Raw genomic sequence first — 230,686 nt, forward strand, 5'->3', positions numbered from 1 at the left:
CCCACACCATTTCGGTGAGGGTGATTTTTTTGGTACAGCTGCATATAACGGATATCCTTCCGCGTCCACCGGTCGACTCGCTGGTAAGTAATCACACGGAAAACGGGCGCCCGTCGCAAGCAGACAAGCGTCGAGCCAATCATCCATCGCAACATGCGACTTATGTTGTTCCCACAGCGGTGGACAATCAAAACGCTTTAGTAATTCGATTCGTTCCTCAATGCCTTCGGTCGTCTTCTTTGAAAAACGTGCCGGATGACCGGCGAGTCGCGCGAAACAGACTTCCGGATGGGCTTCAATCATCTCCGTTCGATATACACTGCGAACTTCTCTGATTTTCGGTAATAGATACCACGCTTGTTTTGAAAGCCCGATCCCCGCATGTTGTTTCGCTAAATCATTTGCTTCCATATAGGTTGAGGCTGTCAGCGCACTGAGAAACGGGGCATTAAAGACACTGCTCGTTCGCCCAGGGCGTAATTCCTGTCGCAACAGTTGATCCGTTTCGCGTCGTCCTTCCGTTAAACCAATCGGCATATCGACCCAAATCCGGTCAGCTCTAGGGATATTTGCAAGTGTCGGTTCGACCGATCCCGTATAACGACCGTTTTCGTACATAACGACGACCCAGCCCGCCTTTGCCGCATCAATTCCGATGACGATCATTCGTCTTCTCCCGGAAAGAACGCAGTAGTGATAAGACGGTGAAGATACCGATGAACGTCGCGAGACCGAGCGATAGACGGTCGCGCGCATCCATATACCAGACGATGGCAAGAATCGTCAACAAGACACCGAGTAGATTCCAACGTCTCATTTTTCTTGCTCGACGAATCGATACAGACTACGAACCATAACGCCTGTCGCTCCTTTTGGACCAATCTCAGACGCTTGATTCTGTTCCGATGTTCCCGCGATATCGAGGTGTAGCCAAGGTGTGTCACCGACGAATTCCCCGACGAACGCACCACCGAAGATCATATGTCCCATGCGTCCCGGTGAGTTGTTCAAGTCTGCGACTTCCGAACGGCGGACTTGTTTGATGAACGCATCAACATATGGCATTTGCCAAACCATCTCATTCGTTTCTTTCGTCACCTGTTCAAAGCGTTCGTAAAGTGACGCATCGTTCGTCAACGCACCAGTGATTTCTGTTCCAAGCGCGACAAGGACACCGCCTGTCAACGTTGCGAGATCGATGATCGCTTTAGGTTGATACTCTTTCACGTACGTGACTGCGTCAGCAAGGACAAGCCGTCCTTCGGCATCCGTGTTCAAGACTTCGATCGTTTTTCCTGCCATCGACGTGATGACGTCATCCGGCTTGAAGGCATCCCCGGAAATCATATTGTCCGTTGCCGGAATGACACCGATGACGTGAACATCTGGCTTCAGTTGACCGAGTGCTTCGAATAAGCCGAGAACCGCTGCCGCTCCCCCCATGTCGCCTTTCATCCCAACGATCCCGTCTTTCGGTTTGATGGAATAACCACCTGTATCGAATGTGACGCCCTTCCCGACGACCGCGATCGGTGCTTCTGCTGATCCTTTATATTCAAGGACGATCAATTTCGGTGGAATGACGGATCCTTGGTTGACGGCAAGCAAGGCGCCCATCCCGAGTGCTTCCATCTCTTCCTTATCGATGATCCGGAGATCATGCCCATGACGTTCCGCGATGAAACGTGCTTCGTCCGCAAGCGCTGGCGCCGTCAAAAGATTCCCTGGCATCGTTACGAGACGACGCGCTAAGTTCGTCGCTTCACCTAAGACCGTACCACGAAGGACGGCTTCGTCATCAGAAGGTAAGACCGTCAGTTGTAACGTATATGATTTCGAAGGCGACGTCTTATAATGTTTGACCTCATATGTAGCGAGGGTGAATGTCTCAGCAATCAGCTCGACCGGTTGTCCCGGGAATGTCGTCGCATCAACTGTGACATGTTCTAAGCGACGGGCTTTCACATGCTGTGCTGCTTTTCCGAGTAAGCGACGTAACTCATCTTGCGAAAGCTGATCAACTTTCCCGAGCCCAACGAACAAGACACGTGCCACGTCTCCCGATAATGTCGGCAACAGTCGGAGTTCTCCGCGTTTCGTTGAAATATCGCCCTGACGGACCCACTCTTCTAGTTTGTCACCATACAGTGCCTGTAACCGTTCATCGAGCGGTTGATTTCCAGAAATCCCGACAACGAGTACATCTACGGATTGATTCGTTTGCATATAAAACTCCCCCTTTGACTAGTATCTATTAGTATGAAGTGTTTTCAGTCATTTTCCAACTGATAGCCTCTCGACTGACCGCAAACGCTTTCACTACTTCTGTTCGACAATTTGTCGAAATGCTTGGTTTCAAACAATTGTTGCCCGTTTCACAATATGATAGGATTAAACGGGTGAAATGTTGAGACACTTCAAGAAACGATGCGTTTGCTGTTCCGGGAAATGTCTACGTTTTCATTCAAGGGAGAGTGCGCAGAAGGCTCGTTAAGAGAGAGGCGTTTATGGGTATCTATAGATAGCTAAGAAACGAAGTCGTCGCGTTAAAAAAACTTACTGAAAAGAGGGTAATGCACATGGCACAACATATCAAGGGAATTGGCGCTTCTGCAGGGATCGCGATTGCAAAAGCATTCGTGATGGAAACACCGGTCTTTGAGATTCCATCGCACAAAATCGAGGATGCAGCTGCGGAAAAAGAACGTTTCCAAGCAGCGATCGCAAAATCGAAGACGGAACTCGAAGTCATTCGTGAAAATACCTTACAAGAATTAGGTCCAGATAAAGCGGAGATCTTCTCGGCTCACCTTCTCATCTTAGAAGATCCGGAAATCGTCAGTCAGGTGAACGCAAAAATCGAGGACGAGCAAGCAAATGCTGCAAAAGCACTCGATGAAGTCGCAAACATGATGGTCATGATTTTCGAATCAATGGATAACGAATACATGCGCGAACGTGCAGCAGACGTTCGTGACGTCACAAAACGGACGATGGCTCACCTTCTCGGTATCACGTTCGTCACTCCAGCTCAAATCAATGAAGAAGTCATCATCATCGCTGAAGACTTGACTCCTTCGGATACAGCTCAATTGAACCGCAAATATGCTAAAGGTTTCGCAACGAACATTGGTGGCCGGACATCGCACTCTGCCATCATGTCACGTTCACTCGAAATCCCAGCAGTCGTCGGAACAAAAGTCGTCTTGACGGACGTGAAACACGGCGATCTTCTCATCCTTGACGGTGCTGAAGGTGACGTCATCGTCAACCCAAGCGAAGAGCAAGTGGCTGAGTATGAAGCAAAACGCGCAGCATACATCGCACAAAAAGAAGAGTGGAAAAAACTCAAGAACGAAAAAACAATGACAGCTGACGGTCATCACGTCGAGCTCGCTGCAAACATCGGTACACCAAACGATGTCAAAGGCGTTTTGGATAACGGTGCAGAAGCAGTCGGTCTTTACCGTACGGAATTCCTCTACATGGATGCAGAGACATTCCCAACGGAAGACGAGCAGTTCACAGCTTACAAAACAGTTCTCGAATCAATGGGCGATAAAAAAGTCGTCATCCGGACACTCGATATCGGTGGCGATAAAGAATTGTCGTACCTTGATCTCCCACACGAGATGAACCCGTTCCTCGGTTACCGTGCGATCCGTCTCTGTCTCGATCAAACAGACTTGTTCCGTACGCAATTACGTGCACTTCTTCGTGCAAGTGCATACGGTAAACTCGCTGTCATGTTCCCGATGATCGCAACGATCGAAGAGTTCCGTGCTGCAAAAGCACTTCTCCTTGAAGAAAAAGCAAACCTTCAAGCTGAAGGTGTCACGGTATCAGAAGACATCGAAGTCGGTATGATGGTCGAGATTCCAGCAACAGCGGTCATGGCTCGTCAGTTCGCAAAAGAAGTCGACTTCTTCTCTGTCGGAACGAACGATTTGATTCAATACACGATGGCTGCAGACCGGATGAACGAAAAAGTATCATACCTGTACCAACCGTTCAACCCAGCGATCTTGAACCTCTTGAACAACGTCATCACTGAAGCACACAAAGCAGGCAAATGGGTCGGCATGTGTGGTGAGATGGCAGGAGAAGAATTGGCTCTTCCAATCCTTCTTGGTCTTGGTCTTGATGAGTTCTCGATGTCAGCATCATCTGTCCTTCGCGCACGTAGCTTGATGACACGCCTCAACAAATCAGAGTGTGAAGCAATCGTTGAGCAAGTACTCGATATGGATACGGCAGAAGAAGTCGTCGACTTCCTTAGCACGACTTTCGACATCAAAAAATAAGTGTTGTCAGACGAATCTGGAGCAATCCAGGTTCGTCTTTTTTTGTCTAATTCAACAAAAAAACAACGCCCCTTTCTAATAAGAAAGAAGACGTTGTTGAAACGGTGATTATTGAGCTTGCTTCTTCTTCGCTGGCGTTGCTTGTTCCGACAGAATCGGACGCTCGTTCCCCATCAAGAAGATAAAGATGACACCGAGCACTGCTGGAATCAGCGCCCAGAAATAGACGGTTGAGATCGATTCTGCAAGCGACGTCTTGATTGCTGTCGCGACTTCGGGTGGCATCTTCGCAAACGCATCAGCCGTTGGGAACTGTCCACCCGACGGCGCTCCACCTTGCGGCAACCGATCCGTTACAGCTGACGTGAACGTCCGTGATTGAATGATTCCGAGAACCGTGACACCAAGCGTCATCCCGATTGTCCGGAATGTCGAGCCCATCGAGGTCGCTGCGCCCCGACGTTGCATCTCGATCCCATTGATACTTGCTAGATTCAATAGTGAGAAACTAAAGCCAACACCGAAGCCAAGAATGATCATATAAATCGTTACCGCTGTCCGCGATGTCTCAAGCGTCATCGTACTAAGGAGATAGACACCGAGTAGGAAGAAGACCGCTGAGACGATCATGACGTTCCGGAATCCAAACTTGTTCGGCAACTGTCCACCCAGTTGCGCCGAGATGACTGAAGCGATCAACATCGGCATCAGGATCAGACCGGAGTTCGTCGCACTGCCACCAAAGACACCTTGCACGAAAATTGGAATAAACACACTCGCCGAGATGAAGACGAATCCATAAAAGAACGCAACGCCTTGTGTTGCCGCAAATAAGCGACGGCGGAACAGGCTGAACGTAATGACAGGATCCGCAGCACGTCGTTCAGCAAATGCGAAGGCAACGAACGCGACGAGTGCTGCTCCGAACAGACCAAGAATTTGTGGCGAAGACCACGCATATTCTTTTCCACCCATTTCAAGTGCGAGTAAGAATAACACCAATCCGGCGACAAGGGTGAAGGCACCGACATAGTCGATTTTCTGTGTCCGGTGCACCGGTGATTCCTGATAGAAGACCGTCACGAGACCAAGGGCAATCAAACCAAGTGGAATATTAATGTAAAACACCCAGCGCCAGTCGAGGGAATCCGTTAATAACGCCCCAAGCAATGGTCCGAAGATACTCGAGATACCGAAAACTGCTCCGAACAATCCACTGACTTTCCCTCGTTTTTCCGGTGGGAAGATATCAAAGATGATCGTAAAGGCAATCGGCATCAACGCCCCACCACCAAGCCCTTGCAAGGCACGATAGGCAGACAATTCAATGATCGAGTCTGCCATTCCACACAAGATACTCCCTACCATGAAGAGGAGCATCCCAAAGAGGAAGAAGCGTTTTCTTCCATACATGTCACTCAGTTTACCGAAGATCGGCATCCCAGCAACGGTTGCGATCATGTAAGCCGACGTGACCCATGCATACTGATCAAACCCATTCAGTTCACTGACGATCGTCGGCATCGCTGTCGCAACGATCGTGTTATCCATCGCCGCGACTAAAATCCCGATCAATAATCCGATGACGACAGGTGTCGTATTCGTTTTTGTTGTAGTCGAAGACATCGACGCACCTCATTTCTCAAAAAATTAGCTAACTCTTATAATAGCTAACTCATTGTATCATCATATGTGCAAAATCTCATTATCAAATGTGCTCTACGATCGTTTTACACAAAAAAAGACGGATCGCTCAGGGCGATCCGTCGCTTTTCTTCTTTACTCTACTCGATACGAAATCGCTTCTCCGGCTTCGACCGTCCGTCCGACATCAACGTCGACTTTTCGATCGCCACTGTTCGTGACGATGATCGGCGTCAGTAATGATGGTACGAGTGGTCGTACTTGTTCAAGATCGACATTGAGAAGTGGTGTCCCCGGTTCGACACGATCGCCGGCTTTCGCCAACGCCTCGAATCCTTTTCCTTCGAGTGACACCGTATCAATACCGATGTGGATTAAGATTTCATCTCCATTATCCGCAAGAATACCGATCGCGTGTTTCGTTGGGAAGAACGTCGTGATCTCACCAGAAACCGGAGAGACGACATATCCTTCCGTTGGTTCGATTGCATATCCGTCACCCATCATGCGACCGGAGAAGACTTGGTCCGGTACATCATCGAGAGAACGAATGATACCGCTTAGTGGTGCAACATATCCATCTTCAGGCACGTAAGCCCCGCCACGATCCCCAGCGAGTGGACCGGTATCTGCTGTAGTTCCAGAAGTCCGTGCTTCGTCTCCCGTTGGAACTTGTGGAATTGGATCTGCTTCTGGTGTCTCTTTCGGTTTATAATTTGGATCTTTCATGATATCTGCCATCTCTGTCTTGATCCCGTCGGATTTCGGTCCAAAGATGGCTTGGACGTTATCTCCGACTTCAAGAACACCAGCAGCACCTAGTTCTTTCAAGCGCTCTTTGTTGACGCCTGATTTATCATTGACCGTAATCCGCAGACGCGTGATACAAGCATCTAAGTGTTTAATATTTGATGGACCACCGAATGCTTGTAGAATTTCATACGGTAGATCGCCTGCTTGTGCCGTTGAGGTAGCGGCACCTTCTTTAATCGCTTCGCGTCCCGGAATCTTTAGATCAAACTTCGTGATGACGAAACGGAATCCGAAGTAATAGATGACGGCGAAGACAAGACCGACTGGAATGACGAGCCACCACGAGGTTCGGTTCGGTAGAATCCCGAATAACGTGTAGTCAATCAATCCACCGGAGAACGTCATCCCGATCTTGACGTTCAGTAAATCCATGATCATGAATGAAAGACCAGCAAAGACGGCGTGAACGGCAAACAAGAGTGGTGCAACGAAGACGAAGGAGAACTCGACTGGCTCCGTGATACCAGTCAGGAAAGAAGTCAACGCAGCTGAGAAATAGAGACCTTCGACGGCTTTACGACGATCTTTTGCGACCGTGTGGTACATCGCAAGACAGGCTGCTGGCAGACCGAACATCATGAATGGATATTTCCCGGTCATATATGTCCCTGCCGTAAATGGTACACCGTCCTTCAACTGTGCGAAGAAGATCCGCTGATCCCCATTGATGATCGTTCCGGCTTTATCCGTATATTCACCGAACTGGAACCAGAAACTTGAGTACCAGATATGGTGAAGACCAAACGGAATCAATGAACGTTCGACGAGTCCAAAGATAAAGGCAGACAACGGTTCGTTCGCTTCGATGATTGTTTTCGAGAACGTATTGATACCTGTTCCAATCGGTGGCCAAATGTACGATAAGGCAAACCCGGCGACAAGACTAAACAAGGCAGTTGCAATCGGAACAAAACGTTTCCCTGCGAAGAATCCGAGGAAATCAGGCAGTTTGATTTTAAAGAATTTATTATAACTGTACGCTGCTATCAAACCGGCAATGATCCCTCCGAATACCCCCATTTGCAAGGTCGGTATCCCGAGGACCGTCGCATACGACAAGTCACTCGCTTTCTGTGCTTCCGTGATTTTTTCTGGTGTGATCTGTAAGAAAGAACTGATGACCTTGTTCATGATCAAGAAACCGACGATCGCTGCTAGACCGGCGACCCCTTCCCCATTCGCAAGACCAATCGCGACCCCGACGGCAAACAGTAACCCGAGGTTCGCAAAGATGATATCACCCGCATCCTGCATGACCCGCCAGATGACGACTAGCGAATCGTTCTCGAGGAACGGTAAATATTGCGTCAAGTTCGGGTTTTGAAACGCTGTCCCGAACGCGAGCAATAGCCCCGCTGCCGGCAAAATCGCTACCGGTAACATCAAGGCTTTACCGATCCGCTGTAAGACACCAAACACGTTTTTCCACATGCGTATATTCCCTCCTTTTTTTAAACAAACTACTTAGTTCATACCCTAAAATATTCTAGCGCAAAACGATTCTAAAAGATTTTTCCAAAAAAAATGAGCCCTTCCGCAGAAGGACTCACTCTAAAAACTTTAGACTGTTTTTTCTTGTTTACGTGATGCGATGACGGCTTGGATTTCAGACTTGATGTTGTCTGATTTCGGTCCGTAGATCGCTTGAACGTTGTTACCAACTTCAAGGACACCAGCAGCACCTAATTTTTTCAACTCATCTTTGTTGACTTTCGATTTGTCGAGAACTTCGACACGAAGACGTGTGATACATGCATCCAAGTGTTTGATGTTCGACTCTGAACCGAGTGCATCAAGGATACCTTCAGCGAGTTCAGAACCTTGAGCAGATGAAGTCTCTTGCGCTGCATCTTCACGACCTGGAGTTTTCAGGTTGAACTTGCGGATTGCGAAACGGAATCCAACATAGTAGATGACAGAGAGTGCAAGACCGACGACGATGACGAGCCACCACTGCGTGCGTCCTGGAAGAACACCGAAGAGAAGGAAGTCAATCAAACCACCAGAGAATGTCATACCGATCTTAACGTTCAACAATTGCATCGTCATGAACGAGAGACCTGCGAAGACTGCGTGAACTGCGAACAAGATTGGAGCAACGAACAAGAATGCGAATTCGATTGGCTCTGTGATACCTGTCAAGAATGCTGTAAGTGCTGCTGATCCAAGAAGACCACCAACGACTGCACGGCGCTCAGGACGAGCTTCGTGGTACATAGCAAGAGCTGCTGCTGGAAGACCGAACATCATGAACGGGAATTTACCAGTCATGAATGTACCAGCAGTCAATTCAACGTTATCTTTCAATTGAGCGAAGAAGATCGCTTGGTCACCACGAACGACATCACCTGCTGCATTCGTGTACGAACCGAATTCGAACCAGAATGGTGCATAGAAGATGTGGTGAAGACCGAATGGAATCAACGAACGTTCGATGAGACCGAAGACGAATGCTGCGAGTGTTGGGTTTTTCTCCATCATGAAGTGGGAGAATGTGTTCAATCCGTCCTGTGCGAACGGCCAAACGAATACAAGTACAAGACCTGCGAACAATGAAACGACAGCAGTGACGATTGGAACGAAACGTTTACCAGCAAAGAATCCGAGGAACTGCGGCAATTCGAGATTATGGTACTTCCCGTATGCCCAAGCTGCAATCAGACCGATGATGATACCACCGAATACCCCAGTTTGAAGTGTTGGGATACCGAGTACGTTTGCATACCCTTGACCGTTAGCAACCATTTCTGGTGTAACGCCGAGCCAAACGCTCATTGTTTTGTTCATGATCAAGAATCCGACGATTGCCGCAAGTCCGGCTGCGCCGTCCCCTGCAAGACCAATCGCGACACCGACCGCGAATAAGAGTGCTAAGTTACCGAAGATGATATCCCCGGCTGCTTCCATCAATTTTGCAACCTTGATGATTGCATCATTTTTCAAGAACTCGAGTTTTGACGTCAAGTTCGGATTTTGCATCGCGTTACCGAATCCGAGTAGGATACCGGCAGCTGGCAAAATCGCTACAGGAAGCATCAACGCTTTACCGACACGTTGAAGAACAGCAAAAATCTGTTTGAACATGTGTGTTTCCTCCTTTTCCTGTTAAGAGCGAAGTATGATGAATAATGCCAATGATTGAGACGAAAAAAGTCAGACATCTGACCGATTTTTTACAGAAAAAAATCAGGCACGAGCGGATTGTAGACAATAGACTTATCCCGTTGCATAACGGAAATAAAGCTTCTTGCCCGACATCCCACTCATGCCTGATCGTATCAGTAACACGTAGTCCGTGCGGTCATTTACCTGAATCGTACTGCACTAAGCGTTGCAGATGCATCGTAAGATACGTCGCCTCACCGCGCGGTACCGCTTTCTTCAACTGACGTTCCATGATGGACATCAGCTCCCAAGCAGTATCATAGCATAGCGGATATTCTTCACGCAATAGCTTTTCTACTTTTTCTGGAGCCTCTAGATACTCCCCATTGGAAACCCTTTCAATCGCTGAACGAAGATGCCGAATCAGACGCTTGTAATCAAGCGATTTTCGATCGATTTTAATCTCCAGTCGCTGTTCGATATGACTAGCAATTAAACCGACGAGTTGATGATGGCGGTTAACTTCGAGTACGTCTTTGAAGTTCGTCGCTGAATGAATATGAAGTGCGATGAATCCTGTCTCAGCTGGAGGCAGGTAAAAATTCATCTCGGCACTGATGAACTCGACGATTTCTTCTGCAAGGGCGTACTCTTCCGGATACAAGGCTTCCGTTTCAGCAAGAAACGGATTCGTGACTTCCATTCCTTGTTCCAGTCGCTTGAACGTAAACGTCAAATGATCCGTCAATCCGATATGGATATGTTCGTCGACCTTTTTTCCGAAGCGTGTCTCGATCATCGAGACGATCTCGTTCATCAACGCGATGAAATTCTCATCGAGATGACCGACGAGCGCCTTATATTGATCCTGTTCTTCTTTATCCTTCAACGTGTAGACTTTTTCCAACTTGTCGAGATCTGTCAGTTGATCGCCTGGCTTCCGACCGAAGCCAATCCCTTTCGCGAGGATAATGACTTCCTGATTCGCACCAGTCGAACAAATGACGACATTATTATTCAATACCTTGATAACGTGGTACATTTGTTTATCCATTCGCTCTCAACCCAATCTGCTCTTACACATTTATTTAAAGACATTGTTTTTATTATAACGGTTTTTCAGACACGAAAAAAGCCTACTTACTCAAGTAGACTTTAAAACATTTGGTAACCGCTCTTACGCAAGAAGCGAATCGATAGACCGGCGATGATGATTCCGGCAAGACCAGCCGCGAACATCGTGATATCCGCTGTCTGTAGACCAGCAATTCGGTCTCCGAGATTCGGAATCGCTTCACGAGCATTCGTGAAGTATTCGAGCGTCGATTGGTTGTCGATCATCATGATGATGATGACCGGATAGAGTACGAGCATCACCCATGTACTCCGCAACAACATGTTTAAGATGAATCCGATACTAAAGAACATGACGAGATAAAGGACACTCCCGATCACGGCTTGAATGATATGCATACTGTTCCCCCTTTGAATCTCTTCTAGTATAACCGACAAAAAAGGCAAATGCACGAGTGTACATTTGCCTAAAACGTGAACTTAGAACTTCCCTTTTTTGATCGCAAGACCAAGTTTTTTCAGTTCGAAGAAGTGTTTGTTGTCGATGACTTTTTTCATGAACGATGCGTTACGACCGTAGATCTTCTTACCGAAGACCATGCCGATGCCGTCTTTGTGACCAAGTGAAGCGACCGTTCCTTTGTTCTCGTACGTGAATGTCGATGTTTGACGACCCGCGATGAGTGCTGCGATGTTCTCAGCGACTTTGTGTGCTTGTTGTGTCGCGATTTGTGCAGTCGGTGGGTACGGACGGTTCGAACTAGGATCCATGACTGCTGAACAGTCACCGATCATGAAGACATTGTCGTGTCCTGGAACACGGAGATCTTCTTCAACGACGACACGGTTACGCATCGCTTCGAAACCAGATGCTGCAACGACTGGGTTCCCGCTGACGCCACCTGTCCAGATGATCGTGCTTGCTTCGATCGTCTCAGTCGTGTCACCTTGAAGCGGACCGAACGTGACGCTTCCTGGTCCACATTCCTTGATGCCGTTACCGAGTTTGAACTCGACGCCTTGGCGCTCAAGCCATTTGTGTGCGTAGTTGACGAGATCAGCATCGAATCCTGGAAGGACTGTTGGCGCTGCCTCGATGTTGACGACACGAACGAGTTCGCGTGGGATGTCATATTGTTTGCACAGTTCTGGAATACGGTTGACGAGCTCACCCATGAACTCGATTCCTGTGAATCCAGCACCACCAACAACGATCGTCAAGAGTGAACGATCTTGTGATCCTGTTGTTTTGTACTGTGCGAATGAGTAATCGATATGTTCCTTGATTTTACGGACGCTGTTCAACGAGCTGATCGTCAGCGCGTGTTCCTTCAATCCTTTGATACCGAATGTTTCAGGAACGCCACCGAGAGCAACGACGACGTAATCGTAAGGAACTGTTCCGCCATCTTGTAAAAGAACCGTTTTAGCAGCCGTGTCGACTTTCTCGACGATACCTTTGACAAGTTTGACGCGTGACGGGTTGATGACATCATTGATGTAGATGCGCGCTTGCTCCGCAGACATCGTACCTGCAGCTGGTTCATGCAACCAAGTTGTTTGGTAATGATAGTCGTGTTTGTTAATCAACGTGATGTTCGCTTGATCGACGCCGAGTTTCTTTTGAAGGTTGACTGCTGTGATCAATCCACCGTAGCCCGCTCCAAGAATAACAATGTTAGGTGTGTTCATGTTCTGATACTCCTTACGAATCGTAGTTTTGTTGTGATTTTCTTCACATTCAATTACAGACGAATGCTCAAAAATTTTGTTCAAATAATGTTCACATGTCTATAAGCCTATTGAAACACTTTTCAGGAATGATTGCAAAAGAAAAATGTAATTTCCCTTAAAAAAATGTGAGATGTCCCGTACTTGCACCTTCACCCCCTACTTCCTATATAATGGACCTATCCAACGCTAGGAGGGAATCAGATGCACCAACCATATGATGTCACGATCATCGGCGGCGGTCCGGTCGGACTGTTCACCGCGTTTTATTCAGGAATGCGCCAGATGAAGACGAAGGTCATCGAGAGTCTACCTCAATTAGGTGGTCAACTCGCTACGCTTTATCCTGAAAAATATATATACGATATTGCCGGTTTTCCGAAAGTAAAAGCACAGGAACTGGTCGATCGGTTGCTTGAACAAGCAAATGAATTCGATCCGACATACGTGCTCGGTGAGACCGTCATCGCTTATGAACGGATGGATGACGGAATCATCCGCCTCGTCACGAACAAAGGCGAGCATTATACGAAGACCGTCATCTTGACGGCAGGAAACGGCTCGTTCGCTGCGCGTCCACTCGGAGTGGCGGATGCAGAACGCTTCGAAGAAACGAACTTACACTATTTCGTCAACGACATGGAACGTTTCAAGGATCGCCAAGTCGTCTTACTGGGTGGCGGTGACTCAGCAGTTGACTGGTCATTGATGCTTGAGCCGATCGCAAAATCCGTCACGCTCGTCCACCGTCGTGATAAGTTCCGTGCCCATGAACATTCGGTCGAATTGTTACACGATTCGTCCGTCAACGTCATGACGCCGTATACACTTGAATCGGTTACAGGTGAGACGCACATCGAGACGCTGACGTTCAAACATGCTGAAAGTGGTGAAGTCGTCGTCGTCGCTGCTGACGATGTCGTCTGTAACTTCGGTTTCGTCTCGTCACTCGGACCGCTCAAAGAATGGGAAGTCGAATTCGAACGCAATTCGATTCGTGTCAATTCGAAGATGGAGACTGCGATTCCGGGCGTCTTCGCTTGTGGTGATATCGCGACTTACGAAGGACGCGTCAAACTAATCGCAACGGGCTTCGGTGAAGCACCGATCGCCGTTAACCAAGCGAAACTTCTCGTTGATCCATCTGCTCGTCACCCGCAACACTCGACGAGTCTGTTCGAAAAAGTAACGAATCATTCTTGAGATAACTGAATGGCTGTAAACAAATAAGAGGTCGAATTCCGGATAACATACCGGAGTCCGACCTCTTATTTAGATGGAATCACATATAGGACATGACCAAACATTTTCGACTCCTACAGGAAAAAGGAAGCACGATGTGTGCTTCCGTCAGGGATAGGTAAGACCCGACAGATCACATGGAATGGGAACTGGCGCGGCTTATATCCCGCCTGAGGAAAGCGAAGATGTTGAAAACGTCCGATTTCATACGGATGATCTTTTAACAGGTATCCGGTAAACCCGTTGCACGAGTTCGACCCCACCTCGCTCAATCATCGATTCTTCGAAGATCTGACCACCGAATCGCTCGTAAAACTGACACGCTGGATTATCCCGCAAGACAGAAACCTGCATCGTCTCATATTCCGCTAAGTCCTCAGCGATGCGTTGAAACAACGCTTTTCCGAGTCCTTGTCCTTGCGACGCTTGCAAGACATAAATCGCATACAGCTCCCCTTCACGCGCATCACTTCGATTCGCTCCACCTTGCGCAAAGCCAACGACTTCTTCTCCTGACACGGCAACATAGACGCGCTGATCAATTAACGTCTGTCCCCATTGTTTCGTCCGTTTTTCGTGCGATAACTGCACTAAATAAGTGTCCGGAATAATACCTTGATACGTCTCGCGCCAGGCATCAATATGAACGCGGGCGATGGCTGACGCATCTTCAAGACGTGCTTCACGAATCCTCATAACGGGATGATGAAGCGACGTGTCTCGCGTCCATTACGAACAGTCGGCTCAATTTCTCGTCCGCCGTTCGCCAAGATGACACGGCGAGATGCTAGATTATCAACGCCACACGTCAATAGCACTTGATCGAGTCCACGTTGCCGTGCTTCTTCTAGCGCTAAACGGAGCCCGGTCGTCGCATATCCTTTCTGACGCTCGGATGGTCGGATGCCGTATCCGATGTGTCCGCCGTACAACTTCAAGTTCTCCGTCAAGTCATGCCGGAAGTTCAGCGCACCGACGATTCGTTGCCCGTCGACCATCCAGTACGTCGAATGGGTGACAAGACCCGGTCTGACTGTTGTCTCCATTTCCTTCAGTTCCGCAAAATAAGCGCCCAGTGGTTCATATGTGTCTCCGACTGCTTCCGGCACGATCGTTTCGCCCGACTCTCGCCAGTCTTCTAAAAAGGCGCGGTATTCTGTCTCCCATGCGAGGGTTGGTTTCATCAACTGCATCATTGGTGATTGCGCACCTCCTCTTCAATCAAGCGATCGAGCCAGTCATCGATGTGCTGGAACAGAAAGCCCGCTTGTTTTGCGGCTGTCGTATCCATATAAAAATCACGTTCCGGCGCAAGAGGTGATTCATCCTCTCCTTTTGCGACGAGTTGGCTCGTCGTTCCCGCAACGCGGTCGATTTTATCCATCAGGTCTTGAATCGATAAGACACCGTCACTCGCAGCGTTGATCGGTCCTGTCAGTTCCGAGCGACCACACCACTCCAGAAAGGCAGCGGCTTCGTAACTGGAGATATACCCCATCTTCGCGTATGTGTTTTCGGCAACGATCGGACGCCCGTCAAGCGCCCGTTTGATATGAAAGACGAGTCGCTCCGTATAGTCATCTGGTCCGAGGACGACCGGAAAACGGACCGCAACGACTGGGAACGTCGCCCGTTGGAAGAAATAACTCTCCGCTTGGCGTTTCCCTTCGCCATATCCATGTTCCTTCTCGAGATCATATTTCCCGGGAAACGGATTATATGCACGCTCGGTGATGTTCGCACCACCGCCTTCATAGACAGACATCGTAGACGTCAACACGTAGCGTCCGACTTTCCCTTCAAACGCGTCGATCGCAAGTTTGGCTTGATACGGCGTGAAGCAAATATTGTCATAGATGACATCCCAGTGCTGCTGGCTTAAGTCCTTCATCGTACTACTTGACGTCCGGTCCCCTTTGAAGAATGTCAAGCCCTTCGCGACTGGTGGCGTATGCTCACCGCGTGTGACGATCGTCACATCATCCCCCGAATCGGCTAAGCGAATCGCAAGCCGGCGTCCGAAATAGCGCGTTCCCCCGAAGATCAATACTTTTCTCATCCTGAAGCCCTCCCTGTTCGTAGTAGCATTCACTCTCTTAATATTTCGAGTCAATGGAACAGGTCTCCTGTATACGGACAATAAAAAAATCGTGGACGATGTCCACGATTGGATTCATTAACAGCCACCCGGTGTCCCGGCATTCGTTGCCGTCCGGAACGAAGTCCCGCAACCGCATGTTGCGATGGCATTCGGATTCGTGATCGTGAATCCGCCGCCGAGCATCGACTGTTTATAATCGATTTCCAGTCCTTTGACGACCGGGTAATCTTTTTCGTCCACGATGACGGTCACGCCGTGCTGTTCGAAAACGAGATCCGTTTCTTTCTGTTGGTCGAATCCCATTCCGTACGACAGACCACTACATCCACCACCTTGGACGAGCATCCGAAGATTCCGTTCATCTGCTGGTGCCTGCGCCATCATGTCCTGGACTTGTAGCGCTGCTGCCTCCGTTAAATGGATCATGTCATCACCTTCCTTTTCTTTAGTATACGCAACTTCTGAGCGAATCGAAACCTAGTTGCTTGAAACTATCTTGAATTCGTTGTATAAATGGTATGTACAATAAAATAATCGTTCCATCTTCAGGGCAGGGTGAAATTCCCGACCGGCGGTAAACAACTCATATGAGTTGAAGCCCGCGAGCGAATAGGGCGCTATTTGCTGATTCTGTGTAATTCAGGAGCCGACAGTATAGTCTGGATGGGAGAAGATGGCGGCATGAGTTTGAATTTGATCGATTTTTGCAATAATCGATTAGGTTTATTTAATGCGGACTTCTCCCCTGTTGATCTCATCAATAGGGGTTTCTTTATGGACGCAGTCATGCCAATACTTCATCGAGAGGAACGAGCAAAAGGAGACAATACTCGTATGAAACGCACACAAAAAATGGTCACTCTGTCAATGTTAGGTTCAATCTCATTTGTTCTTATGCTTATCAATTTCCCACTACCGTTCTTACCGAACTATCTGAAGATCGACTTCAGTGATGTTCCTGCTCTCGTCGCAGCGATCATGTTCTCACCGGTCGCAGGTGTCATCGTCGAAGCATTGAAGAACGTGTTATACTACATCTTCCGCGGAAGTGGTGTTCCGGTCGGAGAATTCGCGAACTTTGCTGCTGGCGTCGCATTCGTGCTTCCTGTCAGCTGGTTCTACCATAAAAAGAAATCAACACAAGGTCTCGCAACTGGTCTCGTCGCTGGTACGATCACGATGGCACTCGGTCTTGCGATTCTCAACTATATCTTGATCCTTCCAGCGTATGCATGGTTCCTCGGTATGGACTACATGGCGGATCCAGCTGTCAAATGGACAGCGATCACAGCTGGTATCTTACCGTTTAACGTCATCAAGGCGTTGTTCATCTCGGCACTCTTCATTCCGTTGTTCTTGAAACTACGACCATGGATGATGCGCCGTCAACAATCTGCCTGATCCGAAAAGCTGCGCCCGCTGACGGACACGAATCCCCTCGTTCAGACGAACGAGGGGATTTTTTGCTGTCTTTGTTCACAGCTCGTTTTCTTCGATTTTTAGGTAAATCTTCTCGAGTAACTCTTCCGGTGTTTCGCCTACGACGGTCTCACCATCAACGAGACAAAAATGATCAAGCGAACAAATGCCGCAATAGCCGAGGCAACCGTATTCGACGACATCGACGTTCGGGTCACGTTCGAGTTGCTCCATGACGACTTGTGTACCCGCCGCTAAGTTACTGATACAAAATTCAATAATCGGATTCACTTTTTTTCCTCCTTCAAGCAGGAAACGACCTGCCTCATGTCGTATTATACAAGGTCAGACTGATTTAGGGGAACTAAGGGGGATTTTACGTTATGAAGCAATTGGTCGTACTCGGCGGAGGATATGGTGGAATGCGGATTTGTGAGCGGTTCAAGGACGAGGAAGTTGCCGTCACGCTCGTCGACCGTCTACCATACCACGCACTCAAAACGGAATATTACGCACTCGCAGCAGGTACATTATCAGATCGGGATGTCCGGATTGAATTTCCGGAGGGGAAACATCTTACTTATAAATATGGACATGTCATTAAAATCTCACCAGAGACGAATACGGTCCACCTGCAGGACGGATCAGAATTATTCTATGATGACTTGATCATCGCTCTCGGTTGTGAGGATAAATACCACAACATTCCGGGTGCTCAAGAGTTTACATACAGCATCCAGACACTTGAAGAATCGCGTAAGACACAGCAAGCGATCTGCGGTCTGTCACCGGGATCCGTCGTCTCAATCGTTGGTGCTGGTCTATCTGGTGTCGAACTCGCCAGTGAACTGCACGAGAGCCGGAAGGATTTAACGATTCGTTTGTTCGACCGCGGTCCATCCGTCTTGTCGTTCTTATCCGACAAAGTCTCGTCTTACGTCCAGGAATGGTTCGAGGAGCATGACGTGGAAGTCATCAACAATTCGAACGTCACGCTCGTCACAGCGGACGACGTGCGTAACGGCGACGATACGTATCCGTCCGACTTAACGATTTGGACGGCAGGTACGCAACCGGTCAAGGTCGTTCGTGATCTCGGCTTTGCTGCAGACAGTGGCGGTCGGATCAAATTGACGGCACATCACCATGTACCAGAATACGATAACGTATTCGTCATCGGCGATTGTGCCAGCTTGCCGTATGCACCAAGCGGTCAACTCGCAGAACATCAGGCAGAACAAGTCGTCGATGTCTTGCAAGCGAAATGGCAAGGGAAAAAATTGCCGAAACTGCCAGAAATCAAACTGCGCGGGATGCTCGGATCGCTTGGGAAATCAGATGGTTTCGGGATCGTCATGGGCAAGCAAGCGCTGACGGGGAAAGTCCCACGTCTCTTGAAGTCCGGTGTCTTATGGAAACACAAAAAGATTAAATGAGCAAAAGAGGTGTCCCGATCTTTGGGATACCTCTTCTTCGTTCACCCCGTCTGACTTAACTTCGCATCAATCGCTTCCGTAATCGTCTTCAATTTGACGTACCCCTCGTCAATCATCTCATCATCAAGCACGATCAGTGGATAAAAATAGACATCCTCTTTTAGCGCTTCCGTCCATTGATCCGCTGTTGCTGTCTCGAAATCGACATAGCGTAGCGTCATCGCTTGCTCATATTTCCGTCCGAGGACAGCTTGTAGCCAACTGAACGTCTCTTCCGAGCTGGGTGCCCCGACACAACTCGGACAAGTGACCGCTGTTCCATAAACCGTGATTTCCATCTTGAAGTCCCCCTTTTCAATTCTCTCCTCTTTAGTATACAAGTTTTCCAGATTGAGAACATTTTTCAACCCTGTTACAATGAAACTATACGAAAGGATGTGTTTACGCATGGAAATGTTTGATCAAGTGAATGAAGTTCTTGAAAAATTGCGTCCGTTCCTTCTTCGTGATGGAGGAGACGTTGAACTCGTAGATGTAGAAGACGGAATCGTAAAACTCCGTTTGATGGGAGCTTGTGGTAGCTGCCCAAGTTCAACGATCACATTGAAGGCCGGTATCGAACGTGCCCTTCTTGAAGAAGTCGCTGGCGTCGTTGAAGTCGAACAAGTCTTCTAATACATGAAATCCCGAACGAATTCTCGTTCGGGATTTTTTGATTCATAGAATCCATTCGGCTAACGTATCGACCATGTATGTCGGTTGACGATCCTGACCTTGAATGAAGACGGGTGTGTGGACGCCAGAATTGACGTGCATTGTCCGGATGCCTCCATTGATTCCGAATAGGATATCCGTATGGTAGTTATCCCCGACCATGATGACGTCTTCTTTTGACAGACCAATCATCTCCGTTGCGATATCGACCATGACCGGTTCCGGTTTGCCGATGAAGAACGGTTCCTTCTCCGTCGTCACGCGCAGGACGGACGTCAAGGCACCGTTTCCTGGTAAGAATCCACGTTCTGTCGGAATGGCGATGTCTCCGTTCGTCGAGATGAAACGAGCACCGGCACGAATCGCGAGGGCTCCGACAGCGAGTTTTTCATATGTGATCTGACGGTCAAGACCGATGACGACGTAGTCTGCCGCTTCTGTTGCGACGACGTCTAACCCTTCCCGTTCAAGCGCATCAATCAGTCCTGTTTCTCCGATCGCATAGACGCGTGCTTTCGGTGATAGATCAGCGATATAACGACCAGTCGCCATCGCACTCGTCAAGACGTGTTTCGCATCGGAATGAACACCCATCCCGCGTAATTTCTCCGCCACGGCTTCTGCCGTCATCGACGCATTATTCGTCACGAACAAATACGGAATGCCTTCTGCTTGCAGACGATTGACGAAATCGACCGCTTCTTTTACCGGTTCCGTTCCGTTATACATCGTTCCATCTAAATCAAATAAATAGCCTTTTGCCTTCATCCTGACTCACTCCTCGTTTGGTAAAAATGCAGACACCGGTCCGAGTTCTGTCTCGATATACCGGCGAATCGCTTCCGGGAAACGACATAGTTCTGCTTCCTCTGTCTCAAGTACCGCCCGAATCTCCGCCATACTCGACTGTGTGAATGACCGGACGATCAACGTACGTAACGCAACGAGCTTCTTCAGACTCGTCGCGAGCGGTCCATCGATGACCTTCTCATCTTCTAATATGAGAATGATATCTTCATAACTTCCCGGATCCCGCATGATGAATCCATCAATCATACTGTTTCCGATGTCGATGACACTCTCGATGACTAAAAAACCGATCCGCTCCATAGCCAGTGCCGTCGTCACCGGATCCCCCGTAACTTCCTTACTTTGTCGAAGTGCCGTCTCATAACAGACGACCGTCTCTTCGATTTTTTGACGATTGACGAAATACATCTTCATTCCCCCTCACATCCTCCATTTTATCGTTATCCGGCAATCCTGAAAAGCAGAAAGGTCATTTGCATCACATTCCCCAATGTGTTATCCTCAATTTAGATTTTTGCTGAAAATAGTATGTCACATTGGTGACGTGGAGGTTATATACATGGAACGGGAACTCGCACTGGAAATCGTACGCGCTACGGAAGCAGCAGCATTAGCTTCTGCTCAATGGATTGGTCGCGGTAAGAAAAATGAAGCGGATGATGCAGCAACGACTGCGATGCGCGAAGTCTTGAACACGGTCAACATGAACGGAACGGTCGTCATCGGTGAAGGTGAGCTCGACGAAGCACCAATGCTCTTCATCGGCGAACGTGTCGGAACAGCAAACGGTCCAATCGTTGACATCGCCGTCGACCCGCTCGAAGGTACGAATATCGTCGCCAAAGGTCTCGGTAATGCGATGGTCGTCATCGCCGTCGCCGATGAAGGTGCCCTGCTCCACGCACCGGATATGTATATGGATAAATTAACAGTTGGACCGAACTTGAAGGGGCACGTCTCGCTCGACGATCCACTTGAAGTCATCATTGAAAAAGCAGCTCAATACAACAATAAACGGATTGAGGATGTCACGGTCATCATGCAGGACCGCCCACGTCACGATCACTTCCGCGAGGCCGCGATGCGGATGGGCGCACGGGTTCGTCTGTTTGAAGACGGCGACGTTTCGGCTGGAATCGCACCACTCTCTCCTGCGACAGGAATCGATATCTTCATCGGAACAGGCGGTGCTCCTGAAGGTGTCATCACGGCTGCTGCCGTTAAAGCGATGGGAGGCGACATGCAGGCACGCTTACATCCGATGAACGAGGAAGAAACTGCTCGTGTCATCCGGATGGGACTTGAAAATCCGCTTCAACTCTTGACGCTTGATGACCTTATCAAAAGCGACGACTGTATCTTTGCTGCGACCGGCGTCACGACGGGCGAAATGCTCGATGGCGTTAAGTTCTTGACGGATGATATCGTTGAGACGACATCCCTCGTCATGCGTTCAAAGACACGGACGATTCGAAAAGTCATCGCCGAGCATAGCTTATCGCGTAAACCATACTTGCAAAAAGTCCCCCAAACCCTTTAATCTGAAACAGATGTTAGGGAAATGAGGGAAGCTGAATGATGGAAGAACGTGATTTTTTATATGATGATGTCGAACAAACGAAGACACGCTTCGTCAGTTGGATTGGAGAAGCCAGTCGGTTTGATCTCGCCATCACCCACTCGGAGCATTTTTACGGTAAGATTCTCGTCTTGAATCTCTTATCGAATCGCTATGCGATCATCGGTGCGGACGATTTTGATGAACCTGGCTACATCGCGACGGCGTTTGACGTCGAAGACGATGCGGCAACGGAACTCGAGATGTATCTGCGTGCTTATATCGGTCTATGAAAAAAGCCTTCGTCCGCGGACGAAGGCTTTTTCTTATAAGAGACGATCGTTTCGTTCATTTAGTGTGTTCGGTCCGCTGAAGACGTTCGTATTGTCTGACTCGTCATGGGCACGGCGTTCTGAATGCTGATCCGCTTCATCACCGACGAGTAATACGAATTGACCACTTTCGACCGCATGATTCGCACGATCAACGTCTTCCTTCGTCAAGCCACTTCCGTGGATAGCGTCGCCATGAGAAGCTGTGTCATCCTTTTTGAAGATACTTTTGATTTCCTGCCAGAGATTGCGATGATCTTCCTGCGACAGACGCGTAGATGTCTGTTGGTTGTTCAAATCCGCCAATTCCTCGATTTGTTCGAGATCGTATTTATCGTGTGCTAAGACTTTTAAATCAGTCGAAACGACACCGGCAACACGGAGATCGTGCACGGCACTGACGACTTCTGGTACGGATGAGTAAATTCCAACGATTCGCATGGATGGTTCCCCCTATAGGTACATGATACTTATAGTAATAGCCGAATTCTGTCCACTAGAAACGCTTTTCTGTATGACAGTTTGATTACTCGCCTTCCGTCTTCTCTGGTGCAGGTGCGAACTTCCGTTTCAACTTCAACGTATTGGATGAAGAACCGTCGAAGCGAGGTGGTGCTTCTTCTCCTTCTACCAATCCGATCTTCTTGACGATGAAGTAGGCACATCCGAAGTTACAGTATTCGTAGAGATAATCTGCCACATGCGAAATCTTCGTATCAAATGTTGCTTTCTCGTGTTGATCCTCATAGAAGCCACGTAGCCGTAATTGACCGTGCCCCCAGTCCCCCACGATATAATCATATTTCTCAAGGACATCGCTAAAACGACCGATGAAGGCTTCCTCATTAAAACCTTCGCGCTTCTCTTCGACGACCTCATAACGTTCCCGATTGACTTGTATCATTATTCCCACCTCCTGCTGTTCTTATCATAGCATATTCCATTTCGCCTGGCAGACGAAAAACCGTCCGAGCAACTGCTCGAACGGTTTTTGATCATTAGTCGATCGGAAGTGCTGTTTTATTCTTTTTCGCTGCGTTGACTTGCTCATCCGCGTGATACGACGAACGAACGAGTGGACCTGCCTCACAGTGCGAGAATCCTTTGCTGAGGGCGATTTGCTTCAGTTCAGCGAACTCTTGTGGTGTATAGTATTTGATGACGTCGAGGTGTTTTTTCGTCGGTTGGAGATACTGACCGATCGTCATGATGTCGACGTTATTTGCGCGAAGATCATCCATCGTTTCAAGAATCTCTTCCCATGTCTCACCAAGACCAAGCATCAAGCTCGACTTCGTTGGAATTTCAGGTGCGAGTTCCTTCGAACGACGAAGGAATTCAAGCGTCCGGTCGTAAGTGGCTTTCGCACGAACGGTCGGTGTCAGACGGCGGACCGTCTCGATATTGTGGTTCATGATGTCTGGCTGTGCATCAATCAGCGTTTTCAACGCTTCAAAGTTCCCACCCATATCTGAAGGCAAGACTTCGATTGATGTCTCTGGGTTCATCCGACGCACTTCACGGACGGTTTCAGCGTAAACGCCTGCTCCGAAATCATTCAGATCGTCACGGGCAACCGCTGTGATGACCGCGTGCTTCAGGTTCATCAAACGAACGGATTCCGCGACACGTTTTGGTTCTTCGAGATCGAGTTCGTTTGGACGTCCTGTCGTCACGGCGCAAAAACGGCACGCACGTGTACAGATACTTCCGAGAATCATGAACGTCGCCGTCCGGCGTACCGCCCAACACTCGTGGATATTCGGACACTTTGCTTCCTCACAGACAGTATGTAGCTTTTTCTCGCGCATCATACTTTTTAATTCTGTGTAGGTTTCATTCGTATTCAGCTTGATTTTCAACCATTCCGGTTTACGTTGGATTTCTCCGCGTCCCATGGTTTCGCTTCCCCCTTCATCCCCAAAAAGTCAATTAATGTCTGCTTTAGTATAACAAACAATCAGGGTTTGCGAACAGGCAATTCATTATATTCCGACTTCTCCGATAAGCGTTTGAACAACAAATCCCGTAACAATTCCGGCATAAAATATTCTTTTGGCATTTCTTTGATCGCTGGGAAGAGTGGACCGAATGTGAACATATCCGGCAAGACGACCGTATAGTTTCGCGTTGGCTCAAGCGGTTGATGTTCCGCCAAACCAGCATAATGCATCCGCCCCATCAACTTACCACGGAAACCGAGACCACGAACCTTTAGTTGTTCGAACTGATCTGTTTTGACTTCGTCGAGGAAAGTTTGGACTTCCACACCGGTCATCGTCACTTTACAAGGGTTGATCGGGTGCGGGCAGAGTCGATGTAAATCAAAGGCAGAGACAGGACCTGGTGGAAGTGACCCAAGCAGAATGCCTGCCGGGACACAAGCGATATCCGCATCACACCAGTCGCGCATCGTCTCGACAAGCAATTGTGAGAATGGCGACTCGCTGAACCAGTCATTGGCTAGACCCGATGTCTCGCCAATCGGCTCCTTCATCTGTTGTTCCGCAAGATATTGTTCCCGGTCGAGCAATTTTGCCGTCGCTTCATCCTCGGCGTAATCGTGCAAGGAGTGAAGGACCGCTTCCTTCTCGCCAGTGTCCGTATTCATATAAATTTCACCCGCATACTGACCATGTTTACCGGCTTGGGTGATTAAGACACCATTCTTAACGACACCGTCATCAAGGACATGATGCGTATGCGCACCGATGATCAAATCCAGTTCTGGAAAACGCATCGCCAGTTCTTCGTCTTGATAGAAACCAAGGTGACTTAAGCAAATCAAGACGTCGACTTCTTGGCGCAACCGCTCGATTTCACGCGCTGCGACGTCAAACGGTTCTTCGATCGTCCAACCAAGTAAACCGTATAGTTCAATATACGGTGCCGTCAGACCAAAGACGCCGACTTTGCCGGTCGGTAATTCGTGAATGACCCCTTGTTTGGCAAACGGTGCTTCTAAATTCGAGACGAGGACCGGAAAGTCCGCTTCCGTGTAGAGATTCGCTAACCAGTCATGTGGAAACGTGATGCCTTCATTGTTCCCGATCGTCACTGCGGTCGGCATCAACGCATTCAATAGATGTGTATTGATCTTTCCTTTTGTTGCTTCCGTCGCTGGATCCACACGGTCCGCATGATCGCCGAGATCAAAAACGAGCGAATCGTACGTCCGGTGTTCCTTGACGAAGGACATGTAGCGAGGCCACATATCGAAGTGTGAGTGCAAATCATTATAGTGAATGATGTGTAACTTCATGCAGAAGCCCCCCTTGATGATTTAGAACAAAGAGATTTGTCGCGGCGCGAGTTCATAGTCGAGATCGAGAATCTCGATTAATCGTTTCGCATTCGGGGCAGCATCTCCTGCTGAGTTGTTATTAAAAAAGACATAGACATCCTTTGCTTCCGCTGCAACATCGCGGACGTGACTTGCGAGTTCTTGTAGCTCGTCTTCTGAGTACCGATAGAGACAGCGGACTTTTCGCCAATCTTCGCTGCTTTGACCGGGTTTCTTTAACCAACCGGCTTTATTTCGTCCGTGGAGGCGGATGAATGCCGTCTCCTGCGTCACGACCGGTACGAATGGTACGGAACCATCTTCCGTCTGCGGTTCGTCACAAATCGTATGAATGAACTGATGTTCCTTCAGAAAACGGAGCGTTCGCTCACGATAAGCTTCCGAATACCACGATGGATTTCGGAACTCGATCGCGACCGGCAGTCCGGCAAGTGATTTTCGAATCGTTTGCAAATATTCCAAGTGCATTTTGCTGACATCGAACCAGGGCGGCAACTGCACGAGGATCGCCGCAATCTTTCCACTCTTTCGCATCGGTTCGATCGACGCGATATATTGTTCAAAAATCGGTCCGAGCGGATCTTTGTTATCCCGGTCGTGCCCACTCATCGCCCGGTGAACCTTGACAATGAAGCGAAAACCGTCCGGCGTCTCGGATGTCCATTTCTCATAGTTTCGTTCCGGTTGAATCGCATAGAATGTCGAGTCGACCTCGACCGCTGGAAAATGACCGGCATAGGCAGCCAGTTTCTCTTTACGATCTTGCGGGGTCAAGTAGAGACTATCATGATCTCCCCAGCCCGTGACACCGATATATATCATGCTCTCTTCCCCCTCGTATGTTCTATTCTACCTATTCATCATAGCATAGCAGAATCCGGGATTTCTTCTTCGATGCTTCCTAAGCAAACACTCTTTTTTCAGAAAAAAGACATCCCTCTCCTCCCTACTCATGCAGGAAGGAAAAGGATGCCTAGTCACCGTTCTCATCATGAAGCAGTAGACTGTGCCTCGACGATTTTCGGAGCAGGAGCTCTTCGTTTTGGAACCGGAACGATATAGTTTCCGTACGGCAATAAACTGATCACATAAGAGACAGAAATCGAAGCCGCAAGCGTGACGATCATCGCACAAATGAACATACTCGCAGAGTCGAAGTAAGCGAAGAGATCCGTCCGACCGATTCCGCGAATGACGAGCGGATGAATCAGGTAAATCCCCATCGAATGCGTTCCGATCGTCTGGAAGATGCGCATCGCTGTCGCATCCGTCTGGACACGGCGGAAGACGTAGTTCAAGACGACGAGGACGAACGGGATGTACACAAGGTTCGAAATGTTCGTCGACGTGTACGTCCGCTCTAGGTCGATACTGACCCAAATATCAAGGATGATCAATCCACTGATCAGCAATAAGATTGTCCGATGACGCTTTAGAATTTGTTGAATCTCTTCATAATAGACGGCATATGTAATCCCCATCATGAAATAGGCAATCCAATTGAGTAAGAAAGATCGGCTATTGACGAGTCGATCCAGAAACTCGATGTCTGTCGTTAAGCTTCCTGAAGTCAGCCAGAAGTAGTTGACGCCCATCGCCGCCACTGTCGCAACAAGCAGCAATGTTCCTTTCTTAAGTCGTGCAAGTACCGGAAATACGACATAAAACTGAAGTACCGTCAAAATGAAGTACAGATGGAAGTTTGCTGTTCCATAAAGGAAGTAATCCGATAGCGGCATACCTGGTTTTAAACTATCTTCTACATGATAACGATACACGAGGTAGATCGTGCTCCAAATCAGGTAAGGAATAAAGATTTTAGAGAAACGTGACTTGACGAATGTTCCGAAATCGAATCCTTTGCGCTGGACCATCGACATCAACAGAAACGCACTGATGATGGCAAAGATCGGCGTACCAATCCGAGAAAATTGATCGATGTAACCAATCGCTTCATTTTCGAATTCCCCTTTCGAATGATACAAACCAGCGATGACATGGACAGCGACGACCATGATTGCCGCAATCGATCGAATGACAGGAATTTCTTGATAAAATTTCATTTTTTCACACCTTAATCATGTTTATATATTTTTTCACAAAAGTTATTATAATCTATTTTCGTCCAAATTAAATGATAATATCCAAATTTTATCGGATGTAACGAAAAAGAATCCCTTTTGAAATAAGAGACTCTTTTTGTGAAGATTAGATTTTTTCGTAAGATAACGCGATACATCCGGAAGCAAAGACGCGTGTTTCGACTAACCGTAGCGTCTGTAGTTGATCAAATACCGGAAACATCCGTTTTCCACTACCGAGCAGAACGGGGTAGATCACGACATGATAGCGATCGACGAGTCCAAGTTCAATTGCTTCAGCAGCAAGTGTCGCCCCACCGATCGCAATCTGTTTTCCAGGTAAAGCTTTTAGTGTTTGAAGTTCCTCGGCAAGCGACGTAGTCGCTAGCCGCGTATTTCCTTCGACAGCGTCGAGCGTCCGCGAGAAGACGACCTTCTCAAGCGCTTGCCAGGTTTTCGCATACTCAACGATAATCGGCTCGTCTTCCTGATCCGTTGTCTCCCAGTATTGCATCATTTCGTACAAACGACGTCCGTAGACATGGGTATCGAACGCTTTCTCATAGTCATTGAAATACTGATGTAATTCCGCATCCGGTGAAGCGAAATCGATCCTGCCCGACGCATCTTCGATATAACCGTCAAGCGAGACTTGAAAGGAATAGACGATGTCACGCATAGTAACCCCTCCTTTTTCACTCTTTACCCGAATACCCATTTCATGAAAAAAACTCCCCCATCCGTAGATGAGAGAGTAAAACGAATTATCCGATTGAACCTTCCATCTCGAACTTGATGAGACGGTTCATTTCGACCGCATATTCCATTGGAAGTTCTTTCGTGAATGGCTCGATGAAGCCCATGACGATCATTTCCGTTGCTTCCTCTTGTGAAATCCCGCGGCTCATGAGGTAGAACAATTGCTCTTCCGAGACCTTCGAGACTTTCGCTTCGTGCTCGAGCGAAATGTTGTCGTTGAGGATTTCGTTGTACGGAATCGTATCCGACGTCGATTGGTTATCCATGATGAGCGTATCACATTCGATGTTCGAACGTGCACCTGTCGCTTTCCGTCCAAAGTGAACGATACCGCGGTACGTGACTTTACCACCGTGTTTTGAGATCGACTTCGAGACGATCGTCGACGACGTGTTCGGTGCTAAGTGAATCATCTTCGCACCCGCATCTTGGTGTTGACCTTTACCAGCGATTGCGATTGACAATGTCATACCGCGTGAACCTTCACCTTTGAGGATGACGGCTGGGTATTTCATCGTCAGTTTCGAACCGATGTTACCATCGACCCATTCCATCGTTGCGCCAGCTTCACAGATCGCACGCTTCGTAACGAGGTTGTAGACGTTGTTCGCCCAGTTTTGGATCGTCGTGTAACGGCAGTAAGCGTTTTTGTTGATGAAGATCTCAACGACCGCTGAGTGAAGCGAGTTCGTTGTGTAGACCGGTGCTGTACATCCTTCGACGTAGTGAACCGATGCTTCGTCATCAACGATGATCAACGTCCGCTCGAATTGACCCATGTTTTCCGAGTTGATGCGGAAGTAGGCTTGAAGCGGCGTGTCGACTTTGACACCTTTTGGTACGTAGATGAACGATCCACCTGACCAGACCGCTGTGTTCAATGCTGCGAACTTGTTGTCTGTTGGCGGGATTAATTTTCCGAAGTACTCACGGAAGATATCTTCGTTTTCTTTTAAGGCTGTATCTGTATCTTTGAAGACGACACCGATTTCTTCGAGGTCTTCTTTCATGTTGTGGTAGACAACCTCTGACTCGTACTGAGCCGAGACACCTGCCAAGTATTTTTGCTCTGCTTCTGGGATACCGAGCTTGTCAAACGTACGTTTGATTTCTTCCGGTACTTCATCCCACGATTTCTCTGCTCGTTCAGACGGCTTGACGTAGTACGTGATGTCGTCGAAGTTCAATTCTGAGAGATCGCCACCCCACGCTGGCATCGCTTGTTCGTTGAAGATCTTAAGTGATTTCAAACGGAAATCAAGCATCCATTGTGGTTCTTCCTTCATTTTCGAGATCGTTTCGACGACTTCAGTCGTCAAGCCACGTCCAGAACGGAAGATCGAGATATCGCGATCGTGGAAACCATATTTATAATCGCCAATTTCCGGCATGTTCTTTGCCATGTTCATTTCCTCCTCTTACTTGCTTGTGACCGAAGTTTACTTCCCTTCTTCTACGCCGCGTTCGAGCGCCTTCCAGGCAAGTGTCGCACATTTGATCCGTGCCGGGAATTTCGTGACACCCGAGAGTGCCTCGACGTCCCCGAGGTCGAACGATTCGTCATCATAGTCTTTTCCTTGGACCATGTCCGAAAAGATATCCGCGAGTCGTAAGGCTTCTTCGATAGTCTTACCTTTGACGAGTTGCGTCATCATTGAAGCAGACGCCATGCTGATCGAGCAGCCCTCCCCGTCAAATTTCGCATCACGGACGACATCGTCTTCAATCGCGAGCTGGAGACGAATCGTATCGCCGCACGTCGGATTGTTCATGTCGATCGTGACGCCCCCCTCGATCGCACCGCGATTTCGGGGAGTTTTATAGTGATCCATGATCACTTGACGATACAAGTGATCGAGATTGTTAAAATCCATGACTGAAATACTCCTTCGTTTGGCGAAGTCCTGTCACGAGTGCGTCAACCTCTTCTTTCGTGTTGTAGAGATAGAAGCTAGCGCGAGCCGTCGAGCTCGCTCCGAGCCAACGCATCAAGGGCTGTGCACAGTGATGACCGGCGCGAACCGCGATTCCCTGCATATCAAGGACGGTTGCGACGTCATGTGCATGGACATCACCGAGATTGAACGTGACGAGTCCAACGCGTTCTTCCGGACCGTAAATCGTGAGTCCGTCGATGTCACGCATTTGTGCCATCGCGTACTGCGCGAGTTCACGTTCGTGTGCTTCGACGTTCTCTAAACCAATCTCTTCTAAGAAATCAATCGCTGCCGATAAACCAACAGCTCCTGCGATGATCGGTGTCCCAGCTTCGAAACGATATGGAGACGGTTTGAACGTCGACTCTTCAAGACCAACGTAATCAATCATCTCACCACCGAATTCGACGGGTTCCATCGCATTGAGTAATGCCTTTTTCCCGTAAAGAACACCAACGCCTGTCGGACCACACATCTTGTGTGCGGAGAAAGCGAGGAAGTCACAGTCGAGATCCGTGACATTAATCCGTTGGTGTGGCGCACTTTGCGCAGCATCGACGACCATGATGGCACCGCGAGCGTGCGCAAGACGAGCGACTTCTTTGATCGGATTGATTGTACCGAGAACGTTTGAGACGTGTGCCATCGCGACGATCTTCGTCCGGTCAGACAGTTGTGCTTCGACCGCTTCGACCGTCACGCGACCATCCGCTGTCAAATCAACGTATTTCAACTTCGCTTTTTTGCGTTTAGCGACTTGTTGCCACGGAATGAGATTCGCATGGTGTTCGAGGTATGTGACGACGATTTCGTCGCCTTCTTCGACATGCTCCATACCGTAGCTTGACGCGACGATGTTGATCGCCGTCGTCGTGCCGCGGGTAAAGATAATTTCTTCATGGTGTTGCGCCTGGATGAAACGACGAACGTTCTCACGCGCACCTTCGTACGCATCCGTCGCTCGTGTTCCGAGCGTATGGACGCCACGGTGCACATTCGAATGAATCGTCTTATAGTAGTCGTCAATCGCGTTGATGACGACGAGCGGCTTCTGCGACGAGGCCGCACTATCGAGATAGACGAGTTTCCGGTCGTTGACCTGTTGGTCGAGGATCGGAAACTGATTGCGGATGGATGCATCGATTCCCATATTAGTTTACTTTCCCTTCGATGACTTGAACGAGACGTTCTTTCACCGAGTCAATCGCAAGTTCCGAGACGACTGGCTGGAGGAATCCGTGAACGACGAGGCGTTCTGCTTCCTTCCGTGAAAGGCCACGGCTCATCAAGTAGTAGAGTTGTAGTTCATCGACACGACCGACAGATGCCGCGTGTCCTGCCATGACGTCATCCTCATCGATCAAGAGGATTGGGTTCGCATCACCACGTGCCTTTTCAGACAACATGAGGACACGTTCCGTTTGAACGCCGTTTGATTTCGAAGCGCCGTGATGGATCATCGACGTTCCGTTGAAGATCGATGTTGCTGCGTCTTTTTGGACACCGTGGATCAAGATGAAACCTTCTGATCCTTTACCGAAGTGGTCCGTCCGGACGTTGAAGTTTTGTTTTTGCTCTCCACGACCGACCGTAACGGCTTTCGTATCTGAGAACGAATCGTTTCCGACGAGGTGTGTTTTTGTTTCTGTAACCGTGTGACCGTCATTCATGTGACCGAGTGCCCATTCGAGCTTCGCGCCTTGTTTGACGACACCACGACGGTTCATATACGTGATGGCACCTTTCGATAACGTATCGACACCACCGAAGAGGACTTTTGCGTTGTCTTCAACGAAGACTTCTGTGACGACGTTAACGTTATGCGCTTCATCACCATAAGAAACGAAGTTTTCGATATACGTCAATTCGCTGTCGGCGTCTGCGACGATGATCGCGTGATGGTAAAGCGCTGCGCTTGATTGCTCAAGCGTGTAAATCGCTTGCATCGGTACAGAAAGCTTAACGCCTTTTGGTACATAAAGGAACGTACCGCCGTTACGAAGTGCTGCGTTTAATGCCGCAAGACGATCTTCGTTAACTTGAACACCTTCCGTCATGAAGTACTTCTCGACGAGTTCTGGGTGTTGTTTTAATGCGTCTTCGAGCGTCGTGAAGATGACGCCGTTCGCCGCTTCACTGTTTTGCGCGTGGACGAGTTGTCCGTTACGCGTGACGAGCATGTGATCACGGTTTTCGCCGATCAATGCTTCGATATCTGAAGAAAGACCAGTGACGGTTTCGAGTTCCGTCGTACCTTCTGTGAAGTTCCAGCCTTCGATCTTGATTTTTTCTACTTTTGGCAATGCGAGCGTTGGGGCAAGATCAAGCGCGTCTTGACGCTTTGCGACCATCCAAGATGGTTCCCCTAAGCGAGTCGCACGTTCTGCCACTGCCTCGCGATTTACTGCAAGATTCAGTTCTACAGTCATCATGCTTCCTCCCTCGTCTTACGCTTTTGTTTCGATTTCGACGTCTTCGATGCCGAGTTCTTTTTTAACCCAGTCATAACCTTCTGCTTCGAGACGGTGTGCGAGTTCTTTACCACCAGACATGACGATTTTTCCGCCCATCATGATGTGGATGAAGTCTGGCTCGATATAGTTCAAGAGACGTTGGTAGTGCGTGATGATCAAGCAGCCGAATTCAGGTGAACGCATTTCGTTGACACCTTTTGCAACGACTTTCAATGCATCGATATCAAGACCTGAATCGATTTCATCAAGAATCGCGATCGCTGGTTTAAGCATCATCATCTGAAGAATTTCGTTACGTTTCTTTTCTCCACCAGAGAAACCTTCGTTGAGGTAACGGTGTGCCATTTCTGAAGGCATCTCGAGAAGACCCATTTGTGAATCAAGCTCACGGATGAACTTCATGAGTGAGATTTCATCGCCTTCTTCACGGCGCGAGTTGATCGCTGAACGAAGGAAGTCGGAGTTCGTGACACCACTGATTTCGCTTGGGTACTGCATTGCGAGGAACATTCCCGCTTGTGCGCGCTCATCGACTTCCATGTCGAGGACGTCTTCGCCGTCGAGTGTGACTGAACCAGATGTCACTTCGTACGATGGGTGACCCATCAATGCTGATGCGAGTGTTGATTTACCTGTCCCGTTTGGTCCCATGACCGCGTGGATTTCCCCGCCTTTGATTTCCAAGTTGACGCCTTTCAAGATTTCCTTGCCGTCGATTGCGACGTGTAGATCTTCAATCTTCAAGTGTGAAGCCTTCATGTTAGAATCCCTCCATCTATTCATTTCGTGACTGACGATTCAGAACACGAGCGTTACCAATTTAGTATCATTCTAATCTTAAAGAAACATCGCGTATTATTCAAGCGTCATCGCTCGTTGATTTTTCTCAAAATCATGCGTTTTGTTGAGAATCATTCGAAAGTTTCACCGGTTCCTCGAGTTCCTCGATCGTCGAAGCCCGATGAATCCGTTGTGACAGTAAGAGCAGTGGTATTCCGAATAATGTCAAGCCCGCTAATATCCCGAAAATCGGTAACGGACGGTCCGCTCCATATAAACTTAACAAATGTCCTCCGGCGATCGGACCGATTGATTGTCCGATCGACGTCAAGCCCATCGCCCCGAAATAACTGCCCCGTAATTCTGGTTTGGCAAACCGATCGGTCAAGATGTCGGTCATCGTGAACATCATGACTTCCCCGCACGTGAAGATGAACATCGCGACGATCATCAACCAGATCGCGTTCGCATTTCCCATGATGAACAATCCGATCGCAACAGTCGCAATCCCGGTCGTGATCGAGACGAGCGGTGACGTCTTCATACCAAACTTCATGATCGGATATTGGACGATTAAGACAGTGATCGCATTGATCGTGATCAAAATCGCATAGAGTGTCTTCCCGCCTTCAAGCAGTGACGTTTCCGTCAAGAACTGTGGCAAGGTCGAGTTGAACTGACTGTAGCCGAAAACCCCGAAGATGATGCCGGCGAGTGCCAGCGTAAAAGCGATATCCGTCCGCAACAGACGAACCGTTGCTCCAAACGACACCTTTTTCCCACCATGCGTCTCGGTAATCGGATGGCGTTTGAATAAGATACCGATCATCACCCCGTACACGATATAGACGAATGCCGTGATGTAAAACGTCGCGGACGTGTTCCCCGCACTCAGCAGTAAAGCGATTCCCGGTCCGATCGCTGCTGCGATGTTGATCATCGCGTAACGGATATTGAAGACGAACAACCGGTTCGCTTCATCCGTCGTATCACTGATCAAGGCACGAGCAGATGGCTCGAAGATTGAGCGACAGACCCCGTTCAAGGCACTGAGCGTAAAGAATGCCCAGAACGTCTCGACTTGTGCCAGCGCAATGAAGACGATCGCGAATCCAATCGTTCCGGCAAGCATCATCGCCCGGCGACCATACCGATCCGACAAGGTACCACCGATGAAACTCATAATGAGGCTGGCGATCGCTGAGATACTGAGGACCCAGCCGACATCGACCGGATCAAACTTCAGGACGGTCGTCATGTAGATGGCGAAGAACGGCATCGTGATGAACGTTCCGAGACGCGAGAAAAACGTCCCGAACAAGACCCCGAGTGTCAACGGATGCAGTTGACGAATGCGTTGCATATGATTCCCCCTAACCCCTGTTTCAGACAAATGAAAAGCATCCTTCCATTATATAGGAAGGATGCCGGTTTCGGTGAACTTATTTGCTGACTGGAACGACCGCACCTTTGTACTTGTCGAGGATCCAATCTTGGTTTTTCTTTTCGTGCAGAACGTCAAGAAGTGCTGTGACACGCTTGTCTTTTTCATCGCCGTCACGTGTAACGATGATGTTGACGTATGGTGACGACTCATCTTCTGAAGCGATCGCGTCTTTCAACGGGTTCAGACCGTTATCGATCGCATAGTTCGTGTTGATGAGGACGGCGTCGCCTTCATTGTTTTTGTAAGCTTGCGGAAGCAGTGATGCTTCGATGTTCGTCTTGAACTTAAGTTTCTTCGGGTTCTCTGCGATATCACCGAGTTGTGCATCTGTCGTTTTACCGTCTTTGAGTTTAATCAATCCTTCGTTTTGAAGGAACGTCAAGACACGACCGCGTTCCGCGACGTTTGAGCTCGTCAGGATCGTTGCACCGTTTGGTAACTTATCGAGTGACTTGTATTTCTTCGAGTAGATACCGAGTGGTTCAACGTGAACGCCACCTGCGTTCGCGAACTTATACGATTTGTTTTCTTTCTCTTGTTGCTCAAGATACGGTACGTGCTGGAAGTAGTTCGCATCGATTTCTTTCGCTGCGAGTGCTTTGTTCGGAAGTACGTAATCTTGGAACTTCTTGATTTCAAGCTTGTAACCTTTTGCTTCATATTCTTTTTTAACGTGCTGAAGAATCTCAGCGTGCGGTACGTTTGAAGCACCGATGACAAGTGTTTTGTCGTCGCTACCTGATCCTGATGATTTTTCGCCACATGCAGCAAGGCTGATTGCTAAGACGGATACAGCGGCAGTACCTACGAATTTTTTCCAAACTTTCATGAATGATTCCTCCAATATGATTAAGTTTTGAATTAACGTTTATCGATCGCACGGATCAGCAAATCACCAATGATTTGGATGACGAAGACGATCGCTAAGATTAAGAGTGTCGCAATGACGATGACATCGTTTTGAGAACGCTGGAATCCTTCGATGAAGGCCATGTCCCCAAGTCCACCTCCGCCGACTACTCCGGCCATTGCCGTATAACCGACAAGTGAGACGAGTGTGACCGTGATACCAGAAACGATGGCAGGCAACGCTTCCGGGATTAAGACTTTATAGATGATTTGGAACTTCGTCGCCCCCATCGATTCAGCTGCCTCGATGACACCTTTATCGACTTCACGTAACGCGAGTTCAACCATCCGACCGTAAAATGGTGCAGCACCGAAAATCAGTGCCGGTAATGCTGCCGTTGGTCCGAGGAACGAACCGACGATCGCTGTCGTAAATGGAATCAATAAGATCAGTAAGATGATGAACGGAATCGAACGGAAGACGTTGACGATCAAGCTCAACACTGAATAAAACGCCCGATTCTTGAACAATAACTCTTCGTTTGTCGCATACAATAGCAAACCAATGATCAAACCGAGAACGAATGTCGAAACACCAGCGATTGCCGTCATATAGACGGTACTGCCTGTCGCTTCCCACACCATGTCCCAGTCTAGGTTGTCAAAGAATGAAATCATCGGTGATCCACCTCCACTTCAACATCACTGGCTTGAAGCTTCGTGATGACCGCTTGTGTTGCTTCTGTTTCCCCGATCAACTGAATGAACAGTGTACCGAGTGCCCCTTCCTGTGATTGACCGACGTTTCCGCCGATGATATTGAACAGGACCGGCGAATCCTTCATGACTTCCGCGAGGATCGGGCTTTCCGCTGTAGATCCGACGAACGTCAACTGAACGATTTTTCCGGTTGGGTACCGTTCGCGTAGTTTCGCGAACGTCAACTCGTTTTCCGACGGCGACGTCAATTGTTTGACGAACTCCTTCGTCATCGCTTGCTTCGGATGACGGAAGACTTCTGCGACCGGTCCTTGCTCGACGATTTTACCGGCTTCCATGACGGCGACCCGGTGACAGATTTTTTGAATGACGTGCATCTCATGTGTGATCAAGACGATCGTCAGTTTCAATTTTTCATTGATGTCGACGAGTAACTCAAGGATTGAGTCCGTCGTCTTCGGATCGAGTGCACTCGTTGCCTCGTCACATAAGAGAACATCCGGGTTCGATGCCAGTGCCCGAGCGATACCGACACGTTGCTTTTGACCACCGGATAATTGCGACGGATAGGCTTTTTCGCGTCCATCCAAACCAACGAGTTGGATCAGTTCCGCAACCCGTTCCTTACGGTGTGCTTTCGGGAAGCCACCGAGTTCGAGTGGGAACATGATGTTCTCTTCAACCGTCCGTGACCATAGTAAGTTGAAGTGCTGAAAGACCATCGAGACATTCTTGCGGACGCCTCGTAATTCCTTAGGTTTGAGTGATGTCATTTCAACACCATCGATTTGGATCGAACCACTCGTTGGTGCCTCGAGCATATTCAGCAATCGGATCAAGGTCGATTTCCCTGCTCCGGAATAACCGATTATTCCAAAAATTTCACCGCGCTCGATTGTCAGATCGACATTCGCGACGGCTTCGACCGCTCCGCGCTTTGAGCGATAAATCTTTCCTACGTCTTGTAAACGAATCACAACTGTCCCTCCTAAAATAAAAAAAGTGCGCGCGTTTTAGAGCAAACGCGCGCACTTTCCAGTACACAAAACCATTTGCTCTCATCTCCCAGACTTTTGTCTGCTGGAATTAGCACCACTTCGGATTAGATCCGCGGTTGCCGGGTTTCATCGGGCCAGTCCCTCCACCACTCTCGATAAGAGTTTCGGTATTAAGTTTGTAGAATATATTCTGAATATTAGCAGGGGTTATTTTTGTTGTCAAACAGTTTTTTCAGAAACTTTTTCGAGGAACGTGAAAGCACGTGTTAAGTCTTCTTTCAAATCTTCCGCGTCTTCAAGTCCAACTGAAATCCGAACGAGACCGTCCGTGATACCGAGTTCTGCCCGACGTTCTGCTGGGATCGACGCGTGCGTCATCCGTGCAGGAACGGAAATCAGACTCTCGACGGCACCAAGACTCTCAGCGAGTGTGAAGAAGTGTGTCGCCTCGACGAGTTTTTCTGCGTTCGCTGCTGAACCGACATCAAAGCTGATCATCCCACCAAATCCAGTCGCTTGTTTCGCTTGAATCTCGTGACCAGGATGCGATGCAAGTCCCGGGTAGAAGATGTTCGAGACGATGTCTTGCGCTTGCAGGAACGCAACGAGATCATGGGCTGTCTCTTCGATCGCATCCATCCGTATACCGAGTGTACGAAGACCACGGACGAGCAAGAAGCTGTCTTGCGGTCCAAGCACGCCGCCTGTCGAGTTTTGAATGAAGTGAAGCTCTTCGCCGAGCGCATCATCTTTGACGACGACAAGTCCAGCGACGACGTCTGAGTGTCCGCCGATGTATTTCGTCGCACTGTGCAAGACGATGTCTGCACCGAGCGCGAGTGGTTGTTGATGATATGGAGTCGCGAACGTGTTATCGACGACGAGTTTAAGATCGTGACGTTTGGCAATCGTTGCGATGGCTGCGATGTCCGTAACTTTCAACAACGGGTTCGTCGGTGTTTCGACGTAGACGATCTTCGTGTTGTCTTGGATCGCTGCTTCCGTCGCTGCAAGGTCCGTCGTATCGACGAATGTCACTTCGATGTTGAACTTCGGTAAGACGCGTTGCATCAAGCGGAACGTACCACCGTAGACGTCATCTGTCATGACGATGTGGTCGCCAGACTCAAGCAAGTGGAAGACGGCATGGATCGCTGCCATCCCAGAACCGAAGGCAAAACCACGTGCACCGCCCTCGAGATCCGCAATCAATCGTTCGATGCTCGTCCGTGTTGGGTTCGCTGTCCGTGAGTATTCGTATCCGTCCTTGAGTTGACCGATTTTATCCTGTTTGTATGTGCTTGTTTGATAGATCGGCGGTGTGACGGCTCCTGTTGCCCGGTCGACACCTGTTCCTCCATGAATCAATGCTGTCTTCTTACGCATGAGTTTCGTCCACCTTTTCAAAGATTTGTTGGCTCAAGTAGCGTTCGGCACTGTCTGCGAAGACGGTGACGATCGTACTGCCGGGGTGACGCTTCGCGATATCAAGCGCAGCAACGAGCGCTGCACCTGCTGAACTACCGACGAGTAATCCTTCGCGAGCGGCGAGTGTATGAACCGCGTCAAATGCATCGCGGTCAGAAATCGTATGAATCTCGTCGACGAGTTCACGCGGAACGAGACTTGGCCATTTCGCTGTACCGATACCTTCTGTCTTATGCGGACCGGCTGGACCACCATTTAAGACGGAGCCTTCCGGTTCGACGATTGCTGCTTTTGTACCGAGACGTTGTTTTAAGAAGTCCGCTGTTCCGGCGAACGTACCACCTGAACCACAACCGGCAACGAACCAGTCGATGTGCGGCAAGTCCACAATCAGCTCAGGACCGAGTGTCCGCTGATACGTGACTGGGTTCTCTTCGTTTTCGAATTGTAACGGAACGTAACTGTTCGGAATTTCCTGACCGAGTTCTTTTGCCCGGTCGATGGCCCCTTGCATATCGAGTTCAGTCGGCGTGTTGACGACGGTTGCGCCGAGTGCCCGCATCAACGTCTGCTTTTCATGACTGAATTTTTCCGGAACGACACAGATGACTTTGAGATCGTATTTCTTAGCGGCGAGCGCCAAGCCGATGCCGGTATTCCCGGCTGTCGGCTCGATGATCGTACCGCCTGGTGTCACGTGTCCGTTTTCGATTGCTGCATCAACGAGTTGAATGCCAAGGCGGTCTTTGACGCTGCCCCCAGGGTTCATCCATTCGAGCTTCGCCAAAATGCGCGTACCAGCAGGCAAATCGAATGAAGTGATCTCGTAGAGTGGTGTGTTTCCGACGAGGTCGCGGACGTTGTTCGCGATCATCCGAAGACGATGTCCCATTCATCACGACCGGCAAGCATTTTCTCGGCATAGTGCTTCGCTCCTTTGAGGTCATGTGCGCTCGCAAATCCACATTGGACTTCGTTTTGCGCTGGAATCTCTTCTGCTGCGAGGACGTCTTTCAACGTCTTCTCAACGAGTTCGCTCATTTTTTCGACCGAGTCGAAGTTCATCATCGCCATGTAGAAACCTGTTTGGCATCCCATCGGCGAGACATCGATGACATCATCCGAGTAGTTGCGGATGTTTTCAGCAAGTAAGTGCTCGAGTGTGTGCATCGCACGCATCGGCATTTGCTCAACGTTTGGTTGTGTGAAACGGATATCGTATTTGACGACTTGGTCAACTTTACCTTCTTTATAACCCGCGACGCGGATATAAGGTGCTTTGACTTTCGTGTGATCCAGGTTAAAGCTTTCGACGTTCATTTTTTGAAGTGCCATGATTTATTCCCCCATTTTCTCGGCTTCTACGAGCCAGACGAAGTGATTGTATTGTATAAATTTAACAGTGAATCCCCGTGCTGTAAACAATTCTTCCATAACTGGAATCAATGGGTAAAACTCGCGTTCGAGATCTTCCGCTAACGCGTCGAACCCTTGAGCACGTGCTTCACGAATCGTTTGCAAGCGTGCCTCTTCTGAGACGAACATCGTATCCGCGTAGACGATTTTTCCGTCTGCCGGTAAATGTGATGCCATCAGTTCGATCGCTTCTCCCTTTTCCTCATCTGTTAGATGATGAAACGCATACGTCGAAACAAAACTGCGTGCTTGCTTCGCTTCGAACGAGAGGAAGTGACCATCCTGTACTTCAAGAGACGGAATCTTTTCCGTTAGGATTGCCCGCATCTCCGGACTTGGTTCGACGGCGAGTACGGCGTCGTGACGTGCCAGAAGACGTTGTGTCAGGTTCCCTGTGCCTGCTCCGAATTCAATGACCGGCGACTGCGCTTTATCCGCTACTGTATCCAAAATCTCATCGTATCGACGAAAAACCTCTTTATACTCCGGATCGTGTCCGGTCACTGTCTCGTCATACGTCGATGCCCATTCTGTGAAAACATCCATAAAACGTACTGTCATGCCTTGTCGTCCTCCATCTCACCAGTTAATTCCGAGTAATCGGATATGAATTAAAGTAATTTTCCTTATTCGCATTGTAGCAAGGAGATTCTATCCTGGCAAGCGACCGGCTCGAAAAACTTCCAGAAAACAAAAAAAAGGCGTTGCCGGCGAACCGACAACACGAATAATGTGGTTAGAAATGCTACGAAGGAAAACCCAGCTCCATTCGGAATTGTTCGCTCTTCCGCGTGGAGGACGGCGCCTGTTCGACATGATTGCCAGCTTACGTTCACTTCCTGATCGGTCCTTTCGATCCACCACCCGTTCATTGCACCGCTTCGTCTTTGGGGGACGACTTAAGGGGAAACAATACACCGGCTTAGGATGGGAGAAAGGGTTCAGGACTTGAATCGTATTGAACGATCATCTCTGCTAGACTTCCTATAATGCATTTCTAGAAGTTGTTATGAATATACCATTCATATTTCTGCGTTGTCAACGGATTATTGTAAATATTCCGACAATTTAATAAAAAGAAAAATCCAGTCGGACTTTTCTTACCGTTCTTGACAGAAAGCAAAGACGTTTTGAACGGACTGGAAAGCATAAAGTCGCTCTACGACTTGATTTTCTTCAATTCGCAACAACGCAGGAACACTCATGACACGGGCTTCTTCTAAGAAATCCGGAATGAAATTCCCGTTCGCCTTCTGAATCGATTGACCTGATTCCGTTGCTTCGACGATATCAAGCATACGCTCCGCGATGGCGCATGTCCCGCACATCGGTGCATAGACATACAATAGTCCGTTTTCCGGGACGGTCGTGACCTCTTGCATGACGGTCGCTCCTTTCTTCGTGGTATCTGTCGTCAGTATACAAAAAAAAGAGAGCGGACGAAACGCAAGCGCCTCGTTCACTCTCTTTTCGTTAAGTATTACTCGTTGATCATCGATTTGTACGCTGCAGCGTCCATCAATGCCTCGACTTGTGAAGCATCTTCGATTTCGATGTCAACCATCCAAGCGCCTTCGAATGGTGACTCGTTAACGAGTTCTGGGGAATCCGAAAGGTTTTCGTTGATGGCAACGACTTTACCAGAAATCGGTGCATATAATTCCGAGACTGTCTTGACCGACTCGACTGAACCGAATGGCTCGTTTGCTGAGATCGTATCCCCGACTTCAGGCAATTCGACGAAGACGATATCCCCGAGTTCGTGTTGCGCGAAATCCGTGATTCCGATGCGCGCCTTGTTTCCTGATACTTCGACCCATTCATGTTCTTCCGAATAGCGTAAGTTGTCTTTTACTTGACTCATTTCCGATTCCCCCTGTGGACTAATTTGGACTAACGTGTTCAGTATACCAAAATCGACTCTGAACTTAATACCATTTTCCTTGATACATTTCTTCCTTGAAGCCGATCGTGACGTCTTTCCCGTCTGTGACAATCGGACGCTTCAACAACATGCCGTCACTTGCGAGTAACTTGTATTGCTCGTCTTCTGATAGCTCTGGAAGTTTGTCCTTGATCCCTTGCGAACGGTATGATTGACCGCTCGTGTTGAAGAATTTCTTCAGTGGCTCTCCACTTTTTTGATGAAGTTCCTGGATCGTCGTTGCAGATGGTGTCTCCTCGACGATATGTTTGTAATCCACTTCGACACCGTGCTGTTCGAGTGCTTTTTTTGCTTTGACGCACGTACTACATTTCGGATAGCCGTACATCGTGACTGTTTTTGTCATGTTCCTCACCTCACCTTCAAGAGTAGCAGATGGATCACTTCTGCTTCAAGCGTGCGAGCGCCCCGTCAATCTGATCTTGGTGATGGGCGTCATGAGCAACGAACGACTCGACGAAGGCTTGCGGTTGAAAATCCTCATAGGTCGCTTTAAATTGCCCGTCAGATAGACGATCGAGGTGATTGACGATGTCACGCCGGACGCTGATTGCTTTCTTCAATAAGGCGAGCGGATCGATATGATGCGCATATTCGACCGCCAGTCGATTGAACTGATCAAAATCTGTCTCAACAAGCGTCAACGGTTCATCCGGTAACTTCGAGATGGCATGATCGTAATAAAACCGGTCCCATAAATACAGATGACTGACGCACTCAAGGACGGTCCACTTATTAAGCGCAAGCGGCAGATCCCATTCTTCCGGCGACAAACGTTCAAGGGATTGATAGTAGGCAATCGCAAATTGCAGTTCAACCAATTCTTGGCGCATCTCGTTTTCCTCCTCCAACCAAAAACTTCGCCTTTACAGAGATTTTCCCTGCAAAGGCGAAGCGGTAAACCTGACTTAGACCGTATATTTGTTTGACTCGATGAGACGTTTTGCGATGTCGCGTTTCGTACCGATGACGTTGATTGGCTGGTAACGGCTGAATTTTTTCAGCGCCGAGAGCAACATCCGGAGTTCGTCGCCGCTTGCTGCCGCGTAGAGTGTCTCTTTCGCGTCACGCTCGACAGCTTCGAACGCTTGTTGTGCGAAGACTTCCGTGTAACGGACTTTCAGTTCGCTCTTCTCGATTCCTTTGTCGGCAATCGCTTTGTCCGTCCGGACGATTGCTGACTCCAGCGCATAGATCGCACTCATGATGTCAGCTGTGTTCGCTAAGATCTCTTGTTCACCTTGGAGTTTGTCCTGGTATTTCTGGACCGCTGTTCCGGCAGTCAACAAGAAGATTTTCTTCATCATCGCGAGTAAATGACGTTCGCGATCAAGTGGTGCTGTTCCGATTTCTGTCGGCATGAAGCTCATCACTTCTTGTTGCAGACGCTGTGCTTCCGCAAGCAACGGCAACTCGCCTTTCATCGCTTTCTTCAGCAACGTTCCTGGAACGAGAAGACGGTTGATCTCGTTCGTTCCTTCGAAGATCCGGTTGATCCGTGAATCACGGTACATGTTCTCGACTTCATATTCTGCCATGAAGCCGTAACCACCGTGAATTTGAACCGCTTCATCAATGACATAATCAAATGTTTCCGAAGCAAAGACTTTGTTCATCGAGCACTCGATCGCGTACTCCGCGATTGCATCGGCGATTTTCTTACCGTCCTTGCTCTCTTCTTCTGACAACTGATCGAGGCTGTCTTGGAACAGACCACCTGTCCGGTAGACCGAACTTTCCATCGCATACGTCTGTGCTGCCATCGTCGCGAGTTTTTCTTGAATCAATGGGAACGAGCTGATCGGTGTTTTGAACTGTTTCCGTTCATTCGAGTACTGGACTGCGAGATCAATCGCCCGTTTCGATGAACCGACAGCACCGACAGCTAATTTGTAACGACCGACGTTCAAGATGTTGAAGGCGATGACGTGACCGCGTCCGATCTCACCAAGGACGTTATCGACTGGTACTTCTGCATCTTGTAAGATCAACGTCCGTGTCGATGATCCTTTGATTCCCATCTTTTGTTCCTCGACGCCTGTCGAGACGCCTGGATACGATCCTTCGACGAGGAAGGCTGTGAACTTGTCACCGTCGATTTTTGCGTAGACGACGAACAAGCTTGCAAAACCAGCGTTCGTGATCCATTGCTTTTCACCGTTCAAGATGTAGTGCGTACCAGCTTCGTTCAAGACAGCCGTCGTTTTGGCACCAAGAGCATCCGAACCAGAGCCTGGCTCCGTCAACGCGTACGAAGCGATCCACTCCCCTGAAGCGAGCTTCGGCAAGTATTTATGCTTTTGCTCTTCGTTACCGAAGAAGACGATCGGCAACGAACCGATTCCGACGTGTGCGCCATAGCTGAGGGCGAATGAACGACCACGTGCGAACTTCTCCGTAATGATCGAAGACGAAATCTTATCCATCTGATAGCCGCCGTATGCTTCCGGAACGTCTGCGCCGAGTAGACCCAGCTCGCCTGCTTCGCGGAGGAGACCGACCGACAGTTCGAACTCGTGTTTTTCGATCCGGTCAAGGACAGGAACGACACGATCTTCGACGAACTTCGCTGTCATGTCACCGACCATTTTGTGTTCTTCCGAGAAATCCTCTGGTGTGAAGAGACGTTCTGGTGCTAACTCATCTAATACAAAACTGCCACCTTTGATTAATTCGTTTGTCGTTTGGCTCATTGTCCTGTTCCTCCTTCAACTAGTTCGAATACACCTGCTGCGCCCATTCCGCCACCGATACACATCGAGACGACACCATACTGGACATTCCGACGTTTCATTTCATGCAAGAGCGTCAATGTGAGTTTTGTTCCTGTACAACCGAGTGGGTGACCGAGGGCGATCGCTCCACCGTTGACGTTAACGATGTCTTCGTTTAATCCAAGCTCGCGGATGACACCGAGCGACTGCGAAGCGAACGCTTCGTTCAACTCGATCAAACCAACGTCCTCAAGCGTGATGCCTGCGAGGTCCAATGCCTTTGGAATCGCAACGACTGGTCCGATTCCCATCACTTCCGGACGGACACCACCGACCGCAAACGACTTGAACTTTCCGAGAATAGGTAACCCTTGGCGTTCTGCTTCTTCCCGTTCCATGACGAGGACAGCAGCCGCACCGTCTGACGTCTGCGAAGAGTTCCCTGCTGTGACGCTACCGCCGAGGCGGAACGCTGGGCGAAGTTTCGCGAGACCTTCCGGTGACGAATCCGGACGAACGCCTTCATCGTGTTCGATGACGAATGTCTTCTCTTCGATTTTTAGTTCATCATTGACGAATTGTTCCGTTACCGTTACCGGGACGATTTCGTCAGCAAACTTACCAGCCGCGATGGCTGCCGCTGCTTTTTGGTGACTCTTCAACGCAAACGCATCTTGATCTTCCCGTGAGACATTGTAGGTCGCAGCGACTTGCTCCGCTGTATGCCCCATGCTCATGTAGTATTCCGGTGCCGTGTCGACGATCGACGGATTAGGTCGGACGACGTGACCCGGCATCGGGACTTGGCTCATCGATTCAAGTCCTCCGGCGACGACCGCAGTTGCTTGCCCCGTCATGATCTTCATCGCTGCGTCAGCGATCGATTGTAGTCCACTTGAGCAATAGCGATTGATCGTGATTGCCGGTACCTCATGTGATAATCCACCGAGGACTGAAGCGTAACGGGCGATGTTCATCCCTTGCTCTGCTTCCGGTAAGGCACATCCGAGGATGACGTCATCAACCGCTCCCGTATAACCGGACCGTTTCAACGTTTCCTGGATGGCGATGCCTGCTAATTCATCCGAGCGCATCGATTTGAATGCGCCCTTTTTTGCTTTTCCGACCGGTGTCCGTGCACCGGCGACGATTACTGCTTCCTTCATCCGAATCCCCCCAGTCCTCAGTTACGAAGCGGCTTGCCTTTGACGAGCATGTGCTGCATCCGTTGTTGTGTCTTCATCTCACCGATCAGGCTCAAGAATGCTTCCCGTTCGATATCGAGCATATATTGTTCATCGACGTGGCTACCGAAGGCGACGTTTCCACCGGCGATGACGTGTGCGAGTTTACTAGCGATTTTCAAATCGTGTTCCGAGATATAGCCGCCGTAGAACATTTCGCGTGTCGCGAGTTCAAGCGTCGCTTTCCCAGCACGACCGACGACTGGAATCTTCGCTTTCGCCGGTGCCGTGTAGCCGGACCGGTCCAGTTCAAGGACGAGTTGTTTCGCATCATACGTCAAGTGATCCCGGTTCATCGAGATCTGATCAACGGAGCGGACATATCCGAGTTCGCGTGCTTCAAAGGCTGATTTTGAGACTTTTGCCATTGCGACGTTTTCGAACGTCTTTTGTGCTGCTTTTTCGATATTGACGAGTCCGTCCGGTGTGTTTTCTAACAGTCGACGATACGTGTTGACGTTTCCGCCGCCTCCCGGAATCAGACCGACACCGACTTCGACGAGACCCATGTACGTTTCAAGCCCGGCTTGCAGACGAGCTGCCGGAAGCGAGATTTCCGTACCGCCACCAAGCGTCATTCCTTGTGGTGCAGCGACGATCGGACGTGATGCATAACGAATCTTTTGAATCGATTGTTGGAACTTGTTGATGATCCAGTCGAGCTCGAACCAGTTCTCATCTTCCGCTTCCATCAGCATCATCGCTAGGTTCGCACCGACACAGAAGTTCTTGCCATCGTTCGCGATGACGAGACCACGGTGGTTTTTCTCAACGAGATCGACCGACTGTTCGATCATCTGCATGATGTCGACACCGATCGCATTGCTCTTCGAAGTGAACTCGAGGACCGCGACATCGTCACCGATATCAAGCAAGCGTGCTCCATTGTTCTCAAGGAGAACACCGTTTGACTTCCGGACATCACGGAGGCGGATTTCCTTCGGATTGACCGTTGCTCCGACGTAGTCTTGTGTCGTTGCGTCATAATGACGACCGGACGCATCATAGAAGCTCGTTTTTCCTGCTTCGAGCATCTCTTCGACCCATGCCGGTACTTCGTAACCGTCTTGTTTCATCTTCGCGACCGTTTTCTCGACGCCAAGTGCGTCCCATGTCTCGAACGGTCCCATCTTCCAGCCGAAGCCCCATTTCATTGCTTCGTCGATCGCTTTGATGTCGTCTGCAATCTCACCTGTCAGCTGAGCCGAGTAGAGCAATGTTTTCGCGTGGATCGGCCAGAGTAAGGTACCGACACGATCTTGTGCGAAGACGACGGCTTTCAGTTTGTTTTTTGCGCCCGGAAGTGCTTTAGCTTGTCCGATCGACGGTTCAGTAAGCGCTCTCTTTTCAACATACTCAAATGTCTCGAGATCAAGTTCAAGGATCTGTTTTCCGACTTTCTTATAGAACCCTTGACCCGTCTTCGCACCAAGCGCTCCTTGTTCGACAAGGCGACGCATCTCAGCCGGGACCGCGAACGTCTCCTTCTCTTCGCCTTCTGGCAACAAGTCATAGACGTTGTTCGCAACATGGACGAACGTGTCGATGCCGACGACGTCGAGTGTCCGGAATGTTGCTGACCCTGGGCGACCAAGCAGTGGACCTGTGACCGAATCGACCTCCCCGATCGAATAGCCACCTTTTTTCATCTCATCCATCGTCACGAGGAGACCGTATGTCCCGATCCGGTTACCGATGAAGTTCGGTGTATCCTTCGCAATGACGACGCCTTTCCCGAGTCGTTCTTCTGCGAATTGTTTCATGAAGTCGACGACACTCGGATCCGTGTCTGACGTTGGAATCAACTCGAGTAACTTCAGATAACGTGGTGGGTTAAAGAAGTGTGTCCCGAGGAAACGACGGTTAAATGATTCCGAGCGTCCTTCGCGCATCGCTTCGATCGAGATGCCCGATGTATTCGAGCTGACGATCGCGTCTTCCCGAATAAACGGTTCGATCGTTTTAAACAATTGTTGTTTAACATCGAGTCGTTCGACGACGACTTCAACGATCCAGTCTGCTTCTTTCAGACGCTCTAAGTCGTCTTCTAAGTTTCCGACCTCGATGAAGTCGATCAATTTTTTCGACGCGAGTGGTGCTGGGTTTTGTTTCAAGAGCTTTTCGCGATTATCGCGCGCGATGCGGGAGCGGACGCGCGGATCACTCAGCGTCAAACCCTGCTTCTCTTCTTGTGCCGTAAGTTCTTTTGGTACGATATCAAGCATCAATGTCCGTATGCCAGCATTCGCAAGATGTGCCGCGATGCCCGCACCCATCACCCCTGAACCGATGATGACGGCGAATTGGATGTGTTTCGTCAACTGGATTGTGGTCGGCTGACCGATTTGACTCGCCATGATATACCCCCTGAGTTTAAATTGAATGAACAACCATTCATTATACTGACAAAAAAAGAAGCCGAACGACTTTGGTGTGCTTCTTCTACATCTTCATCATAAATGAATAATGATTCAGTAGCAATAAAAAATCAGTCAATGGACAAATTTTCCTGTTAGACTGATAAAAAGGAGTGGATAGAAATGAGTCAAACCGAGCATGTATGGAATCAAAAAGCCGCCGACTGGGCGGATCGCGCTGACGATATGTGGACGAACGGCAGTCGGAAAACCGTTTTGCCGTTCTTACGAAAAACAATCACCGGTGGTCGTTTGCTTGATCTCGGTTGCGGTGATGGGGCAGCCTGTCGCTTACTGACACCGGACTTCCAGACAGTCGGACTTGATGTTTCAGATGAGATGATTCGGATTGCCCGTGAGAAGTCACCCGAGCAGACTTTCATTGTCGGTACGGGGGAAGCATTGCCGTTCGCCGATCATGCGTTTGATGTCGTCCTCGCCGTCAACTCACTTGAATGGTCGACACGTCCCGTTCAAGTGCTGCAAGAAATCGAACGCGTCGCCCCGCTTGTCGTCGTCAGTCTACTCGGTCCGACAGCCGCTCCGCGGCAACTTGCTTACCGTCGTCTCTACGGTGAGGAAGTCGCAATGGGGAATACGATGATGCCGTGGGAACTGTTGCAGCTGGCGAAAGAACGCGGTTGGACGTTACTCGATGAAGCGGTCATCCAAAAGGAAGGAGCCGTCATGACAGGGCATCGGTTACTGGATCAAGCCCATGCTTTCTCGTGTTTGTTTGCTTTTCAGACGACAGCTGTGAGGGAGAGATAACTATGTCATATAGTACTTTTTATACTTTTATTTTGATTGCGTTAGGTATCAATCTCTTATTTTATATCGATTCACTTGATGTTTTAGAACGATGGCAATACTTTTTATTGTATATGGTTTTTCTAATGGGTATACCTGAACTCGGAAGACGCATTTTTCGACGCTATCAAGAAAAACGATTCCATCCGCAGACCTCTATCTTTCTTGTCATTCTTGTATTTGCAGGCATGCTGTTTTTAGGAAATATCATTTTGCCGTAATGATTGATGAAACTCCATCATCAGTAACCTCACTGTCTTCTCACCCGCTTTCCTACAGGAGTCGGGTGAAGACATGTGAGGTAGCTTAAATGTAATAAACGGTCTCTCACTAGAAGTTAAGAGACCGTTTTTGGTTGATTTCATTCAATTTGAGACTGCAAGTCACATTGTCTTCATCACACCGGTAACGGTAATGATAAGTGTGAATCAAGATCGTCTACTTACTAAAATTCGTTTAGTACTTTAAGACGTACTTTTACAGATTCAATCCTCCAAGTCATATTTCAAACGAGAAAAAGAACGACTTACCTTAAAATCAAAATCAATAAGAGTAGTTACATCGTAACTTTTTTGACGATAGATCTCTTTCATGAGTTGCAAGAAAATATAGCGACACGTATATAAATCATCTCCAGTGTCTTCTCTCATCGAAGCATAATCAATTTCTTCACCTAGCGAATCATACACAATCGTTTCAAACTCTAAATTTGTATGCCACATAAAATCTAAAAATCCTTGTAGAACTGCTTTTTTATACATATCTAGTGGAAAAGTAGACAAGATTTTATTTTTATAATAAAACTCTACTACTTTTTTTTGATAGAAAAATCGAATGATAAAGTTAGAAGAGACTTCCTCGCTCTCATATTGTAAAGACCAGTTTGATTCTTCAACGTCATATAGTTCACTTGTCGATACACTTTTTATTAAAGCGTGCCAAAACATGTATAGCTCACTTACATGTGCATTAAAAGGGAGCTGTTCATCATTTATATAAAAAACAACTTTTCCAGAAGGATACCCGTCAGCTCGACCAAATGCATAACTAAATACATCATTATCTTTTAAATCGGTCATCTTTATGAATCCTGGGTATTCTTGATTAATATCTAGTTCTTTTTTTTCAGGAGGAATTTTAATGAAACTCTTAATTTCCAAATACATAATAAAATCGTCCTTTCATTTATGAGGATACTTCCTACCTGAGGACAGCGAAGAATTTGAAGACGTCCAATATACCCTATGTCTTTATCCTCCATGCGTTCGCTGATGTACCTGTCGCAACCACTCTTCAATTAAGACGATATCCGATCGCTCTTCCCATTTCAGTCGAAAATAGAGTGTCTGTAGCATCTGTTTGACATTACGATACGTCGTCCACTCCGCATCTCCCCATGTCACGTCACTCACTAACCACTCCTGAATGATCTTTTCGATTCGTTGTAATAGGACATCTTCCGACAGTCCATGGTGACAAGCTTGCAACAATGCCGTCACCATCCGGTCTGCTTCCTCATCGACATAGAGATAATCGGACCGCGTCAACTGACGAATCATCGCATCAATCGCTCCGAGCTCCTCCTGTGGACCACTCGCTGGGTGCGTAAACCAAACCGCATAGACATCGGCGATATGTGCCATGCTGTGTGCCCACCCCATTCCGTCAATGAATCCACGGACATCCTTTTCTTGCTCCAAATAGGTTTGTAAGTAAGTGGACAGCCGATCCAACTGACTTTGCGTCAATAAGTGTCGGGTTTTGTCCATCACTAACAATTCAGCGAGTGCTAATGCTGAAAACGATCGCGTCAGAACAGCTGTTGTGTCTGCTGTTCCCATTCTATACATCAATCCATGCCCGCTTAAAATAAAATCGAAAATTCGATTGGTGTCTTCTATCGTAAATGACTCTGATGCGATATAGGTCGCTAACTGCGGATAGATCAATCCATCTCGTAACTCAGAATCTGTCGAACCGATATGTAGAAGTAACTCATCGAGTAATGCAGGCGTTGCACTCGTGTCTTGTTGTAGCAGTTCCTTGAATTCTTGTTCTGTTCGCACTATTTTGTCCTTCCCTTCCTGAATCAAAAAAGACGATGCAACGTTGCATCGCCTTCCCCACTTATCCTTTGACCATTCCTTTGAGAACGAAGGCAACGTTTGCCGGTCGTTCTGCTAAGCGGCGCATGAAGTAACCGTACCAGTCACGGCCATAAGGAACGTAGACACGGACTTTATAGCCTTGCTTGACGAGTTCGAGTTGACGCTCGACCCGGATACCGAATAACATCTGGAATTCGAACTGGTCTTTTTCGATCCCGTTTTCTTTAGCGTGACGGATGACTTGCTCGATCATCGCATCGTCATGCGTTGCGACGGCAGCATAGTTTCCGAGTGATAATTGTAACTTCACGAGCTTGATGTAGTTGTGGTCGACGTCTTCCTTCTCTGGGAACGCCACCGTTGCCGGCTCTTTGTAAGCCCCTTTGACAATCCGGAGATTCGTCTCGAAGCGTCCGACACGTTTGATGTCATCTTCCGACCGGTAAAGATACGACTGGATGACTGTTCCGATGTTATCGAAAGATTGGCGCAATTCTTCAAACAATTGAATCGTCTTTTCACAACGTGGCTCATCTTCCATATCGATCGTGACGAAGACACCGAGTTCTTTTGCCCGTGTTAAGATCCGTTCCATGTTCGAGCGGATCAAGTCGTCCGAGATATCGAGTCCGAGTGATGTCAGTTTCAACGAGAGTTGCGAGTCTAATTTTTCTTCCGCAATCATCTCAACCGCACGAATACATTCTTGTGTCATCATCTCTGCTTCCGCTACCGTCGAGATGAACTCCCCTAAATGGTCCATCGTGACGCATAACCCTTTTGCGTTCAATTCCTGGATCGCCCGTTTCGATGCTTCCAATGAATCCCCTGCCACGAAGCGACTTGCTCCGAATTTAAGCCCGTATCGCTTGGCGAGACCGTTCAATGTCTTGTTTTGCGATAAGAAGATAAAACCATCCCGTAGTACTTTTTCCATCACTCATGATTCCCCCTAAATAAATGCTAGGCTGTTTTACCGTATCGGTTCACATCTCTGCACTCATATTATGCCATAAAGCGCTTACATACGCTCTTTATTTCGTTTATTTTTGAGAATCCGTTGAGCAACAAGTCCTACGGCAAAGAATAGGACGTACAGTCCGATGGCAACGAAAAATTGCCAGGAGAACGGATCACGCAGGCTTGAGCCGATATTGTTGTAAACGAACGCACCGGGAATGATCCCGATGTAGTTGGCGATGGCGAACTGTTTAAAGCGGATTTTTGACAATCCGGACGCATAGCTGATCGCGTCAAATGGAAACAATGGAATCAATCGGACGATCAAGACGACGAGGAAACCGTTCGTCGCAATCCGTTCGTCGAGCACGTTCAGCTTCCCTTTCCCGATCAATTTCTCGACGCCACGGCGACCGAGCAACCGGGCGATCCAAAAGCTGAGTAAACCGCCGGTGCCGGCACCAATGACGTCGAGTAGCGTTCCGAGCCATGGACCGTACGTGTAACCGCCAAAGACGGTCAACAGACTCGCCGGGAAAAAAACGAGTGGTCGAATGGTGTAAGCGAGTACGTAAAGCAACATCCCGGTGAGACCTTGATCCCGTACCCAATCCGATAATGCCTGAATGTCGAATTGCTCCAGCATTCCAGACATCCGGAAGTACAGGAGCAACCCAAGACCAAACATAAAATACAGCGTAAGCGGGAGCCAGTCCCGGAGCCGTAATTTCTTCATGACATTGTCGCCGGAGCAACATAGTAGAAAATCGAGAGGAAAATCAGGACACTGCCCGCAAGGACGAACAGATGCCAAATCGCGTGGTTATACGGCAAGCGTGCCCAGACGTAGAAGATGACGCCGAGCGAATACGCAAGGCCACCACCGAGGAGCAGTAAGAATCCTTGGAATCCGAGCGCTTCATAGATCGGCTTGATTGCAAACAGACAACACCAGCCAAGAATCAGATAAGACGCATTCGAAATCCAGACGTATTTACCGGTCGAATAGAGCTTCCAGATGATGCCGAGCGTCCCGACACCCCAGACGATACCGAGCAATGTCCAGCCGAGCGGACCACGGAGTGTGATCAAAGCGAACGGTGTATAACTACCAGCAATCAAGAGATAGATACCGGCGTGATCTAAAATTTGCAAGACCTTATTCGCTTTCGTATGCATCAGCGAATGCATCAAGGTCGAGAACAGATAAAGGAGAATCATCGTTGCCCCGAAGATACTGACAGCCGTGACGTTCCAAGCACTGCCGGATTTCGTCGCCTGCAGAATCAGCATCACGAGCGCGACGATACTGAAAATAACACCGAGACCATGTGTAATGGCACTGGCGATCTCCTCTTTCAAGGAATCGCCTTTTGCGAGCAGCTCTTCGATCGTTTCCTTGGATTGTTGCTTGATCGTTTGCTTGATTTCTTTTTTCGTAACCAATCGAACACCTACTTTCTAAAAACAAAGGACTATGCTTTTGATTATACGCCCTCATGCGACAGCGTGCCTATCGAAACATTCTGTCGATTTGATGACAACTGTCATCTGTTTGTCTTTTCCCGCCCATACAAAAATCCACACCGCCTAGGCGATGTGGATATGCCTTACCACTGTTCAATATCCGGACGATCCTTGAACGTCGATTTTGTTCCGTGACGTTCGTTCAGGACCGCTTCGACTTCTTTGAAGGAGACACCGCGGTCAGCAAGCAAGACCGTTAAGTGATACAACAAGTCTGCTGTCTCTTCTGCTAACGTATCGTTACCAGCGAGAACGACTTCAAACGCCTCTTCACCGAACTTCTTCGCGATCTTCTCGTACCCGGAAGCAATCAAATAATTCGTGTAGGATTCTGCTTCCTTCGCCTCAATCTTCGCTTTGACGGTCTGTTCCAGTTCGTATAACATCGGGCACCTCCACTTCTGTATAGAAACAACTGCGATTTCCAGTATGGCATGTCGGACCGTTCGCTTTGACTGCGATCAAGAGACTATCCTGATCACAGTCGATCCACATCCGTTTGAGTTCAAGCGTGTTCCCGCTCGTCTCGCCTTTCGTCCAGAGACGATTCTTCGTCCGCGAGAAGAAGGTGACAAGACCGGTCGCAAGCGTCTTATCATAAGCGGCTTGGTCCATGAAGCCGACCATCAAGACATCGTTCGTCTGCTCGTCGACGACGACGGCAGCGACGAGTCCTTTTGAAAAATTCAATGTCGTCATCGGACTTCGACTCCTCGTTCTTTGAGGTAGGCTTTCGTTTCCGGCATCGTGTACGTTGCTTCATGGAAGATCGAAGCAGCAAGAGCCGCATCAGCGCCTGCCTCTAGTCCTTCTGCTAAATGATCGAGTGTTCCGACCCCACCGGAAGCGATGATCGGTACGTTGACGACTTCACGCAGACGACGGATCAAGGCGAGATCATAGCCGTCCTTCGTGCCGTCAGCGTCCATCGACGTGACGAGTAATTCGCCAGCACCAAGCGCAACGGCTTCCTGTGCCCACTCGATCGCGTCACGTCCGACGGGTTGTGTGCCACCGTGTGAGAAGACACCCCATGAGTCGCCGGTCTGTTTCGCATCGATCGCGACGACTGTCGCTTGGACACCGAACAGGCGGCTGACTTCTTGAATCAGTTGTGGATTTTGAAGCGCCGACGAGTTGAGTGAGACTTTGTCAGCACCGGCACGAATCAAGCGTTTCGCGTCTTCGATCGTCTTGATTCCGCCACCGACCGTAAATGGCATGTAGATGACTTCTGCAACGCGTTCGACGATATCAAGCATCGTCTCGCGTCCTTCTTGCGTTGCTGAGATATCGAGCAGGACGAGTTCGTCCGCCCCTTGTTCGTAATAATACTTTGCGACGGCAACCGGGTCACCGAGATCACGTAGATTCTGGAATTTGACGCCTTTGACGACACGCCCTTCCTTGACGTCAAGACAGGGAATGATTCGTTTCATCAACATACGCGTAACACCTCTTTTAAGGCGAGTGATCCGTCGAGCAACGCCCGACCGACGACCGCTCCGTCCATCCCGATCTCTTTGAGGCGCGCGACGTCATCGACCGTCGTCACACCACCGGAAGCAATCAATTCGACCCCTTCCCGCTTCAACCGGTCGAGTCCATCAACGTCCGGTCCCATCATCATTCCGTCACGCGAAATGTCTGTATACAGGAACGTCTTGATTCCTTTGCCGATCAAGTGCGTCATCGCTTCTTCGAGCGTCCAACCGCTCGCTTCGAGCCAGCCGCGTGTCTGAACGATGCCTTCTTTTGCATCTAACGCAACAGCCAGTTTATCACCAGCGAGAGCGATCATCTGCTCAAGTAACGCTTCGTCTTCAAGAGCGACCGTGCCGACGAGAATCCGGTCGATCCCGGCACCGACGTATGCTTCGACCGTCTCGATGTTACGGACACCACCACCAGCTTCAACGAACAACCCGGTCTCCTTTTTGATGTCGGCGATCAAGTTCAAGTGCAGCGGTTCGCCGGCTTTTGCACCGTCAAGATCGATCAAGTGAATCGCTGTCGCCCCATCTTCCTTGAAGCGCTTCGCGATCGTCAACGCATCACCGAAGAATGTCTGTTGGTCAAAATCTCCTTGCTTCAGGCGTACCGCCTGTCCGCTCATTAAATCGATTGCTGGGTAGAGTTGCATGTCGTCTCTCTCCATTCCTTAAGTAGTTTCAATCCGACTTCGCCACTCTTTTCTGGGTGGAACTGCATCCCGGTGACTTGTCCTTTTTGAACGATTGCTGGGACGAGGCGTCCGTATTCGACCGAGTCGACGATCCATTCTGGGTCACAGACGGCACCGTACGAGTGGACGAAATAGACGGCTTCGCCGTGGTTCGTCAGCTGGTGCCAACCCATGTGTGGCAAGCGGACGTCATTCGGTAATTTTTCAATCGTTCCCGGTAAAATCCCGAGACCTTCCGTCAGTCCATCTTCGTCACTTGATTCAAAGAGCAGTTGCATCCCGAGACAAATTCCGAGGAACGGTTTCTTTTCGGCTTGTTCTTTTAAGAAGTCGACCAGTCCTGTCTCCTTCAGGCGCTCCATTGCCGGGGCATAGGCACCGACACCCGGTAAGACGAGTGCTTCTGCTTGCTCCAATAGTTCAGCATCATTCGTGACGATGACTGCCTCACCGAGCTGTTTTAATACCCGCTCAATGTTTGCGATATTTCCGACGCCATAATCGACGATTGCTATCATTGATCAATCAACCCTTTCGTAGACGGTACGCCTTCGCTCGTCACGGCAATGGCCTGACGAACAGCCCGACCGAGTGCTTTGAACAACCCTTCGATCATGTGGTGGGTATTCGAACCATATAAGACTTCGGCATGAATCGTCATCCGGGCACTCCGTGATAAGCCTTGGAAGAACTCCTCTGCGAGTTCCGTATCAAAGTCACCGAGCTTCGGATTCTTGAAACTAGCACGGAAGACCGTGAACGGACGACCGCTGAAATCAAGGACGACGGACGCAAGGGTCTCGTCCATCGGCACACGCGATTCGCCGTAGCGTTCAATCCCGGCTTTATCGCCGAGCGCTTCCGTCAACGCTGCCCCGAGAACGATCGCGGTATCTTCGACCGTGTGATGGGCATCGATCCACGTATCACCTTTTGCGGTCACCTTCAGACCGATCCGGGCCTGGAAGGCGAATAACGTCAACATATGATCAAAGAAGCCGACACCCGTCTTAATCTCAACCGGACCTCCTGCGAGATCGACCTCGACCTTGATGTCTGACTCTGCACTTACTCGTTCGCTTGCGCCACGCCGCATCGTAATTCCTCCTCTACACACGTTTCTAATACTTGCATTGCTTCTGGTGATCCACAACTGACACGGAATGCTTGGTTAAACAAGCGGATCCGTAATCCGGCGTCAGCACAACGTTGCGTAAAGCGTTCGGCTTCCGGATACTCGACGTAGACGAAGTTCGCTGCACTTGGATACGTCTTGCCGATTGGGGCGAGAATCCGTTCGATCGCTTCGCGGCTCGCATACGTTTCTTCTAAGACCCGATCGAGTTCCGGTTCTGCCATGATGGCGATACCGACAGCTGCTGATAGACCAGAGACGTTGTATGGTGATTTAATCTGTTCGATTTCTTCGATGATTTGTTCGCTCGCGATGACAAAACCAAGTCGAAGCGATGCGAGCCCGAACGCTTTCGAGAGCGTCCGTAAGATGATTGCTTTCGGATATTCTTCGAGTAAGTGAAGCATCGACTGTTCGAGCGCGAAGTCGATATAGGCCTCATCGATGACGACGTATTTGCCACTGTCGAGCAAGCGCCGGATGTCCGCTTCCTTGCGGAGGACACCGGACGGATTGTGCGGGTGACTCAAGAAGATGATCTCACCCGGAGCTGCGATCAATCCCTCGACGTCAAGCGCCATTTCGTCAAGTAACGGCACGCGTTCAAACGGTGCCCGTGCCCGGTCAGCGTAGAACTGATACATGACGAAGTCCGGTTCCGAGGCGATGACTGGCATCCCGGGTCCGCCGTAGCGGGCACATAAGTAGCCGATCAACTCATCCGAGCCGTTTCCGGCGACGAGTTGCGTCGGACGGACACCGGCGTACGTCGCGTATGATGCCTTGACTTGATCGATGATTTCGACAGGATATTCATTTAAAGGGAACGTTGCGATCAATTCCTGGATCGCTTCGATCCCGACTGGACTATGGGTCGTGAATCGTTCGTTTTGGTGTAATCGCATTAGTCTTCCCTCACTTCGATGGCTTGTGCGTGTGCTTCGAGTCCTTCGACCCGGGCAACGATCTTCGCTGCATTCGCAAGACGTTGTACGCCTGCGCGTGTGGCTTCGAGCATCGTCTGGTGACGCAGGAACGTCCGCGCTGATAATCCAGACGCAAAACGAGCTGTACCGGACGTTGGTAAGACGTGGTTCGTTCCAGCGACGTAATCACCGAGCGTTTCTGGTGTCTCGTGACCGAGGAAAATCATCCCGGCGTGACGGATCGATTTGACGACCTCTTGCGGATTGGCAACGGCAAGTTCCAAGTGTTCCGCCGCGAGACGGTTCGCTTCTTCGATCGCTGTTTCGAGTGGAGCAACGAACACGCCACCGTTTTCCATCGCACGACGGGCAATCTCTTGACGCGGCAATTGCTGTAAGCGCCGTTCGATTTCCGTGTCTACCGCTTGTTTCATCTCTTCCGTTGGCACGAAGGCGATCGCGACAGCGTCACGGTCGTGTTCGGCTTGAGCAAGAAGATCAGCTGCGATCCGGTCCGGATGCGCTGTTTCGTCCGCGATGACGACGACTTCCGATGGACCGGCGACGGAGTCGATGCCGACAATCCCGTAGACTTGGCGTTTTGCTTCAGCAACGAAGCGGTTTCCAGGTCCGACGATCAAATCGACAGCTTGGATGCTTTCTGTTCCGAATGTCAAAGCGGCAATGGCTTGCGCTCCACCAATCGTATAGATTTCTGTCACACCAGCGATCCGTGCCGCAACGAGGACCTCGTCACTTAAGTTCGTCATCGGCGTCACCATGACGACCCGTTCGACACCAGCAACTTTTGCTGGAATGGCGTTCATCAAGACGGTCGATGGATAACTTGCTGCACCACCTGGAACGTAAATCCCAACCGAATCGACGGGAACGAAACGTTGACGTCGTGTCACGTCTGCTTCGACGAGTTCGATGTCAGATGGAAGTTCTTGTTCGTGCCATTCGACGAGTCGTGTCGCCATCAACTTCAACGAGTCGATCAAGTTAGCGTCTGCTTGTTCAAAGGCTTGTGTGATTCGTGTTTCACTAAGACGGAAATCTTCAAGATCGACCTGATCGAATTGGTTCGTGTAATCGCGGACAGCGGCGTCACCGTCTGTTGCGACGCGTTCGAGAATCGCGCGGACCGCGAGCTCCGTGTCGCGATCGATGCTGAAAGGTTTTGTCGGTGTCATGATCGTGTCACTCCTTCTGTCAATTGCTCAAGCAAGCGGATAACTTCAACCCGCTTCCGTTTTAACGTCCATTCGCTCGTAAAGAATCGAGCGCTGATATCGATAATTTTTTCGTATTCATTTAGTCCGTTCGCCCGTAACGTCTCACCTGTCTCGACGATATCGACGATTGCGTCAGCAAGTCCGAGTAACGGTGCTAACTCGACCGAACCGTTCAGCGGTACGATGTCGACGTCGACACCGAGTTCGCTGAAATAGCGTTTCGCGATGATCGGATACTTCGTCGCAATCCGGACACGGCGTCCGCCTTCGAATTGTAACGGCTCCTTCGCACAGACCGACATCCGGCAGACACCGAACGGCAATTCCGCGAGTTCCGATAACTCTTGATCCGATTCCAGTAAGATGTCACTGCCGGTGATCGCAACGTCAAGAACACCTTGAGCGACGTACGGAATCAAATCCGATCCTTTCATGAAGACGAATTCGTGCTCGCCCCGTTTGACGATCAGTTCGCGTTCAATGGCTCCCCATGTCTCGACGCCAGCTTCTTTCAGATAACGTTCTGTCGCTTTCGACAGCCGTCCTTTCGTAATTCCGATTCGCATTTAGAGCACCTCCGCCAACCGTTCGACCGAGAATCCGATGCCGAACGCCTGTTGTTCTTGTCCGAATTGTTCATAAAGCCGGTCGTAGCGTCCACCGACGAGGACGGGTTCCGTCACACCTTCGATGAAACCGTGGATCGTGATCCCGTCGTAGTAGGTCTGTAAGCCCATTTGACCGAAGTCGAGATCGGCATTGACGGCTTCCGCGAGATCAAGCACGGCATTGAGTCGTGTCTCGTCGACGTACGGTAGGATCGTCTCTGCCCCTTCACGTCCGAATAACAAAGGTAGTTTTGCAAGTAAGGCATCATCGAGTTGACCCGCGATTCGCTTCAGTTCGATGACGTTACGTAAACGCAGCATCTGTGTCACTTGGTCGCGTAAGTGGTGATCACCGACACGCGTCTCGATCAAATGCTCGATTAGACCGGCATCACCGATTGAGAGTGTGACTTCTTTTCCTGTCAGTTCCTCGACGAGTCGGACCGCGAGTTGAATTGCTTCGACTTCTGCGATTTGTCCTCGTTCCTCGAATCCGACCTGGAACTTCTCTTCCGGTTGAAAGACCGAGCCACTGTAGAAGACACGTTTATATTGTTCGCGACCACGTTCGCTGAGTGCACGCGCGACACTAGTCGTAAAATCCATCCGAATCTGTTCCCGTCCACCGATTTCCTCAATTAAGGGCGTGATTAATCGGGTATAGTTAGATTGTTCGAGTCCATCTTCGAGCTGACGGATGACCTGTTGGAGCCGCGTTGCCGAGGCACCAACGTAATCTGTCGCTCCATCCTTGAGTCGAATCGTAGAAAATGATTGCATACTCCCACTCCTTTATCTTATTATCACTGTACCACGCTAAATTATTTAACGATAAGATACCGCGTTTCGGGCACATTGTCAATCGCTTTGCTTGCCAATTCTAAAAAATCGGAGGGTTACTCATGCAATTATTGAAATGGGACGGTCACGTCCACAGTCCATATTGTCCACATGGTACGAAGGATCCACTTGAAGCCTACATCGAGCGTGCGTTAGAGCAAGGCTTAGAACGGATCAGCTTCACGGAACATGCCCCTTTACCTGAAGGTGTGACGGATCCTGCACCAGATAACGATTCCGGAATGTCGTTTGCGACAGCCGATGCCTACCTGAAGGAATTAACGCAACTCCGCGAGACATACAAGAATCAGATCGACATCCGGATCGGGATGGAGTTCGACTACTGGGAAGGGCATGTCGACGGGACGCGTGACATCATCGCTCGCTACGCTGACGTCTTGACCGACGGCATTCTTTCACTGCATTACTTATACATCGATGATCAGTATTATGGCGTCGACTTCAGCAAGGAAAGCTTTGGTGAGATCGTCACGAAACTCGGAAGCGTCACGGCGGTCCATGAACGCTATTATGAAGGCATCCAAGCCCTCGTCATGACGGACCTCGGTGCACATCAACCGAAACGTCTCGGTCACTTAACGTTACCGACGAAATTCATCCAAGCCTATCCGCTTGAGTCGAACCCAACGAACCTCGACGACACGTTACGGAAGATCCGTCAAGCGAACTTTACGCTCGACGTCAACACGGCAGGACTCCGTAAGCCGTTATGTGGCCTTTCCTATCCTTACCCGGAACTCTTGCAAGTCACGCAGTCGTTATCGATTCCGCTCGTCTATGGATCAGATGCCCATCTCGCAAAAGATGTCGGTGCTGATTTTGATTTCAAATGGTAAACAAAAATCCGGATGCCGCAGCGTCCGGATTTTTTTGTTTAAGAATACGGGAAATCAGCAGCGTCGACAGGAGCAATTGATCGTGCTAATTTTTTTAATTGTTTTAGTGATACGTTACCGGACAGGAGGACGATTTGATTGTCTTCGACGTAATAGAGGTTCGTTCTCTCTTGTTTTTCTTGGAAGTAAGCCGTCTGTCCGTTCGCAAGCGTCGTTTCCTGCCAGTCCTCGCCTTGAACGTCTTGCTTCGGAACGACGGTTAGAAGAATCGTTTGTGACTTCGTGTGGAAGAACCAGATTCTATCATCCCCATTAGGACTTGAACTACTGGCAATCGCTTGGAATGTCGAGAACGGTAAATTCAAACCGCGAGCAGAACTACTCTTCTTAATGTTTTGAACGTCGTCATATAAGACGCCTCCTAACATCCAGTTCTTCTCTTGCTTGGTATACTCTAGTACAGCAAGACGATCTGATCCTTTTGGGTAATGCAGCGTTACGTAAGCACGATTTCCGACAACGATACTGCTCCAGATATCGCCTTCAGTCGGGTACGCTTTTGTTCCATCTTTAAAGTAAAACGTCACGTGACGACGGAAATCCGCTTCAAACGAATCCTGTTCTGAAAAGTCCTTCGCTTTAATGCGTTGTACGATGGCATCGGGATTATTTACATCTTCAGCAGTATTATCCTCAATCCAGTGTGATTTAAGCTGATTCACTGGTGGAACTTGGTCTGGTTCTGCACAACCGGTCAAAATACTTGCAGCTAATAATGCACTGATTACACCAATCCGTTGAAATCGCATGACAATCTCCTTTTCCTCTTTTTTCCTTTCTTTGAGTATCGCATGCTTCGCGAGTAAGTCTTCAAGAAGATTACGAAAAGAGGGAAAGGAGAATTTCTGATTAATACGCATTCATACACGAAAGATCTACAGACAAAAACAGACTAGCCCTCTTCTATTGAAGAGAACTAATCTGTTTCATATGTTTCACTCTAAGTTGGCATGTTTTCCGTACATCGTTTGCGAATCAAGCTGCTTATCTTCCATGATCTGCATAATCAAGGCATCATAGAACAACAACATCGTCTGTTCAAACAACGAGCCCATCGGTTGAACCGTCTCGTCCGCTGATGCCGTTTGTTCTTTCGGAACTCCGGGCAGTTTGACGACTAAGTCGGCTAATCGCGCTAACGTTGACGTCGGACTGATCGTGACAACGGCAACGGTTCCACCGAGTTGCTGTGCTTTCTCGACGATTGGAATCAAGGTTTTCGTCTCACCCGATCCGGAACCGACGATTAACACGTCACCCTCACGTAAATTCGCCGTGACCGTCTCGCCTACGACATACGCGTCGAGTCCCATGTGCATCAACCGCATGACGAACGCTTTCCCCATCAAGCCGGAGCGACCGGCTCCTGCGAGAAAAATTCGGTTCGCTTGCAGCACAGCGTCTGCCAGTTCTTTCGTCTCGGTCGCATCGATTGCTTCGACCGTCGAAGTCAGCTCTTCGATAATTGTTTGAATGTGTGTCATTTACGCCTCTTGCAGCATCCGGTGCATCGTTGACGCTGTCTCTTGTTTATCATCTTGTCCCGTGATCCCGCCACCGACGATGATCAGATCAGGGCGTGCAGCGATGACTTCCGGTAACGTCTCCATCTTGATACCACCCGCAACAGCTGTTTTTGCATTTGTCACAACTGACTTGATTGTCGCAAGATCCTCAAATGAGTTTTGACCGACTGCTTGGAGATCGTAACCTGTGTGGACACAGATGTAGTCGACGCCTAACGCATCCAGTTCTTTCGCCCGTGTTGCGATATCTTTCACGGCAATCATGTCGACGAGAATCTGTTTGCCTGATTTTTTTGCTTCTTCGACTGCCCCTTTGATTGACATGTCTTCCGCTGCCCCAAGGATCGTCACGATGTCAGCACCGTGTGCGACAGCTTGACTGACTTCGTAACCGGCAGCATCCATGATCTTCAAGTCAGCGAGGACCGTTAAGTTCGGGAAGGCGGCTTTCATTTCTTTGACGGCGCGGAGCCCTTCGTTGATGACGACCGGTGTGCCGATTTCAACGATATCTAGATTGTTTTCCCCGATTTCTTTGACTAAAGCAATCGCACCTGCTGTATCGACTAGATCAATTGCGAGTTGTAATTTCATTTTATATCTCTCCCATTCTTCTCTATATTGTCGTACCTGACACTTCCTTCGGACATTCATGAAGGAACAGGACTAAATATAATCCGCAGGAGCATTCTTGAGAAGTACGCACTTTTAATTTACATAGTGCGGTTTTTCATACATAGTGCAGAAAAGTATACTGTCGACTGAAAGAAAGTCTATACTGGAGCAGGAGGTGGATCGATGCCACATTTTGAAGACCGTCAGTTTAACTGTGAGAAGGAATTGACCCTCTCGATCATCGGGGGCAAATGGAAGATGCTCATTCTTTGGCACTTAGGCAAGGAAGGAACGAAACGCTTCGGGGAACTGAAAAGTCTGATGCCTGGGATCACGCAACGGATGCTCGTCAATCAACTGCGCGAACTCGAGGAACACCATATCATTCACCGGGAAGTCTACCCGGTCGTACCACCGAAGGTCGAATACTCGTTAACACCGCACGGACATAGCTTAATGCCGATTTTAGACGCGATGTATGACTGGGGTAAGGATTATGCGAAAAATGTCTTGGAGATCGATTTCGAGCAACAAAAGATATCGCCATAAAAAAGATGCTCACGGTCTCGTCTCCTTTTAGAGATAAGTCCACTGAGCATCTTTTTTTAAGATTCTTCTGTCGTATAGATTTTAGACATCGCCAGTTCATCAACGTATTCGCCATCGATGAAGAGTGATGCGATCCGTGTTCCTTCGATGTTGAAGCCAAACTTATGATAGAGCTCGATTGCTCGCAAGTTATCCTTGCGAACCGTCAACTCGAGTCGGATGAGTCCAGCTTCAATCGCAAAGGCATCCACCGCTTCAAGTAGACCCGCACCGAGTCCACGACCTGTATAAGCATCAAGCAAGCCGATGACGAGATTCGCCCGGTGACGAATCCGACTCGGTTCCCCACCGACGACGAGCACATACCCGACGAGTTGGTCATCGACGTCCACGACAAAGATGTCCGAGTTGGCAGCCTGACCAAACTTCTCGATGAACGCCTCTGCCTGTTCCGTTGACAGGACGCGTTCCTCTGGCTCATACAACATATATTTCGTTTCGCGATCAATGCGTCGCATCAAGTCCGATAAGGCTTTCCCATCCATCAACGTGGCGCGTCGTATCATAGTTTTCAGCTCCGTTTATGATTAATATTTTCACTTATATTAAAAATTTTTTTAAGTATAATCTAAAGAGTGAACATCGACTTTCTTTTTTCCTCTGTATTTAATAGATACTTGATATGCGAATAATCATGATAATCTACATAATCAGAGTGCATATTTATATTTATAGCAGATTGATCTAATTCTACCAAAATAGCATTATAATCATAATCATAGTAGAATTTATATCCCTTATGACCAATGTCCGGAAAATTATTTTTGAATTTCTCATTGTACTTAGGTTTATAATAATTAATTAAAGCGGCTTCTGTCACATTAACTATTTGACTATCCAAATATAAAGGTGGGGCTGACAAAACTTTTTTCAAATGTTTTTCATCTTCTTCAGTAGACACCAAAAATCCATTTCGCCCATCAAATGAGGTTATTAATCGTGGGGTAAACTCCCATACTGTAATTGCAATTTCTGAGTTTATATCTTCATGTGAAACATCAGCCATAATTTTTTGTAGAGTTTCGTGAGACCTTAATCTGGTCAACGCATCTCTATTTCCCTCTTTCCCATATGATTGTCCAATATATAGTACTTCACAATCAAGCGGTTCAGTAGAAAAAGCTGAGTAAACATAAAGTATATCTGCTTTTACTCCTCCGCCGTGTCCATCTTTCATAAATAAAGTTTTATTACCTTCAAATACGAAATCGACAGTCATTTTATGGCGCGGAATTTGTAAAGTCGTAATTTTTTCAACTGAAGTTATACCATGTCTTATCTGAAGTTCTATATGATTCTTGAACACTTTAATACTATCTTCTACAAAGCTTAATCTTTTAATTTTATTTATCATATAAATATGATAACTAGCCTCCGACACATTTATAGTATCTAATAAATTTGGATAAGCAATAGATGCATAAGATGAAAATGTATGTAATGCAAATTCACTCATATACTTTCTAGGAATACTGTTATTTAACTGTGTTGAAGAGTGTTTAGGATCGTCCATGCAACATCTTTTAAATTTTTTTCCTGACATGCAAGGACATTGCTGATTTCTTCCAATTTTCATTTTTTCAATCCTTTTATTTATGATTTTGAAAACAAAGTTATTATATTTAATATTTTTATTATTGAATACTAAAAAGTACCTTAGTTGTAAAAATCTAAACAACTAAGGTACTCTTTGAAATCCACTGATTTCGTCGTATGGAGACGGTGGGAGTCGAACCCACGTCCGAAGGCATCGTATACTTAAGCTTCTACGTGTGTAGTCAATTTATTGGGATCTCGTCGTCAGGCTGCCAATTGACAGGCGTCCGTCCGACCAGTCTGATTCCATCTCTTCTCTTTCCCTCCAGACGGAAGGGTCCAAGCGTAGCCTGTTTAAAGTGAGACCCTAGAAATCAGCCGACCAGGCGACAGCTGCTAGGATCCGCAGTTGCTATTACGCTGCTGCGAGTTGTGTGTTAGTTTTGCCAGTTATGGCTGGTGCGTTTTAACGAGGCCGACCCCTCGACACGCCACAGAAGACCGAACTACCCCCGTCGAATCCGTAACGTCCCCAAGATATAAAATTGGGGCTTTCCGAATACTAATATTCTAGCAGAAAAGTGTTACGGGTTCAATACTTTTGCTTATCGCGTAGTGCTCGCTCGATATCACGCTTCGCATCTTTCTTCTTCAGGTCATCGCGTTTATCGAACTTCTTCTTCCCGCGCCCGAGTCCAATCAAGCATTTCGCGTATCCGTTCTTGATGTAGACCTTAAGCGGTACGATCGTATAACCGTCCCGTGAGACCGCCCCGATCAAGTTCGCGATCTGTTTCTTGTGTAGTAACAGCTTCCGTGGGCGGAGCTGCTCATGGTTGTAGCGGTTTCCCTGTTCGAAGTGGGCGATGTTCGAGTTCCAGAGAATCGCTTCTCCCCCGTCGAACCGGACGAACGCGTCCCCGATACTGATTTTTCCTTTACGGACCGATTTGATCTCCGTTCCTGTCAAGACGAGACCGGCTTCAATCGTATCCTCGATCGCATAATCGAACGAGGCCCGTTTGTTGTTCGCTAAGACTTTCGAATCTGTTCCCTTTGGCATGTTCGTTCACCACATTTCCGATGCGGAAGCGCTTATTTGCGCTTCCGTTTCTTATTCGAGACCGCCTTATGGAACGGCGGTTTATCTTTCTTATTCTTTAACGAGAATCCTTTTCCCTTGCTTTGGTCGCTCTTACCCGACCGTTTCTTGCCACGACGATCGTCCTTCTTCTTGTCGTCGCGTTTTTGTCCCGGACGTCCACCGCTTGAGCGGATCGTCTTCGACTCGAACCGTTTCTTCGGTTGCCGTTCTGGCATTCCGACGACGCTGAAGTCAATCGTCCGTTCATCGATGTTGACGTTCGTGACCTTGATCTCGACGACATCACCGATCCGGAACTGTTGCTTCGTCCGCTCACCGATCAGCTGATAGTTCGCTTCATCGTAGCGATAGAAGTCATCCGTCATCGCTTGGATGTGAACGAGTCCCTCGATCGTGTTCGGCAATTCGACGAACATCCCGAAGTTCGTGACTCCACTGACGACCCCTTCAAACGTCTCACCGATGTGTTGCTCCATATACTCGGCTTTCTTCAAGGCGTTCGTTTCCCGCTCGGCATCAACGGCACGACGCTCGCGTTTTGACGAGTGATCGGCGATTTCCGGTAAGATTTCCGAGTAACGGTCTTGCGTCTTTTGTGACTTATCGTTGTAGATGACATATTCACGGAGCAGACGGTGGACCATCAAGTCCGGATACCGACGGATTGGTGACGTGAAGTGCGTGTAGTAGTCCGTCGACAGACCGAAGTGACCAATCGGTTCGATGTCGTATTTCGCTTGTTGAAGCGAACGGAGCATGACCGTACTGACGACGGCTTCTTCCGGCTCACCTTCAACAGCGTTGAGGATCGATTGCAACGTTTTCGGTGCGACTGACTCACCCTTACGTTCGACGTTGATGCCGAAGTTACCGATGAACTTGAAGAACGTATCGAGACGTTCTGCTTTTGGCTCATCGTGGATCCGGTACATGAACGGCAGTTTTTGACGCTGGATGTGCTCGGCGACCGTTTCGTTCGCCGCAAGCATGAACTCTTCGATCAGCTTTTCAGCGACCGACCGTTCCCGGAGAATGATCTCACTCGTCTTGCCTTCTTCGTTGACGAGGACCTTCGCTTCTGGGAAGTCGAAGTTGATCGCCCCACGACGTGAGCGACGTTCGCGAAGGATTGCTGCGAGTTCCGCCATCTTGTCGAAGTACTCGACGAGATCTTGGTACTTCGCGATCACTTCTTCGTCTTCGCGTTCGATGATTTTCCGGACATCCGTGTACGTCATCCGTTCCGTCGTCTTGATGACACTTTGGAAGATTTCATGGTTGACGACAGCACCGTTCGCATCGATTTCCATGATACAGCTGAGCGTCAGACGATCGACGTGCGGGTTGAGCGAGCAGATCCCGTTCGATAGACGGTGCGGAATCATCGGGATGACACGGTCGACGAGATAGACACTCGTTCCGCGCTCACGCGCTTCTTCGTCGAGTGCTGAATCTTCTTTGACGTAATGCGAGACGTCGGCGATGTGGACACCAAGCTCGAAGTTGCCGTTCGCTAATTTTTTAACGTGAACCGCATCATCGAGGTCTTTTGCGTCTGCCCCGTCAATCGTCACCGTCAATTCATTCCGTAGATCGACGCGTCCGACTAGATCTTTCTCATCGATTTGATCCGGTACAGCATTCGCCTCAGCGATCGCTTCCGGTGAGAAGTCGACATTGATGCCGTGCTTATGGACGATCGACAAGATATCGACGCCTGGGTCATTCTTGTGACCGATGATTTTCAAGACTTTCGCCGTTCCGGCGTAACGACCATCCGGATACTTCGTGATCCGAGCTAGGACTTTGTGGCCATCAACGGCACCAAGTGTATCGTCGTTTGCGACGACCGGTAAGAACGTCAGCTTCGTATCATCCGGTTCGATGTAAGCGATCGACTCGATCCGTCCTTTTGGACTGACGAACGTTCCGACGAAATCAGCTGGTCCACGTGAGAGAATCTTGAGCAGTTTCCCTTCACGACGGTCGCCGCCGTTTGACTCGGCAAACACTTTGACGAGGACACGGTCGCCGTTATAGACGTTCTTCAGCTCCGGTGCCGGTAAGAAGATGTCGCCTTCTGAACCGTCTTCCGGTGAGACGAAACCGAACCCGCGTTGGTGGACGGAAATCTTCCCTGCGACTTGACCGATTTGCGCAAGCGTTCCGTACTTGTTCGAGCGTGTCCGGGCGATCAATGCTTCGTCTTCCATCGCGTTTAGCGTCCGAATCAATTCCTTGAATGCTTCCGTATCCGCTAGTTCTAGTTTTTTCGTTAATTGATCAATCGACAACGGACGTTCTTCCGTCGTGATGACCGTTAGTATTCGTTCACGTAATTCCAACGTGACACCTCCAGTTACTTGCTCCAGTTCAATGACTCCAGGAAGTCCAAGATGTCAGAGTGGAGCTGGTCTTTTTCTTTGTCGAGCGTAATGACGTGACCTGAGTTCTCATACCAGATCAGCTCTTTTTGGAAGGCACTGACTCCATCATGGATGATGTTCGCGGAGTCGGTGTTAATCATGTGATCATTGCGCGCTTGGACGACGAGCGTCGGTGCGTAGACGTCCTCAAGCGAATCGCGTGTCTCGCGCAACAGTTCCTGCAAGTCCTTCAAGGTCGGCATCGGTTCGAAGGACGCCATCTCGTGGTCGATCTCTTCTTGTGATTTGCCTTCTCGCTTCTTGAATTCTCGTGCGTACTCGGTGACTCCTGCATACATGACTTCTTCACTTTTGATGTAGGCGGGTGCACACATCGGGATGACCGCTTTGACCGGACGGTTCATCGATAACTTCAGTGACATGACGCCACCGAGCGACAATCCGCAAACGGCGATTTCGTCATAACCTTTGTCGACGAGTTCCTGATATCCGGCAAGGACATCCTGCCACCAGTCGGCTGGCCCGGTCTTCGTCAGCTCTTCGGGTGGGGCAGCGTGCCCTTTATATTGTGGTGCGAGGGACGTATAGCCCTGCTTTTGCAAGTAGCGACCGAGGATGCGGACATCCGCGCTCGATCCCGTGAATCCGTGTAATAGTAAAACGGCACGTGGGCCGGCTTCGAAAAAGAATGGTTTTGGTAAAGTGATTTTCATAAAATGATTCCCCCTCTAACTCTATACCCCATATCCGGAAAAAATGAATATCGAGAAATACAAAAAACGACAGCGCGATCATACGGCTGTCGTTTCAATGCTCACTTATAAAAAGCGACGAGTAACGCCAAGATGAAGAGTAATGCCCCTAAGATAGACGCCACACGATTTAGGACCGCATCCAAGCCACGAGCTTTTTGGCGACCAAATAATTGTTCTGCTCCACCCGTCAATGCTCCGAGTCCGGTCGTACGACCCGACATCAATAGAACGACGATGATGAGAAGAACGGAAACGACGATGAGGCCGACAAGAGCCACGTTATGAATGATCATCGATGATCCTCCTTCAGTAATATACGCTTCTTTCATTATAGAGAAAAACAAGTACGGGAACAAGGAATAGATTTAGGAACTTTTTCCTGCCTGCTCCACCTGATGAAAAAGAGACACCTGAATCGTCGACTCAGGTGCCTTATTTCCTTATTGTTTGATCAATTCGAGATCGACTGGGATGTTCTTCTCGACTGTTTCACCTTTTAAGTGCTTGATTGCTGTCTCGACACCCATTTTCCCGATCTCAGTCGGTTTTTGAGCGATCGTTCCTGCCATTTTTCCGTCTTTGACGGCTTTGACGGCATCATCCGTCGCATCGAAGCCGATGACTTTAACATCATTGAGACCCGCTGCTTTTAATGCTTCAACCGCACCGAGTGCCATTTCATCATTGTGCGCGAAGACGGCTTTGATGTCTTTGTTGTTTTGAAGGATGTTCTCCATGACCGACAAGCCTTTTGCTCGGTCGAAGTTTGCTGCTTGTTTTGCGACGACGTCAAGTTTACCGTCGACTGCTTCATGGAACCCTTTCCCACGGTCACGAGTTGCGGATGCTCCTGGAATCCCTTCGAGCTCCACGACTTTAGCTTTATCGCCGACGAGTTCGATCATGTATTCACCTGCTTGTTTCCCACCCGCGACGTTATCCGACGCGATGTGTGCGACGACGTCGCCTGCTTCTGCATTGCGGTCAACTGTGATGACGGGAATGTTCGCATCGTTTGCTGTTTGGACGGCTGCACCGACTGCTGCTGAATCCGTTGGGTTGATCAAGATGAGATCGACTTTCTTTTGAACCATGTCTTCGATGTCGCTTGCTTGTTTTGCCGCGTCATCTTGTGCATCCGCGACTTGAAGCGTTGCGCCTTGTGCTTTTGCTTCTTGTTCTGCCCCTTCTTTTAACGAGACGAAGAATGGGTTGTTGAGGGTTGAAATCGAAAGACCAATCTTGAAGTCCTTCGTCTTCTTCTTCGTATCCCCGTTGCTGCTGCCCGGCTGTTCCGTCGAACAGGCGGCTGCGAAGACCATTAATGCCATCATGACGACTGCAAGTAATTTTTTCATCTGTAGATCCTCCTTTTTGAGTGTGGGTTACGCTGCTTGTTTCCGGTCCGCGAGTACCGCGAACAAAATGACCAAACCTTTGACGACGAGTTGGAAGAACGAGGAGACACCAAGCAAGTTGAGACCGTTGTTCAGTGTTCCGATGATCAAGGCACCGATCAAGGTACCGACAATCCAGCCACGACCACCTGACAGGCTCGTCCCACCAAGGACGACCGCTGCGATGGCGTCGAGTTCGTACGATGTCCCCGCTGTCGGCTGCGCCGAGTTCAGACGGGACGTCAGGATGATGCCGGCGAGTGCTGCCATCAAACCTGAGAGGGAGTAGATCATGATTTTGACTTTATTGACTTGAATCCCCATCAACTTCGCTGCTTCTTCGTTCCCACCGATCGCATACGTATAGCGACCGAACGTCGTCTTCTTCAAGATGAAGTAGAGAACCGCGAAGGCGATCAACATCGTCAGAACCGGTACTGGGAAGATCCAGAAGTAACCGCGTCCGAACAATTCGAACCAGCCACCTTGGCTCAGACCAGTGATTGGTTTCCCGTCCGTATAGACGAGCGTCAATCCGCGGAAGATCGTCATCGTCGCAAGTGTCGCGATGAACGGTGCGACCTTCCCGAGCGAGATGACCATCCCGTTCAAGGCACCCATGACGGCTCCGACGATCAATCCAGCCAGAACAGCGATCAACGCTGACGTTCCGTCCGTCATCAGACCCGCGACGAAGGCGGACGAGAGCGCGAGAATCGAGCCGACTGATAAATCAATCCCACCCGTCAGAATGACGAACGTCATCCCGAAGGCAATCAAGGCATTGATCGAGACTTGCCGTAAGATGTTAAATAAATTATTCAGTGTTAAAAAGTCCGGTTCCATGATCGAGACGACGAGGACGATCGCGAACAATCCTGCGAGTGGTCCAAGCTTTTGTCCGATCCCAAGACGTCTCGGTTTTGCTTCCGTTACCTTGCCTTGCATCAATTCCATATCATTGTCCTCCTGTCGCAAGTGTCATGATGCTTTCTTGCGTCGCTTCCTGTCGTGTCAACATGCCGCTCATCTTGCCTTCGCGCATGACGTAGACCCGGTCGCTCATCCCGAGAATCTCCGGGAGGTCCGAGCTGACCATGATGATCGCGACACCCGCCGCAGCGAGTTCGTTCATGATGAGGTAAATCTCTTTCTTCGCCCCGACGTCGACACCACGTGTCGGTTCGTCAAGGATCAAGACTTTCGGTTGTGTCCCGAGCCACTTCGCGAGGACGACCTTCTGTTGGTTCCCACCGGACAGTGACTTCGCCGGCTGGTCCATCGAGCTGTGCCGGACCGAAAGCGACTTCAAGTATCCTTCTGCGAAATCACGTTCTGCCTGATCCTTGATGACACCGGATCTTGATAACGAACGAATCGTTGGCAACGAGATGTTCTCACGTAGTGAAAAGTCGAGGAACAAGCCTTCGCCTTTACGGTCCTCGGTCAAAAAGCCGATGCCCTGGCGAATTGCGTCGTAAGGTGTCTTAATCTTCAGCGACTGTCCGTTCAGTTCGATCGTCCCATCTTTCAGGCGATCGACCCCGAACAATCCGCGCATGACTTCCGTCCGCCCGGCACCCATCAAACCAGAGAAGCCGATGATTTCGCCTGCCTTGACGGAGAACGAGACATCGTCGAATCGTTTCCCGCTCGCCTGTTTGACCTCAAGGACAGTCGCTCCGATTGACACGTCACGATCCGGATATCGTTCACCCATCTCACGACCGACCATCTCTCGGACGATCTGTTCGAACGATGTCTCGGGAATCGCGTGTGTCGAGACGGAGATACCGTCCCGTAAGACGGTGATCCGATCGCAAAGCTCGAAGATTTCCTCCATCCGGTGCGAGATATAGACGATCGAGACACCTTGGTTGCGCAGCGCCGTCGCGACGCTGAATAAGGCGCGAATTTCCCGCTCCGTTAGTGCGGCTGTTGGTTCATCCATGATGATGACCTTCGCGTCCGTCATCAAAGCTTTTGCGATCTCAATCATCTGTTGCTGACCGACCGATAACGTCCGGGCAAGTTGATCGACATCCATGAAGACGTTCAATTCCGCGAGTTCACGTTCTGCCTGCCGCTTCATCTCGCCTTGCTTGAGAATCCCGAAGCGTGACTTCAACTCCCGTCCGAGGAACAAGTTCTCCGTCACCGTCAAATCCGGGAGGATGTTTAGTTCCTGATGGATGAAGGCAATCCCCGCCTCTTCGGCAAGCTTCGGATTCTTATATTCGACGTCCTGTCCATCGACGCGGATTGTACCTGCGTCCGCTTTATGGACACCGGTCAAAATCTTCATCAGCGTCGATTTCCCGGCACCGTTCTCTCCCATCAAGGCGTGGATCTCACCCGCAGCGAGTTCGAAGTCGACACCTTTGAGGACAGGGACGGGACCGAATGCTTTTTTGATACCTGTCATCTCGATACGCATCGCATGACCCCCTTAAAAGATTACGCCGGAATGGAAGATGACATTTGCGTACGGTGTCGCTTCTCCGGTCCGGATGATGACCTTCGCCTGCTGTGTCTGTTTCTTGAACTCTTCATGCGAGACGAACGTCGTTTCGATCTGCATGGCTTCCAGTGCCTCGAGCACGTCCGGATTCGCTTCTTTGATCTCTGTTGCCAGTGTCAGCTGTTCAATCGCCATGTCACTGGCGACAACACGGACGACATCGAGGAATGATGGTGTGCCGAGCTCCAGTGCTAAATCAATTCGGGCGACTCCGTCTGGAATCGGTAAGCCACAATCGGCGATGACGATCGTATCGGTATGACCAAGATCAGTCAGGACTTTGCTGATATGACTGTTTAAGATACCGTGCTTTTTCATGCGTCTCCCTCCATCTGTTCCCGTGTCGGCATGCCGCCTTGTGCGCCAAGCGCACGAATCGATAAGCCGGCTGCCCGGTTCGCAAAACGAATTGCCTCAACGAGCGGTTGTCCTTCCGTTAACGCGACAGCTAAGGCACCGTTGAACGTATCCCCTGCTCCTGTCGTATCGACGACCGTCGTCTCGATCGCTGGAATCGTCACGATCGACTTACCATCGTAGAAGCGTGCCCCGCGACTGCCTTCCGTTACGATTAATTTATTCGGATATTCCATCAACCAATGTTCGATTGGCTGGTCTTGTCCGAAGATCAAGCCGCATTCATGTTCGTTTGGCGTTAAGTACGTGACGTGTTCAATCAATTCTGGACTGAGTGACATCGCCGGTGCTGGATTCAAGACGACTGGAATACCGGCTGCATGTGCTTCGCGAGCAACGGTCTCAACCGTTTCGATCGGAATCTCGAGCTGGAGTAAGATAATTTCACTGTCTGCTAGAATCGGTGCGAGTGTATCATCCGCAAATTGGACATGTTGATTGGCAGACTGAACGACGACGATTGAGTTGTCGCCTTCAGCGAGCGTGATGTGTGCTGTGCCCGTCCGATCACCTTCAATCGTTTGCAAGTGTGTCGTCTGCACTCCTTGCGTCTTGAAGTTTTCGCGGATCGCTTCACCGTTCGCGTCACTACCGACGCAACCGATCATTTCGACGGTACTGCCGAGACGCGCGACTGCGACCGCTTGGTTCGCACCCTTTCCGCCCGGTACGGTATGAAAGGCATCCCCGATGACCGTTTCGCCTGCACCTGGACGGCGTTTACTTTCGACGACGAGATCCATCGAGATACTACCGATGACACTGATTTGTTTCATGCTTCCTCATCCTTCCGTTTCGTCGTTTCCCGTTCGATGATCTCAACCGTCAACTCATGATGGACGGCGGCAATCGGTGTGCCTTCAATCCGCTGAATCAAGAGTTTCGCGGCTAGTTCTCCCATTTGATAGATCGGTTGCGCAATCGTTGTCAACGGTGGTGAAATCATTTGTCCGAGTTCAATGCCGTCATAGCCGATGACTTGTAGCTCGTCCGGAATTGTAATCCCGCGTTCCGCAGCTACCTGTACCGTTGCTGCGGCGATAACATCACTCGCAGCAAAGATCCCGTTGCAATGATAGTGATCAAACAGATAGTTCGCGGCATCAAGCGCCCCTTGAAAGTGGAACGGTGACTCGATGCTTGCAACGAGATGCGTTCCAGCAATCTCTTCGAAGCCATCCCGTCGTTTCTTGATCGTCGGGAGTTTCGATGGACCACTGATGACGGCCAGTTCCGTCGCACCAGAAGCAAGTAAGAACGAAGCTGCCTTTTTCCCGCCTTCGTATCCGTTTGACGTCACCGTCGGAATCGCACCTTGTAATACACGGTCTAATGCTACGACCGGCACTTCGAGTTCTTCATAGTTCGGATTGTTTGAGTAGTTCGTTGTGATGATCAATCCGTCGACATGCATCGCCTCGAGTGACTTGATATATTCGCGTTCTTTCTGAAACTGTTCGTCTGTGTTACACAAAATGACCTGAAAACCATGTTGATGTGCCATATCTTCCACAGCCCGTGCGAGTTGTGGGAAGAACGGGTTCGTGATGTCTGGAACAATCAATCCGATCAGTCCGGATCGTTTTTGGAACAACGATCGCGCGACCCGGTTTGGTCGATAATCCAATTGTTTGATTGCCTGAAGCACCGCCTTACGCGATTTCTCACTGACATAACCCTTTTCGTTCATGACGCGTGAGACCGTCGCGACGGAGACATGTGCCGCTTTCGCTACTTCCCGGATGGTCGACATGTTTCGCCACCTCTTTCTTTTGATAACGCTTACAAGAATCATCATATTGTGTAACCGGTTACACATCAATCTTTTTTCTTTAAAATATATTTTATTTTTTTCGAGTCCTTGGATTGGACCATAAAAAAAGAAGCCTGACGCGGCGTCAGACTCAAGATAATAGCGTATTGTTATTCAATTGAAATCTTTGGATCATTTTCTTAGATAAAGACGATTAGTGAAAGACCAATCAAAATATTAATGAATCCTAGCCCATCCGTCGCTTTCGTGTACAATGACGGTTTATCTTTTTTGACACTGTCATTCAGAAACATTAATGTCACGGCAATGACTGTCGTTACGCCGAGTGGTGCATTCAAAAAACTATCGGAATACGTAAATAAGTTATTCATAATGTAGACACTGTTCAAAATGGACAAACCGAACAACACTTTATGCATGAAACTCACTCCTATAATCACCAGAATCTTACGAAACCAACTAAGATCTGATTTCGCTCTCCCTCTATTATAGAATATTCTTCCAGTTACTCTTCCTTACACTATTGAAAGAAAGTATCTGGAGGTACACGCAAATACACCGTAAGACAGCGTCACGCCAGCTTACGGTGTATTGATTGTCAGATTAGATAGCACTAGACGATTGATTTTCAGAAAAGACGGAGACTCCTGCGGGAATAGCGGAATAGGTAAGACCCCGCAGGAGCACACGCGACGAGGAGGCTTGCCTTCCGCCCGCGGAAAGCGACGTCTTGGACGGAAATCAATGAACAATCGGAGTCTAGCTAACAAGTCTTTCATCTTTTTGCTTTCCCGGCTCTTTTTCGCTCCACGAACAAACGCCGAATCAAAGCAACAACGAACGCAACGATTGCCAGCGGCTCAAACAAATAAATCAATAGGAACGTGACATCGATGACGGCATCCTCCGGATTATAACGGATGATATAGAGCGCACCGGGTAAGATGGCAATCAGTCCGCCAATTCCGAGTGCCGTTCCCAAAATCAGACTCTGACGCGAAAACCGGCTCGTGATTTGATACAAACCGATGAATAGTATGAGTTCCGTAAAATAGATGAGGCGCAACGGGATGTCACCAATCGACGTATCAAGCCCTAAAAACAAAAACCGAAATAGCATGTCGATTCCCCCTTCCCTCTAGTTCTACCCCGAACAGCGTCCTCGTAATGCTTGATTTCCAGTTTCCCTGCATATCCTCGCTTCAATTAGGGAATAGCTAGAGAGTTACAGTCACATACAGAGAGTTGGGATCGGATGAAAGAAGAACACTCGATGAAGGTCGTCAGTTGTCTGAATGATTATTTCGAACGTCATCAGCAGCCCCTTCAGGTCGATCTCTTACGAGGTCTACCACCGATCGTGCTATTGTTGCGCGATGACGCGAAACGTGCCTTTCCGAAGGAAGCGAACTTGCACGATGAACTGTTACAAGACATCAAACGTTTGATTCAGGAATGTTTGGATCCCGATACACTGCGCGAATTGGGAATCGACGTCGATCTCCCGGACTTTTTCGTGACCCGTGCACCGCTTCATTCTGCCCATCATTATCTCGTTACATTCATCGAAGACTGACTTCATGTTAAAAGCAGCTATTTCTTCTTTCACAAAACATGTGAAGCAAGAGATTACTGCTTTTTTTAGGGATAATAAAAAACCGATAGCGCCAAAGCACTACCGGTTTTGTTTCCCTTCACGTATGGTAAAGACGACTTAATTCTCAACCTCAAGAATCGCTTCGATTTCAGCTTCTACTTCTTTGTTGACCATTTGCGAACGTTTTTTACGTAATTCGAGATCCATCTCCTGATCGATGAACTGATTCGTATGCTTGTCAAAGCAATCAAAGCAGATCGGATAGAAGTCTTTGGCTTCTTTGTTCAGAGAATTGAATTCCCACGTGTCGAGTTCCAAGTAACTGACTTGGTTGTTCGTTTCAGTTCCACAGATTTCACACTTCATCTTCATTCCCCCTTACGCGTCAATCTTCGCTTTTTCGAGTTGGCGTTCTTGACGTTCCTTGATACGCTTCAAACGTCCATGATACTTCATGATGTTCGCTTGAGATTGTTTCGCTTCGTCAGTTGTCGGTTCTAAATCAGCGATGCCCCAGAATTTGACGACGACGTCTAATACTTGGTCGAAGTATTGGAGTGGTCCATAGTTCGTATCAACAGCAATCGTCTTCATCCGTTCCGTGAAGTCCGGCATGACAGCACCTGGCATCGAGAAGTTGATGATGACGTCTTCGAAGAAGACGATGAAGTTCGGGTCAAGCTCTAGATGTGCTTTGACCGTGTCACGATAGAACGCATAATGCAGCGCTTCATCCTTCGCTAGACGACGGAGTAGCGTTGCTAAGTCTTTGTCGTGTGCCCCTGCGATTTTCGCGACGTTGTTATAGAAGACGAGTGTCGCTAACTCTTGCAGTGACGTATATGCCATTGTCGCTAACGGGTTCGTGAAGTCCGGGAACCAGCCGTTTTCAACGACGCGTCTTCTTAATTGATGAAGTCGCGTTGGATTGACGTTTCGCGTGACGAGTAAATACGTCTCGAGTAAGTTCGAATGCTGATCTTCTTCTGCTGTCCATGTCCGGACGAAGTCATTGATGACTTCCATCGAGTTCTTGAATGTATAGTCTAAGTGCGACGTGTACCACGGTAGGTTGACTTCTGTCAGTAATGCTGTCTCGATTGCGACGATGACACCTTCCGGCAGCGTGACTTGGCTTTCGTCCCAAGGAACGCGTTTAAACGACATCGCCTTATCCCACGGAATGAACTCGTGGTAGCTCCAGTCGATGTTGGCTGAACGCTCCTTGTGAAGTCGATATAACTCTTGAATGCGTGGTTCTAAACGGATATCTAAATCTGAATTTAACATGATCGTATCTCCTTTAGACGTATTTGTCATCTTCATCGAGCAAGATGTAATTAATGCCTATAACTATTTAATTTGCACTTATTTATGAGTATAACATTTTAGTCATCTACTAAGATGAATCAATTTTTTGACAGTTTAGTATAGTTTTAATGACAAAAATGGTTTTCATGTTTGACATCGCTTGATACACAAAAAACCTCCTATCCGTGTGTACGTATCACACGAATAGGAGGTTTTCCTTATAGCTTGTTCAAACGATCAACCTGAAATTACTTCTTGAGGTTGTAGAATGATTTGATTCCGTCGTAGACAGCAACGTCTGAAAGCATGTCTTCGATGCGGAGAAGTTGGTTGTATTTCGCGATACGGTCTGTACGTGAAAGTGAACCTGTTTTGATTTGACCAGCGTTTGTCGCAACAGCGATGTCAGCGATCGTTGAATCTTCTGTTTCACCAGAACGGTGAGAAACGACAGCTGTGTAACCAGCTTTTTTAGCCATTTCGATTGCGTCGAATGTTTCAGTCAACGTACCGATTTGGTTAACTTTGATGAGGATCGAGTTAGCGATGCCTTTTTCGATACCTTCAGCAAGTTTCTCAGTGTTTGTTACGAACAAGTCATCCCCAACGAGTTGAACTTTGTGTCCGATACGATCTGTAAGGAGTTTGTGACCATCCCAGTCGTTTTCGTCACAGCCATCTTCGATTGAGATGATTGGGTATTTGTCAACGAGTTGTGCGTAGAATTCAACAAGCTCTTCTGTTGAGAGGACTTTGCCTTCGCCAGCGAGGTTGTATGTTCCAGCTGCTTTATCGTAGAACTCAGAAGAAGCGACGTCCATTGCAAGATAAACATCTTCGCCTGCTTTATAGCCAGCTTTTTCGATTGCTTCAAGGATAACTGTGATTGCTTCTTCGTTTGATTTCAAGTTTGGAGCGAATCCACCCTCGTCACCAACTGCTGTGTTAAGACCCATTCCGCTAAGAACTGATTTCAACGCGTGGAAGATTTCAGCACCCATACGAAGTGCTTCTTTGAATGTTGGAGCACCGACAGGCATGATCATGAACTCTTGGAAGTCCACGTTGTTGTCTGCGTGTGATCCACCGTTGATGATGTTCATCATTGGTGTTGGTAATGTTTTCGCGTTGAATCCACCGAGGTATGTGTAAAGTGGAAGACCAAGCTCATCAGCAGCAGCACGTGCAGCAGCCATAGAAACACCAAGGATTGCGTTAGCGCCGAAGTTACCTTTGTTTTTCGTACCGTCGAGATCGATCATCTTTTTGTCGATTCCAGCTTGGTCGAAGACATCGTAACCGATGATTTCTGGTGCGATTTTTTCGTTGACGTTGTCAACAGCTTTCAAAACACCTTTTCCGAGGTAACGTGCTTTGTCGCCATCACGGAGTTCGACTGCTTCGTGCTCACCAGTTGATGCACCTGATGGTACGAGTGCGCGACCGAAACCGCCATCTTCTGTATAAACTTCTACTTCTACTGTTGGGTTACCACGTGAATCAAGAATCTCGCGTGCGTAAATCTCTGTAATCATTGACATTTAAATTCGCTCCTTTTGTGTGTAAGAAATATGTGGTGTAGCTACTTCGATCGACGGGATTATTTCTTCAATACGATCGATTTACCAGTCATCTCTGCTGGTTGGTCCGCTCCGAGGAGATCAAGGACCGTTGGTGCGAGGTCAGCGAGTGCACCTGTGAGTGGTTCAAGGAGTTCAACGTCCTCGACCGTCACGATACATGGAACCGGTTCCGTCGTATGCGCCGTCATCTTACTGCCGTCCGCATTGAGGACTTTATCCGCGTTCCCGTGGTCAGCCGTGATGACTGCCGCGCCGCCTTTGCTGAGAATCAAGTCAACGACTTTCCCAAGACACTCATCGACAGCTTCGATCGCCTTTTTCGTCGGCTCGAGCATACCCGAGTGACCGACCATATCCGGGTTAGCGAAGTTGAGGATGATCGCGTCGTGTTTGTCCGAGTTGATTGCGTCGACGAGGGCATCTGTGACTTCATAGACGCTCATCTCCGGTTTCAAGTCGTATGTCGCGACTTTTGGTGAAGGGATCAAGATCCGATCTTCCCCTTCGTATGGTTCTTCACGTTGTCCGTTGAAGAAGAACGTGACGTGCGGATACTTTTCCGTTTCCGCGATGCGTAGCTGTTTGAGACCTTGTTTTGACAATGTCTCCCCAAGCGTGTTCTTGATGTCTTCAGGCGGGAAGACGATGTCCGTATCGATCGCATCCGAGTACTTCGTCATCGAGACGAGTAGCAGGTTCTTCGGTGCGTTGTCCGGAATCTCGAATCCGTCGAAGCCACCTTTTTCTTTGTAGACTTTTGAAAGCTGAATCGCACGGTCAGGACGATAGTTGAAGAACACGATCGCATCGTTATCGTGGATCGGTGCGACTGGCGTACCGTCTTCCTGCACGACAACAGTTGGTTCGATGAACTCATCCGTTACGTCTTGTTTGTACGAAGCTTCAACCATGCCGATTGGATCCTTCGTCGTTGGACCTTCACCGAACGTGATGGCGTCATAGACTTTCTTGACGCGTTCCCAACGGTTATCGCGATCCATCGCATAGTAGCGACCAGAGATACTCGCGAATTGTCCAACATTCAATTCATCCATCTTCGCTTGCGCGTCACGGAGGAAACCAGCGCCCGATTGTGGGTCGCAGTCACGACCGTCCGTGAAAGCATGGAGGTAGACTTTTTCGATTTCGTGAAGTTTCGCGAATTCGAGCACTGCATATAAGTGGTTGATGTGACTGTGGATTCCACCGTCAGAGACCAAACCGAAGATATGAAGCGCTGAACCGTATTTCTTCACGTGACCTGCCGCATCGTTCATCGCTTGACGCGAGAAGAACGAGCGATCCTTGACCGCGTTGTTGATTCGGGATAGCGATTGATAGACGACGCGACCTGCACCGATGTTGAGGTGACCCACTTCTGAGTTCCCCATTTGACCTTCAGGCAAACCGACGTATTCGCCTTTCGCATTCAACAACGTATGCGGGTATTGACCCCAGTAACGGTCGAAGTTCGGTTTGTTTGCCGCCGTAACGGCATTTCCGAACTCCTCGTCACGCATACCAAAACCATCAAGGATGATCAGTGCGACTGGACGTTTTTTCATTTAAATCGCCTCCAACAGTTTGAGGAACGATCCTGTCTCAAGACTTGCACCGCCGACGAGCGCGCCGTCGATGTCTGGTTGAGCCATATATTCTTTGATGTTTTCCGGTTTGACGCTACCACCGTATTGGATGCGGACAGCTTCTGCTGCTTCAGCACCGAATTCAGCTGCAACGACGTCACGGACGAATTTACAAGAATCTTGTGCATCTTGTTCTGTCGCTGATTTACCTGTTCCGATTGCCCAGACAGGCTCGTAAGCGACGACGAGATTTTTCACTTGGTCGACAGTAAGACCTTTAAGGCTGTTTGCTGTCTGTTCGCGGATGACGTCTTCGAACTTGCCGCCTTCACGCTCTTCCAGTGTTTCACCTACACAAACGATTGGAACGAGACCGTGCTCGAACGCTTTTTTCGCTTTGCTGTTGATGAACGCATCTGTTTCGCCGAAGTACTCACGACGCTCAGAGTGACCGAGGATGACGTAAGTCACGTCGAGTTCTTTGAGCATGAGCGGGCTGATTTCACCAGTGAACGCACCGCTCTCTTTGTCGTACATGTTTTGAGCACCGATCTTAAGATCCGTACCAGCTGCTGCTTCTGTCAAGTGTGCCAAGAATACTGCTGGCGCACAGACGGCTGCGTCGACTGTCGTCGAAGCAGGTACAGCTCCTTTGACTTCCTCAACGAATGCGACTGCATCCTTGAGCGTCAGATTCATCTTCCAGTTACCTGCGATAATTGGTTTACGCATTGAGAAACACTCCCTTGTGAACTTAGATTACTTGTCGTTTAGCGCTTCGACACCAGGAAGAGCTTTCCCTTCCATGAACTCGAGACTTGCTCCACCACCTGTAGAGATGTGGCTCATTTTGTCAGCAAGACCGAATTTCTCTGCCGCAGCAGCTGAGTCGCCACCGCCGATGATTGAGTACGCATCGCTGTCCGCAAGAGCTTGCGCGACACCTTTTGTACCGTTTGCGTATTTATCGAGTTCGAATACGCCCATCGGTCCGTTCCAGACGACGAGTTTCGAGTTCTTGATTGCCTCTGAGTAGAGTTCAACCGTTTTTGGACCGATATCAAGTGACATGTGATCGGCTGGGATCTCTGTGATGTCACGTGGTCCGACATATGTTTCTTCTCCGAATTCCTTCGTGATGACGCAGTCGATTGGCATGAGGAACTTAACGCCTTTTTCTTCTGCTTTCTTCATGAATTCCTTCGCTTGGTCGATTTTGTCGACCTCAAGAAGTGAAGTACCGACTTCGATACCACGAGCTGTGAGGAACGTGTACGATAAGCCGCCACCGATGATCAACGTATCGACGATGTCGAGTAAGTGATCGATGACACCGATTTTGTCCGCTACTTTCGAACCACCGATGATTGCCGTGAACGGGCGATCTGGGTTAGAGAGAGCTTTACCGAGAACTTGAAGTTCTTTTTCGATGAGAAGACCGGCAACTGCTGTGTCGACATGGTGTGCGATACCTTCTGTCGATGCGTGTGCACGGTGTGCTGCGCCGAACGCGTCGTTGACGAAGACGTCAGCGAGTTTCGCGAATCCTTTAGCGAGCTCTTCGTCGTTTTTCGTTTCACCAGGGTAGAAGCGGACGTTCTCTAAGACGACGACATCGCCGTTTTCGAGTTTGCTGACTGCTTCTTCTGCAACTGGACCGTATGCTTCTTCAACGAGCTTGATGTCTTTACCAAGCAATTCGCTGAGGCGTGCTACGACTGGTGCAAGTGAGAACTCAGGGTTCTTTTCGCCTTTTGGACGACCCATGTGGCTAGCGAGAATGACTTTTGCTCCGCCGTCGATCAAGTGTTTGATCGTTGGGAGTGCAGCACGGATCCGTGTGTCATCCGTGATTTTACCGTCTTCCAACGGTACGTTGAAATCCACGCGTGTAAATACGCGTTTTCCTTGTACATCGATGTCGCGAATCGATTTCTTATTCATACATTCGTCCTCCGTCTCTTACGTATAGTGAGGGGCGAATGCCCCTCCCGCTTTTTTCCGCAATAAGAGCGGAGACTGATATCGTTTCCGCTCTTATTCAATTGCTATTTAATTGCTCGAATTACTTAGCGATTTCTGCGAAGTGTTTGAGTGTACGAACGAGTTGGCTAGTGTAAGACATTTCGTTGTCATACCAAGCAACTGTTTTAACGAGTTGTTTGTCGCCGACTGTCATGACTTTAGTTTGTGTTGCATCGAAGAGTGATCCGTAAGAGATACCAACGATGTCAGAAGAAACGATTTCGTCTTCAGTGTAACCGTAAGACTCGTTAGCAGCTGCTTTCATTGCTGCGTTGACTTCTTCTACAGAAACTTTTTTGTCGAGTACAGTTACGAGCTCAGTGAGTGAACCTGTAGCGACTGGTACACGTTGTGCAGATCCGTCAAGTTTACCTTGAAGTTCTGGAAGAACGAGACCGATTGCTTTTGCAGCACCAGTTGAGTTAGGAACGATGTTTGCTGCTGCCGCACGTGCACGACGGAAGTCACCTTTAGGGTGTGGAGCGTCGAGTGTGTTTTGGTCACCAGTGTAAGCGTGGATCGTAGTCATGAGACCTTCAACGATTCCGAACTGATCTTGGAGAACTTTAGCCATTGGCGCGAGACAGTTTGTAGTACAAGAAGCACCAGAGATAACTGTTTCAGTTCCGTCAAGGATTTCGTGGTTCGTGTTGAAGACGACTGTTTTCATGTCGCCAGTTGCAGGTGCAGAGATAACGACTTTTTTAGCGCCAGCTTTCAAGTGAAGCTCAGCTTTTTCTTTGTCTGTGAAGAAACCAGTACATTCGAGAACGATGTCAACACCGAGCTCGCCCCATGGGAGTTCTTCTGGGTTGCGGTTAGCAAGTGTTTTGATTTCTTTACCGTTGACGAGGAAGTAACCGTCGTGTACTTCAACTTCGCCGTCGAAACGACCTTGAGTCGTATCATATTTGAGAAGGTGTGCAAGCATTTTAGTGTCTGTAAGGTCGTTGATCGCGACTACTTCGATTCCATCGAATTGAAGAATTTGACGAAGTGCCAAACGTCCGATACGTCCAAATCCGTTAATACCAACTTTTACTGCCATGATAATTTTCCTCCTTTTAATGTAAAGCGAGTTATCTATTATTCAAAAGGGGGTTACCCTTTCAAAATCGAAGCTGCTGCGCCTTCATCCGTAATCAGGATGATGTCTGGCGACTGTTTGACATAGGCGTTGATCGCTTCTGCCTTCGAATGACCACCTGCGACGACGATGACGTGTTCGACTTGCTTCAAGTCAGCCAGTTGGAGACCAACCGTCTTGACCCGATGCACGATGTTCCCGTCTCGGTCGAAGTAATATCCGAATGCTTCCGCTACTGCCTGTTCATGTTCCAGTCGGGTCAGGAGATCCTCAGACGCGCGACGACGTTTTGCCATCGTTTTCGCCTCACCAATTCCATGTACCACGATTGAAGCACCTTTAATCATTTGAAGCACATTTTTTATGCTCGGCTCTTCGATCATCTTGACGAACGTCTCTGTGCTGACCATGTCTGGGATGTGAAGCAGATGATAATCACTTTGAGCGCGTGACGCCATCCGTGAGCATACTGTGTTCGCTTGTAGTTCGAGCGTTTCTCCCAGTCCTCCGCGTGCCGGAACGAACGTCATCGGACGGTGTTCCTTGTCTGGCGACATCATCGCCGCGACGGAAGCCATCGTCGTACCACCTGTGACAGCGATCGTATTGTGATGGTCTGAAGAAAGCTCTCGTTTGAGTCGTGCGACGGTTGCCCGTCCCATGTCTCGTTGTACCCAGAAGGTCTCATCGGAATCACCCGGTACGATGACGACGTCCCGTACTCCGAGCCTCTCTTTCAGAGCTTTCGCCATGTCTGAGATCCCTGCGAGTTCTCCCATGATGCTGTGCATGCTGCGAAGAACGTTTCGTCCTTCATCCGTCAAGGACATCCCTTGCGTCGCGACCTCTAGGAGGTCTTGCTGCTTCAAGAAGTCGACTTCCCGCCGTAAGACGCGTTCCGTCAAGCCAAGGCTTGTCGCAAGCGTACGTCGTCCGATTGGTTGCATCAGTCGTACGTAATGAAGGATGTCGTAGCGTGTCTGCATTTCTTCGATCAGATCAGGCACGATTCGTTTTTGGATCTGGACTAACTGCCGAATCATGTATTTCCCTCTCCTCTCAAGTAGCTGGACGCTTTCTGTCCCGCATGTCATAACGTGTCCCACTTGGTACACCGTTATCATAACAGTCCGTTTCTCGCCTTGCAAGTCTCGTTTCTCAAGTTTTTTGAAGTAAGCGGTTTCTTATCGTTTCCGTCTCGAATTTGCCATAACTCCAGATTTCCTCGTCATGCATGACGACCGGAATCTCATATAAAAACCGTAGACTGAGCGCTTCATCCTGATCAATGTTGACTTCCTCGAACGTCCATTCCGGAAACTCATCGAGTACGAAGTCGAGTAAGATGGCGGCCTCTTCACATAGCGTACATCCCGGACGTGAATAGAGTGTTAAGTGTCTGTGTCGTTTTAATCCCATTCTGATTGCGCCTTCCTTTGCTGCATCGTTTTTTTCGTTAAACCAAGCGCTGCCCGGTACTTCGCGACCGTCCGTCGCGCGACTGTCAGACCGTCTGCTTGCAGGCGATCCGTCAATTGCTGATCACTTAACGGACGATCGCTGTGTTGAATGTATTCGGCGATCCGCCTTTTAATCAAAAAACTCGAATCTCCGGTTGTCGTCCGTGAGACGAACAAGTCTTCTAAAGCAACGAGACCATGGACCGTCTCGACATACTTCGCAGCAATCGCTCGACCAATCGTTGACGGATGATGTCCCGTCGCCTCAGCGACTTGTTTTTTCGTCAATGGCTCAAGATGCAGTTCTCCCTTGAACCAGCGTTCTTGTCGCTCAAGCAAGATCGAGAGGATGGCATGCATCGTGACACGGCGTCGTTCGTACGCGCGCAAAAAAGGCGTTGTCTCTTTTAATCCGAGCCACGTCTGATCCGTATCGAGTGTCATCCAATCGATCTGAAGTTTTCCATCTAACAGGTGAATCCGTGCTTCTGCCATAACCGATCGTTCTTCTTTAGGAAGATCCGGTGTCCGGCTCAGCCGCGTCAATCGTTTTCGCAACCGCGCTCGATCCTGTTCACTGAACTGAGCGAACACCTGACTCGCCGGTTCATGCCGCAACCGATCCGTCAGTCCGATCAATTCCGCGTCGTCTAGCTCGATCGCCTGTAACCATTGGCACTCGCGCTCCGAGCGGGCAGCGATGCCGACTGGTTCACATTGTTGTAAGAGTGTCCGTGCTTCTGTAATCGTTGCGACATCGGTCGAGAAGGATGCAGCGAGCTGCTCGTCCGATGTCCGCAATAAACCGTCCGCTTCTAAATACACGATGAGTTGTTCCGCCATATATCCTATTTCCTGTCTGACTGATTCTAAACGTATTTGTGTAAGAAGCTCGTCTTCATAGGATGCCAAATGTCCTGCCATCTGCTCGACCTCTAGCGAAACCTGATTCGGGTAATGACGATGCAACCGTCGTTTCAACCGTCGCCATTCCTCCTCGAGCTCAGCTGCTGGTTGCTCAAGTACATGTAACTGATATTGTTGTGACGCCGATAACGTCATCTGTTGCGTCTGTTCCTGACGTTGATCCATCGATTCCCCCTCCTCCACTTCTTATTATAGAAGAAACGTTTTGAAAAACGTGCTCTGAACCTTTCTCGAACCGCTCAGGAAAAGAAAAGTCCTGCTTTCCTATTGCTTTTCTGAAAAAATGTCGCTATACTATTAATTGTTCAGTACATCAGATGCACCCGTAGCTCAGGGGATAGAGCACTGGTTTCCGGTACCAGGTGTCGGGAGTTCGAATCTCTCCGGGTGTACCATTTATTCAACTACAAGGCAATGCCAGCAATGGCGTTGCCTTTTTTCTATATTGATATGTTTCATTTGCCCTTGTAATGGAAAAATACCTAAAAGTCGCATCGTATCTTTTGACCAATATTGACCAAAGGATTATGATAAGGATAAGTCGAATAGGAAGCTACATACCAACTATAAGGAGGCAAAGACTATGTTAATTCCAACAGTCATCGAACAAACAAACCGCGGGGAACGTGCTTACGATATCTACTCACGTTTGCTAAAAGACCGCATCATTCTTCTCGGGAGCGCGATTGACGACAACGTCGCCAACTCAGTCGTTGCCCAACTTCTGTTCTTAGCAGCAGAAGATCCAGATAAAGAAATCTCGCTTTACATCAACAGCCCAGGTGGTTCGATCACTGCCGGTATGGCGATTTACGATACAATGAACTTCATCAAGCCACAAGTCTCAACGATTTGTATCGGTATGGCTGCATCGATGGGTGCGTTCTTGCTCCAAGCAGGCGCAAAAGGAAAACGTTTCGCGTTACCAAACGCTGAAATCATGATCCACCAACCACTCGGTGGTACACAAGGTCAAGCATCGGATATCAAAATCCATGCGGAGCGTATCATCAAAATGCGTGAGCACCTCAACAAAATCATGGCTGAAAACACAGGACAACCACTTGAAGTCATCGAACGCGATACAGAGCGTGACAACTTCATGTCAGCACAAGCTGCTGCTGATTACGGTCTCATCGACCGCGTCATGGAACGTGCATAAGTCATCCAGAGTGTCTCCTTCGGGAGGCACTTTTTTTGTATCCATAAAGTCTTGTCGTTTATCGTTGCATACAAAAAAACCTCCCGTTCCTTATAGAACGAGAGGTCGATGATCAGTCGATCAAGTCTGTGATGTCTGAAACGATATCGTGGTTTTCACGAATCAGCGAGTAGATCGCGTTCGCATGTGGCGAAAGCTCTTCTTCTGCTTGTAATTGTTTCAGGAATAAAGATGTTGCGAACGCAACGAGTGTGCTTTTCGGTACACCGATTGATTTCGCTTTTTTTGTTAACACTTCATCAAACTTCGCATCGACTGTCAGCGAAATACGTTTCTTTTCGTTAGCCATTTCAAAAACTCCTTAATTCGAACATTTAGTTGCATCGACTATATATTATAGTAGACTATGGTTCATCCCGCAAGCGACCCTCTTATAAGGCCCCTGTCATCGACTCGCCATTTCGTACTTTTTCAGCGATTTGATCAATCTTCCGCAACCGGTGATTGATCCCTGATTTTGAGATGGAGCCGCTTTCGACCATCTCCCCGAGCTCTTGTAACGTGACGTCTTGATGTGTCACGCGCAAGATCGCGATCTCCTTCAGCTTATCCGGTAAGACATCAAGTCCGACCGTCCGCTCGAGGAACTTGATGTTCTCGACTTGGCGTAATGCCGCACCGACCGTCTTGTTGAGGTTCGCCGTCTCACAGTTGACGAGACGGTTGACCGAGTTACGCATATCTTTTAAGATCCGGACGTCCTCGAACCGCAGCATCGATTGTGTCGCATCAACGAGCTTGAGGAAATCAGAAATCTTTTCGCTCTCCTTGATATAAAGGATGTGTCCCTTTTTTCGTTCGATTGCCTTTGCGTTCAAATCAAAGACGTTCGATAGACCACGGAGCGCCGCATTGTGTTCTTCATATAAGCTGAAGATCTCCAAGTGATACGACGACGTAGCTGGATTGTTGAGCGAACCTCCGGCGAGGAACGCCCCTCGTAAATAAGCGCGTGCTTTTCGTTCATCGTTAAGGATCGTGTCACTGATTGAACGAATCATCGTGAACCCCTCTCCGAGGATTCCGAGGTCTTGCAAAATCTTATCCGCCTGTTGTTTGACGCGGACGATGTAGACGTTATTCTTTTTCAGACGCATTTTCTTCCGCACGAGCAGATCAAGATGGACTCCGTATGCTTTTTTCAGCAATGAGTAGATCCGACGGGCAATCGAGGCATTCTCGGTCGAGATATCGAGTGTCAGACCACGTCCGAGACCGAACGAGATCGCACCGTTCATCCGAGCGAGTGCCGCGAGTTCCGCCTTCATCTCGTGATCGGTGATCGGAATCTGCGTTAATTCTTTTTTGACTTCTGAGGCAAAGCTCATGTCAGCTCCTCCTTTCCTTCGAGTTGACGCATCCGTCGAATCGACAACACTTTTCGCATGACGAGGCTAGCGACGGCATCTGAGTCATGACGGATGAAGTGATGATTGTAATCGACGATATCGTCTGCTAGCACTTCAACGCCAGCGAGCTCGAATTGTTTTTCATTATAGGTGACGATGTCAGCGTGATCCTTCTGGTATTTCTTCAGGTAACTCGCATCGATCGATTCGTTGTTGACGATGATCGTATCAACGACGCCTTGTCCGAGGAAGCGTTCAAGTGCCGCTAAATGTTCATTCGCTGTGAACGCCGTCGTCTCGCCGGGTTGTGTCATGACGTTACAAATATAGACGACCGGAGCCAGTGATTGTTGGATCGCTTCCCGGATCTCATCGATCAGGACGTTCGGGATGATACTCGTATAGAGACTACCCGGACCAAGGACGATGACGTCGGCGTCAAGAATCGCCTGAATCGCTTCCGGTACCGGACGGACGTCTTGTTCCTCGAGGAAGATCCGTTCGATTTTCTTGCCGACTTTCGGAATCAACGACTCGCCTTTGACGATCGTCCCGTCCTCGAACTCAGCACATAACGTGATCGTCCGCTCCGTCGCCGGATAGACTTTTCCTTCCGCGTTCAACAGTTGTCCCATGACGCCAATCGCTTCGACGAACGAACCGTTACAGAGCTGGGTTGCTGCCGTCAGCATCAAGTTTCCGAGCGAATGCCCGTGTAAGCCTTCCCCGGTCTCGAACCGGTACTGCATGATTCGGTCCATCAACGTCTCCGACTTCGATAAGGAGACGATGACGTTTCGGATATCGCCCGGCGGCAACATGTTGAATTCCGTCCGCAGACGACCAGAACTGCCGCCGTCATCAGCGACCGTGACGATGGCTGTGATGTCGAGCGGATAATGCTTCAGTCCACGAAGAAGCGTCGAGAGTCCCGTCCCGCCACCGACAGCGACGACTTTACGTTCCCATTTCATCACTTCTCCTCCTTCGCATGCACATAATCCCGGTGATTCGTCTCGATGTGATACTGCGTCGCAAATTCTTTACTGATCGCTTCCGCGAACGTAATCGAGCGGTGTTTCCCGCCTGTACAACCGAGGGCGATGACGAGTTGCGACTTCCCTTCCCGCTCGTATTGTGGAATCAGGAACTCGAGCAAGTCGACGAGTTTTTTATAGAACAGCTTCGCTTCCGGCCACTGCATGACGTACGACGCGACTTCCTCGTCGAGTCCTGTTTTTGGACGCAGCTCTGGAATGTAGAACGGATTCGGTAAGAAGCGCAGGTCAAAGACGAGATCGGCATCAAGCGGTAAGCCGTGTTTGAAACCGAACGACATGACGTTGACCGTGAACGGAATCCGCGTGCCTTCCGTGAACTCCTTCAAGAGACGCTCTTTCAGTGCAAGCGGCTTGATGTCACTCGTATCAATCAGCATCTGTGCCTTATCACGGAATCCTTCGAGCAACGTCCGCTCCCGTTCGATCCCGATCAATGGGGAATCTGTCGGTGCGAGCGGGTGCGAACGACGCGATTCCTTGTAACGACGTACGAGGACATCGTTTCGTGCATCAAGATACAGCATCCGGATTTGTAAGTCCGTTTTCTTTAAATCCTCATAGACGACAAAAAAGCTGTCGATGAAATCACGCGCGCGGGTATCGATGGCAACGGCGATTTTAGGACGCACTTGTCCAATGACTTCGATGAGATGCGGCAGTAACGTCGGGGGTAAATTGTCGACACAAAAATAGCCTAAGTCCTCAAAGCTGTTCATTGCGACAGTCTTCCCAGCCCCACTCATACCCGTGATGATGACAAGTTGCGGTTGATTCTGTTCCATCTTTTCGCCCTCCAGACAACAGTTCCGTGTGTATTTTTCACTTCTTTCTCAGTATATCATAAAAAAAGAGCCAGCTTCACTGAAGTCTCCTTCAATGAAACTGGTTCGATATTATGCGTGTGAGGATTCTTGTAATTCTTCAAGCAACGCTTCGATGAAATGCTGTGCATTTTGCGCTGCGATCGAACCATCGTTCGTTGCTGTAACGACTTGGCGCAATGTTTTTTCACGCACGTCACCAGCAGCAAAGATCCCTTTGATGTTCGTTTCCATCGCTTCGTTCGTCACGACGTAGCCTTGGTCGTTCAAGATGCCGAGATCTTGGACGTAACCAGTGATCGGGTTCATCCCGATGTAGATGAAGACACCATCGATCGGATGCGTCGTTACGTCAGCTGTTTTTGTATTGATCAGCTCAATGCCGCCGACTTTCCCGTCTTGTTCGTTAATCTGTTTAACCGTATGGTTCCAGATGAAGTCGATTTTCGGGTTGTCGAACGCACGTTTTTGAAGAATCTTTTGAGCACGGAGCTCGTCACGACGGTGTACGATCGTGACTTTTTTCGCGAAGCGTGTCAAGTAGACGCCTTCTTCAACCGCAGAGTCGCCCCCACCGATGACGAAGAGTTCTTTTTCTTTGAAGAACGCGCCATCACAGACAGCACAGTACGAGACACCGCGACCGCCGAGCTCTTCTTCACCCGGTACGCCGATTTTCTTATATTGTGCACCAGACGCGATGATGATCGCCCGTGCGTAGTAATCTTTGTTGTGTGCATGAATCGTTTTGTATGCTTTACCGTCTTCGATGCTTCGAACGTCTCCGTACGCATATTCTGCGCCGAATGCTTTCGAGTGGTCGAACATTTTTTGCGAGAGATCGGGTCCGAGGATGCTATCGTATCCTGGGTAGTTCTCGATATCTTCTGTGTTCGCCATCTGACCGCCCGGAATCCCGCGTTCGATCATCAATGTCGAAAGGTTCGCACGTGATGCATAAAGTGCGGCTGTCATCCCAGCAGGTCCTGCCCCGATGATGATGACGTCATAAATTTTTTGTTCTGTTTCCGCCATGATTCCACCCCATTTTTTAAATTCATTGTAGTTTGAGTATAGGTGAGAATCGCCTAAACGTCTAACACTTTGCTTGTAGCGGTGCCAGCATCCGTTCATGTGTCCGGATCATCGATGCGACGTGATCAAACGAACAATCGACGAGTGATGCACATTCCTCGATCAACATCCCGTCCCGTAAATCATGGAACAGATAAAGTAGGGATGCAGCGGATGCTTCAATCGAATCGAACGATTCTCCGCTTAAGACGAGCTGTGCGAAGCGTTCATAAAAATCCCCTTCGAGACTCATCCGTTCTTCGTCTGAAACGAATCGTTCCGCAAGACGGATCGTCTGCAATGCCCGGTGAATGCGTTCATCCACGACATCAGTCCGTCCTTCCATCTCGATGACAATCTGTTCCGTCAATAAGAGGACGTCTTCCTGATCTGTCACTTCTGGCATCATCGACAATGCAAGCCGTGCTTCAGCATCGTTCAGTTTACCAAGGAGAAGTGCCGTAAAGATCCGCGAGACATCATCTTCTGTCTTTAACGCTTGGATGAGTGCCGAGCGAAACTGAAGGTTGTGCCGGATGTCATACGTATCCGTCTCTTCCTTTAACGCTTGTGCTTCGTCCGACTTCAAGAAAGCGGCTGCTTCTTCGACGTGTCCCGTCTTATAGGCAGAGATTGATAACCAGTGACCAAAGAGTGGGTCTCCCCGGTAACCGCGACGCTCAAGCAACTTCAACTCTTCATAGGCGATATCGTACCGTCCGATGATCGCAAGCGTTGATGCGACCTTATAACGTGTCTCAAGGTGAACGGAACGGACGTGTTCGAGCTGACGAGAGAGACGGTGCGCCTCTTCGTCCTGTCCCATCTCATGTAACAAGACGAGCGTGTTACAGAGGGCATGCAAATTCCCCGGATTCCCTTCAAGGACCCGTTCGAGGGAAGCGAATGCCTGATCGTTCTCTCCTAAATAGAACTCAACGATTGCAAGGTTGTTGTAGGCAGGCCAGAACGTCGGGTACTGGGCAATCAATCCAGTCAGCGTCTCCTGTGCCGCGAACAGCATTCCTTTATCGATCTGGCGTTGTGCCTGACCGTGCAGACGAATCAATTCGTCCTCTTCGTCGTCTTCCATCTCTTGTTCGAGATCAATCAGTTCCACGAGTGCGGCCGATGCCTCCGCGTGTTTGCCGTTTGGTGCTTGCTCTAAATATTCCATCGCATGTTGTCGCGCTTCTTCGTAAAGTGAGACGTGTGCGTAGTTATTCGCTAAATAAAAGAGTGCTTCCGTATTTGATGCGTCGAGTGCGCGTACTTGTTTCAAGACATCATTCGCATGATTGATTTCTCCTGTCTCGAATAAGACACGGGCATAACGGAGCAAATAACGGATGTCCGCTGGCTGAAGTGTCGTCGCCTCATCTAAATGATAGACGGCTTCGTCCAGTCGCCCTTCCCGGTGCGCCTTCCGTCCGCGGAAATAAAAAAGTTCCGCTTGGCGCGCTGTTATCGCAAAGGGGTCTGCTTTGTATTTGGTTAATTCCATCATGATTCAAGCCCCCATAAATAGTAAACTGGTTTCGTAGTTGCAGACACAAGAATACCCTATCTCTAGGAGGCATGCAACAGAAAAAAACGCCGGAGTTCATCCCCAGCGTTTCGCATAAATCGATTCCAGTTCTTTGTAATTCTCTAAGCATTTTCGTACAAAAGCATCCGTCTCTGGATTCAGTCCTTCAAGACGTGCCACGTCCTTGTCATATGCCTGCCGTAAGCTCGTCGCATAATCCGGAATCTCTCCGTCATACGCATAAACGACTGCGGGCGAAACCGTGATCTTTTCGTGCTTATGCAAGGCGGTCCGGATATGGAAGAGTGGAACATCGACTTGGTTCGGTTGGTGAAGATCCCCTTGAACGGGATGCTTCTCAACAGCCAACACCTCAACGACGAGACCTTGTGGACGTTCGGCGAATAATCTTCCGAAATACTTTCCTGTCTTATACGTAAAGCGGATGTGCGTCATCTTTTTTCCTTCTTCCTTCTCACAGTTTTGTCACATTTCGTGCCGGCGAAGCGGCTGACTCGAGACGCGTTCGTTCGGTGCAATGTCTCGGTGAACGACTGATCCGGCACCAACGACGGCACCATCTCCGATCGTTACGCCCGGTAGGATCGTCACGTTCGCACCGATCAAAACGTTACTTCCGATGACGACGTCACCTAAACGATACTCCGTCGTCAAATATTCATGACAGAGAATCGTCGTATTGAAGCCGATGATCGTATTGTCACCAATCGTGATCCGCTCCGGGAACATCGTGTCCGGCATCACCATCAAGGCAAGTGCCGTCTTCTCCCCGATCTTCATCCGGAGACACGTCCGGTAGAGCGCGTTCTTAAAACGTAGCGACGGAGCAAACCGCCCGATCGTGATGATCGTAAAGCACCACATCACTTTAAAGAACGACACAGTCCGGTACATGTGCCAGAGTGGATTCGTCGTCCCGACCTGAAACCGATCAGTTCGCCGTGCCATTTTGTTCCTCCAGCCAAGCAGCAAGATGATCCATCGAATCAATGATGACATCCGGCTCGAGTGCCTCTAAGTACGCGCGTCCTTTGATTGCCCAACCGACCGCGACTGTCTTCAGTCCCGCGTTCTTACCACCGAGAATGTCCGTATCGTTGTCACCGACCATGATCGTTTCGTCTGCTGTTGCTCCAAGCAACTGCATCGCTTTTTCGAACGGCTCGACGGCTGGTTTTTCTTCCGTTACGTCGTCGGCTGCGATGACCGCGTCAAAGAGTGACGTCAATCCGAATAACTCGATACCGCGAAGAGCGACACGACGACTCTTCGACGTGACGACCGCCATCTTGTAGCCTGCTTCATGCAGACGACGTAAGCCGTCAAGCACACCTGGATACTCGAGCACGAGCGCGTCATGCATCGCGATGTTGTAGCTACGGTAAAAAGCGACCATCTCTTTCCACTGTTCCGCGTTCATCGCTGAAAATGATTTTTCTAGCGTCGGACCGATGAACGGAAGCAGTTCCGCTTCCGTGAACGTCCGATCCGGATAATAGTAACTGAGTGTATGCTCGAAGCTTTTTAAAATCAACGGATTCGTGTCGATCAACGTTCCATCTAAATCAAACAGTAGCGTGCGAATCATTGATTACTTCGCCTCCTTTTTCGAACCATCCAAGTAACGAACGGCGTTGCGGCGAACGACCATCATGATCACACCGAAGATGATCAAACAGATTGAGACGATTTGCGCCGTCCGGAGTCCATCTCCCATCAACAGACTGTCCGTCCGGAGACCTTCGATATAGTAGCGTCCGATCGAGTACCACACGAGATAACCGAGGAATACATACCCACGACGTGGATTGAACTTCATCCGCCAGACGATCAACAGAATGACACCGATGATGTTCCAGATGCTTTCATAGAGGAACGTCGGTAAGTAGTATGTTCCGTCAATGTACATCTGATTGACGATCCAGTTCGGTAAGTGCAGCGTATCTTGTAAGTACGACCATGTCGTCTCACCACCGTGTGCTTCTTGGTTGAAGAAGTTACCCCAGCGTCCGACAGCTTGCCCGAACAAGAGCGATGGTGCCAAGATATCAGCGATTTGCCAGAACGAGATCTTTTTCTTACGCGTATAGATGATGACCGTCAAAATCGCCCCGATGATCGCACCGTGAATCGCGATCCCACCTTGGCGGATATTGATGATTTGGTCAAGATGTTGACTATAGTAATCCCACTCGAACGCGACGTAGTAAATCCGGGCACAGATGATACTGATCGGAATCGACCAGATGACGACATCGACCGCGTACTCTTCGTTGAAGCCGATCCGCTTCGACTCGAAGATCGCAATCAGGAGACCGACGACCGCACCGAGTGCGATGACGATGCCGTACCAGTAAATCGGTACAGGACCGAGTTCAATCGCCACGCGGTCAAACGTTGGTTGTACAGAGGCTAAAGTTCCCATCAAAGACCACCATTCCCATCTTCAATTGCTTGCGCGAGACGTCCCGCGAATTCTTCTGCTGTGTTGATGCCCATGTTCTTCAGACGATAGTTCATCGCTGCGACTTCGATGATGACAGCAAGGTTTCGTCCGGGACGAACCGGAATCGTCAGGAACGGAATTTCCGTATCGATGATTTGGAGTGTCTCTTGGTCCAGACCGACGCGGTCATAGACTTTCGATTGATCCCAAATCTCGAGGTTACAGACGAGGCTGATCTTCTTGTGCGAGCGAACAGCGCCTGCACCGAACAACGTCATCACATCGATGATCCCGATTCCACGAATCTCAAGCAGATGCTGAATCAACTTCGGTGCTGTCCCAACGAGAATACCGTCACCCGTTTGACGAATCTCAACTGAGTCATCTGCCACCAAGCGGTGACCTCGCTTAACGAGTTCGAGTGCCGTTTCCGATTTACCGACACCACTCGCCCCTTTGATGAAGACACCGACACCATAGATATCGACCAGGACACCATGCATCGCTGTCGTTGGCGCAAGTTCCGCTTCGAGGAAGTTCGTGATCTGTGACTCGACCGATGTCGTATGCCCTTTTGTCGTCAACAGTGGCACGTTCGTCTCGTCTGCGGCTTGGATGATCGCTTCCGGTACTTCGAATCCACGTGTGATCAAGATACCAGGTGTTTCATCCGTACAGAGGACATTCGCTCGTTCGCGTTGTTCCTCGTACGTTAAATTATTGAAGAACGTCAATTCTGTTTTTCCGAGAATTTGGAGACGTTCTGCCGGGTAATAGGCATAATAACCGGCAAGCACAAGGCCAGGTCGGCACAAATCAGCCGTCAGAATCGGACGATGTAAGCCCTCTTCTCCCGTGACGATGTGGAGATTGAATTGTTTTACGATTTCAGCTGTTCGCACTTTTGGTTGCACGCTTCGTCAGCCCCTTTCACTTGAAGTATTGTACCATATTTTTATTCGATTCATGGAATTGGATTAGAAGCATGATTTCTTGGGAATGGAATAAAGAGTTAATATTTTGAAGGAGGTTTTGCCGTGATGTCAGGCGGTGGTATCGGATTGATTTTAGTCATTATCTTATTTGCGGTTCTAGCGATTGCTGGTTTCGTCTATCTCATCATCTCACTGATTGATATGTGGAAAGCATATTCGCGTAATCAAGATCAAACTGCTCTCTTATTCTTTATCATCTCAATCATCGGAATCTTCATTAGTGGTTCATTCATCTCCTACGTCCTCGCGATCATCTTCTATTGGAATCGCGCACGCGGAAAAAGTTGGCTCGGAATCGGTCTGATTCTCGTTTCGATCGTTCTTGCAATCATTGGTGTCATTGCCTTAATCTCGTTCGGTTACGATATGAATAATATCGAGAACATGAACTTCGACGAGCCGATGATGGATCAGGATTACAATTATTGATGTAAGCTACACCCATCTTCTTATGAGGATGGGTGTTTTTGTCTATGCAGCTGACGAAGCCCCACTCGCGTGACTCCTATAGGAAAAAGCGCGGACATCCGCGCTGTCAGAAACAAACGAGACCCGGCTACTCGTTCCTAGAACGATGTAGCCGCGGTTTGTGTCTCGCCTGAGGAAAACACGCAAAGCGGATGCGATGTCATAAGAAAAGCGCAACCTCTTTTTCAAGAAGTTGCGCTGGTATGCTTATAACGCTTGTGGACTGAGGTGAACACCGTGCGTGACCGAAATCGTACCTGTCTTCGTATCGGCTTCAACCTCGATTTTTGGTGAGCGACCGCGACCTGATACGAAATGTAATTTCCGGTTGACGATTTCTTTTTGATCCCGGATCAATTCCATGTCATCGAGGTTGCAGTTGAGACCACCGAAATTCGTCTCAAGCTCCCCGTACACTTCTGCGCCATGCGGCAACATCAAAGCGATGCTTCCGGCAAGCGACGACGCTTTGACCTTCGCGTTTTGCACTGTCTTCAGCTCACAGCGGACGTTTCCGTTCGCTGTTTTCAGTTCTGAACGTTCGAAGACACCGGTCGTGATGATTTGTCCGTTGGCTGTCTTCGCCTTCAAGACTTTCAACTCCGACTCTTCGATTTCGATCGAACCGTTCGCTGTCGATACTTTGACATCCTCACTGAACAGATCACGGACGTTGACTCGACCGTTTGCTGTCATCAGTTGAGCAGATGTCGTATCAAGTGACGTCAACGAAATTTCCCCGTTCAGCGTCTGTAAGACGAATGATTCGTAATGACGGCGTGGTACTTTCAGGTGGACTGTCGCACGGACACTCTTATCCTTCAAGCGGATTGAGAGTGTGTTCGCTGAGACCGCATGTTGGACAGCAGCTTGGAGTTGCTCAAGTGCCTGTTCTTCCGTCACCTGTTGGCGGCGAAGTGGACGTCCTGTCACCGTCAATTCGCATTCTTCAAGATCACTCGGTTCAACGACCAAGTTCGCATTGAACAGATCGACGTGAACCGTCTCACCGCTGAACGGGAATTGTTTGACGTAGGTGACGTTCGGACCGGACGCCTGATTAAGCGAAAGATCACTGTCCTTGATCCGGCTGACGAGATTATCGAACGCTGACATGACTTTCGTCGTCAGTGAATCGACGGAATACTGGTCGACCCGATCATATTGTTCTGGTTCATCGACGTACTTATGTTCACTTGCAGAAGTAGCACGTTCGTCGATTGATTCGAGTCGCTCGAGTTTATCGAGTGCCTCATCAATCGTTAACTTTCCTTCTTTGACTTGCTCCAATATCAATTGACGCATATCTTGCTTCATGAACCGTTCCCTCCTATTCTTGAACCTCAAACGTGTGTTACATGATACTTTCGTTTAAGTTCCCTTAGTTCCTTCCTACGAATCCTCATCCACAAAAGTTTCACGATTCAATTCGTGCCGCGTCGCGTTCAAGGACAGGTGCGAGGTATCGTCCCGTATAAGATGCTTCAACTTCAGCGATGTGTTCCGGTGTACCGGCAGCAACGATCGTTCCACCACCGTCGCCCCCTTCAGGTCCGAGATCAATCAAGTAGTCTGCCGTCTTGATGACGTCCAAGTTGTGTTCGATGACGAGCACCGTATCACCATTGTCGACAAGACGTTGCAACACTTTCAGGAGACGCGCGATATCGTGAACGTGGAGTCCTGTCGTCGGCTCATCGAGGATATAGATCGTCTTCCCAGTCGAACGTTTATGCAGCTCGGATGCCAATTTAACGCGCTGCGCTTCCCCACCGGACAGTTCCGTCGCGGGTTGACCGAGACGCATGTACGTCAGACCGACGTCAGCGATCGTCTGCAGTTTCCGCGTGATTTTCGGAATGTTCTCAAAGAAGGCGAGGGCATCTTCGACTGTCATCTCAAGTACGTCGGCAATCGTTTTGCCTTTATATTTCACTTCAAGTGTTTCGCGGTTGTAGCGTTTCCCGTGACAGACTTCACACGGAACATAGACGTCCGGTAAGAAGTGCATCTCAATCTTGATGATCCCGTCGCCACGACACGCTTCACAGCGTCCACCTTTGATGTTGAAACTGAAGCGTCCTTTTTTGTAACCGCGGAGTTTCGCTTCGTTCGTCGAAGCAAAGACGTCACGAATGTCATCGAAGACACCCGTATACGTTGCAGGGTTCGAACGCGGTGTCCGACCGATTGGTGACTGATCGATATCGATGACCTTATCGATTTGATCAAGACCCGTGATCCCTTTATGAGCACCCGGTTTTTCCTTCGCCCGGTTCATCTCGTGCGCGATCGTCTTATAGAGAATTTCATTGATCAACGTCGATTTCCCGGAGCCCGAGACACCAGTGACGGCGACGAACAGACCCAGCGGAATATCGACATCGACGTTCTTCAAGTTGTTTTCCGATGCTTTGTGGATATGAAGCATCCGACCGTCTGGCTCTTTGCGTGTCGACGGAACAGGAATGAACTTCTTCCCGGACAAGTATTGACCCGTCAGCGAGTTCGCATCCTGCATCAACTCCTCCGGTTTCCCGGCTGCCGTGACGAATCCACCGTGATCGCCGGCTCCTGGTCCGATATCGATCAAGTAGTCGGCTGCCATCATCGTGTCTTCATCGTGCTCGACGACGATCAGCGTATTGCCGAGGTCACGCATCGCCTTCAGTGTATTGATCAAGCGATCATTATCGCGTTGGTGTAAGCCAATCGATGGTTCATCGAGAACGTAGAGGACGCCCGTCAGACGCGAACCGATTTGTGTCGCAAGACGAATCCGTTGCGCTTCCCCACCGGACAATGTCCCCGCTGCGCGTGAGATCGTCAGGTAATCGAGACCGACGTTCTCGAGGAACGACGCCCGTTCGTGAATCTCACGGACGATCATCCGCGAAATCGTCTGATCCTTCTCACTTAATTTCTCCGGTAGTTCGTCGAAGAACATGACCGCTTGTTTAACAGACATCTTCGTCACTTCACCGATATGGTGATCGGATACTTTGACGGCGAGTGATTCCCGTTTCAAGCGGTGTCCTTTACACGTCGGACAAGCTTTCTTCGCCATGTAGCCTTCCATCTGTTCCCGGATATAATCAGACGACGTCTCCTTGAAGCGACGTTGTAAGTTGTTGAGGACCCCTTCGAAGTAGAGGTTCGTATTTCGGACCATCCCGAAATCGTTCTCGTAACGGAAGTGAATCTCTTCCTTCGTGTTTCCGTTCAAGATCGTTTCACGGTGTTCTTCTGACAATTGTTCGAACGGTGTATCCATATCGATCTTGAAGTGATCACAGACCGCTTTAAGCAATTGTGGATAATACTGCGAACTTGTCGGTTCCCACGCTACGATCGCCCCTTCGTTCAATGACTTATCGGGATGCGGTACGACGAGATCGACATCGACCTCAAGCTTCGTTCCGAGACCGTCACATGACGTACAAGCACCAAATGGTGAGTTGAACGAGAACATCCGTGGTTCAAGTTCACCGATTGAGAAGCCACAAATTGGACAAGCATGATGTTCACTGAACAACAATTCGTTGCCGTCCATCGTATCGACGATGACCCGACCATCCGCGAGGCGAAGTGCAGTCTCCAGTGAATCCGCAAGACGGGCTTCGACGTCTGGTCGCACGACGACACGGTCGACGACGACTTCGATCGAGTGTTTCTTGTTTTTCTCAAGCGTGATCTCTTCGGCGAGATCCATCGTCTCTCCGTTGACACGAACGCGGACGAAGCCTTCCTTCTTCAAATCGTCAAGCACTTTGACGTGCGTTCCTTTTCGCCCGGAAACGATTGGCGCGAGGATTTGCAGACGCGTCCGCTCCGGCAACTCCATCACTTGGTCGACCATCTGACTGATCGTCTGGCTCGAAATCTCGATTCCGTGATTCGGACAAATCGGTTTACCAATTCGTGCGTACAATAGACGCAAATAATCATAGATTTCTGTGACCGTTCCGACCGTCGAACGTGGGTTTTTACTTGTTGTCTTCTGGTCGATTGAAATTGCTGGACTCAGTCCTTCGATCGTGTCGACATCCGGTTTATCCATCTGTCCGAGGAACTGACGGGCATAGGCAGATAAACTTTCGACATAACGCCGTTGTCCTTCCGCGTAAATCGTATCGAAGGCAAGCGATGATTTCCCTGACCCGGACAAGCCCGTCAAGACGACGAGCTGATCGCGGGGAATTTCGACATCGATGTTTTGTAGATTATTGACGCGAGCGCCTTTGATGATAATCTGATTCTTCTTTTCTCCCAACTTAGGCACCTGCTTTCAATTCTAATATGAGGTCGCGGAGCTCAGCAGCTCGTTCGAACTGCATGTCTTTCGCCGCTTGACGCATCTCTTGGTCGAGCTGCTCAAGCAACGTTTCGCGCTCCGGTTTTTTGAGTTTGTTGAACTTCTCGAGTTTTTCGACAGTATCGTCGCTCTCGATCGTCGTACTGATGACACCACGAACGTCTTTTTTGATCGTCTGAGGCGTGATGCCATGTTCTTCGTTGAACGCCATCTGGATTGCGCGACGGCGTTCCGTCTCATCGATTGCGCGTTGCATCGAATCGGTGACTTTATCAGCAAACAAGATGACGTGTCCTTCCGAGTTCCGCGCCGCCCGACCAATTGTTTGAATCAGCGAACGATCCGACCGGAGGAACCCTTCCTTATCGGCATCAAGAATCGTCACGAGTGAGACTTCCGGAATATCGAGTCCTTCTCGTAACAAGTTGATCCCGACGAGGACATCGTATTTCCCGAGTCGTAAGTCACGGATGATTTCAATCCGTTCCAGCGTCTTAATCTCCGAGTGCATGTAGTTGACCTTGACACCATTCTCTTTCAAGTAGTCGGTCAAGTCTTCTGCCATCTTCTTCGTCAGTGTCGTCACGAGAACACGTTCGTTCTTCGCTACTCGGTCACGGATGTTATCCATCAAGTAATCGATTTGTCCCGTGATCGGATGAATCTCGATCGTCGGATCAACGAGACCGGTCGGACGGATGATTTGCTCGACCATCTCTTTTGAATGTTCGAGTTCATACGGTCCTGGTGTCGCCGAGATATAGATCGCCTGACTGACTTTTTCCTCAAACTCCTCGAACCGTAACGGACGGTTGTCTTTTGCCGACGGGAGACGGAAACCGTGGTCGACGAGGACTTGTTTCCGTGCCTGGTCCCCGTTATACATACCGCGAATTTGTGGCAGCGTGACGTGTGACTCATCGGCAACGAGTAAGAAGTCCTTCGGGAAGTAGTCGAGCAACGTATACGGTGTTGCCCCTTCCGGCATCAAGTTCAAGTGACGCGAGTAATTCTCGATTCCGGAACAATAGCCCATCTCACGCATCATCTCAAGATCATAGTTCGTCCGTTGTTCGAGCCGTTGCGCTTCAAGCAACTGATTGTCTTCACGTAACTTCGCAAGCTGGACCTCTAGTTCCTTCTCGATGTTCGCAATCGCTTTCTGCAGACGGGTATCCCCCGTCACGAAGTGGGACGCCGGGAAGATTGAGATGTGCTCGCGGTCCGCAACGATCTCACCTGTCAGCGGATCCATGTCACGGATCCGTTCGATCTCGTCACCGAAGAACTCGACCCGGACACACTGTTCGTCGCGTGACGCCGGGAAGATTTCGACGACGTCTCCGCGGACGCGGAACCGTCCGCGCTGGAAGTCGATGTCGTTACGCTCATACTGAATGTCGATCAGACGACGGAGCATCTCGTTACGCCCCATCTCATTGCCGACACGCAGGGACAAGACGTGGTTATTGTACTCTTCCGGGTTACCGAGACCATAGATACACGAGACAGAAGCAACGATCAAGACGTCCTCCCGTTCGAACAGGGCGGACGTCGCCGAGTGACGTAGTTTATCAATCTCATCGTTGATCGAAGAGTCCTTCTCAATGAACGTATCCGTCGACGGCACATACGCTTCCGGTTGATAATAATCATAAAAACTAACGAAGTATTCGACCGCATTGTTCGGGAAGAATTCCTTGAACTCCGAGTAGAGTTGCCCCGCTAGTGTTTTGTTGTGGGCAAGGACGAGCGTCGGTTTCTTGATTTCCTTGATGACGTTCGAGACCGTGAACGTCTTCCCGGTACCAGTCGCCCCAAGCAACGTCTGATGTCGTTCGCCTTGTTTTAGCCCAGTCACCAATTTTTCGATTGCCGTCGGCTGATCACCGCCTGGCTCAAATGGTGAAACGAGTTCAAAATCCATCGTTTGCTTCCCCCTCATCACGTAAAAAATCTATTTTTATTGTACCACTTTACGAACAAACATTCGATTATGAAGTGCTCCTTTTAGGAAGTTACCCTTTTTTTCGAAAATGCAAAAGTTTCTTTTTGCTTCGAGTGTTGACCCTCGATTTTTCTGCTAAAAAAATCCCCGTCACGGCTGTTCCGTGACAGGGATGTACTAATTTAATGCAAAGACCGCACTTTAGTGCGACCATGGACCGGCTCGTTGACGAACAGGATACCAAGTTCATGATGATCTTGTTCATAGAAGGCACGTTGCGCAAACCGGATGTCACCGTTATGGTTCATGACTTCAAGACGCAGATACGGTTTGTGTTTTTGGATGGCTTCGTAGAACGATGCTTCCGAATCGACCTTCTCACCATTGACCTTATAGATCGCTTCACCCGGAATCAAGCCCATCTCGGCAGCTGGTTTATCAGGTAGCGTTCCAAGAATGACGGCACCACGCGTTCCATTGAGGAACAATGGTGTCTGTGCCCGGTTCAAGCGTTTGACCCGCTGATGCAACACAATATGCAGGACGAGCAACAAGACGATTCCGTACAGCCATTCAGCTTGTCCGGTGACGTATGCAAGAACCGTCAATAGAATCGCGACGAGACTCGTGATCAAACGTCCTTGAACGAGCGGACGCATCAATTCTTTCGGCAACTTACCCGTAAAGAGGAAGCTGAAGCCGATTGGTAACCAAAGCACGATCGGAACGAGCTCTGGGAAGCTGTAACGTGGCCACCAGGCTTCAAGCACGTCACCCGGAACAAAGACGAGCAAAGGCAATAGCCAAAGTTTATTCGCTGACAGCCCACCGATGAAGCGACCACGCTTCGAAACGACGAGTGACGGTGACAGGCGTCGTTGCCCGCGCCACCAGACGAGGAGACATTCCGCGACAAGCGTTAACGTCGCAAGCAATAAAATCATTTTCGGCTCAACCGCTCGAACCGGATCAAGACGTGAATCCATTAGGAACCAGCCGGCAAGTCCAAGCAAGACGATCGGCCAAAGCGGTACGTTCAAGCGAACGATCCCGACCAACAACAAGACGCTCGAGAGCCCGAGTAACAACAGAGCGTATTGCGGCGTCAGCGTCAATACGAGCCAGCCACTGGCGACGGATAAGACGAGACCAATTAGTAACCCGGGTAAAAGTGTTTCGAGGACATCGCTTCGTTTACCGTGTGTCCGGGAGCGGAACAATCCGCGTTCCCGTTTGACACGCCGGATGCCGATGACCCAACTGACAAGGAGTGCTAACCACAAGGTCGGACTGGCGATGAGACTAATCGCGGTCCAACCAATTTCATCGAGTAATTCCACGCGCATTCAGACCTCTTTCCATTCCTTATTATTGAGCAGCGACCTCGAGTGCTTTTTTCCGCTGGACGTCATTCTTATCGTCCTCGAGTTTCTTCAGGAGACGCGTCTCCATCTCACCCGCTGTCTGCTGATCGATTTTTCCAGTGACGTCGAGTTTCGCATCCTTTTGCAAAGCTTCGACGGCTTGCTTCATCGTGTCACCGAAATATCCATCCTGTCCTTTTGGCTCGTAACCGATTGCTTCAAGGACGAGGTGTGCGTTTTCGACCGATTTACCGTAGTCACCGACTGCAAGTGACTTCTGATCAGTCAGGATCTTCGTGACGTTGAAGTACGCTGGTTGCTTGACTTCGATTGTTGGCTTGACGCCCTTTTTGTGGATCCAGTTGCCGTCCGGCGTCAGCCATTTGTTCGTCGTCAACTTCAAATCACTACCGTCCTTTAAATCGTACGCACTTTGGACGATTCCTTTACCGAACGATTTCGTACCGACGACTTCAGCTCCCGCTCCTTCTTTCAGACCGGCTGCCAGAATCTCAGAGGCGGACGCGGATCCGCCGTCTTCGAGCACGACGATGTTATAAGGTTTCTTCTCGTCTGCCTTCCCGAATTCCTGCTGCCGCTCCCCTTTATTGTTCTCGACTTGATAAATCGGAACGTCCTTCGGAATGAACGGTGCAATCATGCTTGAGACAGCCGTTAAGAGACCGCCCGGATTTCCGCGAACGTCGATGACGAGTCCATCGATGTTTTGACTCTCGAGTTTCGCGAGCCCCTTCTCGAACTCTTTAGCCGTCGGTTCTGAGAACTGCGTCACTTGCAAGACACCAATCTTCTTCCCGTTGACGTCCTCGGTCGACGTATAGACCGTTTCGATCGGAATCGTATCCCGTTTGATCGTGATGTCCATCGCGTCTTGTCCACTGCGCTGAATCGTCAGGACGACGTTCGTTCCTTTTTCACCACGGATTTTCTTGACCGCCTGATCCGTCTTTTGCCCTTTCGTCGACTTGCCGTCGATTTCTAAGATGACGTCACCCGGTTTGATCCCGGCTTTTTCAGCGGGTGATCCCTTAATCGGTGAGACGATGACGATCGACTCGCCTTTTTGTTCAAGTGTCGCACCGATTCCTTCGAACGAAGACGATAGATTCGTATTGAACGATGCCGTCTCCGACTCATCCATATAGACGGAATATGGATCGTCAAGCACTTCCGCCATACCGGACAACGCACCGTCCAGCAGTTCTTTATCCGTTACGTCCTCTAGATAGTTCTGTTCGATCATTTGACGGACCTGATCAACTTTTTTCCAATCACCCGTCGCATTCGCCGACGACGATGACGTCGAGACAGAATCCGTTCCGCCAGCCGCTAACATCCCGACGGCGCCTGCCCCTAAACCAAGCCCGAAGGTACTGACCGCGATGACTGCTGTTGTAGATTTTTTCACGCTTGATTCCCCACTTCCGTTAAAAAACGCAGTATTTTTTTCAGTATAGCAAAAAAAGATAGGTTACCCTATCTTTTCGGTATTCTATGGGATGTCAAAAGATGTACGGTGCCGGGTCCACTGCATTCGGTTGTCCGACCGCCCACTCTCCCTTATGCAATTCGAAATGCAGATGCGGTCCTGTTGACCAGCCGGTTGAGCCAAGCGTCCCGACCGTCTGACCGGGCATGACCGTTTGTCCCGCCGACACACTGATCGAGTCTAGATGCGCATAGACGGTCGTATAGACCTGTCTGTCGATCAAATGCGTCACCATGACGACATTTCCGTAACCGGTCGCACTACCGGCACGGAGGACGATCCCACCGGCTGCCGCATGAATCGGAGTCCCTTTCGCATTGACGAGATCGATGCCCGTATGCAACTCCGGTTTCCCTGTCAACGGATTGTTCCGCGGACCAAATGGTGACGACACATAACCTTTGACCGGTAAGTGGAATGGTCGACTGACGTCGACATCAACACTCGTATCCGGTGTTGCACTTGGCGTCTCGGTCTCTGGAACCGACGTTTCTGTTTTAGGTGTCTCTGCTTTCGATGTCTCTCCTTGTTTCTGTTCCTGTTGCGCCGCTGCCTCTCGTGCAGCTTCTGCGGCTTCCGCTTGACGTTTGACTTCTGCTGCTCGTGCCGCTTCTTCGGCTTTGCGTTTCGCCTCTTCTTTTGCTTTTCGTTCCGCTTCTTGTAGGGCAATTAGTTCGTTTTGGATCAGACGACGCTGATCCGCGAGGATTTCCGCCTCTTCGGCTTTCGAGAACTGCTCTTGTTGTAGTTCCTTGACCTTCGTGTTCAACTGGACGACGAGCTTTCGCTTCAAATCAGACTCCGCGATGATCCGCGTCTGAAGCACGAGCAACTTCCGTTGTTCCTGTTTCATGCTCTCCAGTAATAACGCTTGTTCCGAGCGTTGTTCGTTCAGCTGCTTGACGTTCGCCTTATAGGCTTGCAAGACGTTATCGTCTTGCTTGATGATCTCACTGACCGTACTGAAACGCGAAATCAAATCACCGAAATCCTTCGCGTCGAGCAAGACCTCGATGTATTTGACATCTCCTTTTTGCTGAACGGCACGCAATCGGCTTCCGAGCAACTCTTCTTGCTGATGCAGTTCCTTCAACGTCTCGGAAATCGCTTCTTCCGTCAGACGCAATTGTTCCTTAGATGCAGCAACAGCCGCTTGTTGATCGGCTATTTTAAGCGCTAAATCATCCAAACGGCTGTTGACTTCATCCAGTTGCGCACGGGCTTCCTTGCGCTCCTGTTTCGTCAAGATTAACTTCTCTGATGTCTGATTCTGTGATCGTTCCGTCTCTTTTAGACGACTTTCGACCTCCTGTTGTTCCTTCAGCAAATCTTCTTTCGACGTGGCATCAACGGACACACTAGTTCCAATCAAAGCTAAGCTCAGGACGGCAGAATAGAATCGGACTTTCATGAGAAGCATCTCTCCTCTATTTTATTTTTGAGTGAATCCCTTAAATCTTCAAGAAACGACCGAGTGATGTCGTTGATCCCCATACACCGATGAATGCACCGAGTCCGAGCAGGATCAAGACGACTTGTGCCGACAATTCACCTGGTGGAATCAGCGAGAAGATTCCCGCATTCACGGTAGCAAGTTGGGGTTGGATCGCGTTGTATGAAACTTCGTAACCGAAGTAGACGACGACGATCGGGATGATGGCACCTAATATACCCATCAATAATCCTTCGACGAAGAACGGTGCACGGATGAATCCGTTTTTCGCTCCGACGAGGCGCATGATCTCGATTTCCCGACGACGGGAGAAGATCGTGACTTTGATCGTGTTCGAAATGAGGAACATTGCCATGAATGTCAATCCGACGATCAGGATGATTCCACCGATCCGAACTCCTTCAAGGAAGTTAAACATCTTTTTAACATAGTCCTTACCATATTCGACACTATCTACATTTTCCATTTTTTTGATGGAATTTGCAAGTGTTTCTGTCTCTTTTGGTGAGGTAGCTTTGACGATATATCGGTCGTGAAGTGGATTATCCTTTTCAACCGACTGATAGGCTTGTGAGCCTTCGCCAAGTTGCTCCTTGAAGCGGTCCAGTTCTTCTTCTTTCGAACTATAACGAACAGAGTTGACACCCGGCATCTGCTTGAGGGAATCACCTACTGCATCAATCTTCGACTGGTCTGCTTCTCGTTCGACGAACACTTGGATTTCAACGTCTTTTTCGACGTTATCGGAAATCTTGTTGACGTTGAACATGAGCATTGCGAATATTCCTACGAGAAGTAAAGTGACGGTAACAGCACTGACAGAAGCGAATGTCATCCAGCCGTTCCGGACGAGACCTTTTGCCCCTTCCCGTAAATGACGGAATCCATTAAACTTCATAGCCGTACATTCCTTTCTCTTCGTCTCGGACGATTTTTCCTCCGTCGATCGCTAAGACACGATGACGCATCTTGTTAACGATGTCTCGGTTGTGTGTCGCCATTACGACCGTTGTCCCACGGCGATAGATTTCTTCGAATACTTCCATGATCTCCCATGCTGTATCCGGGTCCAGGTTCCCAGTCGGCTCATCGGCGATGACGAGTGACGGACGATTGACGATGGCTCTCGCGATCGAGATCCGTTGTTGTTCGCCCCCAGATAATTCATCCGGATAGTTACGCTCTTTATGCTTGAGCTTCACGAGATCGAGGACCTCGAGAACTTTCTTCCGGATTTGCGATTTGTCTTCTCCTACGACTTCTAGCGCGAAGGCGACATTTTCATAAACCGTCAATGACGGGAGTAGTTTGAAATCTTGGAAGATGACGCCGATTTGGCGACGAAGTTCGGGGATTTGACGGTTCTTCAGCTTACCGACTTCGATTCCTTTAAATAAAAATGAACCGCTCGTTGGTTTCTCTTCGCGGTACATCATTTTCATGAATGTTGATTTACCCGCACCCGACGGACCGACGATATAGACGAATTCGCCTTGATTGATCGTCAAATCGACCTCACGGAGTGCCGTGACGCCGTTCGGATAAATCTTACTGATTCGTTGCATCTTGATCACGTACTTCACATCCTTACTTATTTACTGATGCTGAATGGATAGGTCCAAAAACCTACCGACCACCATTATAACAGGGACAAAATTGAACGCACATTACAATCAAATGTCATTTCAGGCGATTATACCACAAAAAAGAGGTACGAATGACGAACACATGTCGTGTGTGTCATCTCGTACCCCATCATATCCCATAATTACTTTTTATCTGCGAGCCAGTCAGCAACGGCAACGATTTCTTCATCCTCTTTGAGGATTCCAGCAGGCATTTGCCCTTTACCGTTCTTAATGATTTTTTGAATCTCTTCTGAAGAATATTTCGAGCCGACCTTCGTCAGGTTCGGTCCGACATTCCCTTCAAGATTGTTCCCGTGACACGATGCACAGTTGTTCGCGAAGATTTTTTCCGCATCAACAGCTGTTTCCGTCTTCGACGAATCATCGTTCATCGTCGACTCTTCTTTGGTACTTGACGAATCGCTAGAGCTTGAGTCGTCACTACCGCCACATGCTGCAAGCGCGAGTGTTGTCCCTAACCCTAACGCGAGTAACAAGTTTTTCAGCTTCATCCGGATATCCCCCTCTTGTAAGTATCTACATAAACACTTCTGACCTAGTTAGAGTATAACCGTTATCCGGAAGAGTTAAGCGTGATTTCACAAAAACTTCACGAGTTCGGAACAATTACGGCACATTGCGGTAGCGTTTATCATCCGTGAAGCCGAGACCGAGTACTTCATGCGCTTCACTGACGACGAGGAACGCTGACGGGTCGATGTGTTTGACGATTTCTTTTAATGTCGTGATCTCTCCTTGACGAACGACGACCATCAACATCGGTTTCCGTGTCCGTGTGAACGCACCTGCCGCCTCGATCTCCGTCGCCCCGCGATCGAGCGTCTCGAAAATTTCCTTCACTAACGCTTCCCGTTGATCGGAGATGATATAGGCGAGCTTGTCGTTCGTGATCCCGAGCTGGACGACGTCGATCATCTTGATGGTGATGAATAAGGCGACGAGCGCATACAGTCCAATCTCGAGCGAGAAAATCGTAGCTGCACTGATGACGATCGTTCCGTCGAGCAAGGCGATACAGAGATGAAGCGGCAATTTCGTGAAACGATGTAGGATTTGCGCAATCAAATCCATTCCCCCAGTCGACGCTCGTCCCCGGAAGATCAGACCGAGTCCGATCCCGACACCGGCACCGCCGAAGATCGCGGCAAGCATCGGATTCATCGTCGCAGCCGGAACATCGAACCGTTCGTAGACGAGGATGACGACCGGTAAAAAGATTGAACCGACAAGTGATTTGACACCAAAGCCCATCCCGAGGATCATCCACCCGATTGCGAGCAAGACGACGTTCGCGACGAGCTGGAATAAGCCTGGTGAGATCCCGAACAAATCATTCAAGACGATTGATAAGCCACTGACGCCTCCTGAGGCGAGTTGATTCGGTGCTAAAAATAAACTAAAGGCACTTGCGACGAACAAGGACCCGATTAACAAATACGCATAATCGCGCACGACTTCCTGACGTGTCGATGTCATGACATTCCATTTCCCCTTATCGATTGATTCTCGTGTTTCATTTTAGCGGAAAAGTCAGACAACGACTAGAGAGGCGGAACAACTCACAGTGTTCCCTTTATACCGCACTAAAGGGCGGACTGTAGCGGACGATGCCACTAACACCACGCAACCCATTCCGTTCAAGTGCAAGGACGAGAAAGACCTCTGGCGGAACGGGGAACGGTGGCTCAATGCCGTAGTCGATCGCCCGTTCGAAACCGAACTGTGGATAGTAGCTGTCGTGACCAAGCACGACAATGTGTGATTCGCCAGCATCCCGCGCATCCTCAATCACTTGACGGATCAACTCAGAGCCAATCCCCTTTCGTTGCCACGCGGGCAGGACGCCGACTGGTGCTAAGGCAAGTGACGGAATGTCATCGATATGGATCCGGCTCAAGAGAATATGACCGACGATTTCCCCTTTGTCAGTCACAGCGACGCGACCGAAGACTGGTTGCGCCGCATCGTCCTCGCGTAACGCATCAACGAGGTTCGCTTCGTTCGGTTGCTCGAACGCTGCTTCATGGACAAGCCGGATTCCCGCTGCATCCTTAAAGCCTTCTTTACGAATGATCATCAGCTATTGCTCCCTTCGAGTGGTTTCGTTGCGAGTAGCGTGAACTCGGACGGAATGTTCTCACCGTTCCAGCCACGATGCTCGTCGAATCGTTCTAATGTGAAACGCGTTGCGATGACGCCGTTTAAAATCTCACTCAGCGTAAAGTAACGGACGGAGACGTCCGGAAAATCGACTTGCTCCTCGTCCGTAAAGTGTGTCTTATATGCCAGGTCACCCGCTTGTAACGCTTGATCGAAATAACGCGGTCGATACGTCAAATCCGCATCGATCCAGCGACCGACTGGATGAAAGTCGCTAAGGATTAACTGTCCACCGGGTCGCAAGATTGTAAAGAGAATTTGCAGAAAACGCTCGAGATCCGCAAAGTAATGCAAAATCCCGCCTTCTAAGTAGAGGAGATCAAACGTATTGCGATATCGTTCAAGATCAATCGCATATAGATCGCTGACGACATAGTGGATTGATGTCTCAGCATGCTGCGCCAGTTCAAGCGCATACTTGGCATTCTCCTCTGAGATATCAAACACGGTGACGTCTGCCCCGAGTAACGCTAACGGCACCGCCTTGCGTCCGTTCGAACCATAGATGTTCGCAATCGTCTTCCCGGCGACGTCTTCGAAATGACGACGATGCTTCTTCAAACATGCGGCTGGATCTTGTTTGATGATCGCCGCATATTCTGCCGGTGTTCCATCGCGTTTCTCCCAAAATTCATACGCCCGGTACTCCCACGCTTGTTTGTTGATTCGACTTTGCTCCTGCATCACTGTTCCCCCTTTGACGGTCAAAAAACCAGTCGAACATCGTCCGACTGGTTGGTTGTCTTACATATTCATCAGACGGAGGTACGCATCGATGAAGCCCATGATGTCACCATCCATTGCTCCTTGCGTGTTCCCGACTTCGTAGTTCGTCCGGTGATCCTTGACCATGCTGTATGGGTGGAAGACGTACGAACGGATTTGGCTACCCCATGCGATATCCGATTTTTCACCACGGATTTCGTCGAGTTTCTTTTGTTGCTCTTCGATTTCGCGTTGGTAGAGTTTCGCTTTCAACATCTTCATTGCCGCTTCACGGTTTTTGATCTGCGACCGTTCTTGTTGACATGAGACGACGACACCTGTCGGAACGTGGGTGATCCGGACAGCCGAGTCCGTCGTATTGATGTGCTGCCCACCGGCACCAGAGGCACGGTACGTATCGATCCGTAAATCTTCCGTACGGACTTCGATGTCGATGTCATCGTTGAATTCCGGCATGACGTCACACGAGACGAACGATGTATGACGGCGACCTGACGAGTCAAACGGTGAGATCCGGACTAAACGATGGATCCCTTTTTCGGCTTTTAAGTATCCATAGGCATTGTGCCCTTGAATACGGAGCGTGACCGATTTGACACCTGCTTCATCACCCGGTTGGTAGTCCATCGTTTCGACTTTCCAGCCTTGCTTGTCGCAGAAACGTTGGTACATCCGCAACAGCATCGATGCCCAGTCTTGCGACTCGGTACCACCCGCACCTGGGTGTAGCTCGAGGATCGCGTTGTTCGCGTCATATTCGCCGTTCAAGAGGATTTGTAGTTCGAAGTCTTCGAACTTCTTCTTGAGGTCTCCAAGTTCTAACTCGAGCTCTTCTTGAAGATCCGCATCCGGCTCTTCCTTGATCAATTCGTACGTCAAAGCGACGTTCTCGTGACCTGCTTCGAGTTCTTTGTATTTGTCGACCATCGCTTTTAAGCCGTTCGACTCATCGATGACTTTTTGTGCCGATTCCTGGTTGTTCCAGAAGTCTGGGTACGTCATCTCGTTTTCAAGTTCTTCGATCCGGGCAATCTTCGACTCGAGGTCGAGTGATGCCTTATATTCGTCGAGTTTCTTTTCCATCCACTCGGCGGTGTTGCGAATTTCTGCTAATTCCATGTGTTCCACCTTCTCTTTCCGTGAAAAGAGGCAGGAATCTCCTGCCTCTCTTTCAGTCGATTCATCACTTATGCCTGACGGCCGTGACAGTTCTTATATTTCTTACCGGATCCACACCAGCACGGATCGTTGCGTCCGATTTGATCGTTTGGATTTTTCCGGACCGGCTTTTTCTTGACCGCTTTATCTTCCTTACCCGAAACCGCGACTTCGTCTTGAACGACTTTTTCGCGTTTGAGGTTTGGATCGAGATCTGCCCGAAGGACGAATTGCGTCACTTCTTCAGCGATCGCAGCGTTCATCGCATCAAACATCATCGAACCTTCCGATTGGTATTCACGGAGCGGGTCGTTTTGACCGTATGCCCGGAGGTGAATCCCTTCACGGAGTTGATCCATTTGATCGATGTGGTTCATCCAGTGTTGGTCAACGGCACGAAGAACGATGACTTTTTCGAACTCATCAAATGCTTCGGCTGGTACTTCTGACCGTTTGTGCTCGTAGTGTGCGAATGTCCGCTCTTTGAGCAACTCGATGATTTCTTCGCGTTCTTTTCCGAAGAGGTCGCTTTCCGTGACCTTCTCTTCGATTGCAAGCGTCTGGTTCGCCCATTCCGCAAGCGCACCGATGCTCCACTCTTCCGGAACGAACTCGACCGGCGTGTACTGATGGACGCCTGCTTCGATCGTCTGCTCGATCATCGGACGGACGATGTCTGACACGGAACCCGCATCGAGAATCGCTGCCCGGTCCGCGTACATGACTTTCCGTTGGTCCGCCATGACGTTATCGTAGCCGAGGACTTGTTTCCGCGCATCAAAGTTGTTGCCTTCGACGCGTTTTTGAGCTGATTCAACGGCACGAGACACCATCCGGCTCTCGATTGGTTGTGAATCATCCATTCCGAGACGATCCATCATCGATTGCAGCGAATCAGAACCGAAACGACGCATCAATTCATCTTCAAGTGACAGATAGAATTGTGATGCCCCTGGGTCCCCTTGACGACCGGCACGACCACGGAGCTGGTTATCAATACGGCGTGATTCATGACGCTCTGTTCCGAGGATGTAGAGACCGCCTTTTTCCAATACACCTTGACCGAGCTTGATGTCGGTACCACGACCCGCCATGTTCGTTGCGATCGTGACCGAGTTCGCTTGACCGGCGTTCTCGATGATTTCCGCTTCACGCGCGTGGTTCTTCGCGTTCAAGACTTCGTGACGGATGCCACGTTTCTTGAGGATATTGCTGAGTAACTCCGACGTCTCAACGGCAACCGTACCGACGAGGACAGGCTGTCCTTCGCGGTGGGCACGTTCGATTTCGTCTGCGACGGCAGCGAACTTCCCGTTCATCGTCTTGAAGATTAAGTCCGGCATATCGTTTCGGACGACTGGTTTGTTCGTCGGAACCGGTACGACGTGCATGTTGTAGATATTACGGAACTCTTCTTCCTCCGTCTTCGCTGTACCCGTCATCCCGGCAAGCTTTGTGTACATCCGGAAGAAGTTTTGGTACGTGATCGTCGCAAGCGTCATTGATTCGCGTTGAATCTCGACGCCTTCCTTCGCTTCGATCGCTTGGTGCAGACCTTCTGAGTAACGACGCCCTTCCATGACACGACCTGTGAACTGGTCGATGATCATGACTTCGTCTTCACGAACCATATAGTCGACGTCACGATGCATGACGGCATTCGCCCGCAGTGCGAGGCTCAAGTGATGGTTGAGTGAGACGTGCTCAAGACCAAACAGGTTATCGATGCCGAAATATTTCTCAGCGCGGTCGATCCCTTGCTCCGTCAACAGGACACTCTTCGTTTTGATGTCGACCGTGTAGTCTTCATCTGCTTTCATGATCTTCGCGAATGCATCTGCTTGCGAATAGAGCGCTGTCGATTTCTCAGCAGACCCTGAAATGATGAGTGGTGTCCGCGCTTCATCGACGAGGATTGAGTCGACTTCATCGACGACAGCGTAATGGAGCGGTCGTTGAACACGGTCTTCTTTATAAAGGACCATGTTGTCACGCAAGTAGTCGAAACCGAACTCGTTGTTCGTTCCGTACGTGATGTCACAGCTGTAGGCTGCTTGTTTTTCCTGACGTGACATGCTTGAGAGATTCAAGCCGACTGATAAACCAAGAGCCGCATAAAGAGGCTCCATGATGTCACGGTCACGTTTTGCGAGATATTCGTTGACGGTAACGACGTGAACGCCGTTGCCAGCGAGGGCATTCAAATACACAGGGAGTGTTGCAACGAGCGTTTTACCTTCCCCGGTTTTCATTTCAGCGATGTCCCCGTTGTGCAGGACATATCCACCGATCAACTGAACGCGGTAGTGGCGCATGCCGAGAACGCGTGTCGAAACTTCGCGACAGACCGCGAAAGCTTCCGGTAAAATATCATCTAAGTCTTCTCCGTTAGCGAGACGCTCACGGAATTCAACGACTTTTCCTTCGAGTTCTTGATCCGATAACGCACCGATTTGTGCCTCGAATGCTTCCACAGCGTCTGCTGCTTTTTCGGCTTTCTTCAGGACACGTTTCGTTGGTGCAAATAATTCTTTTAGAAAATTAGCCATGCCTTACAGTCCCCTTACTTCGAACGATTCTTTGAACGAACAGAATTCCGAGATTTTTCCTTTATTCAGTGTACCGAATACGACGTCAAATTTCAACAAGCGGACCGAGTAGCGGTCTCGGTCTTTCGTCATAGAGCAAACGTACCTTGTTTAAAAATAGTTTTCCATCATATCAAAAAGGGACTCGCCCGTAAGAGCGAGTCCCTGTTGCATTCATTATTCTGGTTCAATCAAACCGTAACGACCATCCTTACGACGGTAGACGACGTTCGTGTTGCCCGTTTCTGCGTCTGAGAAGACGAAGAATGCGTGTCCGAGCATGTCCATCTGAAGAATCGCTTCTTCCGTGTCCATTGGTTTGAGTGTGAAACGCTTCGTCCGAACGAGTTCGAGTTCTGCCTCGTCCTCTTCATAGACTGGCGCTTCCGCTTCCGGTCCTTCGAGCGTTTTGAAGTACTCTCCGATGCCGCCTTCTTTAGCGCGTCCTCTCCGGTTCAACTTCGTTTTGTGTTTCCGGATTTGACGTTCGAGCTTATCGACGACGAGGTCGATTGCTGCATACATATCGCCATTGATATCCTCTGCACGGAGCAAGAGGTTTGGCATTGGAATCGTCACTTCGACTTTTTGCTTCTCATTGTTGACTTTGAGATTGACATAAGCCGTTTGCGCTTCCGTAGGAGTTGTAAAATAACGAGTTAACTTTTCAAGCTTTTTCTCGACGTAATCCTTGAGAGCATCTGTGACGTCCAAGTTTTCACCGCGAATGTTGTAGATCATGTAAACTCCTCCTTAAGTAACCGGTTGAACCTATGAATTCGAGATACTTCAGTCGTTTCCTTCTGAATATTCGAAATTCTTTGGTTCGTTTTTATTATAGCACGATAAGTGAAGGAAGACCATGAAAACGATGACATTGTCATGAACATTCCTACCTGTTCTTAGCGTACGATAATATTGAAGCATGTTGATGTTAACGTATATACCCGTTTTGATCGAACTCAAAACAAAAAACCGCTTTTAGGCGAATAGCCTAAAAACGGTGGCGGCTGCTATTGGATTAGATCTTTGAAACGTTCGCAGCTTGTGGACCACGATCGCCTTCAACGATTTCAAATTCCACTTCTTCGCCTTCTTCAAGCGATTTGTAACCATCGACTTGAATCGCTGAGAAGTGTACGAATACGTCTTTCGCGTCAGACGTCTCGATGAAACCATAACCCTTTTCAGCATTAAACCATTTTACTTTACCTTGTTCCATTCGAATTCACGTTCCCTTCGCAAACCAGAGTTCGAGAGCAAGCTCTCTACGGCTTAGTCTATCAAAAGAAGGAATTATTGACAATTAAAAATTCTGATTAATTTGAATTCATTCCGAAAAATGAATAATATTCCCTACTTATTGGTCTATATTTTAAAAAATTACGTTGTCATTACAGTTGTATTATTGTATTATATCGTTAGTAATTACCTATTTTATCCATTGTCCTATCTTAAGGAGGATGTAGTCGAATGCGACCATTCCATAATGACGAAAAGTATCGAATCACGAAACGGACGGTGGCGATTCTCCCGTGCTACGACATGATGAAGCAATCCATCATCGTACTCGAGGATGGCTCGACCATCATGACACCGCTTCGGCCGTATCAACTACTGCAGCTTTCCTGCAGGCAATACAACAGTTCCATTGAGGAACGCATCGTGACAGCAAAACGTGTCGCATCTGTAAAAGGAAAAGTCCCAGTCGTCATTGAACCGACACTTGGCCTCGTGTTTTTCCCAACGAAATCACCGAAACGTGATGATTGCGAGTGGTACGCTTGGAGCCACATGTCCGAAGTCATCGAGGAAGACGGACAGACGAAGCTCAAGACTCGTAATGGCATGATCCTTCCCGTAAACGCCTCTCCTTACATCGTCCGCAACCAAATGAAAGCAACTGGCGAGCTGATGGCTCGTTATCAACAATTGAACGCGATGACATTAGAGGAACGCTTTAATGCAATCAAATCTTAAGCAGTGAACGTAAAAAAATCAGGGTTGGGCGATGAATTCGCTCAATCCTTTTTGGTTTCTGCCGATATATAATGAGATGATAGTTTTAAAAAACAAGGAGGCTTCTCGATGAACATCCAATTGAACCCGGCACGTCCGGCGCAATCCCCTGGTCAGGCGCCGCTTTCGGAGACGAAGACCTATAAAGGTACGGTCCTTGAGCAGACCGGTCCACATACGGCTCTCGTCCAGGTCGGTCGGGATAAGATCGAGATGACCTTCACGGGCGACGTCCCAACAGGTGATTTCCAGTTCAAGGTCAAAGGACAGACCGCAGAAGGTTACTTGATCGAACAACTGACACCCGCGACACCGGATGCGGAAACCCCACCTGTCCTGTCCGTTCCATCAAATGTTGATCCTGCTTTGCTAGAAGGCGTGCCGGCTGAACTAAAGCAAGCCGTTGCGAAGTTACTCGCAAGCGGTCAACTGCCGCAGACACCGGAAATCGTCGCTCAGCTCGTGACGGCATTGCAAGGCACGTACAAGAACTTAGCACTCGAACTCGTGTCGCGACCGGACACGACACTGCCAGTTGACGCCGACGTCTTGATCGCGAGTCTTCTGGCGACGACGGAAGATTATCCGGACGTCCTGCCGGAACGAGACGCCTTAAAGGAGCAGCCGACGTTTGAAAAAGCCGTCGCGCTGGACGTCGCTCGCGTCACACTACCGACGCAACGCGAGATCGAGACAGCGTCGCCCTTGCATATCCGGCAATACATTGAACACCTTCCAGCGGAAAAACGCCCGGCACTCGTCGCTACGCTCGAACGAGGCGATGTCGAAACCGTTCGCAAACAACTGGCGCCCTACTTCCCGCAAGTGCCGCTTGAGCCGAAGACGAGCGTCCGCGAGCAACTGATTGGTCTAACGGCACGGGCAAGTCAACCGGAAGCTCAAGCAGGGCAAACGGCACAGGTCCGGTCTGCCTTGACGCTTGTCCGTGAAGTGACGCCACGCCTCGCTGAGATTACGAATGATTTCAAGAGCCAACAGCGAACGATCGTCTCACAACTCCGGCAAATCGAGCCGCTCGTCGAGACACGTCCGGTCCAAATGGTCGCCGTCATCGAGAGCACGGCGCAACGCTTAAAACAAGTCTTCCAGCAAACGGATGCTTTACTGCATACCTCGATGAAAGATGAAAAACAGCTGATTCATTTCTTATCGAAACTCGAGCGGGGTGCGGAACTGGCATTACTCGGACGCGGTACGGAAGCTAAAGCCGTCTTACAGGAAGTCCGAGTCGCCTTTGAAGCGTTCCGCTATGCGCCAGCGAACGTTCGTCCGACCTACTTACCGGAGATGCAAGGACTGCCGCCGCAAGCACCAACGCTGCCAACGCAAGTCGCAACAAAAGCCGTTCCATATGAGCCGCAACAGAACAGCCCGCGCCTCTTGCAAGAGACCGTCCAAAAGACACTTCAGCTTCAGACGGCGGAACTGAAACTGAATACGCCGGCAGCGAATCCGGAAGCCGCCAAACTGCAGACGTTCCTTGCAGCACAACAGCAAGTCAATAAACCGGACAGCCAGCAACAGTTGAACCAGATTCTGCTCGCACTACCGGTCCAACTCGTCGAAGCGACGGCAGGACTCCACGTTCACTTGCAAAATAAACGTCCGGACGAAGTGATCGACTGGGAAAACAATACGTTATATGTCCAGCTCAACACGCCGCGCCTCGGTGAAATCGGTATCCGCGTTGAGACCGTCAACCGAAAGATGCAGATCACGATTGAAAATGATTTTCCCGTTCTTGAACAACTGGCGACCCCGTTCCTCGACCGAACGACGGACGCCTTACAAGCGACTGGTTACCAAGACGTCCGAATCCAGTTCCGTCCGTTCACGCGTGAGCAAGTGACGGAGACCGTCAAGCAAGACGAGACGCCACGTGGCTACGACTATCGTATCTAAAAAGGAGAGACCGTTATGTATCAGAAAATCGATTTAACCGGACGTAAGACGGCTGCCGTCCTCCGTTACGATGAAGCATCCGGTCAAGCACCGGTCGTCGTCGCTCGCGCAAGCGGACAAGCCGCCGATCGCATCCTCCAAGAAGCACGAGCAAACGGTGTCGCGATCGAACACGATACGTCACTGCTCGGTCACTTACTCGATCTCGACCTCGGGACGGCAATTCCCCCGCAACTATACGACGTGATGGCAGAACTGCTCTTATTGATCGAAGAACTCGACAATGCGAAAGGACGACAAACATGACAGAACAAGAACTCTACGCGATGACCCCGCAACAGCTGACGGAAGTCATGCTGACGGGGCTCGTCCTACAATATGATCGCACCACGATTGCGCGTGACGCGAATCGCTTTGACGAAGTCAACGAACGTTTACAAAAAGCCTATCAGTTACTCGACAAACTGCAGGCGGGACTGCATGACGACGGTGGCATCATCACCGCACAACTCGATGCCCTCTACCACTATCTTGCCGAGCAGACGTTACAGGTCTATAAGACACCAAAGGTCCTCGACGAACTACTCGAACTAGCAGAAGACTTACGCGTCACTTGGCAAGCGGCACAGACCGTCGATCGACCACTCGTGCGCGCCGCACATCATCAACGATACGAAGGGATGGAATACGAATGAGAATCACGAATAACGTCCAAGCCTTGAAGGCTTATCGCAACCTCAGCATCAACCAGACGAACGTCAAGACGACGATGGATAAACTGTCGAGCGGTCAGAAAATCAACCGAGGTGCCGATGATGCAGCTGGTCTCGCGATTTCAGAGAAGATGCGTAATCGCTTGAAGGCGCTCGATAAATCGGAACAAAACGTCCTTGATGGTATTTCGATGGTCCAAACGATCGAAGGTGGTTTAAGTGAGACGCACAACCTATTGCAACGGATGCGCGAACTCGCCGTCCAAGCTGGCAACGGCACGCTCGCAACGGAAGACCGGACAGCAATCCAAGAAGAGATCAACCAGCTGACGAACGAAGTCTCGCGGATCGCACAAACGACGCAGTTCAACGGGAAGGAATTGTTGAGCGGCAAGTTCAGCGATGCCGACAGTGCCCTGTTCATCCAAACGAATGCGGGTGCCAACGAAGGCATCTCGATCACGATTGACGATATGCAAGCTCTCGCGCTTGATATCAGTTCAACGACACAAACGAATCCTTTGATTCGTCCGCTTGATTTCCCGAGTGGTAGTGCACCCGAGTACGCCCTTAGCGTCATGACGGCAACGGACGCAAACGACGCAATCAGCCGGTATACGAAAGCAATCGATACAATCTCCCAGCAACGGGCACAGCTCGGCGCGATCCAGAACCGGTTCGAAGCAACGTCGTCCGTCCTCAGCGTCAGCGTCGAGAACTTGACGGCATCGGAATCACGGATTCGCGATACCGATATGGCGCGTGAGATGATGGAATATGCGAAATACAACATCCTTAACCAATCGGGGATGGCAATGATCGCTCAAGCGAACGCCCTACCGCAAGGCGTCTTACAATTACTCAACTAAGGAGGCAGACCCGATGGATATCCGCCGCATCCAAGAAACGCAACGACTCCAGTCCTTAAAAGGTGGTCCCCGTGAAGTCGAAGCGTCGACGACGTTCTCTGCCTTGATGCAAGAGAAGCGCGACCACAAAGGTTACGAGCGCCTGCAACAAAAGCTCGCGCTCGTCGAAGAACACGGGCAACTGCTCGCTGAAAGTCAGACAATCGAGCACCTTGAAAGCTATAAAGAAAAAATCAAGGACTTCTTAAAAGATGCCCTCGACCAATCGCAACAACTCGAAGAGAAGCGTGGCTTCAACCGCCGCGGTCGGACGAAGATTTATAAGGTCGTCGAGCAAGTCGATGCGAAGCTCCTGCAGTTGACGGATACGGTCATCTCTGGCGAATCGCGACGGCTCGATATCCTCGACCAAGTCGGCGAGATCAAAGGCATGCTCGTCAACGTCTTCGTGTAATCTAGAATTAGAGGAGTCCCCCTACATGCCAGACTTATATCTTAAAAAGTGCATCTGCCCCTACTGCTTGAAAACGACGGAGACGAAACGTGTCCTGTCGCGACATATCCGTGTTGCCTCGACCGACTTTGATGGCTTCATCCGCCATCAAGGCGTCAATGTCTATCTCTATGAACCGATTCAGTGTAGCCATTGTCGGTTTTTCTTCCACGAGTCGTTCGGAAAGTTATCGCCGGACGTTCGAGCTACCTTACTAGATCATATCCTGCCAACGCTTCCTGTCTTACCGTTTGCTGGTACGGAGCGGACGATCGAACAGGCAATCCAGCTCTATAAGCTTTGTCTCTACACGGCTCAAGTGACGGAGCAAAAGCCAGCGATCCAAGCAATGCTCGGCGTTCGTCTGTCCTGGTTGCATCGCTTAACCGGTCAACAGAACGAAGAACAACTTTGGGCGAGTCGAGCGATTGAGAAATATGTCTCTCTTTACGACAACTACACATCCGTCAAAGAGAGCGGGATTCCAGAAGACGTCCTTCTATTGCGGATCGCGGACCTATACGCTGTGACGAAAGACACAGACACGGCCCGCCTCTGGTACAGTCGGTTGTTCCAAAGCAAGACGGCGACCGACAAAATCAAAAAAGACGCACGTAGCCACTGGGAATGGGTGCAAGAGCAGGACTGATCCTTGTTCGTCATCAGACGGGACAAGGATTTTTTTCACCGCTCGTCGAAAAGAGCCAACACACTGTTTCAGGAAAGGAGGTCCGCGATGCGACCAACGTTACCGATTCTTTATTTACTGATCACCTACGGGCTGATGCTACTTGTCAGCGGAACACCGTTCGTTCCGCTGGTCGCTGTTCTTGCGACGCTACTTGCTGTGACGTTCGTCGCGATTCAAGCCAGGCGTTGGTTCTTCCCGAAGCACTCGGAACGCTCGGTCGGCATCGCGATTCTCTTGTTCGCAAGTGGTCTCTGGATCAACTTTATCCTGACCTTCTTCCCGCACCCGCCGGAAGTCGACTCTGTTGCCAACTTGACATTGACCGCCTTCCTGATTCTGACCGCCATCGCCTTTACCCGGTTGATCGACTGGTCTTCGATTCGCCATGCACGGCTACTCTATATTGACGGTGTGCTCTTATTCGGGATGGTCTTCGTCTTTGGTTATACGGTCATCCTGCGACACTTACCAACGTTCGCACGCTCTGACATCGAATTCGTCGCTATGCTCGGCTATGCGATCAGTTTCATTGCGCAGTTGTTCTTCTTTTTGATTTTGTATGCGACAGGACTTCGTGGATTGGCACACAGACGACTGATTCAGGCGATGATGCTATTCATCTTGGCGAACTTCGGTTATTACACATTCTTCATTCGTGATGAGTTGACGTTCGCTGCTTGCTTCTTCCCGCTCTATGCGGTCAGTTTGTTTGAGCTAGCTGTCTACTTTAAGGACGTGCCACCGAAGCAACCGGCACGCGACCGACTCGGACGACCGTATTTGCCGTATATCAGTCTGCTTGTTCTGTTGACGGGCATCACGTTCCTTCCGATGGCGCAAGATGTCTACTTCCCGACGCTAATCATCTTGTTCTCGTTATTTATGTTCCGGCAATTTTTCTCCGAACGTCTCAATCGTCAGTTACTAACGGAACTCGAGACGTTCGAAGTCGATCTGACACACCGAATTGACCGCCATACCACACAACTCGAACTCCGGAAGGAAGAGTATCGCCGCCTGTTCCTCGCCCACCCACAACCGATCATTCGTTTCGACGGCAATGGGCATGAGAAAGCGATGAACCCGGCAGCAGAACGTTACTTCCCGCACGGCTATGTTCCTGATGCCTTAGTCGATCAATTGATTGCGGCATTTCTGAAACTTGAAACCGGTGAAAAACAGCTGTTGATGCGCCCCGTCGACGGACGGACGTTCGAAGTGACGTTAATTCCGATTCCGGGTGAAGCGGATTTGTACGTCATTCTGTCTGATTTGACGGAAGCCTTATCACAAGAAAAATGGCTCCAGGAACTCGGTTATCACGATGCCTTGACGAAACTTCCGAATCGCCGGTATTTCGAGGATCACCTTGGAGCGCAGCTCGCAACCTTAACCGAAGGATCGCTTCTATTCATTGATCTTGACGGCTTTAAGCAGATCAATGACCGCTACGGACATGACGCTGGAGACTATGTCTTGCAGGAGACAGCACGTCGCTTGCAGCTCGATTTAACGCAAGATGATGTAGCAGCGCGACTCGGTGGAGATGAGTTCATCGTTTTCCTCGCCCGCAGTCGCACGGAGACGATCACCTACGCTGAGAATGTCCTCCTTCGCTTGAACGATCCGTTCTTCTTTGACGCGACTGCTATGCAGGTCACGCCGTCAATCGGCATCGCCCGTTATCCAGACGATGGTCGGACGACAAGTCTACTCTTGATTCGCGCCGACGAAGCGATGTACACCGTCAAGCAAGAAGACAAGAACGCCTACCGCTTTAAATGAACGGCAAAATGCCCCGTCCACAGAAATGGACAGGGCATTTTTTGTCATGAGCTTACGACTCACGACGATATTTTTCTTCTTCATAGGCATCCGGTGCATCGGAGACAGGGCGTTCGAATTCTTCCCATGATTCCGATTCAACGTCCGGTTCAATAAACTGATCGTACGAGCCGTCCGATTGGAAATACGGCTGCGGTACGGGACGCTTCTTGTCTTCCCGCTTGGTCACGAAAGATCCCTCCCTCACACAAGAAAGTTACTGACGAGAATCAAAATACGGTGAAAAACTATGATCGACTTCCTCGTACGGATCGACGTACGATTTACGACTCGTTTGCGTCTGACGCAACTGACTGATTTGTACCCCTAATTTAGCCGTTTCCGCTGATAATTTCAAGTCGATTTTTCGACTATCAGCGACGAGTTCCTGGATGACGGCTTGATTGGCACCAGCGAGCAGATTCGAGTGTGCCGCGATGAATGCTTCTCGTTCGTTCAGCAGACCTTGAATCTTCTCGATCCATTCGTCATACGTCTCTTCATTCGGCGTTTGATCAAGCAGTTCAATCAGCCGTTTCGTCTTCAGGCAAAGCGGATCGAGCGGACTCATCGTTGCCGTGCGAGTTTCATCGCTTCTTTCCACGTCTCGCGGAATTCTTCGGCAAAGCCGATCACTTCATCAATTGCAACGAGATCGTTTTTTACGTTCGCATCAATTAAACGCGTTTGCATATAGTCATACAAACTGTTCAAATCTTTTGACAGGGCAATCGATTGATTGAGCGTCAGTTGCAACTCACTGATGATGGCTTGTGCCTTTTGGATATTCGTATTTTTTTGTTCAATCATCTTCTGTTCGATCGCACGTTTCGCAAGCATCGAGAATTTGATCAATCCTTCATATAACATTAGTGTTAAGTCTTGAGGTAACGCTGTCGTTACCGAGTTCGTCTGATACGTAGCATAAGGGTTCATTGCGTTTCCTCCTTTTATCCTTGTCCGAGATAGCCGGCAAGCGTCGCTGATTGACTGTTTGCTTGGTTCATCGCTTGTTCCATTGCCGCGAATCGGCGATAGTAACTGTCTTCTTTTCGTTTTAACTTGTCTTCCCACGACAACATGCTCTTATCGAGATCAGCGAGTGATTTCCCGAGTCGATATGTCGTCGCAACCGCTCCGTCCCGTCCAGCAACACCGGAAATCTTATCGCGGAGTGTTGTCGCAAAGCCTTGAATCTGGCGAACGAAACCGTCAATTCCGTTTTGACTTGGAACTGGATTACCTTGCCCATCCTTCGTCGGTTCCGGGGCGTCAGCAGTAAACAGTTTAAAAACACCTTCCGGCTGTTCTTCAAGCATCTTCTTCAGTTTCGTCTCATCGATTTTTAGCTTACCACCGTCACGGAAATCACTCGTTGAAGTAATTCCGATTTGTGACAAGTACTGGAGTTGGATCGTATCCGTACCTGACGTATACGAGTAACCCGTATCGATTTTCGACGAAATCGCACTCCGAAACTGATTCATGCCGTCCTGTAAGTAGCTATCGTTTTTCAACACACCACTCATCGCTTTTTCTTCCCACTTCTTAACTTCGTCCTCACTCAATTCTTTGCGCTGGGCATCCGTCAATGGCTGGAAATCACGATATTTCTCTTCACGGACTTTTTTGTTCATCTTATCGATGACGTCGTTGTATTTATCGACGAAGTTTTTGATCGAATCAAAGTTTTTCTGTGTATCCAGTGCCGTATTGATCGTCGTCGCTGTCGTCGTGACATTGTTCAAGGTAATTGTCAGACCGTTTTGCGTGAACGTATTCGTAGTCTGTTCGAGTTGTTGTCCACCAATCGTGTATTTAGCGTTCTGCCCTTCACGACCGAATGTTGCATCCTGTGAATTAACCTTTGCAGTATTATCTGATGCATCGACGATCGAAATATCTGCACCTGCGGGATTTAGGTTACCAGTACTCGTTTTTGTTAAAACAAGTTTTCCTGTTAAATCATTGAACACAGCGTTCATCCCAAGACTTGTTTTACCATTGATTGCTGCTGTTAAGTCAGAAATCTTTTGCGTTGCGTCCAGTTGCAGTGTCTCCGTCACGGCTTTGCCTGTTGCATCGAACGTATTGATCTGGACATTGATTTTCCCATCCGCATCTTTCGTGAACAATCCACTTTCTTCAAGTGTTGCGTCACTTTTCTTCCCAGTTGCTGCGACCATAGTCACCGAGGCCGCACTAGCCAGTTGATCAATACTGTCAATTGTCACACTACCGGCTGACGCCGCTGGACTTGCTGTCACCGTTAACGCCGTCGGATTCGAACTCGTAACGATCTTGGTTTGATAATTCTTCGACAACAACATGTCGCCTGCCGCTGTCCGGAAATCAAGCAATACTCGGTTCATTTCTCGATATGCATCGCGTTGCCAAGTTAGTGTCTGTTTTTTTTGAGATAACCGATCGACCGGCGCTCGTTCCGCCTGCATTAATTGTTTGATCATCGTTTCGGTATCAATACCACTCGCAAGACCACTCAGTCGAATGCCTGCCATACAATCAGTCCTTTCTATTAAATCCGTTTATCGATCAATTGATTAAACTCCATGAATGCCGCAAAAAAATCAAGTTCTTTTTTACTCGGAATTTCTTGTACGACGTTATTATTCGAATCAACGACTTGAATGTAATATTCGTTCAGCTGTTCATGTTTGACGAACTTCAAGCCGGTCCGTTGCAGTTCAAGTTTAATGTTTGCTTGTTCCATCGCTGTTTCGAGTTTCGTAATATGTTGGGGTGTTGGTAGGACAACGACTCCTTCTTCTGCAAGTGCTTCCTGATTCGCCTCCACAAACACATTTCGTGTCGCTTCGTACGGTAGTACGTTCGAAGGCAGATGAAGGCGAATTTCCGTATTGATGGAATTCATAGTCGTTCACTCCTAATTTAATGTCTTTACTCAATATATCGGTTATGGAATTAAAATTTTTGAGAGGAATAGATTAAAAGAACACTTAATTTTATTTATGAACTTTTCACTCACTTTTTCTTTTTATTACTTGAAAAAAAATGACTCCTAAACTGGAGCCATTTTGATCTTAAAATTTGGTTACTTTATCCTAGACATAAATTCTAAGTTAGATATTTTCCATTTATCTTTCTTATTTTCCAACTCGACTTTAAATAAATTACTTTCTTCTTCTTCATTTTCTTTTGTTACTATCTTATTGTTTATTAAGATACTAGCTTGAGAGTATTCTTTAGTTATCTTATCAATATTAAGAATATAAATTTTTGCTTTTACATTTATTTCTTTAATCCTCATATGATTTGCTTGTTCTGTTATAGCTCCTTCGATTATTTCGGTAAAATCCTTTGTAAAATAACTCTTCCATTCATTTATATAACCTTCTTTAAAGTCAAATGTCCCCAAATTCTTCAATCCGATAGTAATAGTTCTTTTCAAATTAAAAAAATCATAAGAAATTTCTTTTATAGCTTCTTTTATTTTTTTAGTTTTCAAATCTGATAATCTATACAAGTGGAGCGATGGATACACTGTATTGACAAACAGTTTATATCCTAAAGATTCTGCTCTTACACAAAAATGTCTATCTTCTCCCCATAAAGATAGATTACTTATTTCAGAAAAATTTACACCGTCAGAAATAGCTTTTTTACTAATCAATGTACACGCACCAAGACCTCCAACCCTATAAACACCAGGAATTCTCATTTTTCCGATAAATTCATTTCTTCGAATTACGATTTCTTCATTACTTAAATCTTCCCATCTTTTCTTCTCATATTGTTCGTATTGATCAAACATCCAAACTTGAGGTAATTCAGGAAAATGTGGTTGCCACTTAGTCCAAAATATATTTGAAATTATATCTTTTTTTGAACTAATTAATTCATTTAAAGTTTCTCGGTGAAGTAATAGATCTGAATCAACTAAAAAGACGTAATCAAATAAGTATTCTTCTCCCATTTTTAATATTATGTTTTTGTAATGAGCTACTTTCCAAATTAATTTTTCGTTCCAAAAATGTGTTTCTTCGTTTTTAATATATTCATCTTCATCTAAACTTTCATAAATAACTACATTTGATTGATTTTCAGAGAAATCTTTCAATATTTCTTTTGAATTTAAATCTTTATTATCATCAATAAAAAGATAATGAACTTCTACATTCAAAGTATTTAATAACAATAAACTATCTAAAAAATATTTTAAAATTTCTGGATCTTGATGTATCGGACTTCCGATTAATACCTTTTTCATTTATCTCATCCTTTAATTCACAAAAAATATAATTTTTTATCAATATACGTGCTGTATTCTTCAAAACATTTCGTTATATTTTTAGATTTATTTTTTAAAACAAAATCTTTTAAAAAAATCAACTTTTGAGAAGTTTCAATTTGACTAATTAATCTTTTTAATGACTTTAAAGTAGTTTTATTTTTTTCAATTGAATAGATAACTAATAAATCAATGTAATCAAAAATCCCTATTTTTAAAATCCTTTTAATAATTGCATCGTCAATTTCATTAATCACATAGATTAGATCCGTAATATTTTTTTCTATCATTAATGATTTTAATTGTATAGATTGAATTAAAATTAATGGCAAATCTTTTTTCTCCGAATGAATTTTTTGTTTTAATATTTTATTTACCTTCGGTTCTAGAATCGATCCGATTATCGTTATTTTCTGAAGTTCAGAAAACATATCATCTGAAAAAATTTTATTTTCGATAAAATGATATAATTCGTCTTCAGAAATTTCTAATGCAAGTGTTTCAATTAAAAACTTCCATGATTCTAAGTCCAATCGATTATACGCAATTGCTTTTGAAATTACGTTTACCGATTCATTTATCTGTTTATTTTCTCTATAGCTTCTGGCCAATAACTTTAATGGTTGTATCTTTGTATAATCTTCACTATATATAGTTTCAATAACTTCTCTTTTTTCATATAATTCTTCAAATTTTTCAATCGATAGTTTTGTGTTTTTTGTAATGTAATAGATATAAGCATCAAAATATAAAAATTCTCCTATATTTGGATACACTATCAAACAAGAATTAATAATATTTCTAGCATCATCAATTCTATTAACTTCTATTTGGCAACCTATCAACCTTACTAGTAAGTCCAAAATCCAATTGAGACTTTTATTATGTTCTTTTTTGTATGCAATTATATAATTATCTATAGCTAATTCTAATTTATTTATGCTTACTAATTCATTACCTAAATAATAATAATCAATAGGCAACTTTTCTTTAATACTATCTAATATGTATAAGTTTCTCGTTGATTTACTTTTTAAGCTTCTTTGCTGATCTAAATATCCGGAATGATAAATAATTAATTCACAATGATCCCTTATTAACTCAGTTGAAGTTTTACTTACTAAATGTTCATGTATTGGTCTATCGTATTTAATTTCACTATTATTTAAGTAAATTCTTTCATGATAATTTTGAGCTATCGATTCTCCGCTACTACCTAAAAAATTAATGATTTTTGGAATGAGAATATCACTTCTTGAATTAAATAATTGATTTTTAAATATTTTAAAATTATTTTCATCAATGTATTCATCTCCATCCATCACCAAAATCCATTTGCTTTTTGCAAAACTAGCAGCGTAATTTCTAGCTGAAGAGAAATCTTTCTCCCATTCAAATTCAAAGACATTTTTTGTATATTGCAAAGCAACTTTTTTTGTATCATCCTCCGATCCTGTATCAACGATTATAATCTCATCTACCAAATGTGCTATTGATTTTAAGCATCTTTTTAAATTGTTCTCTTCATTCTTTACAATCATACACAAAGAAATTAGTGCCATGCTTTCACCTCTTATTTAGGCTTATACTCATTTTAATAATCTTCTAAAAATATTATTAAAATGAGTATAAGTCTATCAAATTTAGATAGACTTATACTCAAAAATTTTATCTTAGAAGTTGTAAGACACCCTGTGGTTGTTGGTTGGCCTGTGCTAGCATAGCTTGAGCTGCCTGAGCAAGAATTGAATTTTTTGTTTGATTCATCATTTCTTTAGCCATATCAACGTCACGAACACGTGATTCTGCCGCTGTAAGATTTTCAGAAGAAGTTTTGAGGTTATTGATTGTATGTTCAAGACGATTTTGGTTAGCTCCTAATTTAGATCGTTCCGAAGATACTTTTTCAATCGCATCATTGATTGTTTTGATTGCTGTGTCAGCAGTAGCTCTTGACTCAAGTGCTCCACCTGAAGCAGTTGATTTTAACGATTGAATTGTTGAACCCGATGTAGTACCTAATCGTGCACTATCCATAGAAGAAATTGAAAGTGTGATGTCTTGACCAGAGTTCGCACCAATTTTGAAAGTGAACGACTGAGCGCTTCCAGTGAAACCACTTGCATTTTTAGCACCCAATAAGTTTTGAGTGTTAAATTCAGTATTTCCTGCAATACGATCAACTTCATCAACTAACTGATCAAGTTCTTTTTGAATTTCTCCTCGGTCAGTTGCAGTATTTGTATCGTTTGATGATTGAACTGCGAGTTCACGCATACGCTGAAGAATATCGTGTGTTTCGTTCAATGCACCTTCAGCCGTTTGAATCAATGAAATACCATCTTGGGCGTTACGTGATGCTTGGTCAAGTCCACGAACCTGAGCACGCATTTTTTCAGAGATTGCAAGACCAGCTGCATCGTCTCCGGCTTTGTTAATACGAAGACCTGAAGCAAGTTTCTCCATTGACTTACTTTGAGCTCCAGTTGCAGCTGCAAGTTTGTTGTGCGTGTTAAGCGCTGTTACGTTGTGATTGATAATCATTTTGATTTCCCTCCATAGGATAAAGTTTTTTGTCTCTTTGAAGATCCGTCTTCTCCGAGATGTGCCCCCTGGCCGGCCCAAGGGTGACACGGTGGATTTAGTCGATGACTGCTTCCACCCTATATATCGTCGTCCGTTCGAAATGTTTAACAACTTTCTTCAAAAAAATGCAAAAAAATCGTACATCCGGTTCGGACGTACGATTTTCTCATAGTTTATATACGCGTCGCGCCAGTCTCTTCCTGTAATTGCTCAGCTACCGCAACCAGTTCTTCCATCGCTCCATTGACTTCACCAAGCGATGCTGCTTGATGACTCGACGCCTGCAAGACTTGTTCCGCGTGCTTCGATGCTTCCTCAACCATCGCGAGAATATTCGCTGTCGTCAAGCCAACCTGATCAATCTCTTGATCCGATTTGACAACGAGCTGGTCAACCGATTTAACTCGTGAGTAGACGTTCTCTGTCGAATGATGAATCTCTTCGAACGACGAACCTGCCTGCTCGACGAGTCCGACACCGGTCGCGACTTCGCTTTGAACATCGGTCATCGCGTTCGCCGTGTCATTAACAAGACGTTTAACACCAGAAATCAAATCCGTGATTTCTTTTGCTGATGTCGCTGTTTGTTCCGCCAGTTTTTTGACTTCGGCAGCGACGACTGCAAAGCCACGTCCCGCTTCACCTGCCCGTGCTGCTTCAATCGATGCATTCAAACTGAGCAAGTTCGTCTGTGCTGAGATATCACTAATGACATCCGTAATCCGTGAGATTTCACCTGTCATATCCGTCAGACGACCGTTTAGTGTCGCTGACTGTTCCATTTTTTTCGAAATCATATGCATCGCCTCGACAGAATCGGTCGCAAGTGTCTTCCCGTTCTGGGCTTCTGTCTGCATGACTGTCGCTGATTTCAACGCTTCGTTCATCTCTTTTGCGACTTCATCCATCGTCCGTTTGACCGCACCGAGGGCGTCCATCGACAAGTAGGCTTGATCGACGTTTTCGTTCATCTTCGCGGATAGCTCTGCCATCGCTGAACGGATGCTTTCACCCGACGCATTCCCTTCCTGGACTGCTGCTGCGATCTCTTGTGCGGATGCTGTCAGCTTATCGCTTGAACTTCCCATCTGTGTCGCCTGTTTGCGGATATGTAAGACCATCACTTCGAGTTCATGCATCAGTTGGTCGACTTCATCGCCGCGCTTCGCTTCCTCGAAATCGACGTTGAAGTTGCCGTTTGCGACTTCGCGTGCCGTCTCTGTTGCCTTTTCGATCGCTTTGATCGGTTGACGTAGGATTAATTGTGTCAACGACGTCCCTATCAACGATAACAATAAGCCAATCCCTGCTCCAATCCAGATTGCGTTCGTATCCGCGACATCAAGTCCACGGTGGAGATAGAGCACGAGCTGAGCTGAGATACCACTCGTGATGACTGAAATGGCCAAGACCCAAAAGAATAACCGCACTTTCAAGTTGCTTCGTAATTTACGCATAACCGAAACTCCCTTTCCTATATCTTCTTTCACCGTCCTCTCTATCGGTTTCTTTTGTAACCGTTTTAAGTCAGTTGACCCGATTTTCAAAAACGATTCCCAGTGAGATGACAAAAGCACACCAAAAAGAGTGATGGACCAAATCGTCCATCACTCTCTCTTTCTTATTTCCGCTCAATCTCAACATATTTATATGAGATATCCGTTCCGACATTATGACGGGCGAGATTTTTGACTTCCGTGTTTTGCAAGAAGGCATTCTTCCGTTGATAGACCGGTGAGATTGCTTGATCGTCGAGCAACAAGCTTTCCGCTTTACTGAGTAACGCGAGACGTTTGTCTTGATCGAGTTCACTTTCAGCCTGTTTCAAGAGACGGTCATACTGTTTGTTCGAATAGTCCATCATGTTGAACGGGTTACCGGTCGTGAACAAGTTCAGGTATGTCGTTGCATCCTGATAGTCCGGAGCCCAGCTCGCGAGTGACAGGTCGTAGTCCCCTCGTCCTTCACGGGCGAGACGTTCTTTCTTCGGAAGTGATAACAGTTTCACGTCGACATTCTGCTTCTTCAACGCGCCTTGGATGTACTCCCCGATTTTTTTCGAGACGTCGTCATCTTCGATCAACATCGTCAACTCAAGATTTTGCTTCGCCAACACTTTGTTTGCCGCTGCTACATCATATGATGATTCGATTTGACGCGCACTATCGTATTTCGGATCAAGTTCTTTCGGCACGATATAATCCGCTGGCAGTGAACCGTTTCCAAGCAACGTTTCCGTCATCGCTTTTTTATCATATGCCGCATCGATTGCTTGGCGTGTTTCTTTATCCTTCAAAGCATCAGTCTTTTCGTTCATCCGGATGAAGAACATCCGCGAATCGCTGAACGTGTTGTACTCTTTTTGATCCTTGTACGTGACGACGTTCTCCGAGTTGAGTGGTGCGACATCGAGTTCACCGGACTCAAATAAGTTGATCGCAAGCATCGGATCTTTGATGATTTTGACGTCGACTTCGTCGATTTTGACGTTTTTTCGGTCTGCGTACTCAGCGTTCTTTGCGAGCGTATAGCCTTGCTCGGCTTGATATTTCTTGAATGTGAACGGTCCGTTGTAGACGTTCGTCTTTGGATCCGTTCCGAACTGGTCACCTTTTGCTTTGACGATATCTTCACGGACCGGCATATATGTGCCGAACGTCGTCATGCTGAGGAAGTATGGTGTCGGACGTTTCAGTTCGATTCGAAGTGTCTCGTCGTCGACCGCTGTCGTTTTTTCGACTGGCTCGAGCAAGTAAGCGAACGGTGAGTTCGTTTTGATGACACGCTCGAACGCATAACGGAAGTTCTCTGCTGTGACGGGCTTTCCGTCCGACCATTTTGCATTCGGGTCAAGCTTGAACGTATAGACTTTTCCGTCTTCAGAGACGCTATGTGATTTTGCTGCCGCCGGAACAAGTTCGTTGTTCGCGTCGAAGCGATAGAGTCCTTCATAGATTTGGTTGAAGATGTTTGACGTGATAGCGTCTGCCGGGTCAACCGACAGGAGGTCGTAACTCTCCATCGTATGCAGGACCTTTTTGTCCGCTTGTTTGTCCTCTGCTGGTTCTGTCGTTGCACATCCTGCTAATAGGACTGCCGTACTCGCCGCTGCGATCAATGTCTTTTTCATGTGTAGTGCCTCCTGAGAAATATGATGAGCGTTGGATGATTCGGCATACCTTGACGTACAATAAAAGGCGCCCTCTACGCATAGCTAACAGCTAATGCATAGAGGACGCCTGTATCCGCGCGGTGCCACCTCTGATTGAGACGAAAAATCGTCTCCACTTGTCGCTGGTCCAACAACCAGCTAGCCCGGTAACGGGGGCAACCGTCCTGTCTACTCAAAAGTTCAACAGGCTCTCAGCGGTCCATTCTCGTTCAGCTTACCGTGTCAGGCTCTCACCATTCCTGACTCGCTTGGTCGGCAGTGTTGACGATACTTACTCCGCGTCGTCGATGTAATTGATATGGCTTAACTTGTTGTTTACTTTACACGGCTTGTTTTTCACTGTCAACGAAAAAAACTCAGAACGGATGATCTTCTTGTTTTTCTTGCTCCCGACGGACCGGACGTGGTCGAATCGGTTCGACGTGTTTGACATGTGTTCGTGTAACGATTCGGTTACTGAGTGCTGCATCCACGAGAATCGTGATTGCTGCTGCCATGTGTAAGAGCATCCCGACGACCGGAATGACACCGACCGTTGATGCGACGATCCCGACGATGTTCCCTTTTGAGACATTCCCGGCACGTGCCGTCAATACGACGACGACGATGTGAAACGCGAGCATCAACCACAGGGCATTATAACCTGAGAAAAAGACGATTGAACCACCTATGAGCGGAATCCCAAGCACCGCTTCCATTCCACCTGATACCCACTTCAACGTCCGCAATGAATCCTGTCGACTCTCCATGACGTCGCCTCCTCTTTTTTTCCATATGTCTAGTATACGACGGATTGCAGAAAAGGTTCCAACGTTTTTGTTTAGTTTCTGTATTAATCATCATAAAAAAGAACGATCCGCAGACCGTTCTTTGATGATGCATTACACGTCCACTCGACTCCTACAGGAAAAAGCGCGTTCGCGCTGTCAGAGACGAACAAGACCCGGCTCTGCGTCGAAGACGACAGCGCCGCGGCTTGTGTCTCGCCTGAGGAAAGCGAGTGGAAAAGTCGTGATGTTTACTTCAATTAAACCGCTAACACGTGGAACTGATAGCCACGATGTACGACGAATCCTGCCTCTTTGTAAAGATCGAGTGCCCGGTCGTTGTCCGTCTCGACGTCGAGTTCGAGTTGTGTCCGACCTGTCCGGAACAACGCTTGAACCATAAGCTTCAGCATCTTCTTCCCGTAACCATTACCTTGCGCTTCCGGACGAACCGCGAACGCATGAATGCTCGCTTGTGTATCGGAAGCGAGATAAGCACGGATGACGCCGACTGGTTTGCCGCTCGCGACACCGATGAACGTAATTCGGTCGTCAGATTCAATCGCTTGATAGATCGATTCCGCTTCCTCGTCCGTGTTCCCGAACGATTTACCGAGCGTCTCAACGATGAACGGACGATCGCCCGCTGTCGCTTCCCGTAATTCGAAATCCGGATCGGCTTTTAAGAACAACTGCGCCTTTTTCAAGACCATGTTGTACTCTGTCATCCGGTACTCGGCACCTAATCCTTCGAGGACAGCTTGACCTGACTCACTTGCGTCGTCAATGACGAACGTAAATGCTTCAACGCCTGCTTCCGTTGCCCGCGCCCGTGCTGCTTCAACGAGTGCCGTGAAGACACCTTGTTTCCGGTAATCCGGATCAACAAAGACATTCAATTCCCACTCTGTCGGTAAGTACGCGAATGTTTGTAAATATCCAATCAATTGTTCGCCATCATAGATTGCGAAATCGTTCTCGCCGACCCAATCGGCTGCGACTTTTAATTCAATGCCATCGTGATCGTTGACACATTTTTCGAGTTGTAATACATCTGTTGTTTGTTTGACGTCTGTGACGTTCCATTCCATATTCATTCACCTCATTTTCAACTATACCGAACGAACAAAAGAAGCACTAGCAAAAGCTAGTGCTCATTGCAGTTTAAATGTTTTCATCATCTGCGGGACATCCTTAACGATCAAGTTCTCGATCGCTTTCTTGCCGACAGCTCCTTTGACGGCTTCCGTCGGTAAGACGTAGTAGTACGTTTTGCTCCCTTTCGTCCCGAGATATGTACCATATCCGATTTCACGGTCGAACTGTTTTTTCGAGAGCTTCTTCGGCTCATAGTTCAAGTTGACGAGCAGTTGGTCCGCTCCTTTAACTTTATAGTACAACGCGAACGTGCCGCTCCGCGTGATGACACCGTATTTCGATTTGACCGTCTTGTTCTTGACGAGCTCGACTTTATCTTGTTGGATCGCCTTTTTCAACGCGTCCGTCGTTTTGACGGTATAGCCGAACGATTCGTTCGCGACAACCCCTTTACTGTATGTCACGTTACTTGCAGAAAAGCCCGTCACCGGAGTCAGACATGCTCCGAGTAAGACTCCTGTCATTGCGATTCGTTTCATGCTGACTCCCCCTTAAAATGATCGATAGTAATGGATTCCCTTTTGTGAAATAGGTAAACTCTATTCTCGAAAAAGATTTGACGGAATTGTCTAAATTTCTTACGATAGGGATAACGAAACGAAATGGGGTTAAAGCGATGACTGAACAAGAACAATTAACGCAAGAACAGCTCGATAACTTGCTCAAGAATGCGTTTGCAATGCAGGTTCCGATCCTCGAGAAGTTCATGAAGGATACACACGATCGTTATGCACTCGCAACGACGTCGTTCAAGCGTGACATGGAAGCAATGAAAGAGACGGAATGGCATCAGTTCTTCGCGAGTAAACTGTTACCGCACTTCTTCCTCGAGCACCTCGGATTCGGGGCATCGTTCCGCTTCAACGGACATGACAAGGAAGTCGATCTTCCGGAAAACGTCGTACCGGTCCGTAATGATGCCGATGAGCAAATCGACAAGGTCGTCCTTGGGGTCAAAAAGGCGATGCAAGACGAGCACATCAAAAATCACGATCTTGTCGCGAACTTCTATAAGGAAACACTCGAACTCGCTTGCCAGATGGGCAGCCGTGTCGGGATGAGCGATGAGTTTTATACTCTCGTCAAACCAAGTCTCGTTCATGCGAACGAAGGTCAATAATCGTTACATTAATTCAAGAGAGGTCAGTTCCGGAATGGTTTCCGAAAACTGACCTCTCTTTTTGTATGCCTGATAGAATACGTTTAAAACTGAACGTAGAAAACCGCTCCCCCACCATTCCGGTCACGGACACCATACGCGAACTGATGACTATCGAGAATCATCCGACTGATCGCAAGACCGAGTCCATGTCCGGCACTGCCTTCTTGTTTAACGTAGACGTCCCAGATCGTCGCCCGGTCTTCTGCTCGGACACCCGTTCCTTCATCCTCGACCGTCAATTCCTCATTTGTTAAGCGAACCGTGACCGTCCCGCCGACTGGCGAAGCAAAACGAGCGTTCATTAGGAAGTTGATCAGAACACGTTCGAACATCCGTGGATCAAGTGACTGTTTTACCGGTTGGAGCTCCGTTGCCAGTGTCAGTCCTGCCTGTGTGAACGTCCCGCGCAGGCGTTCAACCGTCATCGACGCGAGTTCATCGAGTGCCACATCCGTCTTTTCAAGCGGCATCCGTCCACCAGCAAGCTTCGAATAAAGCAACGTCTCATCAATCAGATGACCGAGTCGATCCGTCTCCTCGATGATGCTCGTCGTCACGTCGGGCAGTTCAGCAACGGGAATGACACCTGCCGCAAGTGCTTCGGTCTCGTTTCGAATGATCGCGAGCGGCGTCCGCAAGTCATGAGTGATACCGGCAATGAACGTCTTCTGTAGATGATCCTTCTGTTTGAGTTGCGTCTGCATCTCGTCGACCGCGTCAATCAACTCCCCGACTTCATCCTTCGGTCGTGCCGGTAAGACGACGTCCGTCTCACCAGCACCAATCTTTTGGGCAACGGACCGAAGCGTGACGATCGGTCGTGTCAGGTGCCGTCCCATGTAATAGGCAAGCAATGACGCGAGCAACAGTGTCACGAGTAACGCGAGTCCGATCGCGAGATAAACACCGCTCAGCGCACTACTAGCTAGTGGTGCTTGTCGGACCGTCGTGATGCGCGTTCCGTCAACAGTCAACTGGTACGTCAATAACCGTTCGCCTTGCACTTCAATGACATCTTCCTTCTTGAGATTATCAAGAAGTGGTAATCGCCCCGCCGGTCCGCGTGCGCCAATCCGTTGCGTCAACCCGTCGGTCGTCAAAAATCCTTGGATGTCACGCGGAATCGGCGTGTCGGCTTCAATCGCTTGTTTAATGATGTTCGCTTCCCGGGCAAGTTGATCGTACCGTTCACTTTCTGCGAACCGATTGACGAGAAACGCCGTCAAGACGAAACTGAGGACGCCCATCACGAGCAACGGACCGACGACAGCGTATAAGAATTTACGCATCAAAGGACGTCGTTTCATTCAATCGCCTCCAATCGATAGCCGACCCGGTGGACCGTCTTCAATTGTTGTTTAATGACGGGTAACTTATCCCGCAATTGTTTGACATGCGTGTCGACCGTCCGGGTATCGCCACCAAATGCATATCCCCAGACGTCGTCGAGAATCTGATCCCGGCTCAGTGCTTCCCCAAGATGTTCGATGAAATAAAGCAACAGTTCGAACTCCATCTTTGCGAGACTGACCGCCTGCTCCCCCGCTTTGACTTGGCGTCCCTTCTCATCGATCGACAATTCACCAAACGCATGGCGAGCGACCGGACGGACTTTAAGTGCCCGTTCAAGCCTGATCGTCAACTCCTTCAGGACGACTGGTTTGACGAGATAGTCATCGGCACCGAGTTCAAGTCCGAAGACGCGATCATCGGCCTCGCCGCGTGAGGTCATCATGAAGACGACCGGCGGCTGAACTTGTGATTTGATACTTGGTACGAGTGACCAACCGTCACCGTCTGGTAAGCGGACGTCGATCAAGACGGCATCAAACGCTGTCGTCAGGCACTGTTTCGCCTCTGCTAACGAACCGGCAATCGTCACCTCATACGCATGGTGCCGAAGGAAACGTGCCGTCACCTGCGCTAATTTTTGTTCATCTTCAATCAATAGTACGTTCATGGTCATCCCTCCACTCTTAGTGTAGCGCCTTTTTGCCTACATTTGCCTTTCTTCGCAGTTTCTTTGCAACTTCCTCACAACTTCTCTTTCGTGACCCTCTACCATAAAAGGTGAAAGGAGTGATCATCCCATGACATTAAAAAAACAATGGATCACTGCATTGACAATTAGCGCATTAACAGTCGGAGGCGCATCAGCATACGCTGCGACGAACGACGACTCGAGCACAACAAAACAAGCGAAACACGGGCACCACTTCGAAGGTATGAAAAAACATGACATGACGTTACTCTTAAAAAAATTGAAGCTGACACAAGCTGAGGCAGATGCTGCCCGGGAGAAAGGACAATCGATCGCTGATCTCGCAAAAGCAAAAGGGATCTCGTTCGCTGATTACAAGAAGGCAGAACTCGCAGCAGCGAAGGAACAACTCGCAAGTCTCGTCAAATCAGGCGACTTAACGCAAACGCAAGCAGACGACATGCTGAAGCGTCAAACGGAACGGTTCAGTGGCGTCAAGAGCTACGATGAACTCAAAGACAAGATGCCGATGGGTCGCCACGGTGGACCAGGTTTCTTCAATGAATCATTGATCGCCGACGTCCTGAAGGCACTTGGACTGAGCCAGTCGAAATTCGACGCAGCGAATCAATCGCTTGCTGCTTATGCGAAGGCACAGTCGATCAAGTTCGCCGACTATAAAAAAGCATTGCTTGCGGCGCAAACAAGTGAACTCAATCAACTCGTCAAAGACGGGAAGATGACGAAAAAGCAAGCAACGGAAATCAAGTCTCGTCTGACAGAGGAATATAAGGATGCAAAGAGCTACGACGATCTTCCCGATCACGGCGAACACGGTAAGCGCGGTGAGCATGGACCGGGTGGTGTCTTCGGTGACTCAACATCCGCGATTTTAAAAGCACTTGGACTCGATGAAGCGAAATTCGAAGCTGCAGAGCAATCCTTGCCTGAGTTTGCAGAAGCGAACAAAATCGCTTATGCCGATTTCGAGAAAGCCGTCCTGACAGCACAAACTGCTGCGATTGATCAACAAGTCAAAGATGGCAAGCTGACAGACAAACAAGCAAAGCAGATCAAGGAACACATCGAGTCCCGCGCGGATGATGTCTCAAGCTACGCTGACCTCAAGAAAGGTCCAGCACGTGACGGTCATGGTCCAGGACACGGACATGGTCCGGGTGGTGACATGCCAGGTGCACCGGATCAAGGAACGGATGCCGATCCAAATGCCAGTGATACATCCGTCGATTTAGCGATTTAAGGATGAGACCGAAGCTCTTTCATGAGAGTTTCGGCTTTTTTGTGTTCGATTTAGGACAGATGTCTTTTAATCATGATTTTCATATACTGGTTCACTTTTTTGAAAAATAAGTCTATTCCTTGAACGAAGGTTGCAATTTCCATTTCCTACACCCGATACTAGTAAAGAGAACGCTAGTATTGTAAGGAGGTGACGTGGATGGCTTTTCATGAAGCGATGAATCGGATTCGTCAATCCGACACAGCCCCACTCTATATCGGTGGACTGGAAGTGTCCCGTCCGGAAACGGCGGAAGCCTTCTTTCAGCAACAGACAGATGCAATCTTTTTATTCGATGCCTCTGGAACGATCATCTATTTCAATGAACAGTTACCAGACATGCTCGGCTATTCCGCTGAGACGCTCTATGAGCATTTCGCTGTGTTCAATCCGCCTGATCAGATTGAAGCGGTGACTGCCTTTTTCACGCGCGCCTTAAACGGTGAGACCGTTCATTATACGGCACAAGGACTTCATGCTGACCAACACCGGGTTACGTTGAAGATTACGAACATGCCGGTTGAACAAGACGGACAAGTCATTGGTGTATACGGAGTCGCACGCGATATCACACGTGAGAAACAACTCGAAGAAGATGTCTCGTCGATTCGTTCTCAACTTGAACTGACGGAACAGATTCCGGAACTCGTCGTCTTTCACTTCGACGTCAACACACAAACGATCGAGTTTTCTCCCGCATTGTTGCATTTTTTAGGTCTTTCAGAAGTCGATGCGACGACGCTTGACCAAGAACAGTTATTTAGTCGGATTCATCCACGTGACTTTGATCCACTCCGGTTCGAGATGGAACGTTTGATTGCGGGTGAAAAGGAACGTTTTGAAATGGAAGTCTCCCTGTTGACCGCTGACGATACCTATCAGCTGTTGCGCTTGAAAGCCTTCCATCGTCCGCATCATCCAGATCATCTATCGGTCGTCCTCTATGATTTATCGGAAGTCGACGAAGCACGACGTCAACTCGTCACCGAACGGGCACAGGCACGTGAGATCTACGAAGCCGTTAATGCCGCGATCTCACAAATCGACTTGTTCTCGGGACGAATCCTCTTTCACTCACAAGGGTTTCTACACATCTTTGAAGAATTGCCGCAGGATTTAATTCTCAGTCGTGAGTGGTTGTTCGAGCGGTTAGACGTCCGCGATCACGCGACGATGAAACAGTTCATTAGACGGTTGGTCGACGGTCAGGCGGGAACGATCCAGTACCGCCTTCACTTCCCGGATGGTCGCGTCAAATGGATCGAGGACCAACAGATCCCGGTCTTCCAACTAGACGGCACGATTGCTTACACGAATAGCATCATGCATGACATCACGCTTCAAAAAGCGTACGAGGAACAATTACGGCAACTTGCTTTGCGTGACGCCGTGACACATCTGCCGAACCGGCAAGCACTCATCGAAACGATTGACGCATGGCAAGAAAAAAACCAAGCGTTCTTCGTTCTCACTGTCTCCTTCAACCGGATCGCTGAGATCAACAACGCCTTCGGACACGGTTCCGGTGATCAGTGGCTACAAGGAACGGCAGCTTTATTACAACAAACAAAACCGGACGAGACGTTTCTTGGGCACCTTGGCGGCGATGAGTACGCTTTGCTCGTACCGACGAGTTATAAACAAGACGTGACGACATGTGCTGAGGCGTTGCTCGACTTATCGGAAACACCAATCTCGATCGAACCATATGCCTTGTTCGCGCGGATCTCGGTCGGAGTCAGCCGGTATCCGGAAGACAGTACGGACGCTGTCGAATTATTGAAGCATTCCTATACCGCCTTACGTCGTTCACGTCGTGAAAATCACAGCACGATGCACCACTACGCATCGAATCTTGATATCGATTACTACCGACGCTATCGTCTTGAGCAAGACTTGCATTATGCAATCGAGCGCAATCAACTGTTCCTTGAATATCAGCCGAAAGTCGATAGCTGGACCGGAAAAATCGTCGGTCTCGAGGCATTGATTCGCTGGCAACACCCGGAATGGGGGCGGATTCCACCGAACGACTTCATTCCGCTTGCCGAAGAGAGTGCCTTACATGTCGCAATCGGCGACTGGGTCGTCGAGACAGCATGTCGTTCGATGCAACACTGGCAAACGACAGGCGCAGAGCTCGTTCCGATTTCCGTCAATGTCTCACCAAAACGATTCTTGATTCCTGGTTTTGAACATCATATCGAACGGATGCTGTCGACGTATCAGCTCGCACCTGAATTACTCGAACTCGAAATCACGGAAGCGGCCTTGATCATGGATGACCCGATGACGAGTCGGACACTTGAATACGTCAGTCGGATCGGCGTTCGAATCGCACTTGACGACTTCGGGAAAGGCTATTCCTCGATGGTCTATCTGCAACGGTATCCGATCAACGTCATCAAGATTGACCGACAGTTCGCGACCCACATCACCGATGACGCCAAAGCCCAAGCGATCGTCAAAAGTATTCTCTACATGGCAGGTGAGTTCAATCTAACGGTCGTCGCAGAAGGCATCGAGACACTTCGTCAGCTCGATACGTTCCGGACGCTCAATTGTCCGAGTATCCAAGGCTACCTGTTTAGTCGCCCGGTTCCAGCGGACGTCATGGAATCGTTCCTCTTGCGCGAGATCTTGTATCCGATCGAAGCCTGTTCCTTGTCGAGCGATACGGTTCCTCGCTTCTCTGTCTCAGGAAAGGTTCGCATGTTAACGCATCATGAACGACCATTCGAACTTCCTTTTTCGGACATCGAAGCCCATCAGACGAGCACACGGGCACTCTATTTTTCGACGAAGACACCGTTACCGTTGTCGGATGCGACGTTTGAGATTCGCTTGAGTGAAGGATTACAACTCGTCACGTGTACAGTGACGATCACCGGACAGGAAGATGAACAATATATCGGCGAATACACGAATCTGACAGAAGCGGAACAGATCATGCGCTTCTTCCAGTCGTTACGTTATCGCCCTTGACCTCTCACGAAGACGTTCACACACGTCTTCGTGCTTTTTTGTTATAGTAATCGTAAAGCGTTTTACTTCAGAAGGGAGGAATGGCATGCAGTCACCACTACCTACGAAACATCATCGCCGCTCTACGAAAGGTCAGCTCTTTCGACGATTATTGATGCTGACGATCGGTGCCATCATCTTCGCGCTTGGACTAAAAGGATTCCTTGTTCCAAATAACATCATAGATGGCGGCATCGTCGGAATCTCGATCATCGGCTCAAAAGTGACCGATACGACGCTCGCCTTATGGCTGTTCTTCTTGAACATCCCATTCATCTTCTTTGGCTACAAACAAATCGGAAAAACGTTCGCCCTGTCGACGTTATATGCGATCTTCGTCATGGCGATTGCAACAAAACTCCTCGAGCACATCGGTCCGCTGACGAGCGTGGATTTGCTCGCGACCGTCTTCGGTGGCTTGATTCTTGGAATCGGCGTTGGCATCGTCATTCGCTCGAGTGGATCACTCGACGGAACCGAGATTCTCGCTGTCTCCTTCAGCCGCTCGACGCCGTTTTCAGTCGGTGAGATCGTGATGTTCTTCAACGTCTTCATCCTCGGCGCCGCTGGTTTCGTCTTCGGTTGGGACCGGGCGATGTACTCGTTGATCACCTATTTCGTTGCCTTCAAGACGATTGACGTCGTCATCGATGGACTCGATCAGTCGAAGAGTGTCTGGATCATTTCGGAGAATTACGAAGAGATCGGTCTTGCAATCATGGATCGACTCGGTCGAAGCATGACGTACTTAAACGGAGAAGGTGCCTTCACCGGCGACGGTAAAAAAGTCATCTTTTGCGTCATCAGTCGCCTCGAGGAATCAAAACTCAAAGACATCGTCCGTGACTTCGATGAGCAAGCCTTCATTGCGATCGGCAACATCCATGATGTCCATGGCGGTCGCTTCAAGAAAAAAGATATCCATTAACCGAACGAAAGGAAGGAACACGGGTGTGGAAAAAACATCGTAAGAAAATCATCGGTGGCGTGGTCGTCATCGTGACGCTTGCTGTCATCGTCGTCATCGGAATTTCCGGTTATGTCGGCTCCTCGTTGACGCAACCGGAACGGGAAGCCTTGACGACGACACCAAAGAAAGCGGAAGGGCTCGACTATGAAGACGTCACCTTCCGCTCCTATAAAGACCGGACACGTTTGTCTGGCTGGTGGATGCCTAGCGAGGACGCAAAACTGACGGTCGTCTTCGCCCACGGTTACGGCAAGAACCGGGAACAAGAAGATGTTCCGGTCTTCCCGTTATTCAAGAAGTTCCACGACGCGGGCTATAACGTCCTGACGTTTGATTTCCGGGGATCCGGTGAATCGGACGGAAAACGCGTCACGGTCGGTGCAAAGGAACAAGATGATTTGCTGACGGCCGTCCGATATGCAAAATCGCGGTCTTCTAAACCAGTCGTCCTCTACGGTATCTCGATGGGCGCTGCAACATCACTCGTGACCGCTCCAAAGGCGGACGTCGTCGGTGTCATCGCCGACAGCCCGTTTAGCGATCTCGAGAACTATCTCGCAACGAACCTGCCTGTCTGGAGCGGATTACCGAACTTCCCTTTCACCCCGATCATTCTGGAGATCACGCCACCTCTGACGGGTCTCAATCCAGAACGGGTGAAACCGATTGAAGCGGTTCGACGGATTGAGTATCCGATCCTGTTGATCCACGGGAAGGACGACGATGCGATTCCAGTCACGGAAAGCATGAAGATTCAAAAGGCGGCGCCGCGCTCCGAGCTCTACGTGACGGAAAACGGTGGACACGTCCAGTCGTATGCGCACGACCGAAAAGCGTATGAAGAGAAAGTCATGACGTACTTGTCAGATCTGCATTGATGAGAGGAGATTGACATGCAACAGTTATCGTTGTTCCTGACCTTTTTCGTCGCACTGACAGTCATGACAATCGGACTGCTCGTCTCCCGCCGTGCCGGCTATCGTTTACCGTACGGACGAACGATTGTCTTGATTTGGACCGGCTCCGCCCTGATCGGACTAGCCCTTTACTTATTACGTTAAACGAACAGCCGCTCGCTTCCTTGATGGAAACGAGCGGCTGTTCGTTTGTGCTTATCGTTTTAGTACGGCAGCGCCGACGATCTTCAAGACTTCCGGACGACTTAGTTTTTCTTTCCCTTTTGCAAGGGCATCGAGCGTTCCATGTGCGAGTGCAAGTGGAATGTGACAGAATTCATAAATCGTCGTATCCTTCGGAATGGACGCAAGGTAGGCATCGGCTTCTGCGAGATTCTCACGCGCATAAGCAAACATCGTATCCGTCGTCCAACCAGGTGGGAAGTAACCGACACCACGCTCCGCATCCTCCTGTTGGTTCCGCAGGATGTTGACGGCTTGTAAACCACGACCAAATCCGATCGCTTGCTGTTTATCAGTGACGATACCAGCCTTCCAGTACCAGATGTCGGATAACATGACACCGACGAGTCCGGCGACATAATACGTATACTCGTCAAGATCTGCTTCCGTCTCGACCGTCCAGTCACGCTCTGCCCAGACCGCCATCCCTTCTGCCATCTCCGCCGTCGAATCGAGGACCTTCGGACGAATCGCGGCCGGACAATAGGCGATCCACTCCGGTAGACGGAGTGTTACTTCCGGTAGATGCGCCGTGTAGGGCGCAATCAACTCGAGATAGGTCGTAGCGGAGAACGTGCCCCGCATCAATAACGCTGTCTCGCGAAGTAACATCGTCTTGACGTCCGTCGCCAAGTCCTCATGGTCTTCAATCTCATCGATGGCACGCATGCATAGATAAGCAGCACCGACCGCTTCCTGTAAGTCTTGCGATAGTCGACTAATCGGGATATAGAAGGTGCGACTCGTCGCTTTTAATACACGGTTCGCGTCTTTTTTCAGCTGCTTCGTCTCATTCATTCCTGACAACTCCCTCTTTGGCTCAAAAGGTTTCTTTTCTCTTCATTACTATACACGATTCAACGCGTTTCAGCATTTGTTTCATGATAAGAAAGACTCCCTTTGCAGCACATTCGGGCAAAGGGAGTCTTTTCGTCCTCGTTTGAAGCGCATCGTTCATTAAAAAGATACGTTCCGATGACATTCAAATGGAATCATTTTTCCTGTTGTTTCAAGAGTTGTCCAATCAATCCAGTACTACGGGACGCTTCCGTGTTCTCTTCTTGGATCGACAAGTAGACTTCCTTCCGGTGGATATCAACTTGCCGTGGCGCCTTGATACCAATCTTGATTTGATCACCTTCGATTGCAAGAATCGTCAGTTCGATGTCATCCCCGATTTGAATCGCTTCTCCCGTCTTTCGTTTCAGTACGAGCATCAGCGACCACCTACTTCCGTCAGACTACCGATCAGATGACGATTCGTGTATGTATCGTCCAGGATGATTTGTTTCGCGAGCCGTTGTTTCGTCTCCATGACGAAAGGTGCTCGTAAGTTCGTCGTCGACGTCGTGAACGGATCTCGTAATGTGACCGTCGTGTAGACAGCGACTTGCGCCGTATCCTCGATTCCGAGTTGCTCTTTTGCTGCCTCCGGTAACTCGAAGACATATTCCGGATCAATCCAGAACGGGTTCGTCACGACGAAGGCACACTCCGGCTGATCAATCGATTGAAACGACCAGAACGGAACGCCTTCTCCGAACGGGAGCAAGATGAAGCGTTTTGCTTCCGGAAAACCTGGTAATTCAGACGCGAAGGTGATGATTTCCGTCTCGTCAATCGTAATGGTTCCAAAAAAATCCGTTTCGATCTGCATGTCGTTATCCTTCCCCATCGAATATGCCGCCAACCGGCCACATATTCAGTTGATTTTGTTCTTGTAGATAAATCTCGACCTGACCTTCTTTTACGGTCAATTCCGGTCGATGCGTTTCGACATCGATCTTCGGACGATTCGCGGTATAACTTAACCGTACCTCAGCCGGTGTATAAGTCGTCTTGACTCGATCGAGGCTCCGCGGAATGAATCCGAGGGTCGTCACTTCAGCAGGAGGTGTATCATTGGCTTTCGCAATTCGTGCAACAGTTCCCCCGCCCTGCTCGATCCGCATCAGTTGATCGCCTTCGGAAGCTCCTTTTGCGACAGCTTCCTGTCCTTTTTGTCGTCCATAAGTAGCATACTGTCGAACGGACTCAAGCGCAGGAACGCGCCCCATCTCGATCCAAGCTTGTGTCGAATCGATCTCAAGACGCGCTGCGACCGTTTCAATCGATAATTCCCCACGTGGTTGTTCGATCGACAGGGAGGCAGGTGTCTGCTTCTGCTCGATTTGCGGACGCGTGATGTTCATCCCGATTCGTGCCGCCGTCTGACGCATTTCAAGATGCGGAAGATCCATCTGCCTTCACCCCTTATCGTAGGAAATCGAGTAATGTCGGCTGAATGATTCGTGCCCCGGCGCTGAGTGCTGCGCGGTGTAACGTCTCGTATGACTTCAGCTCCATGATGACTTTTTCCGCCTCGATGTCTTCGTTATCCGACATGACCGTCTTCGCGATGATTTCTTGGTCCTCAAGCCGTGACGTGTTCAAATCCATCCGGTTGACCCGTGCCCCGAGATCAGCACGTGTCTCGACCGTTCCATTGACCATCTCATCGATATCTTTCAACATCCCGGATAAGGTAGCCCCGTTGTTATCAGCATTCGTACCGAGTGCATCATAGACTTTTTTCAACGTTTGGAACGTTTCCGGTCCGAAGACGCTGAGTGGTGAAATGTTGACTTGGACTTCGATTCCAGAAGAGACTTCATATTTGATGGATTCCGTCTCCTTGTCCGTCGGATCCCCATCCGTGAAGACACCATCGACCGGTCCCGTTGTACTTGCCAAATAATCACGCAATCCGTCCATCGAGACGAACTCCGTATCCGTCTTCGTCCCGTTGAAAATCCCTTTTTCGTTGTATTTCGTGTTTGCGAGCGTCCCGATATGTTCAATCAATTGACCGACCTCGCTCTGGATCGCTTTACGTTGTGTCGCATCATACGTATCCGTCGCTGCTTGCGTCGTCAACTCACGAATCCGACTCATCGCTGACGTGACTTCGTTAAGGGCCGAATCCGTCAAGTCCATCCAGCCAGTTGCTTCACTGGCATTTTTCTTGAACTGTTCGACTTCTCGTACTTCCGTCCGGTAACGTACGCCTTGCATCGCAACGACTGGATCTTCGGACGGACGCTGAATCTTCTTCCCACTGATCAATTGTTCCTGAAGCGTGCTCAAGCGCTGATAGCTTGAGGATAAGTGCCCGATATTCGTTTTCGTCAACATCGTTTGTGTTACTCTCATCTATTCATCACCGTCCTACGAGTCCCATACCGTTGATGATTTTATCAAGCATCTCATCGACGGTCGTAATATTTCGTGCTGCTGCATTATAAGCGTGTTGATACTGAATCATCATCGTCATCTCTTCATCGATCGAGACGGCAGACATCGACATGCGGCGCTGATCCGCACTTTCCATCAAGACAGCAGCACTCTTACCAAGGCGTCCGACCTGATCGGTCGAGACCGCCATATCGCCGATGACGTTTTGATAGAACGAGCCGATCGTCGTCGTCGTTTTCGACTCCGTGAATTCGATGCTCGCTGTCTTCATCTTCGCCAGTTTCAATGCCCCTTGACTATCCCCGATGTTGCCGTCCGTCGACGTCGCGATGTTATCAAGACTCGCCTTGATGTCCGAACCGACGGAGATCGTTGCTGCCGTGATGTCACCGCTTGTTGATGCGAAGAAGGCGTTTGATCCCGCTGTACCATCTTTCTTCAAGTTCGTCGCATGCGCAGCGTTAAAAGCATTCGCGAATGTCTTTGCCATCTCATTGAGTTGACTTTCCATCTTGACGTATTCCCCGACGGCTTTTCCGTCTCGCTCTTGCCCGTACATCTCGATTAGTCCTGATAAACGTCCTGTTGAGAATCCACCGAGCTGATCAAACGTATAGGTTTGTGTCTCAGACTTAAAGCCGGTGTACAGTCCCTGGTCGTTCGTCGTGAACGTCAGTGTCCCCGCTTTCGGTAAATCGGAGTCGACCGCAAGCAACTTATCCCCGTTCGGAAACTTGATGTTGACGTCGATGCGCCCTTCCGCATTGCGCAACGCATTCCCCATCTGTCCTGTTTCGATCGCCTGAGCATCTACTGTCACTTTTTCGAAATCGACATATTGAGCAAGCTCATCAAAGTAACGATCTCGTTCATCGTAAAGCGCGTTCGGCAAAGCACCAAGCGGTTCGACGACATGGATTTCCGTATTGATGTTATGGATTTTTTGTAAGAGGTCGTTGACTTTTTTCGTCGAGACCTCGATTTCACTTTTTAAGTCTGTTTTGACTTGATTGATCGCTTTTGCCATGTAATTGAAGGTCTGCGTGAGAGTCTCCGCCTTTTGTCGGACGACACTGCGTGCACCTGAATCTTGCGGATTCGTCGACAAGGTCTGGAGTGATTCCCAGAATCCATCGAATGCTTTTGCAAGACCGGTGTCAGACGGTTCGTTGATGATATCTTCCATCCGCCCGAATGCCGCTTGTTTCGTACCGTAATAAGAGACCTTCGTCACTTCATCCCGGTACTGCTTATCGAGCATGACGTCCCGAATTCGCTCGAGCATTTCTCCGCGGACCCCAGTTCCGACTTGTCCATTTCGTCCAGATCCAAGTGAAATCGAAAGTTGTTCCGTCGTTCCCATGACGAGACGCTGGCGAGAGAATCCTTCCGTTCCGGCGTTCGCAATATTATTTCCAGTCGATTGCAGAGCCCACTGGTTCGTCGTTAATGCCCGACGCCCTGTCTCAAGCCCCATGAAAGTCGATCCCATCCGTATTCCTCCTTACGCGTTTCGATTGAAGTGTGTCTGGTTCAGTGCGGATTGTCCATACGTGAAATCATCCGCTTCTGGAATCAAGAGTTGGAGATGCCAATCCAAATAATGCAGGGATTGCTCCAGCAACTCCGCGTTCAGTGTGTTCAACTGTCGCAGCTGACCGATCGTCTGCAACAACGTTCGGAGTGAGTCGACATCTTCCGGATGCGTCGCGATCCATTCCGTCATCGTCACACTCCCCATCAGTGCGAGCCGTTCTTGTTCTAGTGCTTCGATCCGCTTGATATGTACCGGTTCTTCTTTGACGATTTCAGATAAACGACGCATGTCATTTGCAATCAAGACCTGCTTCTTTTCTTCTGCGAGCGCAAGTAAATGAGCATGCGCCTCGTTGAGTTGATTGATGAGTTGCATTCGGTTTCTCCTTCCGAATTGAAAAGGTTCCATTCATATAAAAAACGACCCGCGCATCCGTGCCCCGAGTCGCCTCCATTGTCTACGATGTCCAACTTACAGGTTCAAGAAACGTTCCGCGATTTTTTTCGCATCCGGTTTATAGGTTCCATCCTGGATCGCCTGTTTGAGGGATTCAATCTTTTCAGTCCGTGACGACTGTGTCTCGTTGAAACGCGCACGCGCTTCTGTAGAGATACTGACTTCGTCCGGACGATTCGTACGTTGGTTTTTTGTTCCTTCTACTGATTGAGTTCTTTCGTACGTTTTGGGCATGTTCACCCATTTCGTAGAATCAATTCGCATGTGAACACCTGCTTTCTAGACTACAAGATTCTTAGTTCAAGTCCGATACGTCCTTGGTTTCGAAGAGTCAGAAGAGTCAAGCATCGCCTGGGCGAGGTCACGTCGTAAACGATCACGACATGCGGCACAAATCGTGCCTTCACGGGAGGGCTTCCCGCAACTCTCACACATGATTTCCATTTGGGAAATCTCGGAGATCAATAAGCGCCCTTCCTTGATGTAACGGAAGACGGTATCTCGACTAACACCCGTTCCGATCTCGACATCTTTAGGTGAAGTCCGGATTTTTCGTCGTTCTCGCAGAAATTCGCGTACCTTCTCAAAATCCGTATGATCCTTTCGTATGCAATCAATACACAGTTCTGAAGATTGACGCACGACTAACTTCCCGCAAGATTTACAATTGATGACATCCATTTCCTTCACCTCACATAGAGTATCGGCAGGAATGTTGCTTTCTTAAACACTTCGAAATAAAGTTACAGCAGAAATTTCTTTCGCTCCCGCTTCCTTGAGTCGAAACATCGCTTGGCGAAGCGTCGTACCTGTCGTATAGACATCATCGACAAGTACGATGTTCTTCCCCTTGACGTCACTCGTTATGCAAAACGGATTACTACGCGCAAGTCGCGCTTGTCGCCCTGCCTTACTTTGTTCTGGACCATCGAAACGACTTAAACACGGAGCGATCTTTCCACGCATCCGACGCGCGATCAGCTCCGCTTGATTGAAACGACGGTCTGAGAGACGTTCCGCGCTTAACGGAATTGGCACAAGAACTGCTTGCTTGATTTTTACCTTCTTCAAGTCATCGGTAAACATCTCAAGCAACGCACTATCACCGAGAAACTTGAAGCGATGCATGAACTCCTTCGCTGCATCATTGTATAGATAAAGAGGTGCTGTTTGGAGCGTCAGCCCTTGCCTTCGCCATTCTGCGCAGTCTGAACAGCACACTGGACCCGGCTTTCCACAATCGACGCATTCCCCTCTTTTTACAAACTTTATTTTACAGGTCGGACAGGTCACTTGCCTAGTCCAGAGATTTCCGAGTTCCCAACTAGGTAAATAGACCTCTTGACAGAATAGACATCGATTCATGGTCGGACAGCATTTGCTTTCTTGATGTGATGGATCGCTTCGTACATCGCATCACTCCGGTCATTGGCGCAAAATAAAATGTCACCATCCGGGTATGCCGATGATCGTCCGACTCGTCCGCTGATTTGAATCAGGGCTGCCGTACTGAATCCTTGATCCGCATTCAGAATCGCGACTTGAACGTTTTCGATCGTCACCCCCCGCTCAAGAATCGTCGTCGTCAGTAAGATTCCTGTCGACTGTCGAAAACGCTGGACCTTCTCGACTCGTTCCGAGTCTGCAGCATGGACAGTCTCGACGTCATAGCCCGCTGTCGCGAATCGGTTTTGCCATCGCTCGAGCTCCGCGATTCGTGAGACGAAGACGAGCCGGGGTACAGTGCTATGACGCGCCAACCAATCGAACACGATCTGTTCGCTATACGGTACGACGAGCTTTGGAACTGGTAACGGATAGCCATGATAGCGTCGCATCAGCCGAACCGTCGGAAATCGTCGATGCCAAAACGAAGGGGTGGCGCTCAATAAAATCAGTGCAGCATCTTTCGTCATCGCGTGCTTGACGTATCGATGTAACGTCCGGTCGAGTCGGTACGGAAACGCATCGACCTCATCCAAAATGACGACGTCGAAACAATTCCGGTAATGAATCAATTGATGTGTCGTACTGACCGTGATGTCCCCCAGCTCAAGACGGTCCGACGAACCACCATACAAGGAGACGATGGAAGCGTCAGCGAATGCCCGCTTCAAATGTCTCGTCAATTCCCGGACGACGTCTGCCCGTGGTGCTGCGACAAGGACACGGCGTCCGCTGGCGAGAGCGTCTGCAATCCCCGGGAAAAGCATCGGTGTCTTTCCGGCACCACATACGGCATGGACGAAAAGCCGTTTATTAGTTGGAACCGTTCGTTGGATCGCTTGAGCAACGCGTAGTTGTCCCGGCGTCAACGTCAATGGTCCATGTTGTGCCGGTGTCACCGGATCAAGCGCCCGCTGATCCGTCACGAGTCGCCCACAGCTTCGCAGTTTGCCGTAAGCAAGACATTTCCGACAATAATAACAGGCTTTACCACATGTACAGTCTCCTCGCACTGGAAGCGCACCACATCGTTGGCAACGCCATGTCACGGCTGGTCTGAATCGGTATGTCACTTGTGGTGTGTCGATCCATTCAACAGGTACGAGTCGTCCTCGAAGATCCATCGTCATCTCTCCTTTTCTGTTTCGTCTCTTTCTCGCGGACGTCCGTCATCTCCTTGTGAGCGTTCCACTACTCAACTTGAGCTTTTGACTCGCAGAATTCGAGGTAACGTCATACGGTACGGTTTCAACAGGCGTTTCCATATAGTCATCCATCACTTTTGATGATTTTGACAAAACAAAAACAGCAGGTATCCTCATGAAGAGAATTCCTACTGCTTCTGCTTATCTTATTCTGCTGCGTGATACCATGTGACACCGATTGCCCCTGGTCCGAGGTGTGTACCGATGACGGGTCCAAAGACACTCATCTCGATGCGTGCCTGCGGGAAAAGTGCCTTCAGTTCAGCAATCTCTGCTTCTGCTTTCGCAGAATCCTCGGCATGGATGACACCGATGACATAACCGGTACCGTCACCGCGAATATCTTCCTTCATCATTTCCTCAATCCGATTGACTGCCCGCTTAAACGTTCGAATCTTTTCAAACGGAACGATTTTTCCATCAACGAAATGAAGGACCGGCTTGATTTTCAGGAACGAACCGACGAATGCTTGCGCGACACTTAAACGTCCTCCACGCTGGAGGTGTTCGAGATCGTCGACGACGAAATAAGCACGAATCTGTTCCTTTAACGTCTCAAGACGCTGGACGATCGTCTCTGCCGTCGCTCCTGCATCTCGCAAACGAACGGCTTCTTGGACGAGAAACGCTTGCGGCATACAGGAAATACGTGAATCGACTGGATGGACGTTGACATGATCCACCATCATGTTGATCGTATGTAACGCTTGGTACGTTCCGCTGATCCCACTTGATAGTGTAATACCAATGATATCCGTTCCTTCTGGCAACTGCTCGAACGACGACACGAGATCACCGATGTTCGGTTGTGAGGTCGTTGGGAGACTGCCCGTCTGGATGCGTTCATAAAATTCCGCTACCGAGATATCAAACCCTTCCCGGTAGGCGTCACCGTCGAAGATGACACTAAGTGGTGCGACGTGCACTTGATGTTCTTCACAATAGGTAGTTGGCAGATAGGCTGTGCTATCCGTTAAGATCACAATCTGGCTCATCCGTGAATTTCCTCGCTTTTATAGTTCCGTCGTGACGCTGCCAAATGTGACACGCCACAATCGCTTTTAAGTGTAGCATTTTTTACTGGATAAAAAAAGAAAGACGGAAGCGGGAGCTCCTGTCTTTCGAGATATTAAACGACGACCCATCCACGACGGATGGACTCGACGACAGCACCGGTCCGGTCCGGCACATTCATCTTCCGGAGGATCGATGAAACGTGGTTTTTGACCGTCTTTTCACTGATGTATAACGTATCGCTGATCGCACGGTTCGAGAAACCGTCCGCTAACAATTGCAAGACTTCACATTCGCGACGCGTCAAGACGTGGAGTGGTGCTTCCGCGACTCGTTTTTCAACAGGTTGCGACGCCATCGTTTGTTTCATCTTCATCAAACGACGGTATTCCTGCAATAAGTTCGGTGTGACTTTCGGGTGGACATATCCACCTTCGCGGTACACGGAACGAATCGCATTGACGAGTTCATCCGTTGCCATTTCCTTTAAGAGGTAACCGACTGCGCCGGCACCCAGGGCGTGCATGACATACGTCTCATCATCATGAATCGATAAGATGATGACACGCACATCAGGATAGACTTCCATCAGACGTTTTGTTGCTTCAACACCGTTGACTTGCGGCATGTTGATATCCATTAAGACGATATCCGGTTGATGGGTTTCGACGAGCGAGATGACTTCTGCTCCGCTTTCCCCTTCCGCTACGACGACGAACTCTTCTTCGAAATCAAGAATTCGTTTAACGCCTTCGCGGAATAACTGATGATCGTCGACGATGACTACTTTCACTTGCTCGTTGTTCACAGTGTTTCCCCTCTCGCTTCGGATTCCTCGATTGGAATCTTGACCTTGATGACCGTACCTTTTCCGGGCTGCGTCTCGATATCGAATTCACCATCGATCAATTCGATTCGTTCACGCATACCAACGAGTCCGAATGACTCGTCGCACGATGCGACGATGGAATCGAAATCAAATCCAACGCCATTGTCCTTCACGTGGATTCGTACGGAATGTTGATATTGTTCTATGATAATACGAATGTCACTCGCTTTGGAATGCTTAACTGCATTTTGGACGGCTTCTTGGACGATTCGGAAGACAGCAACTTCATACGTCGAATCGATCCGTTCACCGCCTCCTAGATAATTGAAGTGAACCGGAATATTCGAAATTTCTTGAATATGGCGAAGATAACGTTCGAGCGTCGGAACGAATCCGAGATCGTCAAGCGTCATCGGACGTAAATCGTATATGATACGGCGGATATCGGCAAGTCCATCCCGAATCAACGTCCGTAAACGGTGAATCTCTTCAAAAGCTGCCTCTGCCCCATTATGCTGGTGAATCTTTTCAATCAAATCAGCCCGGATCAAAACGTGGGCAAGCGTCTGCGCCGGACCATCGTGCATGTCGCGCGACAAGCGGCGGCGTTCATTTTCGGCGGACTGGAAGACTTTTAGACCCATCTCCTGTTTTTGCATCGCCTTTTCATATTTTTCATTCATCATCTGCATATCGTCCGTCAAGAAGTTGAGGACGACCGAGACACGTCCAATCAATTGATCTGCTCGTTCAATCGTCTCATCGAGCTGAATCAGTCGGCGTTCGAGCTCATCGCGGCGCTTTCGGCAATTCATCTCATCTCGTTGATTGATGAACGATTCGAGTTGTAACGCGTTCGCTGTCTCGTAGGCCGACCGGACATCCTGTTCCGAGTAGCTGTCGAAGTTCTTACTGACGACGACGAGTCGCGCCTTTGCATCCTTGATATGGCGTTCGAGTCGTTCTGCTTCTTTTATATAGTCGTGCACCCGAATTTTCAGGTCGCGCAGTTCTTGCTGGATTTCGGCATATTGTTCGCGAGAACTTTCCGTGATCCGGACGATTTCTTCCCGACTCTCTTCTACGACGCCGATGATGTTCTGTACGATATCATTCAAGGATAGCCGCTCCCTCATCTCATTCGTCATGGTATTCCCTCCATTCCTTGCCAGTCGTCTACGGTTGTCTCTCTCTTGGAACGTCGTTATGCTAGAAAGAACTAGTTAACGAGGAGGACATTTTTGATTATGACATTATCTAATTATTATACAGTAAAAGAAAACGGTTTCCACGAAATCATTATCCAAAAGTCTCGATTCATCACTTATTTAGCTCGCGCAACGACGGAAGAACAAGCCCAGGCGTTCATTTCCGAGCTGAAAAAAAAACATCACGATGCGAACCATAACTGCTCCGCCTACGTCATCGGTGAGCGTAATGAGATTCAAAAAGCGAATGATGACGGTGAACCGAGCGGAACAGCTGGTGTTCCGATGCTCGAAGTCTTGAAGAAGCGTGACTTACGCGATACGGTCGTCGTCGTGACACGGTATTTCGGCGGCATCAAGCTCGGTGGTGGTGGATTGATTCGCGCGTATGGTTCAAGTGTCTCTGAAGCACTGAACGCAGTCGGTGTCGTCGAACGGATCGAACATACCGTCGTTTCCGTCAACGTCGACTACACATGGCTCGGAAAGCTCGAGAACGAATTACGAGCGAGTGTTCATCCGATTGATCAGATCCATTACCTCGATCAAGTCCAGATCGACGTCCTCGTCAAGACAGCCGATGTCTCCGATTTTCTCGACTGGATGACGAACATGACGAACGGTCAAGCCAATTTGTCAAGCGGCTCTACTCGTTACCTCGAACGTGACATTATTTCCTGACCTGATATACTGATTGTAAAGAATTTTAAAGTTTTTTAAAAATTCAGTTAAAGTTAGGAGTTAATAAAGGTGGAAGAGCGAACCCGCAGTAATAAAAAAAAGATAAAGAAAAAACGTTCTTGGTTTAAGGTGTTCGTGATCAGTTTTCTGGTCGTGCTCGTCGGTGGAGGTGCAACCTTCGCTTACGTCGCGTATAAGACGTTCCAGACCGCAAACGATGCAAATGTCGATTTAGCACGCGGTGACAAGTCCGAGAAACGAGAAGCTGCCATTGACTTGACGAAAGATCACTTTTCCGTTCTGCTCGTCGGAACGGATGAACGACCTGGCGACACCTCATCCCGTGCTGATACAATGATTGTCGCGACATTCAACAAGGACGATCAGACCGTTGACATGGTCAGCATTCCCCGTGATTCACTCGTCGAAATCCCTTCTGTCGGTTACGAGGATAAAATCAACCACTCTTATGCCTTTGGGGGCATCGATTCAACGATTGAAACGGTCGAGACGTTGCTCGATATTCCAATCGATTATTATGCATCGATCAACTTCAATGGTGTCGTCGCGATCGTCGACGCATTAGGCGGCATCGATGTCGATGTCAAGTTACCGATCGATACACTCGATTCATCCGATAAGCGCAACGGCGTTAAATTGGAACCGGGTCAACAGACGTTGAACGGAGAGGAAGCGCTCGCCTATGCCCGAATGCGTTATCAAGATCCTGAAGGAGATATTGGTCGGACAAAACGGCAACAACAGATCGTCGAAGCCATTATCGATCAGTCGACATCCTTCGGTTCAATCACCAAACTAAATACCCTGATGGACGCGACGGGAGACAATTTCCGGACGAACATGTCGTTGACGGAAGCGTTCCAACTGCAACCGTTCATCAAAAAAATCGGTTCCATCAACCGAATCGATCTTAAAGGAACGGACACGAAAATTAACGGGGTCTATTACTACCAGCTTGATCAAACTTCATTGGCTGACGCGAAGACGACATTGAAGGAACAACTCAATTTGCCAATTGATGAGACGACAGACAGCATCACGTCGGAGGCTGCAGATGATTCGTTCACTCCAAGCAACTGATCATGCGTCACTACTGGAAGTACAACGTCGCGCTTATCAGATAGAAGCCGCATTACTCAATGCGACTGATTTCCCGCCCTTACGCGAAACGATCGATGAGATCGACGTTGAAGCGCCGATCGGTTTCGTTTACGTCATTGATGACGACATGGTTGGTGCTGTTACGATTAATGACGGGACGATCACTCGACTCGTCGTGGATCCGCCATACTTCCGTCAAGGAATCGCACAATCCTTGCTGCATCACGTGATGGAGCGACATCACACAAGACACGTCATGACCGGTGCACGTAATCTGCCAGCGCTTTCGCTCTACACTCGTTTCGGCTTCACGGAAGTCCGGCGCGAGTGGCGTAGCGGAATCGAACTTATCTTTTTAACACGCACCTGACTTTTAGGAACAACAAAGAAGCAGTAGACACCGGGTCTACTGCTTCTTTGTTGTTTAGAAGAAAAGAAATCCGAGAGCGGCTCCGATTAACACGATTCGTAACGGCGACTGTTTATAAAAACGAAGTAAACAGAACAAACCGAAGGCAATCAAGAAATCAAGACCACTTTTGATACTTGACGTAAAGATTGGATCATAAAGAGCAGCAAGCAAGATACCAACAACGGCAGCATTGACGCCAATCAACATGCGTCCGACTGCTTGATTCTTCCGAATACGATCCCAGTACGGTAAAACACCGATGACGAGTAGGAATCCTGGCAGGAAGATGGCGAGCGTCGCAAGAAGACCACCGGATACACCAGAGACGATCGTACCGAGATACGTCGCGAACGTAAAGAGTGGTCCCGGTACCGCCTGTGCAGCAGCGTAACCAGCAAGGAACGTATCCGTGTTCATCAGCCCAGGTACGAGTGTCTGCTCAAGGAATGGCAAGACGACATGTCCGCCACCAAAAACAAGGGCACCAGCACTGTACATGATACTCGTCAGTTGGACGGTTCCCGTCGCAGATTGCGCGAGAAACGGTGTGACGGCAAGTAAGACGAAGAATAAGACGAGTGCTGAGATGCTAAATAGGCGTGGTACGCGAATCGACAAGGATCCACCCGTCTCCGTCTCTTCTTTGAACCAGAAGAACGCAAGAAGACCTGCGAGCAACAAGACACTAACTTGCGCCAGTGGATGTGCGATCAAGAGTACGCCTGCTAGCGCTAATAGCATCAACGTCATCCGTTTGACGCCTGTCGCAAGTTTCATTCCCATGCCAAGGACGGCGTCAGCAACGATTGCGACAGCGACGAGTTTCAAGCCATGAATGAATCCGGCTTCCGCGACATCGAATTGTGTCGCAAGAATCGCGAAGAGAATCAAAGCGATACTCGACGGCAACGTAAAGCCGACGAAGGAAATGATTGCCCCTGCTACACCTCCACGAATCAGACCGATTCCCATTCCGACCTGACTCGAAGCGGGACCCGGGAGGAATTGACAGAGCGCTACTAAGTCAGCATACGCTTTCTCATCAATCCATTTTTTCCGTTTGACATATTCTTCATAAAAATACCCGAGATGGGCGACCGGACCTCCGAACGACGTCAATCCGAGCTTAAGCGATACAAGAAAGATTTCAATTAAACGATGCATGTTTCACCTCCATCCTTCATTCTACATAAAAGATGTTAAGTTCTTGTGAACTTCAACGGTTTTTCTTTCCATAAGTCCCTTTTCGCCACAATTTCTCCATGGGACCTTGTGGATGAGACTGGAGATATCTGTTTGAAGCAACACCTTGTGCGATCAAAAGCAGGAAAACGAGTAACAGTCCTTGCCATAACGGTGTCGTTCCATGTTGTCCACTGAAGAAGACGAACACGGTAAAGACGACTGTATGCATCAAGTAATTCGTCAACGCCATCCGTCCCAGTCCAGCAAACCATTGCATGCGTCCAGCACGAACGAGTAGCGCGACGGCACAAGCATAGGTGATCGCAAGCGTGCGTCCTGAGAGCCAGACGTAAAATAGATTGATGGATCCGTCTGGTACGTCAGCATGTGCTTGTATGATTCCAGCGAACGATGGAAGTGTCAGTAATAAGCTAATCCCGAGCGTCCACCACAGGAAACGATTCGTCGGTGGCGCTGCGCTGAAGCGTTCCATCAAATAGGCTCCAATCAAGAACAGCGATAGAATTTCTGGCCAAATGACACCGGAATTCATGAGGGCTTCCGGTAATTGAACTGTCGCGTGATGTGATAAAAATCCGAGAAGATCGCGCGATGCGACGAACGACTGAAGTGTCTTATCCAGTTCGACGACGGGAGCGTCGCCGAGTTGACGAGCCCCAAAGAAAATAAGCAGGTAGAGCAAAAGGGCATAGATTTGAAATGCTATCGCAAACAAGAGTTTCGTGACCGGCTTTGTTTTGGCGAATAATAACAAAATGAAACCCGTCAACGCATACGTATGTAAGATATCTCCCTGCCAGACGAGCAGGTGCAAAAGACCAATGATGAGCAGAATTCCGAGACGCCTTGCGAAGATCGTCATCGGTAGACCACGTTGTCGCAACCGATTGATGAACAGATAAAAACCGGCTCCAAAAAGAACACTAAACAGGGTATAGAATTTCGTCTGGATGAAGAGATCGAAAATAAGACGAATCGATTGATCCATCTCCCCCATCATCGCATTCGGTCGATCACCGAGAAAACTCGGCATGTTGACGAATAAAATCCCACATAATGCAAAACCACGCAACACATCCAAATAGACGATGCGTTGATTCAATGATTGATTCATTCCAACACTCCCTTTCTGAAAAAAGACCGCTCACACGGATGAGCGGTCTTTTTTGATATACGTTATTTCGATGTAAAACGTTCCAACAAATTCAACAATGGTCGATAACGTTCGCCAAGCAAACCGAGCGACTCGACGAGAATGTCAAGAACGAGCAACAGCATGACGAGTGAGACGAGGGCACCGATCGAATTCGTCTGCGAGAACAGAATCGCCGTCATTCCGAAGATGGCACAGAGTCCATAGATGACGAGCACGGCTTGGCGCATCGTAAAGCCGAGATCAAGCAATCGGTGATGCAGATGGGCCTTATCCGGCGCAAATGGTGGTTTTCCTTGCAATACCCGTCGAACGATCGCAAACAACGTGTCGGAAATCGGGATCCCAAGCAAAATGACCGGAACGGCAAGCGAGAACAACGTCACGTTCTTGAATCCAAGGAGTGATAACACACCAAGCATATAGCCGAGGAACAAGGCACCGGTATCACCCATGAAAATCTTCGCTGGGTAGAAGTTATGAAACAGAAAACCGAACGTACTCATCAATAAGAGAATCGCGACGATCGTCACGTAGACGTTTCCTTGAATGACGGCAAGACTGATCAATGTCAACAAGACGATACTCGAGACACCCGCTGCTAACCCGTCTAGTCCATCAATCAAGTTGACGGCATTCGTGATCCCGATGACCCAAAGGAACGTCAGCGGAACACTCCACCATCCGAGATATAACTGCTGGTCGAACGGTAGATTGATGAACTCGATTCGGATCCCACCGTTTAGGACGATGACGGCAGCAACGATTTGCCCCATCAGCTTCAAACGAGCATTGAGTTGGAATCGATCATCCAGTGCACCGGTCAAAATAATAACGAACCCACCGACTAAAATGTGCGTCGCATACGGACTCGAAGGTTGTAAGATGAAATAACCGATCATGAAGGCGATATAGATCGCTAATCCGCCAAGTCGCGGCATGATTCGGACGTGTACTTTTCGCGCGTCCGGACTGTCAACGGCACCGACTGCAATCGCAAAGCGTTTCACGACGGGTGTGATCAGTAAGGCGGCGATAAAACAGACGATGGACGCAGTCCATAACATAGTAACATCACGCTCCTGCGCGAATTATATCATAAAAAAAAAGAGCCGACGAGCGGCTCTTACATGAAGATTGGTACTTCAGCAGCTGGATCATATGTATAGATACCGCGCCCGACTTTTTTGATGGCAGGGTTTGCCTGTTCGACTTTCGCCATCAATTGGTAGATGTTACTAATTTGGTGACGGTAACGCAATTCAAGCTCCATTTGGATGTCGCGTGCTGTCATCGATTCACGCTCGCGCATCAAATCGCTGATTTGGTGCACGTAGACTTCTAGCGGGTACCGTTGGTTGACGCGACGTTGTTTTAACGGACGCTCATGCGTGACGGCGACTTCTTGCGAATGTTCTCCCGTTCCACGGCTTAATTCCGAGATCAGATACTCGGCACGCCGCTGTAAGCGACGGTATTCCTCTTCGATTTCCATTAGTTCGCGGTAGATATGTTCACTGTTACCCATTCCTTGCCCCTCTTTCCTTTTTTATACATTAATGTTTCAATCGTGTTTCATTTGTATGTATTTTGAAATATTTTAAACTATAATTTGCCTTGATAATATATAATTTCTTTAATTATTTAATTATCCTGTAATATTTTCATATCCTTACCGATAAATTGGCTACACCTCATATTAACAGAAAGGAATGAAAACGGAACATATAATTTCGACATTTAACTATTTTAATAATACTTAAGTTCTACTAATTCAATATATATCTTTCTTATTTTACCGAAAAGGAGACTGGGAATTTAATGGGCAAATTACCTAAAACACTTCGGACCGCTCTAGTACTTTCGTTGGTATCCGGTTGCTTCGCCTCTACTTCTTCTACTGTATCGGCTGCTTCTGGTACAACCTTTACGAAAACCTCGTATCAGACGACGGATGCTTTGAATCTACGTAGCTCGAATTCGACGTCTTCTAAAAAATTGTTGACGATCCCAAAGACGACGAAAGTCACCTCGAGCTATCGAAAAGGCTCTTGGTATAAGTTGTCATATAAAGGAAAAACGGGCTATGTGACTGGATCTTATCTGAAAAAGATCGAGAGTGGCACTTCTTTTTCGAAGACGTCTTATAAGACGACGGATGCGCTATCCTTACGCAGTGCGGCAACGACATCTTCCACTCGATTACTGACGATTCCTAAAGGCGCCGGTGTACAATCAAGTTTCAAAAGCGGGAATTGGTACAAAGTGATCTATGCAAATAAGACGGGTTATGTTTCTGGCTCTTATTTAAAGAAAGTGACTACACCAGCCAAAACGACGGTCTATACGACGACGGATCGCTTGAATTTCCGTTCGTCTCCTTCGACATCCGGAAACGTCCTGACGACGATTCCAAGTGGAACTGCCGTCCATTCCCTCGCCGTTAAATCGAATTGGCACACGGTCCAGTACCAAGGGAAAACGGGGTATGTCATGGGAACGTATCTGAAGAAAGGGACTTCCGTTCCTGCCTCGACGACTGGAAACGTCGATTATAGTGGTTCAAAGATGTATGTGTTGATCCCGTCAGGCAATAGTGTCGCGCTTCGTGCGAGCGCGTCGACGCTCAGTGGTCAAATCGCTCGTCTTGGACGCGGTACTCCTGTCGTCGTCACGAATCCGCGTCATCAAACGAAAGGCTTCGTTGCTGTCCGGACGGCAAGTGGTCAAAGCGGTTATGTCGATGCGACGTATCTGACGTTGTTCCAACCGGCACCATCGAATCGTCCACTTCTCGTCCTTGATCCGGGTCACGGCGGACACGACGCAGGTGCAGTTCGTTACGGCGTTGCTGAACGCGACATCGTCCTTGCTGTCACGAAACAAGTTGCCGAGCGTCTTGCCGGAAAAGTCGATGTGACGATGTCACGCTATACGAACGACTACTATCCGTCACTTGGAGAGCGAAGTGCCCTTGCGAACAGTCATGCAACGACTGCTTTCGTCAGTGTCCACATCAATGCTTCAACGAGTATGCAAGCATACGGAGCAGAGACCTTCTACTATAAAGGCGCATCTTCGATCAACCTTGCTCGTAATGTCCAACAACGCCTCGTCTCCTACGCCGGCATGCGCGACCGAAGCGTTCACTATGCGAACTATGCCGTCATTCGTGGTACGAAAGCACCGTCGATTCTAGCGGAACTCGGGTTCCTCTCGAACAGCGCGGATCGTGCGAAACTGACGAACGCATCGTATCAGTCACGTTACGCGCAAGCAATCGCAGACGGTATTCTCGCCTCACTTTAAATCAACGCCATATCAAAAAGGATCGCTCAGGGAAGCGATCCTTTTTGCATACACATAACTTTCAAGGAATGTCCTTCACCATCAGGGAATGGTTCAGACAAAGGAGCGACTAGCGAGGATTTGCTCAAGGGATAGCAAATCTGTCGAATCGACACGATAGTCTGCCTCATGGAGCGCCGACTCCGGTCCAACTCCGACGGCATACATGCCGGCAGCGTGGATGGCAGTGATGCCAGCTGTCGCATCTTCTACACCGATGCAACGGCTCGGTTCGACGTCGAGTGCTTCTGCAGCACGGAGAAACACTTCAGGGTGTGGTTTCGATTGTGCAACGGTCGCAGCGTCTACGATGTCATCGAAATAGTGTCGGACCTTTAGTGCCTCGACGACCATCAGCGCATTTTTAGAGGCGGACGCCATTCCGATCTTCAGTCCAGCGTTTCGGATTTCATCGAGGAATGCAGTGATTCCAGGAAGAAGATCCTGTTCAGAGATATGTTGGATCAATGTGACGTAGTGTTCGTTTTTCTTCGCAGCAAGTGCTAGCTTCTCTTCCTCCGAAAAAGCGTTCTGTTTTCCACCAAGCGCAAGGATACGCTCGAGTGAATCCATCCGGCTGACACCTTTTAATGTCTCATTGAATTCCCGGTCGAACGGGATATCCAAATCCTCTCCAAGTTGTTTCCACGCTAAGTAATGATACTCTGCTGTATCGGTAATTACGCCGTCTAAATCAAAAATGACCGCTTCGATCGTTGGTGCCATCCGACATCCATCCTTTCTTCCATCGTCCATGAAAGGCAAGAAATCGAATGACTTTGCGCAAACGATTGCACTTGCCTTATGAATAATTTTACTGGTTCTTCCGAATCTTTGCAAGCGTTATCAAATATTTCTGATTTTCTATTTTTAAGCACGAAACACGTTAATTTTGATAACGCTTTCAATTTTAAGGGAATGTTTTACTTATTTCGTTCTTTACTATTCGTTTTACATTTTTTAACTGCTATAATGAATCTCATAGCATATGAGGGAGTGACGAAGATGTTTCAACGTGTTAAACAGTTGTTGAATGATCAAAGTCGAAGAATTCATCGTTATGAAAAAATCGTAACGACGATCAATAGCCTAGAACGAGAAATGGAACAAACATCCGATCAAGCGTTACGTGAATTGACCGCCTCATTACGTGAGCGGCTACAAGCCGGAGAACGAATCGATGCAATCACACCAATGGCATTCGCCCTTGTCCGAGAAGCGAGTAAACGAACGCTCGGCTTACGGCATTACGATGTTCAGCTCATGGGCGGTCTGGCGTTACTTGAAGGACAAATCGCCGAGATGGCGACCGGTGAAGGAAAGACGCTTGTTGCTTCACTCGCGAGCTTCACTCAGGCGCTTCACGGAAAAGGTGTCCACGTCATTACCGTCAATGAGTATCTGGCACAACGCGATGCGGAGCAAATCGGTCAGATTCACCGATTTTTAGGGTTACAGGTCGGAATCAATTCTGCTGAAGCTACGTTTGAGGAAAAACGGATCGCCTACGCTGCAGACATTACATACGGTGTCGGGACTGAATTCGGGTTCGATTACCTGCGCGATCATCTAATCATGGAGCCGACGGAACGTCTGCAACGTCCGCTTCATTTCGCCTTGATCGACGAAGTCGATAGCATTTTAATCGATGAAGCGAAAACGCCACTCATCATGGCGGAACGAGACAGTGTCCACGAAGGGTTACAGCAACTCGTCCGTCATGTCGTCCAGACCTTCGAAGACGAGCGGGATTATACGTTCGACGAAGAGATTAAAGCGGTCGCCTTGACTGACCAGGGGATCGAGACGATCGAAGAGGCGTTTGCGATCGATCATCTGTTTGCTGCTGAGCACTCCGTCCTCTTCCATTACGTCATTCAAGCCTTACGTGCTCATGTCGTCCTCAAGCGGGATGTCGACTATATCGTCAAGGATCAAAAAATCGCGCTCGTCGACCTCTTCACGGGTCGTCTGATGGAAGGACGCAGTCTATCCGACGGGTTACATCAGGCACTTGAAGCAAAAGAAGATGTTCCCGTCACGGAAGAGAACCGGACGACAGCACAAATCACGATTCAGCATTATTTCCGTCTCTATCATCAGGTGGCAGGAATGACGGGCACAGCGGCGACGTCACGGGAGGAGTTCCAAAAGACGTACGGGATGGATGTCGTGACGATTCCATCGAATCGACCGAAAATCCGGATCGATGCGGAGGACGTCATTTTTGCGACGCGTGACGAAAAATTAGAAGCGATCGCGCTGGCGACGAAATCGGCACACGTCACGGGACGACCAGTTCTGATCGGTACTTCATCGATTGAACAGTCCTTACGCGTTGCGAAGACACTTGATACACACGGACTCACCTACGAGATCCTGAACGCAAAAACCGTCGATCAGGAAGTCCGGATCATCGCTTCAGCCGGACAAGCCGGTCGAATCACGATCGCCACGAACATGGCAGGTCGCGGAACGGATATTTTACTTGATGAAACGGCACAACAACAAGGCGGCTTGTTCGTCATCGGAACAGAACGCCATGAATCAATCCGGATCGACAACCAACTCCGGGGTCGGGCAGGTCGCCAAGGCGATCCCGGATTGACGCAATTTTATCTCTCGCTCGAAGATGAACTGCCTCGTCGTTTCGCGCGCGACCGTCTCGCACGCGTGCAACAAAAAGTACGGGATGCTTCCGGTCCACTGGCTTCACGTGACGTTCGGGATCTATTGCAGTTCGCTCAGTCGACGTGTGAATCCGTCAATCGGAGTGTTCGGGATGAACTCGTTCAGCTCGAAGAAGTCATCAGCGAACAACGACAAGCAATCTATCATCTCCGCAACAGAATCGTTGATGTGACGTCACTTGAAGACATCGTCCAACCGTTTGCCGGACGTGTCTTGCCGTCGATCATCGACCAAACACTTTCTGACGATCTCGTCCCGGAAGAATGGCCGCTGGCTCTCGTCACGACAGAACTCGAGCAACTGTTGCATCAACCGGTCACGTTGGAACGACTGGAAACGATCGACGAGATGCAACGCCAACTTGAACCGCTGATTGCTGACACCGAAGCCTTACTCGTTGCCCATGTTGCGGCTGAAAAAGAAACCGTCAAACGCTTCATCCTCCTTGCACTGGATGAGCAATGGACGCGCCACTTAACTGCCATGAACAGCTTAAAAGAAGGAATCCACCTCCGAAGTTACGGACAAGAACAACCAGTCCGCATCTTTGAGCGGGAAGGCATGGATTACTTCGAATATGCCATAGCGAGTTTCGAAAAGCAGGTCCTTTCTGGCATCTGCCGCGCCGAACAGACACACGATAGCGAAGGAGAACTGCATCATGCACACGTCGAATGAAGTGTTCCGTCCCCCGCTCTATTTCACGGAGGACATGCCGATCGTCAAGGAAGACGAATACGTCTTTCGTCACGTCGCGAAACAACTACCTGAGTTACAGGTCAATCAGATGGCGATCCATCTGTTTCAAGTCTTATCGCGTCGTCCGCTTCAAGTCATTGCCTTATTCCAAAACACGTTGTCTCGGTCGTTCCATCTGAATGATCTTGTCGTCCTTGCGCTCTCCGGTGACGAACTCGTCGCTCGCAAAGTCCTCAGTATCGAAGAAGTTTCCGTCATACTCCCGATGGCGACGTTGCCGCTCTGGTTGACGTTTGAAGAAGATGACTGTTTCGTCGCCCTCGAACAGTTGACGGAACCGCTACAACTCGTCTTCTCAAGCGAGACGCTGACTGAGATTTTCATCGACGATGACTTCACGGAACCCGAGCAACGGATGATTCGTCAAGTCGCTTATTCGCACCCGACACCTCCAGCAGATGGCTGGTCTCTCTTACCGGTCTCGATCATGCGCGAGCCGGATACTGTGACGGCGACCGTCCTCGTCCGTAATGCCAGCGATCAGACACTGACGCTCGAGGCGCTAACGTTCGAATTGATGGATGACGAGACGCCACTCGCAGACGTCACCCATCCTGGCTTGTCCTTACCTGCTCATAGCCAACATGCGATCCGTCTCCGTTTCGCCTACACCGCAACAGATGTCCCTGCATTCGGTCTCCGTTATCTTCCTCCCTCTTCCTAAAAAAACGTCTCGGCACAAGATGCCGAGACGTTTTGCTTATCCTTTTAAGAGTCCGATGACGCGGACGTTGATTGCTTTTGGTTGGAACGCGAGCATGTTTTCCATGTCTTGTGCGATCCGTTCTTGGACTTTTCCAGCTGTCTTGATGATCGACATGCCGTATTTGATATGCACGGACAGACTGACCGTGATGTCGCCACCGACATCTTCGACTTTTACGAGTTTGACCATCTGTTTTTCCTGCAGTTTCGAATCATCTGCTGTAAAGGCGATACCTTCCGTTTCTTGAACGGCTACCCCTGCGATGACCTCGATGACTTGTTGCGAGACGTTCACGACACCGTCCGCATTATTTAAATTATATGACATACCTTCCACGCCCTTCGTCTAGTAATCCATCTATCTTAAAGTGTAATGCATTCCGCCTTATTTTGAAAGGTCTTCCCGTTTCTCGACGATCGGGCGAATGTCAATCTCAATCAAAGGACGGAGGACACGGACGACGAGCGGGTGTATGATGATACCAACGATCAACAAGGCGACGCCAATCATGATCAGTAAGGCGAGCCACGGTTGCGGTACGAATGCATCCGTCACGTATTGACGCCACGCCATGACGAAGAAGACATGGAGTAGATAGACGTAGAGGCTGAGTTCCCCAGCTCGTGTGATGAGCGGAAGGCGACGCATCGGGATCAACATCATGAAACCGAGCGAGGCCGCGATTGACAAGACATAGATGACGCTATGCTTGAGTACCCCAATCCACGTGTCACTGTCATACTGTTCAGCGTACGGGAAACGATGCTTGAAGGCATTCGCGAAATCGACGATCTCTTGCGGTGTGTCACGCCACGCCTCGAACAATAAGAAGCCCATGACGGCTGCGAACGTCACTCCACCAATCAAGCGGACGTTCATCCGGCGCTTGAAGTTCTTCGGCATCTCGAAGATGCGGATGAATTCGTGTTCCGATAGATAGTTCCCGAGCAAGAAATAAGGATAGAACATGATCAGCTTCCGAAGCGCCAAGAATCCCGTGTTCTCGAGTTCGAATCCATACAGCAAGGCGAAGGCAAGACCGAACCAGACATATCCACGCAAGTGAACGACATACGGTGTCACGATGTACCAGACGACCATGACGAACAGATACCAAAGTGCCCAGTAGGGACGTAGGAGATGCGTGCCGATGTTTTCACCAGAAAAGAGCGGCAAACCTTCCCCAAGCGTCGCCCAAGATCCAATTAAGATTTGCCAGACGCAGTAGACGGCAAATAGTTGGATGACACGTAAATACTTGTTTTCGCGGAAGAAATAACCGCTTAAAATAATGAATAATGGCATATGAAACGAGTAAATCAACAGATAAACCGTCTCAAGCAATTTTCCGTCATAATCAAACCGTAAATCCGTCAGCATGTGACCGATGACGACGAAAATGACAAGAAAACCTTTGATATTATCAAACCACGGATTCCGATTCATGTTACACTACCCCTTATACTCCCTCGAAAGGAACGAATGTTTATGAAAAAGACACTCCTGATTCTATCTGTCGTCTTGAACGTCGTTCTCCTTGCATTGTTACTGGGACGTAAACCGCTCGAACTATTCGAAAGCGTCTTACCTGCAACGAGTACGACTCCAGTCACGACCTTCCAATACGATAAGAACCCGAACTATGTCCGTCTGAATAGTCTATTCCATACTTATCAATACCCAAAATCAGCGAACGCTGTCATGTTAGGCGACTCGATGACGAATTTTGCCGATTGGCGTATCTTGATGGAAGACCCGACGATCGTGAATTTCGGGATTCCTGGTGATACGACAGAAGGCTTTTTGACCCGACTCGACTTGATCATCGAGATGAAACCAAAACGCGTCTTCCTGATGGGTGGTATCAATGATATCCGTCACTATACACCGATTCCGCAAATCACTGAGAACATGACGACGATTGTGACGACACTTCGAAAAAATAACATCGACGTCGTCATTCAGTCAACCGTTCCTGTCGCACCGAAATATTCGGACTCCGTCCGAATCAATCGGGACGTCGAAGCGTTGAACCGGAATTTACAAAACCTTGCTCAATCGGTGGATGTTCCATTTGTTGATCTACGACCCGTCTTGACGAATAAACAGGGCTACCTGCAAAATCGGATGACGTACGATGGACTCCATCTCGTCGGTGGCGGTTACCTGCGCTGGAGTGATGCGCTGAAACCCTATGCGCTCAAAACCGATTTGACAGCAAATAACTAAACGAAAAAGCGGCTCATCCCGATTTCCGGGATGAGCCGCTTTCGATTATTAGTCTTCTTGGTTTTTGACACCCATGTACGCTGCGACGCTCGATGCTGAGAAAACTGCAACGGCAACGATACCGACAGCAATCCAAATCACTTGATCCATCATTTCTTTATATCCCCCTTTATGTAACCGCTCACTTCTACATTTAGCGTACACGAATTTCGTCAAGAAAGAAACACATTTTCCATGTCTAATGACTAGACGATTCGGGAAAAAGTAACTATAGTAGAAGGACAACTACAAATTGTCAGAAAATTCGATTATTTAACAAGGAGGTGTTTCTGATGGCCACTTCATTGCTTACGCCGAAAGTGACGTTACGACATCGAAGTACTCTCAACTTTGGATATTGGCTTGTCATCGGATGCATAGGATGGGTGATGCTTGCCCTCGTCACGAATGTTGGTACCGTTCTTGGTCGTCTTCCTTTATATGAAAGTATTCCCCTCGCCATCCTTGTACTTGGCCTCACAGGTGTCGTACTAAAAATGGCGCGTGACGAGTGGTGGATTCGTTATCTCGAACGTCAGACCCAGTATTACATCGGACACGAGACCGTGACCGGTTGGTGTACGACGATTGATAGCATGTGGCTGATCCGTAAGACGATGCGCCGTGAACTTCGCCTGCTCTACCGGCAACTTGCGCAGACGAAAGCATCGGAAGAAGTGAAACAGATCCTTGCCCTCCAGCTCGTCGAGCGCGGTGTGCTCATCGTCTACTCCCGACCAAAAAGTGATCATCCCGCTTGAAACGAAAAGAGGACTGCCCCATCATCTTCTACGAAAGAAGAAGATGGGACAGCCCTTTTTTTACTGTTTCAGCCAATCCGTTGCTGCTTCAATCGTTGGCATGACAAGTTGATGACCATAATTCGACCACGTGACGTCGACTGATGCACCGGCTTGTTTCAAGAGTGCTGATAGTTCTTCCGTTTCCTGAGCCGGACAGATCGGATCATTGCTGCCTGCGCCGATAAAGACGCGTACGTCCGATAAATCAGGTAACGTCACACCACGACGTGGTACCATCGGGTGCAACAGAATCGCTTGTTTGAACAAAGCTTCTTCAAACAACATATTCGCCGCGATGTTGGCACCGTTTGAATAACCGACCGGAATCAGACGATCGAGCGCAAAGTCACGCTCCGCTGCCTGATCACGTAAAAACTGAATTAAACGCGCTGTCCGTAAAGCGAGGTCTTCTTCATCGAAGACGCCTTCTGCAAGTCGTTTGAAGAATCGTGGCATCCCGTTTTCCGAGACCTCCCCGCGGACGGACAAGTAGCCTGCTTCCGAATCGAGCAACGAGACGAGTCCAACGAGATCTTGTTCCGTTCCGCCTGTGCCATGTAAGAATAAAAAGATCGGTGCATCTGCTGTTTTTGGTGCTTGGTATAAATGAATCATACGAGTCTCCCCTTCGGTACAGTAATAGGTGTTACATGATTTGTGATTGCACTGCGATGTGCTTCGAATTGTTCCGGTAACTTCAAGTCTTCTCCGAGCATCTCGAACTCTTCATCGATCGCGAATCCTGGATTGTCGGTCGCAATCTCATGGAGGATCCGACCGCGGTCATGGAAATAGATCGATGTGAAGTAATTGCGGTCCTTCACTTCAGTCGTCAACAAACCGAACGCGTTGATCTCTTTCATCCAGTCGAGTTGTTCTTTTTGATTCGTTGCCCGCCACGCGATATGGTGAACCGTTCCCGTTCCCGGACGACCAACTGGCATTTGACCATGCACGACGTCAACGACATTCCCGAACTCGCCTTCTGCGATATACCGGTCAACGGTTTCCGTCCGTTTGCTGAGTGTCAGTCCGAATGTGTCTGTCAGTAATTTTGCTGTGTCTGATGGATCCCGTGACAGTAACGTCGCTCCTGCGAATCCTTTGATCGCAACCTCACGTGTGATGCCGTCGATTTCATAGCGACTGCCTCGTCCCGCTTCGCGTTCGACGAGTTCAATCTGGAGACCATGTGGATCTTCGAAAGCGATCTGTTGCTCTCCGAAACGAACCGTCTCTTTAAACGAGATGTTTTTTTCTGTCAGCCGCGCTTTCCAAAAATCTGCTGCACCGACCGGAATCGCGTACGCTGTCGTTCCGACTTGTCCGGCACCCACTTTCCCTTTTGCCATGCCTTTAAACGGAAAGAACGTGATGATTGTTCCTGGTGCGCCGGATTCGTTTCCAAAATAGAAGTGATATGTTCCCGGATCATCGAAGTTGACCGTTTTTTTGACGAATCGTAGTCCGAGAATCGTTCCGTAAAAATCGAGATTTTCTTGTGGATCGCCGACCATTGCTGAGATATGATGGATGCCTTGCGTTTTCATATGATGCGTTCCTCCTTCAGTCGTATCTATTAAAACAATAATAGTAACTAAAGAACAAAAAGTAAACTGATAAGCCTTCCCTCGTTCTTTTCTGGAACCTTTATCCAATTTAAACCGTAGGACACTAGGTAACAATGGTACACTTGTCGTGCAACAGACGTCTTTAAAGGAGGTTCATATGTTAGAAATCAAACACATCACGAAGCGTTTCGGCGATTTTACAGCCGTAGATGCTCTGACAATCGAGGTGCCACGCGGGCAAATCTTTGGTTTGCTTGGTGCGAACGGCGCCGGGAAGACAACGACCTTCCGGATGCTGCTCGGTCTACTGCAACCAACTGAAGGCTCAATCACCTGGAACGGAGAGCGCATCCCGACTTCAAAAATCGGATACCTTCCGGAAGAACGAGGTCTGTATCCAAAAGTCCGCGTTGATGAACAACTTTTGTTCCTCGCAGAACTCCGCGATATGAAACGGAAGGATGCGAAACGAGCGTTGACGGAATGGCTCGAGTATTTCCAAATTCCGCAGTATGAAAAAATGCGCGTCGAACAACTCTCAAAAGGAAATCAACAAAAAATTCAGTTGATCTCTGCTGTCCTACATAAACCTGAACTGCTGATTTTAGATGAACCATTCAGCGGACTCGATCCGGTCAACGCTGAACAATTAAAACGTGCTGTCAAAAAGTTAACCGCCGACGGAACGACGATCGTCTTCTCAAGTCACCGGATGGATCATGTCGAAGAACTCTGCGAACACGTCGCGATCCTCGATCATGGTAAACCCGTCGTTGCCGGTTATCTCCCTGACATCAAGGCGGGATACGGAAAAACACGTGTCCTCTTGACGACAGATGCACCACCGCTCCTTTGGGATAGCTTGCCAGGTGTTCTACAAGTCGAGTCAGACAATAATGGCCATATCGTTCAAGTCTCTTCAAAAGAAACGGCTGATCAACTTCTCCAACATATCGTCAGCCATGAACACCATGTCGATCGTTTCGTCTGGGATCAGTTATCCCTGCAGGATATCTTCATCGAGGAGGTCGGCAAACGTTATGAACCGTAAATTCCTGACTTTATATCGCTTCAATCTACTACAAAAATTGCGTGCTAAAAGCTTTTTGATTTCGACGATCCTGATGGTCCTGTTCCTCGTTGGCTTCGGCAATATCGAACGGATTCTCGACTGGTTTTCGGGTGACGATCCGAAAGTTGCTCTCGTTAGTGAATTGTCGACCGATCTTCGTCCGGCCTTGAAGAAGGCTGGTGTCACTTCAGACATCACGACGAAGGACTATACGATCGCACAAGCCCGAAAGGCAGTCGACCGCGGTACATTCGATGCCGTGGCAATCGTTCAGGATTCATATGACGTGACACTCGTCAGTGCCAGTCCTGAGTCTGAGTTACAGACACAGGTCGCAACGGTCGTCAAACAAGTCCGTGACCAAGCCGTCATCACGGATGCTGAAATCGATCCGAACGTCCTTGCCTCGCTCGCTGAACCTGTTCCTGTTAAACAAGAGTTGACGTCGACGGGTGGGAAAAGTGAGGATGAACTCTTTGCTGCCTCGGCGCTCGTCTATGTCTTGTTGTTCTTGATGTACTTCACGATTGCGATTTACGGCGGGATGATCGTCACGGAAATCGCGAACGAAAAGTCATCCCGTGTCATGGAGTTGCTGATTTCAGCAGCGAGTCCGATTCAACATATGCTGGCGAAGATCCTCTCGATCGCGACGGTCAGTCTCGTACAATTATCAATCCTCGTCGGTGTCGGCTACTACAGTGCTCAAAACAGCAGTTTATTCGATCAGTTATCACTTGATTCCTTGAGTGCTCGAACGATCATTTATCTGTTCGTCTTCTTCCTGCTCGGATACTTCCTGTACGCAACGTTACTCGCGGCACTCGGTTCACTCGTCAGCCGGGTCGAGGATGCACAGCAAGTGACGTTACCGGTCATCTTGTTGATCGTTGCTGCTTTCATGATTTCGATGTTTAGTCTGAATGCACCGACGAACCAAGCTGTCGTCGTTCTGTCGTTCGTTCCGTTCTTCACACCGATGGTCATGTTCCTGCGCGTCATGTTGACCGATGTACCGCTATGGCAAGTATCGATTTCGCTCATCTTGATGCTGATCAGCATCTCGCTTGCCTTGTTCGTCGGAACAAAATTCTACCGGGGTGGTGTTCTGTTCTATGGATCGAATCCACTCAAACAGTTGCGCCGGATCTTAAGCGGTCGCCGGTAACAGTTTACAAGACGAATCGTTTCCGCTATCGTTAGGTGAGAAAAAGCCTTTAGGAGGAACTACGTTATGCGGTCTCGTTTTTGGGCAGCGATCCTTTTCACAGCTGCTGCCATGGTCTCGTCACTTGTCATGTTCACGAAATTCCCGCAAGCGAGTGCGACATGGGAACTCGTCCTTGCCTATGGAGGCATGGCGTTCGTCTCTAGCCTCTTTTGCTGGTCCTTCGTTGCGGTGCGCCGCCACTCTTCTCGTTTATACGGAAGCTGGGTTGGTGTCTTTATCGCCGGACTGACTGTTTTACTCGTCTGTATCGCGCGATTCGTCTTGCGTGGTGATGTGATGATGATTTTCAAATGGCAAGCGATGCTCGGTAGCTTAACTCTCAATTTCGGCTATGTCGGTTGGGTACTCGTCATTGCAAATGCGATCATTGGTTTCATCATCGGTCGGATCCGTCAAAAGACGCGTCGTCCACGCCCGATGCCACAACGTTAATAAAAAGTCGCTGTCTTCTGAACGTCAATCAGAAGACAGCGACTTTTTTTATTTGCGATGGTAGCGGGAACGACTTTTCCGGTAGCTGTAATCCGCATAATAGGTTGAACTCGATAAAAAGACACCGTCCGTCATGCGATCGAGGTATTCATCGAGCTGCATCATCGATGGTAATTTATCCTCAAACAACTCATACGTTTCTTCCGCTTGATCGCGTTGCAATTCCCCTGCTTCCATCACGGCTTCGACGAGCTCATGGAAGATCCGTTGCTCGGTCGCACTCATCGTCTGCTCGATTCGTTTGACGTCCTCGTCATACATTAAATCAAACAGACGCATCCGTTCTTCGAGCTGTTCTTCGACCCACGTCCCGTCTTGTCCGAGCGTCTGTTCATAAGCAAGTTTCATCTCTTCGAGCGGTGTGTTCTGTTGCATGATGAACTTCAATGACTCCCCCGTCCAGATATGCCGTGCCAAATAACTAGCGTCGATGTTCAAGACGTCCGCCAATGCTTCGATGTAGGGCTTGGTTGGATAGACTTCGCTGAGCTCCGTCCGGCGGATGAAGTATGGTGCGACGCCGAGTCGTTCAGCCAACTGTTCGATCGTAATCCCGGCACGCTCCCGTAAAATACGAATCCGGTCACCGTAACCTCGATATGGTGAATGGTCTAGCATACGATTCCCTCCCTTATTCCTATGGTATCATCATACCCTTGAATCCGGTGTCGGATACATCGAACTTTCGGATGAATTCCGGAACAGATGCCGTGGGTAACGCAACCAAATCGGTAGGACACTCAAGAAGTAGCCGACCGTGACGATACTGATCCAAAAGACAGCTAAGTTAAGAAAGGATCCCGGCTGTAGTCCGGCTTGTGTGACGACGACCTGGAACAATAAAAAGGCATGAAAGACAGAAATCAGATACGGAATGAGTAGAACAGCGCCATACTTCATTAATAAGTAGCGGCGAATGTTCCCGGAACCGAACCCGAGCGCAAACAACGTCTTCATCCGCTTTTGCTCCTGTTCCGCTGTCATCTGCATCCACACATGTAGAAAACTCGCATTGATGACGAATAACCAAATCGTCAGGAGAACGACGACGAACGTGACGAGTCGCACGATTCGGATACCATCGATCTCATCTTCCGTCTCATTGATCAATTGATAGGGCACCGGTTGCTTCTCATCGAGCTTTGCTGCCGACTGGATGTTGCGGACGATCTTCATCCATTGTTTCCAGTCCTTCGTTCCGTAATCATGGTAGGCTGGCGTATCGAAGACGACGATTTGCCGGACGGGTTGCTTGAGTGTCTGAAAGACGGCATCACTGACGACGAAGATCGTCTCGATTTGATAATTGTAACCAAATACTAAATCGTGCGAAGCAGCGGGAAGTAATTCAAAGTCTTCTTTCTCCATCGCCTGTTTCTCTTTTTTCATCGTCGGTGTATTCTCTTCGAGTTGTACCGGACGTGCTGGTACAAAGAAACTTTGACGTCCCGTCGCTGTCCGCTCCTTAAGATGCAGTTGCCGCATCATTTTGTTGTACGACGAGATCGGTAGGAGGACGCGTGTTCCTTCTGCCTTCACTTGGATATCCTGCTGATAGCGATCCGGGAAGGCCTCCGTCATCGTCTGCTTGATATCCTTCAATCGTTTCGTCGGTTGAGCGGATTCCTCGTAATAGACGAGCCCGAATTGGTTCTGTGATGACAAATCGAGTCCAATCAATTGAAACAAGAAGACGAGTCCGACTGCTGTTAGCGCACACGAGGTTAGAATCGTTCCGAGGGCAATGAGCGTACTATTCGTTCGCAATTGATTGGCGATTTCCGAAACGATCAGTTTCCGCAGCGACAAGCGACGTGGTCGATATAACTTGGTCAACCACGGTAAGACATATCGGCAAATAAAAAATGATCCGATGAAGATGACAAGCGGAAAGAATATATAAAATCCTTCCGTCCGAACAAAGGCTAAGGCATAACCATAGATCAACAGGAGTAACGCTCCGATTTGCGTCAGAATCCAGGCTCGTTTTCGAAATAGCGAACGGGAACGTGTCGGTCGATCGGGACGAAAGCGGTAGATCGCAAGGACCGTTGCCGTCAGCAACACAAGGAAGGCACCACCAATCAAAGCAAGAATCGCATAAAAGGATAATTCGAATTCGATTGCTGGTAAGAACATGACTTTGACAACGGACAGCAACAGCATCTTCGTCAAGACATTACCCAAAATCATTCCCGCAGTGATGGCTAAACCACCAACGATCAAGACTTCAATTAAAAAATACTTTAAGAAGTGTGACAATCCACTGCCGAGCGTCCGCATCGTCCGTAAATCGTTTTTACGGTGCTCAAGCATCGTATAGGTCGTCGAATAGATGAACAAGACACTAAAGAAAAGGATGATCAGCTCCGCGATGAAGACGAAGAAGATCGTCATCTCGATGACTTGGTTCAATTGACTGAGGATTTTGGCGACGTTTTGGAATGATCCATTCGTCAACAAGTTCCAATAACTCGTCACGATCGTCATCGCGATGATGATCGTCAAGGCATAGCCGTAATACAAGCGCTGATAGCGCCGGATGTTACGTAGGGCGTATTGCAGATAATTGATGCTCATCCCCTCCTAACAACGATAACGATTCGATGACCCGTTGGAAAAAGACACGGCGTGGTTCATCGCGGAACAACTCCGTTTGAATACTACCGTCTTTTAGGAATAAGACATGATTACAATACGACGCGACTTGCGGATCGTGGGTCACGATGACCATCGTCATACCCGTCGCATTCAACTCGGCTAGGACATCCATGACGTGTTTCGTCGCTTGGAAGTCGAGTGCTCCCGTCGGTTCGTCCGCAAGCATCAGACGTGGTGTATGGATCAGGGCGCGACCAATCGCTGTCCGTTGTCGCTGTCCACCACTGACCTCATCAACCTGTTTATCAAGCAAATCATCAATTTGTAGACGGCGTGCCAACTCTTCCATCTCTTCCCGCGCGAGCTTTGCTTTTTTCCCTGACAGCATCAACGGGACGAGCATGTTCTCACCGAGCGTCAACGAATCGAGTAAATTGAATTCCTGAAAGATGATGCCGAGTGTCTCGCGCCGGAAACGTGTCATCTCTTTTCGTTTGAACGTCGCTGTGTCGACGCCGTCAATCAGAATTGATCCCCAACTTGGTTCGTCGAGTGTCGCAAGCAAGTTGATCAGCGTCGATTTGCCACTACCGGACGGTCCCATGACCGCGACCATCTCACCTTCTTCGACTCGGAAATTCACATCCGTCAGCGGTTGTTCCGTCACCTTTCCGGGATAGACCTTCCCTAATTGTTTGACCTCAATCATGTGCGCGACCTCCTACTAATCGAATCCGGCATGTCGTACCGATCCCTTCTTCACTCTCGAGTTCAATCTCATGCCCGAGCTTCAAGCAGACCTGCTGGACGAAATACAATCCCATTCCGGTCGATTCCCCGTAACGTCGTCCATTTTCACCAGTGAAGAACGCATTAAAGACACGTGGAACGTCTCGTCTCGGGATTCCGACACCGTCGTCTTGAACGGAAAGGACGACTTGCCCCTTTGTCACTTCTGCCGTCAAAACGACTTCACGACCATGTCCCGTCGTGTACTTGATGGCGTTCGTCACGAGCTGTAAGACGAGGAAACGAAACCACTTCGCATCCGTGTAGACATACACGTCTTCAGCGATATCGAGTTTCGGAAAGACCTGATTTTTGACGAATAATCGTTTTTCTTGATTGATGATGCTCGTGACGAGCGGCTTCAGTGCCAATCGTTCTGCCTTCAAATCTGTCTCGATTGCTTCTAAACGTGACGAATAGAGCATCTGGTCGAGTCCACTGCGCAATCGATCGACCTCTTGACGCAAATCAGCTTGATAGTGCTCCCCCGGATGTTCAAGGATCAACTCGATGACGGACAACGGTGTCTTCATCTGATGAATCCACTGGTCGACATACCGATGCCGCTCCTTTTCCTTTCGTCGCTCAGCAAACAGACTGTTTCGAAATAAGGTCTGTTGCCGCTCTAAAAATTGTTCGACAGCGACGGAAATCGGTTCTTCACTATCACTGCGAATCGGTTCTGCGACCGATTGGACCGGCTGTTGCATCCGTCGTAGCAACGGAAGCATGCTGAAGAAACGATAACTGAGATAAATCAAGAGACCGATACTGTTCAAGAGCACGATATAAAAGAAGGCTGCTGGGCGATAAAGATCATAGAGCCATAAGACGGCATATAAAATCAGCATTTGTCCGGTAAAGAAGATGATGCCTGGTATCGCGTGCCGTAAAAAGAGCTTCATGGTTCAAGGACCAGTTTATAACCGACGCCTCGCACCGTCTCAAGTCCAGCGACACCGATCTCGGCAAGCCGTTTGCGGACACGCGTGATGTTGACGTTCAATGTATTCTCATCGACGAATGCTTCGTCATCCCAAATCCGTTCGAGTAGATCACCCCGACTGACGATTCGTGGACTTGCCGTCAGTAACATCTCAAGGATCAGTCCCTCTTTTTTTGACAGCTCGATCGACTGTTCCCCGTACTCGACGATATAACGGTCCAAGTACAGCGTGACCCCTTCTTTCGTCACTGTCCGCTCATCCGTCTCGTTCGAGAGTGTGCCATAGGCCCGGCGAATCTGACTTTTAATCTTCGCGATGACGACCGCTCCTTGGAACGGCTTGACGATGTAATCATCCGCTCCGTATTCAAGCGCCATAACTTGATCCATCTCCCCGACCCGTGCTGAGATGAACAGGATGGGTGCCCGTGTCTTCATCCGCAATTGTCGACACCAATAGAAACCGTCAAACTTCGGTAAATTGACATCTAATAGAATAACGTCCGGATTCGTCTCTTCAAAGACCGCGACGACATCCCCTCGCCCATCTTCGACGACGACTCTAAAATCATAGCGTTCAAGTAGTTCTTTCAATAATGTGGCAATCTTCATATCATCTTCGACTAATAAAATCGTATGCATCGTTCCTATCAACTCCTTCTCCCTTTATCATAACGAACTCAAAAAGGACTGGAAACGATTATTCCGTTTCCAGTTCGGTGTACCCCTATTTAGTTCATCACGTGACGATGCGGCGATACGCACGGACCGTGACGATATAGTAGATCAGATAGACGATCGTATAACAAACAATCGCAAGTAATGTCGGACGAACGATGTTGTAGTTCAACAGTTTCTGCAAGACTTGCATCGCAACTAAACTATGAACAAGTCCGAGCACATACGGTAAGGAGAAGACGAATCCGACAAGGCGACGGATGATGCCCGTCTGTTCTTTCTCATCGACACCGATTTTCTGGATGATGGCAAACCGTTGTTTCGATTCTTCTGCTTCCGCGAGCATCTTGAAGTAGATGATTGAACCCGTCGCAAGCAAGAAGACGAGACCAAGGAAGCCGGCAGCAAACGCGAGTAAGCCTGTCGTTGCCGTCGTCATCGCGTAGACAGGATAGTACGCCGCCATCTCCGTGTCCGCTTGTTTTCCATATAGTTGCGTCAACTGTTTCATCAATCCATCGTCATGACGTTCATCTGAGAACTGATAATTCGTCAGCGTGAAGCCTTTTTCCGGCATCTTCGCGAACGCATCATCGTTTACGACGAAGGCGAGCCGCTGTTTCTCATAAAGTTGAGCGATCGGTAGATTCGTCGCAGCGGTGATGCGAAAGGATTCATGAACGTCCTTGATTTCAACACCGACCGGCGATTTGACTTTCATCTTCAACAAATCATTTCCTTTGAATGTCTCAAGGACGATCGCTTCGCCTTGTTTCGGTTCTTTAATGACCGTTTTCCCATTCGCTTTCGCGAGCTTGACGTAGTCCGAATAGTTGACGTAGCTGAATTGTCCCGGCTGGTCTTCATACGCATACGTCGCGTAGTAGCGTGTGAACGTCAGCGGGTTCGGCAGATCGGTCATCTGATGGTCGACGTTCTTGACGTTAACCATCGTCCGGCTGTCGATTTTCTGGTCGGACTTGGCAATCAGCTGTTCCACTTCTGCTTGTTTACTCGCAATCGATAGACTGTACGGAACTTGTTCCTCGACGGTCTGATCGATGAAATAATAAATCGATGTCGCTGTACCGACCGTCGTCAAGGTTACGGCAGTGATGACCGTAATCGTCGACAGCATGACGGCATTCGATTTGATTCGTGACAACAATTGCCCGTGCAAAATCAAATTCGTTCCTTTGAAATGTCGCGCTTGATTACTTAAGAGGCGCAATAAGAAGATCGTAAAGTAACTCATCGTTCCGAACGTTCCGAGAATGACGCAGAGCATCAAGAGCGGGGCGACGATCGTAAAGTGATCCATCAACGGTTGTCCGGTCAAATAGTAACCGACACCGATCAAGATGACGGAAAGGACAGCTAGGATCGGATGGACTTTCGGAAGGGATTCCGCTTGTTGTTCTGCCTTGAACAATTCGATTAATGTAAAACGATAGATCGTCCGAGCAGAACGTAATGCGATGATCAAGAAAATCAACAGGAAGACACCGATCGTCTGCAGGACGGAAGCTCCGCTGATCGTAAACGTCGCATCGACTTGCATCGCCATGACGGAAGCGAGCAACTGTACGAAGTATTTCGAAGCGACGGTACCAATCGCAATTCCGAGAATCAGACCAATCACTCCGTACCCCATCGTCTCAAGGAAAATCAGGCGAGCAATCTGCCCTCGCTCTAAACCGAGTAATGCATAAAGTCCGATTTCCTTCTTACGACGACGTAAGAAGAAGTCACTTGAATACCAGATGAAGATAGCAGAGAAAAGCGCTAGAATGACACTTGCTCCGGTAAAGACCGTTCCCAGTTTTCCGTACAATTCGTTCGCCTGAAGCATCGCTTCATTCGATCGAATCGCGAGGAACGTGTAGTAAATGAGAATCGCAAACGTGACCGCACCGAGGTACATCACGTTTTGACGGATGTTCTTCAAGTTTTGAAACGCCAGTTTAGACAAGCTCACGGACGGCACCTCCGAGTTCGCGTTGAACTTCCATAATCTGTTCGAAGAATTCTTTCTGCGAACCGAAGCGATGGACTTCCTTGAACAGCTCTCCATCCTTGACGAACAAAATCCGTTCCGCATAAGACGCTGTCATCGGATCGTGTGTCACCATCAGGATCGTCGCGCCTTCATCGTTGAGTGATTGCATCGCTTCGAGTAACCCTGTCGCCGACTTCGAATCCAGCGCACCAGTTGGCTCGTCGGCTAAAATGAGTGACGGATCATGAATGATCGCACGCGCGGCAGCCGTCCGCTGTTTTTGTCCACCCGATAGTTCGACGGGACGTTTATCGAGTAAGTCGTGGATACCAAGTTGACGCGCCACACGATCGACACGTTCTAAAATCATCTTTTTATCGACGTTCGCGAGTGATAGCGGTAAGGCGATGTTTTCCCGGACCGTCATCGTATCGAGGAGATTGAAGTCCTGGAAGATGAAGCCGAGTTGCTCCCGACGGAAACGGGCTAATTGTTTTTCCTTCATCGCCGTCACGTCTGCTCCGTTGATTAAAATCGAGCCGTCCGTCGGCTGATCGATCGTTGACAGCAGGTTGAGTAATGTCGATTTCCCGGCACCGGATGGACCCATGATACTGACGAACTCTCCTTCGTGGACACGGAGCGTCGTCGGACGCAGTGCTTCGTGGCGTGCTGTTTTCGTTTGATACGTTTTTGAAATCTGTTCTGCTTGTAAGATTGCTTTCATCTGTAATGCCTCCTGTGTTTGATTCGTTACACTCAGTCTAGTCCTTCCCTGCTTTTCTCAAAATGGACTTTACTTTCACTTCTCTTACAAAATGGTAAGACACGGGAGGAGACAACAAAAAAAGCCTCCATCCGCAAGGAATGGAGGCGTGTCGCATCTTATTTATGTGTTGCTTTGAAGAGCTCTGTGTCGCCTGCGACAACAGAAGTTCCTTCCGCTGGTACAGCTGAAAGCGTGAATTGATCGTGGTTCGTCACGATGATCGGTGTGATCGTCGATGGTGCGTTCGCACGGATGTAGTCAAGGTCGAACTCGACGAGGACGTCTCCTGCTTTGACTTTGTCACCTGACTGGACGTGAGCCGTGAAGCCTTCACCTTTAAGGTTAACTGTATCCAGACCAACGTGGATCAACAGTTCAAGACCATCTTCACCTTTTAGACCGATTGCGTGTTTTGTTGGGAAGATCGTTTCAACCGTTGCGTTGATCGGCGAGACGACTTTACCTTCAGTTGGTTCGATCGCGACACCGTCGCCCATCATTTTTTGAGAGAAAACTTGATCGGGTACGTTCTCGATGTTGACGATTTTACCTGTAAGTGCAGAAGCGATTTTTGCGTTTCCTGCGTCGTTACCACCAAACAATTTTTTTAAGAATCCCATGATACTATCCCTCTACTTTCTCGATCGTTTTTCTTCCGAATGGAAGTTTCGATTTTTTATAGGAGTAAGCTGTCAGACAGCTCGCTCACGTTCTCACAAAAAGCATACGTTTGTCCCTCTGGTTTTGCAAGTATTTTTGTGTGATAATAGTTAGAAATCATAAGGAGGCGCTTACATGTTACCATTTTCAGAAATTACATATGTCCGTCCTGACCTTGCCTTGCTTGAAACATCCATGAATCAAGCGATCGCTCGACTGACGGAAGCCACACAGGTAGATGAAGCAAACGCAGCCATCACTGAGATTAATACCCTCAGAAATCAATTTGAAACGGCAAGCCAGCTCGTCGAGATCCGTCACACGATCGATACACGCGATACATTCTATGAGACGGAACAAGGATTCTTTGATGAAGCGAGTGCGATCTATCAAGGATATGTCTCAAGCTATTATCAAGCGTTGACGACGCACCCACTCCGCAATGAACTCGAACAGACACAAGGCAAACAGTTATTCCTGATTGCGGAAGCGAGTCTGAAGACGTTCTCAGAAGAAATCATTCCAAAACTCCAAGAAGAGAACCGTCTCTCGAGTGAATATACGAAACTGATGTCTTCTGCTCAAATCGAGTTCGATGGCAAAACGCTCAACTTGTCGCAGTTCGGTCCCTATCTTCAATCACCTGATCGTGATGTCCGTAAAGCAGCTTCTGAAGCACGCTACGGCTATTTAAAAGAACAAGGCGAAGCAATCGATACGATCTACGACAAGCTCGTCCGCATCCGGACCGAGATCGCGAAGACACTCGGCTTCCCATCGTTCGTCGAGCTCGGTTACGCACGGATGCTTCGCGTCGATTATAACCAATCGATGGTCGAACAGTACCGCGAACAAATCCGCGAGACGATCGTTCCACTCGCGACACAACTCAAAGAGCGCCAGCAACGACGGATCGGCGTCGATCAGTTGTATTACTACGATGAAGGATTTGCCTTCAAGTCTGGTAATGCGACACCGAAAGGCGAAGAGTCGTTCATCATCGAAGGCGGCAAAAAGATGTACGCAGAGATGTCACCGGAGACGAACGAGTTCTTCAACTACATGCTCGACCGGGAAGCACTCGATTTGACGGCGAAGCCTGGGAAAGCCGGTGGTGGGTATTGTACCTACATCGCAGACGAAAAACTCCCGTTCATCTTCTCGAACTTCAATGGAACGGCAGGCGACATCGATGTCCTGACGCACGAAGTCGGACACGCCTTCCAAGTCTATGAGAGCCGTCATCTGACAGCTCCAGAGAGTGCTTTCCCAACGTATGAAGCGTGTGAGATTCACTCGATGTCGATGGAATTCTTCGCTTATCCGTGGATGGAAGAGTTCTTCGGTGAAGAGACAGCGAAATACAAGTTCAATCACCTCGCAGGAAGTGTCACATTCCTTCCGTACGGCGTTGCGATTGACGAGTTCCAACACGTCATCTACAACCAACCGGAATTGACACCAGCTGAGCGTCGCGAAGCATGGCGGACGATCGAGAAGAAATACCTGCCACATCGTGATTACGAAGCGAACGATTATCTCGATTCAGGTGCATGGTGGCATCAGCAAGGACACGTCTTCGGCAGTCCGTTCTACTATATCGATTACACGCTCGCTCAAGTCTGTGCCTTCCAGTTCTATGCTTGGATGGAACAGGACCGGGAAGCGGCTTGGAAGTCGTATCTCGATCTCTGTCGTGCCGGCGGATCGGAAAGCTTCCTCACGCTCGTCGAACGTGCTGGATTGAAGTCTCCGTTCGCACCAGGTACGGTCGAGGCAGCGGTCGCACCTGTCAAAGCGTATCTTGAACAAGCAGACGACCTCGTGCTCGATCGCGTTTGATTCTTTTCGTGCAAGATCTTACTGACTAAAAGTCAGAACATCTCGAGCAATATCAATAAAAGAAGAGGCATTTTCCAGAATATCATCTGGAAAACGCCTCTTCTTTTTTGCTACATGATTATAGAACGTATCTGTTCATCCTTGACTCCTACAGGAAAAGAAAGCATGACTTCCGCTTTCGTCAGGGTTAGGTAAGACCCGGCACACCGCATGAAGTGCGTGGTGCCGCGGCTTACCTCCCGCCTGTGGAAAGCAAGGATGACAAAAACGTTCGTAAAACGACTTCAGGACTCATGTCATTCAGATAAAAGCTTTTCATGATACTTCCCGTACCAGACCCGAAACTCGTCGGCTGGAATCGGTCTTGAATAATAGAATCCTTGCGCATACTCACAGTCAAGCACTCGTAAATGATCCGCTTGTTCAAGTTCCTCAATTCCTTCAGCGACGACGTCATACTTCAACGTATGAGCAAGCTTGATGATCGTCTCGATGAGCGGTGCGTTTGAACAGGCATCCGGACCACTGATGAACGAACGATCAATTTTTAGCCGCTGGATCGGTAATCGACTTAAGTACGATAACGAAGAATACCCCGTACCAAAGTCGTCAATCGCAAGACGATATCCCATCTGGTGCAACGTCTGTAACGCATCAAACACGCGTGTGTCTGAAAAGACACCGAATGATTCCGTAATTTCAAGTTCCATCCGTTGTTCAATCCCTGGATGAATCTCTCGGACATCGGTCAGATAATCGACGATCCGACCGGAGACGAGTTCTTTGACGGATAAGTTTGCTGAGACACGTAGTACTCCGAGTTCCGTATCCTTCCACTCTTCGACTTGTCGGACCGTCTCGGCAACGACCCACATCCCGATTTCTTCAATCAACATCGATCGTTCAGCAATCGGAATGAAGATTGCCGGACTAATCATTCCTCGTTCAGGATGGAACCAACGTAAGAGTGCTTCACAGCCATCGACTTGACCTGTTGCGAGATTAATCTGTGGTTGATAGAACAATTGTAGCTCGTTCTTCTCGATCGCTTCTCGTAATTCTGCTTCGAGGGCGACCGATTCAAGATACTCCGCGCTCATCCAGGACTCGAACCAGACCGGTCCCCCCTCTGTCTGTTGTTTCGCATGTTGCATCGCGATATCGACTGAGGATAATAAGGAGGTGACGGCCACCGCATCATCCGGGTAGCGGACCATACTCATACTGATGCTGACATTGACGTATTCTCCGTTGATTTCATAGACATGTTCGATGACTTGCTTTAATTTCTGGTAATCGACGATATCCTGTTGTGCGACCAACACAGCGAATTCATCTCCACCAATCCGCGCCGCTTGTCCGGTTCCGATGAAATGATGTTTGAGGCGATTTGCGAGATCTTTTAGAATCTGATCTCCCGCCCCATGTCCGTAGATGTCATTGATTCGTCGGAATTGCCGAACGCTGATCGTGACGAGTTCTCCCGGTTGAGGTGCTTTTAGGGCATCTGCCATCTTTTGCTCGAAACCATTCCGATTCAACAAGCCCGTCAACATATCGAAGAGTGCGAGTTGTGTGATCCGTTCTTCCCGTCGGAACTGATCCGTCTCATCATGACAGGATAAGTAGAGTGCGACGCCTGTATCATCCTCTTTGTTTGCGACGTGGATGATATTGACGAACATGTTCAAAATCTTTTCATCAAAGAGCATCTTACAACGAATTGTCTGACTCTGCCCTTCCAGCGATCGTCTCAACGCTCGGCGCATTCGGTTCAAATCAGCCGGATGAATCAGTTCTTCAATCGTCCACCCCACTGTCGCGTTCGTTAATTGTCGAAAACGTTCATTTCCGTTCACGATCGTGTAATCCGATGACATCGCAAGGATCGGATCGGTATTTTGGGAAAAGAGCGATTCGATTTCCGCTTTTTTCTGTTTGATTTCTTTCGTCTTCGCGTCATTGTAATCGAGCAACCCGGCGATGATGGCCGTCATCGTCCGAAAGGCTTGGACGACGGGCTGGAAATCATTTCGCGCCGGTACGTGATAACCGGATTGTCGGCGGTCTTCCGCGAAGGTATTCGCCTCTCCCTTCAATAAAGAAAGATCTTGGCGAAACGCGCGTAATAACGATAAGGTCAACATCAACAATCCAAGAATCAAGACACCGGTTGCGCCAAACAGAAGCCAGGCATTACGAATGATTTGATTGCCTCGATCTTGCATTTCTTGCGCAACTTGTTTAAGTTCTTGATCGTATAGACGATACATGCTGGATTCATATTGTTCGGCTTGATTCGCTAACGCAACGTACATCGAATCTTTCGGAGCACGCAATAGATCATCGAGCGTTTGTGTGTAGGCATCCATCTGTTCCCGCATGATTGCAATATCCTGACGTCCCGCATCATTTTGAAGTGGAGTCACGTCATACAAGGATTTGATGAGCGAATCTTGTCGCAAAGGTAAATCAATCCGCATCTGTTGAATCCGTAACTGATCAATGGAACTAGGTTCTTCTTTTTGTCGAGCATTCTTCAAGATTTCAGCGGATTTACCCAGTTGTTCTTCCATTAAAATCAGATTGGAGAACACATTATAATAAGACCCTGTTTCTTTACTCAGCACGAGCTGATTGAAGATGATTTCACTTTTGAAGTTCGTCATCGTCGTGAAAAAACGATGATTCGATTCGTATCCTTGACGTTGCAGTTTTTTGATTTCTGTCAGGACTTCTTCGCGTGTCGAATCGGTCGCTTTCATATCCGGAAGCCGGTCCGTCAATTGTTCAAGCGATCGATTCGCCTGCTCTGAAGCTTGCGTCAAATCGACATCGTCATTCAAAGACGATAGATAGTAGCGTGTCACTTCCTGTTCGGCATGATTAAAAGGTGTCACTTCGGCAATCGTTTTACCCGATGCCTTGAAGCGATACCCCTCATCCAACGTTTTCGTCAAATGCTGACACGCGACGATCAACGCTACCAGACCGATGATCGCAATCATCCATGAGAACGTTTTATAGTAGGAGCGTCTTCGAAAGGCTTCTACGATGAAGACTGGTGATAAACGTCGCAACACATCGTCCTCCCTAAATTGTCATTATGCTTCTATATCGTCGCCTCCTCCCATTTCGTGAAGTCGTTTTGGGTCAATAAAAAGCACTTCTTCCCACATTTCTGTGAAAATCAGTGCTTTTTTTACTAGTTTTATTCATTTTTAATAACTGACGTTCTCCCGCGCTACTTTTTTAGCAAAATAATCGATGATATCACGCCGTCGGATGATGCCGATAAAATGCTTGCCATCATCAATGACGGGCACGAAGTTTTGATCCGTGATGACTTCAATCATCTCTTCCATCTGCGCTGTAATTGAAACCGGTTTATAACGGACACGTTGTTTAATATCAGTTAATCGTGTCTGTAAGACGTGGTCGTAATCGGCATGCTCGAGATTTGCTTCGAGTGCCCACAAGATATCGCCTTCCGTCAGCGTTCCTGCGTATTTCCCTTTATTGTCAACGAGTGGGACCGACGTAAAACGATGATGTTTCATCTTTTCTAGTGCTTGTCTGACCGTTGACTCAGGATCTAAATATTTCACCTCATCTTTAGGTAATAAGAAAAAAGCAATATTCATTTCTGTTCCTCCCTAGCCACTCTGTGACACCCTTTTCATTTTATCATGAACCCCGCGTTGATTCATTTCTCAAATGATGAAAATCTCTACATAATTCCTTCATATTTAGTTATGCCATATCCCGCTATTCCAAGTAGAGAAAAGAACTGATCGTTGAACGATACGATTTTAATTCAAAAGACTCCTTAGTTCCATCTAGTTGATTTTGTAGCGAAGCCTTTTTCCGGAAGACTTCGGTTTTTCTTGGTTCGTTCTCGACTATCCGCGAAAGAGGACATACACTAGAAGCAATCCACTTTATTTCGAAAGGAGTCGTGTCATGAATCGCTTGTCGACATCCGACTTGACGCAAGTCGCAGAGCACCTTTACGGGATGACCGGTTTTTTCGTCACGTATCGAGATCGTCATGGTACTCCGCTTGCACTACGCCCAGAAGCTCCACCTCATCCGGGAACTCTGCCGATTGAGAATGAATGGCCCGTCCTTAAAAAGACTCCTTTACTCTATACCCTGAAAGATGGCACAGCCTACCTCTTTTTGGACGTTCCGGAACAAGGTATGTATCGAATTGGTCCTGTTTTATTACAATCTGCTCTCTTTCGGGCGCATATCCAGGATGAAGCCTATCATCAGTTTTATAAAGTCTTGCCGCGTACGACGGAGAATCGATTGATTGACTGTGCTCATTTGATGTATCGCTTGTTACACGGGGAAGCATTGCCGAAGCGAGAAATCGAACAACTGTCTGATATTCAGGAAGCTGAAATCCCACTCGTTGCGGATGCACCGTCCCATACAGGGGTGACCGCGTACCGAAAAGCATGGCAACGGGAGCAACAAATCATCGACTGGATCGCGACGGGTCAAAGCGAGCGACTCGCAACGACTTATTCGTTACCTGCCTATGGTGAATTCGGCACACTCGCACGGCATCAACCGTTACGCGCAGAAAAGAACCTGTTGCTCGGAACCGTCCTATTGAGCGCACGCGCTGCGATTCGCGGTGGACTAGAACCGGACGAAGCGTTCTCCCTAAGCGACCGGATGATTGAGACAATCGAAGCCGCGACGAGCATTGCCGAACTCCGGAATCGTCATGTCCGGATTACAGTTTCGTTCGCAGAAGCCGTCAAGGAACTCCAAGCGCTGCGGCACTCGCCTCATGTACTCGCTGCGATTCGCTATATTCAACAACACCTGTATGAACCGTTGTCCGTCTCATCAATCAGCCAAGCCATTCATGTCTCGTCCAATTACTTGTCCGTTCTGTTTAAGGATGAGACCGGTCTGCCACTCGCCCGGTATGTCATCCGGGAACGCATTCGGGAAGCAAAGCGTCTCTTACGCTCGTCCGACGACTCGTTGCTGACGATCTCAAATAAGTTGCACTTCTCAAGCCAAAGTCATTTCAGTCAAGCCTTCAAACAGACGACTGGCGAGACACCGACACATTACCGGCAACGAAGTGAATTTTAAGAGAGTCGTGCCTTTTTTTCGTTTTGTGATATCCTATTCAACAGGAACTATTTTCGTGAATCCGTTTTTGACGGATTCTTTCATCAAAAAGGAGAATCAACATGAACTCAATTAGTGTCATCATTCCTGTCTATCAAACTGAATCACAAACGAAGGCAGCCATTCAATCCGTTCTCGACCAGAAGGTGTCGATCCCGGTGGAAATCGTCGTCGTCTTTGACGGACCAAGCACATACATCGATGAGCTCCGTTCTCTCTATCCGACATGTACGATCGTGGAACAGGCGCATCAAGGAACTTACGCAGCACGTCGACGTGGTCTTGAAGTCGCAACAGGTGACTACGTTACTTTCCTCGATAGTGATGATATCCTCGCACCACGTGCACTCTATACGTATATCAAAGCCTATGAGAAATCACGCGGTGAAGTCATCATCGGTAAGGTCTCACCTGTCTACAACAAGAAAAAATGGCTCATGCCGATCGATGATGATCGTTATTTCTTCTATACTCGTACGAAGTTCAATTCGCGTCATTTGACGACGATTCACGGCTGGATGATTAAAAAGGACTTGCTCAATGATCTACCTGTTCTTGAGACACGATGGTTCGCCGATACGATCATCGCCCATACCATCATTTCGAAACTGACGAACCTGACATCGGTCAGTTATGTCGTCTATGGTCGAAACTCACGTAGTACGCCACTTGAAGGACAATCGCTCTACCAAGCGCGTGATATCACGACATTATCCGATATCTCACGGATCTACGGTATGTTATCTGCCCATACGAAGGATAACGACGTTCAAAAATTCTTAAATACGTGGTACAAACGTTTCATCTCAAAACGTGGTCGAGCATTGCTTGAGCGCAGTACATCAAAAAGTCAGCAGACCGACGTCTTCCGTCATGTCGCTTACGACTTGAGACGGGCGAAGACACAAAGCAAGTATCTGCAGGCATGGTCGACGGGTTCGTATATCATGTTCCGTTCATATATCACTGCTGTTAAGACTAAACAGACATTACGGACGGCACGACGTAAAAAAATTAAGAACGGTCTCATGCTCTATCGTCTGTTCCAAAAGATGCCGGTCAAAGAGAACCTTGTCTTATTCGAGAGTTTCCTTGGACGAAGCTACTCCGATAATCCGAAGGCTCTTTATCTGAAATTAAAAGAACAACGCCCTGAACTTGAGCTCGTCTGGATTTTCGCGAATGAGCCTTCAGATGACGTCAAAGAAGCTTGCCCAAACTGGGTGCTCAAAAACAGCTTCGCGTATTACCAAGCGATGGCACGTGCGAAGTACTGGATCTTCAATACACGTCAACCGCTCAGCTTAACGAAACGCGAAGAAACGATCTACCTTCAAACGTGGCACGGCACACCATTAAAACGACTAGGTCTCGACATGGAAGAAGTCCACATGGCAGGAACGAACGCGACACGCTACAAACGAAACTTCTACAATCAAGCACAGGAATGGAACTACTTGATTTCTCCGAATGCCTATTCGAGCGAAATCTTCAAGAGTGCGTTCGGCTTCCAAAACACGATGCTTGAGACGGGTTATCCACGAAACGATCTCTTGTATGCGGACGATCAAGCTGGTCTCATCAGCGAAATCAAAGCACGTCTTGATATCCCAGCTGATAAGAAAGTCGTCTTGTACGCACCAACATGGCGAGATGACGAGTTCATCGCGCGCGGAAAATACCGCTTCGATCTCCAACTTGACTTGAACGAGATGCAGGCCCGGCTCGGTGACGATTATGTCGTCTTGCTCCGGATGCATTACTTGATTGCGCAAAATATGGATATTAGTGGACACGAAGGCTTCGCCTACGACGTCTCTTCGTATGGCGATATCGCAGAGTTGTACTTGATCAGTGACGTCTTGATCACTGACTACTCGTCTGTCTTCTTCGATTACGCCCACTTACAACGTCCAATGATCTTCTTTACGTACGACTTGGAGAAATATGCGTCGACGTTACGTGGATTCTATTTCGATTTCGAAGAAGTCGTTCCAGGACCACTATTGAAAGAGACGGACCAAGTCATCGATTATATCGAACAGATCGATACGAAATCCGTCGCTTACCAAGAAAAATACGATCGCTTCCTCGAGCGATTCTGCAGTCTTGACGATGGTACGGCAAGTGAACGTGTTCTTGCTGAGTTGTTCCCGAATGCAAGCTCAGCAGATGCTGAAGATGCTGAATAAGGCGACACAATGAAAAAGGAGAAAGATGCGCTTTTGCGCTCTTTCTCCTTTTTTCATATCATCGTCTACGATACGGTGCAATCCGCTCTTCAAATTCAGGATGAACGAAACTAGGACGTAACGATAAGACGACCTCACCGAGGAGATGTTCTACCACGTCGTCCCATCGTTCGACGATCTCAGAAGAGGTCTTCGCAGATACATCCCCCTCTTCGAGCAATGCTGTCTCATCCGTCGTTCTCATGAAGACCCACGTATCATCAGATCGTTTGCGCCCCATCAGGGTGATACGTCCACCTTCCATCCGGTATAGAAGGATTCGCTCCCATTGACGCTTCCGACTCGGTACCATGACTTCACGATGTCGCGCGATGATTTGCTCTTTGATCGTTTCCCGGCTAGCAACGAGATTCGGACAAAGATGATAAAAATCATCTGTTCGTGGATGCTTGATACCAAAGTGCGGAATACCCGACGCTTCAAGACGCTTCACCCATTCTTCTTTCGCTTGTCGCAGATGTGTCCAGCGAACAAGATGACTTCGGACGCCCCATCCTGTAATCACGAAAGGATGTCGACGCAATTCTTCGACTGACGCAAACAACGTCTGCTTTTCAAAAGAGGTTTCCTGACAGAGTTCTTCGAAACGATTGATCGATGTGACATCATTGCCATGTTGCATCGGGAATAGATTGTATAGATGGAAGCGTCCCGATAAGGCTTGTCCTTCGTAGATACCTTCTACGATCCGGATGATTTGTCGCATCGTCTCATCCAATCGACCAATTTGACCCGTCGCTTGCCCTACCGTATCAAGTTGCTGACGTAATGTAGGATCCACCGTCGCAGAACCTGGATTCAACATCAGGCACGCACCGAGAGACGTCTCACTCTCACCCCACTGGATATATGTATGATAGCGATACAATACGTCTTGCTCTAGCCGGAATGTCGCATACACTTGAACATCGTTAGTCGTCATCATGAACCCTCCTATACTTTTATATACAACTTGATTATTTTACCATATAGAGGTTCTTATTTACTTTCGTTTATACATCAGGTCAATCAAAAAATGCCTCCTTCCTTAACGGAAAGAGGCATTTAAACAATTTAGTTACGGACGAACAAGGCAACGCTCTCAACGTGTGTCGTATGTGGGAACATATCGACCGGCGTCACTTCGACGAGTGTATAACCGAGCTCTGTCAACAACTTCGCGTCACGTGCTTGAGTCGACGCGTTACATGAGACGTAGACGATCCGCTTCGGTGCAACATCCGCAGCAGCACGCAAGAATTCTTCGTCACAGCCTTTACGTGGTGGATCGACGACGATGACGTCCGGTTGAATACCGGCTTTAACGAGATCCGGCATGACCTTCTCAGCTGCACCATACTCGAATGTCACGTTCTCAATCCCGTTCGCTTGTGCGTTCCGGCGTGCATCATCGATTGCTTGCGGTACGATTTCGATGCCGTAGACGTGCTTCGCTTGTTTAGCGAGTGACAAGGAAATCGAACCGATACCACAGTAAGCATCGACGACAGTCTCATCGCCTGTCAACTGAGCGTACTCGAGCGCTTTCGCGTAGAGTTTCTCTGTTTGCAGCGGGTTGACTTGGAAGAACGAATGCGGTGAGATCTCATACGTCAATCCAGCGATTTGATCGCGAATGACGGACGGTCCGTACAAGACGACGTTCTTTTTCCCGAGAATGACGTTCGTATCATCCGGGTTGATGTTGTGCTGGATCGACGTGACATTTGGTAACGCCTTTAAGATCCCTTCAACGATCTTATCGATGCCGCGTAATTGTTTGACCTTCGTGACGAGAACGACCATCAACTCGTTCGTGTGGTACCCATGACGTGCCATGATATGACGAATGACACCTGCTTTTTTCTTCTCGTCGTACGCTGGGACTTTCAAATCAGCGAGAACTTTACGCACCGCTTGGACAGCTTCGTCGTTTTCTTTGTTTTGAATCAAGCAGTAGTCCATATCGATGATCCGATGACTTCGTTTTTGATAGAAGCCAGCCATCAATTTGTTCGATTGGAAGGCGACCGGTACTTGTGCTTTGTTGCGGTAACCCCAAGGATCTTCCATCCCGATCGTCTCGTGAACGGGGATTTCAAGACCTGCTAGGCGCGCGAAAGCGTCACGGACACGGTTGTGCTTGAACTTGAGTTCTGCATCGTATGATAAGTGTTGCAATTGGCAACCACCACACTGGTTGTAAACTGGACAAGGCGGCTCGACACGATCGACACTCTTCGTCTTTTGACGGATGATGCGACCGAATCCGTAAGACTTCGTCGTTTTCGTGATCTTGATCTTGACCTGTTCCGTCGGCAATGCGCCCGGGATGAAGACCGTATAGCCATCGATGCGCGCGACCCCTGACCCTTCATGTGTCAGGTCGACGATCTCGACGACGTGTTCATCGTTCTTTTGTACTGGAATCATGAATATCCTCCTTAAAAACCTCGCTTCACGCGAGGTTCGTTTCTGCTTCTTGTAGTTGTGTATTGATTTGTTCCATCTCTTCGATCCGGAACTTTGGTGTCATGACTTCGAAATGAGAGCGAAGATTCGTCATCTCGCCTTCGCAAATGCCGCCAAACTCACCATCGATGTTCAAACTCATCTCTGATGTATTCTTCATGCGGACGAATGAGGTCGTGACATGCTCGATGCAAGGGTCCGAGAAATGATCCCCTTTTAAGGCAAGGCGCATGACACGAATCAATTCGACGAGATTACATTTCTTCAGAATGAAGAGATCGAACCGACCGTCATTGAGTGACGCGTTCGGTGACAGCTTTTCGAATCCACCGACGGAGTTCGTGTTCGATGTCAAGAACAGCATGACTTCTCCTTTGAATATACCCTTTTCATGCTCCAGTTCGACATATGTCGGTCGGATTTGCGGAAGTTTCTCCATCCCTTTGACGTAGTACGCGAGCTGTCCGAGTGCCGTCTTCAGCTTCGAAGGCACCTCGTACGACAGTTCTGTCATGATGCCACCACCAGCGATGTTGATGAAGTAATGGACGCCTGCCGATCCTTCAATCTTACCGATATCGACCGGCATCGTATGTCCTGTGCAAATGACATCCATCGCCCCTTCGATCGTCAATGGAATACGCATCGCCCGACCAAAGTCATTCGTCGTTCCAACAGGTAGAACACCAAGCTTCGGACGTTTATTGTAGGCAGCCATTCCGCTGATCACTTCGTTCAACGTACCATCGCCGCCTGCTGCGACGACGAGATCAAATTCTGCTTCGCATGCTCGTGCTGCTTCATACGTCGCATCGCCGACCGCTTTCGTCGAGTAGACAGATGTCTCATAACCCGCTGCTTCGAGTCGGTCGAGGATATACGGTAAATTTCGTTTAACCATCTCTTTCCCGGAAGTCGGGTTATAAATCACGCGCGCTCTAGGTCTCATAAGATTTTCTCCTTTTTGACTCAACCGTTCATTTGATACATAACTGTTTTATTTTACATGAACTCTCGAGACATTACAAAGCCAAAAAAGACAGCGTCCGTTTCCTCGCAGAAGTAAAGGAGGAACGGACGCTGTTCGATCAGCTACTTATTTTAATTTTTCAAGCTCTTCATAGAAGAGTTGATCCAGGAGGGCAGGGTTCGCCATTCCTTTTGTTTTCTTCATGATTTGACCAATGACGAAGCCTTTCTTCCGGTCACGTCCACCGAGTAATTCTTCGACGACTGCCGGGTTCGCTTCGAACATCTCGACGATCAGACCACGTAGCAATCCTTCGTCTGAAATTTGTGCAAGACCGTTTGCTTCGACGTATGCACGTGGCTCGACACCTTCTTCGATGACGGCCGTGAAGACTTGTTTGGCGATTTTCGAAGAAATCGTGCCGCTTGCGATCAAGTCGATCATCTCTGCCAGACGAGCAGGTGTCATCTTGACTGTTTCGAACGTTTCCGTCGATTTATTCAAGTGACCTTGGATCTCACCGATCGTCCAGTTGGCTGCTGCTTTCGGCTCTGCGCCTGCTGCCAGTGTCGCTTCGAAGTACTCTGCCATCTCACGTGTGACCGTCAGTTGTTTCGCATCATACGCTGAAAGACCAAGTTCTTCTTGGTAACGAACGCGACGGGCATCTGGAAGTTCCGGAATACCGGCACGGATCGCTTCTTTCCAATCGTGATCCAGCACGAGCTTGACGAGGTCAGGCTCTGGGAAGTAACGGTAATCCGACGCCCCTTCTTTGACACGCATGAGGACGGTTTGTTTTTTCGTCTCATCGAAACGGAGTGTTTCTTGACGCATCACACCACCCGCAAGCAATAGTTTACGGTGACGATCTTCTTCGAACTCAAGACCTTTTAAGACGTTTCCGAATGAGTTCAAGTTTTTAAGTTCTGTTTTCGTACCGAACTTCTCTTGTCCGTATGGGCGAACGGAGATGTTACAGTCACAACGAAGTGATCCTTCTTCCATCTTGACGTCCGAGACGCCTGCATATTGCAAGACTTCCTTGAGACGTTCGAGGTAGGCGACCGCATCTTTCGGTGAACGCATGTCCGCTTCACTGACGATTTCGATGAGCGGTGCACCTGTCCGATTGAAGTCGACGACTGAGTGATTCGCACCCGTGTGGTTCATCTTACCAGCATCTTCTTCCAGATGGACACGTTCGATTCGGAAACGTTTCGTTTCGCCATCGACTTCCGCATCAATGTAGCCATCGAAGCCGATTGGTTGATCGAACTGTGAGATTTGATACGCTTTTGGCGTATCTGGATAGAAGTAGTTCTTCCGGTCGAATTTCGTTTGATCGGCCACTTGGCAGTTGAGTGCCATTGCTGCACGCACAGCGAGCTCAACGGCTTTTTCGTTGATTTTCGGCAAGACGCCCGGATGTCCAAGACAAATCGGACACGTTTTCGTGTTCGTCTCCGCGCCGTATTCCCGCGCACAACCACAGAACATCTTCGTGTTCGTGCTTAGCTCGGCGTGGACTTCGATCCCGATGATCGTTTCAAAGTTCATGATACATTCGCTCCTTATAACTTCGGAAGCGCGAATCCACCTGTCGCAAGCTCAAACGCATGCGCAGCGCGATAGATCGTCGCCTCATCGAAATGTTTTCCAATGATTTGTAAGCCGACCGGAAGACCGTCGACGAATCCAGCTGGAACCGAGATGGCTGGGACACCTGCCAAGTTGATTGGAATCGTCAGGATGTCATTCGCATACATCGTGACCGGATCATCGAGCTGTGCACCGAGTTCGAATGCTGGTGTCGGTGCCGTTGGTCCGATGATGACGTCATAGTTCGCGAGGACATCGTCGAAATCCTTTTTGATCAACGTTCGAGCTTGTTGTGCTTTTTTATAGTAGGCATCGTAGTAACCTGAGCTGAGCGCATACGTTCCGAGCATGATACGACGTTTGACTTCGTCTCCGAATCCTTGTGAGCGGGAATACTTGAAGACATCTTCAAGTGCATCTGCTTCCGCACGAACTCCGTAACGAATACCGTCAAAGCGCGCAAGGTTCGATGATGCTTCTGATGAAGCAAGTAAGTAGTACGTCGCAAGCGCATATTTCGAGTTCGGGAGTGACACTTCATCGACCGTCGCACCGAGTGCTTCGAGTTTTTGGATTGCTTCACGAATGTTGGTTTTGACACCTTCACTGACACCCTCACCGAAGTATTCTTTCGGAACAGCAATCTTCAGACCTTTGATATCACCTGTCAACGCTTGTGTGTAATCCGTTGCTGCGACGTTCGCAGACGTCGAATCCATCTCACAGTGTCCTGCAATCGCACTCAAGAGATATGCGTTGTCTTCGACTGTTCGTGTCAACGGACCGATTTGGTCAAGCGACGACGCGAACGCCACGAGACCGAAGCGTGAGACGAGACCGTATGTCGGTTTCAACCCGACGACACCACAATAGGCAGCCGGTTGACGAATCGAACCACCTGTATCCGAACCAAGGCTGAACAAGACTTCTCCTGCTGCGACAGCTGCTGCTGAACCACCCGAAGAACCACCTGGAACGTGTTTCGTATTCCATGGGTTGCGAACCGGTTTGTACGCTGAGTTCTCGTTTGAAGAACCCATCGCGAACTCATCCATGTTCAATTTCCCGATCGTGATCGCCCCTGCTTCATGCAGACGCTCGACGACCGTCGCGTCATGCGCTGGTACGAAGTTCTCGAGGAATTTCGAACCACATGTCGTCGTCATCCCTTTCGTGACGATGTTATCCTTGACGCCGATTGGAAGACCAAACAATGGATTCGCTTCGTGTTTCGCGACATCATCCATTCGTTTTGCTTGCTCGAATGCTTCTTCGTTCAACGAAAGAAACGCACCGATTTTTCCATCGACGCGGTCGATTTGATCAAAGGATTCTTGGACGAGTTCAGAAACTTTGACTTCGCCATCCTGAATGAGTGTGTGTAGTGTTTTGACACCATGTTCAAAAAGTGACATCGGGTCATTTCCTCCTTATTCGAACACCGCTGGGACGCGGACTTGTCCGTCTTCCCAATCGGGTGCGAGTCGTTCTACTTCCGTACGAGGAAGTGATGGACGTACTTCGTCCTTACGTAGGACGTTCTTTAAATCGAGGACATGAGTCGTCGGTTCGACGCCTGTCGTATCGAGTTCATTTAATTGTTCAGCGAACCCAAGAATCTTCTCGAGTTGTCCTGTGAATTGTGCTACTTCTTCATCTGTCACGGCAAGGCGTGCCAAATGCGCCACGTGGCGGACTTGCTCCTCATTAATCTTTGCCATGTCATTCCACCTCCGGAACTTTTGCGATATATTTTACACTATTTCTAATCATAGCACTTTTCGTCCAGACAAAAAAGACGATGGTGCATCGGGGGGAGGTCCGCACCATCGTCCTATAGGGGTAGCAAAGCTTCCGGGCGGAAAGCTTCTAGTTATGAAATACCCGCTTTAAATCAGACGAAACAAAAATACTGAATATTCATACTAAGACATCGACGAGCAGATAGATATTGAAGACGATGACGATCGAGACGATGATCCAGGCCAATGCGTTCATGAACCGACTGTTCCGATGTTCCCCCATGTACCGTTCACTCGCTGTCGCCCGAATCAAGGGAATGAGCGCGAACGGAATCCCGAACGATAAGGCGACCTGACTGAGTACAAGTGCCCGTGTCGGATCAAAACCGGAGAACAGTAACAAAATCGCCGGCAACATCGTCACGGTCCGTCGAACGAACAATGGCAGTTGAAGATGAAGAAAGCCGCGCATGATCGCGTCCCCTGACATCGTCCCGACGCTTGAAGAAGCGAGACCCGAGACGAGTAAAGCAATCGCAAACAGATACGGTGCGATACCACCAAGCGTGACATGAAGCCCCTCATAGATCGCTTCAAGCGAACCCGCTTGATACGTCGTGCCGTAAAACACACTGGCGGCGATAACGAGCATCGCTCCGTTGACCGCTCCAGCAATCAACATCGCTCCCCAGATGTCGAAACGCTGGATGCGTAACATCGACAATTTATTCGCAACGTGCCCCATCCGTCGTTTCGTTAAATCGGAATGGAGATAGATCGCATGCGGCATGACGGTCGCTCCGAGCATCCCGGCAGCGAGGACGATGCTCGACGTACCTTCGAATCCAGGTAACAACCCTGCCGATAGATCACGAAAGACCGGATGGACTTCAAATACTTCAATCGCAAAAGCAGCGGCGATGATTAAAACAAGAACGGCAATGACGGCTTCGAAATGTCGAAGCCCTTTTTGCTCGAAGCCGAGGATGACAAACGACAAGACTGCCGTCAACAGCGCCGCCATCCGTAAATCGATCGCGAACAGTAAATGAAATCCGAGTGCCGCGCCGACGAACTCCGCGAGATCGGTTGCCATCGCTACAAGTTCCGCTTGGACCCAGTAGAAGAAGCGAGTGACCGGCGATAACTCTTCCCGGATTACTTCCGCTAAACTGAGATTGCTGACGATTCCAAGCTTGGCTGACAGGAACTGAATGACGACCGCCATTAAGTTCGAGGCAACGATGACCCAGAGCAACAAGTACCCATACTGGGCACCTGCCGTCATGTTCGTCGCAAAGTTTCCCGGATCGAGATACGCGACGGCAGCAACGAACGCCGGTCCGATATATGTCCGTTTTTTCGGTAAATCTTGTGTAAGTGGCTGTGTCGCCATCTCGTTCACCTCACTTTTTGTTTTCATTATACGCTCATTTTGCGCAAGTGCAACAAATATGTTTATGGTAAATAATAACGTATGAAGTAAACAAAAAAAGAGTGTCTCCTGTAATCAGGAAACACCCCTTTTGGTTAATTAGACGATCTTCCGCTCAGGTTCTGCACCTTTTAGCTGCGCTTGCACTTGATCGAATTCATCATAGATCGCTTGACTCGGTTCCTTCGTCACGAGACTACCGATGACGAGCGCAACAGTCGAAGCGAAGAAGGCTGGAATCATCTCGTACATCTCAGAAATGTAGAATGGCAACCCTTCGACATTTTGTTTGATGAGAATCCAGGCGATGACGACGACAGATCCCGTAATCATCGAAGCAAGTGCTCCTGTCTTGTTCATCCGGCGCCAAAGCAAGCTGAACAGAACGACTGGTCCGAACGCGGCACCGAAACCAGCCCACGCATAACCAACGAGAGTCAAGATCGACTTCTGTGCACCGAACGATAAGAGAATCGCTAGAGCAGCGACGACAAGGACCATCACGCGCCCCATGACCATCAATTCACGATCAGAAGCATCACGCTTGAAGAAACGTTGATAGAAATCATTCGTTGCCGCACTCGAAGAGACGAGTAGCTGTGTCGAAATCGTCGACATGATGGCAGCAAGTAAGGCTGCAAGCAACAGTCCCGTAATGAACCCTGGGAAGAGATCTCGTGATAATTGAATGAAGACATTCTCTGGTTCTCCTAAAGGACTATTTTGTTGCGTGAAGTAGGCATATCCGATCAAACCTGTCACCATCGCTCCAACGATCGAGAACGTCATCCAGATCATCCCGACGCGACGTGCTGACTTCATCTCGTGTAAGTTCCGAATCGCCATGAAACGAACGATGATATGCGGCTGACCAAAGTAGCCGAGTCCCCAAGCGAGTAGCGAGACGATTCCAATGACCGTCGTACCTTTGAATAACTCGAGCTTTGAACCGTCCGTCGACCGAATCGTTTCGAGCGTCTCGTTGATCCCACCGCTTAAAGCGAGGGCAACGCCTGGTACGATCAGCAACGCGATGACCATGATCATCCCTTGGACGACGTCCGTCCAACTGACAGCAAGGAAACCACCGAGGAAGACGTATGCGATGACGACGCCCGCTAGAATCCAAAGACCCGTCGTGTACTCGAGGCCAAAGACAGCTTCGAACAAACGACCACCCGCGACAAAACCACTTGATGCGTACATTATAAAGAATATTAAGATAACTCCAGCTGAAACAGTACGCAAGACGCCACTTTTATCGTGGAATCGTTTTTCAAAGTAATCGGGAATCGTGATTGCATCCCCTGCATGTGCCGTATACGCACGCAGACGCGGCGCGACGAGTAACCAGTTGGCATAAGCGCCAAGTAATAAACCAACGACAATCCATCCACTGGACAGACCAGTTGCATACATTGCACCCGGTAATCCCATCAACAGCCAGCCACTCATGTCACTTGCTCCAGCAGAGAGCGCCGTGACGACGGGACCAATCGTACGTCCCCCAAGCATGTAGTCATTCATGTTCTTCGTCCGATAATACGCAATGACGCCTAGTGCGACCATCAGTCCGAGATACAGCAAAATCGCGAACCACATTCCGTTCATCCTTGCTCCCCCTTTTTTCGTGATATAAGAAAAACGGGCATGCAGGTCGCACACCCGTTTCATCTATTAAACACCATTTCAGAACATTTCTGAAGTTGTTTTTGCTTGAAGATGTAAAGTCAAGTAATCCGGTCCGCCCGCTTTCGAATCCGTTCCAGACATGTTGAATCCACCGAATGGTTGGTAGCCAACGATTGCGCCTGTGCAACCACGGTTGAAGTAGAGGTTACCGACGTGGAAGTTCGCACGCGCGTACTCTTGATTCGTCCGGTCTTGCGTGATGACAGCACCTGTCAATCCGTATTCCGTGTTGTTCGCGATGTCGATTGCTTCTTTGAAATCTTTCGCTTTCGTGAAGGCAACGACTGGTCCGAAGATCTCTTCTTGCATCAAACGATCCGTTGGTTGAACGTCCGCGACGACTGTCGGTGAGACGAAGAATCCTGTTGAATCATCTGCCGTACCACCTGCGACGATACGTCCTTCTTCTTTTGCGACGTCGAAGTACGACGTGATTTTCTTGAATGCTGCTGCGTCGATGACTGGTCCGACGTTGTTTGAGACATCTGTTGGGTTACCGATGCTCAGTTTGTTCGTGTTCGCGACGACTTTTTCGAGCAACTCGTCATAGACAGAGTCGAGTGCGACGACACGTGAACAAGCTGAACATTTTTGACCCGAGAATCCGAATGCCGCTTTCGTGATCATGTCCGCTGCGTAATCGAGGTCAGCCGACTCATCGATGACCATCGTATCTTTTCCGCCCATTTCCGCGATGACGCGTTTGAGCCAGATTTGACCTTCGTTTAGTTTCGATGCCCGCTCGTTGATGCGAAGACCAACATCACGTGATCCCGTGAAGCTGATGAAACGTGTTTTCGGGTGATCGACGAGGTAGTCACCAACTTCTGCTCCTGAACCTGGTACGAAGTTCAAGACACCAACCGGAAGACCAGCCTGCTCCATTACTTCGACGAATTTCGCTGCGACGACCGGTGTCGTCGATGCGGGTTTCAAGAGGATCGGGTTCCCTGCCACGATTGCTGCGACAGCTGTTCCAGCCATGATCGCGAGTGGGAAGTTCCATGGTGAGATGATGACACCAACACCGAGTGGGATGTAATCGTAACGATTGTATTCGCCTGGACGACTCTCGACTTTTTTACCGTCTTTTAAGACGAGCATCTGACGTGCATAGTATTCGAGGAAGTCGATTGCTTCTGCTGTATCGGCATCGGCTTCGTTCCAAGGCTTCCCTGCTTCTTTGACGAGGTAGGCAGAGAACTCATGCTTCCGCTTGCGGATGATGTTCGCTGCTTTGAATAGGACGTCCGCACGTACAGACGGATTGACGAATTTCCATGTTTCGAAAGCTGTGACTGCTGCTTGCATCGCTTCTTCTGCATGTTCCTGTGTCGCTTTCGAGACACGTCCGACGATCTCTTCTTTGTTAGCCGGATTGACGGAGACGATTTTATCTTCCGTCGTCACATGTTTCCCACCGATGACGAGCGGATAATCTTTGCCGAGTTCTTGCGTAACGAGTGCAAGTGCCTCTTCGAACGCTTTCTTGTTTGCTTCTTGTGAGAAGTCCGTGAATGGTTCGTGTTTGTACGGAATCATCTCTATTCCCCCTTTAATCTCTACTTTAAATCGCTTACATTCTCCATTGTACAGAAGCATGAGTCCGCTTACAATTATTCTAGTCAAAAAAATAGAAGAGCGACCGATTTGGTCGCTCCTCCGTTCTCGATTATTCCTTCGCTTGTGAAAAGACGATCTCTTCGTGCTCAATTGAGACTTTGACGTCTTGCCCTTGGAATAGCCAATCATCTTGATCCGAGACGACGAAGTGGATGCCGTCGACGACTTCTTCGACCGCTGCCCGTTCGACTTCTTCCATATGAACACCAACCGAGAAACCTTGTGTTAAATCCGTTGAGCCACCATATTTTGCGAAGAAGCGAATCGTATCGCCTGATTTTGCTTCCATCTCATCTTTAAAGTATTGCAATGCCTCATCTGTAATATGAATTTTCATATCTATCACTCCCCTTTCATTTAGTGTACCGATATCCTACTCAAAAAAGCGAATTTCCTGTATGGTAGAGACAAGATTAGCTATGAAAGCACCATGAAACATTCATCTTAGGAGGAATTCGAATGAAACGATCGCTCGTAGTGCTGCTTGCGACCAGTCTCGTACTCGTCGGTTGCGGAAACGATTCCCCGTCTTCTACAGATACCAAATCCCCGAAGACGACGGAAACGAAACAACAGAAGGCTGAACAAGCCGTTCTTGACGTCTATCAAACATACGAAAAAACGCTCGGTCAATCCGGACGAGCAGATGCGAAGGATCTCGCATCGATTGAATATACGGGTGACGAAAAACAACTTGAACCGCTTGCCGTTGGTGCGAAAAACTTGAATGTCGTTCCCGGTAAGGTCGTCAAGTCGTTCCAAAAGGGCGACGTCGCCTATATCATCCACGAATTCAAGGATGCAAAAGGATCGATTCTCCCGAACCGAGGATCGAAACTGTTATTGAAGAAAGACGACGAGTGGAAAATCGTCCTGACACCGACGACATTCGATCCGTCCGTTTTCTCGACACTTGGTGACATGTTCACTGGATTTAACGCTGATGAGTATGGTGTCAATGCCAAGGCGGCTGATGAGATTGGAAAAACCGATGAAAAAGAGCAAGATGCCGTCTTTTCTCGCGTCAATGCGCAAACCGATTATATGGCGCTCGAGATGAACAGTAACATTCTGATGATTTACGGTGAGGCGCTGAAGAACGAAGGAAACCCTGAGACGCTCGTTGATTACTATCAAGACTATGCAGACTGGTATGAAGAAGAACAGCCACTCCTCATGAAGACGGCGAAAGCTGGGACGGATTATGAGAAGTACTTGATCGCACTCGATCCATTAAAAGAAAGTCTTCAAAAGAAGCTTGAGAAATATGCGGATCAATTAAACATGGAATTAGGATAAGGAGGAATTTTTCATGCAAGCACCTACATTCACCCTTCCGAATGCACAAGGAGAATCAATTTCCCTCGAGGATTATCGTGGAAAAAAAGTCGTACTCTATTTCTATCCGAAGGATTCAACGCCTGGTTGTACGACCGAGGCATGTGATTTCCGTGATGCGACGCATGCGTTCGAGGAGAACAACACCGTCATTCTCGGTGTCTCCGCTGATAGCCAAAAACGGCATCAGAACTTTATCGCGAAATACGAATTACCGTTTCAATTGTTATCAGATGTCGAACACGAAGTGTGTGAGCAATATGGTGTCTGGCAACTGAAAAAGAACTATGGTAAGGAATATTATGGAATCGTTCGTTCAACTTTCTTAATCGATGAATCTGGTGAAATCGTCAAAGAATGGCGCAGTGTGAAAGTAAAAGATCATGTCGCAGAAGCACTTCAGTACGTCCAAGAGCAGAAATAAGTTCAAGAACCAGTTGTTTCGTACAACTGGTTCTTTTTGTATTAAAAACTTCTAAAAACTCCTAATTTTATCCTTACATAAAAATAAATTCGTAAGAAAAACGTTGGTATCACACATAAATTTAATGATTTTGAAATAATCTGAAAATATTCTATTGATTTTTCTGAATATTGTATTTATTATTGATAACAAGTTGATCCGGTGCTTTCCACAGCTTAAGAATAAAAGGCGATGACCCCTCTTATTTTTAGTCGGACACCGGATCGCTATCCTATCGGTTCTTATCGTTTCACCAGATATATCTATTTCTTTTGGGAGGGATTTACTTTATGAAGAAGAAAAAGGCACTTGCACTCGTCGGAGCACTGACAATCGCTGGATCAAGTCTTGCGGCATGTTCGACGACAGATGAAGGTTCAAAAGAAGGCGGTTCGACGTCAGGAGAGAAAGCCTCAGACAAGCAAGTCTTGAATTTGATCAACGGTTCGGATATCCCGGCACTTAGCCCAACCGTCGCAACGGACTCAGTATCGTTCACAGTCTTGAACAACGTTCAAGAAGGACTGTTCCGCCTTGACGACAAACAAGAAGCAACACCGGGTGTCGCAGAAAGTGTTGACATTTCAGAAGATAAACTTACATACACATTTAAACTTCGTGATTCGAAATGGTCGGACGGCAGTGATGTCACCGCTAAAGATTTCGAATACGCATGGAAACGCGTCCTTGATCCGAAGAGTGGTTCGCAGTATGCATACATCATGTACCTCATCGAGGGTGCAGAAGCATACAACACAGGTAAAGGGAAAGCAGAAGATGTCGCAGTCAAAGCGGTCGATGACAAGACACTTGAAGTCAAGTTGACACAACCGGCTGAATACTTCAAATCGTTGACTGGTTTCGGTTCATTCATGCCATTGAAACAAGAATTCGTCGAAAAACAAGGCAAGAACTTCGCATCGAATGCAGATACTTTCCTTTACAACGGTCCGTTCGTCCTCTCGGATTGGAAGACCGATGTCGGCTGGAGTTACAAAAAGAACAATGAGTATTGGGATAAAGATAACGTCAAACTTGAAGAAATCAACACGAAAATCGTTAAAGAAGTCTCTACAGGTGTCAACTTGTATGAAAAAGGCGATGTTGATTTAGCTGGCTTAACGAGTGAATTTGTCGATCAATATAAAGATGATGACGATTTCATAACTCGTCTCGATGCGAACATGTTCTACGTCCAAATGAACTTCAAGAATGAACTCTTGAAGAACAAGGATATCCGTAAAGCGATCGACTCTGGGTACGATAAAGAGCAGATGGCAAAAGTTCTCTTGAACAACGGTTCGATCCCTGCTTACTACTATGTACCAAAAGACTTCGCAAAAGGTCCAGACGGTAAAGACTTCCGTGATGGAAACGAAGGCTTCGGTTCATTCGATGCTTCTGCTGCAAAAGCATCATTCGAAAAAGGACTTAAAGAAGTTGGTAAGAAATCATTCAAACTTGAGCTACTCTCATATGATGATGACAACTCGAAGAAAATCTCAGAGTACCTCAAAGGCGAGTGGGAGAAAAACCTTCCAGGTCTTGAAGTCACGATCAAACAACAACCGTTCAAGAATAAGCTAGAGCTTGAATCGAAAGGTGAGTTCGAACTGTCATTCGCAGGATGGGGACCTGACTATCAGGATCCGATGACATTCCTCGATATGTGGGTAACTGGTGGACCATACAACCGCGGTAAATACACAAGCGATAAGTATGATTCACTCATCAAATCAGCTCAAAAAGAGACTGACGCAGCAAAACGTTGGCAGTCCCTCAAAGATGCTGAAAAAGTACTCCTTGAAGACGATCAAGCGATCTCCGTCATGTACCAAAAAGGTGTTTCTTCTCTTCGTAAACCATACGTCAAAGGAATCGTTAACCACAAAGTTGGTGCCGATACTTCGTACAAATGGGCTTACATCGAAGGAAAATAAGTTATATCAAAAGACCAGATTCGCTGACGAGCGTGTCTGGTCTTTTTTTCCATCTGAGCCGTTTGTCCTATTTTTCTGAATAGAATTAAAATTTCGTGTCATTCTGTTTTCATTTCCATGACTTCCATTTATACTAAGCAAAGAATCCGATTCACTTTATTTACAATATTTTGCGGGAATTATTCATAATTAATGGAAATGTACCGATATATCTAATACAGAGGACTTTTGCCTCAATACTACATCGAACTAGGAAGGAGGACTCACTCATGAAGCAACGTGTACTTACGAGTCAACAGAGTTATACAGAAGAGCAACTTGAGATGATTGAAGCCATCCGTGCGGTCGGTGAACTCATCCAGGACCGTCCACGCCGTACTGTCTATCGCCGTTATGCTTTAGTCAATGACTGGCCTCAACCAGAAAACATCATTCGTCAATTCGGATCATGGCCGGAAGCTTTGTCTGCTGCTGGATACGAGTGGAATGTCGATCAACAGCCGGAGGAGCTCGAGCGGGCACCGAAATATACGAAAGACGAAATCTTAAAGTCATTCGAACGGTACGCACAAGACGTCGGCTCTACGATCACACTTAAGAAGTACCAGATGTGGCGTAAATCTGTCCATCATGCACCGAGTCACTATCACATCGTCAAGATGTTCGGTTCGTGGCACGATGCGTGTACCGCTGCAGGACTTGAAGCAAGCGTCACTTATTCGAAAGCTGAACTTGCTGCTTCTCTGCGCCAAGCCATCGAGGAAGTCGGCTTTGCCCTCTCTTTTGAAGCGTACCGGGAATGGGCGAAACGAAACAACAAACCATCGACGAAAGCCTTACTTCATCGCTATGGTTCTTGGTCAGCCGCGATCCATGCGATTGAAAACGAGATTCGTCTCAGCAAACAACAAGCACAATGAACTTATTCTTTTTCGATCCTTCTCGTTCATCCGAACTGGAAGGATTTTTTACATCAAAAAAGAAGATAGCGTCTCTGCTACCTTCTTCTACTTGATTTAAATGACCTTCTCTTTCCACTCCTGATACGATGCGACACGGTCGCGTCCTTGGAACTTCGCTCCAACGTACATCGCACGGTCGGCATTTCGAATCAAACTCGCGAGATCTCCGAGTTCCTTTAATGTATCGATGCCGATGCTTGCCGTGATTCGGAGCGTATGCCCTTCGACTAAGATCGGATTCGCATGCAACGTCTCGCGGATTCGTTCTGCGACGATTTGGGCTGAATCAAGATCCGTATTCGGTAGTAAGATGACGAACTCCTCCCCCCCGTAACGGGCGACAAGATCCGTGATGCGTGTTGCTTGCATCAGTAACTTCGCCACTTCAAATAAGACGACGTCTCCGACTTCATGACCATACGTATCATTGATTTGTTTGAAGTGATCTAAGTCGATCATTAAGGCTGAGAACGGATAAAGATCGCGTTGTTTAATACGACGATCGCCCCACTCTTGCAAGGCACGATAGTTCGGTAGTTTCGTCATCGCATCCGTCCGGCTGTCGGTCAACAAGCGCTCTCGCTCGTGTGCCCGTTCCACCGCCCACGACAGAACACGTAGGGCACGATATAGCTCGTAACCGAAATCCTGCGTGAACTCACCACTTGCGTTCGAGGCAAGGAGCAACGAGCAGTTGATCGTCTCCGTCGCTTCCGGTTGAATAAAAAGGACCGACTGTGTCTCTTCCGGCAAGCTATCGTAAAGACGAATATCCCACTCCTGTTGCATCCCGTAAAGAAGGACTTCTTCTTTCTCGATGATATCTTCAATGATTCGTCCTTCGACATGATCGGCTTTTAACTTTCTTCCGTCCTTCAACGAATAGTAGACACTCTGCTTTCCTTCTTTGAAATCAAACTTAATCCAAGCGATATCCGGTTTGACGAATTGATTGAGCTGTCGTAAATACCGCTCAATGATGAACTGGGCATCACCATCTTTCCAAGCCGCCTCTTTCAATCGCTCGATCTGCTCCCAATGTTCAATCCGATCTGTCGCTTCAACGGAACTTCCCAGTGCACGCTTGATGATGAATAAGGCAAACGCCGCCATTACGAGTCCGCTATTCCCGTTTCCTTGAACGACGAGTGTACTGAAGATTCCGTATAACAATTCTGCCGTGATGACGACCGCTTCGAAACGTAGCAGCTGGAACATGACGTCATTTGGGATGTTTTCTCCAAGAAGAAATCGGGATAACTGATATTGCAATAAGAGGACAATCCAGAGGATCGCGACCATCGCCAGTAACGGTACGATGTTTTCTGTCAGCACGAATGCTTCGCCATGTGTCCCGCCGAGTGCATTATAGGCAAGACCTGCTGGAACGATTAAAAACAATTCGAGTGCGACGTTGAAGGGATAGTTATGTAACATCCGCCGACGTCCGATTGGTGTATGAATCGTTCGCAACTGATAGATGAGCATCGTCAATTGCCCGACACAAATCGCTGATAGTAATCCATACGTCAAAAATGTAAAGAGGACGAATCCAAAATGGAAAGTAAAACTCATATGACGACGACGGACAGGATCGACGACGAAAATCGTCGATAAGGCGGCAATCAATAAGAACGTAAACAAATCGACGCTGAGACTATAATCTCTCGACTTCGCAAAAAGATCGATGCCTATGACGATTACGAAAAAAACGACCCAGCTTCGAAGGAGATATTGTTGAAAACGACGCACAAAACATTCCCCTTCCTTTAAATTATGTAGTTGTATATTACTGGAAATCGATATGTCTATTATTCTACTTTTCGAGCAAAAAGTCGAACTTCGATGGTTTCCTTTGATACAATTGACGCGAGGTGATTTTTTCATGACAAATACATTCACGCAACACGCATTTGATACATTTCAGATTGATGGACTAGAACCACGGATGGAAGCGATTCGCGAACGCATCCAGCCGGTCTTTCGAGACATCGGTCAGGAAGTCGCACCTGACTTAACGGTCGCAACAGCAGAAGATGTCCATGTTCATATCGCGCAACACGCTCGCCGGAAGGTCAACCCTCCGAAGGATACATGGATGGCATTCTCCCCCGATAAACGTGGATACAAAAAACATCCGCATTTCCAAGTCGGTCTGTTTGATGATCATCTGTTCATTTGGCTCGCCTACATCTATGAGTTGCCGAATAAACAACAATACGCATCGAAACTGTTACAGCATACAGAACTGCTGACATCCCTTCCGGATGATTTCGTCGTCTCATATGATCATATGAAAAAAGACGCCGTCTCCGTTCATGAGACGGATATCGAAAAAGGATTACAACGTTTCCACGACGTCAAAAAGGCAGAATTCCTTGTTGGTCGCCACATTCCGGCAGAACAAGTGCATCACCTGTCACGCGAAGAATTACTGGAAATGATTCGAAATACCTATTCGTATCTCGTACCACTCTATAAAACGATTAAATAAAAAGGATGGCCGAATCGGTCATCCTTTTTACATTAGTTATATTTTACTAGAATTGACATGACTTGTGTACGCTCGGAATTCAAATTTAGATAAATGTTGACCTGTTTTGAGGAAACGGTCATGACGTTGAATGTTTTATCGAGTTTCGCTGTCGGATACGCTTTTTTGACTTCCTTGACCGTCACAGTTCGCTTGACCTGTTTCGGATCATAAACGATAGCACTCACCTTCGCTTTTGTGTCCTTTACCCCATACGTGGAGCAGTAATGAAGAGCACGATCCGCTGAGGCAAGACCATTTCCGCTTTGACACCAATTCGAGTTCTTTTCCCCCTTATAGGATTTATGTACTTGGGCAAGTGTTGTTTTTTCAAGAACGACTTTTCCATCGAGTGAACGTGCTTTTTTCGCTTGTGTTTGAATTTCTTGCAGCCATTTGACGTCTGTCTGTTTTGTTGCTTCGACTGATTGGTTATATGAAGTGCCTGACACGATGCTGACAGTGAGTGCGGCAGTTAAGATGATTCCTAAGACTTGTTTCATGATGATGTCCTCCTCGGCGCCTATGAAAGGCGTTGATAATAAACTGATTCCCCTATTTCAAAAAATTATTCAGTTTTTATAGTTTTTTTCTGGGAACTTATATTTATTTTTTTGATGAGAAATAAAAAAAGAACCTAGTGTCGCATGACACTAGGTTCTACCTCATTTCTTATGCATCTTAAACTCTAAGAACAACTCATTGTAATGCGCGAGCATTTTCTTTCCGAGGTTCTCATAGACCTCAAGCGTATCGGTAACTTGTTTATCAGGATAGAATCGCTCATCGGTCCGAACCGACTTATCGAGCAATTTCAAGCCTTCTTTGTTTGGTGTCGAATAGCCGACGTAGTCCGCATTCTTCGCTGAAATATCAGGACGCAACATGAAGTTGATGAACTCGTGTGCCCCCTCGACGTTTTTCGCGGTCTTCGGAATGACGACATTATCGAACCAGACATTCGATCCTTCTTTTGGAATGACGTAGTCGAGATTTTCGTTTTCGCTCATGATCTCGTTTGCATCACCCGACCAGACAACACCGAGTCCTGCTTCTTCGTTCGCGAGCAATAACTTAATCTCGTCCCCGACGATCGCCTTGACGTTTGGTGTCAGGCGCATTAAGTTCGCTTTTGCTTCCTGCAGTTTCGACTCATCCGTTTCATTCAACGAATAACCGAGACTGTTCAAGCTCATCCCCATGACTTCACGGGCACCGTCAGCAAGTAGAATCTGATTCTTCAGCTTCGGATCCCAGAGATCCTTCCAGCTCGTCGGTTTCTTCCCGTCAATCAAGTCTTTGTTGTAGACGATACCGACCGTTCCCCAGAAATACGGAATCGAGTACTTGTTGTTCGGATCGAACGATAAATCTAAAAAGCGTGAATCGATGTTCTTGAGATTCGGAATCTTTTGATGATCGATCGGCAAGACGAGTTTCTCATCAATCATCTTCGCAATCGCATAGTCGGACGGAACGGCGATATCGTATGTCGTTCCTCCTTGTTCGATCTTCGTCAGCATTGCTTCGTTTGAATCAAACGTCTGATAGACGACCTTGATGCCGCTCTCTTTTTCAAACTGTTTGATCAGTGCCGGGTCGATGTAATCACCCCAGTTGTAGATGTTCAGGACATTTTTCCCCGAATACCCTTGTGTCTCGTTCAACTGATTCAAGGTGAAAAGAATGACACCTGAAATCAAGAAAATCGCGGCGAACAATTGAATCAATTTTTTCAACGGTCATTTCACCTCCGGTCGCGAAAGCTTCGTAGCAGCTCGTTGGTTCAAGAAGTAGTAGCCGATGACGAGCAGGAACGTAAACAAGAAGATGACAGTCGACAAGGCGTTGATCTTCATCGAAATCCCTTGACGGGCAAGTGAGTAGATCTCAACGGACAATGTCGTAAAGCCGTTTCCTGTCACGAAGAACGTCACCGCAAAGTCATCCAGTGAGTACGTCAATGCCGTGAAGAATCCAGCAAAGATACCGGGTGTGATGTACGGCAAGATGACTTTCATCAGAACATCCCAGCGGCTTGCGCCTAAGTCACGTGCTGCATCAACGAGCGTCGGACTCATCTCCTGCAACTTCGGCAAGACGAGAATGACGACGATCGGTACCGAAAACGCAATGTGGGACAGTAAGACCGACGTAAAACCAAGCTGGATGCCAAGTAGCGTGAAGAAGATCAAGAACGATGCTCCGATGATGACATCCGGACTGACGATCAAGATGCTGTTGAGCGTCAACAACGACGTCTCGACCCGTTTCTTACGGACGGCTTGAATCCCGATTGCTCCGAATACGCCAAGGATTGTCGAGATCGCTGCGGATAACAAGGCAATGACGAGTGTGTTCAAGACGATGATCAACAAGCGTGAATCTTGGAAGACTTCCTTGTACCAATCCCACGTGAACGAATCGAAGTTCGTCATATTGTCTGCGCTGTTGAACGAATAGAATGCCAAGTAGAATATCGGAGCATACAAAATGATGAAGACTCCGATCAGATAAAGATTTGCTAGTTTCAGACGTTTCATCAAGTCGTCGCTCCTTTCTTCCGTTTCGTACTCGTCAAGGCAAGGATGATCGCCATCGCGATGATGAGGAAGACAGCGATCGTCGCTCCCATGCCCCAGTTCTGTGTCACGAGGAACTGCTGTTCAATCGCTGTACCGAGCGTGATGACGCGGTTTCCGGCAATCAGACGCGTAATCATGAACAGCGATAATGCCGGAATGAAGACGAGCTGACAGCCTGACTTCACACCATCGATCGTCAACGGGAAGACGACACGTCGGAACGTCGTGAAGTTCGACGCCCCAAGATCACGTGCAGCGAAGACGAGTGACGGACTCAATTTTTCAATCGCGTTGAAAATCGGCAGGATCATGAACGGTATGAAGATGTACACCGAGACGAAGACGAAACTGAAATCGGTAAAGAGAATCTGTTGTCGTCCAATTCCAATCGCTTCAAGCGTTTGGTTCGCAAGACCATACGTACTGAACAACCCGATGAAGGCATAAGCTTTCAACAACAAGTTGATCCACGTCGGTAAGATGATCAAAAGTAGCCACAGCTGTTTATGCTTCGTTTTCGTCAACAAGTAAGCGGTCGGATAACCAATCAAGAGCGAAAACACCGTAATCAAAAACGCATACCAGAACGAGCTGAGTGTCATCGTCAAATAGGTCGACGTAAAGAAGTTCTGGTAGTTCTCAAATGAGAAGTTGCCGTCCAAATCAAGGAATGAATAGTAGACGACGAGTACGATCGGTGCGATGACGAACAAGGCAATCCAGAATAGATACGGGATGAGATACCAGTTACGTGATTTTTGCATCATAACACCCCGTCGTAGGATTCCAGACGCTTATCGAATTCTTCTTCCGTCTCGTTCAGTCGCATGACGTGGATCGCTTCCGGATCAAATGTCAGTCCGATCTGCTCACCAACCGTCGCCTTTTTCGTACTGTGGACGAGCCATTCGTTACCGACTTCATCCATACAAGCGATTTCGTAGTGCACGCCACGGAAAAGTTGCGAATCGACGGTGACTTGCAATTTCCCTTGTGTCACGTTCGTGATTTCAAGGTCCTCCGGACGAATGACGATCTCGACCGGTTCGTTCAATTCAAGACCACGGTCGACACATTCGAATTCCTTCTCTGCGAACCAGACCCGATAGTCTTCCACCATGCGCCCTGGAATGATGTTCGACTCACCGATAAAGTCCGCGACAAAGCGGTTGATCGGTTCATCATAGATATCCGTCGGTGTGCCCGATTGTTGAATGACACCGTGATTGAGGACGAAGATCTCATCTGACATCGCCAGTGCTTCTTCTTGGTCGTGCGTAACGAAGATAAACGTGATTCCAAGACGACGTTGCAAGTCGCGCAGCTCATACTGCATCTCTGTCCGCAATTTCAAGTCGAGCGCTGATAGTGGCTCATCGAGCAAGATGACTTCCGGCTCATTGACGATTGCCCGGGCAATCGCGACACGTTGCCGCTGTCCACCTGACATCTCGGTAATTTCTCGTTTCTCATAACCGGACAAGTTGACGAACTTCAATGCATCCGTCACACGTTTTGCGATCTCTGCTTCCTTCACCTTCTTGATGCGAAGACCGAAGGCGATGTTTTCGAAGACGTTCAAGTGCGGGAAGAGTGCATAGTCTTGGAAAACCGTATTGACTTGACGTTTGTTCGCCGGTACATCGTTGATCCGTTTTCCGTTGAAGATGATGTCCCCTTCTGTCGCTTCCGAAAAGCCAGCAATCAGTCGTAAGATCGTCGTTTTCCCACAACCCGATGGTCCGAGTAACGTATAGAACTTCCCGCGTTCGATTTCAAAGCTGACTTGGTCGAGGACGGTCTGATCGTCGTATCGTTTCGTGACGTCCTTGAATTGAATGATCGTAGTATCTGCCAATCTAGTTCCTCCTTTATAAATATGAGTCAGTCGCGGTCACGAGGACCTTCGTCTCTTGTGTTGACTCATTGCGTAGTTGATGGATTTCTGAAGCCTTATAGTAAAGTGTCTCTCCTTGTTTTGCTACAAAAGACTGACGTCCGAGCGTCAATGTGACGTTTCCTGCGAGCACATAGACGAACGTCTCGGCACCTGATGGTTCATACGTCTTGAATGCTCCCCCTGGCGCGAGTGTCAATAGGACCGGTTCCATCTCTTTTTCGTTCGATTCCGGAATGAGCCACGTGACATGATACCCCTGTTCCTCATCGGCATACGTCGTGACATCTTCTTCCCCATAGACGACTTTTTGATTGAGTGTATCCTCATCAAAGAAATCCTTCGGTGAGATGCCAAGGACTTCGAGGAGATGAAACAGCGTCTCGATCGACGGTGAACTGATTTCCCGTTCGAGTTGCGAGATGTACCCTTTACTCAGGTCTGTTCTTTCCCCTAGTTCCTCTTGCGTCAATCCCTTTTGAAGACGGAGGTTCTTGATTTTTTGACCGATTGAGTACAATCGACGTCCTCCTCTCATCGGCTTAGTTTAGTATAAGATGACTAAAAGTTTACTAATCACGTACCGATTATAGCGTATTTCATTATTTAATCAACTAAAACGTTCAATATTTTTTAATGTTCATTTGACAGCGAGAACGCTTACACCTACAATTAATATCAGGTACTAATTTAAGGAGGAACTTGTTATGCGGATCGCTTGGATCACTGATAGTACAACGATTTTACCGGATACGATCGCTCAGCGCGATGATCTTTCGGTCGTCCCTTTACTTGTCATGAAGGATGGAGAAAGTTTCGTCGATGGTGTCGACGTTGATGCAGAGACCGTCTATAGCTGGATTGACTCAAAACACAAGGTAACGACGAGCCAACCTTCGATCGGGAGTTTCACTGAGCACTATGAACGGTTGAAAGAGGATTACGACGTCGGCTTCGCTGTTCACTTATCGAGCGAACTGAGCGGCACGTACAGTGCTTCCGTTCAAGGGGCAGAGATTGCTGGATTTCGTCTGATTGCGATTGATTCCCGTTGTGGGATTTATCCGGCTGGTCAACTCCTAGCAGAAGCGATTGAACTCGTCGAAGCGGGACACTCAATCGAATCCGTCGAACAGATCATTCTCGAGCGTCGTTTCGATCATCACATTGAATTCACGGTCGCGAACCTCGATCAATTACAAGCAGGCGGACGCATCTCTTCGACGAAGGCATTCGTCGGTAATTTGTTGCAACTTCGCCCGTTGTTCCACTTCGAAGAAGGAAAGATCGTTCCTTACCAAACCGTCCGGACGTTCAAAAAAGCACATTCGAAAATTTTTGATCACCTTGTCGCAATCATTGAACGTGGGCAGGTCACGGATATTTCACTATTCCACGCGACAGCGTATGACCTTGCACTCGAGTGGAAACAACGACTCGAATCGCAATACGATGTGCGTGTCCGCATCGATGACTTAACGCCGGTTCTCGGTTCGCATACAGGGAATCCAGCAATCGGTATGTCCTTTTTGAACCCGACACGCCGACCGTGATGAATAATGAAAATGATTTTTGGGTAAACCTTCTTTAGAGAATAAAGGAGGTTTTTTGTTTGAAAAATAATAAATGGATTTGGCTCAACTGGGTCGGCTTCATATTCACGATTGCCGTGAACGCCCTCGATGGTGGAAAGACAGGACGAATCTCTGATTCGATCATCACATTGTTTAAACCGGCTGGGTATGCATTCTCGATTTGGGGATTAATTTATGCGATTTTACTCATCTGGTTGATTTTACAATCGATTCCGAAATTTAAGGAACACGAACTGGCGAAGAAAATCGGACCGTGGTTCTTGATCAGCTGTCTGTTCAACGCAGGTTGGATCGTCTCCTTCACGTTTGAACTGTTCGTTGTCTCCGTCGTCGTCATCGTTGGTCTTTTGCTGTCATTGATCGTCATCTACTCGAAGATTGATCGTGAGACGAAAGGCTTACGCTTTAAGCTACCGTTCTCGCTTTATCTCGGCTGGGTATCGGTCGCAACGATTGCTGACATTTTCCTGACGATCAACGCAGAAGGTGTGACATCTTGGCTTGGAATTGGAGATGCGGGTTGGACGATGATCATACTTGTCGTCGGAGTCATCATCGCGCTTCTCTTCATGTTTGCGAACCGTGACCCGATTTATCCGCTCGTCTTCGTTTGGGCGTATATCGCAATCAACTTCGAGTCCGATAACGGTCTCGTCGATACGACGGTTCTCGGTAGTGTTGTCTTATTGTTAGCCGGTTATATCTTCCTTCTCGTCCGGATGCGCCGCCAAGTCAGCGTGAGCAAGTGACGTTCCTTTCTCGTTCAAACGGCGTATACTAAAGGAAAGGAGTGAATGACCATGAACATCACATTTACACCGTCTGCTCAGGAGCGAATCCGCCAATTACGCGGTGAAGTATCCGGTCAACTGCATCTCTATTACGATACAGAGGGTTGCGGTTGCGGAAACTCTGGTATTTTCAGTATTCGCATCGTCGATGAAGCGACACCGGAAGACATGACGATTGATTCAAACGTCGGTCCCGTTCTCGTCAAGCGATGGTCGAGTCATTTCCTCGATCAAGAAATGACACTCGATTACAACTCGGAGAAAAAAGCGCTCATCCTAAAGAGTGATGGCCAATACTTCAATACGAATGTGCTCGTGACGGATCAAACAGGCTGCGTCCTGACGGTTCGTTCATAAACACAAATGAAAAAGGCAACTTCCGTCGTGGAAGTTGCCTTTGTTTGTGTTCGAACAGACAGGTGCTGCGTTGAAAGCTGGATTGCCTGAGTATAGTCAAATGTACTGGATGTCTGTCTGCATCGTGCACGAGCTGGTGAAAAACTCCAGCGCTTTGCGTCCCCCCAGACGTCGCATGCATCATCCTCGCATGCTTATCTAGTATACGTACGAAAGTCGTGTTTGGATTGCCTTATCCGACATTCAGAACCGTTTCTTCGATCGTCCGCTGATTGAGATCCTTCACGTGCATCGGCTTACTGTAATAGTAACCTTGACCATAATCGCATCCGAGACGCTTCAAGAAAAGATGCTGTTCGAGTGTCTCGACACCTTCTGCGACGACTTCGATTCCAAGACTCTTCGCAAGCTGGATGATCATTTCCGTGATCGCCGTTCCCCGTTCGTCATGTGGGACTTCATCGATGAACGACTTGTCGATCTTCAGGATATCGATCGGCAAATGCTTCAGGTGCGTCAGGGATGATAGACCCGTTCCAAAGTCATCAAGTGCGATCGTCAGACTGAGTTGTTTCAGCTCACCGAGCATCATCATCGCTCGGTCGAGGTTCTCCATGACGGACGTTTCCGTGATTTCGAGCTGTAGTTGTAACTCGCTCCCACTCTTTAAGGAATGGTGAACGATTTCTTTGATCATCACGTTATGTGACTCGGATCGGAAGTGCATCGCGGATAAGTTGACAGAGACTTGACGAATGAAATAATCTTCCTTCTTCCAAATCTCCATCTGTGCGACGGTCTCCTTCAACACCCACTCGGTCAAACGATGAATCAAACTGTATTTTTCAGCCAGCGGGATAAACTCCGCCGGTGAGATGAAACCGAACTTCGGATGATTCCAGCGAATCAAGACTTCCGCCTGATCGACCTTGCCTGTCGCGAGTGCGATCTTCGGTTGATAGACGAGAGCGAACTCCTTGAAATCCGTCATCGCCCGGCGTAAGGAACCGACGATCAATTGCTCTCTGCGATCAGAGTGTAGCGCATCATCATACACGATGAAACGATCGCGTCCCTCGTTCTTACCAGCACGTAGCGCACTCTCCATCTGACCGATTCGCATTTCAAGTGATTCCTTTGTATCCGGTAAGATGACGCCCATCGTCGCTGTCAGATGAACAGCCTGATCCTCGAGATCGATCGGTTGACGCACGTCCTCTAAAATCTGTTCGAAGACCTCCGTCATATCTTCCTGCGAGACACGTTTGATCAGGAAGAACTGCGTACCATTGTAACGGATACATGCTTCATCTTCCTTTAGCGTCCGTAGCATCCGCTCCGCGAACTGCCGAATGACCGCGTCTCCCTTATCAAAACCAAATGTGTCATTGACCCATTTATATCCATCCAGATCAAGTAAAGCCATCGCCATCTCCTGTTTCGCTCGACCGTAATGGGTATCGACCTTTCCCATATGATGGTCAAGCCATCTCCGATTATGCAGTCCGGTCAAATGATCCGTATACGCCATCATTTGTAGAGCACGTCGCTCCAAATGAATATAGAGTCCAGCAATCAAGATGACGATCAAGAAGACGGGGATTGCGACTTCGTTTAAGATGTTCGATGTGATAGGAGCGTCACCGATGATCCCGGCATTGGAAGCTGGGATACAAAACGATGTACCAAGCATTCCGACATAATGCATCGACGAGATGGCAAACCCCATCACGACCGCGATGGGAATCAAGATCCGTTTCTGATTGACATGTCTTAAGCGATGGAGCAGTAACAAAGCGATATACGCGACGGTAACGGCAATCAGAACCGATAAGAGGAATAATCCTGTCTCATACCGGACGGTTCCGCCGAACTGCATCGCCATCATCCCGAGATAGTGCATCGTGGCGATTCCGCCCCCCATCAGTGCTCCCGCTAAAATCACCTTATTTCTCGTAATCGTCGACGAGTACAAGAGATGGAAGGCAATGAAAGCAGCCAAAATGGCAGGAATGACGGATAAGAACATTAAAAACCAATCATAGCGAACCGTAACCGACAGGGCGAATGCCCCCATCCCGACGAAATGCATTCCCCAGATTGATAATCCCATCGTCAATGATGAGAGGAACAAGGCACGCTTCTTCAAGGAAGTCGCCTTCGCGAGACGCCGATTTAACTCTAATGAACCATATGATCCGATGATGGCAACGAGCACTGACACTACGACGAGTGTCACTTCATAATGTTTCGTTAAGATAATCCATTCATTCATTGTATGAGGCCTCTCCTTAATAGACTGTCATTCTCCTAACTATCGTCTGCTCGGTCTCATTTCTTCAGTAAAAATTAGAAATTCATTCGATTTCTTATCATTTCAACGCGCATTTACTTATTCTATTGAGCACCTTGCACAAAAAAAGCGAATCCGTACGAGACGGATCCGCTAAACTTCATTCTTATAATGCAACCGATGCGACGATTTCGCCCGTCGGTTTTTCTAAATCTGGTTCTGGTTCGACCGTGATGGCGACCGCGTCCACCTTGCCGTCTCCTTTAAGTGGGAAGACAGCTGCTGCCTCTCCATCTTTTTCGATGACACCGTTCGCAGTAGGTGTTTCGCCTTCAATCGTCCATAATTGATAAAGTTGCCCTTCTTGAAGGGGTGGTAAATCCTTCAACTGGACCAGCATGTACGATTTATCGTTTTGCGTGAAAATCATGCTTGATCCTTTGATGGACTCTGTGCTTTCGAAGTTCCCCATCCCTTTGATCTCATCCATGGCTAACGTCTCGGGTGTATCCGTGCTTTCTTCCTGTGAGAGGAAGTAGGCGTTCGCACCAAGTGAGAGAATCAAGGCGGCGGCGATACTCATCAACCAGCCGAGTGGGACACTTTTTTTCTTCGTTTGTTGCTGACGTGCTTGTTTGATGTCTACCGGAGTAGTCATCGGTGCTTCCTTCGGAGACGCCGTCTCTGCTGAACCAAGGACTTCTCCAAGAATTCGTGCTTTCATACCTGCAGGAACGGGTCGCTCCGGAAGCGATTCAGCGATGGGAAGCATGAGTTCTTCCATTTCTAAAAGCGCTTCGCGACATTCTTCACACGTCGCAAGATGCGCTTCGAACGCGTCGCGATCTGCTGCGGATAATGTTCCATTGAAATAATCGATTAAGTCATGACAACGTTCTTCCATCTCGTTCCCTCCCATCCATTCGTTTTCGTAATGCTTGAATCGCGCTCCTGATTCGCGTCTTGACCGTTCCAAGAGGTAAATCGAGTCGCTCTGAAATCTGTTGCTGCGTCATACCCTGGAAGTAAACGAGTTCAATCAGCTCTTGCTGCTCTGGCTTCAGTTCACTGACCGCGTCGCGCACTTCAGCAGCCGTTTCCCGTTGCATGACCGTTCGCTCGACCGGCTCGTCGTATCCACCATCTCGTTCCTCGACTTCGATCGTCGGCTGTCGTTTTTCACGACGGAGACAATCAAGTGCCGCGTTACGTGTAATCGTTAAAATCCACGATGAAAACTTTCCTTTTTGCGTATCAAAATCAACACGACCATTCCAAATCTTCATCCACACTTCTTGTATGACTTCTTCGGACAACCGGTCATTATTCGTAAAGCGATGGGCGAATGAGAATAATAGCCGCTCGTACTTATCGTACAACGTCTCGAGGGCTTGCTCATCTCCGCTACGCATCAGATGATAAAGCGATTCATCGGATTGAGTGTGCATCCTTCTCCTCCTTCTGATGTCAGCCTTATCATATAGTATACGCAAGCTGACACCAAATCGTTTTCTATTTTATTCATTTTCTAAGTAAAAATCTTCACCACATCCATATTCCCTAATTCTAATAAAAGTATAGCTTAAAATTCTGCTGAATTGACAGTTATACCGTAATGGGCATAGCATAAAGATACTACATGACGTCAGGTCAACGGGAATCGGAGGAATAAAAATGGATTATGATCGGAAGATGAAGAACCGTGTTAGTCGGATTGAAGGACAGCTACGAGGCATTTTACGGATGATGGAAGAAGGGCAAGATTGCCGCGATGTCATCACCCAGCTCTCCGCTGCCCGTTCTGCGATTGACCGGACGATCGGCGTCGTCGTCAGTTCGAATCTAATTGAGTGCGTCAAGGACGCAGAACAAAACGGCGACGGACAAACCGAAGAACTCGTCAAGGAAGCGGTCAATTTGCTCGTTAAGAGCCGCTGATATAACGCTCGTACGGATAGTCTGCTTGGATAGCAGGCTATTTTTTTAGACGTTTATTTTAATATATCAGCTGTTTGATCCAGGTTTGATTGCGCGTCAAAACAGGTATACTAAATTGTTATTATCTGGACTGCTCGTAAAAGACGTCCACTTAGGAGGAAGAGTACTTATGACCGTTTCCCTATTCATTGATGTCGCATGTAAGACAGGCGAATCTCCTGTTTACGATGCAAAAGCAAAGCGCTTTTATTTCGTTGATATTCCGAATCAACTTCTCTTCTCATATGATCTCGTCACAGAAGCACTCAAACCGTATACGTTACCAAGCGCCATCACATCGATTGCCTTGACGGATGCACCGGATTTATTACGTGTCACGGCAGAACACGGATTCGGAACGTTTGATCTCAAAGAAGGACATCTGTCTCTTGAGCATCAACTGTCGCTACCCGATTCCGACCGGATGAATGACGGAAAGCTTGATCCAACCGGACAATATGTCGCCGGTAGCATTAATGAAGAAGACGGTAAGACTGCTGGATTGTTCCGTCTGCGTCACGATGGCTCCATCGATGTCTTGCATGAAGACTTGACGAACTCCAATGGACTCGTCTGGTCAGAAGATGGCAAGACGCTCTATCACATCGATACACCGACGAAAAAAGTCTATGCCTTCGACTACGCTCCGGACGCTCCACTTTCGAATAAGCGTGTCGCCGTTGACCTCGAAGAAGAAGAAGGGTTCCCAGATGGTATGACGAAGGACGCGGAAGGTCATGCTTGGATCGCACATTATGCTGGATCATGCATCACCCGTTGGAATCTTGCGACTGGTGAAAAACTCGCTCATGTCGACTTCCCGGTCGCCAATCCGACGTGTCCGATTTTCTACGAAGATCGATTGCTCGTCACGACCGCTGCAAACGGAGATGAGACGCCACACGCCGGTGCCGTCTTCGCTGTAACATTTGAATGATTTATAGAGGAGGGATCATCTTTTTAGAGGTGATGCCTCTTTTTCCACACAATTCGCCTAGACGCCTCTAAAAAAACAGACGATACTAAAGAAGAAGACTATTCATTTTTTGAAGGAGTGAAGCCGATGCGTGTCACAATCATCGAACGTCTACACCAATTGCAGACGACCCCATCCTTTTTCCCGGTCAACTGCTACCTGTTTGAAGAAGCAGACAGTTTAACATTGATTGATGCTGGACTCGGAATTAACGCAAAGGCGCTCTATCACTATATTCGACAGCAGGAGAAACCACTCGGTGCAATCATCCTGACTCATGCACACGCCGATCATGTCGGCTCACTGGATTTCCTTGCGAACGCCTTCCCTCTCGCTCAAGTCTGTATCAGTTATCGCGATGCTGCACTACTCAGCGGGGATGAGACGCTACGCGAAGGCGAAACGACACCCTTAAAAGGTGGTATTCCGAAAAACATCAAAACACGACCGGATCGCTTGCTCGAGAGTGGTCAACAAGTCGGAAGTCTCAGTGTCATCGCCTCACCCGGTCATACACCTGGTTCGATCTCGCTTTGGCATGAAGGAAGCCGGACTTTGATCGCTGGCGATGCTTTTCAGACGCAAGGAGGACTAGCCGTCTCCGGCGACGTCCGCTGGCAATTCCCGTTTCCCGCACTCGCAACATGGGATCCGGACGTCGCCCTTCGCTCGGCTGATCAATTGACGGAGCTATCTCCGGATATTCTTGCCGTCGGACATGGTCCACTAATCCTTGGACCAAGTTACGAGATGCGACAAGCCGTCGATCGATTCACTCAGGTCTTGCAGACGAAAAAATCATCACCTTTCAAGTAATGTACGCATATGAAAAAACATCCGCGAACGTGTTCCTGACATGTCCGCTGATGTTTTTTTCAACAGACGACTCATGTCTGTTCTGTAACAGAATAACGATAGACGCGTGCTTCGTAGGGACGCAAGATATCCGGGCTATACGGATAGTTTGATACGAGCAATTTTTCATGCGGTAAAATGAGGGCGGTCTGCATCGGTTCATCATGTACGTTGAGGACGATCCGCCAGACTTCTCCCTCTAATTCCCGCTCATAGATATAGAGATACGGATCATGAAGCGCTAAGTCTCGGTATGTACCGTAGACCATGATCGGATGATCCTTTCGCATCTGAATCAGCGACTTATAAAAAGCAAGCACGGACGATGGATCGGCTTCTGCTTGCGCGACATTGATGTCCGTATAATTCGGATTGACGGCTAACCATGGTTTCCCACTCGTAAAGCCAGCTGCATGTGTACCGTCCCACTGCATCGGTGTGCGGGAGTTATCGCGCGCGAGTAACTGCATCGACGAGAGGACGACCTCTGGGTCCTCTCCGCCAGCGACGCGCTCTTCGTATCGATTTCGAAAGGCGACGTCTTGATAAAGCGACGGATCCGAGAAACGAATCCCCGTCATCCCAATCTCTTCTCCTTGATACACGTATGGAATACCAGGTAACGTATGCAACATCAAACCGAGTAGTTTCGCACTCTCGACGCGGTAGCGTTCACTGCCGAAGCGCGTCACTTGTCGTGTATGATCATGGTTGTTGAGGAACTGTGAATTGACACCTAATGGATATAAGACGTCGTACCAGCGTTTTTGAATCTCCTTGAATCGTAAGAGATCCATCGCTTCCATGTCATCCGCAATCTCGAAGTGAAACAGCGTCCGGAGTTCTTTTCGGTCCTCACTGACATATAACAGTCCATCTTCTGGACCGACGAACGGAATCTCACCGACTGTAAACAAGTCTTTACCAGCGAGAACATTCGCATGCATCTCCTGCAAAAAATCATGCACGCCGGGCTGATTTCCAAGGTACGAGAGATCAAACGGATTGGCGACATCCTCAAACGACCGTTTTTTGATCAAGTTGATGACATCCATTCGGAAGCCATCGATCCCTTGAGCGATCCACCAGTTCATCATATCGTAGATCGCTTGTCTCACAGCTGGGTGCTCCCAATTTAAGTCAGGCTGTTCTTTGGCGAAGGAATGAAAATAATACTGCCCGCGTTCTTCACTCCACGTCCATGGGCTTGGCGCAAAGTACGAGCGCCAGTTGTTCGGAGGCGTCTCTTTCGTGCCATCCTGCCAGATATACCAGTCATCCTTATCGTTGATCCGCTCACATGACTGACGGAACCAGTCATGCTGGTCACTCGTATGGTTCACGACTAAATCGAGAATGACCTTTAATCCACGGGCATGAGCGGCCGTGATCAACTCCTGTAGATCTCCCATTGTTCCCGCTTTTTCCATGATCTCGTAATAATCGGCAATATCATAGCCGTTATCGACGTCTGGGGAACGATAACACGGATTCAACCACACGACATCGACACCAAGTGAAGCGATGTAATCAAGCTTGTCGATGACACCTCGTAAATCACCGATCCCATCCCCGTTCGAATCTTTAAAGCTACGCCAGTAGACTTGATAGACGACTGACTCTTTCCAGTTAGCTCGCTTCATCTTCCCACTCCTCTCCCTACTCTTTATTCCCGCTCCACTTATCTGTACCTGTTTATCCGACAATTTTTTTGAATTTCGAAAAAGTTCTTTTCTTTTGACTGAATATTCGTTATCCTTGACGACAATACCACGAAGGAGGCATTCATCCATGAAACATTTCGCTCCATCCATCGCCATTGATCGGCTTCCTGCTCCCGTCTTCGCTGAACTCGCGAACCGAATTGGTGCTGTAAAAGCAGCCGGACATGATGTCATCACACTTGGTCAAGGAACACCCGACCAGACGACGCCTGTACATATTCTCGATGCCTTAAAACAAGCCATCGACGAGCCAACGAACCTTCAATATCCACCGTTTCGTGGACATGATTTTCTAAAACAAGCCGTCGCGCGCTTTTATGCGACTGAATTCGGTGTCACGATCGATCCGGCAACGGAAGTCGCAATTCTCCTCGGCAGTAAAGCCGGCATCGTCGCCTTACCGCAGACGATCGTCAACCCTGGAGAAGGTGTCATCGTTCCGGATCCAGGATACCCGGATTACCTGTCTGGCGCAGCACTTGCTGGTGCTTACCCGATTACGCTTCCGTTGCTTGAGAAAAATAACTTCTTACCGGATTACGACTTACTTGATACGACGG

Annotated in this window: 233 protein-coding genes, 1 tRNA gene, 1 other RNA gene, 2 pseudogenes, 2 riboswitches and 1 other annotated feature (3 of these 240 cut by a window edge); of the genes and pseudogenes, 55 read left to right on the plus strand and 182 right to left on the minus strand. The window is 48.6% G+C overall.

All coding sequences use genetic code 11. The features are described 5' to 3' along the window. On the plus strand, positions 1 to 18 hold the 3' portion of the coding sequence (ytvI, locus tag K7G97_RS12700; protein ID WP_087681281.1) for a sporulation integral membrane protein YtvI. It extends 1,107 nt beyond the left edge of the window; 18 of the gene's 1,125 nt are visible here — the last part of the coding sequence; the start codon falls outside the window, past its left edge; the stop codon is at positions 16 to 18. Here ytvI and K7G97_RS12705 read toward each other — a convergent pair. The 3 genes in view from K7G97_RS12705 to K7G97_RS12715 are tightly spaced (each overlapping or abutting the next) and all read right to left on the minus strand, a layout consistent with a single transcriptional unit that may run on beyond the window. Then, positions 1 to 666: the 5' portion of a DUF429 domain-containing protein gene (locus K7G97_RS12705; protein ID WP_223040715.1), read on the minus strand. The gene continues 3 nt to the left of window position 1, outside the view; 666 of the gene's 669 nt are visible here — the first part of the coding sequence; its start codon is at positions 664 to 666; the stop codon falls past the left edge of the window. The genes ytvI and K7G97_RS12705 overlap by 21 nt on opposite strands. Beyond that, positions 647 to 817 (minus strand): hypothetical protein, encoded by a 171-nt coding sequence (locus K7G97_RS12710; RefSeq protein ID WP_156501818.1) that lies wholly within the window; start codon positions 815 to 817, stop codon positions 647 to 649. Before K7G97_RS12710 ends, K7G97_RS12705 begins: the two co-directional genes overlap by 20 nt. Next, positions 814 to 2,226: a leucyl aminopeptidase gene (locus tag K7G97_RS12715; RefSeq protein ID WP_223040716.1), complete on the minus strand. Its 1,413-nt coding sequence runs from the start codon at positions 2,224 to 2,226 to the stop codon at positions 814 to 816. The genes K7G97_RS12710 and K7G97_RS12715 overlap by 4 nt, the downstream gene beginning before the upstream one ends. Positions 2,227 to 2,579: 353 nt before the next feature. On the opposite strand from K7G97_RS12715, the gene ptsP reads away from it, so the two are divergent. Beyond that, positions 2,580 to 4,304: a phosphoenolpyruvate--protein phosphotransferase gene (ptsP, locus tag K7G97_RS12720; protein WP_023469128.1), complete on the plus strand. Its 1,725-nt coding sequence runs from the start codon at positions 2,580 to 2,582 to the stop codon at positions 4,302 to 4,304. A gap of 108 nt (positions 4,305 to 4,412) precedes the next feature. Here the strand turns inward: ptsP and K7G97_RS12725 are convergent, their stop codons facing one another. The 6 genes from K7G97_RS12725 to K7G97_RS12750 form a co-directional block, all read right to left on the minus strand. After that, complete coding sequence (locus tag K7G97_RS12725) at positions 4,413 to 5,930, minus strand: MDR family MFS transporter (RefSeq protein WP_223040717.1); 1,518 nt, start codon at positions 5,928 to 5,930, stop codon at positions 4,413 to 4,415. A 153-nt stretch (positions 5,931 to 6,083) separates the two neighbouring features. Further along, complete coding sequence (ptsG, locus tag K7G97_RS12730; RefSeq protein ID WP_223040718.1) at positions 6,084 to 8,192, minus strand: glucose-specific PTS transporter subunit IIBC; 2,109 nt, start codon at positions 8,190 to 8,192, stop codon at positions 6,084 to 6,086. Positions 8,193 to 8,321: 129 nt separating this feature from the next. After that, positions 8,322 to 9,845 carry a glucose-specific PTS transporter subunit IIBC gene (gene ptsG / locus K7G97_RS12735; protein ID WP_029342409.1) on the minus strand — a complete coding sequence of 508 codons (1,524 nt, stop codon included), beginning with the start codon at positions 9,843 to 9,845 and terminating at the stop codon, positions 8,322 to 8,324. Between the two features lie 217 nt (positions 9,846 to 10,062). Further along, positions 10,063 to 10,920 (minus strand): glucose PTS transporter transcription antiterminator GlcT, encoded by an 858-nt coding sequence (glcT, locus tag K7G97_RS12740; protein ID WP_023469132.1) that lies wholly within the window; start codon positions 10,918 to 10,920, stop codon positions 10,063 to 10,065. 101 nt (positions 10,921 to 11,021) lie between these two features. Further along, positions 11,022 to 11,339 (minus strand): YuiB family protein, encoded by a 318-nt coding sequence (locus K7G97_RS12745; protein ID WP_023469133.1) that lies wholly within the window; start codon positions 11,337 to 11,339, stop codon positions 11,022 to 11,024. Between the two features lie 81 nt (positions 11,340 to 11,420). Then, a complete protein-coding gene (locus tag K7G97_RS12750; protein WP_023469134.1) occupies positions 11,421 to 12,632 on the minus strand; it encodes an NAD(P)/FAD-dependent oxidoreductase in 1,212 nt (403 codons plus the stop codon). Between the two features lie 243 nt (positions 12,633 to 12,875). Here K7G97_RS12750 and K7G97_RS12755 point away from each other — a divergent pair, with 243 nt between their 5' ends. Continuing rightward, positions 12,876 to 13,874 (plus strand): NAD(P)/FAD-dependent oxidoreductase, encoded by a 999-nt coding sequence (locus K7G97_RS12755; RefSeq protein ID WP_023469135.1) that lies wholly within the window; start codon positions 12,876 to 12,878, stop codon positions 13,872 to 13,874. A 243-nt stretch (positions 13,875 to 14,117) separates the two neighbouring features. Here K7G97_RS12755 and K7G97_RS12760 read toward each other — a convergent pair whose 3' ends face one another. From K7G97_RS12760 to K7G97_RS12775, 4 genes are all read right to left on the minus strand, one after another. Continuing rightward, positions 14,118 to 14,609 (minus strand): GNAT family N-acetyltransferase, encoded by a 492-nt coding sequence (locus tag K7G97_RS12760; protein WP_223040719.1) that lies wholly within the window; start codon positions 14,607 to 14,609, stop codon positions 14,118 to 14,120. Then, positions 14,606 to 15,097, minus strand: coding sequence for a GNAT family N-acetyltransferase (locus K7G97_RS12765; protein WP_262415753.1), 492 nt, complete (start codon positions 15,095 to 15,097; stop codon positions 14,606 to 14,608). Before K7G97_RS12765 ends, K7G97_RS12760 begins: the two co-directional genes overlap by 4 nt. Positions 15,098 to 15,105: 8 nt before the next feature. Continuing rightward, positions 15,106 to 15,972: an NAD-dependent epimerase/dehydratase family protein gene (locus tag K7G97_RS12770; protein ID WP_223040720.1), complete on the minus strand. Its 867-nt coding sequence runs from the start codon at positions 15,970 to 15,972 to the stop codon at positions 15,106 to 15,108. A gap of 117 nt (positions 15,973 to 16,089) precedes the next feature. Continuing rightward, positions 16,090 to 16,440 carry a HesB/IscA family protein gene (locus K7G97_RS12775; protein WP_029342414.1) on the minus strand — a complete coding sequence of 117 codons (351 nt, stop codon included), beginning with the start codon at positions 16,438 to 16,440 and terminating at the stop codon, positions 16,090 to 16,092. 111 nt (positions 16,441 to 16,551) lie between these two features. Then, a riboswitch (FMN riboswitch) is annotated at positions 16,552 to 16,693 on the plus strand. Between the two features lie 155 nt (positions 16,694 to 16,848). Here K7G97_RS12775 and K7G97_RS12780 point away from each other — a divergent pair. After that, entirely contained in the window at positions 16,849 to 17,415 is a 567-nt protein-coding gene (locus K7G97_RS12780) for an ECF transporter S component (protein ID WP_029342415.1), read from the plus strand. A gap of 75 nt (positions 17,416 to 17,490) precedes the next feature. Here the strand turns inward: K7G97_RS12780 and K7G97_RS12785 are convergent, their stop codons facing one another. Next, complete coding sequence (locus K7G97_RS12785; RefSeq protein WP_023469141.1) at positions 17,491 to 17,724, minus strand: YuzB family protein; 234 nt, start codon at positions 17,722 to 17,724, stop codon at positions 17,491 to 17,493. 92 nt (positions 17,725 to 17,816) lie between these two features. Between K7G97_RS12785 and K7G97_RS12790 the strand changes: the two genes are divergently transcribed. After that, the gene (locus K7G97_RS12790; RefSeq protein WP_023469142.1) at positions 17,817 to 18,869 is read left to right on the plus strand and encodes an NAD(P)/FAD-dependent oxidoreductase; all 1,053 of its coding nucleotides are present in this window, start codon (positions 17,817 to 17,819) and stop codon (positions 18,867 to 18,869) included. 41 nt (positions 18,870 to 18,910) lie between these two features. On the opposite strand, the gene K7G97_RS12795 is transcribed toward K7G97_RS12790, so the two are convergent. Next, entirely contained in the window at positions 18,911 to 19,207 is a 297-nt protein-coding gene (locus K7G97_RS12795; RefSeq protein WP_223040721.1) for a DUF1462 family protein, read from the minus strand. Positions 19,208 to 19,316: 109 nt separating this feature from the next. On the opposite strand from K7G97_RS12795, the gene K7G97_RS12800 reads away from it, so the two are divergent. Further along, complete coding sequence (locus tag K7G97_RS12800) at positions 19,317 to 19,544, plus strand: NifU family protein (RefSeq protein ID WP_012371190.1); 228 nt, start codon at positions 19,317 to 19,319, stop codon at positions 19,542 to 19,544. A gap of 42 nt (positions 19,545 to 19,586) precedes the next feature. Here the strand turns inward: K7G97_RS12800 and K7G97_RS12805 are convergent, their stop codons facing one another. After that, entirely contained in the window at positions 19,587 to 20,351 is a 765-nt protein-coding gene (locus K7G97_RS12805) for a TIGR01457 family HAD-type hydrolase (RefSeq protein ID WP_023469144.1), read from the minus strand. A 6-nt stretch (positions 20,352 to 20,357) separates the two neighbouring features. After that, a complete protein-coding gene (locus tag K7G97_RS12810) occupies positions 20,358 to 20,801 on the minus strand; it encodes a DUF86 domain-containing protein (protein WP_223040722.1) in 444 nt (147 codons plus the stop codon). 151 nt (positions 20,802 to 20,952) lie between these two features. Here K7G97_RS12810 and glpX point away from each other — a divergent pair, with 151 nt between their 5' ends. Both glpX and K7G97_RS12820 read left to right on the plus strand, forming a co-directional pair. Beyond that, positions 20,953 to 21,933, plus strand: a complete 981-nt coding sequence (glpX, locus tag K7G97_RS12815; protein ID WP_223040723.1) for a class II fructose-bisphosphatase — start codon at positions 20,953 to 20,955, stop codon at positions 21,931 to 21,933. A 35-nt stretch (positions 21,934 to 21,968) separates the two neighbouring features. Beyond that, positions 21,969 to 22,244, plus strand: coding sequence for a DUF3055 domain-containing protein (locus K7G97_RS12820; RefSeq protein ID WP_023469147.1), 276 nt, complete (start codon positions 21,969 to 21,971; stop codon positions 22,242 to 22,244). 33 nt (positions 22,245 to 22,277) lie between these two features. Here the strand turns inward: K7G97_RS12820 and K7G97_RS12825 are convergent, their stop codons facing one another. The 27 genes from K7G97_RS12825 to K7G97_RS12955 all read right to left on the minus strand — a co-directional run bounded on the left by K7G97_RS12825 (position 22,278) and on the right by K7G97_RS12955 (position 48,736). Next, entirely contained in the window at positions 22,278 to 22,724 is a 447-nt protein-coding gene (locus K7G97_RS12825; RefSeq protein WP_029342422.1) for a general stress protein, read from the minus strand. An 85-nt stretch (positions 22,725 to 22,809) separates the two neighbouring features. Continuing rightward, a complete protein-coding gene (locus tag K7G97_RS12830) occupies positions 22,810 to 23,187 on the minus strand; it encodes a YutD family protein (RefSeq protein WP_029342423.1) in 378 nt (125 codons plus the stop codon). A 94-nt stretch (positions 23,188 to 23,281) separates the two neighbouring features. Further along, positions 23,282 to 24,181, minus strand: coding sequence for a lipoyl synthase (lipA, locus tag K7G97_RS12835; RefSeq protein WP_023469150.1), 900 nt, complete (start codon positions 24,179 to 24,181; stop codon positions 23,282 to 23,284). A 62-nt stretch (positions 24,182 to 24,243) separates the two neighbouring features. After that, positions 24,244 to 25,545, minus strand: a complete 1,302-nt coding sequence (locus K7G97_RS12840) for a bifunctional metallophosphatase/5'-nucleotidase (protein ID WP_223040724.1) — start codon at positions 25,543 to 25,545, stop codon at positions 24,244 to 24,246. 21 nt (positions 25,546 to 25,566) lie between these two features. After that, on the minus strand, positions 25,567 to 26,409 hold the full coding sequence (locus tag K7G97_RS12845) for a DUF72 domain-containing protein (protein ID WP_064299457.1): 843 nt from the start codon (positions 26,407 to 26,409) through the stop codon (positions 25,567 to 25,569). A gap of 167 nt (positions 26,410 to 26,576) precedes the next feature. Further along, positions 26,577 to 27,650 (minus strand): acyltransferase, encoded by a 1,074-nt coding sequence (locus K7G97_RS12850; protein ID WP_223040725.1) that lies wholly within the window; start codon positions 27,648 to 27,650, stop codon positions 26,577 to 26,579. A 145-nt stretch (positions 27,651 to 27,795) separates the two neighbouring features. After that, positions 27,796 to 28,347, minus strand: a complete 552-nt coding sequence (locus K7G97_RS12855; protein ID WP_223040726.1) for a dihydrofolate reductase family protein — start codon at positions 28,345 to 28,347, stop codon at positions 27,796 to 27,798. An 85-nt stretch (positions 28,348 to 28,432) separates the two neighbouring features. Next, a complete protein-coding gene (gene sufB, locus K7G97_RS12860) occupies positions 28,433 to 29,830 on the minus strand; it encodes a Fe-S cluster assembly protein SufB (RefSeq protein WP_023469154.1) in 1,398 nt (465 codons plus the stop codon). A 36-nt stretch (positions 29,831 to 29,866) separates the two neighbouring features. Further along, positions 29,867 to 30,301 carry a Fe-S cluster assembly sulfur transfer protein SufU gene (gene sufU, locus K7G97_RS12865; protein ID WP_023469155.1) on the minus strand — a complete coding sequence of 145 codons (435 nt, stop codon included), beginning with the start codon at positions 30,299 to 30,301 and terminating at the stop codon, positions 29,867 to 29,869. Further along, a complete protein-coding gene (locus tag K7G97_RS12870) occupies positions 30,291 to 31,514 on the minus strand; it encodes a cysteine desulfurase (protein ID WP_223040727.1) in 1,224 nt (407 codons plus the stop codon). The genes sufU and K7G97_RS12870 overlap by 11 nt, the downstream gene beginning before the upstream one ends. 1 nt (position 31,515) lies before the next feature. Next, positions 31,516 to 32,793, minus strand: coding sequence for a Fe-S cluster assembly protein SufD (sufD, locus tag K7G97_RS12875; protein ID WP_223042039.1), 1,278 nt, complete (start codon positions 32,791 to 32,793; stop codon positions 31,516 to 31,518). An 18-nt stretch (positions 32,794 to 32,811) separates the two neighbouring features. Then, a complete protein-coding gene (gene sufC, locus K7G97_RS12880) occupies positions 32,812 to 33,597 on the minus strand; it encodes a Fe-S cluster assembly ATPase SufC (protein WP_023469158.1) in 786 nt (261 codons plus the stop codon). A 133-nt stretch (positions 33,598 to 33,730) separates the two neighbouring features. Next, a complete protein-coding gene (locus K7G97_RS12885) occupies positions 33,731 to 34,981 on the minus strand; it encodes an MDR family MFS transporter (protein ID WP_223040728.1) in 1,251 nt (416 codons plus the stop codon). A gap of 79 nt (positions 34,982 to 35,060) precedes the next feature. Next, entirely contained in the window at positions 35,061 to 35,894 is an 834-nt protein-coding gene (locus K7G97_RS12890) for a MetQ/NlpA family ABC transporter substrate-binding protein (protein ID WP_223040729.1), read from the minus strand. 32 nt (positions 35,895 to 35,926) lie between these two features. After that, on the minus strand, positions 35,927 to 36,592 hold the full coding sequence (locus K7G97_RS12895; RefSeq protein ID WP_064299452.1) for a methionine ABC transporter permease: 666 nt from the start codon (positions 36,590 to 36,592) through the stop codon (positions 35,927 to 35,929). Then, a complete protein-coding gene (locus tag K7G97_RS12900) occupies positions 36,589 to 37,611 on the minus strand; it encodes a methionine ABC transporter ATP-binding protein (protein WP_023469162.1) in 1,023 nt (340 codons plus the stop codon). Before K7G97_RS12900 ends, K7G97_RS12895 begins: the two co-directional genes overlap by 4 nt. 78 nt (positions 37,612 to 37,689) lie before the next feature. After that, positions 37,690 to 37,794, minus strand: a riboswitch (SAM riboswitch). A 57-nt stretch (positions 37,795 to 37,851) separates the two neighbouring features. Continuing rightward, positions 37,852 to 39,018 carry a bifunctional cystathionine gamma-lyase/homocysteine desulfhydrase gene (locus tag K7G97_RS12905; RefSeq protein ID WP_223040730.1) on the minus strand — a complete coding sequence of 389 codons (1,167 nt, stop codon included), beginning with the start codon at positions 39,016 to 39,018 and terminating at the stop codon, positions 37,852 to 37,854. Beyond that, positions 39,011 to 39,934 (minus strand): PLP-dependent cysteine synthase family protein, encoded by a 924-nt coding sequence (locus tag K7G97_RS12910; RefSeq protein ID WP_223042040.1) that lies wholly within the window; start codon positions 39,932 to 39,934, stop codon positions 39,011 to 39,013. Before K7G97_RS12910 ends, K7G97_RS12905 begins: the two co-directional genes overlap by 8 nt. Further along, positions 39,931 to 40,395 carry an S-ribosylhomocysteine lyase gene (locus tag K7G97_RS12915; protein ID WP_023469165.1) on the minus strand — a complete coding sequence of 155 codons (465 nt, stop codon included), beginning with the start codon at positions 40,393 to 40,395 and terminating at the stop codon, positions 39,931 to 39,933. Before K7G97_RS12915 ends, K7G97_RS12910 begins: the two co-directional genes overlap by 4 nt. Before the next feature lie 3 nt (positions 40,396 to 40,398). Then, a complete protein-coding gene (locus K7G97_RS12920) occupies positions 40,399 to 41,037 on the minus strand; it encodes a class I SAM-dependent methyltransferase (RefSeq protein WP_223040731.1) in 639 nt (212 codons plus the stop codon). Between the two features lie 539 nt (positions 41,038 to 41,576). After that, entirely contained in the window at positions 41,577 to 41,858 is a 282-nt protein-coding gene (locus tag K7G97_RS12925) for a thioredoxin family protein (RefSeq protein ID WP_023469167.1), read from the minus strand. Between the two features lie 98 nt (positions 41,859 to 41,956). Next, entirely contained in the window at positions 41,957 to 42,340 is a 384-nt protein-coding gene (gcvH, locus tag K7G97_RS12930) for a glycine cleavage system protein GcvH (RefSeq protein ID WP_029342437.1), read from the minus strand. A 64-nt stretch (positions 42,341 to 42,404) separates the two neighbouring features. Then, positions 42,405 to 42,767 carry an arsenate reductase family protein gene (locus K7G97_RS12935; RefSeq protein WP_023469169.1) on the minus strand — a complete coding sequence of 121 codons (363 nt, stop codon included), beginning with the start codon at positions 42,765 to 42,767 and terminating at the stop codon, positions 42,405 to 42,407. Positions 42,768 to 42,801: 34 nt separating this feature from the next. Next, positions 42,802 to 43,254, minus strand: a complete 453-nt coding sequence (locus tag K7G97_RS12940) for a DinB family protein (protein ID WP_223040732.1) — start codon at positions 43,252 to 43,254, stop codon at positions 42,802 to 42,804. A gap of 75 nt (positions 43,255 to 43,329) precedes the next feature. Next, positions 43,330 to 45,114, minus strand: a complete 1,785-nt coding sequence (locus K7G97_RS12945) for an acyl-CoA dehydrogenase family protein (protein WP_023469171.1) — start codon at positions 45,112 to 45,114, stop codon at positions 43,330 to 43,332. Beyond that, positions 45,111 to 46,301: an acetyl-CoA C-acetyltransferase gene (locus K7G97_RS12950; protein WP_214852588.1), complete on the minus strand. Its 1,191-nt coding sequence runs from the start codon at positions 46,299 to 46,301 to the stop codon at positions 45,111 to 45,113. Before K7G97_RS12950 ends, K7G97_RS12945 begins: the two co-directional genes overlap by 4 nt. A gap of 17 nt (positions 46,302 to 46,318) precedes the next feature. Beyond that, positions 46,319 to 48,736: a 3-hydroxyacyl-CoA dehydrogenase/enoyl-CoA hydratase family protein gene (locus K7G97_RS12955; RefSeq protein ID WP_223040733.1), complete on the minus strand. Its 2,418-nt coding sequence runs from the start codon at positions 48,734 to 48,736 to the stop codon at positions 46,319 to 46,321. A 183-nt stretch (positions 48,737 to 48,919) separates the two neighbouring features. Between K7G97_RS12955 and K7G97_RS12960 the strand changes: the two genes are divergently transcribed. Continuing rightward, positions 48,920 to 49,567, plus strand: a complete 648-nt coding sequence (locus K7G97_RS12960; RefSeq protein ID WP_223040734.1) for a class I SAM-dependent methyltransferase — start codon at positions 48,920 to 48,922, stop codon at positions 49,565 to 49,567. Positions 49,568 to 50,091: 524 nt separating this feature from the next. Here the strand turns inward: K7G97_RS12960 and K7G97_RS12965 are convergent. The 14 genes and pseudogenes from K7G97_RS12965 to K7G97_RS13035 form a co-directional block, all read right to left on the minus strand. Then, a complete protein-coding gene (locus K7G97_RS12965) occupies positions 50,092 to 50,772 on the minus strand; it encodes a hypothetical protein (RefSeq protein ID WP_223040735.1) in 681 nt (226 codons plus the stop codon). 84 nt (positions 50,773 to 50,856) lie between these two features. Continuing rightward, positions 50,857 to 51,672 carry a DUF2785 domain-containing protein gene (locus K7G97_RS12970; RefSeq protein ID WP_223040736.1) on the minus strand — a complete coding sequence of 272 codons (816 nt, stop codon included), beginning with the start codon at positions 51,670 to 51,672 and terminating at the stop codon, positions 50,857 to 50,859. 61 nt (positions 51,673 to 51,733) lie between these two features. After that, positions 51,734 to 52,651: a proline dehydrogenase family protein gene (locus tag K7G97_RS12975; RefSeq protein WP_023469178.1), complete on the minus strand. Its 918-nt coding sequence runs from the start codon at positions 52,649 to 52,651 to the stop codon at positions 51,734 to 51,736. Positions 52,652 to 52,735: 84 nt separating this feature from the next. Then, entirely contained in the window at positions 52,736 to 53,410 is a 675-nt protein-coding gene (locus K7G97_RS12980; protein ID WP_223040737.1) for a TVP38/TMEM64 family protein, read from the minus strand. Beyond that, positions 53,407 to 54,066: a PAQR family membrane homeostasis protein TrhA gene (gene trhA / locus K7G97_RS12985; RefSeq protein WP_195865500.1), complete on the minus strand. Its 660-nt coding sequence runs from the start codon at positions 54,064 to 54,066 to the stop codon at positions 53,407 to 53,409. The genes K7G97_RS12980 and trhA overlap by 4 nt, the downstream gene beginning before the upstream one ends. A 218-nt stretch (positions 54,067 to 54,284) precedes the next feature. Further along, a pseudogene (gene hisIE, locus K7G97_RS17500) lies at positions 54,285 to 54,900 on the minus strand (bifunctional phosphoribosyl-AMP cyclohydrolase/phosphoribosyl-ATP diphosphatase HisIE). After that, positions 54,897 to 55,646 carry an imidazole glycerol phosphate synthase subunit HisF gene (gene hisF, locus K7G97_RS13000; protein WP_023469183.1) on the minus strand — a complete coding sequence of 250 codons (750 nt, stop codon included), beginning with the start codon at positions 55,644 to 55,646 and terminating at the stop codon, positions 54,897 to 54,899. Before hisF ends, hisIE begins: the two are co-directional and overlap by 4 nt. Continuing rightward, positions 55,640 to 56,344, minus strand: coding sequence for a 1-(5-phosphoribosyl)-5-[(5-phosphoribosylamino)methylideneamino]imidazole-4-carboxamide isomerase (gene hisA, locus K7G97_RS13005; RefSeq protein ID WP_029342450.1), 705 nt, complete (start codon positions 56,342 to 56,344; stop codon positions 55,640 to 55,642). Before hisA ends, hisF begins: the two co-directional genes overlap by 7 nt. Next, a complete protein-coding gene (gene hisH, locus K7G97_RS13010; RefSeq protein ID WP_223040738.1) occupies positions 56,317 to 56,904 on the minus strand; it encodes an imidazole glycerol phosphate synthase subunit HisH in 588 nt (195 codons plus the stop codon). Before hisH ends, hisA begins: the two co-directional genes overlap by 28 nt. Beyond that, on the minus strand, positions 56,901 to 57,482 hold the full coding sequence (hisB, locus tag K7G97_RS13015) for an imidazoleglycerol-phosphate dehydratase HisB (protein WP_223040739.1): 582 nt from the start codon (positions 57,480 to 57,482) through the stop codon (positions 56,901 to 56,903). Before hisB ends, hisH begins: the two co-directional genes overlap by 4 nt. After that, complete coding sequence (locus K7G97_RS13020; protein WP_075643060.1) at positions 57,455 to 58,426, minus strand: pyridoxal phosphate-dependent aminotransferase; 972 nt, start codon at positions 58,424 to 58,426, stop codon at positions 57,455 to 57,457. The genes hisB and K7G97_RS13020 overlap by 28 nt, the downstream gene beginning before the upstream one ends. Then, positions 58,426 to 59,643 (minus strand): histidinol dehydrogenase, encoded by a 1,218-nt coding sequence (hisD, locus tag K7G97_RS13025; RefSeq protein ID WP_223040740.1) that lies wholly within the window; start codon positions 59,641 to 59,643, stop codon positions 58,426 to 58,428. Before hisD ends, K7G97_RS13020 begins: the two co-directional genes overlap by 1 nt. Next, positions 59,640 to 60,251 carry an ATP phosphoribosyltransferase gene (gene hisG, locus K7G97_RS13030; protein WP_223040741.1) on the minus strand — a complete coding sequence of 204 codons (612 nt, stop codon included), beginning with the start codon at positions 60,249 to 60,251 and terminating at the stop codon, positions 59,640 to 59,642. Before hisG ends, hisD begins: the two co-directional genes overlap by 4 nt. Beyond that, positions 60,252 to 61,073: an ATP phosphoribosyltransferase regulatory subunit gene (locus tag K7G97_RS13035; protein ID WP_035396343.1), complete on the minus strand. Its 822-nt coding sequence runs from the start codon at positions 61,071 to 61,073 to the stop codon at positions 60,252 to 60,254. Positions 61,074 to 61,195: 122 nt separating this feature from the next. Here K7G97_RS13035 and hisJ point away from each other — a divergent pair, with 122 nt between their 5' ends. Continuing rightward, positions 61,196 to 61,990, plus strand: a complete 795-nt coding sequence (gene hisJ / locus K7G97_RS13040; protein WP_023469191.1) for a histidinol-phosphatase HisJ — start codon at positions 61,196 to 61,198, stop codon at positions 61,988 to 61,990. A 38-nt stretch (positions 61,991 to 62,028) separates the two neighbouring features. Here the strand turns inward: hisJ and K7G97_RS13045 are convergent, their stop codons facing one another. The 3 genes from K7G97_RS13045 to hxlA form a co-directional block, all read right to left on the minus strand. Then, a complete protein-coding gene (locus K7G97_RS13045) occupies positions 62,029 to 62,799 on the minus strand; it encodes a DUF4367 domain-containing protein (protein ID WP_223040742.1) in 771 nt (256 codons plus the stop codon). Positions 62,800 to 62,985: 186 nt separating this feature from the next. Further along, positions 62,986 to 63,534: a 6-phospho-3-hexuloisomerase gene (gene hxlB, locus K7G97_RS13050; protein ID WP_223040743.1), complete on the minus strand. Its 549-nt coding sequence runs from the start codon at positions 63,532 to 63,534 to the stop codon at positions 62,986 to 62,988. Next, the gene (gene hxlA, locus K7G97_RS13055) at positions 63,535 to 64,170 is read right to left on the minus strand and encodes a 3-hexulose-6-phosphate synthase (RefSeq protein WP_214805356.1); all 636 of its coding nucleotides are present in this window, start codon (positions 64,168 to 64,170) and stop codon (positions 63,535 to 63,537) included. 204 nt (positions 64,171 to 64,374) lie between these two features. Here hxlA and K7G97_RS13060 point away from each other — a divergent pair, with 204 nt between their 5' ends. After that, entirely contained in the window at positions 64,375 to 64,740 is a 366-nt protein-coding gene (locus tag K7G97_RS13060) for a transcriptional activator HxlR (RefSeq protein WP_087681320.1), read from the plus strand. Between the two features lie 56 nt (positions 64,741 to 64,796). On the opposite strand, the gene K7G97_RS13065 is transcribed toward K7G97_RS13060, so the two are convergent. The 15 genes from K7G97_RS13065 to K7G97_RS13135 all read right to left on the minus strand — a co-directional run bounded on the left by K7G97_RS13065 (position 64,797) and on the right by K7G97_RS13135 (position 77,812). Then, complete coding sequence (locus tag K7G97_RS13065) at positions 64,797 to 65,306, minus strand: GNAT family N-acetyltransferase (RefSeq protein ID WP_223040744.1); 510 nt, start codon at positions 65,304 to 65,306, stop codon at positions 64,797 to 64,799. Between the two features lie 62 nt (positions 65,307 to 65,368). Continuing rightward, the gene (locus K7G97_RS13070; protein WP_223040745.1) at positions 65,369 to 66,376 is read right to left on the minus strand and encodes a YecA family protein; all 1,008 of its coding nucleotides are present in this window, start codon (positions 66,374 to 66,376) and stop codon (positions 65,369 to 65,371) included. 135 nt (positions 66,377 to 66,511) lie between these two features. Next, positions 66,512 to 66,870, minus strand: a transfer-messenger RNA (tmRNA) gene (ssrA, locus tag K7G97_RS13075). 58 nt (positions 66,871 to 66,928) lie between these two features. Beyond that, the gene (gene smpB, locus K7G97_RS13080; RefSeq protein WP_023469198.1) at positions 66,929 to 67,399 is read right to left on the minus strand and encodes an SsrA-binding protein SmpB; all 471 of its coding nucleotides are present in this window, start codon (positions 67,397 to 67,399) and stop codon (positions 66,929 to 66,931) included. Between the two features lie 32 nt (positions 67,400 to 67,431). Continuing rightward, positions 67,432 to 69,786, minus strand: a complete 2,355-nt coding sequence (rnr, locus tag K7G97_RS13085; protein WP_023469199.1) for a ribonuclease R — start codon at positions 69,784 to 69,786, stop codon at positions 67,432 to 67,434. Positions 69,787 to 69,800: 14 nt separating this feature from the next. Continuing rightward, positions 69,801 to 70,541 (minus strand): alpha/beta hydrolase, encoded by a 741-nt coding sequence (locus K7G97_RS13090; protein WP_023469200.1) that lies wholly within the window; start codon positions 70,539 to 70,541, stop codon positions 69,801 to 69,803. A gap of 101 nt (positions 70,542 to 70,642) precedes the next feature. Then, positions 70,643 to 70,876, minus strand: a complete 234-nt coding sequence (secG, locus tag K7G97_RS13095; protein ID WP_023469201.1) for a preprotein translocase subunit SecG — start codon at positions 70,874 to 70,876, stop codon at positions 70,643 to 70,645. Between the two features lie 147 nt (positions 70,877 to 71,023). Beyond that, positions 71,024 to 71,941, minus strand: a complete 918-nt coding sequence (gene rbsB, locus K7G97_RS13100; RefSeq protein WP_035396322.1) for a ribose ABC transporter substrate-binding protein RbsB — start codon at positions 71,939 to 71,941, stop codon at positions 71,024 to 71,026. Positions 71,942 to 71,968: 27 nt separating this feature from the next. Beyond that, positions 71,969 to 72,937 carry a ribose ABC transporter permease gene (gene rbsC, locus K7G97_RS13105; RefSeq protein WP_050678685.1) on the minus strand — a complete coding sequence of 323 codons (969 nt, stop codon included), beginning with the start codon at positions 72,935 to 72,937 and terminating at the stop codon, positions 71,969 to 71,971. 1 nt (position 72,938) lies between these two features. Continuing rightward, a complete protein-coding gene (locus K7G97_RS13110; RefSeq protein ID WP_029342468.1) occupies positions 72,939 to 74,417 on the minus strand; it encodes a sugar ABC transporter ATP-binding protein in 1,479 nt (492 codons plus the stop codon). Positions 74,418 to 74,429: 12 nt separating this feature from the next. Then, complete coding sequence (rbsD, locus tag K7G97_RS13115) at positions 74,430 to 74,819, minus strand: D-ribose pyranase (protein WP_058713319.1); 390 nt, start codon at positions 74,817 to 74,819, stop codon at positions 74,430 to 74,432. Continuing rightward, entirely contained in the window at positions 74,816 to 75,694 is an 879-nt protein-coding gene (gene rbsK, locus K7G97_RS13120; protein WP_223040746.1) for a ribokinase, read from the minus strand. Before rbsK ends, rbsD begins: the two co-directional genes overlap by 4 nt. Then, on the minus strand, positions 75,691 to 76,671 hold the full coding sequence (locus tag K7G97_RS13125) for a LacI family DNA-binding transcriptional regulator (protein WP_035396314.1): 981 nt from the start codon (positions 76,669 to 76,671) through the stop codon (positions 75,691 to 75,693). The genes rbsK and K7G97_RS13125 overlap by 4 nt, the downstream gene beginning before the upstream one ends. Before the next feature lie 200 nt (positions 76,672 to 76,871). Continuing rightward, complete coding sequence (locus K7G97_RS13130) at positions 76,872 to 77,111, minus strand: hypothetical protein (RefSeq protein ID WP_035396311.1); 240 nt, start codon at positions 77,109 to 77,111, stop codon at positions 76,872 to 76,874. 356 nt (positions 77,112 to 77,467) lie between these two features. Next, complete coding sequence (locus K7G97_RS13135; protein WP_087681328.1) at positions 77,468 to 77,812, minus strand: hypothetical protein; 345 nt, start codon at positions 77,810 to 77,812, stop codon at positions 77,468 to 77,470. 135 nt (positions 77,813 to 77,947) lie between these two features. On the opposite strand from K7G97_RS13135, the gene K7G97_RS13140 reads away from it, so the two are divergent. After that, entirely contained in the window at positions 77,948 to 78,268 is a 321-nt protein-coding gene (locus tag K7G97_RS13140) for a hypothetical protein (RefSeq protein ID WP_035409954.1), read from the plus strand. A 138-nt stretch (positions 78,269 to 78,406) separates the two neighbouring features. On the opposite strand, the gene K7G97_RS13145 is transcribed toward K7G97_RS13140, so the two are convergent. The 10 genes from K7G97_RS13145 to K7G97_RS13190 all read right to left on the minus strand — a co-directional run bounded on the left by K7G97_RS13145 (position 78,407) and on the right by K7G97_RS13190 (position 88,433). After that, positions 78,407 to 78,655, minus strand: coding sequence for a hypothetical protein (locus K7G97_RS13145; RefSeq protein WP_230088506.1), 249 nt, complete (start codon positions 78,653 to 78,655; stop codon positions 78,407 to 78,409). Positions 78,656 to 78,667: 12 nt separating this feature from the next. Further along, positions 78,668 to 79,579 (minus strand): acyl-ACP desaturase, encoded by a 912-nt coding sequence (locus tag K7G97_RS13150; protein WP_035396308.1) that lies wholly within the window; start codon positions 79,577 to 79,579, stop codon positions 78,668 to 78,670. Between the two features lie 269 nt (positions 79,580 to 79,848). Beyond that, complete coding sequence (gene eno / locus K7G97_RS13155; RefSeq protein ID WP_023469213.1) at positions 79,849 to 81,141, minus strand: phosphopyruvate hydratase; 1,293 nt, start codon at positions 81,139 to 81,141, stop codon at positions 79,849 to 79,851. A gap of 59 nt (positions 81,142 to 81,200) precedes the next feature. Continuing rightward, positions 81,201 to 82,748 (minus strand): 2,3-bisphosphoglycerate-independent phosphoglycerate mutase, encoded by a 1,548-nt coding sequence (gene gpmI / locus K7G97_RS13160; RefSeq protein WP_195864534.1) that lies wholly within the window; start codon positions 82,746 to 82,748, stop codon positions 81,201 to 81,203. Next, positions 82,749 to 83,501: a triose-phosphate isomerase gene (tpiA, locus tag K7G97_RS13165; RefSeq protein WP_023469215.1), complete on the minus strand. Its 753-nt coding sequence runs from the start codon at positions 83,499 to 83,501 to the stop codon at positions 82,749 to 82,751. 27 nt (positions 83,502 to 83,528) lie between these two features. Continuing rightward, positions 83,529 to 84,713: a phosphoglycerate kinase gene (locus K7G97_RS13170; RefSeq protein ID WP_223040747.1), complete on the minus strand. Its 1,185-nt coding sequence runs from the start codon at positions 84,711 to 84,713 to the stop codon at positions 83,529 to 83,531. A 121-nt stretch (positions 84,714 to 84,834) separates the two neighbouring features. After that, positions 84,835 to 85,842, minus strand: a complete 1,008-nt coding sequence (gene gap, locus K7G97_RS13175) for a type I glyceraldehyde-3-phosphate dehydrogenase (RefSeq protein WP_023469217.1) — start codon at positions 85,840 to 85,842, stop codon at positions 84,835 to 84,837. Between the two features lie 53 nt (positions 85,843 to 85,895). Then, on the minus strand, positions 85,896 to 86,924 hold the full coding sequence (locus K7G97_RS13180; protein WP_023469218.1) for a sugar-binding transcriptional regulator: 1,029 nt from the start codon (positions 86,922 to 86,924) through the stop codon (positions 85,896 to 85,898). Positions 86,925 to 87,039: 115 nt separating this feature from the next. Next, positions 87,040 to 87,300 carry a glutaredoxin family protein gene (locus tag K7G97_RS13185; RefSeq protein ID WP_023469219.1) on the minus strand — a complete coding sequence of 87 codons (261 nt, stop codon included), beginning with the start codon at positions 87,298 to 87,300 and terminating at the stop codon, positions 87,040 to 87,042. Next, the gene (locus tag K7G97_RS13190) at positions 87,291 to 88,433 is read right to left on the minus strand and encodes an RNA polymerase factor sigma-54 (protein WP_223040748.1); all 1,143 of its coding nucleotides are present in this window, start codon (positions 88,431 to 88,433) and stop codon (positions 87,291 to 87,293) included. Before K7G97_RS13190 ends, K7G97_RS13185 begins: the two co-directional genes overlap by 10 nt. A gap of 154 nt (positions 88,434 to 88,587) precedes the next feature. Between K7G97_RS13190 and K7G97_RS13195 the strand changes: the two genes are divergently transcribed. After that, a tRNA-Arg gene (locus K7G97_RS13195) sits at positions 88,588 to 88,663 on the plus strand. A gap of 182 nt (positions 88,664 to 88,845) precedes the next feature. Beyond that, positions 88,846 to 89,430 (plus strand): annotated as a pseudogene (gene clpP / locus K7G97_RS13200) (ATP-dependent Clp endopeptidase proteolytic subunit ClpP); the annotation flags it as partial. Between the two features lie 112 nt (positions 89,431 to 89,542). On the opposite strand, the gene K7G97_RS13205 reads toward clpP, so the two are convergent. The 11 genes from K7G97_RS13205 to hprK form a co-directional block, all read right to left on the minus strand. Continuing rightward, a complete protein-coding gene (locus K7G97_RS13205; RefSeq protein WP_023469221.1) occupies positions 89,543 to 89,779 on the minus strand; it encodes a hypothetical protein in 237 nt (78 codons plus the stop codon). A gap of 82 nt (positions 89,780 to 89,861) precedes the next feature. Continuing rightward, positions 89,862 to 90,818, minus strand: a complete 957-nt coding sequence (gene whiA / locus K7G97_RS13210; protein WP_023469222.1) for a DNA-binding protein WhiA — start codon at positions 90,816 to 90,818, stop codon at positions 89,862 to 89,864. Further along, on the minus strand, positions 90,815 to 91,813 hold the full coding sequence (locus K7G97_RS13215) for a gluconeogenesis factor YvcK family protein (protein ID WP_035409984.1): 999 nt from the start codon (positions 91,811 to 91,813) through the stop codon (positions 90,815 to 90,817). Before K7G97_RS13215 ends, whiA begins: the two co-directional genes overlap by 4 nt. After that, positions 91,813 to 92,682 carry an RNase adapter RapZ gene (rapZ, locus tag K7G97_RS13220; RefSeq protein ID WP_050678698.1) on the minus strand — a complete coding sequence of 290 codons (870 nt, stop codon included), beginning with the start codon at positions 92,680 to 92,682 and terminating at the stop codon, positions 91,813 to 91,815. Before rapZ ends, K7G97_RS13215 begins: the two co-directional genes overlap by 1 nt. 111 nt (positions 92,683 to 92,793) lie before the next feature. Then, complete coding sequence (gene trxB, locus K7G97_RS13225) at positions 92,794 to 93,756, minus strand: thioredoxin-disulfide reductase (RefSeq protein WP_023469225.1); 963 nt, start codon at positions 93,754 to 93,756, stop codon at positions 92,794 to 92,796. Between the two features lie 61 nt (positions 93,757 to 93,817). Then, complete coding sequence (locus K7G97_RS13230; protein WP_035396300.1) at positions 93,818 to 95,302, minus strand: tetratricopeptide repeat protein; 1,485 nt, start codon at positions 95,300 to 95,302, stop codon at positions 93,818 to 93,820. Between the two features lie 96 nt (positions 95,303 to 95,398). Continuing rightward, complete coding sequence (kapB, locus tag K7G97_RS13235) at positions 95,399 to 95,779, minus strand: sporulation phosphorelay system protein KapB (RefSeq protein WP_023469227.1); 381 nt, start codon at positions 95,777 to 95,779, stop codon at positions 95,399 to 95,401. 30 nt (positions 95,780 to 95,809) lie between these two features. Next, positions 95,810 to 96,292, minus strand: coding sequence for an acyltransferase (locus K7G97_RS13240; protein WP_035396297.1), 483 nt, complete (start codon positions 96,290 to 96,292; stop codon positions 95,810 to 95,812). Then, positions 96,276 to 96,932: a pyrophosphatase PpaX gene (gene ppaX, locus K7G97_RS13245; protein ID WP_223040749.1), complete on the minus strand. Its 657-nt coding sequence runs from the start codon at positions 96,930 to 96,932 to the stop codon at positions 96,276 to 96,278. Before ppaX ends, K7G97_RS13240 begins: the two co-directional genes overlap by 17 nt. 3 nt (positions 96,933 to 96,935) lie before the next feature. Next, entirely contained in the window at positions 96,936 to 97,769 is an 834-nt protein-coding gene (gene lgt, locus K7G97_RS13250) for a prolipoprotein diacylglyceryl transferase (RefSeq protein ID WP_223040750.1), read from the minus strand. Further along, a complete protein-coding gene (gene hprK / locus K7G97_RS13255) occupies positions 97,769 to 98,704 on the minus strand; it encodes an HPr(Ser) kinase/phosphatase (RefSeq protein ID WP_035396292.1) in 936 nt (311 codons plus the stop codon). The genes lgt and hprK overlap by 1 nt, the downstream gene beginning before the upstream one ends. A 126-nt stretch (positions 98,705 to 98,830) precedes the next feature. Between hprK and K7G97_RS13260 the strand changes: the two genes are divergently transcribed. After that, complete coding sequence (locus K7G97_RS13260; protein ID WP_223042041.1) at positions 98,831 to 99,214, plus strand: hypothetical protein; 384 nt, start codon at positions 98,831 to 98,833, stop codon at positions 99,212 to 99,214. 246 nt (positions 99,215 to 99,460) lie between these two features. On the opposite strand, the gene K7G97_RS13265 is transcribed toward K7G97_RS13260, so the two are convergent. The 17 genes from K7G97_RS13265 to K7G97_RS13340 form a co-directional block, all read right to left on the minus strand. Then, positions 99,461 to 100,570, minus strand: coding sequence for a DUF4097 family beta strand repeat-containing protein (locus K7G97_RS13265; RefSeq protein ID WP_064299417.1), 1,110 nt, complete (start codon positions 100,568 to 100,570; stop codon positions 99,461 to 99,463). A 100-nt stretch (positions 100,571 to 100,670) separates the two neighbouring features. Continuing rightward, the gene (gene uvrA, locus K7G97_RS13270; protein WP_035396286.1) at positions 100,671 to 103,526 is read right to left on the minus strand and encodes an excinuclease ABC subunit UvrA; all 2,856 of its coding nucleotides are present in this window, start codon (positions 103,524 to 103,526) and stop codon (positions 100,671 to 100,673) included. A 1-nt stretch (position 103,527) separates the two neighbouring features. Beyond that, the gene (gene uvrB, locus K7G97_RS13275; RefSeq protein ID WP_023469235.1) at positions 103,528 to 105,495 is read right to left on the minus strand and encodes an excinuclease ABC subunit UvrB; all 1,968 of its coding nucleotides are present in this window, start codon (positions 105,493 to 105,495) and stop codon (positions 103,528 to 103,530) included. Positions 105,496 to 105,698: 203 nt separating this feature from the next. Then, positions 105,699 to 106,862, minus strand: coding sequence for a PDZ domain-containing protein (locus tag K7G97_RS13280; RefSeq protein WP_223040751.1), 1,164 nt, complete (start codon positions 106,860 to 106,862; stop codon positions 105,699 to 105,701). 22 nt (positions 106,863 to 106,884) lie between these two features. Then, positions 106,885 to 108,309 carry a S41 family peptidase gene (locus K7G97_RS13285; RefSeq protein ID WP_064299414.1) on the minus strand — a complete coding sequence of 475 codons (1,425 nt, stop codon included), beginning with the start codon at positions 108,307 to 108,309 and terminating at the stop codon, positions 106,885 to 106,887. A gap of 94 nt (positions 108,310 to 108,403) precedes the next feature. Continuing rightward, a complete protein-coding gene (locus K7G97_RS13290; RefSeq protein WP_223040752.1) occupies positions 108,404 to 109,801 on the minus strand; it encodes a M23 family metallopeptidase in 1,398 nt (465 codons plus the stop codon). Between the two features lie 40 nt (positions 109,802 to 109,841). Further along, entirely contained in the window at positions 109,842 to 110,741 is a 900-nt protein-coding gene (gene ftsX, locus K7G97_RS13295) for a permease-like cell division protein FtsX (RefSeq protein WP_058704575.1), read from the minus strand. After that, positions 110,731 to 111,417, minus strand: coding sequence for a cell division ATP-binding protein FtsE (ftsE, locus tag K7G97_RS13300; protein ID WP_029342495.1), 687 nt, complete (start codon positions 111,415 to 111,417; stop codon positions 110,731 to 110,733). Before ftsE ends, ftsX begins: the two co-directional genes overlap by 11 nt. Before the next feature lie 194 nt (positions 111,418 to 111,611). Beyond that, positions 111,612 to 111,983 (minus strand): cytochrome c551, encoded by a 372-nt coding sequence (cccB, locus tag K7G97_RS13305; protein WP_223040753.1) that lies wholly within the window; start codon positions 111,981 to 111,983, stop codon positions 111,612 to 111,614. 115 nt (positions 111,984 to 112,098) lie between these two features. Then, on the minus strand, positions 112,099 to 112,968 hold the full coding sequence (locus K7G97_RS13310; RefSeq protein WP_023469242.1) for a YitT family protein: 870 nt from the start codon (positions 112,966 to 112,968) through the stop codon (positions 112,099 to 112,101). Between the two features lie 97 nt (positions 112,969 to 113,065). Continuing rightward, complete coding sequence (locus tag K7G97_RS13315) at positions 113,066 to 113,569, minus strand: GNAT family N-acetyltransferase (protein ID WP_223040754.1); 504 nt, start codon at positions 113,567 to 113,569, stop codon at positions 113,066 to 113,068. Further along, on the minus strand, positions 113,569 to 114,336 hold the full coding sequence (locus K7G97_RS13320; protein ID WP_223040755.1) for a class I SAM-dependent methyltransferase: 768 nt from the start codon (positions 114,334 to 114,336) through the stop codon (positions 113,569 to 113,571). The genes K7G97_RS13315 and K7G97_RS13320 overlap by 1 nt, the downstream gene beginning before the upstream one ends. Positions 114,337 to 114,396: 60 nt before the next feature. Beyond that, the gene (prfB, locus tag K7G97_RS13325; protein ID WP_223040756.1) at positions 114,397 to 115,497 is read right to left on the minus strand and encodes a peptide chain release factor 2; all 1,101 of its coding nucleotides are present in this window, start codon (positions 115,495 to 115,497) and stop codon (positions 114,397 to 114,399) included. A 68-nt stretch (positions 115,498 to 115,565) separates the two neighbouring features. After that, positions 115,566 to 118,085 carry a preprotein translocase subunit SecA gene (gene secA / locus K7G97_RS13330; RefSeq protein ID WP_195864522.1) on the minus strand — a complete coding sequence of 840 codons (2,520 nt, stop codon included), beginning with the start codon at positions 118,083 to 118,085 and terminating at the stop codon, positions 115,566 to 115,568. A 3-nt stretch (positions 118,086 to 118,088) separates the two neighbouring features. Beyond that, complete coding sequence (locus K7G97_RS17505; protein WP_255343755.1) at positions 118,089 to 118,217, minus strand: hypothetical protein; 129 nt, start codon at positions 118,215 to 118,217, stop codon at positions 118,089 to 118,091. An 84-nt stretch (positions 118,218 to 118,301) separates the two neighbouring features. Further along, positions 118,302 to 118,865, minus strand: a complete 564-nt coding sequence (gene hpf, locus K7G97_RS13335; protein ID WP_023469247.1) for a ribosome hibernation-promoting factor, HPF/YfiA family — start codon at positions 118,863 to 118,865, stop codon at positions 118,302 to 118,304. Between the two features lie 280 nt (positions 118,866 to 119,145). Then, entirely contained in the window at positions 119,146 to 119,346 is a 201-nt protein-coding gene (locus K7G97_RS13340; RefSeq protein WP_023469248.1) for a cold shock domain-containing protein, read from the minus strand. A 251-nt stretch (positions 119,347 to 119,597) separates the two neighbouring features. Between K7G97_RS13340 and K7G97_RS13345 the strand changes: the two genes are divergently transcribed. The 8 genes from K7G97_RS13345 (at position 119,598) to K7G97_RS13380 (ending at position 126,617) form a co-directional block, all read left to right on the plus strand. Then, on the plus strand, positions 119,598 to 120,104 hold the full coding sequence (locus tag K7G97_RS13345; RefSeq protein ID WP_029342501.1) for a competence protein ComK: 507 nt from the start codon (positions 119,598 to 119,600) through the stop codon (positions 120,102 to 120,104). A 108-nt stretch (positions 120,105 to 120,212) separates the two neighbouring features. Next, positions 120,213 to 122,066: a hypothetical protein gene (locus K7G97_RS13350; protein ID WP_223040757.1), complete on the plus strand. Its 1,854-nt coding sequence runs from the start codon at positions 120,213 to 120,215 to the stop codon at positions 122,064 to 122,066. A 15-nt stretch (positions 122,067 to 122,081) separates the two neighbouring features. Continuing rightward, positions 122,082 to 122,372 carry an EscU/YscU/HrcU family type III secretion system export apparatus switch protein gene (locus K7G97_RS13355; RefSeq protein ID WP_029342503.1) on the plus strand — a complete coding sequence of 97 codons (291 nt, stop codon included), beginning with the start codon at positions 122,082 to 122,084 and terminating at the stop codon, positions 122,370 to 122,372. Beyond that, entirely contained in the window at positions 122,369 to 122,761 is a 393-nt protein-coding gene (locus K7G97_RS13360; protein ID WP_223040758.1) for a flagellar export chaperone FliS, read from the plus strand. The genes K7G97_RS13355 and K7G97_RS13360 overlap by 4 nt, the downstream gene beginning before the upstream one ends. Then, positions 122,758 to 123,648 (plus strand): flagellin N-terminal helical domain-containing protein, encoded by an 891-nt coding sequence (locus K7G97_RS13365; RefSeq protein WP_223040759.1) that lies wholly within the window; start codon positions 122,758 to 122,760, stop codon positions 123,646 to 123,648. The genes K7G97_RS13360 and K7G97_RS13365 overlap by 4 nt, the downstream gene beginning before the upstream one ends. A gap of 13 nt (positions 123,649 to 123,661) precedes the next feature. Next, positions 123,662 to 124,102, plus strand: coding sequence for a YaaR family protein (locus K7G97_RS13370; RefSeq protein ID WP_058705025.1), 441 nt, complete (start codon positions 123,662 to 123,664; stop codon positions 124,100 to 124,102). A gap of 25 nt (positions 124,103 to 124,127) precedes the next feature. Then, the gene (locus K7G97_RS13375; protein ID WP_223040760.1) at positions 124,128 to 124,790 is read left to right on the plus strand and encodes a DUF2225 domain-containing protein; all 663 of its coding nucleotides are present in this window, start codon (positions 124,128 to 124,130) and stop codon (positions 124,788 to 124,790) included. An 87-nt stretch (positions 124,791 to 124,877) separates the two neighbouring features. Beyond that, a complete protein-coding gene (locus K7G97_RS13380) occupies positions 124,878 to 126,617 on the plus strand; it encodes a sensor domain-containing diguanylate cyclase (protein WP_223040761.1) in 1,740 nt (579 codons plus the stop codon). Between the two features lie 52 nt (positions 126,618 to 126,669). Here K7G97_RS13380 and K7G97_RS13385 read toward each other — a convergent pair whose 3' ends face one another. The 13 genes from K7G97_RS13385 to K7G97_RS13445 all read right to left on the minus strand — a co-directional run bounded on the left by K7G97_RS13385 (position 126,670) and on the right by K7G97_RS13445 (position 139,088). After that, positions 126,670 to 126,846 (minus strand): hypothetical protein, encoded by a 177-nt coding sequence (locus tag K7G97_RS13385; protein ID WP_169738097.1) that lies wholly within the window; start codon positions 126,844 to 126,846, stop codon positions 126,670 to 126,672. Between the two features lie 27 nt (positions 126,847 to 126,873). After that, positions 126,874 to 127,227 (minus strand): hypothetical protein, encoded by a 354-nt coding sequence (locus K7G97_RS13390; protein WP_223040762.1) that lies wholly within the window; start codon positions 127,225 to 127,227, stop codon positions 126,874 to 126,876. Beyond that, complete coding sequence (gene fliS / locus K7G97_RS13395; RefSeq protein ID WP_035410054.1) at positions 127,224 to 127,592, minus strand: flagellar export chaperone FliS; 369 nt, start codon at positions 127,590 to 127,592, stop codon at positions 127,224 to 127,226. The genes K7G97_RS13390 and fliS overlap by 4 nt, the downstream gene beginning before the upstream one ends. A 14-nt stretch (positions 127,593 to 127,606) precedes the next feature. Next, a complete protein-coding gene (gene fliD / locus K7G97_RS13400; RefSeq protein ID WP_223040763.1) occupies positions 127,607 to 129,175 on the minus strand; it encodes a flagellar filament capping protein FliD in 1,569 nt (522 codons plus the stop codon). A gap of 17 nt (positions 129,176 to 129,192) precedes the next feature. Beyond that, on the minus strand, positions 129,193 to 129,549 hold the full coding sequence (locus K7G97_RS13405; protein ID WP_223040764.1) for a flagellar protein FlaG: 357 nt from the start codon (positions 129,547 to 129,549) through the stop codon (positions 129,193 to 129,195). Positions 129,550 to 129,729: 180 nt separating this feature from the next. After that, positions 129,730 to 130,905 carry a glycosyltransferase family 2 protein gene (locus K7G97_RS13410; RefSeq protein ID WP_223040765.1) on the minus strand — a complete coding sequence of 392 codons (1,176 nt, stop codon included), beginning with the start codon at positions 130,903 to 130,905 and terminating at the stop codon, positions 129,730 to 129,732. Between the two features lie 17 nt (positions 130,906 to 130,922). Continuing rightward, positions 130,923 to 132,488, minus strand: coding sequence for a tetratricopeptide repeat-containing glycosyltransferase family 2 protein (locus K7G97_RS13415; protein ID WP_223040766.1), 1,566 nt, complete (start codon positions 132,486 to 132,488; stop codon positions 130,923 to 130,925). A 106-nt stretch (positions 132,489 to 132,594) separates the two neighbouring features. After that, on the minus strand, positions 132,595 to 133,470 hold the full coding sequence (hag, locus tag K7G97_RS13420) for a flagellin Hag (RefSeq protein ID WP_223040767.1): 876 nt from the start codon (positions 133,468 to 133,470) through the stop codon (positions 132,595 to 132,597). A 215-nt stretch (positions 133,471 to 133,685) separates the two neighbouring features. After that, the gene (locus K7G97_RS13425) at positions 133,686 to 134,969 is read right to left on the minus strand and encodes a methyl-accepting chemotaxis protein (RefSeq protein WP_223040768.1); all 1,284 of its coding nucleotides are present in this window, start codon (positions 134,967 to 134,969) and stop codon (positions 133,686 to 133,688) included. A 164-nt stretch (positions 134,970 to 135,133) separates the two neighbouring features. Beyond that, positions 135,134 to 136,642, minus strand: a complete 1,509-nt coding sequence (locus K7G97_RS13430) for a peptide ABC transporter substrate-binding protein (protein ID WP_223040769.1) — start codon at positions 136,640 to 136,642, stop codon at positions 135,134 to 135,136. Between the two features lie 98 nt (positions 136,643 to 136,740). Continuing rightward, positions 136,741 to 136,978 (minus strand) — a binding site (T-box leader). A gap of 62 nt (positions 136,979 to 137,040) precedes the next feature. Beyond that, complete coding sequence (locus tag K7G97_RS13435) at positions 137,041 to 137,433, minus strand: hypothetical protein (protein ID WP_223040770.1); 393 nt, start codon at positions 137,431 to 137,433, stop codon at positions 137,041 to 137,043. A 278-nt stretch (positions 137,434 to 137,711) separates the two neighbouring features. Next, positions 137,712 to 138,542, minus strand: a complete 831-nt coding sequence (locus K7G97_RS13440; RefSeq protein ID WP_223040771.1) for a GNAT family N-acetyltransferase — start codon at positions 138,540 to 138,542, stop codon at positions 137,712 to 137,714. 63 nt (positions 138,543 to 138,605) lie between these two features. Beyond that, positions 138,606 to 139,088: a hypothetical protein gene (locus tag K7G97_RS13445; RefSeq protein ID WP_223040772.1), complete on the minus strand. Its 483-nt coding sequence runs from the start codon at positions 139,086 to 139,088 to the stop codon at positions 138,606 to 138,608. Between the two features lie 137 nt (positions 139,089 to 139,225). Here K7G97_RS13445 and K7G97_RS13450 point away from each other — a divergent pair, with 137 nt between their 5' ends. Beyond that, complete coding sequence (locus tag K7G97_RS13450) at positions 139,226 to 139,729, plus strand: hypothetical protein (RefSeq protein WP_223040773.1); 504 nt, start codon at positions 139,226 to 139,228, stop codon at positions 139,727 to 139,729. Between the two features lie 83 nt (positions 139,730 to 139,812). On the opposite strand, the gene K7G97_RS13455 is transcribed toward K7G97_RS13450, so the two are convergent. Both K7G97_RS13455 and K7G97_RS13460 read right to left on the minus strand, forming a co-directional pair. Further along, on the minus strand, positions 139,813 to 141,078 hold the full coding sequence (locus K7G97_RS13455; protein ID WP_223040774.1) for a HAMP domain-containing sensor histidine kinase: 1,266 nt from the start codon (positions 141,076 to 141,078) through the stop codon (positions 139,813 to 139,815). After that, positions 141,075 to 141,731, minus strand: a complete 657-nt coding sequence (locus K7G97_RS13460) for a response regulator transcription factor (protein ID WP_223040775.1) — start codon at positions 141,729 to 141,731, stop codon at positions 141,075 to 141,077. The genes K7G97_RS13455 and K7G97_RS13460 overlap by 4 nt, the downstream gene beginning before the upstream one ends. A 130-nt stretch (positions 141,732 to 141,861) precedes the next feature. Between K7G97_RS13460 and K7G97_RS13465 the strand changes: the two genes are divergently transcribed. From K7G97_RS13465 to K7G97_RS13485, 5 genes are all read left to right on the plus strand, one after another. Then, the gene (locus K7G97_RS13465) at positions 141,862 to 143,013 is read left to right on the plus strand and encodes a hypothetical protein (RefSeq protein WP_223040776.1); all 1,152 of its coding nucleotides are present in this window, start codon (positions 141,862 to 141,864) and stop codon (positions 143,011 to 143,013) included. A gap of 198 nt (positions 143,014 to 143,211) precedes the next feature. Further along, the gene (locus K7G97_RS13470) at positions 143,212 to 146,037 is read left to right on the plus strand and encodes a sensor domain-containing protein (protein ID WP_223040777.1); all 2,826 of its coding nucleotides are present in this window, start codon (positions 143,212 to 143,214) and stop codon (positions 146,035 to 146,037) included. A gap of 85 nt (positions 146,038 to 146,122) precedes the next feature. Continuing rightward, positions 146,123 to 147,004, plus strand: coding sequence for a YitT family protein (locus K7G97_RS13475; protein ID WP_035410093.1), 882 nt, complete (start codon positions 146,123 to 146,125; stop codon positions 147,002 to 147,004). 23 nt (positions 147,005 to 147,027) lie between these two features. Next, positions 147,028 to 147,924 (plus strand): alpha/beta hydrolase, encoded by an 897-nt coding sequence (locus K7G97_RS13480; RefSeq protein WP_223040778.1) that lies wholly within the window; start codon positions 147,028 to 147,030, stop codon positions 147,922 to 147,924. 15 nt (positions 147,925 to 147,939) lie between these two features. Then, positions 147,940 to 148,107, plus strand: a complete 168-nt coding sequence (locus K7G97_RS13485; protein ID WP_223040779.1) for a hypothetical protein — start codon at positions 147,940 to 147,942, stop codon at positions 148,105 to 148,107. Between the two features lie 51 nt (positions 148,108 to 148,158). Here the strand turns inward: K7G97_RS13485 and K7G97_RS13490 are convergent, their stop codons facing one another. The 13 genes from K7G97_RS13490 to K7G97_RS13550 form a co-directional block, all read right to left on the minus strand. Then, the gene (locus K7G97_RS13490; protein ID WP_223040780.1) at positions 148,159 to 148,983 is read right to left on the minus strand and encodes a squalene/phytoene synthase family protein; all 825 of its coding nucleotides are present in this window, start codon (positions 148,981 to 148,983) and stop codon (positions 148,159 to 148,161) included. A 194-nt stretch (positions 148,984 to 149,177) separates the two neighbouring features. Next, positions 149,178 to 149,402 carry a carbon storage regulator CsrA gene (csrA, locus tag K7G97_RS13495; RefSeq protein WP_029342527.1) on the minus strand — a complete coding sequence of 75 codons (225 nt, stop codon included), beginning with the start codon at positions 149,400 to 149,402 and terminating at the stop codon, positions 149,178 to 149,180. Beyond that, positions 149,402 to 149,842 (minus strand): flagellar assembly protein FliW, encoded by a 441-nt coding sequence (gene fliW, locus K7G97_RS13500; RefSeq protein ID WP_029342528.1) that lies wholly within the window; start codon positions 149,840 to 149,842, stop codon positions 149,402 to 149,404. The genes csrA and fliW overlap by 1 nt, the downstream gene beginning before the upstream one ends. A 4-nt stretch (positions 149,843 to 149,846) precedes the next feature. After that, positions 149,847 to 150,425: a DUF6470 family protein gene (locus K7G97_RS13505; RefSeq protein WP_223040781.1), complete on the minus strand. Its 579-nt coding sequence runs from the start codon at positions 150,423 to 150,425 to the stop codon at positions 149,847 to 149,849. Positions 150,426 to 150,438: 13 nt separating this feature from the next. Further along, positions 150,439 to 151,377: a flagellar hook-associated protein FlgL gene (gene flgL / locus K7G97_RS13510; RefSeq protein WP_223040782.1), complete on the minus strand. Its 939-nt coding sequence runs from the start codon at positions 151,375 to 151,377 to the stop codon at positions 150,439 to 150,441. 7 nt (positions 151,378 to 151,384) lie between these two features. Continuing rightward, entirely contained in the window at positions 151,385 to 152,911 is a 1,527-nt protein-coding gene (flgK, locus tag K7G97_RS13515) for a flagellar hook-associated protein FlgK (protein ID WP_223040783.1), read from the minus strand. 12 nt (positions 152,912 to 152,923) lie between these two features. Then, a complete protein-coding gene (locus tag K7G97_RS13520) occupies positions 152,924 to 153,331 on the minus strand; it encodes a flagellar protein FlgN (protein ID WP_047393189.1) in 408 nt (135 codons plus the stop codon). Positions 153,332 to 153,427: 96 nt separating this feature from the next. Continuing rightward, on the minus strand, positions 153,428 to 153,676 hold the full coding sequence (flgM, locus tag K7G97_RS13525; protein ID WP_047393186.1) for a flagellar biosynthesis anti-sigma factor FlgM: 249 nt from the start codon (positions 153,674 to 153,676) through the stop codon (positions 153,428 to 153,430). A 459-nt stretch (positions 153,677 to 154,135) separates the two neighbouring features. Further along, positions 154,136 to 154,540, minus strand: a complete 405-nt coding sequence (locus tag K7G97_RS17510; protein WP_262415754.1) for a ComF family protein — start codon at positions 154,538 to 154,540, stop codon at positions 154,136 to 154,138. A gap of 233 nt (positions 154,541 to 154,773) precedes the next feature. Then, entirely contained in the window at positions 154,774 to 155,982 is a 1,209-nt protein-coding gene (locus K7G97_RS13535) for a helicase-related protein (protein ID WP_223040785.1), read from the minus strand. Between the two features lie 227 nt (positions 155,983 to 156,209). Continuing rightward, positions 156,210 to 157,058 (minus strand): DegV family protein, encoded by an 849-nt coding sequence (locus K7G97_RS13540; RefSeq protein WP_047393177.1) that lies wholly within the window; start codon positions 157,056 to 157,058, stop codon positions 156,210 to 156,212. Between the two features lie 134 nt (positions 157,059 to 157,192). Next, entirely contained in the window at positions 157,193 to 157,885 is a 693-nt protein-coding gene (locus tag K7G97_RS13545; protein WP_029342537.1) for a response regulator, read from the minus strand. Then, a complete protein-coding gene (locus K7G97_RS13550; RefSeq protein WP_029342538.1) occupies positions 157,882 to 159,054 on the minus strand; it encodes a sensor histidine kinase in 1,173 nt (390 codons plus the stop codon). The genes K7G97_RS13545 and K7G97_RS13550 overlap by 4 nt, the downstream gene beginning before the upstream one ends. Before the next feature lie 99 nt (positions 159,055 to 159,153). On the opposite strand from K7G97_RS13550, the gene K7G97_RS13555 reads away from it, so the two are divergent. From K7G97_RS13555 to K7G97_RS13565, 3 genes are all read left to right on the plus strand, one after another. Continuing rightward, positions 159,154 to 159,795, plus strand: a complete 642-nt coding sequence (locus K7G97_RS13555; RefSeq protein WP_223040786.1) for a YigZ family protein — start codon at positions 159,154 to 159,156, stop codon at positions 159,793 to 159,795. A gap of 135 nt (positions 159,796 to 159,930) precedes the next feature. Further along, a complete protein-coding gene (locus tag K7G97_RS13560; RefSeq protein ID WP_262415755.1) occupies positions 159,931 to 160,896 on the plus strand; it encodes an LCP family protein in 966 nt (321 codons plus the stop codon). Continuing rightward, a complete protein-coding gene (locus K7G97_RS13565) occupies positions 160,871 to 161,287 on the plus strand; it encodes a GNAT family N-acetyltransferase (RefSeq protein ID WP_223040788.1) in 417 nt (138 codons plus the stop codon). The genes K7G97_RS13560 and K7G97_RS13565 overlap by 26 nt, the downstream gene beginning before the upstream one ends. Positions 161,288 to 161,341: 54 nt before the next feature. On the opposite strand, the gene chrA is transcribed toward K7G97_RS13565, so the two are convergent. The 4 genes from chrA to K7G97_RS13585 form a co-directional block, all read right to left on the minus strand. After that, positions 161,342 to 162,493: a chromate efflux transporter gene (chrA, locus tag K7G97_RS13570; protein ID WP_223040789.1), complete on the minus strand. Its 1,152-nt coding sequence runs from the start codon at positions 162,491 to 162,493 to the stop codon at positions 161,342 to 161,344. Positions 162,494 to 162,545: 52 nt separating this feature from the next. Next, positions 162,546 to 163,649, minus strand: a complete 1,104-nt coding sequence (locus K7G97_RS13575; protein ID WP_223040790.1) for a DUF418 domain-containing protein — start codon at positions 163,647 to 163,649, stop codon at positions 162,546 to 162,548. A gap of 62 nt (positions 163,650 to 163,711) precedes the next feature. Continuing rightward, positions 163,712 to 164,755, minus strand: coding sequence for a glycosyltransferase family 4 protein (locus K7G97_RS13580; RefSeq protein ID WP_029342543.1), 1,044 nt, complete (start codon positions 164,753 to 164,755; stop codon positions 163,712 to 163,714). Between the two features lie 59 nt (positions 164,756 to 164,814). Next, positions 164,815 to 165,216 (minus strand): Rok-like winged helix domain-containing protein, encoded by a 402-nt coding sequence (locus K7G97_RS13585; RefSeq protein ID WP_029342544.1) that lies wholly within the window; start codon positions 165,214 to 165,216, stop codon positions 164,815 to 164,817. 293 nt (positions 165,217 to 165,509) lie between these two features. On the opposite strand from K7G97_RS13585, the gene K7G97_RS13590 reads away from it, so the two are divergent. Continuing rightward, the gene (locus K7G97_RS13590) at positions 165,510 to 166,997 is read left to right on the plus strand and encodes an N-acetylmuramoyl-L-alanine amidase family protein (protein WP_223040791.1); all 1,488 of its coding nucleotides are present in this window, start codon (positions 165,510 to 165,512) and stop codon (positions 166,995 to 166,997) included. A gap of 93 nt (positions 166,998 to 167,090) precedes the next feature. On the opposite strand, the gene pgmB is transcribed toward K7G97_RS13590, so the two are convergent. Continuing rightward, positions 167,091 to 167,762, minus strand: coding sequence for a beta-phosphoglucomutase (gene pgmB, locus K7G97_RS13595; RefSeq protein ID WP_223040792.1), 672 nt, complete (start codon positions 167,760 to 167,762; stop codon positions 167,091 to 167,093). Between the two features lie 279 nt (positions 167,763 to 168,041). Here pgmB and secA2 point away from each other — a divergent pair, with 279 nt between their 5' ends. Together secA2 and K7G97_RS13605 are read left to right on the plus strand one after the other, a co-directional pair. Then, positions 168,042 to 170,405 (plus strand): accessory Sec system translocase SecA2, encoded by a 2,364-nt coding sequence (gene secA2 / locus K7G97_RS13600; RefSeq protein WP_223040793.1) that lies wholly within the window; start codon positions 168,042 to 168,044, stop codon positions 170,403 to 170,405. Next, positions 170,389 to 171,150: an SLAP domain-containing protein gene (locus tag K7G97_RS13605; protein WP_223040794.1), complete on the plus strand. Its 762-nt coding sequence runs from the start codon at positions 170,389 to 170,391 to the stop codon at positions 171,148 to 171,150. Before secA2 ends, K7G97_RS13605 begins: the two co-directional genes overlap by 17 nt. 36 nt (positions 171,151 to 171,186) lie before the next feature. Here the strand turns inward: K7G97_RS13605 and K7G97_RS13610 are convergent, their stop codons facing one another. Together K7G97_RS13610 and K7G97_RS13615 are read right to left on the minus strand one after the other, a co-directional pair. Next, positions 171,187 to 171,519, minus strand: a complete 333-nt coding sequence (locus K7G97_RS13610) for an Asp23/Gls24 family envelope stress response protein (RefSeq protein ID WP_029342549.1) — start codon at positions 171,517 to 171,519, stop codon at positions 171,187 to 171,189. 57 nt (positions 171,520 to 171,576) lie between these two features. Then, positions 171,577 to 172,638 (minus strand): acyltransferase family protein, encoded by a 1,062-nt coding sequence (locus K7G97_RS13615; RefSeq protein ID WP_064299377.1) that lies wholly within the window; start codon positions 172,636 to 172,638, stop codon positions 171,577 to 171,579. 42 nt (positions 172,639 to 172,680) lie between these two features. Between K7G97_RS13615 and K7G97_RS13620 the strand changes: the two genes are divergently transcribed. Further along, entirely contained in the window at positions 172,681 to 173,421 is a 741-nt protein-coding gene (locus K7G97_RS13620) for an SGNH/GDSL hydrolase family protein (protein WP_050678748.1), read from the plus strand. Between the two features lie 332 nt (positions 173,422 to 173,753). After that, positions 173,754 to 174,221, plus strand: coding sequence for a hypothetical protein (locus K7G97_RS13625; protein WP_223040795.1), 468 nt, complete (start codon positions 173,754 to 173,756; stop codon positions 174,219 to 174,221). A 60-nt stretch (positions 174,222 to 174,281) separates the two neighbouring features. Here K7G97_RS13625 and K7G97_RS13630 read toward each other — a convergent pair whose 3' ends face one another. Both K7G97_RS13630 and K7G97_RS13635 read right to left on the minus strand, forming a co-directional pair. Next, on the minus strand, positions 174,282 to 174,878 hold the full coding sequence (locus K7G97_RS13630) for an alpha/beta hydrolase (RefSeq protein WP_214805444.1): 597 nt from the start codon (positions 174,876 to 174,878) through the stop codon (positions 174,282 to 174,284). Then, complete coding sequence (locus K7G97_RS13635; RefSeq protein WP_223040796.1) at positions 174,875 to 175,813, minus strand: VOC family protein; 939 nt, start codon at positions 175,811 to 175,813, stop codon at positions 174,875 to 174,877. The genes K7G97_RS13630 and K7G97_RS13635 overlap by 4 nt, the downstream gene beginning before the upstream one ends. Before the next feature lie 178 nt (positions 175,814 to 175,991). On the opposite strand from K7G97_RS13635, the gene K7G97_RS13640 reads away from it, so the two are divergent. The 3 genes from K7G97_RS13640 (at position 175,992) to K7G97_RS13650 (ending at position 178,569) form a co-directional block, all read left to right on the plus strand. After that, entirely contained in the window at positions 175,992 to 176,885 is an 894-nt protein-coding gene (locus K7G97_RS13640) for an ABC transporter ATP-binding protein (protein WP_223040797.1), read from the plus strand. Beyond that, positions 176,875 to 178,074 (plus strand): ABC transporter permease, encoded by a 1,200-nt coding sequence (locus K7G97_RS13645; RefSeq protein ID WP_223040798.1) that lies wholly within the window; start codon positions 176,875 to 176,877, stop codon positions 178,072 to 178,074. Before K7G97_RS13640 ends, K7G97_RS13645 begins: the two co-directional genes overlap by 11 nt. Positions 178,075 to 178,140: 66 nt before the next feature. Then, positions 178,141 to 178,569: a hypothetical protein gene (locus K7G97_RS13650; RefSeq protein ID WP_029342557.1), complete on the plus strand. Its 429-nt coding sequence runs from the start codon at positions 178,141 to 178,143 to the stop codon at positions 178,567 to 178,569. A gap of 48 nt (positions 178,570 to 178,617) precedes the next feature. Here the strand turns inward: K7G97_RS13650 and K7G97_RS13655 are convergent, their stop codons facing one another. The 8 genes from K7G97_RS13655 to K7G97_RS13690 form a co-directional block, all read right to left on the minus strand. Then, positions 178,618 to 179,247: a helix-turn-helix domain-containing protein gene (locus K7G97_RS13655; protein WP_223040799.1), complete on the minus strand. Its 630-nt coding sequence runs from the start codon at positions 179,245 to 179,247 to the stop codon at positions 178,618 to 178,620. Positions 179,248 to 179,277: 30 nt separating this feature from the next. Continuing rightward, entirely contained in the window at positions 179,278 to 181,209 is a 1,932-nt protein-coding gene (locus K7G97_RS13660) for an ABC transporter permease (protein WP_223040800.1), read from the minus strand. After that, entirely contained in the window at positions 181,175 to 181,939 is a 765-nt protein-coding gene (locus K7G97_RS13665; protein ID WP_064299373.1) for an ABC transporter ATP-binding protein, read from the minus strand. Before K7G97_RS13665 ends, K7G97_RS13660 begins: the two co-directional genes overlap by 35 nt. Beyond that, positions 181,932 to 182,924 carry a sensor histidine kinase gene (locus K7G97_RS13670; RefSeq protein WP_223040801.1) on the minus strand — a complete coding sequence of 331 codons (993 nt, stop codon included), beginning with the start codon at positions 182,922 to 182,924 and terminating at the stop codon, positions 181,932 to 181,934. The genes K7G97_RS13665 and K7G97_RS13670 overlap by 8 nt, the downstream gene beginning before the upstream one ends. Continuing rightward, a complete protein-coding gene (locus K7G97_RS13675; RefSeq protein ID WP_023469323.1) occupies positions 182,921 to 183,607 on the minus strand; it encodes a response regulator transcription factor in 687 nt (228 codons plus the stop codon). The genes K7G97_RS13670 and K7G97_RS13675 overlap by 4 nt, the downstream gene beginning before the upstream one ends. A gap of 97 nt (positions 183,608 to 183,704) precedes the next feature. Beyond that, a complete protein-coding gene (locus K7G97_RS13680; RefSeq protein ID WP_223040802.1) occupies positions 183,705 to 185,621 on the minus strand; it encodes an ABC transporter permease in 1,917 nt (638 codons plus the stop codon). After that, positions 185,608 to 186,369, minus strand: coding sequence for an ABC transporter ATP-binding protein (locus K7G97_RS13685; protein ID WP_058703784.1), 762 nt, complete (start codon positions 186,367 to 186,369; stop codon positions 185,608 to 185,610). Before K7G97_RS13685 ends, K7G97_RS13680 begins: the two co-directional genes overlap by 14 nt. 158 nt (positions 186,370 to 186,527) lie before the next feature. Continuing rightward, positions 186,528 to 187,031, minus strand: coding sequence for a PTS sugar transporter subunit IIA (locus K7G97_RS13690; protein ID WP_035396161.1), 504 nt, complete (start codon positions 187,029 to 187,031; stop codon positions 186,528 to 186,530). 175 nt (positions 187,032 to 187,206) lie between these two features. On the opposite strand from K7G97_RS13690, the gene K7G97_RS13695 reads away from it, so the two are divergent. Then, on the plus strand, positions 187,207 to 188,913 hold the full coding sequence (locus K7G97_RS13695; protein WP_087681385.1) for a M3 family oligoendopeptidase: 1,707 nt from the start codon (positions 187,207 to 187,209) through the stop codon (positions 188,911 to 188,913). 296 nt (positions 188,914 to 189,209) lie between these two features. On the opposite strand, the gene K7G97_RS13700 is transcribed toward K7G97_RS13695, so the two are convergent. Next, positions 189,210 to 191,996: a putative bifunctional diguanylate cyclase/phosphodiesterase gene (locus K7G97_RS13700; RefSeq protein WP_223040803.1), complete on the minus strand. Its 2,787-nt coding sequence runs from the start codon at positions 191,994 to 191,996 to the stop codon at positions 189,210 to 189,212. Positions 191,997 to 192,134: 138 nt separating this feature from the next. After that, positions 192,135 to 192,557, minus strand: a complete 423-nt coding sequence (locus K7G97_RS13705; RefSeq protein ID WP_195864475.1) for a CBS domain-containing protein — start codon at positions 192,555 to 192,557, stop codon at positions 192,135 to 192,137. 319 nt (positions 192,558 to 192,876) lie between these two features. Between K7G97_RS13705 and K7G97_RS13710 the strand changes: the two genes are divergently transcribed. Together K7G97_RS13710 and K7G97_RS13715 are read left to right on the plus strand one after the other, a co-directional pair. Continuing rightward, positions 192,877 to 194,034, plus strand: a complete 1,158-nt coding sequence (locus K7G97_RS13710; RefSeq protein WP_195864474.1) for a helix-turn-helix domain-containing protein — start codon at positions 192,877 to 192,879, stop codon at positions 194,032 to 194,034. Positions 194,035 to 194,135: 101 nt separating this feature from the next. Next, complete coding sequence (locus K7G97_RS13715; RefSeq protein WP_082874146.1) at positions 194,136 to 196,265, plus strand: bifunctional glycosyltransferase/CDP-glycerol:glycerophosphate glycerophosphotransferase; 2,130 nt, start codon at positions 194,136 to 194,138, stop codon at positions 196,263 to 196,265. Between the two features lie 58 nt (positions 196,266 to 196,323). Here K7G97_RS13715 and K7G97_RS13720 read toward each other — a convergent pair whose 3' ends face one another. From K7G97_RS13720 to K7G97_RS13765, 10 genes are all read right to left on the minus strand, one after another. After that, positions 196,324 to 197,250, minus strand: a complete 927-nt coding sequence (locus tag K7G97_RS13720) for a hypothetical protein (RefSeq protein WP_223040804.1) — start codon at positions 197,248 to 197,250, stop codon at positions 196,324 to 196,326. A gap of 128 nt (positions 197,251 to 197,378) precedes the next feature. Then, a complete protein-coding gene (rlmD, locus tag K7G97_RS13725; RefSeq protein ID WP_035396153.1) occupies positions 197,379 to 198,737 on the minus strand; it encodes a 23S rRNA (uracil(1939)-C(5))-methyltransferase RlmD in 1,359 nt (452 codons plus the stop codon). Positions 198,738 to 198,762: 25 nt separating this feature from the next. Then, entirely contained in the window at positions 198,763 to 199,725 is a 963-nt protein-coding gene (locus K7G97_RS13730; RefSeq protein WP_029342573.1) for a diacylglycerol kinase, read from the minus strand. A 147-nt stretch (positions 199,726 to 199,872) separates the two neighbouring features. Beyond that, on the minus strand, positions 199,873 to 201,306 hold the full coding sequence (gene gatB / locus K7G97_RS13735) for an Asp-tRNA(Asn)/Glu-tRNA(Gln) amidotransferase subunit GatB (RefSeq protein WP_035396151.1): 1,434 nt from the start codon (positions 201,304 to 201,306) through the stop codon (positions 199,873 to 199,875). A 14-nt stretch (positions 201,307 to 201,320) separates the two neighbouring features. Continuing rightward, a complete protein-coding gene (gene gatA / locus K7G97_RS13740; RefSeq protein WP_195864470.1) occupies positions 201,321 to 202,763 on the minus strand; it encodes an Asp-tRNA(Asn)/Glu-tRNA(Gln) amidotransferase subunit GatA in 1,443 nt (480 codons plus the stop codon). Positions 202,764 to 202,778: 15 nt separating this feature from the next. Then, a complete protein-coding gene (gene gatC, locus K7G97_RS13745; protein WP_023469336.1) occupies positions 202,779 to 203,069 on the minus strand; it encodes an Asp-tRNA(Asn)/Glu-tRNA(Gln) amidotransferase subunit GatC in 291 nt (96 codons plus the stop codon). A 199-nt stretch (positions 203,070 to 203,268) separates the two neighbouring features. Then, complete coding sequence (locus K7G97_RS13750; RefSeq protein ID WP_223040805.1) at positions 203,269 to 204,513, minus strand: Nramp family divalent metal transporter; 1,245 nt, start codon at positions 204,511 to 204,513, stop codon at positions 203,269 to 203,271. Between the two features lie 111 nt (positions 204,514 to 204,624). Beyond that, positions 204,625 to 206,136: a sodium/proline symporter PutP gene (gene putP / locus K7G97_RS13755; RefSeq protein ID WP_316499541.1), complete on the minus strand. Its 1,512-nt coding sequence runs from the start codon at positions 206,134 to 206,136 to the stop codon at positions 204,625 to 204,627. Between the two features lie 78 nt (positions 206,137 to 206,214). After that, positions 206,215 to 207,759, minus strand: coding sequence for an L-glutamate gamma-semialdehyde dehydrogenase (gene pruA, locus K7G97_RS13760; RefSeq protein WP_223040806.1), 1,545 nt, complete (start codon positions 207,757 to 207,759; stop codon positions 206,215 to 206,217). 130 nt (positions 207,760 to 207,889) lie between these two features. Next, a complete protein-coding gene (locus K7G97_RS13765; RefSeq protein ID WP_023469340.1) occupies positions 207,890 to 208,177 on the minus strand; it encodes a HesB/YadR/YfhF family protein in 288 nt (95 codons plus the stop codon). A 122-nt stretch (positions 208,178 to 208,299) separates the two neighbouring features. Here K7G97_RS13765 and K7G97_RS13770 point away from each other — a divergent pair, with 122 nt between their 5' ends. From K7G97_RS13770 to K7G97_RS13785, 4 genes are all read left to right on the plus strand, one after another. Next, positions 208,300 to 209,139: a hypothetical protein gene (locus K7G97_RS13770; protein ID WP_087681395.1), complete on the plus strand. Its 840-nt coding sequence runs from the start codon at positions 208,300 to 208,302 to the stop codon at positions 209,137 to 209,139. A 13-nt stretch (positions 209,140 to 209,152) separates the two neighbouring features. Further along, complete coding sequence (bcp, locus tag K7G97_RS13775; protein WP_223040807.1) at positions 209,153 to 209,602, plus strand: thioredoxin-dependent thiol peroxidase; 450 nt, start codon at positions 209,153 to 209,155, stop codon at positions 209,600 to 209,602. A 329-nt stretch (positions 209,603 to 209,931) separates the two neighbouring features. Further along, entirely contained in the window at positions 209,932 to 211,581 is a 1,650-nt protein-coding gene (locus K7G97_RS13780) for a peptide ABC transporter substrate-binding protein (protein ID WP_223040808.1), read from the plus strand. 269 nt (positions 211,582 to 211,850) lie between these two features. Then, a complete protein-coding gene (locus K7G97_RS13785; protein WP_047393045.1) occupies positions 211,851 to 212,501 on the plus strand; it encodes a homing endonuclease associated repeat-containing protein in 651 nt (216 codons plus the stop codon). 96 nt (positions 212,502 to 212,597) lie between these two features. Here K7G97_RS13785 and K7G97_RS13790 read toward each other — a convergent pair whose 3' ends face one another. After that, positions 212,598 to 214,295 carry a GGDEF domain-containing protein gene (locus K7G97_RS13790; protein WP_058703796.1) on the minus strand — a complete coding sequence of 566 codons (1,698 nt, stop codon included), beginning with the start codon at positions 214,293 to 214,295 and terminating at the stop codon, positions 212,598 to 212,600. Between the two features lie 133 nt (positions 214,296 to 214,428). Here K7G97_RS13790 and K7G97_RS13795 point away from each other — a divergent pair, with 133 nt between their 5' ends. After that, entirely contained in the window at positions 214,429 to 215,037 is a 609-nt protein-coding gene (locus K7G97_RS13795) for a YktB family protein (protein WP_223040809.1), read from the plus strand. Between the two features lie 32 nt (positions 215,038 to 215,069). Here K7G97_RS13795 and K7G97_RS13800 read toward each other — a convergent pair whose 3' ends face one another. The 6 genes from K7G97_RS13800 to K7G97_RS13825 all read right to left on the minus strand — a co-directional run bounded on the left by K7G97_RS13800 (position 215,070) and on the right by K7G97_RS13825 (position 220,078). After that, the gene (locus tag K7G97_RS13800; RefSeq protein ID WP_223040810.1) at positions 215,070 to 215,579 is read right to left on the minus strand and encodes a hypothetical protein; all 510 of its coding nucleotides are present in this window, start codon (positions 215,577 to 215,579) and stop codon (positions 215,070 to 215,072) included. Between the two features lie 162 nt (positions 215,580 to 215,741). Next, a complete protein-coding gene (locus K7G97_RS13805) occupies positions 215,742 to 216,815 on the minus strand; it encodes an ABC transporter substrate-binding protein (protein ID WP_223040811.1) in 1,074 nt (357 codons plus the stop codon). A 3-nt stretch (positions 216,816 to 216,818) separates the two neighbouring features. Next, positions 216,819 to 217,619: an ABC transporter permease gene (locus K7G97_RS13810; protein ID WP_223040812.1), complete on the minus strand. Its 801-nt coding sequence runs from the start codon at positions 217,617 to 217,619 to the stop codon at positions 216,819 to 216,821. Beyond that, the gene (locus K7G97_RS13815) at positions 217,619 to 218,425 is read right to left on the minus strand and encodes an ABC transporter permease (RefSeq protein ID WP_396133836.1); all 807 of its coding nucleotides are present in this window, start codon (positions 218,423 to 218,425) and stop codon (positions 217,619 to 217,621) included. Before K7G97_RS13815 ends, K7G97_RS13810 begins: the two co-directional genes overlap by 1 nt. Continuing rightward, complete coding sequence (locus tag K7G97_RS13820) at positions 218,425 to 219,519, minus strand: ABC transporter ATP-binding protein (RefSeq protein ID WP_023469351.1); 1,095 nt, start codon at positions 219,517 to 219,519, stop codon at positions 218,425 to 218,427. Before K7G97_RS13820 ends, K7G97_RS13815 begins: the two co-directional genes overlap by 1 nt. A gap of 13 nt (positions 219,520 to 219,532) precedes the next feature. Next, on the minus strand, positions 219,533 to 220,078 hold the full coding sequence (locus K7G97_RS13825; RefSeq protein ID WP_023469352.1) for a helix-turn-helix domain-containing protein: 546 nt from the start codon (positions 220,076 to 220,078) through the stop codon (positions 219,533 to 219,535). 187 nt (positions 220,079 to 220,265) lie between these two features. Here K7G97_RS13825 and K7G97_RS13830 point away from each other — a divergent pair, with 187 nt between their 5' ends. The 3 genes from K7G97_RS13830 to K7G97_RS13840 are packed head-to-tail and all read left to right on the plus strand — an operon-like array spanning position 220,266 to position 222,301. Beyond that, positions 220,266 to 221,111 (plus strand): DegV family protein, encoded by an 846-nt coding sequence (locus tag K7G97_RS13830; protein ID WP_195864462.1) that lies wholly within the window; start codon positions 220,266 to 220,268, stop codon positions 221,109 to 221,111. 59 nt (positions 221,112 to 221,170) lie between these two features. After that, positions 221,171 to 221,902 (plus strand): tryptophan-rich sensory protein, encoded by a 732-nt coding sequence (locus K7G97_RS13835; protein WP_223040814.1) that lies wholly within the window; start codon positions 221,171 to 221,173, stop codon positions 221,900 to 221,902. A 51-nt stretch (positions 221,903 to 221,953) separates the two neighbouring features. Continuing rightward, positions 221,954 to 222,301 (plus strand): iron-sulfur cluster biosynthesis family protein, encoded by a 348-nt coding sequence (locus K7G97_RS13840; protein WP_223040815.1) that lies wholly within the window; start codon positions 221,954 to 221,956, stop codon positions 222,299 to 222,301. Positions 222,302 to 222,533: 232 nt separating this feature from the next. Here the strand turns inward: K7G97_RS13840 and K7G97_RS13845 are convergent, their stop codons facing one another. From K7G97_RS13845 to K7G97_RS13855, 3 genes are all read right to left on the minus strand, one after another. Further along, positions 222,534 to 224,576 (minus strand): bifunctional diguanylate cyclase/phosphodiesterase, encoded by a 2,043-nt coding sequence (locus K7G97_RS13845; RefSeq protein ID WP_223040816.1) that lies wholly within the window; start codon positions 224,574 to 224,576, stop codon positions 222,534 to 222,536. 184 nt (positions 224,577 to 224,760) lie between these two features. Continuing rightward, positions 224,761 to 225,498, minus strand: a complete 738-nt coding sequence (locus K7G97_RS13850; protein ID WP_029342595.1) for an anti-sigma factor — start codon at positions 225,496 to 225,498, stop codon at positions 224,761 to 224,763. After that, positions 225,479 to 226,042, minus strand: a complete 564-nt coding sequence (locus K7G97_RS13855) for an RNA polymerase sigma factor (protein WP_223040817.1) — start codon at positions 226,040 to 226,042, stop codon at positions 225,479 to 225,481. Before K7G97_RS13855 ends, K7G97_RS13850 begins: the two co-directional genes overlap by 20 nt. 226 nt (positions 226,043 to 226,268) lie before the next feature. On the opposite strand from K7G97_RS13855, the gene K7G97_RS13860 reads away from it, so the two are divergent. From K7G97_RS13860 to K7G97_RS13870, 3 genes are all read left to right on the plus strand, one after another. Beyond that, positions 226,269 to 226,532, plus strand: coding sequence for a metal-sensitive transcriptional regulator (locus K7G97_RS13860; protein WP_023469359.1), 264 nt, complete (start codon positions 226,269 to 226,271; stop codon positions 226,530 to 226,532). A gap of 169 nt (positions 226,533 to 226,701) precedes the next feature. Further along, the gene (locus K7G97_RS13865) at positions 226,702 to 227,508 is read left to right on the plus strand and encodes an SMP-30/gluconolactonase/LRE family protein (protein WP_223040818.1); all 807 of its coding nucleotides are present in this window, start codon (positions 226,702 to 226,704) and stop codon (positions 227,506 to 227,508) included. Positions 227,509 to 227,634: 126 nt separating this feature from the next. Continuing rightward, positions 227,635 to 228,363, plus strand: coding sequence for an MBL fold metallo-hydrolase (locus K7G97_RS13870; RefSeq protein WP_223040819.1), 729 nt, complete (start codon positions 227,635 to 227,637; stop codon positions 228,361 to 228,363). Positions 228,364 to 228,434: 71 nt separating this feature from the next. On the opposite strand, the gene K7G97_RS13875 is transcribed toward K7G97_RS13870, so the two are convergent. After that, the gene (locus tag K7G97_RS13875) at positions 228,435 to 230,045 is read right to left on the minus strand and encodes a glycoside hydrolase family 13 protein (protein ID WP_223040820.1); all 1,611 of its coding nucleotides are present in this window, start codon (positions 230,043 to 230,045) and stop codon (positions 228,435 to 228,437) included. A 148-nt stretch (positions 230,046 to 230,193) separates the two neighbouring features. Here K7G97_RS13875 and K7G97_RS13880 point away from each other — a divergent pair, with 148 nt between their 5' ends. Then, positions 230,194 to 230,686, plus strand: the 5' end (the start) of a protein-coding gene (locus K7G97_RS13880) for an aminotransferase class I/II-fold pyridoxal phosphate-dependent enzyme (protein ID WP_195864456.1). 695 nt of this gene lie beyond the right edge of the window; 493 of the gene's 1,188 nt are visible here — the first part of the coding sequence; the start codon lies at positions 230,194 to 230,196; the stop codon falls past the right edge of the window.

It is taken from the genome of Exiguobacterium acetylicum (genome assembly GCF_019890935.1).
Lineage (GTDB): Bacteria > Bacillota > Bacilli > Exiguobacteriales > Exiguobacteriaceae > Exiguobacterium_A > Exiguobacterium_A abrahamii.

Coding starts and splice junctions, on each gene's coding strand:
- K7G97_RS12710 (WP_156501818.1), bottom strand. CDS start 817: ATGAGACGTTGGAATCTACTCGGTGTCTTGTTGACGATTCTTGCCATC.
- K7G97_RS12715 (WP_223040716.1), bottom strand. CDS start 2,226: ATGCAAACGAATCAATCCGTAGATGTACTCGTTGTCGGGATTTCTGGA.
- ptsP (WP_023469128.1), top strand. CDS start 2,580: ATGGCACAACATATCAAGGGAATTGGCGCTTCTGCAGGGATCGCGATT.
- K7G97_RS12725 (WP_223040717.1), bottom strand. CDS start 5,930: ATGTCTTCGACTACAACAAAAACGAATACGACACCTGTCGTCATCGGA.
- ptsG (WP_223040718.1), bottom strand. CDS start 8,192: ATGTGGAAAAACGTGTTTGGTGTCTTACAGCGGATCGGTAAAGCCTTG.
- ptsG (WP_029342409.1), bottom strand. CDS start 9,845: ATGTTCAAACAGATTTTTGCTGTTCTTCAACGTGTCGGTAAAGCGTTG.
- glcT (WP_023469132.1), bottom strand. CDS start 10,920: ATGGATAAACAAATGTACCACGTTATCAAGGTATTGAATAATAATGTC.
- K7G97_RS12745 (WP_023469133.1), bottom strand. CDS start 11,339: ATGCATATCATTCAAGCCGTGATCGGGAGTGTCCTTTATCTCGTCATG.
- K7G97_RS12750 (WP_023469134.1), bottom strand. CDS start 12,632: ATGAACACACCTAACATTGTTATTCTTGGAGCGGGCTACGGTGGATTG.
- K7G97_RS12755 (WP_023469135.1), top strand. CDS start 12,876: ATGCACCAACCATATGATGTCACGATCATCGGCGGCGGTCCGGTCGGA.
- K7G97_RS12760 (WP_223040719.1), bottom strand. CDS start 14,609: ATGAGGATTCGTGAAGCACGTCTTGAAGATGCGTCAGCCATCGCCCGC.
- K7G97_RS12765 (WP_262415753.1), bottom strand. CDS start 15,097: ATGAAACCAACCCTCGCATGGGAGACAGAATACCGCGCCTTTTTAGAA.
- K7G97_RS12770 (WP_223040720.1), bottom strand. CDS start 15,972: ATGAGAAAAGTATTGATCTTCGGGGGAACGCGCTATTTCGGACGCCGG.
- K7G97_RS12775 (WP_029342414.1), bottom strand. CDS start 16,440: ATGATCCATTTAACGGAGGCAGCAGCGCTACAAGTCCAGGACATGATG.
- K7G97_RS12780 (WP_029342415.1), top strand. CDS start 16,849: ATGAAACGCACACAAAAAATGGTCACTCTGTCAATGTTAGGTTCAATC.
- K7G97_RS12790 (WP_023469142.1), top strand. CDS start 17,817: ATGAAGCAATTGGTCGTACTCGGCGGAGGATATGGTGGAATGCGGATT.
- K7G97_RS12795 (WP_223040721.1), bottom strand. CDS start 19,207: ATGGAAATCACGGTTTATGGAACAGCGGTCACTTGTCCGAGTTGTGTC.
- K7G97_RS12800 (WP_012371190.1), top strand. CDS start 19,317: ATGGAAATGTTTGATCAAGTGAATGAAGTTCTTGAAAAATTGCGTCCG.
- K7G97_RS12805 (WP_023469144.1), bottom strand. CDS start 20,351: ATGAAGGCAAAAGGCTATTTATTTGATTTAGATGGAACGATGTATAAC.
- K7G97_RS12810 (WP_223040722.1), bottom strand. CDS start 20,801: ATGTATTTCGTCAATCGTCAAAAAATCGAAGAGACGGTCGTCTGTTAT.
- glpX (WP_223040723.1), top strand. CDS start 20,953: ATGGAACGGGAACTCGCACTGGAAATCGTACGCGCTACGGAAGCAGCA.
- K7G97_RS12820 (WP_023469147.1), top strand. CDS start 21,969: ATGATGGAAGAACGTGATTTTTTATATGATGATGTCGAACAAACGAAG.
- K7G97_RS12825 (WP_029342422.1), bottom strand. CDS start 22,724: ATGCGAATCGTTGGAATTTACTCATCCGTACCAGAAGTCGTCAGTGCC.
- K7G97_RS12830 (WP_029342423.1), bottom strand. CDS start 23,187: ATGATACAAGTCAATCGGGAACGTTATGAGGTCGTCGAAGAGAAGCGC.
- lipA (WP_023469150.1), bottom strand. CDS start 24,181: ATGGGACGCGGAGAAATCCAACGTAAACCGGAATGGTTGAAAATCAAG.
- K7G97_RS12840 (WP_223040724.1), bottom strand. CDS start 25,545: ATGAAGTTACACATCATTCACTATAATGATTTGCACTCACACTTCGAT.
- K7G97_RS12845 (WP_064299457.1), bottom strand. CDS start 26,409: ATGATATATATCGGTGTCACGGGCTGGGGAGATCATGATAGTCTCTAC.
- K7G97_RS12850 (WP_223040725.1), bottom strand. CDS start 27,650: ATGAAATTTTATCAAGAAATTCCTGTCATTCGATCGATTGCGGCAATC.
- K7G97_RS12855 (WP_223040726.1), bottom strand. CDS start 28,347: ATGCGTGACATCGTCTATTCCTTTCAAGTCTCGCTTGACGGTTATATC.
- sufB (WP_023469154.1), bottom strand. CDS start 29,830: ATGGCAAAGAACATGCCGGAAATTGGCGATTATAAATATGGTTTCCAC.
- sufU (WP_023469155.1), bottom strand. CDS start 30,301: ATGGATTTTAACAATCTCGATCACTTGTATCGTCAAGTGATCATGGAT.
- K7G97_RS12870 (WP_223040727.1), bottom strand. CDS start 31,514: ATGGGAATCGATGCATCCATCCGCAATCAGTTTCCGATCCTCGACCAA.
- sufD (WP_223042039.1), bottom strand. CDS start 32,793: ATGACTGTAGAACTGAATCTTGCAGTAAATCGCGAGGCAGTGGCAGAA.
- sufC (WP_023469158.1), bottom strand. CDS start 33,597: ATGAAGGCTTCACACTTGAAGATTGAAGATCTACACGTCGCAATCGAC.
- K7G97_RS12885 (WP_223040728.1), bottom strand. CDS start 34,981: ATGCAACGCATTCGTCAACTGCATCCGTTGACACTCGGGGTCTTGTTC.
- K7G97_RS12890 (WP_223040729.1), bottom strand. CDS start 35,894: ATGAAAGTTTGGAAAAAATTCGTAGGTACTGCCGCTGTATCCGTCTTA.
- K7G97_RS12895 (WP_064299452.1), bottom strand. CDS start 36,592: ATGATTTCATTCTTTGACAACCTAGACTGGGACATGGTGTGGGAAGCG.
- K7G97_RS12905 (WP_223040730.1), bottom strand. CDS start 39,018: ATGCGTAAGAAGACAGCATTGATTCATGGAGGAACAGGTGTCGACCGG.
- K7G97_RS12910 (WP_223042040.1), bottom strand. CDS start 39,934: ATGATCGCGAACAACGTCCGCGACCTCGTCGGAAACACACCACTCTAC.
- K7G97_RS12915 (WP_023469165.1), bottom strand. CDS start 40,395: ATGGCACTTCAAAAAATGAACGTCGAAAGCTTTAACCTGGATCACACG.
- K7G97_RS12920 (WP_223040731.1), bottom strand. CDS start 41,037: ATGACAGTACGTTTTATGGATGTTTTCACAGAATGGGCATCGACGTAT.
- K7G97_RS12925 (WP_023469167.1), bottom strand. CDS start 41,858: ATGCAAGAGGTCACGACCGTCCCGGAAAACGGACTATTGTATGTCTAT.
- gcvH (WP_029342437.1), bottom strand. CDS start 42,340: ATGAGTCAAGTAAAAGACAACTTACGCTATTCGGAAGAACATGAATGG.
- K7G97_RS12935 (WP_023469169.1), bottom strand. CDS start 42,767: ATGACAAAAACAGTCACGATGTACGGCTATCCGAAATGTAGTACGTGC.
- K7G97_RS12940 (WP_223040732.1), bottom strand. CDS start 43,254: ATGCGCCAAGAATTGGTTGAACTGCAATTTGCGATTGCCTACTATCAA.
- K7G97_RS12945 (WP_023469171.1), bottom strand. CDS start 45,114: ATGAGCCAAACGACAAACGAATTAATCAAAGGTGGCAGTTTTGTATTA.
- K7G97_RS12950 (WP_214852588.1), bottom strand. CDS start 46,301: ATGAAGGAAGCAGTAATCGTCGCCGGTGCACGGACACCGGTCGGAAAA.
- K7G97_RS12955 (WP_223040733.1), bottom strand. CDS start 48,736: ATGGCGAGTCAAATCGGTCAGCCGACCACAATCCAGTTGACGAAACAC.
- K7G97_RS12960 (WP_223040734.1), top strand. CDS start 48,920: ATGAGTCAAACCGAGCATGTATGGAATCAAAAAGCCGCCGACTGGGCG.
- K7G97_RS12965 (WP_223040735.1), bottom strand. CDS start 50,772: ATGTATTTGGAAATTAAGAGTTTCATTAAAATTCCTCCTGAAAAAAAA.
- K7G97_RS12975 (WP_023469178.1), bottom strand. CDS start 52,651: ATGGAAAAAGTACTACGGGATGGTTTTATCTTCTTATCGCAAAACAAG.
- K7G97_RS12980 (WP_223040737.1), bottom strand. CDS start 53,410: ATGAAGAAATTACGGCTCCGGGACTGGCTCCCGCTTACGCTGTATTTT.
- hisF (WP_023469183.1), bottom strand. CDS start 55,646: ATGTTGATGAAACGAATCATTCCCTGTCTTGACGTCAAGGAAGGGCGT.
- hisA (WP_029342450.1), bottom strand. CDS start 56,344: ATGCAACTCTACCCAGCAATCGATTTAATGAGCGGACAGGCGGTACGC.
- hisH (WP_223040738.1), bottom strand. CDS start 56,904: ATGATAGCAATCGTCGATTATGGCGTCGGAAATATCGCAAACATTGAG.
- hisB (WP_223040739.1), bottom strand. CDS start 57,482: ATGCGGCGTGGCGCAAGCGAACGAGTAAGTGCAGAGTCAGACATCAAG.
- K7G97_RS13020 (WP_075643060.1), bottom strand. CDS start 58,426: ATGCGATTACACCAAAACGAACGATTCACGACCCATAGTCCAGTCGGG.
- hisD (WP_223040740.1), bottom strand. CDS start 59,643: ATGACACCGACAAAACCTTTCAGCATCGATCGCGACACGGAGCTCGCG.
- hisG (WP_223040741.1), bottom strand. CDS start 60,251: ATGCGAATCGGAATTACGAAAGGACGGCTGTCGAAAGCGACAGAACGT.
- K7G97_RS13035 (WP_035396343.1), bottom strand. CDS start 61,073: ATGCAATCATTTTCTACGATTCGACTCAAGGATGGAGCGACAGATTAC.
- hisJ (WP_023469191.1), top strand. CDS start 61,196: ATGCAATTATTGAAATGGGACGGTCACGTCCACAGTCCATATTGTCCA.
- K7G97_RS13045 (WP_223040742.1), bottom strand. CDS start 62,799: ATGCGATTTCAACGGATTGGTGTAATCAGTGCATTATTAGCTGCAAGT.
- hxlB (WP_223040743.1), bottom strand. CDS start 63,534: ATGACACACATTCAAACAATTATCGAAGAGCTGACTTCGACGGTCGAA.
- hxlA (WP_214805356.1), bottom strand. CDS start 64,170: ATGAAATTACAACTCGCAATTGATCTAGTCGATACAGCAGGTGCGATT.
- K7G97_RS13060 (WP_087681320.1), top strand. CDS start 64,375: ATGCCACATTTTGAAGACCGTCAGTTTAACTGTGAGAAGGAATTGACC.
- K7G97_RS13065 (WP_223040744.1), bottom strand. CDS start 65,306: ATGATACGACGCGCCACGTTGATGGATGGGAAAGCCTTATCGGACTTG.
- K7G97_RS13070 (WP_223040745.1), bottom strand. CDS start 66,376: ATGAAAATTGGAAGAAATCAGCAATGTCCTTGCATGTCAGGAAAAAAA.
- smpB (WP_023469198.1), bottom strand. CDS start 67,399: ATGCCAAAGGGAACAGATTCGAAAGTCTTAGCGAACAACAAACGGGCC.
- K7G97_RS13090 (WP_023469200.1), bottom strand. CDS start 70,541: ATGAAAATCACTTTACCAAAACCATTCTTTTTCGAAGCCGGCCCACGT.
- secG (WP_023469201.1), bottom strand. CDS start 70,876: ATGATCATTCATAACGTGGCTCTTGTCGGCCTCATCGTCGTTTCCGTT.
- rbsB (WP_035396322.1), bottom strand. CDS start 71,941: ATGAAAAAATTACTTGCAGTCGTCATGATGGCATTAATGGTCTTCGCA.
- rbsC (WP_050678685.1), bottom strand. CDS start 72,937: ATGGAATTGATGCAAGGCAAGGTAACGGAAGCAAAACCGAGACGTCTT.
- K7G97_RS13110 (WP_029342468.1), bottom strand. CDS start 74,417: ATGCGTATCGAGATGACAGGTATCAAAAAAGCATTCGGTCCCGTCCCT.
- rbsD (WP_058713319.1), bottom strand. CDS start 74,819: ATGAAAAAGCACGGTATCTTAAACAGTCATATCAGCAAAGTCCTGACT.
- rbsK (WP_223040746.1), bottom strand. CDS start 75,694: ATGAAACAAATCAGTGTCATCGGTAGTATCTCGATGGATCTCGTCGTC.
- K7G97_RS13125 (WP_035396314.1), bottom strand. CDS start 76,671: ATGTCGACCATCCGGGAAGTAGCGAAAGCGGCACATGTCTCCGTCGCG.
- K7G97_RS13130 (WP_035396311.1), bottom strand. CDS start 77,111: ATGCATAAAGTGTTGTTCGGTTTGTCCATTTTGAACAGTGTCTACATT.
- K7G97_RS13135 (WP_087681328.1), bottom strand. CDS start 77,812: ATGCTATTTCGGTTTTTGTTTTTAGGGCTTGATACGTCGATTGGTGAC.
- K7G97_RS13140 (WP_035409954.1), top strand. CDS start 77,948: ATGAAAGAAGAACACTCGATGAAGGTCGTCAGTTGTCTGAATGATTAT.
- K7G97_RS13145 (WP_230088506.1), bottom strand. CDS start 78,655: ATGAAGTGTGAAATCTGTGGAACTGAAACGAACAACCAAGTCAGTTAC.
- K7G97_RS13150 (WP_035396308.1), bottom strand. CDS start 79,579: ATGTTAAATTCAGATTTAGATATCCGTTTAGAACCACGCATTCAAGAG.
- eno (WP_023469213.1), bottom strand. CDS start 81,141: ATGTCAATGATTACAGAGATTTACGCACGCGAGATTCTTGATTCACGT.
- gpmI (WP_195864534.1), bottom strand. CDS start 82,748: ATGAAAAAACGTCCAGTCGCACTGATCATCCTTGATGGTTTTGGTATG.
- tpiA (WP_023469215.1), bottom strand. CDS start 83,501: ATGCGTAAACCAATTATCGCAGGTAACTGGAAGATGAATCTGACGCTC.
- K7G97_RS13170 (WP_223040747.1), bottom strand. CDS start 84,713: ATGAATAAGAAATCGATTCGCGACATCGATGTACAAGGAAAACGCGTA.
- gap (WP_023469217.1), bottom strand. CDS start 85,842: ATGGCAGTAAAAGTTGGTATTAACGGATTTGGACGTATCGGACGTTTG.
- K7G97_RS13180 (WP_023469218.1), bottom strand. CDS start 86,924: ATGATTCGGCAGTTAGTCCAGATCCAAAAACGAATCGTGCCTGATCTG.
- K7G97_RS13185 (WP_023469219.1), bottom strand. CDS start 87,300: ATGGGATTAAAACGACACAGACACTTAACACTCTATTCACGTCCGGGA.
- K7G97_RS13190 (WP_223040748.1), bottom strand. CDS start 88,433: ATGGATCAACGTCAGGAACAGACGCAACAGATGACGTTATCGGCGTCA.
- K7G97_RS13205 (WP_023469221.1), bottom strand. CDS start 89,779: ATGGCTAACGAAAAGAAACGTATTTCGCTGACAGTCGATGCGAAGTTT.
- whiA (WP_023469222.1), bottom strand. CDS start 90,818: ATGAGCTTTGCCTCAGAAGTCAAAAAAGAATTAACGCAGATTCCGATC.
- K7G97_RS13215 (WP_035409984.1), bottom strand. CDS start 91,813: ATGAAATGGGAACGTAAAGTCGTCGCTGTCGGTGGCGGGACGGGACTC.
- rapZ (WP_050678698.1), bottom strand. CDS start 92,682: ATGGAACAGAATCAACCGCAACTTGTCATCATCACGGGTATGAGTGGG.
- trxB (WP_023469225.1), bottom strand. CDS start 93,756: ATGGCGGAAACAGAACAAAAAATTTATGACGTCATCATCATCGGGGCA.
- K7G97_RS13230 (WP_035396300.1), bottom strand. CDS start 95,302: ATGATGGAATTAACCAAATACAAAGCAGACCCCTTTGCGATAACAGCG.
- kapB (WP_023469227.1), bottom strand. CDS start 95,779: ATGACGCACATCCGCTTTACGTATAAGACAGGAAAGTATTTCGGAAGA.
- K7G97_RS13240 (WP_035396297.1), bottom strand. CDS start 96,292: ATGGCACGGCGAACTGATCGGTTTCAGGTCGGGACGACGAATCCACTC.
- ppaX (WP_223040749.1), bottom strand. CDS start 96,932: ATGATTCGCACGCTACTGTTTGATTTAGATGGAACGTTGATCGACACG.
- lgt (WP_223040750.1), bottom strand. CDS start 97,769: ATGGGAACTTTAGCCTCTGTACAACCAACGTTTGACCGCGTGGCGATT.
- K7G97_RS13260 (WP_223042041.1), top strand. CDS start 98,831: ATGTCAGGCGGTGGTATCGGATTGATTTTAGTCATTATCTTATTTGCG.
- K7G97_RS13265 (WP_064299417.1), bottom strand. CDS start 100,570: ATGAAGCAAGATATGCGTCAATTGATATTGGAGCAAGTCAAAGAAGGA.
- uvrB (WP_023469235.1), bottom strand. CDS start 105,495: ATGGATTTTGAACTCGTTTCACCATTTGAGCCAGGCGGTGATCAGCCG.
- K7G97_RS13280 (WP_223040751.1), bottom strand. CDS start 106,862: ATGCGCGTGGAATTACTCGATGAAATTGGTTGGACCGCGATTAGTCTC.
- K7G97_RS13290 (WP_223040752.1), bottom strand. CDS start 109,801: ATGAAAGTCCGATTCTATTCTGCCGTCCTGAGCTTAGCTTTGATTGGA.
- ftsX (WP_058704575.1), bottom strand. CDS start 110,741: ATGAAGTTTAATGGATTCCGTCATTTACGGGAAGGGGCAAAAGGTCTC.
- cccB (WP_223040753.1), bottom strand. CDS start 111,983: ATGAAGCTGAAAAACTTGTTACTCGCGTTAGGGTTAGGGACAACACTC.
- K7G97_RS13310 (WP_023469242.1), bottom strand. CDS start 112,968: ATGACATCGACACGTCAGGAAGTCGTGCGCGATTATGCGTATTTGTTA.
- K7G97_RS13315 (WP_223040754.1), bottom strand. CDS start 113,569: ATGATCATTCGTAAAGAAGGCTTTAAGGATGCAGCGGGAATCCGGCTT.
- K7G97_RS13320 (WP_223040755.1), bottom strand. CDS start 114,336: ATGCAGGAGCAAAGTCGAATCAACAAACAAGCGTGGGAGTACCGGGCG.
- prfB (WP_223040756.1), bottom strand. CDS start 115,497: ATGGAATTAGCAGAAATTCGCAACACCGCCGAGTGGATGGAAAAGAAA.
- secA (WP_195864522.1), bottom strand. CDS start 118,085: ATGGCTAATTTTCTAAAAGAATTATTTGCACCAACGAAACGTGTCCTG.
- K7G97_RS17505 (WP_255343755.1), bottom strand. CDS start 118,217: ATGACGAAAGACCGAGACCGCTACTCGGTCCGCTTGTTGAAATTTGAC.
- hpf (WP_023469247.1), bottom strand. CDS start 118,865: ATGATCTACAACATTCGCGGTGAAAACTTGGACGTCACAGATGCTCTC.
- K7G97_RS13340 (WP_023469248.1), bottom strand. CDS start 119,346: ATGGAACAAGGTAAAGTAAAATGGTTTAATGCTGAAAAGGGTTATGGT.
- K7G97_RS13345 (WP_029342501.1), top strand. CDS start 119,598: ATGCGACCATTCCATAATGACGAAAAGTATCGAATCACGAAACGGACG.
- K7G97_RS13350 (WP_223040757.1), top strand. CDS start 120,213: ATGAACATCCAATTGAACCCGGCACGTCCGGCGCAATCCCCTGGTCAG.
- K7G97_RS13355 (WP_029342503.1), top strand. CDS start 122,082: ATGTATCAGAAAATCGATTTAACCGGACGTAAGACGGCTGCCGTCCTC.
- K7G97_RS13360 (WP_223040758.1), top strand. CDS start 122,369: ATGACAGAACAAGAACTCTACGCGATGACCCCGCAACAGCTGACGGAA.
- K7G97_RS13365 (WP_223040759.1), top strand. CDS start 122,758: ATGAGAATCACGAATAACGTCCAAGCCTTGAAGGCTTATCGCAACCTC.
- K7G97_RS13370 (WP_058705025.1), top strand. CDS start 123,662: ATGGATATCCGCCGCATCCAAGAAACGCAACGACTCCAGTCCTTAAAA.
- K7G97_RS13375 (WP_223040760.1), top strand. CDS start 124,128: ATGCCAGACTTATATCTTAAAAAGTGCATCTGCCCCTACTGCTTGAAA.
- K7G97_RS13380 (WP_223040761.1), top strand. CDS start 124,878: ATGCGACCAACGTTACCGATTCTTTATTTACTGATCACCTACGGGCTG.
- K7G97_RS13390 (WP_223040762.1), bottom strand. CDS start 127,227: ATGAGTCCGCTCGATCCGCTTTGCCTGAAGACGAAACGGCTGATTGAA.
- fliS (WP_035410054.1), bottom strand. CDS start 127,592: ATGAACCCTTATGCTACGTATCAGACGAACTCGGTAACGACAGCGTTA.
- fliD (WP_223040763.1), bottom strand. CDS start 129,175: ATGGCAGGCATTCGACTGAGTGGTCTTGCGAGTGGTATTGATACCGAA.
- K7G97_RS13405 (WP_223040764.1), bottom strand. CDS start 129,549: ATGAATTCCATCAATACGGAAATTCGCCTTCATCTGCCTTCGAACGTA.
- K7G97_RS13410 (WP_223040765.1), bottom strand. CDS start 130,905: ATGAAAAAGGTATTAATCGGAAGTCCGATACATCAAGATCCAGAAATT.
- K7G97_RS13415 (WP_223040766.1), bottom strand. CDS start 132,488: ATGGCACTAATTTCTTTGTGTATGATTGTAAAGAATGAAGAGAACAAT.
- hag (WP_223040767.1), bottom strand. CDS start 133,470: ATGATTATCAATCACAACGTAACAGCGCTTAACACGCACAACAAACTT.
- K7G97_RS13425 (WP_223040768.1), bottom strand. CDS start 134,969: ATGCGTAAATTACGAAGCAACTTGAAAGTGCGGTTATTCTTTTGGGTC.
- K7G97_RS13430 (WP_223040769.1), bottom strand. CDS start 136,642: ATGAAAAAGACATTGATCGCAGCGGCGAGTACGGCAGTCCTATTAGCA.
- K7G97_RS13435 (WP_223040770.1), bottom strand. CDS start 137,433: ATGGAGAGTCGACAGGATTCATTGCGGACGTTGAAGTGGGTATCAGGT.
- K7G97_RS13440 (WP_223040771.1), bottom strand. CDS start 138,542: ATGGAATGGAACGTCACAGACGTCAAACAAACAACAGATGTATTACAA.
- K7G97_RS13445 (WP_223040772.1), bottom strand. CDS start 139,088: ATGAAACGAATCGCAATGACAGGAGTCTTACTCGGAGCATGTCTGACT.
- K7G97_RS13450 (WP_223040773.1), top strand. CDS start 139,226: ATGACTGAACAAGAACAATTAACGCAAGAACAGCTCGATAACTTGCTC.
- K7G97_RS13455 (WP_223040774.1), bottom strand. CDS start 141,078: ATGAAACGACGTCCTTTGATGCGTAAATTCTTATACGCTGTCGTCGGT.
- K7G97_RS13460 (WP_223040775.1), bottom strand. CDS start 141,731: ATGAACGTACTATTGATTGAAGATGAACAAAAATTAGCGCAGGTGACG.
- K7G97_RS13465 (WP_223040776.1), top strand. CDS start 141,862: ATGACATTAAAAAAACAATGGATCACTGCATTGACAATTAGCGCATTA.
- K7G97_RS13470 (WP_223040777.1), top strand. CDS start 143,212: ATGGCTTTTCATGAAGCGATGAATCGGATTCGTCAATCCGACACAGCC.
- K7G97_RS13475 (WP_035410093.1), top strand. CDS start 146,123: ATGCAGTCACCACTACCTACGAAACATCATCGCCGCTCTACGAAAGGT.
- K7G97_RS13485 (WP_223040779.1), top strand. CDS start 147,940: ATGCAACAGTTATCGTTGTTCCTGACCTTTTTCGTCGCACTGACAGTC.
- K7G97_RS13490 (WP_223040780.1), bottom strand. CDS start 148,983: ATGAATGAGACGAAGCAGCTGAAAAAAGACGCGAACCGTGTATTAAAA.
- csrA (WP_029342527.1), bottom strand. CDS start 149,402: ATGCTCGTACTGAAACGAAAGACGGGAGAAGCGATTCAAATCGGGGAT.
- fliW (WP_029342528.1), bottom strand. CDS start 149,842: ATGCAGATCGAAACGGATTTTTTTGGAACCATTACGATTGACGAGACG.
- K7G97_RS13505 (WP_223040781.1), bottom strand. CDS start 150,425: ATGGATCTTCCGCATCTTGAAATGCGTCAGACGGCGGCACGAATCGGG.
- flgL (WP_223040782.1), bottom strand. CDS start 151,377: ATGAGAGTAACACAAACGATGTTGACGAAAACGAATATCGGGCACTTA.
- flgK (WP_223040783.1), bottom strand. CDS start 152,911: ATGGGATCGACTTTCATGGGGCTTGAGACAGGGCGTCGGGCATTAACG.
- K7G97_RS13520 (WP_047393189.1), bottom strand. CDS start 153,331: ATGCAACTCATCAATCAACTCAACGAGGCGCATGCTCATTTACTTGCG.
- flgM (WP_047393186.1), bottom strand. CDS start 153,676: ATGCGAATTGATTCTACGAAATGGGTGAACATGCCCAAAACGTACGAA.
- K7G97_RS17510 (WP_262415754.1), bottom strand. CDS start 154,540: ATGCATCGCTTCAAGTTTCTCGGTGATAGTGCGTTGCTTGAGATGTTT.
- K7G97_RS13535 (WP_223040785.1), bottom strand. CDS start 155,982: ATGGATCTTCGAGGACGACTCGTACCTGTTGAATGGATCGACACACCA.
- K7G97_RS13540 (WP_047393177.1), bottom strand. CDS start 157,058: ATGAGCCAGATTGTGATCTTAACGGATAGCACAGCCTATCTGCCAACT.
- K7G97_RS13550 (WP_029342538.1), bottom strand. CDS start 159,054: ATGACGAATGAGATGAGGGAGCGGCTATCCTTGAATGATATCGTACAG.
- K7G97_RS13555 (WP_223040786.1), top strand. CDS start 159,154: ATGACATTATCTAATTATTATACAGTAAAAGAAAACGGTTTCCACGAA.
- K7G97_RS13565 (WP_223040788.1), top strand. CDS start 160,871: ATGATTCGTTCACTCCAAGCAACTGATCATGCGTCACTACTGGAAGTA.
- chrA (WP_223040789.1), bottom strand. CDS start 162,493: ATGCATCGTTTAATTGAAATCTTTCTTGTATCGCTTAAGCTCGGATTG.
- K7G97_RS13575 (WP_223040790.1), bottom strand. CDS start 163,649: ATGAATCAATCATTGAATCAACGCATCGTCTATTTGGATGTGTTGCGT.
- K7G97_RS13580 (WP_029342543.1), bottom strand. CDS start 164,755: ATGTTATGGACTGCGTCCATCGTCTGTTTTATCGCCGCCTTACTGATC.
- K7G97_RS13585 (WP_029342544.1), bottom strand. CDS start 165,216: ATGGGTAACAGTGAACATATCTACCGCGAACTAATGGAAATCGAAGAG.
- K7G97_RS13590 (WP_223040791.1), top strand. CDS start 165,510: ATGGGCAAATTACCTAAAACACTTCGGACCGCTCTAGTACTTTCGTTG.
- pgmB (WP_223040792.1), bottom strand. CDS start 167,762: ATGGCACCAACGATCGAAGCGGTCATTTTTGATTTAGACGGCGTAATT.
- secA2 (WP_223040793.1), top strand. CDS start 168,042: ATGTTTCAACGTGTTAAACAGTTGTTGAATGATCAAAGTCGAAGAATT.
- K7G97_RS13605 (WP_223040794.1), top strand. CDS start 170,389: ATGCACACGTCGAATGAAGTGTTCCGTCCCCCGCTCTATTTCACGGAG.
- K7G97_RS13610 (WP_029342549.1), bottom strand. CDS start 171,519: ATGTCATATAATTTAAATAATGCGGACGGTGTCGTGAACGTCTCGCAA.
- K7G97_RS13615 (WP_064299377.1), bottom strand. CDS start 172,638: ATGAATCGGAATCCGTGGTTTGATAATATCAAAGGTTTTCTTGTCATT.
- K7G97_RS13620 (WP_050678748.1), top strand. CDS start 172,681: ATGAAAAAGACACTCCTGATTCTATCTGTCGTCTTGAACGTCGTTCTC.
- K7G97_RS13625 (WP_223040795.1), top strand. CDS start 173,754: ATGGCCACTTCATTGCTTACGCCGAAAGTGACGTTACGACATCGAAGT.
- K7G97_RS13630 (WP_214805444.1), bottom strand. CDS start 174,878: ATGATTCATTTATACCAAGCACCAAAAACAGCAGATGCACCGATCTTT.
- K7G97_RS13635 (WP_223040796.1), bottom strand. CDS start 175,813: ATGAAAACGCAAGGCATCCATCATATCTCAGCAATGGTCGGCGATCCA.
- K7G97_RS13640 (WP_223040797.1), top strand. CDS start 175,992: ATGTTAGAAATCAAACACATCACGAAGCGTTTCGGCGATTTTACAGCC.
- K7G97_RS13645 (WP_223040798.1), top strand. CDS start 176,875: ATGAACCGTAAATTCCTGACTTTATATCGCTTCAATCTACTACAAAAA.
- K7G97_RS13650 (WP_029342557.1), top strand. CDS start 178,141: ATGCGGTCTCGTTTTTGGGCAGCGATCCTTTTCACAGCTGCTGCCATG.
- K7G97_RS13655 (WP_223040799.1), bottom strand. CDS start 179,247: ATGCTAGACCATTCACCATATCGAGGTTACGGTGACCGGATTCGTATT.
- K7G97_RS13660 (WP_223040800.1), bottom strand. CDS start 181,209: ATGAGCATCAATTATCTGCAATACGCCCTACGTAACATCCGGCGCTAT.
- K7G97_RS13665 (WP_064299373.1), bottom strand. CDS start 181,939: ATGATTGAGGTCAAACAATTAGGGAAGGTCTATCCCGGAAAGGTGACG.
- K7G97_RS13670 (WP_223040801.1), bottom strand. CDS start 182,924: ATGAAGCTCTTTTTACGGCACGCGATACCAGGCATCATCTTCTTTACC.
- K7G97_RS13675 (WP_023469323.1), bottom strand. CDS start 183,607: ATGCATACGATTTTATTAGTCGAAGATGATATGAAGATTGCCACATTA.
- K7G97_RS13685 (WP_058703784.1), bottom strand. CDS start 186,369: ATGAAAGCAATCTTACAAGCAGAACAGATTTCAAAAACGTATCAAACG.
- K7G97_RS13690 (WP_035396161.1), bottom strand. CDS start 187,031: ATGGGATTCTTAAAAAAATTGTTTGGTGGTAACGACGCAGGAAACGCA.
- K7G97_RS13695 (WP_087681385.1), top strand. CDS start 187,207: ATGTTACCATTTTCAGAAATTACATATGTCCGTCCTGACCTTGCCTTG.
- K7G97_RS13705 (WP_195864475.1), bottom strand. CDS start 192,557: ATGAATATTGCTTTTTTCTTATTACCTAAAGATGAGGTGAAATATTTA.
- K7G97_RS13710 (WP_195864474.1), top strand. CDS start 192,877: ATGAATCGCTTGTCGACATCCGACTTGACGCAAGTCGCAGAGCACCTT.
- K7G97_RS13715 (WP_082874146.1), top strand. CDS start 194,136: ATGAACTCAATTAGTGTCATCATTCCTGTCTATCAAACTGAATCACAA.
- K7G97_RS13720 (WP_223040804.1), bottom strand. CDS start 197,250: ATGATGACGACTAACGATGTTCAAGTGTATGCGACATTCCGGCTAGAG.
- rlmD (WP_035396153.1), bottom strand. CDS start 198,737: ATGATTCCAGTACAAAAGAACGATGAACACGTCGTCGAGATCGTCGAC.
- K7G97_RS13730 (WP_029342573.1), bottom strand. CDS start 199,725: ATGAGACCTAGAGCGCGCGTGATTTATAACCCGACTTCCGGGAAAGAG.
- gatB (WP_035396151.1), bottom strand. CDS start 201,306: ATGAACTTTGAAACGATCATCGGGATCGAAGTCCACGCCGAGCTAAGC.
- gatA (WP_195864470.1), bottom strand. CDS start 202,763: ATGTCACTTTTTGAACATGGTGTCAAAACACTACACACACTCATTCAG.
- gatC (WP_023469336.1), bottom strand. CDS start 203,069: ATGGCAAAGATTAATGAGGAGCAAGTCCGCCACGTGGCGCATTTGGCA.
- K7G97_RS13750 (WP_223040805.1), bottom strand. CDS start 204,513: ATGAAAACAAAAAGTGAGGTGAACGAGATGGCGACACAGCCACTTACA.
- putP (WP_316499541.1), bottom strand. CDS start 206,136: ATGAACGGAATGTGGTTCGCGATTTTGCTGTATCTCGGACTGATGGTC.
- pruA (WP_223040806.1), bottom strand. CDS start 207,759: ATGATTCCGTACAAACACGAACCATTCACGGACTTCTCACAAGAAGCA.
- K7G97_RS13765 (WP_023469340.1), bottom strand. CDS start 208,177: ATGAAAATTCATATTACAGATGAGGCATTGCAATACTTTAAAGATGAG.
- K7G97_RS13770 (WP_087681395.1), top strand. CDS start 208,300: ATGAAACGATCGCTCGTAGTGCTGCTTGCGACCAGTCTCGTACTCGTC.
- bcp (WP_223040807.1), top strand. CDS start 209,153: ATGCAAGCACCTACATTCACCCTTCCGAATGCACAAGGAGAATCAATT.
- K7G97_RS13780 (WP_223040808.1), top strand. CDS start 209,932: ATGAAGAAGAAAAAGGCACTTGCACTCGTCGGAGCACTGACAATCGCT.
- K7G97_RS13785 (WP_047393045.1), top strand. CDS start 211,851: ATGAAGCAACGTGTACTTACGAGTCAACAGAGTTATACAGAAGAGCAA.
- K7G97_RS13795 (WP_223040809.1), top strand. CDS start 214,429: ATGACAAATACATTCACGCAACACGCATTTGATACATTTCAGATTGAT.
- K7G97_RS13800 (WP_223040810.1), bottom strand. CDS start 215,579: ATGAAACAAGTCTTAGGAATCATCTTAACTGCCGCACTCACTGTCAGC.
- K7G97_RS13810 (WP_223040812.1), bottom strand. CDS start 217,619: ATGAAACGTCTGAAACTAGCAAATCTTTATCTGATCGGAGTCTTCATC.
- K7G97_RS13815 (WP_396133836.1), bottom strand. CDS start 218,425: ATGCAAAAATCACGTAACTGGTATCTCATCCCGTATCTATTCTGGATT.
- K7G97_RS13830 (WP_195864462.1), top strand. CDS start 220,266: ATGCGGATCGCTTGGATCACTGATAGTACAACGATTTTACCGGATACG.
- K7G97_RS13840 (WP_223040815.1), top strand. CDS start 221,954: ATGAACATCACATTTACACCGTCTGCTCAGGAGCGAATCCGCCAATTA.
- K7G97_RS13845 (WP_223040816.1), bottom strand. CDS start 224,576: ATGAATGAATGGATTATCTTAACGAAACATTATGAAGTGACACTCGTC.
- K7G97_RS13850 (WP_029342595.1), bottom strand. CDS start 225,498: ATGGAAGAACGTTGTCATGACTTAATCGATTATTTCAATGGAACATTA.
- K7G97_RS13855 (WP_223040817.1), bottom strand. CDS start 226,042: ATGCACACTCAATCCGATGAATCGCTTTATCATCTGATGCGTAGCGGA.
- K7G97_RS13860 (WP_023469359.1), top strand. CDS start 226,269: ATGGATTATGATCGGAAGATGAAGAACCGTGTTAGTCGGATTGAAGGA.
- K7G97_RS13865 (WP_223040818.1), top strand. CDS start 226,702: ATGACCGTTTCCCTATTCATTGATGTCGCATGTAAGACAGGCGAATCT.
- K7G97_RS13870 (WP_223040819.1), top strand. CDS start 227,635: ATGCGTGTCACAATCATCGAACGTCTACACCAATTGCAGACGACCCCA.
- K7G97_RS13875 (WP_223040820.1), bottom strand. CDS start 230,045: ATGAAGCGAGCTAACTGGAAAGAGTCAGTCGTCTATCAAGTCTACTGG.